The organism is Bradyrhizobium sp. BLXBL-01 (assembly GCF_051853025.1).
Taxonomy (GTDB): Bacteria; Pseudomonadota; Alphaproteobacteria; order Rhizobiales; family Xanthobacteraceae; genus Bradyrhizobium.
The window spans coordinates 337,199-565,583 of record NZ_CP182471.1 but is presented as its reverse complement, the minus strand read 5'-3'; the positions used below and the strand labels follow the sequence as shown (position 1 = coordinate 565,583).

The window sequence follows — 228,385 nt, the reverse complement described above, 5'->3', positions numbered from 1 at the left end:
CCGACTATTCATCGTGCTTCCTTCCACCTCGAAAAAGAGGTTGAAGGAGGCCGTCAACCGAATGATTCGCGCCCGCGGCCTACTTGCCGGTTTTTTGAGGAGGTAGGCCTTTTTGAGCGAGAGCTGGGACGAACTTCCCTTCGTGCAGCTCCATTTCCCTCTTTGCTTTCCTTTGGCGCCTTTCGAGATCGCCTCTGGTTGCGTCGTCCTGGTCGCCGGAGTTGAGCATCAGCTCAATGCTCCAATATTTAGCCTTTGCACGGCTATAACCGTGCAGCGCGCTTATCAGCTCTCGTAATTTATATCCAAGGGCTACCTTGTCTTCGTCATGCTCGCCAGTCGCAAACTCAAACACCTTGTGTACGAAGCAGAAGAACGGCGAGCCGTCTGACGAGCTGGCGCTTCCCGGGTGATATGCGTCGAAAACCTCAAATGCCTCCCGGATGAACCTATTCTTCACCGGGCCGAGAAATCGCTCTTCATAATTCTGAGCGCCACCTCGGTCAGCGATCTGACCGTCGCCAAACATCTTTTGTAACTTGCCGACAACCTCCTCCATCTGGTCGGCTATGCGGGAGGATAGTCCAACGAATTCACCGGCATTTCCGTCTTCGTAGGAAGGCAGCCAGCGAGGCTCGACACCATCGCCATAAAGTTCGGAAGGAATTCGAAGATGGAAACGGGACCATTCCCCGAGTGAGACAATCGCCGAATTGGCTTCGCGACAAAGGTCTCGGGCTCGGCCGAGTTCGGCCACCACATCCTTGACCCTTGGTGCCTGACGAGCCCGATACAGCGCACTATTGAGGCCCTCCGCCAAACTATGGACTTCCGCATAGGCTAAGAGGCGCGGATCCTGTGCCGCCATCGCCTCTCTTGCATCGGCTGGCGCATGCGCCTCAAGCCGGCGTTTGAAGGGCGCCAGTAGAGCTACCGCTCCTTCAAACGCATGTTGCGGACCTTTCGGCTCGATTTCTGCGTTTGGTCCTGGCGCAAAGTGATGGTTAGACATGTTCGTCCGCAGGCCGTGAATCGGTTTCTGTAAACCTAGCCCAGAACGGGGGAGGTTGACCGCCGGACTCCTCCCCGAATCATCTCCAAAAAGTGCGGATGATCACAAGATCTCCACACATACCTTCCGCCAACGACCGAATTGCCGAAATCGCCGAGCTTTTGGCGCTCGCCCTCAGCCGGATCCAGGCCCGAAAGGCAAGCGGATTTTCCGACCACACGGGAGATGTTTCACTCGACATCTCGCCCGACCAGAGCGGACATGCCGCGCCTTTGGACTGGAGAATGGCGGATGGCTAGCGGCGGCGTTTTGGCGCAGATTTCGGCTCTCAAGAGTGCCCCCGTGGGCGCTCTGAAGGCGCGCTGGCGCGAGCTGTTCGGCTCGGAGCCGCCTCCCTACAACCGCCGTTTCCTTGAAAGCCGGTTGGCGTACCGGATCCAGGAGCTGGCGTACGGCGGCCTGTCCGCTGACACAGTCCGCCGCCTGGAGGCCCTGGCGGCCGACCTCCCGTCCAAGGGCAGCAAGCGGGTCCGGCACAAAAATTCGGACCGCCCCGTCAGCGGCACGCGTCTTATTCGGGAGTGGAAGGGCGTCGAGCATCGGGTGACGGTCCGCGAGGCCGACTACGAGTACCAAGGGAGGCCTTACAAATCGCTTTCGGCGGTCGCCCGAGCGATCACGGGAACGCGGTGGAATGGCCTCGTTTTCTTCGGCTTGAAGAGCCAGCGGGCATCGGTATGAGCAAGCCGATCGTTCGCAAGCTGCGTTGTGCGGTCTATACCCGCAAGTCCAGCGAGGAAGGCCTGGACATGGAATTCAACTCCCTGGAGGCCCAGCGGGAAGCATGCGAGGCCTATGTCGCAAGCCACAAGCAGGAAGGTTGGCTTCTCGTTCCTGATCAATATGATGACGGCGGTTTCTCCGGCGGCACGCTGGAGCGCCCCGCGCTCAAGCGCCTCTTGGCTGACATCGAGGCCGGCAAGGTAGACGTCGTCGTGGTCTACAAGATCGACCGGCTGTCGCGGTCGTTAATGGACTTTTCCAAGCTGGTAGAAGCGTTCGACCGACGCACGGTCACCTTTGTCTCGGTCACGCAGGCCTTTAACACCACTACTTCCATGGGGCGGCTGACGCTCAACATCTTGCTCTCCTTTGCCCAATTCGAGCGCGAGGTAACCGGTGAGCGCATCCGCGACAAGTTCGCGGCTTCTCGCAAAAAGGGCATGTGGATGGGCGGCTGGGCGCCGTTCGGCTACGAAGTCAAAGATCGCAAGCTGGTGATCAATGACCAGGACGCGGAGACCATCCGGTGGATCTTCCGCAGGTTCGTGACTTTGGGCTCGGCCACTCTCCTCGCCCGAGAGCTTAAGCAGAAGGACCTCCGAAATCGTTACGGCCAGGCCATCGACAAGGGCGTGCTCTACAAGATGCTGAACAATCGGACCTACATCGGGGACGCGGTTCACAAGGGTACGGCCTATCCCGGCGAGCACAACGCCATCATCGAGCGCAAGCTTTGGGACCAGGTGCACTCCATCCTGCAGGAGAGCCCTCGCAAGCGAGCCGCAAAGCACCGGGCGCAGACCCCTGCCCTGCTCAAGGGGCTGATTTTGGACTCAGTTGGCGTTGCAATGTCTCCCACTCATACTCGCCGTCGGGGAAAGCTGTACCGCTATTACGTCAGCCAACAAACCATCAAAGGCGCGGCTGCATCCAGCGCGGCCTTCCGCGTCCCCGCAGGGGAGATTGAGGAGATCGTCGTGGACCAGATCCGCCGCGTGCTTGCCTCCCCTGAGCTGATCGTGGCGACCTGGAAGAAAATGCGAATCCACGCGCCCGGGACGACCGAGCGATGGGTCCGCGATACCCTCGTCCACTTTGATCAGCTGTGGAGCGAATTATTCCCCGCGGAGCAATCCCGCATCCTGCAGCTCGTTGTGGCTAAGGTCGTCGTCGCGGCTGCAAAGGTCGATTTGCATCTTCGGGTGGACGGCTTCGCGACGCTGGCCGCGGATCTCAAGGCCAGCGGGACGCTCGCGGAGGCCGCATGACAAACAAGCCGAAACAGAATGTGCGGCTCAGCCGCGACGGAAGCGAGCTCGTTGTTAGCATCCCAGTCGACTTCCGGCAGAGCGGCGGCCGGAAGCAAATCGTGGTTCCTGCGGGAGTAGAGGACTGGACTGCTCCTCGATCACGCCCAAGCAACAGTCTGATTGCTGCTCTCGCGAGAGCGCATCGATGGCGCCGGCTCATCGAGATTGGACATTATTCTTCGGCCGCAGAGCTTTCCAAACGTGAGGCAGTTAACGAGTCCTACGTCTGCAGGGTGCTCCGCCTTACCCTGCTCGCTCCGGATCTGGTCCAGTCCATCTTGGACGGTCGACAAAGCAAAACACTTGAGCTGAAATCGTTGCTGAAACCATTCCCCGCGGACTGGCCCGCACAACGAACTCACTTCCGTTTTTGAAGTGCGGAGAGCAAGATGGGCTCGCAGAGGTGTGTCACGGCCTCAGCTCACTGCGAAAAGCTTTTGACATAATGTGCTGGCTAGCACACGGAGTTCGAGCGCGCTAGTTAGGTACAGTTGGGTGGGAACCGCGAACCATCGACTTCAGCATTGAAAAAATCAGAGGAAATTCTGCGTTGCTTTTGTAGCAGGGTTTTGTATTCCGTAAAGAGCCTCACGAGAGGTCGTTGTTGGGACTGGCGTGCATGACGTGGCGTAAGGGGTTCTTTCGAGCTTGGGTTGTTCTCGCGGTCCTGTGGGTAGGCCTCGCTGTTCTAATCTCAAAGCCGCAAACGTACGCGGGCCTATGGCGCGCACCGAAATACGAAATTGAATTGGGCAGCGGTCAGCGGATCACCCTAGACACCTCGATGAGACGCCGTGACCTCGCTGATGTCCTGAATGTGGAGCTGAAGCAGCAAGCCACACGACCTGGCGGAAAGGTCGAGACGACCACGCGCGATGATATTCTCACAGCGATAGACGCCAGATACAGTACTGCAGGTGATCAGGCGCAAGAAGCTTGGCTAGTTACCCTTCTGCCGCCTTTCGGCCTACTGATCCTAGGTGGGGCCATCGGTTGGGTTCTGAGTGGCTTTCGCCGGGCCTAGCCCGCCTCAGAGCACCCGCAGCTCTCTGCACAATGGCACCCTCCATTCAACGGTATGTAGACAACGCCATCAAAGTCAGACGGCCTTTCATCCTCTTGGGGCTCACCAACGCCGCTACTACCTTTGCAGCAGAGCCTTCATGCTGAGAGCCAAGCCGATACATGGACGGCTGCGCCTTCAGCGCGTCAAACATCAGGCCTCGTCAATGTCATCTTCGTCGTCAGGCGAGAGGCCGAAGTTGGCCGGGTTTTCCAGCCTATAAGACTTTCCTTCACGCGCTAACGTTCCAACCACACGAACGTATAGATGCTGATGGTGGGCCATGACAGCAGTCTGGTAGTCGCGGTCCAGTAAAGCGAGAGTAATTTTGCGCGACTTTCCTTCTACCGGGGCCAACACAGTAACCATACCGAAGGAGGCCGTCTCCTCTCTTTGCAGCTTAATCACGGGCCCTTTGATCTCGTAGTTCTCAACTCGGTCAAATACTCGAAAGAGCCGTGCAGCTTCTTGAAGGGTTGGAACGATGTCACTGCTTATGAGGGTGCGGGAATGGACCTCATTCGGTGTGGGCCGATTTAGCGCCCACGAGACGGAAAGTTCAACGGAGGCTGGGTCGGCCGCAGCAAAGAGGCCAGCTATGCCCTCGCAAAGATTAGCGCTAACGCCGCTAGCAACGGCCTCTTGAAAGGGACTGAAATCAGCTCCCGTGACTGAGCTTTCCGCTGCGCGGACCGCGAGGTGCACGGACCGCGCCAACGTCTGGACCACTCGCCGCTCAAAGGGCTCCTCAGGAAAGAGGTCCGTGTCGCTGTGTGGTGTCAACTGCGGTGCAACCGGTGACAGAAGGGTGAGCACATAGCTCCCATGTTCCGTCTGACCTAGTTTTGCTTTCCTCATATAGTCACTAGCGGCTTGTGGGCGCCGAGAATGGAAGACGGCTTGGGGTTTCACCGTCGAACATGCTGCCGCATACAGCGTGTCTCTAGCCCGTTCGAACAGCAAGACCCCCTCCTCGATGTCGACAGTGCCATCCGCCGTGCGTGTGGATTGAGACGCCAGTCGGACAATATCAAAACCAGAGTTGTACAAGTCGCGGAGGATTTCGAGCTGTGAGCGATTTTCGACAGCCTCGAGCTCGCGGAGAGCTTCGCGAAATAACAATGTATAGTCGGCTGCACTTCGATCCGCCGGGATGATTATCTCCGCTTTGGGATGTGCGGCGTTGTGCCAGACAGTGAACGGCCGCCCTGATGCTTCTCCAAAGCGCTCCCAGCCGTGGGCTCGCAGATATCCAATGGCGTTGAGATGCCGGATCGCGCCAATGGCAAGCTGGTCCTTTATAGAAGCCCTCATAGCTCGATCCCATCAGCTATCTTGGCCATCATCGTTTGCAAGACTTGTGGGCCGAAAACGTTCATTCTGGATATATGAACTGTCTGAGTCGCGGTGTTAGTGCTCGACGGCATCGCCTTCAGGGAAACCCAATACGCGCAGTGCCTAAGCAGGAGAGCGTGCTCGGACTGCATGATCCACTCTTGAACATCGTCAGGGACAAGCACCAGAACCAAAATGCGAGGAATGCAGACCTTTACGTCTCTCAAGGCGTCATAGGTATCCAAGTCCAAAGAGTATGATATGGGATCGCTCGTGGCCATACCGCTCCTCTCGCACTTCGCTTGAATGTCGATTTGCGGTTTGTTCAAAATCTTTCCTTGCACGCGCGAGCGCACAAGGTAGTCAACCTTGTCGTTGTCTAGGGTGACGGCCTCAACTCCGCACCCTGCCGCAGCGCAAATCGCGCTTATGTACGATCCAGAAAATGCGTCCTGCCGATGAGAAATGGCTGCGTAATCTGAAACAGCTAACATGAGCCCCTGCCCGCTCGCCCCTCGGCAGTCTTGATTGAATGTTGGCGCCGTGCAATCCCAAAATGTCGTGTTGCCCCTCCTTGGCCCGAACTATCGCCGGCTACTGCGCTGTACGGCCTATTCGCGCCCGCCTCCATCGGCGCTAACCACGAAGCTCGTTCAAAACCCCATGCAAAACGGAATCCGAGGGATTCCAAAACGAGCGTTGTATAAAATCCAAATGGACGACTGGATTTTTTGGCGGTCTTGCCAGGCAAGTAAGAAACGAATTCTTCTGCTTTTCCGACAACTGAAATGCTTGATTTTCAAGGCATTTATCGTCCGTTAGCCGCTCGGAAAGTACAGAGGCTTGGAGAAAGCAGGGCGATGGAGCAGGCTTCAGCTACAGACCTGATTTGCTGAGTACGGTTCAGCGTCAAAAAGCTCGGGAAATCAGCGACAGTAGAAACTTAGACTGGCAGGGAGAGGGGGTTCGAAAAAGGGGACTGGCGGAGAGAGTGGGATTCGAACCCACGGTACGGTTTCCCGCACACACGCTTTCCAAGCGTGCGCCTTAAGCCACTCGGCCATCTCTCCGGAGCGCCCTCTCTTGAAGGGGCGCCGACGATTTTGCAAGGGATCGGGGGATAAATCAGGTGATTTTCCGCAACTTATTGTATTTACAGCACAATATGAGGCTCGATACGTGCCGGACGGGCCTGCCGGCTGAACCACGGGCGGCCCTGGCGCGACGATTCACGGCAAGCCGCCAAACACGACCGGGGAGGCCATGACCATCACCAAGACCATCGCCGCCTTGAGCCTGATTTCGGTCCTCGGCTCCGCTCTTGCCACGCCGGCCCTGGCTGAGGTCTGCACCCGGCAGGGCGTCGACGTCAGCTGCGACGACGGCCGGCGCGGGGTGCTTTCGGGCGATTCCATCCTCTGGCCGGACGGCACGCGCTCGAGCTCGACGCCGCATCAGAGCGTGATCATCGGCAACAAGAGCTCCGTGCATGTCGGGCCCGGCGTGTTCGTCGGCCAGGGCAAGGGCGTGGTGCCGCTGGACGATCCGAACGCGCCGAACAAGCGGCAATGCGCGATCCTGGATGGCGTGTCGTATTGCTATTGAGGTTGCCGTTTTCACCTCTCCCCGCTTGTGGGGAGAGGGAGACGAGCTAGTCTAGATCAACCGCACGCCTGAGATCGCCGACTTCAGCCAGCGCAGCGCCTGCGGCGGCTGGGCTGCGAGCGGGGCCACGGCCGCCTTCTCGGTGCGGCACTTCTCGAGCTCGGCGACGAAATCGGCGGACCATTGCTGGATGGTGTGGCCGCGCAGCTTCTTCATCATCGCGTCCCAGCGCATCTTGCGCTCGGTGAGCGGCATGGATGCGGCGATCGCGATCGCGCGGGCCATGCCGTCGATGTCGTGCGGATTGACCAGCAGCGCGGCGTCGAGCTCGTTGGCGGCGCCAGCGAACTTCGACAGCACCAGCACGCCGGGATCGGCGGGGTTTTGCGCGGCGACATATTCCTTGGCGACGAGGTTCATGCCGTCGTGCAGCGGCGTCACCACGCCGATCTGCGCGGTGCGGTAGAGACCCGCGAGCACGGCCTGGCTGAAGCCTTTGTTCAGATAGCGGATCGGCGTCCAATCGACCTCGCCGTGGCGGCCATTGACGTCGGAGACGAGACGCGCGACCTCGTTCTGAAGATTGCCATAGGCCTCGATGCCGCCGCGCGAGGGGTTGGCGATCTGGAGCAGCGAGATGCTGCGCGCAAACTGCGGCTGCTCGGTCCAGAGCCGGTCGAATGCGCTGATGCGGTTGACGAGACCCTTGGAATAATCGAGCCGGTCGACACCGATCGCGAGGCGCTCGCCGTTGAGGCTGCGGCGCAGCCGCGACACGTCCGGATGCGCGGCCGACTTCGTGGCATAGGCCGCGAACTTCTCCGCATCGATGCCGATCGGGAAGACTTCGCAGCGCGTGCGACCGTGCTGCGAGATCACGACACCGTCCTCGATGGTGAGGCCGAGCTCGCCGCCGACATAAGAGAGGAAGTTCTGCCGATCTTCCTCGGTCTGGAAACCGAGCAGATCGTACGCCAGCATCGCCGTGATCAGCTCGCGATGGTTGGGCACGCCCTGGATCACTGCGGCGACGGGCCATGGCGTATGCAGGAAGAAGCCGATGGGATCGTCGACGCGGAGCTCGCGCAGCTCGGCGCCGAGCGCGAGGAAATGATAGTCCTGCACCCAGAACGCAGTCCGGGCCTTGCGGAACCGCATCAAGGCGCGCGCCATGAAGGCGTTCACCTCGCGATAGCTGACATAATCCTCGCGCGAGACGCGAATGAGATCGCTGCGCGAATGCAACGCCGGCCACAGCGCTGAATTGGCGAAGCCTTCGTAATAACCGCCGTAATGCGCCGCCGGCAGATCCAGCGTTGCGATCGCGCCTGTCCCGAGCGCCTCGATCTCGGCGAACGGTTCCTTCTGATGGCCATCACGCACCCGGCCGGAGGAACCGACCCAGATCGCACCAGAATGTTCCACCACGGGAAGCAAAGCCGCCGCAAGGCCGCCCGTCATGGGCTCATTGGGTTTGCCGCGGGCGACGCGATTTGAAACGACGATCAAGTTCACAGGTCGTCCCCTCCTGTTCATTCCGCCCCATTTAACTGCCGTTCATCAATATGGTTCCTGATCATCGTTTCAACCAATTGAAACCAAAATCGGGCGTGCGCGTTGGAACTGGTTTTCCTCACGGAACCCGGGAATATCGCTGCAAAGACAGCGTTTCCGGCCCGATTGCGCAGCATGCATCGCGGCGCGCAATGGCGCTGCGATGAAAGCCTTTATGTCTGCGAGATGGCGCTGCCTTGGTTTCACCTGGGATCGAGCAGGTGCGCCAGGAACGCACGCACATCCGCCGGCGCATCGAAGTGGCCATTCACACCCATGGCGCGGCGGCCGACCGAGAACGCAAGCCCGTCCATGTCGGGCATGATCGCGAACACGGTCTCGTCCGTGACGTCATCACCGATGAATAGCGGACGACGTCCTTTGAACGGCGCGTGCTTCATCAATTCGCGCACGCCGCTCGCCTTGGTGAATCCGGAATGCTTGATCTCGCAGACGAACTTGCCGGGCAGCACCTCGATCGGTGCACTCGGCAGATCGGCCCGGATCAGCGAGACGGATTCGTAGATCGCCTTCTCCGCATGCGGCGCCAGGCGGTAATGCAGCGCGAGCGAATAGCCCTTGTCCTCGAGCAGGATTCCGGGGCTGAGCTTGGCAATGGCGGCCAGCCGGCGCTTCAGCTCCTTGTCGAGCGGCGGCGCGTGCAGGGCATCGGCTTCACTGTCCACCGCCAGCCGCATCTCCGCGCCGTGGCCAGCGACGGCGCGGAATACATCGGGCGCGAAGATCAGGTCGATGTCGTTGAGCGAGCGGCCGCTGACCAGCGCCAGCGCCCCGGAGGTGCGCTCGGTCAGATGCTTCAGTGTTTCCGACAGGCCCGGTGGCACCCACACCTCGCGCGGCGTCGGCATCAGCTCGAGCAGCGTACCGTCGATGTCGAGCAGAATGGCGATTTCATCGAGATGCGGCACCAACGCATGCGGCACTGGCACCGTTTCCGGCGTCTCGTCGTCATCAGGTGTGGTGAGCTTCTGGTCCAACGCCATTTCCGCAAGTTCCGATTTCATCAGTCTACTCCATAAAGGCGAGCGGCCGCGCGATATGTTCGAGCGATTTGCGCTCGGCGGCGACGGCATAGCGCCACGCCACGATCGCGGCCGCGATCATCAGGACGGCGCCCAGCAGATAGCCGGCGAACACGCTGGTGCGCGATCCCGTGTCGATCAGCGCGCCGAACAGCGCCGGCCCGATCACGCCACCGATGCCGGTGCCGACCGCATAGAACACTGCGATCGCCAGCGCGCGAACCTCCAGCGGAAACGTCTCGCTGACGGTGAGATAGGCCGCGCTCGCGGCGGGCGATGCGAAGAAGAAGATCACCATCCAGGCGATGGTCTGCCCCTGCGCGCTCAGCACGCCGATCGAGAACAGATAGCCCGACAGCGCCAGCAGCACGCCCGATGCGCCATAGGTGAACATGATCATGGTGCGGCGGCCGAGCGTATCGAACAGGCGGCCGAGCAGCAGCGGCCCGAGGAAATTGCCGGCCGCGAAGGGCAGCAAGTACCAGCCGACGTGATCGGCGCTGATGCCGTAGAAATCGGTCAGCACCAGCGCGAAGGTGAAGAAGATGGCGTTGTAGAAGAACGCCTGCGCGCTCATCAGCGCGAGGCCGACCAGGGCGCGCTGGCGGTAGACCGAGAACAAGGTGTGGACGACCTCGGCGATCGGCGTGTGATCGCGCATTCTCAGGCGGATCTTCGGGAAGCGACCCTCGCCCGTGTCCTGGCCATGCCCGGTCACCGAGCGTTCGATCTCGTCGACGATGGCGTGGGCCTCGTCGGGACGGCCGTGGATCATCAGCCAGCGCGGGCTCTCCGGAATCCACATCCGCATCAGGAGCACGACGAGGCCGAGGATTGCGCCGATCAGATAAGCGAGGCGCCAGCCGAGATCGGGGCCGATAACAGCGGGATCGAGCAGCACGATGGCGGCGACCGCGCCCATCGCAGCGCCGACCCAGAAGCTGCCGTTGATCACGAGATCGGTCCAGCCGCGATAGCGCGCGGGCACCAGCTCCTGGATCGTCGAGTTGATCGCGGTGTACTCGCCGCCGATGCCGGCACCGGTGAGGAAGCGGAACAGCGCGTAGCTCGCGACATCCCACGACAGCGCGGTTGCGGCCGTTGCCGAAAGATAGAGCGCGAGCGTGATGAAGAACAGCTTCTTGCGGCCGATGCGATCGGTCAGCCAGCCGAAGCCGAGCGCACCGAGCACGGCGCCGGCGAGATAGGCGGAGTTGGCGATGCCGAGATCGAGATTGGAGAAATGCAGCGACGGGCTCTGCTTCAGCGCGCCGGAGAGCGCGCCCGCCAGCGTCACCTCGAGACCGTCGAGAATCCAGGTGATGCCCAGCGCGAGCACGACGCGCGTGTGAAATCCGCTCCACGGCAGCGCATCGAGCCGCGCGGGAATGCTGGTCTCGACGATGCGGTCGGTCGCGGCCGCCGGGACGACGGGTGCATAGTTCAGCGCTGGGCTTTGCTGCAATTCCATCGGGTTGCTGCGTCTGATCAATGGAAGCGACCCCGTTTCACACGACGTGGACGGGGTCGATCCGATCATCGGGGTGCGGCAATCTGCCTGCCACCTGCGACAACGTTCGCGATGAGGCCGGGTTCCCGCGGAACGCCCGGGGGCACCGCTCGTTTCCGCTGGAGCCGCAAGGAGTTGGCGCATGGCTCAGGTCAGAAAGACGACACATTCTCGAAACAGCGGCCCGCGCAAGACGGCCCGCAAGGCAAGCACCCGGCGTAGCGCGGCCGCGCCCAAGAGCACGAAACGCGCCACAAGGCGCTGGTCGCAACGCGTGACAGAGATGAGCGATGCGCTCGACCTCAAGCAAGGGGTGTTCAAGCTCACGAGCGCGAAGAGGATCGCGGCTTCGTTGAAGCGCTCGGCCGAGCACAGCTCGCGACGCAAGACCGGCGCCTATCGCTCGGCGCTGTCGATGCTGACCTTCTACATCAACCGCGCCGGCAAGACGCTGCCGAAGACGCAGCGCACGCGGCTGGAGCGCGCCAAGGTCGAGCTGAAGCGGGCGTTCGGAAGGGAGTGAAATTTGTAGGGTGGGTTAGATTAGGCGAAGCCGTAACCCACCGTTCCATTCCTGGCCGTGACATCAAAGGGTGGATTACGCTTCGCCAATCCCCCCTACGCGTTCTTTCCGCGGTCTTTAGGCCGCCCGGATATTGCCCATGAAGCGGTCGAGCTCGGCGCGGAGACGGGTGCTTTCGCTCGACAGCGTCTTGGCCGAGTTCAGCACCTCTTCCGAGGCCGAGCCGGTTTCGGCGGCGCCGCGGTTGACCTGGCCGATGTCGGTGGCCGCGGTCTGGGTGCCCTGCGCGACGGTCTGGACGCTGCGGGCGATCTCCTGGGTGGCGGCGCCCTGCTGCTCCACCGCGCTCGCGATCGAGGTCGAGATCGACGAGATCTGGCCGATCGTCGCGCCGATCTCCTTGATCGCGGCGACCGATTCGGCGGTCGCGCCCTGCATCCCTGCAATGTGCGAGGAGATCTCGTCGGTCGCCTTCGCGGTCTGGCTCGCCAGCGACTTCACCTCGCTCGCCACGACCGCGAAGCCGCGGCCGGCTTCACCGGCGCGGGCGGCCTCGATGGTGGCGTTGAGCGCAAGCAAATTGGTCTGCTCGGCGATCGCGGTGATCAGCTTGACCACCTCGCCGATCTGCTGGGCGGCATGCGACAGCTTGCCGATACGGCCGTCGGTCTCCTTGGCCTGCATGACGGCTGCCTCCGCGATGCGGCGGGAATCGCGCACCTGGCGGCCGATCTCCTCGACCGAGGCCGAGAGCTCTTCTGTTGCGGTCGCCACCGACTGCATGTTGGAGGAGGCCTGCTCGGAGACGCCGGCGACCTGGCTCGACAGGCTCTGGGTGGTCTCGGCGGTGCGGGTCAGCGTGGAGGCCGCCGATTCCAGCTGCACGGCCGAGGCCGAGACGTTGGAGACGATGGCGCCGACCGCGCTCTCGAAATCGTCGGCAAAGCGGATCAGCTCGGCGCGGCGGCTGGCGGCCTGCTCGCGGTTCTGCACTTCGCTCGCGGCGGCGTCGCGCTCGGCCTTGGCAACAGCCTGGATCTTGAACTCCTCGACCGCGCCGGCCATCTCGCCGATCTCGTCCTTGCGGCCCAAGCCGGGCAGCACGACGTCGAAATTGCCCGAGGCAAGCTCGCGCATCGCCTTGCACATCGCGATCATCGGCCGCGAGATGCCGTTGCCGAGCCACAAGGCCAGCACGATGCCGACAGCCAGCCCGCCGAGCGCCATCATCAGCATCAGCTGCTCGGTCTCTCCGATCGTCGCATTGGCGCTCGCCTCGATGCGTTGCTGGTCGGCGGTGAGATCCGAACGCAGCTCGGCCGAGAGCTTGAGGATGGTTGCCGCAGTCTTGGTCATCTCGCCGTTCAGCTTGACGACGACCTTCACGTTCTCGGTCAGCTTTGCGAACGAGGCGCGGTATTGCTTCAGGAGATCGCCGATCTCCTTGACGCGATCCGTGATCTTCTGGTCGTTCGCGTAGACGGAGACCAGCAATGTCTCGAGGAACTTGATGCGGGCGATCACGCCGTCAGCGGTCTTCGGCTCCGGCTTGGCCACGAAGGCGCTGACCGAGGTGGAGACTGCCAGATATTGCGAGGTAATGTCCTTAGCCGTGGTCTGCACCGAGGCGAGGCCCGCCAGCGCCGCGGTGTCGGCGAGATCGTCGAATTTGAATCGGATCTTGTTGCCGACACTGTTGAGCTCGTCGGCCGCGATCTTGCCGTTCTCGCGCGTCAGCGCGATGATCTCGCTGAAGACTTTCGTAAAGCTCTGGAATTCGGCCTCGAGCTTGCCGACCTGCTCACGGCGGGCCGCGCCGGTCGTCGCAGCCATCGACTTTGCGATCGCGTTCTTCAGATTCCCCTCGGCAGCCTTGGCTGCAGTCTCGTCATCCACGGCGCCGGTCAGGGTATAAGCTCGGGTCAGCCCCTGATAGGCGATCAGCTCGCGATCGACCGTCCGCGCCTGGTCGGCTTCCGCTACGCTGGTGCGGTAGGAGGCCACGGCGCCTGCGATCCGCTCGAAGCCGAAATAGGCGAACGCCATGCTGCCGGCGAGGATGGCGAGCACCGCCACGAAGCCGAGGATGATTTTTGCGCGAAAACGCAGCGTTGGCAGCTTCGATTGGCTCGACTTCGATTGGCTCGACTTGGACTTCACCGACATTCCCCCACCCCATTCCATTCGCGGAAAACCAGGCGCAGCCGGGAAGCAGCCCGCTTCCTGACTCGTGTGCACGGTAACCGGCAAAGGATAAGCTGCGGTAAATTTGTGGCGCCGCAACTGGCAGTTAGGTGGCGTAGGGATTTGTTAAGGCGCGCCTTCCTACGCCGCCCGAATATTTGCCATGAAGCGGTCGAGCTCGGCGCGGAGACGGGTGCTTTCGCTCGACAGCGTCTTGGCCGAGTTCAGCACCTCTTCCGAGGCCGAGCCGGTCTCGGCGGCGCCGCGGTTGACCTGGCCGATGTCGGTGGCCGCGGTCTGGGTGCCCTGGGCGACGGTCTGAACGCTGCGGGCGATCTCCTGGGTGGCGGCGCCCTGCTGCTCCACCGCGCTCGCGATCGAGGTCGAGATCGACGAGATCTGGCCGATCGTCGCGCCGATCTCCTTGATCGCGGCGACCGATTCGGCGGTCGCGCCCTGCATCCCTGCAATGTGCGAGGAGATCTCGTCGGTCGCCTTCGCGGTCTGGCTCGCCAGCGACTTCACCTCGCTCGCCACGACCGCGAAGCCGCGGCCGGCTTCACCGGCGCGGGCGGCCTCGATGGTGGCGTTGAGCGCAAGCAAATTGGTCTGCTCGGCGATCGCGGTGATCAGCTTGACCACCTCGCCGATCTGCTGGGCGGCATGCGACAGCTTGCCGATACGGCCGTCGGTCTCCTTGGCCTGCATGACGGCTGCCTCCGCGATGCGGCGGGAATCGCGCACCTGGCGGCCGATCTCCTCGACCGAGGCCGAGAGCTCTTCGGTCGCGGTCGCGACCGACTGCATGTTGGAGGAGGCCTGCTCGGAGACGCCGGCGACCTGGCTCGACAGGCTCTGGGTGGTCTCGGCGGTGCGGGTCAGCGTGGAGGCCGCCGATTCCAGCTGCACGGCCGAGGCCGAGACGTTGGAGACGATGGCGCCGACCGCGCTCTCGAAATCGTCGGCAAAGCGGATCAGCTCGGCGCGGCGGCTGGCGGCCTGCTCGCGGTTCTGCACTTCGCTCGCGGCGGCGTCGCGTTCGGCCTTGGCAACGGCCTGGATCTTGAATTCCTCGACCGCGCCGGCCATCTCGCCGATCTCGTCCTTGCGGCCCAAGCCGGGCAGCACGACGTCGAAATTGCCGGAGGCGAGCTCGCGCATCGCCTTGCACATCGCGATCATCGGCCGCGAGATGCCGGTGGCGAGCAGCAGGGCGAGGACCGCGCCGAGCAGCGTGCCGCCGACGGCCAGCATCAGCACCAGCTGCTCGGTCTGCCCGATGGTCGCCTCCGACTCCGAATCGAGCCGCTGCTGCTCGGCGACGAGGTCCGCCTTCATGGCGGTGGCTCCTTGCTGGATCGCACCAGCCGAGCCGCTCATCTCGGTGACGAGGTCATCGACCAGCTTGGCGTTGGCGATGAGCTTCTCCAGCGCTTCGCGATAGGCTCCGAGAATGGTCTTGGCGTCCTTCAGGCCAGCGACGATCTTGTCGTCCATGGAATAGACGGCACCGAGCGAGTTCTCGACGAATTTGAGCCGTGCCAGCGCGCTGGTCGCGATCGCCTGGTCGGACGTCAGCACGAAATTGGTCGCCGCTGCGCTCGCAGTCTGGAACTGGGCGTTGACCTGCTTGGTGCCGAACTCGATCGCCTGCGCCTCGGAATCGGAGGCATTGTTGCCGATGTCGTCGAGCTTGTACTTCAGGAGATTGGCCTGGCGCTGCAGCTGGTTCTGCACCAGCAGCGCACTGTCGCGCTTGGCCTGCAGCACCTTGGCGAAGGTCGCGGAGAAATTGGAGAACTCCTTGGCGAGCTTGTTGAGGCTTTCCTGCCGCGCCGGCTTCTTGGCGCCCTTGACGGCCTGATCGACGGCGTTCTTCAGGCTGGCCTCGGCGTCGAGCGCCGCCTTGGCGTCGTCTTCCTTGCCGGTGACCACGAAATATTTGACGGCCGAACGATAGGCGAGCAGCTCGCGGTCGATGTTGCGGGCGAGATCGGCCTCCGACACGCTGCTGCGGTACGATCCGACCCCGGAGGCGACCCGCTCGAAGCCGAAATAGGAGAAGGCCATGCTGCCGGCGGAGATCACCAGCACGGCGGCGAAGCCGAGGATGATTTTTGCGCGGAACCTGAGGGTCGGAAAAAGTGCACGCTTCGACGGCGACGCGGTACGCCCGGACATTCCCAACCCCCAGCTCATGATCTTTCAGCATTCTGCGGTCCGGAAGCAGCCCGTTCCGAACCATGCGCAAAATTAGGGCAGAATCCTCAAGGGGTGGTAAATCCGTGCGGTCTGCGTCCTGAGTGGAGGCGTTCCTCCCGTGCTGATCCGGGCTGGCGCGCGACGGCTGCCGTGTTGCGGCGACCTGCAAAACGCCTTACTCTCGAATACTTATCAGGCACTTGTCAGGCACTTGGCGTTAGACCAAGCCTCGAGGGAGAAACGGAGTGGGGCAAACCGATTTCCGGTTTGGCGGTGCGTCGGGCGTTGCCGTGGCCAAGTCGAAGGCCGCGAGCGTCGATGGCGCCGTGGCCGAGCTCGCGGCCCAGCTCCCGTCCGACGGGCTGGCGCTGATCCTGGTGTTCCTCTCCCCCAGCTACGACCCCCATCGCTTCATCGCCGAGATCAGCCGGCAGTTCGACGACACACAGGTCTGCGGTTGCACCACCGCAGGCGAGCTTGCCCCCGATGGCTGGGACGAGAACAGCGTCGTGGCGCTGGCGTTCAGCCGTGCCGACTTCTCCGCGGTGGTTCGGCCCATCTTCAACCTCGACAGCTTCCGCGTCGAGGACGGCCGCAGGATCGGCGGCGAGCTCCGGCACGAGCTGTTGCGGGCCACGCCGCAGGTCGAGCGCGGCAGTCCCTTCGGCCTGGTCCTGATCGACGGCCTGTGCCGCCGCGAAGAAGCGGTGATGTCCGCGATCTATGCATCGCTGGACGATATTCCGGTCGTCGGCGGGTCCGCGGGCGACGGGCTGCGCTTCGAGAAGACGTTCGTGTTCTTCGACGGCAAGGCACACAGTAATGCCGCCCTGCTGATCCTGCTCAACACCTCGTTGCCGTTCCGCGTCTTCAAGTGCGACAATTTCGAGCCGCAGGCGCAGAAGATGGTGGTGACCGAGGCGGACATCGAAAACCGCACGGTCCGGGAGCTGAACGCCGAGCCTGCTGCGCAGGAATATTCGCGCGTGGTCGGCATCATGGACGCCAAGCTCGATCCGTTCTCCTTCGCCTCGCATCCGGTCCTGGTCCGCGTCGGCGGCGCCTATTACGCGCGCTCGATCCAGCGCGTCGAGCCGGACGGCTCGCTGCACTTCTTCTGCGCCATCGACGAGGGCATGGTGCTGACCGCGGCGACGTCGCGCAGCCTGGTCGGCGCGGCCCGCGAGACGTTCGCCGACATCCGCGACCAGATCGGAGACGTCTCGCTCTATATCGGCTTCGAGTGCCTGCTCCGCCGGCTCGATGCCGAGCAGCATCAGCTCGCCCGCGACATGTCCGAACTGTACCGGCAGAACCGCGTGGTCGGCTTTCACACCTACGGCGAGCAGTTCGGCTCCATGCATGTGAACCAGACCTTCACGGGGGTTGCGATCGGAAGGCGCCCGTCGTGACGGACATGTGGCAGGGGCCTGATGCGGTCGACCAGCTCAGGCGCGAGGCCGCCAAGCTGAGGAAGATCAATGCGGCGTTGATGTCGCGCGTCGAGCGCTCGATGGACCAGCAGCTCAACGCCTTTTCATTGTTCGAAACCGCCATCGCGCTCGACCACAAGGTTCGCGACCGGACGCACCAATTGCGCGAAGCGCTGCATTCGGTCGAGCGCGCCAATGAGGGGCTCTACCGCGCCAAGCAGCAGGCGGAAGCGGCAAGCTCGCTGAAATCCTCGGTGCTGATCTCGGTCACCCACGATCTGTTGCAACCACTCAACGCGGCGCGCCTGACCCTGTCCGCGCTGACGGAGATGATGGAGTCGCAGGAAGCGGGCGTGCTGATCGACCAGGCGAGCCGCTCGCTGGTGATGCTGGAGGACCTGCTGCGCTCACTGCTGGAGATCGCCAAGCTCGACGCCGGCGCGCTCAAGCCCGACGTGCGCGCGATCGCGCTGGCGCCCCTGTTCGAGCAGCTCCGCAACGAATTCGAGCCGGTCACCGCGCGGCAAGGCCTGTCCTTGCGCATCCGCAGCTCAAAGCTGGCGGTGATGTCGGATGCGATGATGCTGCGGCGGATCCTGCAGAACCTGCTCGCCAATGCCATTCGCTACACCCGCAGCGGCGGCGTCGTGATGGGATGCCGGCCGCGCGGCGGCCAGATCTGCGTCCAGGTCTCCGACACCGGACCCGGCATCGCGCAGGCGCAGCAGGAGGCGATCTTCCGCGAATTCCAGCGTGGCGATGCCACGGCGGCCGACCAGGCCGGCTTCGGGCTCGGCCTCTCCATCGTCCGCCGCTTCGCAAGCGAGCTCGGGCACGAGGTGCGGCTGTCGTCGCAGCTCGGCAGGGGATCGACCTTCACCCTGGAGCTGGAGCCGGCCGACCTCGCTGACGTCGCCGACGAGGTGCAGGAGGTCGCGCCCGCCGCGCGTCACTACGATTACAGCGGACTCGAAGGCGCCAAGATCCTGCTGATCGAGAACGATCCGAACGGCTCGGAGGCGATGGCCGCGCTGCTGGAGGGATGGGGCTGCGACGTCGCGACCACGCGATCGGGCGCGGACGCGCTCGTGCGCCTCAACGAGCTCGGCGGCGCGCCCGATGTCGTGATCGCCGACCTCCATCTCGATCACGGCGAGAGCGGCCTGTCGGCCATCACCGACGTGCGGGAGCATTTGAAGCTCGACACGCCCGCCATGATCATCACCGCCGACTATTCCGAACAGGCGGCGAAGCAGGCGAGCCTCCAGGGGCTCGAAGTGCTGAAGAAGCCGATCAGGCCCGCGGAGATGCGGGCGCTGCTGTCGTTCCTGCTGAGCTGAAGCCGCACTTGGCGCACATCAAAAGTTGAAAACAACCCCATGCACCGTACCGGTAGCATCTTACAGCGTGATATGGCTTTGACGTGTCAATGAATTAGCTGCCGCTGCGACAAGTCCCGCCTGGCAAAAAGCGGGATTCTAATCACTGCCGATCCGGCGGAGCATGCTCGCGCCGTGCCGGAGCCCCCTCGCTGGCCAGCGTCGCGAAATCGATCCGGGACATTTCGACGATGGCCTTGGTGCGGCTGAGCACGTTGAGCTTGCGCAGGATGTCGGAGACGTGGACCTTCACCGTGGTCTCGGAGATATTCAGCTCGAAGGCGATCTGCTTGTTCTGCAGGCCGCGCTTGAGCATTTCGAGCACGCGCAATTGCTGCGGCGTGAGCTCGTGCAGGCGTTTCAGGAGATCCTGCGCGGGGCCGGCGGCGCGTTGCGGGCGGACCAGCCCGCGATAGGCGGCAGGGACACAGACCGCGCCGCGCAGCACCTCGCCGATCGACTGCGCCAGATCCTGCTTGGAGGACGATTTGAGGATGTAGCCGGAGACGCCGAGCGACAAGGCGCCGGACATGATCTGCGGATCCTGATGCCCGGACACGATGACGACCGGAATCTTGGGAAAGGCCTTGCGGATGCGGATGATCCCCGAAAGGCCTGTGGTGCCCGGCATCGACAGATCGAGCAGGATGAGGTCGAGCTCGGCAGCCGCCGCGGCCTGCTCGAGCGCACCGTCGACCGACGTCGCCTGAAGGATCTCGGCGGCCGGCGCCACCAACTGGAGCGCGCCCTCGAGGGCCTCGCGAAACAACGGATGGTCTTCGACGATCAGAAATCGCATCACGTGTGAGCCATTCCTGGTTGATCGGCCAGAGGATCGACGGGGTCGGTGTCGAAACGAGAATGTCCCAGCCGGATCAGACCGGCTTGATCCACATCAAGCGGGACCTTCCGCGTCATTGCGGCCGCCCGCGGTCGGCCCGCGCATAAGGCCGGGCCTTGGGATCCGGCAGGTCCATCTTGCCGATCTCGATGATCGCCTTGTTGCGGCTAAACAGGCCGAGCTTGCGCAGAATTTCGGTGATATGCGCCTTCACCGTGGATTCGGCGAGCTGAAGCTCCTGGCCGATCTGCCGGTTCGGATAGCCGCGCCGCAGCAGCTCGAGCACGCGAAGCTGCTGCGGGGTAAGCTCGCGCAGCTTGACCTCGAGCGCCTTGCTGGCCTCGGCCCGGCGCCGCTGCGGCGTTGCCACGAAATCCTTCGGCACCGATACCGATCCATTCAGCACGCCCTCGATCGATTGCGCCAGCTCGCGCTTCGACAGCGACTTCGGCAGATAACCGGCGGCTCCCAGCTCCAGCGCCTCGCGGACGACGCGCTGGTCCTCCTCGCTCGACACGATGGCGACAGGCAGGCGCGGATGGGCCTCGCGCAAGCGCAGAAAGCCGGAGAAGCCGGTCGCATCCGGCAGCGAGAGATCGAGCAGCGCGAGGTCGATGCCCTCGCCCTGCTCGGCCGTCAGGATATGAAGGGCATCCTCGATCGACACCGCCTCGACAATCCGCGCCTCCGGCAAGGCCAGCCGCACCGCATTGCCGAGCGCCTCGCGAAACAGCGGATGATCGTCGACGATCAGGAAGCTGGTCATGGCGCCTTCACAGGACTGCACCGCCGAATGCTGCACCGTATGGGCATCCGCCGCCGCAGCGGAAGAGGCGGAACCATCCGAAATCCGTCCGGCACCGGGATGGTGCCGGATGGACGCTACCACATCCTCCTGATCGGGTTCGGTCAAGACCGTTCAGTCGTTCGATTCGGTCTGGACCGTCAGCAGGAAGGAATAGATGCTGTCGAACTGGTCATCGGTATAGACCTCCTTCCAGGCCGGCATGCCCTTGTTCGGCCGTCCCTCGTGCACGGTCGTCCAGTACTTCTCGCGCATCTCGTCGCCGTAGCGGTGACGCAGCAGCCGCAGATCGATCTTCCGCTCGCTCTGGATCGCGTCGGGACCGTGGCAATGCGCGCAGGTTCCGTTGAAGATCTCCTTGCCCGCGCCGACGGCCTCAGCGCCTGCCGCGGCCGCGTCGCCCTTGGTCTCGGTCGCCACCACATTGGCGACCTGCACCACACCGGCTCCGGTTCCCGTCCCCGTCGTGACCGCCGGCACCGCACCGAAGCGAACCGGCGCGCCGCTCGGCAAACCGTATTTCGCGGCGAGCTCGCCGATCGTGCCCTGAAGCTGCGGCAGCACGGCATTGACGCGGTCGCGCAGCTCGGTCGAGGTCTTGGCGAAGCCGATGGCGGCATCCCATGACAGGCCTTCGCCCTCGGTGAGCTCGATCTGGTAGCGGCCGTCGTAGCTGGTCTTGTTCAGCCAGCCGGCGACCGGTCCCCAGATGAAGGCGACGTCGGCCTTGCCCTGGTCGAGCGCCTGCATGCCCTCCTCGGGCGACAGCACCGTCACCTTCTGGATGTCGTCGCGGCTCGCGAGCAGGTTTTGCGGCGTGCTGGCGAACTGCACGGCGACACGCTTGCCCTTGAGGCCGTCGATGCCGCCGACCGCCGCGCCCTTGGCAGCCACGAGGGCATAGCCCTCCTTCGCAAAGGCCTCGGAGAAGATCACGGCAGGGCCCATGAAATCCTCGGACCGCGGCAGGCCGATCATGGCGTCGCACTGCTTGCCGAGCAGCGTGACGCGCACGGTGCGCTTGCCGAAATAGGATTTGTACCAGTCGTAGGCGATCGGCCGGCCGAGCGCCTGCGCCAGGGCCTGCCCGATCTCGACATAGAAACCCGGCTTCGACGAGCTGTCGCTGGAGAATGGCAGGTTGGTCGGATCGGCGCAGAGACGGAACGGCTGCGCTTCCTCAGCCTGCAGTGACGAGGCCGGACCGATCAGCGCGGCGGCAGCACATGCCAGCAGACCTGCGATGGCGCGATGTCGGCTCGCACCGGTGGCGGAATGATTCGGACGCATCCTCGTCTCCCTTGCGTTGGCTTTGTTGCGCCGGCGCTTGTTGAGCCAGGCACGGCGACACCAGGCACGCCCGATGCCGCGGCTAAAGTCTGGAGAAAGCGCGCGCGTATCCCGTCACCTCGAGGATACGCGCGCGAGTTGTCACTGGACGGAGAACACGAAGAGCGAACCGCCCTCGGGAGCTGCGGCCGTCATCTTCTTTCCTACCTCGCCCAGGAACGCAGGCAGCGCAGCGGTGCGGCCGACGACGATGGCGACATATTGCTTGCCGTCGACCTGATAGGTCACCGGGCCTGCGCCGATGCCGGAGCCGAGATTCTTGCTCCACAGCACCTTGCCGGACTTCGCATCGATGGCACGGAAGTCGCCATGGATGTTGCCGGCAAACACGAGCCCGCCACCGGTGGTCAGCGTGCCGCCGTTGAAGGGCAGGTCTTCCTTGATCGACCAGACCTTCTTCTGCGCGACCGGATCCCAGGCGACGAGCTCGCCGAGGAAGCCGCCGGGGCCTTCCTTGGTCGGGAATTCGGCGCCGAGATAGAACACGCCGCGCTTGTAGGCGACATCGCTGACCGACCAGTCCATGCAGACGTTGTTGGACGGGATGTAGACGAGGCCGGTCTGCGGGTTGTACGACATCGGTTGCCAGTTCTTGCCGCCGATCAGGTTCGGGCAGATGTCCTTGGCCGGATGGTTCGGCCCGGGACGCTTGTCGGGATCCTCGACCGCGCGCATCGTGGCGACGTCCCACTTCTGGGCCCAGTTGGAGAACACGTATTTCTCCGCCGACAGCACCTTGCCGGTCTCGCGATTGGCGACGAAGAAGAAGCCGTTGCGGTCCGCCTTCATGAGGGCCGGAACGGTGCTGCCGCCGATCTTGAGATCCGCGAGCACGGCTTCGTTGACGCCGTCATAGTCCCAGGCGTCGGCCGGCGTGGTCTGGATGTGCCACTTGATCTTGCCGGTGTTGGGATCGAGCGCGAGCGTCGAAGCCGTGTAGAGGTTGGTCAGCTTGCCGAAATTGCCGTCGCCGGTCGAACGCACCGCCGTGTTCCACGGACCGGGATTGCTGGTGCCCCAATAGACCGTGTCGCTCTTCGGATCGTAGGAGCCGACCAGCCAGGCCGCGCCGCCGCCATGCTGGGCGGAATCGCCCTTCCAGGAATCGCCACCGGGTTCCTCCGGCGAAGGAACGGTGTAGGTCTGCCACACCTGCTTGCCGGTGTTGATGTCGAAGGCCAGCAGCGCGCCGCGCACGCCGTATTCGCCGCCGCCGAAACCGGTGATGACCTTGTCGCGCACGACGAGCGGCGGCGAGGTGATGACCGAGCCCTGCTTGTAGTCGACCACCTTCGCCGTCCACAGCGACTTGCCGGTCGCGGCATCGAGCGCCGTCAGCTTGCCGTCGAGGCGGCCGACGAAGATCTTGCCGTCGGCATAGGATACGCCGCGGCTGTTCACGTCGCAGCAGGCGTATTGCAGCACGTCCTCGGGAATGTCGGGCTCCCAGGTCCATTTGCGCTGCCCCGTCGCCGCATCGAGCGCATAGACGTATTTCGGACCCCACGAGCTCGAAACGTACAGCGTGTTGCCGACGACGATCGGCGAGGATTCGTTCGAACGCAGCGACGCCAGCGAGAAGGAATAAGCGAGCGTCAGCTTGCCGGCGTTCTCGGTGTTGATCTGCTTGAGCGGGCTGAACCGCGTGTTGCCGTAATCGTGGCCGGCAACGGCCCATTGATTCGAATCGGATTGCGCCTTGAGCAGGGAGTCGTTGGCGCGAACGCCAGGTGTAACGGCGGCAAGCATCGCTATCATGGAGATGCCGGCCAAGAAGCCCTTCGTTCCAAAGGTCATGTATCCCTCCGCGGTGTTGTTGTGCACGCCTCGTTGGGCGCCTGAGCGCGTTGCGCTCGTGATGGGCAGTTCGCCTGCGAGCCATCGTTCGAAATTACAGCATCGCTTTTTCGCGCTTAGTATAGGCGGAAGGTAGTAGTGCAAATCATTGGCGGCTTTCGCCGCTCATCTCGTTGTCGCGCCTCACGTCCTGCCCTTGTTTTGCAGCTCGAAATGCGCCATCGGATGTGGGCAACATCGCGCCGCAATCCGATTCTCTCCGCGCATCGCGGTGTATCGCATATCCTTGTGGCGCTGGCCTGCGCGCACGCCTCGTCCTTCGAGACGGCGCTTACGCGCCTCCTCAGGATGAGGCTAATCAGCATCGGCGCTTGTTGAACCTGCTGCCGCGCACTCCGCCCTCATCCTGAGGAGCCCGCCCAAAGCGGGCGTCTCGAAGGATGGCTGCAGGAAAAAAACTCGGATCCGACAGCCCTGCCGCCCCTGGGTTACGATGATGGCGCTACCACGCCTGCAAAACTTTCGAAGAAGTTCGCGGCGAGTTTTCGCGACGTCGAGTCGATCAACCGCGAGCCGAGCTGTGCGAGCTTGCCGCCGATCTGCGCATCGGCCTCATAGTGCAGGATGGTGACGTCGGGCGCTTCTTCCTCCAGCCTGACCTTCGCGCCGCCCTTGGCAAAGCCGGCGACGCCGCCGGCGCCTTCGCCGACGATGCGATAGCCGTTCGGCGCATCGATATCGGTCAGCGTCACCTTGCCGCTGAATGTCGCCTTCACCGGGCCGACCTTCAGCACCACCGTCGCCGTCATCTCGGTCGGCGATGCCATCTCGAGCGATTGGCAACCGGGAATGCAGCGCCTGAGAATTTCGGGATCGTTGAGCGCAGCCCACACCGTGGCCTTCGACGCCGGGATCCGTTGACTGTCGTTCATCTGCATCGCTTCCACCCTTGTTGCCGTTGCTTGTACGGCTCCACTAGGAGGGCGCGCGGCCGCGTTCAATCGCCAGGAAGTACTAGTGCTGCTTTTTCGGACCATTCACTCGTTGTCATTCCGGGGCGCGCCTCTTGGCGCGAACCCGGAATCCATTTCCGCGCGGACTCTGCGGCCCGATGGATTCCGGGCTCCCTCGCTCCGCTCGGGCCCCGGAATGACGGAGTGGGCTGTACTGGCCGACGCGGCTTGACGGCGGCACTTCGCTGCACTGCCATAAGCAAAATCAAAGACTTAAGCCGTGACGTCCTACTACCAAGATCGCGATTACAAAGGCGGGGGCGCATGCTCCTATTCGCGCAACGAGCAAGGCACCCGAGGGAGGAAGGACGCACGACCGGACCGAAGTCCAGGGGCAAGGGGCTAGGATGACCACGGCACGCGCGACCAGGTCACGCGCCTATTATGGTGGCAGCCGAGCACGCCATCGCAGAGGCTAGTTGCGACTTTCCGCGTGTCTTTCGCAACGTCGCAGCACGTGACGGCGGCGGCACGAGACATCGTGGCCGAATCGCACATCGGCGACCGTCACCACGATGACCCTTCCATGACCGCGGTCAGCAAAAACCCAGTTGCAAAGTTTCGTTCGCGCTGTCTCTAATTAGAACCAATCAAAATCACTTTGGGAGGACTTCAAGTGTCTACAGTCAAACTGACGGTCAACGGCAAGGCCGTTGCTGTCGATGTCGAGGACCGCACGCTGCTGGTCCAGCTCCTGCGCGATCACCTCAACCTGACCGGCACCCATGTCGGGTGCGACACCAGCCAGTGCGGCGCTTGCGTCGTGCACATGGACGGCCGTGCGGTGAAATCCTGCACCATGCTGGCAGCGCAGGCCGACGGCGCCAACGTCACCACGATCGAGGGCATCGCCAAGGGCGACGAGCTGCACCCGATGCAAGCCGCCTTCCGCGACAATCACGGCCTGCAGTGCGGCTATTGCACGCCGGGCATGATCATGTCGGCGATCGACATCGTGCAGCGCCATGGTGGACAGCTCGACGAGGCGACCGTCCGCACCGAGCTCGAAGGCAATATCTGCCGCTGCACCGGCTATCACAACATCGTCAAGGCCGTGCTGGATGCGGCCGGCCGCATGAAGGTCTCGCAGGCGGCCGAGTAACCGGCGCGCCTCGAAACAAGTACCACCGTCGCAGCTGTCGATGGACAGCGCGGTCAAAGAAACTTCCGGTCGGGAGGACCAGACATGGGTGTTGAAGGCATCGGCGCACGCGTGGTGCGCAAGGAAGACAAGCGTTTCATTACCGGCAAGGGCCGTTACGTCGACGACATCAAGTTGACGGGCATGACCCATGCCTATTTCATCCGCAGCCCGCACGCGCACGCGAAGGTCAAGAAGATCGACTCGTCCGCGGCGCTGAAGATGCCGGGCGTGGTCGCAGTGCTCACCGGACAGCAGCTGGTCGACGACAAGGTCGGCAACCTGATCTGCGGCTGGGCCATCACCTCCAAGGACGGCAGCCCGATGAAAATGGGCGCATGGCCGGCGATGGCGCCGGAGACGGTGCGCTTCGTCGGACAGGCGGTTGCGGTCGTGATCGCCGACAGCAGGAATCTCGCGCGCGACGCGGCGGAAGCCGTCGTGGTCGATTACGAGGAGCTTCCCGCGGTCGCCGACATGCACGCCGCCATCAAGTCCGGCGCGCCGCAGCTTCATCCCGAGGCGCCCGGCAACCAGGTCTATGACTGGGTGATCGGCGACGAGGGCGCGGTGAATGCCGCCTTCTCGAAAGCCGCCAATGTGGTGAAGCTCGACGTGACCAACAACCGGCTCGCGCCGAATGCGATGGAGCCGCGCGCGGCGATCGCCGATTACGACACCGCCGAGGAGCACTTCACTCTCTATACGACGTCGCAGAACCCGCACGTCGCGCGTCTCGTGCTCTCGGCGTTCTACAACATCGCCCCCGAGCACAAGCTGCGCGTGATCGCGCCCGACGTCGGCGGCGGCTTCGGCTCCAAGATCTTCATCTATCCCGAGGAAATGGTGGCGCTATGGGCCTCGAAGAAGGTCGGCCGTCCCGTCAAGTGGACCGGCGACCGCACCGAAGCCTTCCTCACCGACGCGCATGGCCGCGATCACATCACCCATGCCGAGATGGCCTTCGACGCCAACAACAAGATCGTCGGCCTCAAGGTGAAGACCTACGCCAATTTCGGCGCCTACATGTCGCTGTTCTCGTCCTCGGTGCCGACCTATCTCTACGCGACGCTGCTGTCGGGCCAGTACAACATCCCGGCGATCCACGCCGAGGTGATCGGGGTCTACACCAACACGACGCCGGTCGACGCCTACCGCGGCGCGGGCCGGCCCGAGGCGAGCTATCTGATCGAACGACTGATGGAGACGGCGGCGCGGCAGCTGAACGTCGATCCGGCCCAGTTGAGGCGGACCAACTTCATCACCCAGTTCCCGCACCAGACGCCTGTCATCATGGCCTACGACACCGGCGACTTTAACGCTTCCCTCGATACGGCGATGAAGGCGATCGACTATGCCGGCTTCCCTGCGCGCAAGGCCAAGGCGAAGGCGGACGGCAAGCTGCGCGGCATCGGCGTATCCTGCTACATCGAGGCCTGCGGCATCGCGCCGTCGAAGGCGGTCGGCAGCCTGGGCGCCGGCGTGGGCCTATGGGAATCGGCCGAGGTGCGAGTCAACCCGGTCGGCACCATCGAGATCCTCACCGGCTCGCACAGCCACGGTCAGGGCCACGAGACCACCTTCTGCCAGCTCGTCGCGGAGCGCCTGGGGGTTCCGATCAGCCAGGTCTCGATCGTTCATGGCGACACCGACAAGGTGCAGTTCGGCATGGGCACCTATGGCTCGCGCTCGGCGGCCGTGGGCCTCACCGCGATCCTGAAGGCGATGGAGAAGATGGAATCCAAGGCCAAGAAAATCGCGGCGCACGCGCTGGAAGCGTCGGAAGCCGACATCGTCATCGAGAACGGCGAGTTCAAGGTAACAGGCACCGACAAGGCGATTGCCCTGCCGATGGTCGCGCTCGCGGCCTATACGGCGCACAATCTGCCTGACGGGATGGAGCCGGGCCTGAAGGAGAGCGCCTTCTACGATCCGACCAACTTCACCTTCCCGGCCGGCGCCTATATCTGCGAGCTCGAGGTCGATCCCGGCACCGGCAAGACCTCCTTCGTCAACTTCGTCGCGGCCGACGATTTCGGCCGGCTGATCAATCCAATGATCGTCGAAGGCCAGGTCCATGGCGGCCTCGTGCAGGGCATCGGGCAGGCGTTGCTCGAGCATGCTATCTATGATGCCAACGGCCAGCCGGTCACGGCCTCGTTCATGGATTATGCCATGCCGCGCGCCGACGACGTGCCGTCGTTCAACCTGTCCCACACCACGACGCTGTGCCCGGGCAATCCGCTCGGCATCAAGGGGTGCGGTGAGGCCGGCGCGATCGGCGCATCGGCAGCCGTGATCAACGCGATCACGGATGCGATCGGCAAGAACAATCTGGAAATGCCCGCAACCCCCGACCGGGTGTGGCGCACGATCCACGCGGCTTAAGGGAGGACCGAAGATGTACCAGACGACCTATCATCGCGCTTCCTCGGTCGACGAAGCCGCCAGCCTGTTCGCCAAGGGCAGCGAGTCGAAGTTCCTCGCCGGCGGCCAGACGCTGCTTCCGGTCATGAAGCAGCGCCTTGCTAGCCCCTCCGACGTCATCGATCTCGGCAAGATCAAGGAGCTGCAGGGCGTCGAGCTGTCGGGCGACACGCTGACCATCAAGGCCGCGACGACCTATTACGACATCATGACGAATGGCGATGTGAAGAAGGCGATCCCCGCGATTGCCTATCTCACCTCGGTGCTCGGCGATCCCGCCGTGCGGTATCGCGGCACGATCGGCGGCTCGATCGCCAACAATGATCCAGCCGCGGATTTCCCGGCGGCGCTGCTCGCACTCGGCGCCACCGTGAAGACCAACAAGCGGTCGATTGCGGCGGATGACTTCTTCCAGGGCCTGTTCACGACGGCGCTGGAAGATGGCGAGATCATCACCGCCGTGTCGTTCCCGGTGCCGGCGAAGTCAGGCTACGAGAAGATGCGGCATCCGGCGTCGCGCTTCGCGCTGACCGGCGTGTTCGTGGCACAGACCAAGTCGGGCGAGGTTCGGGTGGCCGCCACCGGCGCCTCGCAAACCGGTGTGATGCGGGTGCCGGCGATCGAAGCGGCGCTGAAGGCGAACTGGTCGCCGTCGGCGATCGACGGCGTCAGCATCTCGGCGAACGGATTGCTGGCCGACATCCACGGCACGGCAGAGTATCGCGCCAATCTGATCAAGGTGATGGCACAACGCGCGGTCGCCGCTGCGCGCTGACGGTCCGACTAAAGCGCGATGCGATTAGGATGAATCGTCATCGCGCTTTAGGTTATTGTTTGAGCATGATCTTTTCGGAAAACCGCTACGCACTTTTCCGGATCATGCTCTAGCGTCTCCACGCAAATTTTCCGCGGCGCGCACTTCGGTGCGCGCCGTTTTATTTTGGCCGTGCGGCATGAAAACCGCTTGCCTCGTCGGCGTGAAGGCGGGAAAAGTTAATCGGCCGATTAACTCGCTCAACAGAAGAAACGTCAGAGGCGATTGCCGCATCAGGCGCATGCGCCCGCGACCCGAGGAAACAACAACGTGCTCGACAAACCAGCCCCCACCTCCTCCGTCCGCACTTCCGGCCCGCTCTCGGGCTTCCGCATCGTCGAATTCGCCGGCATCGGGCCCGGCCCGTTCGCCTGCATGATGCTGGCCGACATGGGCGCCGACGTCGTCACGCTCGACCGCGTCGGCGCGAAGAAGAGCATGAAGTCGGTGGCGGGGCGCGGCCGCAAGGTGATCGAGCTCGACCTCAAGGACAAGGCGGCGATCGCGCAAGTGCTGGATCTGCTCGCGAGCGCAGACGCGCTGGTCGAAGGCTTTCGCCCCGGCGTGATGGAGCGGCTCGGCCTCGGGCCGGATGTCGTGCTCGCGCGCAACCCGAAGCTGGTCTATGGCCGCATGACCGGCTGGGGCCAGGAAGGCCCGCTCGCCAACGCCGCCGGCCACGACATCAACTACATCTCCATCACCGGCGCGCTTGCCGCGATCGGCACGAAGGAAGCGCCGGTGCCGCCGCTCAACCTGGTCGGCGATTTCGGCGGCGGCGCGCTCTATCTCGTCGTCGGCGTGCTGGCGGCACTGCTGGAAGCGCAGAGGTCGGGCAAGGGCCAGGTGGTGGACGCGGCGATGTGCGACGGCGCGGCCTCGCTGATGTCGTTCTTCTTCGACATGACCACGATGGGACGATGGACCGAGGCGCGCAACCAGAACTTCCTCGACGGCGGCGCGCATTTCTACGGCGTCTACGAATGCGCCTGCGGGCACTTCGTTTCGATCGGGTCGATCGAGCCGCAATTCTACGCGCTGCTGCGCGAGCACGCCGGCCTCACCGACGCCGATTTCGACGCGCAGATGGATCGCAAGGCCTGGCCGGCGCTGAAGGAGAAGCTGAAGGCCGTGTTCAAGAGCAAGACGCGCGAGGATTGGTGCAAGATCATGGAAGGCACCGACATCTGCTTCGCGCCGGTGCTGACCATGTCGGAGGCGACACAGCATCCGCACATGGTCGCCCGCAACGTCTTCATCGAGCGCCACGGCGTGAAGCAGCCGGCGCCCGCGCCGCGATTCTCACGCACGCCGTCGGCGGCGCGCGAGCCGGAGGCGGCGGAGATCGGCGCGGTGATGAAGGCGTGGACGCGATAGATCTAGCGCCGGCAAAGGTCGCGTAGGGTGGGCAAAGGCGCGAAGCGCCGTGCCCACGTCTTCGCATCAGTTCGGCAGGTAGGTGGGCACGCTTCGCTTTGCCCACCCTACGGCAGTGTGCGTGACGGCGGCGGCCTACGCCGCGTTCCCAACCTTCAACACGCCGCGCCGGATCTGGTCCTCCTCGATCGATTCGAACAGCGCCTTGAAATTGCCCTCGCCGAATCCGTCGTCGCCCTTGCGCTGGATGAACTCGAAGAAGATCGGCCCGATCGCGTTGGCCGAGAAGATCTGCAGCAGCACCTTGGTCTGGCCGCCATCGACCACGCCCTCGCCGTCGATCAGGATTCCGTTCTTCTTGAGCCGTGCAACATCCTCGCCATGCCCTGCCAGGCGCGCGTCGATCCGCTCGAAATAGGTGTCGGGCGGCGACGGCATGAACGGCAAGCCGGCCTCGCGCAGACCCTCGATGGTGCGGTGGATGTCGCGGCAGCCGCAGGCGATGTGCTGGATGCCTTCGCCGCGATAGATATTCAGATATTCCTCGATCTGGCCGGAATCGCCGGCGTCCTCGTTGATCGGAATGCGGATCTTGCCGTCGGGGCTGGTCAGCGCGCGCGAGAACAGGCCGGAGGCGCGGCCCTCGATGTCGAAGAAGCGGATCTGGCGGAAGTTGAACAGCTTTTCGTAGAAGCCGGCCCAGACATTCATGCGGCCGCGATGGACGTTGTGGGTGAGATGGTCGAGATAGAACAGGCCGGCGCCAACCGGCTTGGGATCGCGCGCGCCCAGCCATTCGAATTCGGCATCATAGGCCGAGCCCGTGGCACCGTAACGATCGACCAGATAGAGCAGGCTGCCGCCGATGCCCTTGATCGCGGGGACATCGAGCGTCTTCTGCGCAGACGACACATCGGCGGGCTCGGCGCCGAGCGCGATCGCGCGGTCATAGGCAGCCTTGGCATCGACGACGCGAAACGCCATCGACGGCGCGCAGGGGCCGTGCGCGGCGACGAAATCAGTGCCGTGGGTGCCGGGCTCCTCGTTGACGAGATAATTGATGTCGCCCTGGCGATAGACCGTGATCTTCTTGGTTCTGTGGCGCGCGACAGGCGCATAGCCCATCAGCTTGAACAAAGCGTGCAGCTCTTCCGGATGAGGGTGCGCGTATTCGACGAACTCGAAGCCGTCGGTGCCCATCGGATTGTCGGCACTAATAGTGGCCGGCGGTGCATCGTGCGGAAACGGACCCATGGTGTTCTCCCAAATGGCTGCTGGCACGAACTATCCTTCATGGGGCGCGCAAGGAGCGTGCAAACGGGGCACCAATCGGCTATAATATGCACGATCCGTGCATCAAATGGACAGAACGCGCATGATTTCCGTAGATGCCTTCGACCTCAAGATCCTGGGTGCGCTCCAGGACGACGGCCGCCTCACCAACCAGGAGCTGGCCGAGCTCGCCGGTCTCTCGGCCTCGCAATGCTCGCGGCGTCGGATGCGGTTGGAGGAGGAGAAGGTGATCGCGGGCTATCACGCCGACCTCTCCAGCGAGGCACTGGGCTTCGGCGTGATCGCCTTCATCCAGGTCGGGCTTGCGACACACTCGCCGGACAACTCAAAGCGCTTCCGCGCGCTGGTGAACCGGATCGACGAGATCCAGGAGGCGTATTCGCTGACGGGCGACGCCGACTACGTGCTCAAGGCTGTGCTGCGCGATCTCAAGGGTCTCTCCAACCTCGTCAACGACGTGCTGATGCCGCACCAGAGCGTGGCGCATGTGCGCTCCTCGATCGTGCTGGACCGGCTGAAGGAAAGCTCGAAGCTGCCGCTCAAGGAGATCAAGCCCGGCTGAAATCGAGGGAACTGCGGCATTCGCGCGCAGCGCACGATCTGCGATGATCGCAGCTCCATATGCGGAGATTCAACATGGCGCTCCAGCTGCGACCGAACTGCGAATATTGCGATTGCGATCTGCCGCCGAACGCGACCAATGCGCGGATCTGCTCCTATGAATGCACGTTTTGTGCGGACTGCGTCGAGACCAAGCTGTTCAATGTCTGCCCGAATTGCGGCGGCGGGTTTGCCCCGCGCCCGATCAGGCCGGCGCGGGAATGGCGGCCGGGCGTGTGCACGACCAGGCAGGTGCCGTCCGACAAGCGGGTGCATTTGAAGTACAGCGTGGAGGATGTCGCGGCGCATTGCGCGCGGGTGCGCGACGTGCCGCCGGAGAGGCGGTAGGTCTCTCCACGTCATTGCGAGGAGCCCTTGCGACGAAGCAATCCAGACTGCCCCTGCGGAAAGATTCTGGATTGCTTCGCGGAGCCTGTCATCGGGCCGCGCTTTGCGCGGACCCGGTGGCTCGCAATGACGGAAGTCGTGGCGGCGACCGAGGCTACTCCGCCGCCAAAATCGTCCCCTCGACCTCGCCGAACCCGACGCGATAGCCGTTGCCCTGGCACCAGCCGCGCATCACGAGGCTGTCGCCGTCCTCCAGGAACGAGCGCCTGGCGCCGCCGGGCAACTCGACCGGCTCGGTGCCGTTCCAGCTGATCTCGAGCAGGCTGCCGCGCTGGTTCTTCTCCGGCCCGGAGATGGTGCCGCTCCCGAGGAGATCGCCGACATTCATGGCGCAGCCTGAGGAGGCGTGGTGCATCAGCTGCTGCACCGAGGACCAGTACATGTATTTGAAATTGGTGCGGCTGATGCTGGCCGGCGCATTGATGCCGGCAGCGCGCAAGGACACGTCGAGCTCGACATCGTAGTTCTGGGGCTTGGTCTGCTTGAGATAATCGAGCGGCACCGGCTGCTGCTCCGGCCCGTTCAGGCGGAACGGCTCCAGCGCCTCGCGCGTCACCACCCAGGGACTGATCGAGGTCGCGAACGCCTTGGCCAGGAACGGCCCGAGCGGCACATATTCCCATTGCTGGATGTCGCGCGCGCTCCAGTCGTTGAGCAGCACGAAGCCGAAGATCATCTCCTCGGCCTGGGTCTCGGTGAGCATGCCGCCCATCGGCGACGGCTGGCCGATCACGACGCCCATCTCCAGCTCGAAATCGAGCCGCTTGCACGGTGCAAAGCTCGGCAACTCGACATTCGGCGGCTTCAGCTGCCCGCGCGGCCGCTTCACCCTGGTGCCGGAGACCACGACGGTCGAGGCGCGCCCGTTATAGGCGATCGGCATGTGCAGCCAGTTTGGCTGCAGCGCATTGTCCTTGCCGCGGAACATCACGCCGACATTGGTGGCGTGCTCCTTGGACGAATAGAAATCGGTGTAGCCGGCGACGGCGAACGGAAGGTGCAGTCGGGCCTCGCGCATCGGCACCAGGGCCTGCTTGCGCAGCTCCTCGTTGTCGCGCAGCTCCGGATGATCGGCGCGCAAGAGCTCGCTGATGCGTGCGCGGGTCTTGGTCCAGACCTTCGGCCCCAGCGCCATGAAGGGATTGAGCGAGGGGCCCGAGAACACGCCGAGCGCGCCGACGTCGAGCCGGGAATCCTGCTCGAGCTCCCAGAGATCGAGCACGTAATCGCCGATTGCGACGCCGACCCGCGGCGTCGGGTTTGCCGCAGTCGAGAACACGCCATAGGGCAGGTTCTGGATCGGGAAGTCCGAGGCGGGATCGACGGCGATGAAGGAGCGGAGGCTGGGGTCGTTGGGATGGGGCATGGGTTTCCCGTGGCACAGCGGTGACGGTGTCACCCTCCCCTGGAGGGGGAGGGTCGGTTCGCATGAAGCGAAGCGGAATGCGAAACGGGGTGGGGTGATCTCTCCACTCGGGCACCGCCTCAGTGGAGAGTCTGTCACCCCACCCCGCTCGCTGACGCGAGCGACCCTCCCCCTCCAGGGGAGGGTAAGAGACCTTACGGCTTGCTCGGATCGAACCGCTTTTCCAGGCCGTTCCAGCAATCGGCGTAATCGTCCTGCAGCGTCGAGGACTTCGCGGCGTGTGCGGTGACGCGCTGCGGGTAGCGGGTCTCGAACATGAAGGCCATGGTGCCGGTCAGCTTCACCGGCTTCAATTCGCCGTTGCTGGCGTGCTCGAAGGCGTCGCGGTCGGGGCCGTGCGGCAGCATGCAATTGTGCAAGGAGATGCCGCCGGGGACGAAGCCCTGCGGCTTGGCGTCGTAGACGCCGTAGATCAGGCCCATGAACTCGCTCATGATGTTCATGTGGTACCAGGGCGGCCGGAAGGTGTTTTCGGCGACCATCCAGCGCTCGGGGAAAATGACGAAGTCGATGTTCGCGGTGCCCGCCGTCTCCGACGGCGAGGTCAGCACCGTGAAGATCGAGGGATCGGGATGGTCGAAGCCGATCGCTCCGACGGGAGAGAAGGTGCGCAGATCGTATTTGTACGGCGCGTAATTGCCGTGCCAGGCGACGACGTCGATCGGCGAATGCGGCAATGTCGTCTTGAACAGCGAGCCGCCCCATTTCACGTAGAGCTCGGTCGGCGTGTCCTTGTCCTCGTAGTTTGCGACAGGCGTCAGGAAGTCGCGCGCATTGGCGAGGCAATTGGCGCCGATCGGACCGCGCTCGGGCAGCGTGAAGGCGCCGCCGTAATTTTCGCAGAGATAGCCGCGCGCCGGGCCGTTCGGTATCTCGACGCGGAATTTGACGCCGCGCGGGATCACCACGATCTCGCCGGGCTCGGCATCGATGCGCCCGAACTCGGTGACGAGGCGCAGATTGCCCTGCTGGAGCACGAACATCAGCTCGCCGTCGGCATCGTAGAAATGCTGGTCCACCATCGACTTGGTGATAAGGTAGACATGCGCGGCCATGCCGGCCTGGGTGTTGACGTCACCCGCCGTCGTCATGGTCTGCACGCCCTGGACGAAGGTGACATCCTCCTTCGGCAGCGGCGTCGGATCCCAGCGCAGCTGCGCGATCGGCAGGTCGTATTCATGGCACGGCGCCGAACGCCACAGGCCGGCATCGACCTTCTCGAAGCGGCCGGAATGTTTCACGGAAGGGCGGATGCGGTAGAGCCAGGAGCGCTCATTGCTGCCGCGCGGCGCGGTGAAGGGCGAGCCGGAGAGCTGCTCGGCATAGAGCCCGTAGGCGCAGCGCTGCGGCGAGTTGCGCCCGATCGGCAGCGCGCCCGGCAGCGCCTCGGTCTCGAAAGAGTTGCCGAAGCCGGACATGTAGCCCGGCGTGACCTGGGCCGAGCTGCGGATGATCTGGTCAGGCGAGGTATTGATGTTCATGACTATCCTCCTCCTTGCAAGGCGGCCCACATTTCCTGGTCGCGCTTGTCGGTCCAGATCACGGGGTCGTCGATTCCGGACGCTTCGTCGTAGGCGCGCGACACGTTGAACGGCAGGCAGTGCTCGTAGATGGCAAAGCTCGAGAATTTCGGATCCATCACCTCGCGCGTCGCCGCCATCGATTCCTTCAACGTGCGGCCCTTCGCGACCGAGATCTCGGCGGCGCCGTAGAGCGAGGTGACGAAGTCGCGTGTCATCGCGATGGCCTCGCGCACCGTGGCGGTGCCCTTCAGCGCATCGCCGCGGCCCGGCGCGATCGCCTTCGGATTGAAGTTGCGGATCTCGTTCAGAGTCATCGGCCATTCGCGCAAATGCGCATCGCCGCAATAGCAGGCCGAGTGATATTCGATGAGGTCGCCGGAGAACATCACCTCCGCATCGGGGACCCAAGCGACGATGTCGCCGGAGGTGTGGCCGGCGCCGAGCTGCATCAGGCGCACCTCGCGCTTGCCGAGATAGATCGACATCTCGCCTTCAAAGGTCAGCGTCGGCCAGGTCAGGCCGGGAATGCTCTGCGCATCCTGGAACAGGCGCGGAAAGCGGCCGTACTCGGAATCCCAATCCTGCTTGCCGCGCTCTTCGATGAGACGATAGGTCTCCTGCGAGGCGACGATGCCCTGCGCGTGATAGGCGGAGGCCCCTAACACGCGCACGGCGTGATAGTGCGACAGTACGACATATTTGATCGGCTTGTCGGTGACCGTGCGCACGCGCTCAATCACCTTGTTCGCCATCGCCGGCGTTGCCTGTGCGTCGAACACGAGGCAGCCATCGTCGCCGACGATCACGGCCGTGTTAGGATCGCCCTCGGCGGTGAAGGCATAGAGATCGGTGCCGATCTCGGAGAAGGTGATCTTTTTCTCGGAGAGATCGCCGGTGGATGCGAAGTTCTTCGCCATCAATTCGTCCTTACCCAGTTATTGTTGTTGCTGTTGTTGCTGCTGACCGTCGATCATGCGGCGCTTGGCCAGTCCGATCGACTCGCGCAGGACGTCGATGTCGCCGATATGGTTGGCGAGGATCAGCACCAGCGCCGCGTCGAAATCGGCGCTCTGCTCCTCGGTCAGACCGCGATGCGCCTCGACGATGGCGCGGAACGCATCGTCGGGGCGTGCGAAGTTCGAGCTGGTGGAGAGCGGCATGCGGAACCTCAATTCAGCCCTTCGGCCCGAGACAATGCCGCCGCGATTGCCTGGCGCGTCGGATGGCGGAAGCGCGCCGCCACGTAGCCATCGGGCCTGAGCAGATAGGCTGCGCCCGGCCCCGCGTCGTAGCGCCTGGCGACGAGGCCGGAGGGATCGCCTAGTCCTTCCTCGCCGCCGATGCGAATGTTCTTCACGCTATCGGGCGCATCAAACCCAACGCCATTGCTGAACGACAGCAAGGTGAAGTCTGTTCCGCCCTTGCGGAAGGCATCGGTCAGATAGCCTCGCTGGGCAACGGGCGCATCGAGCATGGAACAGCCGGGCCGAGGCCCACCGGCCCAGGCATCGGCGTCTGGCGACGACAACGGCGTGTCGTAGCTGCACGGCACCGAGAGCCGGCCGCCATTGACCATGCGCTTGCCGAACTCGGTCTCCTTGGCCAGCGACAGCACCGCCTTGCGCAGCCGCGCCTCCTGGTGCGAGTTCGGCGCCATGAAGTCGGTCGAGCGGGTGGATTCGCGGATGTTCTCGTCAGCCGCCATGCTGCGCTCGAGATGGTAGCTCTCCAGCAGGCTCGCGGGCGATTTGCCGCGCAGCACGCGGTCGAGCTTCCAGGACAGGTTCTCGGCGTCCTCCAGTCCGGAATTGGCGCCGCGCGCGCCGAAGGGCGAGACCTGGTGCGCCGAATCGCCGGCGAAGATCACGCGGCCATGGATGAAGCGGTCCATCCGACGGCATTGGAATTTGTAGAGCGAAATCCACTCGAACTCGAACTTGTCATGGCCGAGCATGCGGGCGATCCGCGGCCGCACGTTTTCCGGCTTCTTCTCGAGAACCGGATCTGCATAGCGGTTGAGCTGGAGGTCGATGCGCCAGACATCGTCGGGCTGCCGGTGCAGCAGCGCCGAACGCCCGGCATGGAACGGCGGATCGAACCAGAACCAGCGCTCGGTCGGGAATTCCGCCGTCATCTTGACGTCGGCGATCAGGAACTGGTCCTCGAACACCTGACCGGCGAATTCCGCACCGACCATCTGCCGCAGCGAGGAGCGCGCGCCGTCGCAGGCGATGACATATTGCGCATGCAGGCGATAGGCGCCCTCCGGCGTCTCGATCGTCAGCGCCACGGAATCGTTGCGCTGCTCGAGCGCCGTCACCTTGTTGCGCCAGCGCAGGTCGATATCAGGCAGATCGTTGATGCGATCGACCAGATAAGCCTCGGCGTAATATTGCTGGAGATTGATGAAGGCCGGCCGCTTGTGCCCGTCTTCCGGCAACAGGTTGAACTGATAGAGTTGCGACTCGCCGTGGAAGATCCGCCCCACACTCCACACCACGCCCTTCTCGACCATGCGGTCGCCGACGCCGAGCCGGTCCCAATATTCCAGCGAGCGTTTCGAGAAACAGATCGCGCGCGAGCCCTCGCCGATGCGGTCGGCATCATCCAACAGCACGACGCGCTGACCGCGCTGGGCGAGATCGATCGCCAGCGACAAGCCGACCGGGCCCGCGCCGACGATCACGACCGGATGCTCCGCGGGGCCCGACCCGGGGCGGTCCTGATCGGGGTGACGGCGGTAGCCGAACTGGGTTTTGGCCTGATGCGTATTGGCCGGCGCCATACACTAACCTCGGCTCTGGTCAGAAGAGGACTGATCTGCTAGATAGTCTCACGTGCAACTATTTTGGACCGGAGCCGGCCGGCCGTCAACTGGAATTCGGAGCGCTCTCCTTGGCGAGGACATCCAGCGACATCGCGCTCAAAGCGCGCGCGGCCGACGAGGCTTCAACGCGGCCCAAGCCGCGGCTCGATTTGTTCAAGTTCGTGCCGTTCCGCCTCAACCGGCTCGCGGCGGAGGTCAGTTCCGCGCTGTCGGTCGAATATCAGGAACGCCACGGCCTCGACATTCCGGCCTGGCGCGTGATCGCCACGCTCGGCTTCCGCGTTGATGCCTGCAGCGCGCAGTACATCGCGCAGTGCACCCGCACGCATAAGTCCACCATCAGCCGCGCGGTGACGACGCTGCTCAACGACGGCCTGATCGAGCGGGTCGAGAACGCAGCCGACCGCCGCGAATTCCGCCTGCAACTGACGAAAAAGGGCCGAGCGCTCTACGAGGAGCTGTTCCCGCAGTTGCTGCGGCGAGAGGACGAGATCCTCGCCTGCCTCTCGGCGCAGGAGCGCAAGCAGCTCTCGTCCCTGCTCGGCAAGATCGAGCAGAGCCTCGATCTGATCCAGACCAGCGAAGAGGCCGACGCCAAGCAGGCGTATTAGGGCGCCCACCATAAGGCGCAGACATCAGCTTTTGGGAGTCCGGTTGAGAAAGCTTGGTAGGACCGTGACGGCAGCGACGTATATAGCGATGCTACTTGTGGCGTTTGCCGCAACTCGCGCATACGCCGCTGACATAGGTTATCTGGCTCCCCCCGGAGTCGCGGCAAACGAGTTTCCCTCACCGCGGCGCCCTGTTGCACGGATCGTCAGCCCACGCCGCGCCGCCGAAGAGCGCCGCGACGCCCTCAATGAGGCCGGCCAAATCGCGCGTGTTCTTGAACTGAAACCAGGCATGACAGTCGGCGACATTGGAGCAGGCAGTGGCTACCACACGGTCCGGCTCTCGCACCTCGTCGGACCCGCTGGCTCTGTCGTTGCCCAGGACGTCACGCGGGATTACCTCATCGAACTCGCCAGGCGAACAGAACTTCTGAAGTTGACGAACGTGCAATTCGCGCTCGGCGAACCACACGACCCGCGTCTACCCGCTTCCTCGCTGGATGCCGCAATCCTCGTTCACATGTATCACGAGATAGCCCAACCCTATGCCTTCCTCTACAACCTCGCGCCCGCCTTGAAGCAGGGTGCGCGGGTCGGAATTGTCGATCTCGAGCTTCCGACGTCGAAGCATGGCACGCCAATTGAGCTCTTGCGCTGCGAAGTGACCGCCGTCGGCTATCGCGAGGTCGCCACATATAAGCTAGCAGGTGACGGAGGATATTTGGCGGTATTCTCTCCGCCGGAGGTAGCGGCTCGAAAATCTCCCCGCGATATTGTTGCTTGCAGGAATCCTGCCGACGCTCGTTGACACCACACCACCCCCCGGTCTCAGAGGCTGAACGTGTCCGAAGCAAGGGGCAGACCGGAAGTCGCCGGCTGAGACTCAAACCGGCGCTTTTGACCCAAAGCAGACTTCGAGTTCGCTAACGGATCATCCGCCGTCGGCGCTTTTCAAGATTCACCGGATAACTTGGCTCGCCTTCGCAAGCACTTCGGATGGAACGGTTACGCCAAGCTGCCCAGCGGTCTGGAGGTTGACCACAAGCTCGTGCGATAAGGCCGCCCTGATGGGCAACTCGCCTGGATTGCCGCCGCGCAAGATTGTATCGGCGTATTGCGCCATCTGCCGCGCAGCTTCGCGAAGACTGGTCCCATAAGCAATCAGCCCTCCGGCGTCGAGCATTGATACAGGAAAAACCGATGGCAACCGGTGGGCTATCGCTAGCTCGGCGATCTGCTTCCTGCAGGCTTGATTGATCGGCTCTTCCAGCACGACCAGCGCCTGCGCGCGCTCGCGCTCCATGACCTCAAAGGCTTTTTCATATTCGGGAGAAGGGGCTTCGACTCGGATGACTTGTGGCTGAACTCTCAGACCACGAGCCGCCCCGCTGTTCGAAGTCGACATGCAGTCTGAAACGCCGAGGTCACTCAATATAGCGACTCGCTCAAGGTTGGGATTGATCGCCTTTAGGAACTGCAATTGCGCCGTGGCCTGCTCCGGATCAAAGGTGGTCACTCCGGTAACGTTCCCGCCGGGGTGTCCCAAGTTGGAGGCTAATCCGTCGCCGAGCGGCTCGACAACGACCGCAAACACTATGGGAATCGTCGAGGTCGCTTGCCGAACCGCTCGCACCGTCACGGCCCCGATGACGGCGATAAGATCAACGCCGAGGCTGACCATTTCGAGGGCGAACTTGGGCAGCAGATGCAATTGTCCCTCGGCTGCTCGAAGTTCGAAGCGGATTCCTTCGTCCTCGATCCATCCGAGGTCCCGAAGCCCCAACTTGAAGCCATCCATTGGATAGGCTGAGCCTGCGACGATGATCCCGATGCGCTTCATGGTGTGGATTTCCTAAGGACGGCGGCGACCACAATAACACACGCCGCCGAGAGCAGCACTTTGCGTCGTCTGACGCAACCTGAAGCCACATGTCCGATTTTGGCCCGACTCGGACCTCCGGCGATGCTCGTTTGAGCGCTGCTTTCAGGAGCACAGCGGATATCAGGCCCGGCTGATCTGAGCCGCGCTTAGGACTTACAAGTACACGCCCCGGATTCCGTCACTTCGCAAACGACCGTGACGGCGGCAGGTGCAGTGCCCAGGCGTCGACCTTGTCGCTGGCGCGCGGATAGATCTCGGTGACGATCGGATCGTGGCCGGGGATGAATCGATCAGGGTGACCGGCGAGACGCTCGATCGTCTCCCAGCCTTGCGCCATGTCGCCGACATTGTAGACGATCGGGAATGGGCTGCGGCGCTGGAGATTGGCGTAGTAATGCGCGGCGTCGGAGGCCAGCACAACAGAGCCGCGCGCGGTCTCGACCTTCACCACCTGCAGGCCGTCGGAATGGCCGCCGACACGGTGCACGGTGACGCCGGGCGCGACCTCGCCGTCGCCCGAATAGAACGTGACACGCTCGCCATAGACATGGCGCACCATTTGCGTGACATGCTCGACCGAGAACGGGTGGCGCAGCAGGCCGTTGCACATGCAGCGCCCGGTCGCGTAGGCCATCTCGCGCTCCTGCAGATGGAAGCGCGCATTCGGGAAGCGGTCGAGATTACCGGCGTGGTCGTAATGCAGATGCGTCACGATGACGTCACGAATGGCTGACGCCGCGACGCCGAAACGCTCCAGCGCATCGACCGGATTGAGCGTGAGCTTGCGCGCCCGCGCGCTCGCCTCCTCGGCGTTGAAGCCGGTATCGACCAGAATGTCGCGGCCGTGGCCCCGAATCAGCCAGACGAAATAATCGAGGTCCTGCGCCGCGCTGTCATGCGGGTCGGGCGCGAGGAAGTTCATGTGGGGGGTGCGCGGCGACATCGTCGCGTAGCGCAGGGCGTAGATCTCGTAGACGTTTCCCATGGGTGTTGCTTTTTTCGCGTTGGATCTTCTGGAGCGATCGCGCCCACCAAGCCATCGCCGGCAGGAAAGGTCAAACGCGGCGGGTTGCGGCGGAGGCGGGCCTGCAATGTGAGATCGATCACGTCTTCATCGCCATGGTTGTCTTAACGTCCGCCGATCGCATCGAGATACCGAGGACTGTCATGACAACCCGTCTATTTTCGCTCGCGGCACGCCCGTCCGTTGCGGTCAATCATCAGATTAAGGTCGAATCTCCAAGTGGTTGACGCCCCCCGTCCCCGGTTTGATAATGGGGTAAGCGTAAGTTAAGGTCGCCGCGGCGCAAGCTGGAACGGCGCCTTTTTGGCTGGACCGCGCTGATTATGAAAATTCGCTTCTTTGTTCTCCTGTCCTTGCTCATCTCGCTCGTCCCGACTGCCCCCTCGCTTGCGGCCGGTGACCGTTTCGCGCTTGTCATTGGCAACGCCAAATATCCGGACGCGGATGCCCCGCTGAAGGAACCGATCAACGATGCGCGCGCCGTCGCCGACGAGCTCAAGCGCGACGGCTTTTCGGTCGAGCTCGGCGAGAACCTGACCGGCGACGCCATGCGCCGCGCCTTCGACAAGCTGTACGGCAAGATCAAGCCGGGCTCGGTCGCGCTGGTGTTCTTCTCGGGTTTCGGCATCCAGTCCGCGCGCCAGAGCTATCTGCTGCCGGTGGATGCGCAGATCTGGACCGAGTCCGACGTGCGCCGCGACGGCTTCAGCCTCGAGACCGTCCTCGGCGAGCTCAACACCCGCGGCGCCGGCGTCAAGATCGCGCTGATCGACGCGTCCAGGCGCAACCCGTTCGAGCGCCGGTTCCGCAGCTTCTCGGCCGGCCTGACCCCGGTGATCGCACCGAACGGCACGCTGGTGATGTACTCGGCGGCGCTGGCCTCGGTGGTCTCGGACGCCGGCGGCGACCGCAGCCTGTTCGTCCAGGAGCTGCTGAAGGAAATCCGCGTCCCCGACCTGATGGCCGAGGAGACGCTGAACCGCACCAAGATGGGCGTCACCCGGGCCTCGCGCGGCGAGCAGGTGCCGTGGATTTCCTCGTCATTGGCCGAAGATTTCTCGTTCATTCCCGGCGCCGGCGGATCGCGTCCGGCAACGCCGCCGCCGCCCGCGCCTCCCGCGCCGCCGCCGCCGCCGAAGCCGGCCGAGAGCGCTGCGGCCCCCGCTCCCGCGGCTCCGGCGCCTGCGGCTCCAGTCGCGGCGCCTGCACCGGCGCCCGCGCCTGCTCCCACGCCTGCTCCCACGCCGAGGCCGCAGATCGAGGCCGCCCTGCCCCCGCCGCCACCGCCGGTGAAGCCGGCTGATCCCGCTCCCGCGCCGAGCACGGACGGCGGGCCCAGTGCCGCCGCGCTGGCCGACGATCCCACGATCAAGAGCCTGACCGCCAAGATTGCCGCCAATCCTGACGACGTGAACGCGCTGTACCGGCGCGGCCAGGTCTATGCCAGCAAGGGCGCCTACTCGCTCGCCATCAAGGATTTCGACGACACCCTCCGGATCAATTCGAAGGACGTCGAGGCGCTGAACAACCGCTGCTGGACCCGCACCGTGGTCGGCGATCTCCAGGGCGCGCTGAAGGATTGCAACGAGGCGCTGCGGCTGCGGCCGAACTTCGTCGATGCACTGGACAGCCGCGGCCTCGTCAATCTCAAGTCGGGCGCGGTGAAGAATGCGATCGCCGATTTCGACGCGGCCCTGAAGATCAACCCGCGCCTGACCTCCTCGCTCTACGGACGGGGCCTTGCCAAGCAACGCAACGGCTCGGCCCAGGAAGGGGCGCTGGACATCGCCAATGCCAAGGCGATGGACCCGAACATCGTTCAGGAATTCGCAAGCTACGGAGTGCGTTAGTATTTTTTTGAGTTGGGCCCCGCCCAAGGCTCGAACCTTGAACAGCCCTGGGAAGACCAATGGGCGGATGCCGCAACAGGCCTTTTCGGGGGTGGGTTGCTTGAATTTGAGATCACGCGAGCTGGCTGCGCAGGAGGGACTGGCTATGAGATCGGCTGCAAAAGGGCTTACCGCGATTCTGTCCATCATCACCGTCGGCGTCGCGCTGTCGCTGCCGACCTCGGCCGCCTTTGCGGGCGATGACGGCAACAGCAAGAACGTCACCGAGGACGAGATCGTCCGCGCGCTGGCGCCGGCGCCGAAGAAGCCCCTGACCCGCGGCCTCTCTATCGGTCCGCAGACCGAATCCGCGCCGAACGCCGCGGAGACCAAGCTGCTGCAATCCGTGCGCGGCCGCTCGACGCGCTCGCTGTCGTCGACCGAGCGCGAGGAAATCGCCTCCGTCGCCAAGGACAAGCCGAACATCGATCTCGAGATCACGTTCGACTACAACTCCGCCAATATCAGCGCCAAGTCGATGCCCTCAGTGCAGGCGCTCGGCCGCGCGTTGACCAGCACCGACCTGAAGGGCTCGACCTTCGTGGTCGCGGGCCACACCGACGCCGCCGGCGGCGAAGCCTACAACCAGGATCTCTCGGAGCGTCGCGCGGACGCGATCAAGCGCTATCTGGTCGAGAAGTACAGCATCTCCGCCACCGACCTCGTCACCGTCGGCTACGGCAAGAGCAAGCTCAAGGACGCGAACCAGCCGCTGGCGGAGGTCAACCGCCGCGTGCAGGTCGTCAACATGGAAAACAAGACCACCGCATCGAAGTGAGCACGACGTATCCTTTGCAGTGACAAGTCGTGATGTGGTGTAAGGTCTCGCTTCCAAAGCGCGTCCCGCAGCCTTGCGGGACGCCGCTTCATTTCAGGGAAACGCTCCGTTTGGACCGCGCGCGGATGGCCGTGAGCCAGGTCAGGATGATCCGGCGATGAATTTGACTGAATATCTCAAGCCGGCCGGAACCGTGGCGTTCGTCGTCGTGCTCGGCATCGGCTATTATCTGTTCGAGCATCGCAAGCGTCCCGAGCCGAAGGAGACGCAAAGCGAGGCGCTCGTCATCGTGACGAAGTCGACCAATGCCTGCTTCTCCGATCTGGTGCGGGTGACCGGCTTCTTCGTGCCGCGCCGCGAGGCGGTGGTCGTGGCCGACCAGGAAGGCTCCAGGGTCACCGACCTCCTGGTCACCGAGGGCACGATCGTCGCCGACAACCAGGAGCTGGCGCGCCTGACTGCGCCGCCGCAGATTCCGGGCCAGCCGCAGCGGCCCGGCCCACAAGGCCCGATCTCGCTGAAGGCGCCCGCACCCGGCCTCGTCACCGAGGTCCGCACCATCGTCGGCGCGCCGGCCTCCCCGCAGGCCGGTCCGATGTTCCGCATCGCCGTCAACAACGAGATCGAGCTCGACGCCCAGGTCCCGGCGGTACACATGTCCAAGCTCACCTCCGGCGCCACCGTGCGCATCAGCCGCGACGACGCACCGGATCTGATCGGGCGGGTCCGGCTGGTTGCCCCCGAGATCGACCGCACCACGCAGCTCGGCCGGGTCCGCATCAGCGTCACCAACAATCCGTCGCTCAAGGTCGGCGTGTTCGCGCGCGCCTCGATCGACGCCAAGCGAAGCTGCGGCGTCTCGATCCCCAAGACCGCCATCGATCACCTCACGGTGCAGGTCGTCAAAGGCAACATCGTCGAGACACGCAAGGTGCGGGTCGGATTGTCGTCCGACAGCGCGACGGAAATCCTGGAAGGGCTCGAGGTCGGCGAAATCGTCGTGGCCGACGCCGGCTCTTCGCTCCATGACGGCGACCAGATCAAGACCATGTTCGCCGATGAACTCGATCGCACGCGGGTACGCTGATGGCTCTCAATATCTCGGCATGGTCGATCCGTCATCCGCTGCCGTCGGTCGTCTTCTCGATCATCCTGCTGGTGCTGGGCTGGGTGTCCTTCACCAAGCTCGCGATCACAAGGCTGCCCTCGGCCGACATTCCCGTGATCTCGGTCGCGGTGTCGCAGTTCGGCGCAGCGCCGGCCGAGCTCGAATCCCAGGTCACCAAGACGGTTGAAGACGCCGTCTCCGGCGTCGAGGGCGTCAGGCACATCACCTCCTCGATCACCGACGGCCTGTCGGTCACCACGATCCAATTCGCGCTCGAGACCAACACCGACCGCGCGCTCAACGACGTCAAGGACGCGGTGACGCGCGTGCGCTCCAACCTGCCGCAGAACGTCACCGAGCCGCTGATCCAGCGCGTCGACGTCATCGGCCTGCCGATCGTGACCTATGCCGCGATCTCGCCCGGCAAGACGCCGGAGCAGCTCTCCTATTTCGTCGACGACGTGGTCAAGCGCGCGCTGCAAGGCGTGCGCGGCGTCGCCCAGGTCGAGCGCATCGGCGGTGTCGAGCGCGAGATCCTGGTCTCGCTGGATCCCGATCGCCTGCAGGCGATGGGCCTGACCGCGGTCAATGTCAGCCAGAGCCTGCGCGGCACCAATGTCGACGTCGCCGGCGGCCGCGCCGAGATCGGCAAGAACGACCAGGCGATCCGCACGCTCGCCGGCGCCAAGACGCTGGGCGATCTCGCCGGCACCATGATCCCGCTGTTCGGCGGCGGCGAGGTCCGGCTCGACGATCTCGGCACCGTCACCGACACCATCGCCGACCGCCGCACCTTCGCCCGCTTCAACGGCGAGCCGGTGGTCGCGCTCGGCATCAAGCGCTCCAAGGGCGCCAGCGACGTCAAGGTCGCCGAGGCCGTGCAGAAGCGCATCGACGCGCTGAAAGCCGCCTATCCCGAGGTCGACCTGAAGCTGATCGACACCTCGGTGGAATACACCAAGGGCAATTACCACGCGGCGATCTCGACCTTGTTCGAAGGCGCGATCCTCGCCGTCATCATCGTGCTGCTGTTCCTGCGCGACCTGCGCGCCACCATCATCGCCGCGATCTCGCTGCCGCTGTCGATCTTCCCGGCGTTCTGGGCGATGGACCTGCTCGGCTTCTCGCTGAATCTCGTCAGCTTCCTCGCCATCACGCTCTCGACGGGCATTCTCGTCGACGACGCCATCGTCGAGATCGAGAACATCGTCCGGCACATGAACATGGGCAAGTCGCCCTACCGGGCCGCGCTCGAGGCCGCCGACGAGATCGGCCTCGCCGTCATCGCGATCTCCCTGACCATCATCGCCATCTTCGCACCGGCGAGCTTCATGTCGGGCATTGCCGGACAGTTCTTCAAGCAGTTCGGCATCACCGTCTCGGTGCAGGTGTTCTTCTCGCTGCTCGCCGCGCGCTTCGTCACGCCGGTGCTGGCCGCCTATTTCCTCAAGCACAGTACGCATGAGGAGCCACCGCCCGGCCGCATCCTGCGGTCCTATCATGGCATCGTCGCCTGGTCGGTGCGGCACTATTTCATCACGGTGCTGATCGGCCTCGGCATCTTCGCGGCCTCGATCTGGAGCATCACGCTGCTGCCGCAGGGCTTCCTGCCGGCCCAGGACAGCGCGCGATCCCTGCTTGCGCTCGAGCTGCCGCCGGGCACCCAGCTCGCCTACACCGAGAAGGTCACCGAGGACATCGTCGCGCGCCTGCGCAAGCGGCCCGAGGTCAAGAGCATCTTCGTCGATGGCGGGCGCGTTCCGCCGGGCACCCAGGAAGTCCGGCGCGCCGCCCTGATCATCAATTACACGCCCAAGGACAGCCGCGACATCACCCAGCGCGAGCTCGAATTCTCGATCAGCCAGGAGTTGGAGAACGTTCCCGATATCCGCTTCTGGTTCCTGGACGAGAACGGCCTGCGCGCGATCTCGCTGGTGGTGACCGGCGTCGATCCCAACATCGTCAACAACGTCGCGAGCGAGCTTGCGACGCAGATGAAGCGCATTCCCACCATCGCCAACGTCATCTCCGAGACCTCGCTGGAGCGCCCCGAGCTGCGCATCGAGCCGCGCGCCGATCTCGCCGCACGGCTCGGCGTCTCCACCGAAAGCCTGTCGCAGACCATCCGTGTCGCCACCATCGGCGACGTCGGACCGGCGCTCGCCAAGTTCGACGTCGGCGACCGCCTGGTGCCGATCCGCGTGCAGCTCGAGGATGCCGCCCGCGGCAATCTGAAGACGCTGGAGCAACTCCGCGTGCCGCTCGGCGAGCGCGGCGAGAAGGGCGGCGTGCCGCTCTCGGTCATCGCCGACGTCAAGCTCGACCAGGGTCCGACCAGCATCGGCCGCTACGATCGTGAACGGCAGGCGACCGTTGCCGCCGACCTCGTCGGCTCCGCCGCGCTCGGCGACGCCACCAAGAAGATCTACGAGCTGCCTGTCATGAAGACCCTGCCGAAGGGCGTGAAGGTCTCGCCCTCGGGCGATGCCGAAAGCCTGAACGAATTGTCGGAGGGTTTTGCGACCGCCATCACGGCGGGGCTGATGATGGTCTACGCGGTGCTGGTGCTGCTGTTCGGCACCTTCCTGCAGCCTATCACCATCCTGTTCTCGCTGCCGCTCTCGATCGGCGGCGCGATCGCGGCCCTGCTCGTCACCGGCAAGCAGCTCACCACGCCGGTTTGGATCGGCATCCTGATGCTGATGGGCATCGTCACCAAGAACGCGATCATGCTGGTGGAATTCGCGATCGAATCGATCCACGCCGGCAAGCCGCGCGAAGAGGCCATGATCGACGCCGGCATGAAGCGCGCCCGCCCGATCGTGATGACCACGATCGCGATGGCCGCGGGCATGATGCCGAGCGCGCTCGCCGTCGGCGCCGGCGGCGAGTTCCGCTCGCCGATGGCGCTTGCGGTGATCGGCGGCCTGATCTTCTCGACCATCCTGTCGCTGGTGTTCGTGCCCGCGATGTTCATGGTGATGGACGATTTCGGCGCCCTGATCTGGCGCTTCGCCAAGCGGCTGATCGTGCACAGCGAGGACGCGGAGGTTGCCTCTCATCAGGAGCCAACACCGGCCCACGCGGCATCGGCACCGAAGAGCGTCGCGCGTCCAGCGGCGGAGTAGGCTTACGAAGCGTGCTCGTAAGCCCTACTCGTTCCGCGCGATCGCGGTCAGCTTGGTCATGTTCCGAAGCAGGATCCGGCCGCGCTGGAGATCGAGGATCGCGTCCTTGCGCCAGGCCTGGAGCTGGCGGTTGACGCTTTCGCGGGCGGCGCCGACGAAGACGCCGAGCTGCTCCTGCGAGATGTGGACCTCGGAGCCGAAATCGGCCGCGAGCGCGCACAGCCGCCGCGCCAGCCGCACCGGCAGCGGCTGTAGCATGGATTCTTCCATGCGCTCGCTCTGCCATCGAATGCGCTGGCACAGCAGCGCGATGATCTTGATCGCGACCTTGGGCTCGCGCTCGAGGAAGCCGAGGAAGTCTTCGCGCCGCAGCACGAACAATTCGCTGGCTTCGCCCGCGGTCGCGTCCGCCGTGCGGTTCTGGCCGTCCAGCACCGCGACCTCGCCGAACAGGTCGCCCGGCCCCATGAAGTTCAGCGTCAGCCGGCTGCCGTCGGAGGCGCCGGTTTCGATGCGGACCTGGCCGCGGCGCACGCCGAACAGCGCGTTCCCGGGATCGCCCTTCTGGAACAGCACCTCGCCGCTGGCCAAATGCTGGGTGTGGCAGAGATTGGACAGCCGCTGGAGCTCGTCCGCGCCGAGATCGGCGAACATCGGGTTCATCTTCAGGATGACCGCAAATTCGGCCTGCTTGCTCATTTCAATGTCCTTGTGAACGTCCTGGTCATCGTTCTCGGCAAATCGCTTGAAACCATCGACTTCAGGATCGCGTAAAACCGCGCCGGAGAAGTGTGTCATAAGTCACATAACTTTGCAGCACCCCCCGACTATTTTTACGCGCTTGGAGCCGCTTCCCGTCCGGGGATAAACTCTGGGCGCAAAGGACGGGTGATCTGCCGGTTCGACGCGGATTGTCCGTCGCTTGGAAAGTCGACATGAGAGCATTGAAATTCGTCGGCGGGGCTTTGGCCGCCGTCATGGTCGTGATCGCACTTCTGCTCGTGGTCGGGATCCCCTCGGGCTTCCTGACCTCGACGATCGCCTCGCGCCTCGAGAGTGCGACCGGCTATCGCCTGTCGATCGACGGCACCACCAAGATCAGCCTGTGGCCGACGCTGAACGTCACGCTGAACGACCTCACGCTGGCCGACCCTAAGGACCGCAGCGGCATCACGCGCCTCACAATCGACCGCGTACAGGCCGACATGTCGCTCGCCAGCATATGGTCAGGCAAGCCTGAGATCAGCGAGTTCGTCGTCACCCATCCCGTGCTCTACCAGCCGCTGCTCCGCGAACGCCTGCCGAATGCAACCGCGCCTTCGAAGCCGCTCGCGCTCGACACCAGCGGCGCCACCATCGAGCGCATCAGGATCACCGACGGCGAAGTCGCATTCTCGCGCCTGCGCGACCGTGTCGAGAGCCGCATCAGCGCAATCAACGCCGACGCCGTCATGGACCGCGACCGCAAGGTCAATATCACCGGCACTGCGCGCGTCGGCGAGCATCCGACCAAGTTCGACATCAAGGCGGCCACACCGGCCTCCTCGGTGCCGGTGGATTTCGCCATCGACATGCCCAGCGTGCTGAAATCCCAGCTCACCGGTCACGCCGAGATGCGGCTCAACGGCAATGTCGTGATGATCAACGGCGTGAACGGCAGGCTCGGCGACGGCGCCTTCAACGGCTGGGCTTCGGTCGACATCGCAAGCAAGCCGCTGGTCAAGGTCGACCTCGACTTCCAGCGGCTGACCATGCCACTGGCGAAATCGCCGGAGGGCGCGTCCGGGCAGCCCTGGAGCAATGCGCCGATCGACGTGTCCGGGCTCAATTACGTCGATGCGCAGGTGCGGATCTCCGCGAGCGAGGCCGTGATCGGCGATGCGCGCATTGCGCCGCTGGCGCTCGATGCCAAGCTCGCGGGCGGCGTGCTGAAGGCCGGCACGGCCAATCTCGGCGCCTATGGCGGCCAGGTCTCGGGCGAGGTGATCCTGGACGCGACCACCGGCGCGCCGAGCTTTGCCATGCATTCCGACCTCGTCGGCGTGCGCGCGCTGCCGCTGCTCCAGAGCCTTGCCGAGTTCGACCGCATCGACGGCAAGCTGCAGGCCAAGCTCGCCTTGCGCAGCGCCGGCAACAGCCAGCGCGCGCTGATGGCAAACATGCAGGGAACGGCCTTCGTCAATTTCCAGGACGGCGCCATCCGCGGCATCAATGTCGCGCAGATGATCCGCTCGCTGACGACGGGCACGCTGTCCGGCTGGCAAGACAACCAGAACAGCAGCCAGAACAGCAACCAGGAGCAGAGCACGGATCTGTCGCAGCTCTCGGCCTCCTTCCGCATCGACAAGGGCCAGGCCGTGACGACCGACCTCAACCTGATCGGGCCGCTGGTGCGCGTCACCGGCGCCGGCACCATCGCCCTCGACACCGAGATGATGGGCTTTCGCGTCGAGCCGAAGCTCGTGATGACGACCGAAGGCCAGGGCCGCGCCAACGAGCCGGTCGGCTTCGGCATTCCCGTGATGATCCAGGGCTCCTGGTCGCAACCGCGGATCTACCCTGACATGGCCGGCATGCTGGACAATCCGGACGCCGCCTATGCCAAGCTGCGCGAGATGGGCAAGGGCCTGTTCGGCCCCGACGGCGCCGGGCTCGGCAACATCCTCGGCAGCCTCGGTCTTGGTGGCACCGCCGCGCCGGGCGGCGGCAATGCAACCGGCAATGCCAATCCGCAAGGTCAGCAACCGGGGCAGAACAATCTGCTCGGCGGCCCGCTCGGGGAGGCGATCGGCAATCTGATTCAGCAGGGACTCTCCAGCGGCGCGGGAAGCGGCACTGGCACCAGCCGCAGCCGCAGCCTGCCGGCAACGCCCTCCACGCCGGCGCCGCAGGCCTCCCCTACGGCTCCCGCCCTGGAGGACCCGCCGGTCGCGCAGCAGGACAGTCAGCCAATGAACGACGTGCTGCGGCAGCTCTTCAATCGATAAGCTCCCTCGTTCGAACGGATCGGGCTGCGACAATCGCCGCCGGTCCACCTGCCCAGGAGTCCAACTGGGGGTAACCACACCGGCCGGTCCGCCGGCTGCGTGACGGCCCTTCGGTCCAAATTGTGGTAGAACGGCTTGGAAGGGCCTGTACGGCCCGTAGCGCGCAGCGTCAGTGGCCGCGCGAGAGGATCGGGATGGCAGGAGCGAACGACAAGACACGATCTCTGCGCGAGGGCCTGTTCGCCAAATACGTCGTCTCCCTCGTCGGCCTCGTCGTGTTCGTCCTCGCAGTCAACGGCGCGATGGAGACCTGGATCTCCTATCGCGCCACACGGACCCAGCTGACCGACGGGCTGGAGGACAAGGCGCAAGGCGCCGCCCGGCGCATCGAGCAGGCGATTTCCGAGCTCGACCGCCAGATCAGCTGGGTGACGCGGGCGAGCCAGGACACGCTGGAGAAGCGCCGCGCCGACTACGCCTCGCTGCTGCACCAGGTCTCGGTCGTCAACCAGCTGTTCCAGCTCAACGGCGACGGCCGCGAGGTGCTGCGCGTCTCCCGGCAATCGACCACGACCGGCGGCAACGCCGACCTCTCCCGCGACATGCGCTTCACCGAGGCCGTCGCCCGCGGCGTCACCTACGCGCCGGCCTGGTTCGCCGACCGGACGCCGTTGATGTCGATCTCGGTGGCGCATTCCGGCTTCAATGCCGGCGTCACCGTGGCCGAGATCGACCTCAGCTTCCTCTCCGACTTCCTGTCCGACGCCCAGGTCGGCAAGGCCGCCTTCGCCTATGTCGTCGATCCGCGCGGCCGGGTGCTGGCGACGTCATCGAAGGGGCCCGAGATCGGCGCGGACCTCTCCAAGCTGCCGCAGGTGGCGGCCGCGATTGCGCCCGGTCACGAAGCCGACACGTCGGGCACCGACTTCAACGGCCATGCGGTGATGAGCGCCGCGAGCCTCGTGCCGAAGCTCGGCTGGAGCGTGCTGTTCGAGCAGCCGACCACGCAGGCCCTGATGCCGATCCGCGACCAGCTGGTGCGCATCGCGCTGCTGATCGGCATGGGCCTGATGGTCGCGATCCTCGCCGGCACGCTGCTCGCCCGCCGCATGATCATCCCGATCACGGCGTTGCGCGACGGCGCGCAACTGCTCGGCGCCGGCGATTTCAGCCACCGCATCGACGTGCACACCTCCGACGAGCTGGAAGACCTCGCCGGGCAGTTCAATCGCATGGCCGACCAGATCCAGGAGACCTATTCGAATCTGGAGACCAAGGTCGAGGAGCGCACCCGCGATCTCGCGCAATCGATCCACGAGCTGAAGGTGCTCGAGGAGGTCGGCCGCGCGGTGGCCTCCTCGCTCGATCTCAACGCGGTGCTCGCGACCATCGCCGCCCGCGCGATCGAGATCACCCATGCCGATGCGGTGCTGATCTACGGCTTCGACGCCGAGGCGCGCCGCTTCAACCTGGTCGAAGCCAACGGCATCGACACATCCGCCGACGGCGCGCATGTCACCATCGCGCAAGGCGGCAACATCCTGAGCGATGCCGCCGACAGCGGCGAGCCGATCGCGCTGGCCGAACTCGGCGATGCCGCCGAGCAGCCGCTGCGCGAGGTCGCGCTCGCGGCGGGCTTCAACTCGGTATTGGTGGTGCCGCTGATCGACCAGCAGGGCACGCTGGGCTCGCTCGTGGTGCTGCGCCGTGCCGCCGGCGCGTTCGCGCCCAGCATCATCGGCCTGATGCGCACCTTCGCCAACCAGGCCGTGCTGGCGATGCGCAATGCGCGCCTGTTCACCGAGGTCGACCACAAGAGCCACGCGCTGGAAGCGGCGAACACGACGGTGCGCGCCCAGGCCGACAAGCTCCGCGAGCAGACCGAGCAGCTCAAGGACTGGAACAAGTCGCTGGAGGAGCGCGTCAGGACCCAGCTCGGCGAGATCGAGCGCATCCGCAAGCTCGAGCGTTTCCTGGCGCCGCAGGTGGCGCAGCTGATCGCCTCCTCCGACAGCCCCGAGGGGCTGCTGACAAGCCAGCGCCGCGAGGTCACGGTCGTGTTCTGCGACCTGCGCGGCTTCACCGCGTTCACGGAAGCGACCGAGCCGGAAGAGGCGATGAACGTGCTGCGCGAATATCACGCCGCACTCGGCCAGCTGATCTTCAAGTACGAGGGCACGCTCGACAAATATGCCGGCGACGGCGTGATGATCCTGTTCAACGCGCCGATCCAGTTCGAGGACCACACCAAGCGCGCGGTGAAGATGGCGGTGGAGATGCGCGACACCATCGGCCCCTTGACCGAGCGCTGGCGCAACCGCGGTCACAGCCTCGGCTTCGGCATCGGCGTCGCGCTCGGCTATGCCACGCTGGGCCAGGTCGGCTTCGAGCAGCGGCTGGAATATGCCGCGATCGGCAGCGTCACCAACCTCGCCTCCCGCCTCTGCAGCGAGGCCAAGCCGAACCAGATCGTGGTCAGCCGCCGCGTCTACGGCATGGTCGAGCCCTGGGTCGAGGCCCGCGCCCTCGACGACCTCCAGCTCAAGGGCTTCAATCACCCCGTGCTGGCGATGGAGATCCTGAGCTGGCGCGAGGAGGTGGAGAATGTGGTGGATGCCGCGGCGGTGCGGCGGAGAGGGTAGCCGAACCAAAAAGTGCGAAAACAACCCCATGCACAGTAGGCAGGGGCTGCGAAATCAATGACTTACGGCAGGCCCTGCGCGAGCCCACGCGATTTGCCCCGTCAGTCGAAAACACCGGCAGATTGGCAGCATCCCCGGACGCCTCCCACGAACCACTTCCCTCCTCCCCGCGACCAACCATCGCCTCAACGGCGAGGTTGTTTCTGGGAGACGACCGGTGACGCTTACCCTGCCTTCGCGTGCCTATGACTTGCAGATGCTGGACCGGCCCGCGGATCGCGCGCGCGATCAGGGCTGGGTGTTTGGGCTGCCGCCGGGTATTGCATCCGAGCAATGGCCGCTCGATCCCGTCACCGGTTATCCCTTGATGCATGGCTTCACGCTGTTGCTGCCGGAGGATTATCGGGTGCATGGCGATGACATCGTCGCATTGTCGTTCTTCGCGACGGCGCCCGATCACAATGACGGCGGCGCGCCCGACGATCCCGAGATTCGCGAGGCGGTGCTGGCACGGCCATCGCATCCGCGCCTGTCGCGCATGACCGACATTCTCGACTATTCCTATGCCGCGCTGCTGCTGACGCGGGCCGAATATGACGGCGCATTCGCCGCGCCGCCGGCGCCGCTTGCGCTGGCAACGGTGGAGCGGCCGCGCTGGCTCGATGTCGGCGGCGCCAGCGCCTTCTTCGAGGCCGCGCCGGCCTACGCCAAGAAGATGTTTGCGGCCCCGCCGCGTGCCGATCTCGGCGAAACGCGCGCGATCGCGCTGTCGCCGCGCGCTGATGATCCCAACGCCGGCAAGGGCCCGCAGGACGAGTACGTGCGCGAAAATCCGCCGACCGGCTATCAGCCTTACTATTACTATGTCGGCGGCAAGCCGGGCCGCGACAATTTCCGCCTGCACGATTGGGCTAGGGATCACGCCCACAACCATCTCGGCGGCACCATGCGGCCCTGCCAGGCCGTGCCGGAGTTGAGCCCGTTCTACATCGAGTTCGAGGAGTATTTCGGCGGCTACAATTTCGGCGGCGGCAACGCGCAGCTGGACTTCAAGGACATGAAGTTCGACTGGGCGTGCGGATGAGAGCACACAGTCCACAAGAATCCAGACTTGGCGATGATACGAGTGTTCACGGCGTCACGCCGAGAAATGGATTGACGATCACGAGCCCGCCGATGCTGCGGCCGTGCTGAAGGTCTTCGCTATAAAGCGTATCGCAGCTGGCCTCGATCGCCGCAGCAACGATCAGCGCGTCATAGTAGGAGAAGCCGTGATCCCGTGCGAGCGCAAGCGCCGCGCGGGTGGTCGCGGCGGTCAGCGGCAGAGCGGGATCGAGCGCGGCATCGACGTCGTCGAGAACGAGCTCGATGTCGCGCCAGCTTCGATTGTCCTTCTTGCGCAGCACATTGATCAGCTCGTTCAGAACCTGCACGCTAATCGTACCGCCCCGGGCGATGAGATCGCGCGAGATGGTCGCCTTGGAGCCGGATTGCTGGGCGTAGACGAGGATGTTGGTATCGATGAAGGCAGTCACCGCTCGTTCGCCTCGTCGCGATCGAACTTCCAGCCGGCGGGCAAGGCCGGCCAGTTGCGCGCCTCCATGTTCTCGATCGCGCGCCGACGCCGCTCCTCCTTGGTCTCGATTTCGATCGTGCCTTTGCGGGCGGCCACGACATCGATTTCGTCGCCCTCCTTGAGGCCGAGTTCATCAACTAGCGCTTTGGGCAGGCGGATGGCGAGGCTGTTGCCCCATTTGGAGACCTGCACGGTATCCTCCAAGATATACATTTGATAATGTATATCTTAGCGTGGATATCATTCCGCTTCAAGCTCGCCCGGTGAGCCCCTCACGCCCCCCGCTTCGGCCCGATCGCCTCGAACCCGGCCTTCTGCTCGTCGCTCAAGTCCGCCTGGAAATCGTCGAACGCATCTGCGATGGCGCCGACGGCTTGCAGCATGGTCTGCAGCCGCGTCTTCACGGCGGCGAGGCGGGCCTGCGGGGTTGCGGCGGGCTCGGTCGGGCAGGCGCTGAGCGTCTGCATGGTGCGGAGCGTGGTGTCCTGCAGCACCTCGAAGCGGGCGCGGGCGACATCGTCGAGGTGGAGCGTGGCGGCGATCTCGGCGGGCCATTGCTGCTGGACGAGCTGCTCGTATTGGCGCTGCGCGTTCTCGTCAGAAAGAGGATCGTAGTCCGCCTGGCAGGCCTTGGCCGCCTGCGCGTCCTTGGGTGCGTCCTTGCTCGCGGTCCTGTCAGCGTTCTTGGACTGGTAGGACGCCAGCGCGGCGCGCCGTTCATGCGCGAGGGCGTTGAGCCGGGCTTTCTGGTCGTCATTGAGCAGGCCGACGAATTTCGACAGCGGCGCTTCCATGGCGTCGACGGCCTTGATCATGGCCTCGATGCGCTCGCGCATCAGGCCGAGGCGCTCCGCCGCACTCGCAGGGACCTGCGCCGGGCAGGCGGTGCGGATGGTGTCGCGCGCGGCATTCCAGGCGGATGAGAGCTCGTCGAGCGCGGTACGCTGCGCTTCGTTCGGTGCAACGGCGCTCGCGATGCGCTCGACCGGCAGGCCGCCGGTGTCGCTGGCCTCGCACATCGTTTCCGCGGCCGGAATTCGTCGCGCGCGACGGCCTTGCGGCACGGTGTAGACGGCCAGCTCGGTGGCGGCATAGGGCGTGAACAGCGCGGCATAGATGTCGCCGTAGCCGTAGAGCGAGAGGCTGGTGGTGTCGCCGAAGATGATCGCATTGGTGAGATCGTCATGCGCGAACGGCCAGAACACCGGGCCGACCCAGCCGTAGCTGCCGTCGGGATGACGCCACCAACCCTGCGGACGGCGGCCGCCTTGCCATCCCGCCAGCGCAGCCTGCGCCGTGAGGGCCGCACGCAGCACGTAAGGGTTCGATAGCTGGCCGCGCTCGGCCCCGCGCGGGTCTTGCGACCTCAGCGCAGCGGAGCGGTAGCGGCCACCGCGCACCGCCATGCGGGAATGGCGCAGGCGCGACAGGCCGATCACGTGGCCGACGGCGAAACGCGCAACTCCGAGCGGACCGCCGCGCAAGCCGAACTGCGCCTCAGCCCTACCAGGCAGCAGCACGGCCGCAATCAGCAGGGTCGCACCGGCGAGCGCCAATCCCATGCGTCCCGGCATGATCGCTGACCTAACCACGGGCTTGATCACGTCCCTCGCTCCCGCGTGCGCAATGCGTCGCATCTCAATGACGCGCGAGGGAACCGAATGTTCCAGACGGACACAGGACAATGCGTCGCAACGCTGGCCGGCCAATGCCGGTGCAGTGTCACTCCGCCTTTTGCGGCATCACGAAGGTCTGGCCGGGATAGATCAAGTTGGGGTTGTGAATCTTGTCGCGGTTGGCCTTGAAGATCACCCCGTAGCGGGCGCCGTCGCCGTAAGCGAGCCGGCTGAGCGCCCACAGGCTGTCGCCGCGGGCGATGATCCGGCTGCCGCCGGCGGCCTCGGCCGGTGCGGCGGTGAGCGCCTCCGCGGGCGAGGCCGATGCGACCGCAGTGCCCGCCGGCGCATGCGCGAAAGGCGCATGCGTGAAAGCTTTGGGCTTCGGCGCGCCGATCAGTTTCGGCCGGGCCGCTTGCTTGTCGGGCACCGAGGCCAGGCGCGGCGAGGCCGACGGCAGGGCGGCGACGACATCCGATTTGTCGTCGGGCTTCTCGGCCTGCTTGGTCTCCTGCTTCGCGACCGGTGGCGTGCGCGCGGGCGGCGGCGCCGCCGCGGCGATGGTCACCGGCATGGTCCGGCCGGATTCGGTGACCGTGCCGTCCGGTGCCTTGGCCCGGAGCGTCAGGTCATAAGAGCCGGCGGGCAGTTGCGGCGGGGTCATCACGAACTGGCCGGAGGCGTCCGCAACCACGCTATCGAGCGGCTTGCCGTCGCGCAGCAGCTCGACCCTGGCACCCGGCGTGGCGCGGCCGGCAATCACCGCCGCCTCGCCGTGCTCGTCGACGCGGGCGACGTCGAAACGGGGGGCGGCGTCCGCAGCCGGCGCCGGCGGCTTGACCGGGACGAGATCGCCGAGCGCGGCCACCTGCTTCTGGGTCTCGGCCAGCGGGCTCGCCTTCGGCTCGGGAGCAGGCGGCGCGCTGCCGGCGAGCTTCGGCTGTTCCGGCTCGAGCCCCGGCTTGGACTCGGGCTTGGATTCGGGCTTGGACGTGTCCGGCTTGGACTCCACCTTGGCTTCAAGCTTGGGCTCGACCTTGGCCTCGATCTTGGGCTCGGCCTTGGCCTCCGGCTTGGCGGCGACGGTGACCTTGGTCCCGCCCGGCAACAGGCGGCGCAGCTCGGTCGGGCCGATCACCAGCGCGGTGCCGACCAGCGCGAGCAGACAGAAGGCGATGAAGGCCTTGGATGCGGTGATCATTTGAAAAGGACCTTGGGTGGCAAATCAGCCGAGGCCGGCAAGGTGCGCCGATTTGGCTGCCGCAGCAAGACTGCCGATGGGATTATGCCTCCGCCGAGGGCGCGCGGGATGAACCGGCGCGACCATGCGGGTGTCCAAGTATCAAGGCCGCCTCGCGGCATTCTTCAAGGGAATTTTTGCCGTGACCGTATTTTCCCGTGCCGCGCGATCGCTGGCGCTGGTGCTGACGCTGGCCGCTTCACCCGCATTGGCCGCCTCCGGCCCGCCGCCCGGCTTCACGCTCTCCGACGATGCCGATCTCGCCTTCGCCTCGCCCGACGGCGCCACCAGGCTCGAGCAGTACATGAAGGAGGGCGAGGGTTTCGACATCACGTGGCAGGTCTGGGCGCGGCGCGGCGAGGAGATGCGCGAGCTGAAGCCCGAGCAGGGCTATCCGGCCGGCTTCCGTTTCACGGCCGACTCGCAATGGCTGGTGCGCATGCAGAAGACCGGCTCGGGTGAGCAGGATCTCTTTCTCTACCATGTCGAGAATGGCGCCTTCGTCAACGCGACGAAGACATCGCTCAGCGATCTCGCCTGGGCCTATTTCCACAGCCGGCCCGACACTCGCAAGATGAAGCTCGACTACCACATCTCGGCCAATCTGATGAAGGGCACCGAAGATGGGTATCGCTGGCTCGGCGTCGACTGGCCCAACAACCGCTATCTCCTGATCTCGCTGTCCGGCGAAATGGACAAGCATCCGAAGAACGTCGCGGTGAAGGGATTGGCGGATTGGAAATGCCGGTATGACCTCAAGACCGGCAAGTTCGACGTCCCGGCGATGTTCGCCAAAGGCAATGCGGAAGCCTTGAGGTGGGAAATCAAGCGCTGAGGGTCCCGCGGTCTCGCCGCAATCTCCCGCGCGATGGAACCAACCCTCTGATTTCGTTCCGATTCATGTTTTCCTAACCCTTTGTGGTAACGGGGTCTTGTCGGTTTTGCAGCATCTTGCATCCCACGGGAGGACTGGGATGGGCGCATCGATCCGATGGACCGCGCGAACGCGCGCGTTGCTCCGCCGTTGGCGCGGGGCGCCGCTGACGTGGCTGATCGCCGGCGGCTTCGTGCTGATGCTTGCGACCGCGATCGGCACCGCGCTCACCGTCGACCGCTTCCGGCAAAACGCCATCGAGAGCGGCCGCGACAGCCTCGAAAACGCCGTCCGCATGCTCGCCCGGCATTTCGACCGCCAGTTCGAGGACTTCGCGGTGCTGCAGAAGAGCATCATCGCCGAGCTCGAGAGCCACGGCATCGAGTCCGCCGAAATCTTCCGCAGCGAGATGGGCACGCTCGCCGTGCACGAGGTGCTGCGCGCGAAAGCCAGCGGCTGGTCCGACGTCGCCGGCGCCAATCTGTTCGATTCCAGGGGCGTGCTGATCAACTCGTCGCGGCAATGGCCGGTCGCCGACATCTCGGTCGCCGACCGTGGCTACTTCAACCGTCTCAAGGACGATCCGGCCGCGCAGGAGGACGTGGAGGTCGTGCCCGGCCGGTTCGGCAGCGGACCGGCGATCGTGTTCGCGCGGCGCGTCTCCGGACCGCACGGCGAGTTCCTCGGGCTGGTCACCCGCGCGATCGCGCCCGAGCAGCTCGAATCCTTCTTCGCCTCGACCGGGCTCGGCGAGGATTCCTCGATCGCGATGCACCACCAGAACGGACAGCTGCTCGCCCGCATTCCGCATGTCGAGGCGCTGATCGGTCAAAACTTCCGCAACGGCACGCCGGAGCAGATGGCGGTGTTCGCGCGCACCTTCGTCACCACCCAGCTCGCAAGCCCGATCGATGGCAAGGACCGCATCGTCGCCTCGCGCCTGCTCGCCGGCGAGCCGCTGGTCGTGGTCGCGACCAAATCGCTGGATGCGACGCTGGCGACCTGGCGCACGCAGACGAAATTCTTCGTCACCATTGCCGTGCTGTCGATCGGCCTCCTGGTGCTCACGCTGTTTCTGATCTTCCGCCAGGTGACGCACCGGCTCTCGCTCGAGAAGCAGCGGCTCGACACCGCGATGAATACGATGACGCAGGGCCTGTTGATGTTCGACCAGGACGAGCGGCTGATCGTCTGCAACCGCCGCTACATCGAGATGTACGGGCTCTCGGCCGCATTGGTGAAGCCCGGCGTCCACTTCCGCGACGTGATCCGGCACCGCCGGGACACCGGCTCGTTCGAGGGCGACGTCGAAGCCTATTGCGACGACATCCTGAGCAATATCGGCCGCACCCAGAGCGCCGTCGTCGAAACCGCCGATGGCCGGCTGATCGAGATCAAGAACCAGCCCGCCGCTGCCGGCGGCTGGCTCGCCACCCATGACGACGTCACCGAGCGCATCCGCGCCGACGAGCGCATCGCCCATCTGGCGCATTACGACGCGCTCACCGATCTGCCCAACCGCGTGCTGCTGCGCGGGCATCTGGAGCGCCGCGTCGCCGAGCTCGCGCAAGGCAAGCCGTTCGCGATCCTCTATATCGACGTCGACGAGTTCAAGGGCGTCAACGATTCGCACGGGCACGAGGTCGGCGACGAATTGCTGCGCCAGGTGGCGAGCCGCCTGCGCGCCTGCGTCAGCGGCAACGACATGGTCGCGCGGCTCGGCGGCGACGAATTCGCCATCGTCAAGGCCGCGACCTCCGATCCGGCCGAGCTGACGGCACTGGCGGAAACCATTCTCAAGGCGTTGCGCGCGCCGGTGGACTGCAAGGGGCAGGAGATTCCGACCGATGCCAGCATCGGCATCGCCATCGCGCCCGATCATGGCGACAATCTCGACGATCTGCTCAAGCGCGCCGATCTGGCGATGTATGCGGCGAAGTCGGAAGGCCGCCGCACCTTCCGCCTGTTCGCCCCCGAATACGACGCCAAGGCGCGGCAGCGCCGCCAGCTCGAGCTTGACCTGCGCCAGGCGCTCGCGCGCGGCGAGTTCGAGGTGCACTACCAGCCGCTGGTCGACCTCACCGCCAATGTCGTCACCGGCTGCGAGGCGTTGCTGCGCTGGCGCCATCCCGAGCGCGGCATGGTTTCGCCGGCGGAGTTCATCCCGGTCGCAGAAGACACCGGCCTGATCGGCGAGATCGGCGAATGGGTGCTGAAGCAGGCCTGCGTTGAGGCCGCCTCGTGGCCCGGCCCGATTCACATCGCGGTCAACGTGTCGCCGCTCCAGTTCCGCTCGCGCACGCTGGCGCTCAAGGTCGCCGCCGCGCTCGCGGAGTCCGGGCTCGCGCCGGGGCGGCTCGAGCTCGAGATCACCGAGACGGTGCTGATCCGCGACGACGCGGAGGCGCTGGCGATCCTGCAGCAATTGCGCGAGCTCGGCGTGCGCATCGCGCTCGACGATTTCGGCACCGGCTATTCGTCGCTGAGCTACCTGCATCGCTTCCCGTTCGACAAGATCAAGATCGACCGCAGCTTCATCAGCGACATCGGTCAGTCCGAAGATTCCTCGCCGATCGTGCAGGCCGTGGTGCACATGGCCGCCGCGCGCCACATGGCGACGACGGCCGAAGGCGTCGAGACCGAAGCGCAAGCCGAGGTGCTGCGCCAGCTCGGCTGCAGCCAGATGCAGGGCTGGCTGTTCAGCCCGGCGGTGCCGGCCGCGAAGCTGAAGCAGCTGCTCGCGGCGCAGGCGGTCGCGGCCTAGGGCGGCGGCTTCCTCATCGGAGACGTCCGCAGCCGCTCATCCCCTCACCGCCTGCCTTGAAAATTTAGGATCAAACCTTGCGCCTTGCGGTTATCGCCTCGCTGAGACGGTCGGGAACTCCGGCCGACGGGCCCTAGTCGACATTGCATCACGCGCACCACAGGCGGCTTTTCGCCCGCACTGTCGCGCGCGCGTGCGTGAAACGAGCGAGGTGACATGGCGATCTTGGCGTTCAGAATCTTGGCGTTCAGAATGATCCCTCTCGTCGCGGTTGGGGCCCTGATCGGGCTCGCCGCGGAGGCCCGCGACGACGGGCGCTACGCAAACTCTCCCCTCAAGGGCTGGTTCGAGAGCCTGAAGAGCAAGGGCGGCGGCCCCTGTTGTGCCGATGCCGACGGCACCGCGCTCGACGACGTCGACTGGGAGACGCGGGACGGACATTACCGGGTGCGGCTCCTCGGCAACTGGGTCGAGGTGCCTGACGACACGGTCATCACCGAGCCCAACCGCGCCGGGCGCACCATGGTCTGGCCTTATTACGTCAACGGCCGTCCGATGATCCGCTGCTTCATGCCCGGCAGCATGACGTGAACCGGGACGAGCGTCCGCAAGGGCGGGACGCTCACATCGATCGTCGGGCCGCCTGCACTTCGACGAATTCGGCGTCGGGGTGGCTGACGATGGTGGCGATCCAGATGCCGCTGATGATCAGCGACCAGGCGGTGTTCCAACAGATCCAAAACACGAGCCAGCCTCCCTCTTCCTTTTCTCACGCGGCAGAGCGATGCCGCCGTTCCCCACGCCAGGCCGCCGCGATGCCGGGCGGCGAGGCGCTATTTTGGTTTGGTCGGCGGCGGCGCCCGGTCGGTTTGGCCGGTGTGGCGCTTTGCCACGACGTCCTCGTCGCGCTCGCCCTCGTGCGGGCGCGGCGGAGGCCTGGGCTGGCCGGCCTGACCGCCATGCTTGCCGCCCATGTCTGGCTTGCCTTCGAGATCGTTTTCGCGGGGCATGCCGGTTCAATGCGTTCGCAGCGCATTGGTTCGCAACGGCATCGACTGTTTCGGCCCTGTGAACGGCCTCATAGAACCGCCGCTCTTTGCAGTGCAGGATGGCGGACGCGGCCCTCGGCCTCGCAGCTTGCACCGACGGATTGGCCTGATGCGAAAACGCCTCATCCTCTGGACGCTCATGACGTCCGCGCTGGTCGCGGTGACCGTGTGGACCATGCTCGGGCCGCCGGACCGCCCGCCGTGGCCGCATTTGCCGTCCCGCACTGCGGCGGTGCGCTGACCCGTCATCCCGCGACCGATGCGATTTCGGCATCGATCGATCCCATCTGGATTTTGGTGCGGCGGCGCGTCTCCCGCTATCCTCGCGGCAAAACGACAACGCCGCGAGCCGGCTTTCAGGAGGAGCCCATGTCGAGATCGATCCGACGCATCGTATCGCGCGTGCCAGGCGCTGCGATCGCCGCAACCCTGTTCGCTTCTCTCGCCCTCGTTTCTGGAGTCCGTGCCGGCATGGCCGAAACCTTCGCCTATGTCGGCAATGCCGACAGCAACGACATCAGCGTGTTCAAGATGAGCGAGAGCGGCGAGATGACGCTCGTGCAGACGGCCGCCTTCAAGGGCGTCGAAAGGCCGGGCTCATCGACACCGCTCGCGATCACGCCCGACCACCGCGTGCTGATCGCCGGAATCCGCTCGCAGCCCTATGTCGCAGTGAGCTTTGCGATCGATCCCAAGACGGGCGAGCTCAGCCATCTCGGCAACGGACCGCTCGCCGACAGCATGGCCTATATCGCCATCGACCGCAGCGGCAAGTTCCTGTTCAGCGCCTCCTATGGCGGCAACAAGGTCGCGCTGAATCCACTGCTTGGCAACGGCGTCGCCGGCGAGCCCAAGCAGGTGATCCCGACCGGGCTGAACGCCCACGCCTTCCTGCCCTCGCCCGACAACCGCTTCGCGTTCGCCACCAATCTCGGCTCCGATCAGGTGCTGGCCTTCGCGTTCGATGCCGCAGCGGGCACGCTGACGCCGAGCGATCCGCCGGCGCACAAGGTGCCGGAGAAATCGGGGCCGCGGCACTTCGTGTTTCACCCCGGCGGCAAGTTCGTCTATCTCCTCCACGAGCTGAACGGCGACGTCGCGGCATTCACCTATGAGGCCAGGAGCGGCGCCTGGGACGAGATCCAGCGCACCACCGCGCTGCCGGACGGGTTTTCCGGAAAACCTTGGGGCGCCGACATCCACATCACGCCGGACGGCCGCTTCCTCTACGCCTCCGAGCGCACCACCAGCACGCTCACCGCCTACAAGGTCGACGGCGCGAGCGGCAAGCTGACCACGATCGGCAGCGTGCCGACCGAGAAGCAGCCGCGCGGCTTCCAGGTCGATCCCGCCGGCCGCTACCTCGCCGCCGTCGGCGAGCTCTCGGGCAGCATGACGGTCTATGCCATCGACCAGGGCAGCGGCGCGCTGGCCAAGCTGAAATCCTACCCCACCGGCAAGAAGCCGAACTGGGTCGAGTTCCTGAACCTGCCGTGAGGCGCCGCCACGGACCTACGTAATCATCCGTAATTTCGCGAGGCCCGGCTTGGCGTCATATCTCGGTCATGGACCGGCAGATTGTCTTCAAATGCCCCCAGACGGGCCTGAACGTGCAGCATCGGCTCACCGACGAGCCGGCTGACCGCACGCACGTATCCGTGTCCTGTCCGGCCTGCACGCGTCTGCATCTGCTCGAGCGGGCCAGCGGCAAGCTGCTGGGTGATCGGCGTCGCTGACGGCCTGAGCCCTTCGGGCGAACCTGTTCTCCAATTCCGCGACTCATCAAAGACTTGCCGCGACTGCCGGCGGCCGCGCTGCGTCCTGTTTTGGGACGACGCGGCCGTAGTGCGGGCGGCAGCCATCTGCTATCGATTGGAGGCACAGCCCCCGTGGAATTTCCGATGCGTCATTTGCCCCGCGCCGTTGCTCGAAGCCTGTATCCCGCAGCCGTCGCCGGCCTGCTCGTCCTCAGCTCCCATCCGGCCGGTGCCGCCGATGACGACGCGCCCAAAGGGCCGGCGGTCACGGTGCTGAAGGTCGCGAAATCCTGCTTCTCCGACATCGTCGAGGCCACCGGCTCGATCATCGCGCGGGAGGAAACCTCGGTGCGGCCCGAGCGTCCCGGCCTGAAGGTCACGGACGTGCTGGCCGAAGCCGGCGATACCACCACCGCCGGCCAGGTGCTGGCACGGCTGGCGCTGCCCGAGGGCGGCACGCTTCAGGTCACCGCCCCCGTGGCGGGGGTGATCGCAACCTCGACCGCGCAGATCGGCAACTTCGCCTCCGCCAAGGGCGAGGCGCTATTCACGATCGTGGCGCGCAGCGAGTACGATCTCGTCGGTCTCGTCGCCACCACCGATGTGCGCAAGCTCGCGGTCAATCAGCAGGCCACCGTCCGGATCGCAGGCGCCGGCGACATCAACGGCAAGGTGCGCCGCATCGGCCCGACCGTCGAGCCGAACATCCAGCAGGGGATGGTCTATATCGGCATCTCCTCGCAGAAGCGGCTCTTGCTGAATGCCAGCGGGCGCGCGCTGATCAAGACCGGGCAAAGCTGCAACGTCGCGGTGCCGCTGACATCGGTGCAATATTCGTCCGCCGGCACCGTCGTGCAGGTGATCCGCCGCAACCGCGTCGAGACCAAGCGTGTCGAGGTCGGATTGATGTCGGGCGGCAATATCGAGGTCCGCGACGGCCTCAACGAAGGCGACGTCGTCGTCGCCCGCGCCGGTGCATTGCTGCGCGAAGGCGATCCCGTGCGTCCGGTGATGGCGAGCGCGGAAGCGGCGAAGTAGCGGCCACGATCGTCATTGCGAGGGGCTCTTGCGACGAAGCAATCCAGGGTCTCTCCGCGGAGGGATTCTGGATTGCTTCGCTGCGCTCGCAATGACGATGCAGGTACAGTGTGCCCAAAAAACTGGGCCCCGGCTCAGCGTCGCATCATTGCATGATGCGTCGCGTCCGGGGCACGAGACGTCGCAAGACCTAAGAAAAACTAACCGCCGGCTTCGCCGAAACGGACGTCTTCGAGCAACGACGACGACACGGTCGGGACCTGGTCGCCTTCGCTGGCGCGGGAGATGGCGAGGCGGGTCTTGTTGAAGACGCTCTCGGCGCTGCCGGGCTTGCTGAGATTGTTGAGGAATTCGCTGACCAGCACGCTGTGCTCGCCTTTGCCGTCGTCGACGACCTTGCCGGGCGAGGCGGAGGTGAGGATCAACGCATTGTCGGACGCGCTGATCGGCGCGAGACCGTGGCTGTAGGAGCGGAAGCGGCGCTCGTAAGGATTGCGGCGGGAGGCATCGACCACGACGAGCTTGGCCTTGGCACCCTGCTCCTTCATCATGTCGAGCACGCCGTCGATGGAGACCCCATGGCGGCGGACGTCGCCTTCCTTCCAGATCACGGCATCGACCGGCAGCATGTAGCTTTCGCGGCCGGCCTGCACGCCGTAGCCGCCGAAGAACAGCATGACGACGCTGTCGCGCGTGATCCGGGACTTCAGGCGGGTCACGGCACGGACCATGTCGTCCTTGGTCGCGTCTTCCACCATGTCGACGTCAAAGCCGTTCTTGCGCAGCGACGAGGACAGCGCGCGGGCGTCGTTGATCGACTGCGTCAGTGGCGCGCTGGCGTCGGGATAATGGCCATTGCCGATGACGAGCGCGAGGCGCGAGGTCTGGCCGATCGAGCCGGTGATCTGGTCGGTCGAGACGGCCTTGGCGGCATCGATCGCACGCATGTTGAGAGCAGCATGGGCGCCGATCACCAGCGACACCGTGCCGATGAGGGCTGCGGCGAGGGCGATCGTACGTCTGGAAAGGTCGAGCTGCTTTACATTCATCTCGCTTCGTTTCCTGTGCCAAAGACCGGCCAAGCGCGCGCACACTGTTTGAGTAGCGCGATAGCGTCTTTAGGTTTGAGGGATTGGCCGGGGAAGTGCCCCCGAATTGCGCGCAATTTGCGGCGCCGCACCAAACAAACCCTTAACCGGATATAGGCCGTGGGGCAATAGATTGCCAAAAATTTGAGCTAAGTGTCTGAATATGTTCGTTAATTCTCCTGGCTGGATTCCTGCATCATTGGCTTCCCCGTAGCCTTCCGGAGATCGACCATGCAGCCCTCGTGCCGGCTTTTCCGTGACGTTCATCACATTTGTATTTCCTGCGAATCCGGGTAGCCTTTTCAACGACTTGCAAGGGGGTGGCGCGCAGATGCCAGCGCGCCTGATATCCCCGACCAAGGCCCCCGCGACCAGGTATTTCATGAGCTTTCATTATTTTGCCGGCGCCGCCTGCCGGGCGCTGACGGCGCGGAAGGACGGCCCCTCGCTTTACGAGGTCTGCGATCCCGTATTGTCTGATACGGCCAGCGGCGATCCGCATCTGGCCAAATTCTACAAGACCGCGCTCGGCAATCCCGCGCTGCGGATCCTGCTCCGCCGCGCCGGCCTGCCCGAGCTGCGCGACGAGGGGATGCTGACGCGGCTGCGCGCGGCGCTCACCCGGGCCCGCGACGAGGCCGAGCCCGACTGGGCGGCGGTCGGGCAGCCGATCGCCGATCTCGTCGACGGCATCGCGCTCGACCATCCCAGGCCGCCGCCGGTGCCGTTCAACGCCGCCATGCCGCAGAGCGCGCAGATCGACGGCGTGATCCGCGATTGCGCGCAGCATCTGCTCGGCTCCTACCGCCGCAACGGCTTCCTGCCGACCTATGCCGCCTTCAACCTGATCGGCGATCCCGACGTCCGCGGCCGCGAGCTGATCATGGCGCTCACGGGCCTCAACGCGCGCGGCTACAAGAACTCCTCGCTGCTGTTCAACCTCGCCCGCGTCTTCATCGCGCGCTCGCCCGCGCGCGCCGTGGTCAATCCGCCCTGGAAGGGCATTGCCGAGCCGATGTGGGAGCCGGTGCAGATCCGCCATCGCTCGGCCTATTACGACGCGTTCTTCATCGAGGCCCTGCTCAGCTTCGTCGAGACCGGGCTCGCCTCGGTCGCCGACAAGATCGCGGCGGAGCGCGCGATCGCCGACATGGTCGATTTCTGCGTCAACATCAGCCGCGAGGAGGTCGAAGGCTTGGGCGGCGCCCGCTTCAACGTCATCACCGCCCTGGCGCCGGCACCGCATCCGCGCTTCTCGCGCTACTTCGCGCAGATCAAGCAGGACCTCGGCTTCGGCATCTACGTGCCGGATTGCGACACCACGGCCTGCTCGATCTCGGCGGCGACGCAGGCCGGCTGCCTTGATGCCATCATCGACCAGCCGCTCCTGGACTTCTATGCGGGCTATCAGGTGCGCGCCGGCGTCAACGCGCCGCGCGTGACCGTGCCGCTCAACGACAATATCGACTATGAGGGCGGGGTCGCGACCTGGATCGACAATCTCGCCGGCGAGCGCCCTTACGGCAACGATCTCGATCCGACGCTCAATCTCGACATTCTCGAGGTCAGCTTTCGCAATCTTGCGCGCTGGAAGGTCTTGGAGACGCCGGCGCGGCTCGCCACGGTCCATCGCATCATCGGATTCCAGAAGCGCCTCGCGGCCAGCGGCGCCTTCGCCAATCCGCGCTCGCACATCTATTATCTGCCGGAGCTCTACAGCGCCTATTTCGGCCGCTGTTATGCCGCCTTCCTGGCGCTGCCGCTGGCGGCGCAGGCCGCGATTGATCCCGCTGGCGATTTCGACTTCATCCGCCACCGCGTGCTGTCCTACGTCAAGGGCGAGCTGATGGCGGCCGAGATGAACGTGTTCGACGCCGCGCTGGCGCTGATCGCGCTCGGCCATCTCGGCGCCGACCCGCGCACCTTCGCACCGGCGCTGAACGTGATCGTCGCCGGGCTCGGTGAAGGCGGCCGCCGCGGCCCGTTCCGCGCCTATGAATGGAACAAGATGAAGACGCCGACGCGGATCCTGGTCGGCGGGCCGGAGGTGACGTCGGCGTTCGTGCTGATGGGGCTGGCGGTGGCGAAGCGGGCGATGGCGCGGGGGTGATGGTCCTTTTACCCTCCCCTGGAGGGGGAGGGTCGATCGCGCGCAGCGCGAGCGGGGTGGGGTGACGGTCCCTCCGCGACGAACAGTGCCCGAGTGGAGAGATCACCCCACCCCGTCATGCAATCTCGCTTCGCTCGATCGCATGCCGACCCTCCCCCTCCAGGGGAGGGTAAGCAACGCCGCCACAATGACAGGAAGTTGAAAGCCAATCTGTTCGGCCTGCGCTGGCCGGGCGGCCAAAAGCCGACCACAATTGCGCGGCTTATCGAGATTGTCATCACAACCGGACCGGCATGTTGCGAAAAGTCCTGATTGCGCTGTCCTTGTTCGCCATCCCGTCGCTGGCTGATGCCGCCGACATCACCGGCACGGCAAAGGTTCGCGCCGGCGATGCCGTGGTGATCGGCAACACGCGGATCCGGCTCGGCGGCATCGACGCGCCGGCGGTCGACCAGCTCTGCCTCAACACCAAGACCGAACGCTGGACCTGCGGCGTCGCGGCCCGCGACGAGCTCGCCAAATACAGCGAGGGCAAGAATTGGGTCTGCCACACCCGCGCGATCGACCGGCGCGGCCGCACCGTGGCGCGCTGCGAGGTCGGCGGCGAGGACATCCAGAAATGGCTGGTGCGCAACGGCTGGGCGCTGGCCTACACCCGCATCTCCAAGGACTACGAGCCCGACGAGGCTGCCGCGCGTGAGGCAAAAGCCGGCATGTGGCAGGGTGCCTTCATCGCGCCGTGGGACTGGCGGGAGCGCAACAAGAAGACCGCGATCCTCGGCGCGACCAAGCCGCCGGACGGCGCGCATGCGGTGCTGCTCGCTTCGGCCTCGGGGCCGGTCGCGCCGTCGCCGGATTGCACCATCAAGGGCAATGTGAACAGCGCCGGCGAGTGCATCTATCACCAGCCGACCAGCCGCTGGTACACCCAGATCAAGATGAAGATCAGCAAGGGCACCCGCTGGTTCTGCTCGGTCGAAGAGGCCGAAGCGGCCGGATGCCGGGAGACGAAGCGATAACCCAGCCCTGCGTTTTACGTGCTTTTCTCAAGGCCCTCCGCCGCGTAAAACCGTGAATCAGCAACCCACCATCCTGTTCTCTGGCAATAAGGACTGACAGCAATGACCGTTCGCGCGGGCCGGGAGTTTCTGGCCATCCCCGGGCCCACCACGATGCCCGACGAGGTGCTGCGGGCGATGCACCGTCCGGCGATCGACATCTACTCCAAGGAGATGCTGGATCTGACAGAGAGCCTGCTCAGCGACATCTCGAAGCTGTTCGCGACCAAGGGCAAGTCCTACATCTACATCGCCAACGGCCACGGCGCCTGGGAAGCGGCGCTGAGCAACGTGCTGTCGCGCGGCGACAAGGTGCTGGTGCTGGAGAGCGGACGCTTTGCGATCGGCTGGGGCAACGCGGCGGCGCTGATGGGCGCCGAGGTCGAGGTGCTCAAGGGCGACTGGCGCCGCGCGGTGCGGCCGCACGAGGTCGAGGAACGCCTGCGTCGCGACAAGGAGCACAGCATCAAGGCCGTCGTCGTGGTCCAGGTCGACACCGCCTCCGGCGTGCAGAACGACATCGAGGCGATCGGCAAGGCAATCAAGGCGAGCGGCCATCCCGCGCTGTACATGGTCGACACCGTCGCCTCGCTCGGCTGCATGCCGTTCGAGATGGACAAATGGGGCATCGACGTCGCGATGTCCGGCTCGCAGAAGGGCCTGATGACGCCGCCCGGTCTCGGCTTCGTCGCCGCCAATGCGCGCGCGCTCGAGGTGCACAAGAAGGCCGGCATGTCGACGCCCTATTGGAGCTGGAGCGAGCGCGAGGGCACCGAGAATTACCGCAAATATGCCGGCACCGCGCCGGTGCATCTGTTGTTCGCCTTGCGCAAGGCGATCGACATGCTGCACGAGGAAGGCCTCGAGAACGCCTTCCGCCGCCACAGCCTGCTCGGTGAGGCCGCGCGCCGCGCGGTTGCGATGTGGTCGGAAGGCCAGGTGCTCGGCTTCAACGTCGCCGAGGCCAGCGAGCGCTCCAACACCGTGACCACGGTGACCATGAGCAACGGCCATGACCCGGCCGTGCTGCAACGCTATTGCAAGGACAAGTGCGGCGTCGTGCTCGGCACCGGCATCGGTGATCTCTCCGGACAAGCCTTCCGCATCGCCCATATGGGCCATGTGAATGCGCCGATGCTGCTCGGCACGCTCGGGGTGATTGAGGTCGGGCTGAACGCGCTGAAGATCCCGCACGGCAAAGGCGGGCTGGAGGCGGCGGTCGCGTATCTCGGCGACGAGGTGGCGGTGTAGCAAAGCTGCTCGTGCCCCGGACGCAGCGCAGTATCGTAGGGTGGGCAAGCGAAGCGTGCCCACCACTTCTGTCGTACCGTTGAATCGATGGTGGGCACGGCGCTAAGCGCGCCTTTGCCCACCCTACGATTCCGAGCTAGCGGAAAGACCCACCCTCTCCCGTAAAAGGAGAGCGGAAGATCATCGCTCGACGCGATACGCCTCCACCTGCGCCTTCAGCTCCTCCAGCGGCGCAAGCGGTGCCTTCGGATCGACGCGGTGCTCCCCGCTCGCAAGCCATCTCAGCACCATCGCATCGATCACCGGCGAATGGTGGATGACGTCGCTGTAATTGTCGAGATCGTGCGTGACCGCCTCGAGCGCGCGGAAATCATGCAGGCGGACGTTGGGCAGTTGCGTCAGGCGCCGCGCAATGTGCGCCGTGAGATCGGTGACGATCTTCAGTGTCGCGGGCGAGGCATCGCGCATCGCGACGAATTGCAGGATCGAATAGGGCGGGAAGTAGATGTCGAAGGTCACGTCGGGGTGGCGCGCGATCAGGCCGGCGGCGTCCTGCTCGAAATGCCGGACCATGGCCTCATAGCCATAGCCCTCGCCGAGGAAGCGGCTGCGTACGGGGCTGGTGATATAGGCGAAGGCGGCGAGCGTCTTCTTCGCGTTGTAGTCTCGCGCAACGTCGAAATCCCGCGCCAGGGCGTAGATGTCGTCGATGTCTGCCAGCGCGAACTTGACCGGGAGATAGGGCGACGCAAGGGTCAGCGGCTCCCGCAGCAGCGGGACGGACCGCAGCAGCGCGAACAGGGATTCCTTCGCCATCGCCGCGCTGAACAGATAGGAGGCGACGCCTTTCGCCGTCCGGCGGTAGAGATCGACGGACAAATATGGATCGGCCTCGATATCGGCGGCATCGATGAAGATGAAGTCGTCCATCGCCCAGATCACGCGCCTTGCGCCGCGGTCGATCGCCTGCTCCAGCACGAAAGCCTGCTGGCGCGAATTGGAGCCGGTCATCGCGAGCTTGAGCGAGCGGACGCCGAGCGCGCGATCGATGTCGCTCTGGCGGAAATGGATCGCGAGCGAGGTGCCCATGAAGGCGGTGTCGAATGGCTGGCTGCGGATCAGCCCGGCATTCTGCACGCGCGTGTCCTCCGAGTAGAAGGCCGGGATCAGGCGCGAGGGGCGGAACAATTGCAGGGGATCGACGGCGAACGTAAGCGCTGCGGCGCCAAGCACGCAGGCCGCGCTTGCCAGCAGCAGACGTGTGAGATGGGTGAACGCGCCCTGCATCAGAACCGGAAATAGATGAATTCACTGTGGCTCTGGATGCCCAGGAAGCCGAAGGCGAGCACCAGCGAGGCCGCATAGAGCACCAGGGGCCGCATGCGGCCCGCCCGCAAGGCCTCGCCGACCTTGCGGTTGCCGTGGTCGTATCCCATCAGCGCTTGCGTGTTCGGCGCCAGCCACACCAGCGCCGCGTAGATCGCGACCTGCACCAGTGCTGCAATCTCCTCGCGGCCGAGCACGATGTTGGCGGGATCAGCCATCGCGTGGAGCACCCGCAGTGCCCAGGCGACGCTCTCGGCGCGGAAGAACACCCAGGCGATGACGACGGCGAGGAAGGTCAGCACGGCGCCAAGCACGCGGCCGGGGCGCGCCAGCAGCGGGGGAACGTTCGGCGCCAGCGCGCTGAAAGCGTGGTTGACGCAGAGATAAGCGCCATGCAGCGCGCCCCAAACCACGAACGTCCAGGCCGCACCGTGCCAGAGCCCGCCGAGCAGCATCGTGATCACCAGATTGACGTAGCGGAGCACGCGGCCGCGGCGGTTGCCGCCGAGCGGGATGTAGAGATAATCGCGCAGGAATTGCGACAGCGTCATGTGCCAGCGCCGCCAGAACTCGACGATGCTGGTCGCCTTGTAGGGCGAGTTGAAATTGACCGGCAGGAAGATGCCGAACATCAGCGAGATGCCGATCGCCATGTCGGAATAGCCGGAGAAGTCGAAATAGAGCTGGAACGTGTAGGCGAGCGCGCCAAGCCAGGCCTGATCGAAGCTCGGCGAGCGCGCCTCGAAAGCAAGCGCGACCAGCGGCTGGATGCCGTCGGCAAGACAGGTCTTCTTGAACAGGCCGATCGCGAAGATGATGACGCCGCAGAGAATGAGATGCGCATCCGGATGCTTGGTCTCCTCCTCCTCGAATTGCGGGATCATGTCCTTGTGATGGAGGATGGGCCCGGCGATCAGATGCGGGAAGTAGGTCACGAACAGCGCGTAATGCGGCAGCGCATAGGCCGCGACCTGGCCGCGATAAGCATCGACCAGGAACGCGATCTGGGTGAAGGTGTAGAAGGAGATGCCGACCGGCAGCAGGATGTGGATCGCGACATGCGTGCCGAGCAGCGCGTTGACGTTCTCGGCGACAAAGCCGGCATATTTGAAGATGCCGAGCATGAGGAGATCGCCGGCGACGCCGAGTGCGAGCGAAGCCTTTCGTTGCCGGTGCGTGAGCTCCGCCACGATGAGAAGATGGCCGACGCCGTAGTTGAAAGCGATCGAAAGCAGCAGAAGGGCGACGAACTGCCAGCTGCCGATGGCGTAGAAGGTGATGGAGGCCAGTGCCAGCCAGATCACCGGAGCCAGATTGCTGCGCCGGCCGAGCCGGAAATAGCCGGCGAGCACGACCGGCAGGAACAGCAGGATGAAGGGGTAGGAATTGAACAGCATCGGGCTGGACCGGCGGCGGGGATAGTTTCCCTAAAGCATACAAGGGACGGATCAACAACCCGGTGAGATGGCACGGCCTTTGGAACAGGCGAGCTGGCAATCCACGGAATCGGAACGATATAAGGGAACGCGCCTTCTCCCTCTCCCCGCCTGCGGGGAGAGGGTTGGGGTGAGGGGGAGTCTCCGCAAGGACGGTGAGAGTTGGACTCGCGGAGAGTCCCCCTCACCCGGATTGCATCTTCGATGCAATCCGACCTCTCCCCGCAGGCGGGGAGAGGTGAAGAGGAAGCACTGCGCGAACGAGAGATGATGAGGACCGAGTGACCCAAGCCAAGACGCCTTCGAAGTCCCCCGTCGCCCCGCGCCGGCCGCATGCCTTCACGCGGCACGGCATCACCGTGACCGACGATTATGCCTGGCTGAAGGATGCGAACTGGCAGGAGGTGCTGCGCGATCCCGCCGTGATCGACCCTGACATCCGCAAATATCTCGACGAGGAGAACGCCTATACCGAGAGCCTGCTCGGCCATACCGCGCCGCTGCAGAAGACGCTGGTGCGCGAGATGCGCGGGCGGATCAAGGAGGACGATTCCAGCGTGCCGTCACCCGACGGTCCCTTCGCCTATTTCCGCAGGTTTCGTGAAGGCGGGCAGCACGAGCTGTTCGGCCGCATGCCGCGCGGTGGCGGCGACGGCGAGATCGTGCTCGACGGCGACGCGCTCGCCAAGGACCACACATATTTCAAGTTCGGCGGCAGCCGGCACTCCTACGATCACAAGCTGCAGGCCTGGAGCGCCGACACCAAGGGCTCGGAATATTTTTCGATCCGCGTTCGCGACTGGGCGAGCGGTAAGGATCTCGACGATCTCGTCGAGGAGACCGATGGCGGCGTGGTCTGGGCCGCGGACTGCAAGAGCTTCTTCTATGTGAAGCTCGACGACAATCATCGGCCGATGCAGGTGTGGCGGCACAGGCTCGGCACCCAGCAGGCCGACGACACGCTGGTCTATGAGGAGCAGGATTCCGGCTGGTTCACCCACCTGCATGAGAGCACCAGCGGCCGCTTCTGCGTGATCGCGGGCGGCGATCACGAGACGAGCGAGCAACGGCTGATCGACCTCGCCAATCCCGACGTGCCGCCGCGCCTCGTCGCGGCGCGCGAGGAGGGCGTGCAATATTCGCTCGCAGACCGCGGCGACGACCTGTTCATCCTCACCAATGCCGATGACGCCATCGACTTCAAGATCGTCACCGCGCCGCTTCACGCGCCCGAGCGCAAGAACTGGCGCGATCTGATCCCGTATCGGCCCGGCATCTACATCATCGACCTCGATCTCTATGCCGGCCATCTGGTGCGGCTCGAGCGCGCCCATGCGCTGCCGTCGGTCGTGATCCGCGATCTCGCTGGCGGGGAGGAGCACGCCATCGCGTTCGACGAGGCCGCCTATTCGCTCGACACGATGGGCTCCTACGAGTTCGAGACGACTACACTGCGCTTTGCCTATTCGTCGATGACGACGCCGTCGGAAGTCTATGATTACGACATGACGAAACGGACGCGCGTGCTGCGCAAGCGGCAGGAGATTCCGTCGGGACATAACCCGGCCGACTACGTCACGACGCGCATCATGGCGAAATCGCATGACGGCGCCGAGGTGCCGGTCTCGATCCTCCATCGCCGCGGGCTGAAGCTCGACGGCACAGCGCCGCTCCTGCTCTACGGCTACGGCTCCTACGGCATGGCGATGCCGGCGTCGTTCAGCGCCAACCGCCTGTCGCTGGTCGATCGCGGCTTCGTTTACGCCATCGCGCATATCCGCGGCGGCGCCGACAAGGGCTGGGGCTGGTATCTCGACGGCAAGCGCGAGAAGAAGACGAACTCGTTCGACGATTTCGCCGCCGGCGCCCGCGCGCTGATCGATGCGAAATACACCAGCGCCAAGCGCATCATCGGCCATGGCGGCTCGGCCGGCGGCATGCTGATGGGCGCGGTCGCCAACCGTGCCGGCGAATTGTTCGCCGGCATCGTCGCCGAGGTGCCGTTCGTCGACGTGCTCAACACCATGCTCGACGACACACTGCCGTTGACGCCGCCGGAATGGCCGGAATGGGGCAACCCGATCGAGAGCGAGAAGGATTTCCGCACCATCCTCTCCTACTCGCCCTACGACAACGTCGCGGCGAAGGACTATCCGGCGATCCTGGCGATGGGCGGACTTACTGATCCCCGGGTCACTTACTGGGAGCCCGCCAAGTGGATCGCACGCCTGCGCGCCACCATGACCGGCGGCGGCCCGGTCCTGCTGCGCACCAACATGGGCGCCGGCCACGGCGGCGCGTCGGGCCGCTTCGACCGGCTGGACGAAGTCGCGATCGTCTACGCGTTCGCGCTGTGGGCGGCGGGGATGGCGGAGGCGTGACGTTTATCCCTCTCCCCGCAAGGGGCAGGGCGATTGCATGTGACTTGTGGCGCCGGCCGGCGCGCACGCCTCGTCCTTCGAGACGACCGCTGTGCGGTCTCCTCAGGATGAGGCTAAACAGCATCCGCGCTCGTTGAAGCGGTCGCCACGACCTCGGTCCTCATCCTGAGGGCCCGCCAACGGCGGGCGTCTCGAAGGATGGCCACAGGCAAGATCGAACTATATGCGATAGCCCTGACTGCAGCGGGGAAAGGCGAAGGAACTACCGCCCGTTCTTCTTGCGCCATTCCGCGAAATCGGTGAGCGTCTGGGGATCGGTGGCGGGATAGAGACCGAAAATGCCGCGGCCCTTGCCGACTTCCTCGGTGACGAAATCCTCGAATGCGGTCATCTCGAACGTTTCGTTGGCGATCTCGTCCGCAAGATGCGCGGGGATCACGATGACGCCGTCGGCATCGCCGAGAATGACGTCGCCGGGAAACACCGGCGCATCGCCGCAGCCGATCGGCACGTTGATCTCGATCGCCTGATGCAGCGTCAGATTGGTCGGCGCCGAGGGGCGATGGTGGAAGGCGGGAAAGCCGAGCCTTGAGATCTCGGCGGAGTCGCGAAAGCCGCCATCGGTGACGACGCCGGCGACGCCGCGCTTCATCAGGCGCGTCACCAGGATCGCGCCGGCCGAGGCCGCGCGCGCATCCTTGCGGCTGTCCATCACCAGCACGGCGCCCGGCGGGCACTCCTCGACCGCCTTGCGCTGCGGATGGGAGCGATCCCTGAACACGTCGATAGTGTTGAGGTCCTCTCGCGCCGGCATGTAGCGCAGCGTGAAGGCCTCGCCGACCATGGTCGGCTGGTCCGGGCTCAAGGGGCGGACATCCTGGATCATCTGGATGCGCAGGCCGCGCTTGAACAAGGCGGTGGCGACGGTTGCGGTGGAGACGGATTTGAGTTTTGTGCGGGTGGCTTCGGTGAGTTTGGTCATGATGTACTCGTCATTCCGGGGCGCGCGTAGCGCGAGCCCGGAATCGATCGGGCCGCATACGCTGGGGTGAAATGGGTTCCGGGTTCGATGCTTCGCATCGCCCCGGAACGACGGTCAGTAAATCGACGGCTCGCCGATCGGCGCGCCGAAATCGGTCTCCAGGAAGTCGAAATCGCAGCCGTCATTGGCCTGCTTGATGTGCCTGGTGAACATCCAGCCATAGCCGCGTTCGAAGCGGCGCGCGGGCTGCTTCCAGGCGGCGCGGCGTTTTGCGAGCTCGGCTTCGGAGACGTCGAGATTGATGGTGCGCGCGGCGACGTCGAGCGTGATGCGGTCGCCGTTCCGCACCAGCGCCAGCGGACCGCCGATATACGATTCCGGCGAAACGTGCAGGATGCAGGCGCCATAGCTGGTGCCGCTCATGCGCGCATCCGAGATGCGCACCATGTCGCGCACACCCTGCTTCACGAGCTTGGTCGGGATCGGCAGCATGCCCCATTCCGGCATGCCGGGGCCACCTTGCGGCCCGGCATTACGCAAGATGAGGATGTGATCCTCGGTGACGTCGAGGTTGGGATCGTCGACCGCCTTCTTCATCGAGGGATAGTCGTCGAACACCAGCGCCGGCCCGGTGTGCCTGAGGAAGCGCGGCGCGCAGGCGGAGGGTTTTATGACGCAGCCGTCGGGCGCAAGATTGCCCGTGAGCACGGCGAGCGCGCCTTCCTTGTAGATGGGATTGTCGATGCCGCGGATCACGTCGGCATTGTACACCTCGGCGCCCGCGATGTTCTCAGCCACCGTCTTTCCAGTGACGGTGACACACTCGAGATGCAGATGCGGCTTGATCTGGCTCATCAGCGCCGGCAGGCCACCGGCGTAGAAGAAGTCCTCCATCAGGTACGTCTCGCCGCTCGGCCGCACGTTGGCGATGACGGGCACCTTGCGGCTGGCCTTCTCGAAATCGTCGAGGCCGATGTCCTGGCCGGCGCGGCGGGCCTGCGCGATCAGATGGATGATGGCGTTGGTGGAGCAGCCCATCGCCATCGCGACCGCAATGGCATTCTCGAACGCCTTGCGGGTCTGAATCGTCTTCGGCGTCAGATCCTCCCACACCATGTCGACGATGCGGCGGCCGCATTCACTGGCCATGCGGATGTGGTTGGCATCCGCGGCGGGAATCGAGGAAGCGCCGGGCAGCGTCATGCCGATCGCTTCTGCAATCGCGGTCATGGTCGAGGCGGTGCCCATGGTCATGCAGGTGCCGTAGCTGCGGGCGATGCCGGCCTCGATATCGAGCCAGTCCTTGTCGGAGATCTTGCCGGCGCGGCGCTCGTCCCAATACTTCCAGCCGTCGGACCCGGAGCCGAGCGTCTTGCCCTTCCAATTGCCGCGCAGCATCGGGCCTGCCGGCAGATAGATCGCCGGGATGTTCATCGAGGTCGCACCCAGCAGCAGCGCCGGCGTGGTCTTGTCGCAGCCGCCCATCAGCACCACGCCGTCGACCGGATGGCTGCGCAGCAGCTCCTCCGCGTCCATTGCCAGCAGGTTGCGATAGAGCATGGTGGTGGGCTTGAGCAGTGATTCCGACAGCGACAGCGCCGGCAGCTCCAGCGGCAGGCCGCCCGCCATCAGGATGCCGCGCTTGACGTCCTCGACGCGAGACTTGAAGTGCATGTGGCAGGGCTGCGCGTCCGACCAGGTGTTGAGGATCGCGATGATCGGGCGGTCCTTCCACTCCTCCGGCGCGTAGCCCATCTGCATGGCGCGGGAGCGGTGGCCGAACGAGCGCAGATCATCGGGCGCGAACCAACGCGCGCTGCGGAGCTGGTCGGGCGTTTTCTTCTTGTTGGTCATCGCATTCCTTGTCCGTCCGGAGGATTGGCCCTGCTCTTCTCACAGGCGATCCACCCCCGGCAAGGCGCTGGGCTGGCGGATGGCGAACCTCTGCTATGCACTCAGGCGGGCATATTTGGCGGTGCAGCGCAATAAATCGGCAGCACCGGCCGAAGTGCTTGCCGGCAGACGAGAAACCGCGCAACAATTTCGAGTTGATTGGCTTGATTTGCGGTTGGTGGGACTAACTCCGCCGACTCCGGAGGATTTCAGACGTGGCCAACATCCTGATCGTGGATGACGATCCGGCCGTCCAGTTCACCATCCGGCTGCTGCTGGAACGGGCTGGTCATCACGTGACGGTCGCCGGGGATGGCCGCAAGGGGCTGGCGCTGTTCGAGGCGAGCCGGTTCGACCTGCTGTTTCTCGACATCTTCATGCCCGGCATGGACGGACTGGAGACGATGCGTCACATTCGGGTGCTGGCCCCGGCCGTTCCGATCGTCGTCATCTCCGGCCGTTCGAGCACGCCGGATGCCTATGCGGAGCCGGATTTCCTGAAGATGGCGACCAAGCTCGGCGCGGTCGCCAGCCTGCAAAAGCCGTTCCGGCCCGGTACACTGCTCGCCGTGGTCGCAGATTGCCTGAAGGCCCACGAGCCGGAGGGGTCCGATGTCCGCTCCGGCCGCCGATGACAAGGGCACCTCCTCTGCTGCAAGCCAGAAATGGCGCAGCGATACGGCGGGTCCGGCGAAATTCCCCATGAGAGCAGCAACGACGCTGGCCACGCGGCTGGCCATCGCGATGATCCTGCTGGTGGCGGTTACCGTGGCCGCGGTCGGATGGCTCGGCTATCGCAACACCACACAGGCCGTCATTCCGCGGGTGCTGGAGCGGGTCGAAGCCCAATCGCGCCTGCTCGCGACCAACCTTGAATCCTACGTTGCCGGCGTGCGCGGCGATCTGGTCGGCTATCGCGCCGCAGCGGCGATCAACGGCCTGATCCGCGCTCATGTCGGCGGAGGGGTCGATCCCGTGGATGGCGTCTCGGAGCAAACCTGGCGCGAGCGTATCGCGGCACGGCTCGCGGCCGAGATCGAGGCCAAGCCCATCTACGGGCAGTTCAGGATCATCGGCGTCGACAACGACCAGCGCGAACTGGTCCACGTCGATCGCTCCGGACCGAACGGAGCAGTCAGGATCGCCCCGGACGGTGAACTGGAGCGCAAGAGCGACCGAGCCTACTTCCAGGAAGCCATACGGCTCGCGCCCGGCGAAATCTATGTGTCTCCCATCGAGCTCGCCACGCGTCAGGGGGGAACGAGGGCGTCCCACGCGCCGACTTTGCGGGTCGCGATGCCGCTGTTCACAGCCGACGACAAGCCGTTCGGCATCATCGTGGCCAATGTCGACATGCGCCCGGCACTCGACCGGGTCCGTGCGACAACGACCTCCGGCGGAGAGATCCACGTTGTAAACGCGCGCGGCGACTATCTCGTCCATCCCGACCGTATGCGCGAATTCGGCGCAGCGCATGACCGCCCCAACGACTGGCGCAAGGACTTTCCATACTTCGGGGCTCTGACGGGCACGCTGGAAGGATCCACGCGGCTCATGACCGATTCATCGGGCCGGCCGAGCGGGGCAGCGCTGGCGCCGACCCTGCTCGCGGGCAAGGAATGGGTCGCCATCATCGAAACGATCCCTGCGCCCGTGTTCGGCCGCGTGCCGGCCGCCATTCAAAAAACGTCCCTGCTCGTCGGCGTGCTGGCCGTTCTCGCCGCAGCTGCCCTCGCGGTGCTGCTGGCGCGCTCGTTGACCCGCCCGATCGGGCGCCTGACGGAGGCGGTGCAGGCCATCGGCAGCGGACGTCCCGCAGACATCCCCGTCGATGCCAGCGGCGAAACCGGCGTGCTGGCGCGGGCCTTTGCCCGGATGGTGGAGGAGATGCGCGCGAAAACAGCCGCGCTCGAACGCGAGATCGAGGAGCATCGCCGCACCGAGGCGGCGCGAAGCCATCATGCGGCGCGCGAGAGCCTGTTCAGCGCCGCGGTGGAATCGTCCGACGATGCGATCGTGATGCAGACGCTCGATGCCGTCATCACCGGCTGGAATCCGGCCGCCGAACGCCTTTACGGCTATACGGCGGAGGAGGCGATCGGCAAGCCCACGTCGATCATTGTCCCACCCGACCGCCGCGAGCACGGCAAGGACTATCTGCGGCGGATCGCGCGGGGCGAGCCGATCGAACGCTTCGAGACGGTCCGCCTGCGCAAGGACGGCACGCCGGTCGAGATTTCGCTCGGCCTGTCGCCGATCAAGGGACCGGCGGGCGAGGTCATCGGCGCCTCGGGAAGCGCGCGCAGCCTGACCGAGGCGCGACGCGCCGAGCGGGCCCTCCAGAACCAGCTGGAGGAGCGGCGGCAGATCTTCGAGACGTCGCAGGACCTGATCATGGTCATGGACGCGCGAGCCCATGTCGCGCAGATCAGCCCGAGCAGCCAGACCATTCTCGGCTATCGACCGGACGAGATGATCGGCCGCAGCGGCGCCGACTTCATTCATCCCGCTCATCTGGAGCAGTCCCGTGCCGAAATGCGCGCGATGCGCCGCGGCGAGCGCGTCAAGCTCGCCGACACGCGCTGCCTCCACAAGAACGGGCACGAGGTCTGGCTGTCCTGGCTCGGCAGCTGGTCCGAGCCCGCCAAGCGCTTCTTCTTCGTCGGGCGCGACATGACCGAAGCGCGGCTCGCGCAGGAATCGCTGCGCGAGAGCGAGCGGCTCGCCCGCAACATCGTCGAGACCTCGCTCGACGCCTTCGTCCAGACCGACGAGACCGGAAGCATCCTGAACTGGAACTCGCAGGCCGAGCAGCTGTTCGGCTGGCGCCGCGACGAGGTGCTCGGCAAGAGCACGATCGACCTCATCGTCGCCGAGGGCGAACGCGAGAGGGTCAGGGCGGGGCTGAAGCAATTCCTGGCCGAAGAGGACGGCACGACGCTGAACCGCCGCCGCGAGCTGATGTGCCGCCGCCGCGACGGCAAGGAATTCAGGGCCGAGCTGAGCGTCACCGCGCTGAAGCGGCGCGAGGGCCTGCTGTTCAACGTCTTCTACCGCGACCTCACCGACAAGATCGCCGCCGAGGAGCGCATCCGCCACGCCGAGAAGATGGAGGCGGTCGGCCAGCTCACCGGCGGCGTGGCGCATGATTTCAACAACATTCTCACCGTCATCACCGGGACGATCGAGATTCTTGCGGAGGCGGTCGCCAAGGAGCCGCAGCTCGCGGCCATCACCAAGATGATCGACGAGGCCGCCGCGCGCGGCGCCGATCTGACCCAGCACCTCCTTGCCTTCGCCCGCAAGCAGCCGCTCCAGCCGCGCGAGATCGACATCAACTCGCTGATCGTCGACACCGCGAAATTGCTGCGTCCGACGCTGGGCGAGCAGATCCAGATCGAATCGGTGTTCGAGGACGAGAATTGCGTCGCCATCGTCGATCCCAACCAGCTCACCACCGCGATCCTCAACCTGGCGCTGAATGCGCGCGACGCCATGCCCGGCGGCGGCAAGCTGATCGTGGAGACCGGCGCCGCCTATCTCGACGAGGTCTATGCCGGCGCCAACGACGTGCCGCCGGGGCACTACGTGCTGATCGCGGTGAGCGACACCGGCACCGGGATTCCCGCGCACATGCTGCCCAGGGTGTTCGACCCCTTCTTCACCTCGAAAGGACCGGGCAAGGGCACCGGGCTCGGGCTTTCGATGGTCTACGGCTTCATCAAGCAGTCCGCAGGTCACATCAAGATCTACAGCGAGGAGGGCCACGGCACCACGATCAAGATGTATCTGCCGCCCGGCAAGACGCCGACGGCGAGCGGCGAGGGCGTGACGCCGGCGACGATCGAGGGCGGACACGAGACGATCCTGGTCGTCGAGGACGACCGGCTGGTGCGGGACTACGTGCTCGCGCAGCTGCATTCGCTGGGCTACGTCACCCTGCAGGCCGCGGACGCCGCGGAGGCGCTCGCGATCGTCGCCGCCGGCAAGCCGTTCGACCTTCTGTTCACCGACGTCATCATGCCCGGCAAGATGAACGGACGGCAGCTCGCGGACGAGCTGATGAAGACGCGCCCGGATCTCAAGGTGGTCTACACGTCAGGCTATACCGAGAACGCGATCATCCATCACGGCCGGCTGGATTCCGGCGTGATGTTGCTGGCCAAGCCCTATCGCAAATCGGATCTGGCACGGATCATCCGCAAGGCGCTGAGCGGGTGAGAGCCGTAGCCCGGATCGAGCGCAGCGCAATCCGGGAACAAGTGTTGAAGCCTGCACGAGCGCGAACTTAGCGGCGCAGCGAGCTCTCGTAGGGTGGGCAAAGGCGCACTTGCGCCGTGCCCACGATCTCTTCCACTGCGTCACGTGAAGTTCGTGGGCACGCTTCGCTTTGCCTACCCTACGGCATCTCACGTATCACGCTACGACGCGCGCTGGGCCGCGGTCATCACGATGCGGATCAGGTCGGCGGCATTGCGTGCGCCGAGCTTCTTCATGATGTTGGCGCGGTGGTCCTCGATGGTGCGCGGGCTGATGCCGAGCGTGCGGCCGGCCTCCTTGTTGGAGGCACCGGCGGCGAACTGCTCGAGCACCTCGCGCTCCCTGCGCGTCAGCGGCTCGCGGCCGGGGAAATGCAGCGAGCCGAATTTCGGCGACGCGTTCTCCGCCTGCCGGCGTGCATAGGCACCGATCGCCTCGTCGAGGCGGCCGACGATCTCGCTGCCGCGGAACGGCTTCTCGATGAAGTCGAGTGCGCCGCTCTTGATCGCGCCCACCGCCATCGCGATGTCGCCCTGCCCGGAGATCATGAAGATCGGTGCCGGGTAGTCCTCGCCGTGCAGCTCCTTCAGGATGTCGAGACCCGACTTTCCGGGAATATTCACGTCGAGCAGGATTGCAGCCGGTGTGCGGTTTCGCGCGACCGAGAGCAGCGCTGCACCGTCGGCGAAACAGATCACCTCATAGCCCGCCGCCTTCAACACCATCGACAAGGTGTCGCGAACGGCAGGGTCGTCGTCGACCACGAAGATTTCACCGCGAGAGCTTTGTTCGGCCATGTGCCACATCCGGTTGGCATGAAGGACTCGCGTTCCGCGCCATTCGTTATGGCGCTCGGCGCGGATTCGGCCCACCCGTATTTGTACGGGACATGGACTTAACGCACAAGTAGCGGCATGGCGCCTAATTGCGGTGGACGGAGAATATCCATGCTAAATTTGGCCGACACGCCGCCTCCCGTCGCAACGCCCGAAATCGCGAGCCGTGAGCTGATTGCGGCGGACCTTCGTTTGCTGATCGCACAGATCGAGACCAGCATGCGCCGGATCGCCGCAGCCATGGACCAAGAACACGGCAGCGATCCGGAAGGTTCCGCGGATATCGTCGTGCTCGACGACGTCACGCCCCGCTACGCCAGCGCGAGCGCGGCCCTCAATGCCTGCCGGGCGGGCCTCGGCCACGCCCTGCAATGCCTATCGGAATCCGGCAACGCGGCGGGCGGCAGCATCTGACCGCATGGCAGCTCCGCGAGCTAGGCGCGGTGCCGCTCCACGATAGCGTCGGTGGCGACACCACCCCAGGTGTGAATCGCCGGCAGGCCCATCGCGGTCTTGCCGAGATTGGCGAGGCTGATGCGCAGCGCCGCGAGATCCAGCGGCTTCGGCAGGCTCTGGAGCTCGATCCCGACGGAACGGGCGAAGCTGCGGGCGGCACTGCGGCGCTTGCCGTCCATGCCGCTGATGACGATCACGGAGCCGGCGAACTTGGCGCTCGCCATCTCGCGCAGCACGTCGACGCCGTCGCCATCCTCCAGCACGAGGTCGAGCGTCACGCAATCGAAGCGCGCAGCGCGCAGCTTCTCGATCGCGTCCGCAACGGATGGCGCCACGGTGACCTCGTGGCCGGCCTGCTTGGCCGCGACCGTGATCAGGCTGCGCTGCGTGGCGTCGTCGTCGACCACCAGGAGCTGAAGCGCACGCCGTTCAGTGCCGTCGGGCAGGTTTGACGAGATCGGGGAAAGAGAACTTCTGGGCATTGCCGTATCCTGAGATTGAGAGCGTCAATGGATACACGGCTCGCGCTTAGGCCGCGTAAAGCTGCTGCGAGCAATTGACTCCGAAGTCTTCAGCAAATGTGAAGCAAAGTGTCGGAAAGCGTGGCGACAGTGGCGGCGGGATCAGGCCGCGGCGTCGTGACCGCCGGCCGCACCGCGCTTCTTCCGATTCTTGCCGCGCAAGAACTGGATATCCATTTCGGCACCGTTGACACGGACCAACTCGCAGCGACGATAGGCGAGACCCGTGGACGACAGCAGCAGGAAGAACTCTTTCAGGTTCAAGCCCTGGATCGAGCCCTCCACCGTGAGAACGGCGTCGGTGTCGGAGATCGCGTTGAGCTTGCAGTCGCGCCGCCAGGTGCCGTCGATGGCCATGATGCAGACATCATAACCGCGGCTGAAAGTCACGCGCTCGACGCCCTTGCCCTCCTCGGCCATGATTATCGTCCCGCCACCGCCGCCATGCGCGGCGCCGCACCGGCGAGAACCGGCTTGGCCGCTGCCGCGCGCGGATCGTTCGGCTTGTAGAGGCCGCGCCGCTCCGGAATCGGCCGGAACGTGTCGGTCAGCCCGACCACGGTTTCGGCAGCGCCGAGCACCAGGAAGCCGTCGGGCTCGATCTGGCGCGCCAGGCGGTTGAAGATGTTGATCTTGGTGTCCTGATCGAAATAGATCAGCACGTTGCGGCAGAAGATGACGTCGAAGGTGCCGAGCTGGGCGAAATCGTGCAGCAGGTTGAGCTGCCGGTGCTGGATCATCGCCCGCAATTCGGGATTGATCTGCCAGGTCTCGCCGATCTGCTTGAAATATTTCACCAGCATCTGGATCGGCAGGCCGCGCTGCACCTCGAACTGGCTGTAGACGCCGGCCTTGGCCTTCTCCAGCACCTCTTGCGACAGGTCGGTGGCGATGATCTCGACGCGCCAGCCGGTGAGGGCCGCGCCCATCTCCTTCAGACACATCGCCAGCGAATAGGGCTCCTGCCCGGTCGAGCCGGCGGCACACCAGATGCGCACGCTGCGCTTGGCCGCACGCGCCCTGATGATCTCCGGCATGATGTGGTCGCGGAAATGATCGAACGGGACCTTGTCGCGGAAGAAGAAGGTCTCGTTGGTGGTCATGGCTTCGACCACGTCGGTGATCAGCTGGCGCGAGCCGCCTTGCAGCTTCTGCACGAGCTCGGCGATGCCAGAGATCCCGGCCTTGCGGGCCAGCGGCATCAAGCGGCTTTCGATCAGATATTGCTTGTCTGCGGACAGGTCGAGACCGGAATTGTCCTTCAGGAACTTGCGCAGATACTCATACTCGGTCGGGGTCACGGATGGCCTCTTCGAACTGTACTGGAACACTCTGGCCCAAGCACTTTGGGCCAGACACACTCAGACCATGGCTTGTCCGACCGGGATCAAACCAACTTCAGCGAACTTGTCGGCGATGATATCTTTGTCGAAGGGCTTCATGATGTACTCATTGGCGCCGCCGCTGAGCGCCTGAGCGATATGAGCCACGTTGTTCTCGGTGGTGCAGAACACCACCTTCGGCTGATCGCCGCCGGGCAGGCGGCGCATGTGGCCCATGAACTCGAAGCCGTCCATGACCGGCATGTTCCAGTCGAGCAGCACCGCATCGGGCAGCTGCCGCTGACAGATCTCGAGCGCCTTCGAGCCGTCCTCGGCCTCGGTGACCTCGAACTCGAGGCCTTCCAGGATCCGGCGTGCGATCTTGCGCACGACGCTGGAATCATCGACCACCAAACAGGTTTTCATTTTGGTTCTCCGGCTTCGATGCTTTTCGTTGGCTCACGCGGCCATTTGCACTTTGGTTTCGAGCTCGAGGACGCGATCGACGTCGAGCACGACCATGAGCTGGCCGTCGAGGCGGTGGACGCCGCCGGCGAGCTTGGCCATGCGGGGGTCGAGGTTGACGGGGTTCTCCTCCATGCCGGCCTCGGGCAGGCGCAGCACCTCGCCGATCTGGTCGATCAGCAGGCCGTAGGATTCGCCGCGCAGGTCGACGCCGACCGCCATCGGCACCTTGCCGTCTTCGGCCTTGGGCAGGCCGAGGCGGGCACGCATGTCGACCACGGTGACGATGCGGCCGCGCAGATTGAGGACGCCCGCGATCTCGTGCGAGGACAGGGGCACGCGGGTGACGCGCTCGGGCATGAACACGTCCTGGACGCGCGAGATCGGCAGGCCGAACAGCTGGCCGCCGATCATCGCGGTGACGTACTCGACCATGGCGCCTTCAGCGGACTGGGTCTTCTTGCTCATCTCGGTGTCTCCTGATCCCCGTCCGGCTTACGCCGCGGCCCGGCTCAGCTCGGAGGCGCCGGCGGCGCCCGCGGTCTGCTCCTTCAGCGCCGCGATCAGACCGGGCCGGTCGAACTTGGCGACGTAATCGTGGAAGCCGGCCTGCCGGCCGCGCTCGATCGCCGCCGGCGACACCAGCGCCGAGAGGCCGATGATCGGCGTCGCGGCGAGGTTGTTGTCGGAGCGGACGACTTCGGCGAACTCGAACCCGTTCATGTCGGGCATCTCGATGTCGGTCAGGATCACGTCGAAACTCTGGGCGCGCAGGGCGGCGAGGCCTTCCTGCGCGGTCGGCGCGGTGCGGACGCGGTAGCCGGCGGCCTTCAGCACCGGCGCCAGCATGTTGCGGAAGAACGCCGAGTCGTCGACCAGCAGCACCGACTGCGAGTGCAGCGACGGCTTCATCTCCTTGCGGGTGAACCAGTCGGCGAACGCCATCGGCAGGAAGTGGCCGACGTCGATCACCTCGGTGGCCTGGCCCTTGATCACGGCCGAGCCGAGAATGCCGGAGGAGGAGCCGCCGACCTCGATGTTGAGGCGTTCCTCGACGATGTCGATGATCTCGTCGACGACGAGGCCCATGGAGCGGCCGTCGTCGGCGAACACCAGGATCGGCTGGGCGCCCTGGCTGGCAATGGTGACGCCGTCCATGGCGACCAGCGGCATCAGCTGCTCGCGGTACTGCACCATGTAGCGGCCGTTACTGAACTCGATCTTGTCGGCGGGCAGCTCTTCCAGGCGCGTGACGAGGCCAAGCGGGACCGCCTTGGGCTGCGACGAGCCGGCGCGGAACACCAAGAGCGAGGTGGTCTGCTCGCCGGAGCCGATGTGATGGGCGCCGTTCTCGTCGCCCATGTCATGGGCCGAGGAGCCGGCGGCGCCGAGCGCTTTCGCAATGCCGTTGGGATCGATGATCATGATCACCGCGCCATCGCCCAGAATGGTGTTGCCGGAGAACATGTCGATGTGACGCAGCTTGGTCGACATCGGCTTGACCACGATCTCTTCGGTGTGGAACACGCCGTCGACGACGATGCCAAAGGTCTGGCTGCCGACCTGGGTGACCACGATGAAGCCGTTCTCGGGATCGCTGGCGGCGCCGTCGTCGATCTTCAGGAGCTTCTTGAGGTGGATCAGCGGCAAGAGCTTGTTGCGCAACCTGAGGACCGCGGTGTCCTTGATGCGCTCGATGCGGTGCTCGGAGTTGGCGCGGGCCCGCACCAGCTCGACCACCGAGAGCTGCGGAATCGCAAAGCGGTCGCCGGCGGCTTCGACGATCAGCGCCGAGACGATGGCGAGCGTCAGCGGGATCTTGATGGTGACGGAGGAGCCTTCACCCGCGACCGACTTGATGTCGATGGTGCCGCCGATCTGGTCGATATTGGTGCGGACCACGTCCATGCCGACGCCGCGGCCCGAGACCGAGGTGATGGCGGCCGCGGTGGAGAAGCCCGGCGCGAAGATGAACTTGTGGATCTGGGCTTCGCTCATCTTCTCCAGCTCGGCCTCGGTGACGAGACCTGAGGAAAGCGCCTTGGCCTTGATCTTCTCGGTGTTGAGGCCGCGGCCGTTGTCGGCGATGCAGATGATGATGTGGCCGCCCTCGTGATAGGCGGAGAGGCGGATGGTGCCCTGCTCGCCCTTGCCGCTGGCGAGGCGTTCGGCGGGGGTCTCGAGGCCATGATCGGCGGAGTTGCGCACCATGTGGGTGAGCGGGTCCTTGATCAAATCGAGCACCTGGCGGTCGAGCTCGGTGTCGGCGCCGTGCATCTCGAGCTCGATCTGCTTGCCGAGTTCGGATGAGAGGTCGCGGACGATGCGGGGCAGCTTCTGCCAGGCATTGCCGATCGGCTGCATGCGCGTCTTCATGACGCCCTCCTGCAGCTCGGCGGTGACGTTGGAGAGGCGCTGCAAGGGCACCTTGAACTCGGTGTCCTCGTTGCGGCGGGAGATCTCCAGGAGCTGGTTGCGGGTCAGGACCAGCTCGGAGACCATGGTCATCAGGTGCTCCAGCGTATCCACGTTGACACGGATCGACTGGTTGGCGATGCGGTCGCCCTCGACCGCGGTCTCGTCGGCCATCGACTTCTTCGGCGCGGCCTTCTCCTTGGGCGCCTTTGCGGCTTCCTTGGCAACGGCGGCTTCGGCAGCCGGCGCAGGTGCAGCCTTGACCTCAGTCTTGGCCACGGGCGCGGCGACCGGCGCTTCGATCGCGGTCTCGCGGAAGGCGCGCTCGAGCTCGTCGAGCGAGACCTCGCCCGGACGCAGCGGGCGCTCCAGGGTCTGCTCGACCAGCGAGCCCGTGGTCATCTCCTTGGCAGGCGCCGCGGCCGGGGCGTCGGGCGCCAGCGGCGGCGCATCGGCAACGGGGGTGCCGGCCGGCATCGGCTGCGCCGAGCCTGACATGGCGGCCATGCCCTGCTCGACCATGGCCTCCAGCTTGTCGATGAGATCGCGGTCGTTCCCTTCAGGCTCGGCCTCGGTTGCCTCCAGGCCGGCCAAAATCTCCTTGATGCGGTCGATCGAGGACAGGATCACCGTCACCGCCTCGGCGGTGACAGGCATGCCGTCACGGAATTTGCCCATCAGGGTCTCGCCGGCATGCGCCAGCGCTTCCAGCCGCGGCAGGCCGAGAAAGCCGCAGGTGCCCTTGATGGTGTGGACCAGGCGGAAGATGTTATCCAGGATCTTGGCGTTGTTCGGCTCCTGCTCGAACTTCACCAGCTGATTGTCCACGGTGTCCAGGCTCTCGCTGGTCTCCGTCAGAAACTCCCGCAACAGATCATCCATGAGCTACGCCTTACTGACCTGGGCCGCAAACGCGACGTCCGAGCCACCCTCGGCACGGACGGAAGCCCCTATCCTGGATCGTTAGACATCCCCTTTCACAGTCCCGTTAATTTCATCCTCCGTGCTACTACGGATATTGAAGAGAAGTTTGCGGTTCTGCTGCATGCTGCAGCGCTTTTCGGCAAAACCGCCTCCGCGTCGCAACGGCGGGAGCCGCGCGGTCAACGAGCCGATAATTGCGCGACGAGGCGCGTGGGAAAGTCCTGCTCGCAAAGAACGATAGGGCCGGCCCGCAGGCGGTTGGCGCGGGCCGCCCGCAATCGGCGGGGCTCTCGCCGCGCGCGCTCTTGAACGTTTCTTGGGCGTTGCCGCGATTTGCGCGATCCGCGCTCGAGGTAAACGAAGGGTTACCCTGCGGCCGAGCGGCTCGTGCGGCGCTAACCGAGCTGCACCGCCGTGGCAACGTCGGAGCGGGGGCGATGCTCTGCCAGGCAATCGTTGATGGCGGCGAGCAGCGCGTCCGGCGTGAACGGCTTACGCAGACAACGCGCGGCGCCGAGCTCCAGCGCCATCCGCAGGAAGTCGGGCGCGGGCGAGTTCAGATTTGCGAAAGCGTAGCCGGACATCGCAATCAGCGGAATCACCGGCGCCTGCTCGTGGAAAATCCGGATCGATTCGAACCCGCGCATGTGCGGCATGAAGATGTCGATGATCATCAGATCGAATTGCTTGTCCTCGAGGGCACGCAGTCCGGCTTCACCGCCCTCGGCGATCGTCACCCGAAAATTGTTGCGCTGGAGGTAGACCTCGATGGCCATGCACACCATCGGGTCATCGTCGACGACGAGAATATGGCGCAGATCGTCTCGCCCCAATTGAGCTTCCCGTTTCGGCGATTCAACGATTGAACCGTGGGGCACGCCTTTCTCCTTTGGTTTCGATGAGGGATGGAACGAACGTCGTTTGCGGAAGCGGACGAGGCGACGCGAACCGGCGCGATGGCCAGCGCGGATGCAATGCCTTCCAGCTCCTGAGGCCCCCTTGCCGCTAATTCCCGCGTACGCGTTGCAGGACGGCCGCCTCGCCAGCGAATCAGTGTGCGCTTCTTAACTCCGCCGCAAATGAAACAGCCTGTCTGCCCTCTAAGGGGTATATGGACGTCACCACAACCTTCAGGTTAGTATTTGCGCGCTGTGCACCTGAGTGACGAAGCCGCCCCGCCCGCCGACCATCGAACCCGCCGGATTGACCTGCATGACCGTGAGCGGGCCCCCGCCCAACCAGCTGCTGCAACTGCTCGACGCGGCAGATTTCGATTTGCTGCGTCCGTATCTCGCGGCGGTCGAAATGGTCAGTAAATCTGTCGTGGGTGATCGGCATTGCGCCGGGACACGTCTACTTCCCGCATGGTGGATCCGTTTCGATCAGGGTGAGCCTGTCCGAAGGACAGACGATCGAAATTGCGATGCTGGGCCGCGACCGCGTCGTGGGGACCAGTGCGGCACTTGCCGACGGCATCTCGCCGATGGACGCGGTTATGCTGTTCCCAGGCCTTGGTGGCGTGACGGGAGCACGATGCGAGCCCTGTATGCCGACGTGCACGCAGCGTCGACGCATCGCCAGGGCCGGACAACTTGTCTCAATTGCCAATATATCCCGACGCGAAGATGATGGAACTTACCCGCACACGACGTCATCCGCGCGCTGCGAATTCGAAGGCGCATGGGAACGGGGAGGCAGCCTTGGAAACGATGATGCGTCCATCCAACGGTTTCCTGTCCGCATTGTCGGCGGACGATTATGAATTGATCCGCCCGCACCTGCGAACGGCGGATCTGCCCCACGAGGCGGTGCTGGTCGAGACCGGCGAGACGCTCAGGCGCGCCTATTTTCCTCACCGCGGCGTCATCTCGCTGGTCGTGGAACTGGCCAAGGGCGAGCATGTGCAAGTCGCCATGATCGGCCGCGACAGCCTGCTCGGGACGCTCGCAATCGTGGGCGATGCGTGTGCGTTGAACACGGCCATCGTGCTGGTGCCCGGCGTCGCCTCGGTGGTGGATCTGGACCGCCTGCGCATGGCCGCCGACCAGAGCAGCACCCTGCGCGCACAGCTCTCGCGCCACGGGCTGGCGGTCTACGCCCAGGTGCAGCAGACCGCGGGCTGCAACGCCGCCCATCCGGTGGAGTCGCGGCTGTCGCGCTGCCTGCTGCACACTCATGATCTGTCGGGCGAGTCGCGTCTGCTGCTGACCCAGGAGACCATGGCCCAGATGATCGGAGCCCGGCGCAACAGCGTGTCGCTGGTCGCCAACTCGCTGCAGCAGGCCAATTTCATCCACTACAGCCGCGGGCACATCCAGATCACCAACCTCGACGGGCTGCGCCAGACGGCATGCGAATGCTACGCCGCCGTGAAGGGCCAGTACGACCGGCTGCTCGGCCCGCACTGAGCGCCGCCCGCTTGGTAAACCGGGCGCTAATGCCGGCCTGCAAACACCGGCCATCCCGCTACCGGAACTGAAATTCGAATGCCGTAGATACGCGACATGCCTCGCGCGGCGACGTGCCGCGCGACAACGAACCGTGATCAAGGCAGGCAAGGCCATGTTTGACGTCACCGTCGCGCCTGCGATGGCGCTCGATGCCGAACCCGCGCGCGAGCCGCGGGCGTACGAAGCGCTGGTGCGCGAGATCGGCGAGGACGGTGCCACTGAAGTGCGCGACGTGTTCTGGAGCGAGACCTGCGCACGCCTGCAATTGTTCCGCACGCTCTCGCCTGCGCAGCACCACGCCAAGATCGCGCGCGAAGCGCATTCGTTGAAGAGCGCGGCCGGAACGTTCGGCTATCTCAGGCTCGCAGCGCTGGCACTGCGGCTGGAGAAAACCGCGGAAAGCCTCGGCGAGGCCGAATTCCACGCGATGCTGGACCTGATGGATGCGGCCTACGCCGCCGCGCATGCGCAGGAGCCGCAAGGCTAGTTCGCTTTTTGGCGCGCCCTCGTCGCGCTACTTCGCGTAAAAGCGCTCCCGAACTACCGGCGCGTGTATTCCCGCCGTACTTCTACGGTTTGCGATTTTCACAGATGGCTAATCATAGCTGGCGATAGTCCCGGAAAACCAGGAGGGTTTTCCATGTTCACCTACGAGACCGCCGACCAGAAGGAGGTTCGTCGCTTCCGCATCGCACAGTTCAACGGCCGGATGGCGACGGTCAGGGCCGGCGAGTCGACCGTGACCGGTTTCGTGCGCTCGGTGCTGGAGCAGGAATCGAGCATGCCTCCCCGCTGGACCATCACGATCATTCCGAGCGCGCCGAAGGAAGAGATCAAACCGCTGCGTCCCGCCCCGCGCGCACGTCCGTTCGCCGAAGACTATTTCTGAGCGCGGATTTCCAAACTATCGAGATGGATCTTCGGCATCTCGTCCGCGCCGCCCGAGGGCGGCGCAACCAGCCCGGATCAGTCGATCGCATGCAAGAGCGCCGCACGGACGAGGTCCGCGGTGTTGCGCGCACCGAGCTTGCGCATCGCCTCGGCGCGATGACTCTCGAAGGTGCGCGGACTGATCTGCATGCGCAGCGCGCCCTGCTTGTTCGAGTAGCCTTCGCTGATCAGCCTCAGCACCTCGCGCTCGCGCTTGGTCAGCCGCTTCTGGCCGGACTGGCCGAGCAGATCGGCGCTCGGTGCGCGCGGCGGCTGCAGCACGCGGGCGGCCCTCGATTCTGCCTCCTCGGTGCTGGACGGGGCTGACAAGCCGCCCTTGTGAGCGCCGGCGAGCTGCTTGACCAGGCCGCAAACGCGCTCGGTCTGTGCCAGCGCGTTCTCCACCACCCGCTGCAGATAGGCACGATCGCCCATGGCGGGGACGAGCTGATCGCTGTGATGCTTGATCTCGCCCATGTAGAGCAGCAGCGCGGTCAGGGGGCCGTTGAGCTCGCGAGCGATCGCAGCCGCCATTTCGTCGGCCGCCTGCGCACGAACGGCGCTCAGACGGACGAAATCGGGCTCTTCAGCTGAAGCAGCGCTTTCGTGCCATTCCGACGGCCGCGAATCGGTGGCCGTATCATTCTGTGACCCCATGTCACTCGTTTACCGGAACCGGGGCGGGTCTGTGGTTAACTTTCTGCTCCGTAAGACTACGGTGATTTGGGCCCTTTTACGCTAAAATGACGGCTTCGGCACAATTTGTGCTTGCGCGACGTCGCACGCGACCATGTAGCGGTTGAGTTTTCTGCCCAGATCCTGGTCTCGGACGAGGAAAAGCTCCTCGTGCGGCCGCCTTGCTCCGACATGCGCCCCCCGGATTTTACGGATTAATTAACGGCGACTTGCTTCTCTAGGGAGGTTGAGAGCGCGCAAATGCCTCCACGCATTGGGCCCGCAAGCCCGCGGGCCACGCTGCGAAAGATTGCGTGCCATGGACGAGATCGATCGGCTGTCGGAATTTCTGCAGAGGCTGACGCCGCTGTCGCGCAGCTGTCTGCTCAGCGAGCTCGAGCGGCTCGAGCTGTGCGGCATCGACATGCCCGGTTCGGCCGACATCCAGGCGCGCTTGCGCGCCGAATTCCGCAAGGACGGATCGACCCAGGCGCGCGCCACCAGCCCGTCGCGCTATTTCTTCGCACCGCTGGAGCTGCTGCTGATCGACGGCGCGCCCGAGCATGCCAACATGGGGCGGATCTCGCGCAACACCCTCACCCCGATCTGGGAGTGGATCTGCCGCGACCTGCTGCCGACCATGGCGCGCGACTACATCAAGGCGATCGGCGACCAGGTCGCCGCCAACAACCCGAAGGAAGTGCAGAAGATCGCCTCGATCTTCCAGACCAAGGTCGTCAAGGTCCTCGAGAGCACGCTCAATTCGCCCGAGAGCGCCGAATCTGCGCGCGCCAAGCTCGGGCAATATACGGCCTCGCCCACCGCTTTCGACGACGTCGTGAAGATGCTGCATGTGTTGCGCGCCGGCGATGCGCTACCGAAGTTCAACGCGAAGCTGCCCGAGAAGATCGCGAAGTTCGACGATGGCCAGGTCGCCCAGATCACCGCGCAGCTCGACGCCTTCAAGAAGGCCCATCCCCAGGCGCTGCCCTTCGCGCTGGCGCTGGCGGCGCGACGACTGAAGACCTCATGGCAATTGGTGCGGCTTGCCACCAGGGCGGCTGCGAGCAAGGCCGCCGCAGACGTCGCCGCCACACCCTATGCCTGCGTCGTGCCGATGGTCCTCGACCGGCTCGACGACAAGCGCCTCGCACTTCGCGTCGCACTCCGGCACAACCGGGTGCTGATCGCCCGCGACCTGCTCGCCGAAATCTATGACACCGAATATGCGCTCAAGGTTCGCATCGACGGCATCGAGCATTGCGAATGGGGCGTCCGCCTCCAGCAATTGATGGACGCGATCGCGGCGCTGGTCTCCGCCGAGGTGAGCCGCTTCCCCTCCAATGTCGGCCACATTCTCGGCTCGCGGCGGCTGCGCAGCCACGACACGATCGGCGGCAAGCTGAGCTATCTGGCCTGGAAGGGACGCGACGCGATGCAGGACGGCGCGGCGGCGTTCCGCAAATTGATCGGGCAGACCTAGATCGGGTCCGGCCGCGAAGGCCACGGTGCACAGCGCGGCTAACGCGGCAGGCACAGGAAGCGATCCATGAATCGCCCTGACAGCACGAACCTGAACCACCAATACATCATTCGCCGCATCGACATAGCTGTAGTCCTCGACAGCCCTCCACCAGCTCGGGGAACCTTTAGCGCGAGTGCAGCAATGCGCGTGTGATGTACTTCACATTCTTGGCCGCTAGCCCGGACCCGTTGTCGCAGAATCGTCACGCGCGGAAGGCCGCGACGCGCGCATCGCGGGAAGGCGCGAGTTGAAAGTCGCCGTCGATTAACGCTGCGCCGGCTTGATCGCCGCCTCGGAGCAACCGCGCGCGTGCATCCCTCGACGCCGTCGAGCGGCAAGTCGCGCGCCGATCGCGCGCGCAGGCATTTCACCTGCAACAACCGGCGCTGCGCGTGTGGTGCTCGGGTATGCGAATTCATTTCGAAGAATCTGTCGACAAATTAGCTCGAATTGCAGGGCTTAACGTTACTCAGATAATTCAAGAACGATGTGAAGCTCTCCTTATTTGAACCCACGCTCCGCGGTTATGAAACCGTCACGGAACGGGAGTGGTGTTGCAATGAACGATGGGATGATTGAGCTCGTCGGACGAAGGCCTGTGACCTTCGGACGACGAAAGGTGACGCCGCGCGCCTGCGTGGCCGACAGCAAGCGTCACTTGCGCGCCTTTCTCAGCGAGATCCTCGAAGATCTCGGCTTCGTCACCTGCGAATGCGCCAGCGCCGACGAGCTGCAGACCGTGCTTGCCAGCGAACTGCCCGACCTGATCCTGCTCGGCGTCGCCGCCGACGGCATCGAGCCGGGACGATTCCTCGAAATCCTGGTGCGCGAGGCATTTGCCGGCAAGGTTCTCGCCGTCGGCGCCCGCGATTCGATCATCGTCAAAGCGGTGCGGCAGGTCGGTGAGGAATACGGCCTTGCGATGCTGCCGCCGCTGACGACGCCCTTTGCCGCGGAGACGCTGCGCGAGCGCGTTGCCATGCTGCTGCCGGAGGAGCCGGCGCCGAGCCCGGCCGTGCATGTCGGCGAGGCCTTGCATGCCGGCTGGCTCGAGCTCTGGTACCAGCCCAAGATCGACGCGCGCACGCTGGTCCGCAACGGCGCCGAGGCCTTGGTGCGGATGCGGCATCCGACCTGGGGCGTGGTGCCGCCAGCCTATTTCATCCCGGAGCCGCACGATCCGCATTTTCGCGCGCTGTCGGAGTTCGTGATCGATCGCGCCATGCAGGACTGGCACTATCTTCTCGAGCAACAAAGTCCGGTCGACCTGTCGATCAATCTTCCCGCCTCCTATCTCAGGGAGCCGCAGGCGGTGCGCGATCTCTGCCGCCGCGTGCCGACACACCCGGCCTTCGGCGGACTGACGGTCGAGATCGACAGCGAGGAGGCGATCCGCGAGCTCGATCTCCTGGGCGAGGTCGCGCGCGAGGTCGGCCTGCATAATATCGGCCTGTCGATCGACAATCTCGGCGCTAACTGGCCCTCGCTGATGGACCTGGACAAGATTCCCTTCGTCAAGCTGAAGGCCGATCGGCAATTCGTCACCGGCAGCGGCGGCGACCGGCTGAAGCGCACGGTGTGCCGTCACATCGTCGAGCTGGCGCAGGGCTTTGGCGCGCGCGCGGTGGCGCAAGGGGTCGAAAGCCGCGCCGATCTCGTCGCCGCGAACGAGCTCGGCTTCGACCTCGTGCAGGGCTTTCTGTTCGGCAAGCCGATGCCGCTGAAGAAGTTTGCACGGAGCGCGCTGACGCGAACCGTGATGGGATGAGCGCGTCGCGCTCCCAGCCCTGGAAGCGCGACGCGAGCTGTCTCGCAACTACGCGGTTACGGCGCGGAGATTTGTCGTCGATCGAATCACGCCAGGCTTGTCCGCCGCGCCGCATTCATCAGGCCGATCGAGGTGGAGCGCGAAACCGCGCGCCTCGGGCGACTCGAGCCCGGCGCGGAGCTGCATGCTCGGAATGACGTAGTCGCCGCCATTCTGACGCCGATAGGGAATCGGTGACGTTGTCGCAAGCGTTCTCATCCGCATCCGCAGGCGTTCGGCCGCCGCGGCGAAAGCGGCGTCGTCGAACCTGTCGGCCTGATAGACCACGAACGGCGGCAGGACGTCATAGCCGGGATAATAGAGAATGCCGTGATTGATCGGAAACAGCAGGTCGTCGATCGGCCCGTTGATGCCGCGGGCGGAATAATGGTCCTGCCAGCCGCCGGCGGTCACGATCAGCATCGCGCGTTTGCCGGCCAAGGTGCCCTCGCCGTAACGGTCACCCCAGCGCTTGTCGCTGTGCTCGCCGACGCCATAGGCGAAGCCGTAGGCGAACACGCGGTCGACCCAGCCCTTGAGGATCGCAGGCATGCTGAACCACCACAGCGGAAATTGCAGGATCAGAACATCCGCCCACAGCAGCTTCTCGATCTCGCCCTTGACGTCGGCGGTCAGCGTGCCCGCTTCGAACGCCTGCTTGGATGCCGCGGCGACCCCGAGACGCGCATCGATCGGCAGCGACGGGAAGTCGCCGCGATCGACCTCGGACCTCCAGCCCTCGGCATAGAGGTCGGAGACCCGCACGTCGTGGCCCTGGGCCTCGAGCTCTCTGATGGCGACATCCCTGAGCGAACCATTCAGCGAGCGCGCTTCGGGATGAGCAAAGACGATCAACACTTTCATGTCAGCACCATTGGATTGATGATTTGCGATCGGCAGATAGCGCCCTGGACCGCGATCCGGTAGAAGCGGCCAATGGATAAGATTGTGCCGGAAAATGGATAGGTCGGAGGTTACGCTCGAGCGCATGCGCAGCTTCGTGCGCGTCGCCGAGCGCGGAAGCCTGTCCGCGGTCGCGCGCGAGCTCGGGATCGGCCAATCCACGGTGACGCGGCACATTCGAGAGCTGGAACAGGCGGTCGGCGTGCCGCTGCTCACCAGGACCACGCGCAGGGTCACCGTGACGGCGGAGGGCCGCAATTACTACGCCGACTGCGTGCATATCCTGCGTCTCGTCGAGCACGCCGGCGACGAGGCGCGCTCGACGCGCGGCGCGCCGGCCGGAACTGTCCGGGTCTCCTGCACCGCGGCGTTCGGCGTGCTCCACGTCAGCCGCTTCATCTTCGCCTTTCAGGACATCTATCCGGACGTGTCGGTCGACCTCAGCCTGACGGACGAGCGGATCGACCTCGTCCGGGAGGGCGTCGATGTCGCACTGCGCTTGGGACCGCTCGCCGAAAGCTCGATGAAGCTGAAGCCGCTTGGCCAGTCGCGGCGGCTGCTCGTGGCCTCACCCGATTATCTCGCCGCGCGGGGCCGGCCCGCGCGCCCGCAGGACCTCGCCCATCACGAGGGCGTGCGGATGTCCAACATCGCAGGCAGTGATGTGCTCGTGCTGCAAGGGCGCCGCGGTGGCCGCCATGCGATCCCCTTCTCGGGGCGGCTGCGCCTGGATCACGGGCTGGCCGCGCGCGAGGCGCTCGCGGCGGGCCGCGGCATTGCGCCGGCGCATCTTTGGCTGGTCAGCGACCTGCTCGCGGACGGCCGCCTCGAACGCGTGCTGCCGGACTATTCGCCGCCGCCCGTTCCGCTGAACATGCTGATCGTGCCGGAGCGGTCCGGCGTTGCGCGCGTGCGCCTCCTGGTCGATTTCCTCGCCGAGCAGATCGCGCGATTGCCCGGGATCGAAAGGCCTCAATCCGGCAGGAGATAGAACAGGCGGTTTGATCTCACGCAAACCGCCGCGCGGCGCTCTGATCTGGTGCCGTGACGGCTGAACGCTTCGCGGTCAGCCATGGAACAACAAAAGTGCGAAAACAACCCCATGCACAGTAGACGGGGGTTGCAAGATCAATGGGTTAGGTGGGGGGCTGGATCAGGTGCGGGTCGGGCAGGATTTCGGGAGCCAAAAAGCCGAGGAATCTCCCGTCATTTGCTTCGTCGGGCAAAACAGGAGCATAGTGCCAAGATCGCACGAGGTCGCACAGGCAGGGTTCTGGCCGGGTCTCTTGAAGGCGTTTGCCGCCGGACGGTGCGCGTTTTTGTGCACTGTCACCGCAACATCCCAGCATCCGCTCAGGCGAATTGAGAATAGCGGGACAGCTGAAAGAAGGGCTCTGCCTGGTAGGACGGATCGGTGGCAAGGCGAGCAAGCCTTTGCCCGATGGCGGGCGCGAACTTCGCACCATGGCCTGAACACGCGGAGCAAACGATCAGGCGGGACTCCGGCCAGCGATCGATGATGAATTCCTCGCCCGCGTCTAGCAAGCGGTCGGCGGGCGCGGTGTTGGTGTAGAGGCAGACGTCTCGATCGATGATGGGCCCGGCCGCGCCCGGGACAAGGGCGGCCAACGCTTCGCCGATCGGGCGGAGTTCGGCATCGGTGGCGTGCGGACCCCAGTCGTCGGGGCCGACCACGGGCCCGTGGTTGTGAGGCGCAGCTTTGACGCCGCGCTGTTCGAAGTCCGGAAAGCCGTAGACCATGTCATCAGGACCTCGGTCCAGAATGAAGATCGGGAAACGACCGAGCGCCACAGTGTCGGGGCTAGCAGGCGCGAACCAGCCGACCGCCTGTCGGGTCACGTTGAGCAGCGCGCCCAGTCGCGGGAGTGCGCGACCGAGCCATGGGCCAAGCGCCAGAATCGCGCGCTCGGCGAAGAACTCTTCGGTCGCCGTGCGGATCGACACGCCGTCGCGGTGCGGCGTGAAGCTCGCGCGTTCCGGAATCACACGGTCGCGAGCGCGTGCGCGCATCAGTGTCATGACGACCTCAGTGTGCAGGATCGCGCCGCCGTCCTGCACGACGACGTCCCAGTCGCCGGGCAGGTTGAAAGCCGGAAATTCCTTGTTCGCTTGAGCCGCGGTCAACATCGGATCCGGGCGCCCTTTCGCGATCGCGGCCGCGCGCGAGGACGCCACCATGGCGGAGCCGGGGCAGCCGGCCTCCAGAATGGGGGTTTCCGTCAGAATTGTTTGACCGCTTTCGGTCTGCAGCCGGATCCAGCCGGCATGAGCCTCGTCGCTCAGGCCGGTGTAGTTGGGGTTTTCGAAATTGAAGCGACGGAAAATGCGACAAGAACCATGTGACGAGCCTCGATCCGAACCTGCTGCGATCGGGTCGAAGCCAAGCGCATCGACGCCGGCATCCAGCAATGCGCCCAGCGCTGCTCCGCCCATGAGCCCCAGACCCAGCACGGCGACTTCGCATTTTCGCATGAACGCCTCACAAGCGATGCTACGACGCGGCGATCATCCGGAGGATTTCGCGGGTTGGCAAGGGCTGCGGGGAGGGCGATTGCGGCCGGCATCGACAACGCCGTATCAGATCGTCTGCAGGCTTGCTCCGCCTCTCCCGCTTGCGGGAGAGCATAGGCCGCCTTCGGCGGCCGTCCTTCAAAAGGACGCCGAGGCGTAGCCTCGGCTATCGCGCTCGCAGAGCGCGGCGGGTGAGCGCTCTCGCCGCGCAGGGACGTCCTCAGTTAATCTCGATAATCCCAGCGCGGAGACACCCTCTCCCCACCCCTCCCCCGCAAGCGTGGGAGGGAGCGCACCTTCCCTTGTCGCGATCAAGCCTACTCGCACCCCGCCTATTGCGCTGGCAAAGGAATACGCCGCAGGACGTCGTCATAGGGTGCGAGGTCGAGATAGGCCGTGACCTCGGCCGCCTTGCCATCCTGCATGAGCATGATCCACGCATAACTGTTCGCGTAAGGCCTGCCGTCACGGGCCACACCGCTGCCTTCCCAATGCGCGATGACGTGATCACCATCAGCGAAGATCCTCACGGCAGTAGGACGCACCGGTGTCGACAATCGGCTGGCGAACGGGCGGACCGCTCGATCGAGGAACACCTCGCGCCCTCTGAACTCGCCGGCGCTTGGACCGGATCCCTTGATGCGCCACACCACGTTTTCGTGCAGCAGGTCATTGAAGAATCTGGTTCCTCCCGCCGCCCATCGATCGAATGCATCGGCGACGACCCGCTTGTTGTCGCCCTGCACCGAACTGGCCTGTCCGCAAGGCGCGGCCGTTGTCAGGCTGGATGCCGTGAAGATGACCGCATAGAAGCACCACGCAAGTACGCGATTGACCATGACTGCCATTGTGTCTCCCTTTCTGGTGCAAGATGTCGTTCTGCCCCGAAGTGATGCACGCGCGGTCGGTCGAGATCGGCGACCTGTTGTTGCTGATCTAGCCGCGCCGCGCGACGCGGGCGCCGCCAAAGATGAGTTGCTCCACCATGGGGCGGCGCAAGAAGCGGCCTGGAAAAATGGGATCTGGCGCAGTCGCCTGGTCGAGGCGCGCCATCTGTTCGGCAGACAACGTTATCCCGACCGCGCCGAAATTGTCTTCCGCCTGCTCCAGCGTGCGGGCCCCGATCACCGGCGCGGTGACCGCCGGATTGGCCAGCGTCCATGCGATGGCCACCTGCGAGGACGTTGCGCCGAGCTCCGTGGCGATGGTTCGCACCGTTTCGGCCGCGGCGAGCGATCGCTCGTTGAGAAGGCCGGACGACGCGATGATCGAGGCGCGTGTCGCTCCGACCGCCCGTTCCTGAGAATCCCTGAGATCGGCGCGGGTGTACTTGCCGGTGAGCACGCCGCCGCCGAGGGGCGACCAGGGCAGCACGCCCAAGCCGAGGGTGGCTGCCAACGGAATGAGTTCATGTTCGACGGTGCGCTCGACCAGATTGTATTCGATCTGGAGGGCAACGAAGGGCGACCAACCGCGCAGATCTGCCATCGTCTGCAGCTGTGAAATGCGCCAAGCCGGCGAGTTGCAGATGCCGACGTACAAAATCTTTCCGGTGCGCACGAGATCGTCCAGGCCGCGCATCACCTCATCCGGCTGCGTCGTCGCATCCCAAGCGTGGAGGTAAAGCAGGTCGATGCGGTCCGTATCGAGTTGCCGCAGGCTCTGCTCCACGGAACGAACCATGTTGAGCCGGTGGTTGCCGCCGGAATTGGGGTTGCCGGGATCGCGGGCCATGGTGAACTTGGTCGCGAGCACGAGGCGATCGCGCTTGTCCCGTGCGAACTGGCCGACCAAACGCTCGGAAGCGCCATTGGTGTAGTTCACCGCGGTGTCGATGAAATTGCCGCCGCGGTCGACGTACAGATCGAAGATCCGCCGTGCCTCATCGGCATCGGATCCCCATCCCCATTCGGTCCCGAAGGTCATCGCGCCCAGGGCAAGGGGAGATATGCGCAGGCCGGAGCGGCCAAGCAGGCGGTATTGATCGAGCGACGTCATCAGAGCCTCCTTCGTGTGGTTCGGAGGTAGTCCCCGGTGAGAGGTGGGAGAAGTTGGCCAATGATGACTGGGGTGGTAAGCCTAGCTAACCAATGACCACCGACCTGAACCTCGTCGCCGTTTTCATCGCGGTCGCGGAAGCCAAGAGCTTCCGTGGCGCCGCCGAGCGGCTCGGCGTGACACGATCCGCCGTGAGCCAAGCTGTCCGACGCATGGAAGACCAGTTGGGCGTGGCTCTCGTCCAGCGCACGACGCGCAGCGTCAGTCTCACCGAAGCCGGCGTGCGCTTGCATCAGCGCGTGGCGCCGGCGCTCGCCGAAGTCGAACAGGCGATCAATGGCGCCCGCGACCGTGACGCGCAGCCGACGGGGCAGCTGCGTCTCGCCGTCTCATCGATCGCCGAGCGTTTCATTCGCGGTCCATTGCTGGCCGAATTCACGCACGCCAATCCCGGCGTGCGGGTTGACGTGACCGTGACCGATGACGAATTCGACATCGTGGCCGAGGGCTTTGATGCAGGCGTCCGGCTCGGCGAAGTGATCGAGCAGGACATGATCGCCGTACCGGTCTCGGGCGATCAGCGCCAGCTGGTCGTGGCCGCTCCGGCCTATCTGGAACGGTTCGGCGCCCCCTCTCATCCGCGCGAGCTTGCGCAGCATTGCTGCATCGGGTGGCGGCCGGCGCCGCACGTCGCTCCCTACCGCTGGGAATTTGCGGAAGGAGGGCGCGAGTTCGACGTCGCGGTGGAGCCGAGGATCACGACCAACGACATGTGGGTCATGGTGCGGACCGCCTGCGCGGGAGGCGGCCTGACATTCGGCATGGAGGAAACGTTTCGATCCTATATCGAACGAGGAGAATTGGTGCCCGTGCTGGAGGAATATTGCCCGTTCTTCCCCGGCTTCTTCCTCTACTTTCCGGATCGGCGGAATCTTCCGCCGAAGCTGCGCGCGCTGATCGATCACGTGCGTTATCGGCCGAGCGGAAAGCGCTAGCGCGCAGTGAAATGAGGCTCGATCGCCGCAAAGACGAAGGTGCGCTCCCTCTCCCGCTTGCGGGAGAGGGTTGGGGAGAGGGTGTTTCCGCAATGGGACAATCCCCAAGAGGAGAAAGCCCTCACCCGGCGCTTCGCGCCGACCTCTCCCGCAAGCGGGAGAGGTGAACGAGCCGCGGCAATCCCTCAAGCCCGCTCTAGTTTGCCTTGATGCCGGCCTCGCTGATCAGCTTGCCCCATTTCGTGCTCTCGCTCTCAATGAAGCGGCCGAACTGCTCCGGCGAGGTCGGCGCAGGCTCCGCGCCGAGGGTCCGGATCTTCTCCGCCACGGCAGGATCCTTCAGCGCCTTGGTGAAGGCGTCGTTCAGCCGTCCCATGACATCCGCAGGCGTGCCGGCGGGCGCAACGAGCCCGAACCAGCCGACGGACTCGAAACCCGCAATGCCGCTCTCGGCCAGCGTCGGCACAGCGGGCAAGGATGAAAGGCGGCGGGCGGAGGAAACGCCGATCGCGTTGAGCTTGCCATCGAGGATCAACTGCCGCGATGCCGGAATATCCAGCACCGCGAAGGGGACATGCCCTGCGAGAACATCGACCGCCGCCGGCGCCGTCCCGCGATACGGGACCAGCTCCATCGCGATTCCGGTCTTGTGCGTGAACAGCGCGGCGGTCAAATGCATCGCCGTCGAGTTGCCGCCATGACCGATCGACAGCGCACCTGGCCTCGCCTTGGCAAGCGCGATCGTCTCCGCGGTGTTACGCGCCGGGATATTCGCGGATGCGACCAGCACAAAGGGAATTTCCGCGAGCAGGGTGATGGGCGCGAGATCCTTCAGCGCGAACGGCATCGCGGCGTTGAGGTGTGGATTCACCGTCAGCGCGCCTGCCGGCGCCACGCCGAGCGTGTAGCCGTCCGGCCTCGCCTGCGCGACCGCGGCCATGCCGATGTTGCCGCCGGCGCCGGCGCGGTTCTCGATCACCAGGCTCTGCTTGAGCTCGGCTGTGACCAGCGGCTCGAGCGCGCGGATGACGGTGTCAGCGCTGCCGCCGGGCGGGAAGGTCACGATGATCTTGATCAATTGCTCGGGATAGGCGGCGTGGCTTGCCTTCAGCGGCAACACCGCGAAAGTCGCGGCCGTCAACACGGCCAGGATGCGGCGCCTTGCGACGTGAAACACGTTCTCCTCCTCCATGCGTTCCTGTTTTTGAACTCGGCTTCTCGAAGTTGACCTGGCGAGCTGCGCCGCCAGCCGTCCGCTCGGTGTCGTCTTACGCCGCAGCGCCAGTGATACGTGCCAGCAGGCCCAGCGGGTTCTCCGGCGCGGACTGCCCGCGCCAGGCGATGTGCTGGTCGGGCCGCGCCAGCACGAGCTTCTCGGCATAGGCGCCGTTCGCCTCCTCCGGCGCAACGTCGACCAGCGCGAGCGGCACGCCCCGCTGCTTTGCAGCGTCTTGCAGCGGCGTCACATCGATCGCCGGGTCGAACCGCAGCAATGTGTAGCCGGGGCCGAAGGCGTCGTAGAGCGAGCGTCCGTCACGCAGGCACAAATGCGGCGCGCGAGCGCCCGGCACGGTGGAGGGCGTGAAGCTGCCCATCGCATAGGGCGGCGGCGTCTCGCCGTCATAGGCGATGATCGGCGAGGCATCGTAATAATAGCCAAAGTTGAGGCCGGCGCAGCAATATTGCTGCACGTTGAGATCGTAGGCCGCCTTCGCCAGCGCCGCGCGCGCCGCGTGGCCGCGCGGCGTGTCGTCCTCGATCTCGGCGGACACGCCGCCGCGCTGCGCCATCATCTTCATCGCATGGTCCATCGCAAAGCGCGACACCTGCTCGGTGATGGGCTGGCGCTCCGCCTCATAGGCATCGAGAATCGCAGCCGGCGCCCAGCCGTTCAGATGCGCCGCCAATTGCCAGCAGAGATCGACGGCATCCGCAATGCCCGCATTCATGCCGTAGCCGGCATAGGGCATCCACAGATGCGCGGCGTCGCCGCAGATGAAGACCCTGCGGTCGCGGAAACGATCGGCCACGAGGCGGCGTCCGACCCAATCCTCCTTGCTGAGCACGCGGTATTCGAAGCGCTCGTCGACGCCGAGGATGGCGCGGATGGCCCAGTCGCGATCGACCGAATCGAACTCAGGCTCGTCGGGCTTCAGGTGGTTGTGGATCAGCCAGCGGTCGTGACCGTCGATCGCAACAACGGTGCCGGAGCGGCGCGGGTTGAGCGCGAGCACCATCCAGGCCGGCTTGTGTGCGCCCATCAACTCCTTCAGTTGCGGGGCCTCGATGAAGGTCGACTGCACGCGCTGGATCACCGGCGTGCCGGACAGGCTGGCACCGATCGCTTTCCGAACGAGGGATCGGCTGCCGTCGCAGCCGATCACGAAGCTGGCTTCGATGCGGAGCGCATGTCCGCTGTCGAGATCGCGCGCCAGCGCGACGACGTGGTCATCGTGCTGCTCGATGTCGGTGATTTCGGTGCGCGGCAGGATCTTGATGCGCGGCTGCGCGGCGGCATGGCTGAACAGGATCGGCTCGAGATAGACCTGGTTGATCCGGTGCGGCGGCTCGGGCGTCGGCCACCAGGTGTCGGGGCCGCCCGTCGCGCTATAGCGGCGCGCGCGGGAGGGAATGTCGATGCGGCAAAGCTCGATCCCGGTCGCCGTGGTCCGATAGGAGCAATCGTTGGGAAAGTCCGCAGGAAGTCCCGCATCGCGCAGCTTGGCGGCAATTCCGAGCCGTCGAAAAATCTCCATCGAGCGCGCCGACACATGATTGCACTTGACGCTGGGCGGATCGCCGGCGTGGCGGATCTCCGCGACGACGACGTCGATCCCGCGCGAGGCGAGATCCATCGCCGCAGTCAATCCGACGGGCCCGGCGCCCACCACCAGCACTTGCGCTCTCATGCTCGCTCCAATCCTTGCCGCGGATTCTGTCCGCCCGCACATCATGCATTTTATTGCAGGCCCGCTTATGAGATAAGCCGGAAAGTACTCATCAATTCATGAGCTTTTCCGATGAATGTCACCTTGCGCCAATTGGAGGCCTTCACCGGCGTGTACCGGACGCGCAGCATCACGCGGGCCGCCCGCGAGCTCGGCATTACGCAATCGGCGGCGAGCCTGTTGATCCAGCAGCTCGAGACCCAGCTCGGCGTCAAGCTGTTCGACCGCTCCACGCGTTTGGTGCAGCCGACGCTGGCTGCCGACGAGGCGTTCCACGCCGCCGAACGTATGCTGAGCGATGCGCAAGGCCTGTCGCGCCGCATGCGCGACCTCGCGCAGGCCCGCGCCGGCCGCGTCGCGTTTCTCGCCTCGGCCGGCACCGCATCGGCGCTGCTGCCCATGGTGCTGGCGAAATTCCGCGCCAGCCATCCCGGCATCGAGATCGACATGCGGGATGTTGCCGCCGACGATCTCGTGCCACGGCTGGCCACGACCGATGCCGAGTTCGCGATCGGCAGCGTGGAAGGCGAATTCGCGGACATGACGATCGAGACGCTGACAAGCGGCCGCCTGAGCGCGATCGGCCGCCGCACCGCGGACTTCGCCGCACGTCGCTCCCTCACCTGGGACGAGCTGGCGCAACTGCCGACCATCGCGATGCGCCGGGAGACGCGGATCCGCATGCAGATCGATCAGGCCCTGAGCGCGCAGGGCAAGCGCCTCGATCCGACCTATGAAGTGACCTTGATCAACACCGCCCTCGCCATGACGGCGCAGGGTCTTGGTCTCGCCATCCTTCCCGCGACGATGCTGCCGGCCGACCAGTTCCCGACACTGATCGCAAGACCGCTCGTGCGCCCCGCCCTCACGCGACCCGTGTCGCTGCTGCAGCGCCAGGGCCGAACACTGTCGCCGGCGGCGCAGGCCTTCGTGGCGACGGCGCGGGCGGTGCTGGCCGGGCGAACGACACCGGCATCAGGTTGATTTTGCGGAGCTATTTGGAAGGATCGTCGTTGAGCTGGCGGAGAGGGAGGGATTCGAACCCCCGATAGGCTTGCACCTATGCCGCATTTCGAGTGCGGTGCATTCAACCACTCTGCCACCTCTCCTGAAGGCGCCATATAGGAGCTGGGCCCCTGTGGTTGGGGGCGTTAATAGGCGAGGATGGCGGGCCAGACAAGGCGCGAAAGGGGAAAATCCGCTGCCTCTTTCAGCCCTTGTCGTCCGGCTTGTCGACCCCTTGGCCTCTCGGCTCGAAAAGGAACCGCCATGGAGCACCTGACCGTCACGGCCAATGGCGCCGATTTCCACCTGGTCCGCGCCGGAAAAGGCAAACCGCTGCTTTTGCTGCATGGCTGGCCGGAATTCTGGCTGACCTGGGAGCCGGTGATATCGAGGCTTTCGGACCGGTTCACGCTTGTCGCGCCCGATCTGCGCGGCTTCGGCGACAGCGACAAGCCCGATGGCCCTTACGGGCCGGACGGGCACGCGGCCGACATGCTGGCGCTGATGGACAGGCTCGGCATCGACCGATTCGGCGTGGTCGGCCACGATGTTGGCGGCGCGGTCATGCAGCCCCTGGCCCGGCTGGCGCAGAAGCGATTCGCTGGGCTGTTCTTCTTCGATTTCGTCTATCCCGGGATCGGGCCGCGGATGGCGGCGCCCGATCGGCTCAACCACATCTGGTACCAGTCCTTTCACCAGATGCAGATGGCGCCACAGCTCGTTGGTGCGAGCCGGGAGAGCTGCCGGCTCTATATCGGCCATTTCCTCAAAGGCTGGGCGCACCGGAGCGACGCCTTCGACGAGGTGCTGGAGGTCTTCATCGACAATTTCCTGAAAGACGGCAACCTCGCCGGCGGCTTTGCGCATTACCGCGCCTCGCATGAAGGGCGGGTTGCGATGATGAAGGGCGAAGCGCCCAAGCTGCCGCCGATCGCGGTGCCGACCTGCGTGCGCTGGGCCGAGCACGATCCGCTGTTTCCTTATTCGTGGACCGATCGGCTGTCCGAGACCTTCAGCGATCTCGATCTGAAGATGTTTCCCGATGTCGGCCACTTCCCGCATCGGGAAGATCCGGATCGCGCGGCGAGCGAGATCGCGGCGTTCTTTGCGCGTGTGGGGTGGAGTTGAGGCGCAAGAAGGCCGAACTCGGGCAGCGATGGACCTGGTGCGGCGGCCTGCGCGCACGCCTCGTCCTTCGAGACGGCGCTTACGCGCCTCCTCAGGATGAGGCTCATCAGCGTCAGTGCCCGTTGAAGCTGCAGCCACGCACTCCGCCCTCATCCTGAGGAGCCCGCCCAAGGCGGGCGTCTCGAAGGATGGCAGCAGCGAAAACTCTCAAATGCCAATGTTCGGAAAACAAGGTGGGACCGCCAGACGCGGTAAACACTGGCGGTCCCGTGCCGCTCATTGAAATACTGGCCGTGAAGGGCGGCTTCGCCGGCCGAGTGGAAGCGACGGCTAGACCCTAGCGGGCGGCGGGTTTCCCGCAACGCAATCCGTCCCTTAACCTAACCGGTCAAGGTTACCCGGGCGCGGTAAGGCCGGGGGCGGACATGCGGTCAGCATGATCGAGACCGAAACCCCTCACCCGAACGGCATCTCTCGATGCCATTCGACCTCTCCCTTCGGGAGAGGTGGGCAGCGCCGCGTGGCCGATCGACCCTGGCCGCTCAGTCGCCCTTCTTGCTGTCCTTATCCTTTTTCTTCCCGCTCTCCGTGGAATCCCGGTCCTTGCCGTTGCCGTTCTCCTTGCGGCGATTGGTGAAGCGCGCGTTGCCGAGGCCGGTGCCGATGGTGAGCACGCCCCAACGCTGGACATGCTGCATGAACGGCACTTCCGACAGGCCCTGAACGACGCCGTCATTGTGCATCAGGATCGCGGTGTCGTGCCCGCCGATGCCGGGAATCGCCTCGACCAGGCTCGCCGGCAGGTTGAACTTGCTGCTTTCCCAATTGCCGGGCAGGTTCTGCGCGCCCTTCTCGATCGAGCCGTCCGCGTTGATCACGCCGGGACAAGCGATGCCGATGAAGGGTGCGAGCTTGAAGCCTTCGGCCGCGGCATCCTCGACCAGGCCTTGCAGCATCTTGACCAGCCGCTTCACGGCGGCTTCGCGGCTCGGCTCGTCGTCGGCATGGCGCCACAGCTCGGACTTGAAGACGATCGCCTTGGACAGGTCGGGCGCCTTCTTCCAGCGGGTTTCGACGATGCCGCAGCGGATGTTGGTGCCGCCGATATCGACGGCGAGGATGCTGTCATAGGCCTCGAAGATCCAGGACGGCGCGAGGTGCAAGGCTCCGATCAGGCCGGCATCGTCAGGGTCGAAGCGGATCGGCACCAGGTCGACCTTGAAGCCCTCCGATTTCAGGATGATCTCGGCGCGTGCAATGGCGATCTCGCCGAGCCTAGAGGCGCGAAAGCCGCCCCCGACCACGATGCATTCGGTCTTGGCCCAGGCCTTGGTCTTGAGGAATCGCCGCGTGACGTAGGCGAGCTCCTGCGCGAAGTCCTCGATCGCGCTGTGCACGACGGCGGTGGCCTCGGTGTCGTCGCCGACCAGAACGGCATCCAGGAGCTTCTTGCTGATCTTGTCCGACGGCTCGTCGCCGAACGGATCCTCGCCGCTCTTGCGTAAGGGCTTGCGCCATTGTTCGAGGATCTCGCGAAAGGCGCCCTTAGAGGCGCGGTCGCCGAGAAACCCGTCCTCGTCCTTGATCTCGATGTTGAAGCTGTCGACATCGACCGACGGCAGGCGGCTCGCCCCGTGCTGGGCGATGCCCGTCGTCTTGACCAGTTCGTCCGTCGCCATGATAAGCCCTTGCCCGCGTGTCCAATTTGCGAGGACACAACGGGGTGGGAACCCGTTGGTTGCAAGCCGGCGGCAGATTCAGCCCACGCGCTGCAACTCTCGCCAAATCCTTCAAATCCGGGCGGTTTTCGCCCAGTTTTCCTTGACTCTGGGCGGATCGCGGCTATAAGTCCCACAGCCGGCGCGGGGCGTTTCTCGCGCCGCTTGTTTTTGCGTGGGTTTTCAAAGGGATAAAACCCACCCGCGCAAAACGCAGATAAACCCATAGCGACTGACAAAAAGCCGACCCGGACGAAGACGTCCCGAGGCCGGGATTGAACACGGAGAAAGAACGATGTTCGCAGTCATCAAAACCGGCGGCAAGCAATACCGCGTCGTGCCGGATGATGTTCTCGAAGTTGGCAAGATCGAAGGCGAAGTCGGCTCGATCGTGCAGTTGAATGAAGTTCTGGTGGTCGGCGGCGACACGCCGGTGCTGGGCGTTCCGACGGTGGCAGGCGCGTCCGTTGCGGTCGAGGTGCTCGACCACAAGCGCGGCCCCAAGGTCATCGCCTTCAAGAAGCGCCGCCGCAAGAATTCGCGCCGCAAGCGCGGCTATCGCGACGAGATCACCGTGCTGCGCATCAGCGAGATCCTGACCGACGGCGCCAAGCCCACCAAGGGCCCGCGTCCGAAGAAGGAGAAGGTGGCGCCGGCAGCGGAAGCCGCCGAGTAACGGAAATCGATCACGCCAATTCACGAATTGAAGCGTGAGAAATTTTGAAATGATTCCGTCAAGGAATTGACCTAGAACTACGCAGGATTTCGGAGACGAGCCATGGCTCACAAAAAAGCAGGCGGTTCATCGCGCAACGGTCGCGATTCCAAGGGCAAGCGCCTCGGTATCAAGGCGTTCGGCGGCGAGATCGTCACGCCCGGCAACATCATTGCGCGTCAGCGCGGCACCACCTGGCATCCCGGCCTCAATGTCGGCATGGGCACGGATCATACTCTGTTCGCCAAGATCGAGGGCCGCGTTGCGTTCCAGGCCAAAGCCAACGGCCGCACCTTCGTATCGGTGCTTCCGATTGCCGAGGCTGCTGAATAGACGGTGGATCAAATTGGAATCCGCCGGTCCCGACTGAACCGGCGGAGTCCTGAAGATCCCAACAGATCGAAGGCTCCAAGGGGAGGCGGGAAACCGGCCTCCCCTTTTCGTTGCTCACTTTGCATTAGTGACTTTCACGGAGCCGGACATGTTGCAGGATTTTTCGAGCGTGACCTTGGCCGAGGCGAGACCCAGCGTCGTCGCCACCGAGCGGCTGACCTTGCGGCGGCCGACGCTGGCCGACGTCAGGACCATCGCCCGGCTCGCCAACGACCGCCGTGTCGCCGAGAACACCCGCCGCCTGCCGCATCCCTATTCGCAGGACGACGCCGCCGACTTCATCCGCGCCACCGCCGAGCTCGGAGCTGAGACCGTGTTCCTGATCGAGCACGACAGCGGGCCGGTTGGCATGGTCGGCATCGATTGCTCCAGGCCCGGCAATGCCGAGCTCGGCTATTGGCTCGGCGTCGAGCATTGGGGCCAGGGCTTTGCCACCGAGGCCGCGCGCGGCGCGATCGACTTCTTCTTCGAGGAGTTCGAGGACGAGCATCTCTACGCCGGCGCGCGCGTCACCAATCCGGCCTCGCGCAAGGTGCTGGAGAAGTGCGGCTTCCAATGGAGCGGCGTGCAGCTGCATCGCTTCCTGGCGCTGGGCTCCTCGACGCCCGTCGACTGCTTCCGCCTCTCGCGCGGGGTGTGGGCCTCCCTGAAGAGCTGGAGCAGTGCAAGACGGGTGCGGTAGCTTACCCTCCCCTGGAGGGGGAGGGCAAGAGTTACGCCGGCGGATTCACTTCGTCGCCGGGACGTCCCAAATCTCGTTCGCGCAAGTAGATATAGAACCCGGCGCCGATGATGATGGCGGCGCCGACGAGTGTTGCGATGGACGGGACGTCGCCGAACACGACGAAGCCGAAGATCACGGCCCAGACGATCATCGAATATTGATAGGGCACCACGACGCTGGCCGGCGCGAGCTTGAGCGAGCGGTTGACGCAGAACAGCGCGGTCACCGAGACGCATCCGGCGAGCGCGAAGATCACGAGGCTGCCAGGGGTCGGCGGCACCCAGTGGAACGCCGACAGCACCGCCCCCAGCGAAAACGTGCCGATGAATTGCGAGGACGCCATCACGATGTCGGGCGTCTTGCGCAGGCTGCGCGTGATCAGCATCAGGGTTGCGAAGGAGAGGCTGCCGCCGAGCGCGATCAGCGCCGGCAGGCTGACCGTCTGCGCAGACGGGCGCAGCGCGATCAAGACGCCGCAAAAGCCGATCAGGATCGCGGTCCAGCGCCGCCAGCCGACCTTCTCGCCGAGAAAGATCGCCGACATCGCGGTGACGAAGATCGGACCTGCGAGATAATAGGTGATGACGTCGGCGAGCGGCAGATAGACGGTTGCGAGAAAGAAGGCCGCGACTTCCAGCGTCGACAGCACGACGCGAACCAGCTGCAGGCCCGGCCGCTCCAGATGCAGGAACAGGTCGCGCTGCTTCCAGATCAGGGGCGACAGCAGCAGCAGCGCCGCGCAGGCACGCAGGAACAGGAGCTGCCCCACCGAATAGGTCCCGACCAGGAACTTGCCCATGGCATCGCCGAACGAGAACATGAAGATCGACAGCACCATGAGCCCGATGCCGGCCAGGCGCGCGGAGCGATCGTCATAGGCGGAGAGATTCTTGAACAGGGGCATTGCGGTCGTTCGTGGGAAGCGTCATTGCGAGCGAAGCGAAGCAATCCAGACTGTCTCCGCAGCGGCAGTCTGGATTGCTTCGTCGCTTCGCTCCTCGCAATGACAAGGAGAGAGCGCGGAATCATGGCGACCGGAGTCGCTTGCGGTCGTTTTAATGACGTGAGCCGCCGGGACAAGCCCGCTACCGCCGAATTGAACGGATTGTCGCACTCTTCGCATCGCGGTAGCGATACGAGCCACATCGACCAGAGAGCCTGACATGACCGATTTCGATCCGGCCCGGCATCGCATGATCCCGACGCAACGCTGGTTTGAGGATTTCGTCGTGGGCGAACGCTTCGTGCTGCCGAGCCGCACCCAGACCTCGGCTGTGTTCGCCGCATTCCAGACCGCGAGCGGCGACACCCATCCCGTGCACTATGACGTCGAATATTGCCGCGCCCGCGGCATGCCGCATCTGCTCGCCCACGGCTTCCAGACCCTGATCCACACCGCGCCGGGCGCCGGCCTGTTTCCGTTCCTGGTCGAGGAATCGCTGGTCGGCTTCCTCGAGCAATCGAGCCGCTTTCTGAAACCCGTGTTCGCCGACGACACCCTTTATCCGGCGCTCCAGGTCACCGAGCTTGTGCCGGGGCGCTCGACCGGCACGGTGGCGCTGCGCAGCACCGTGTTCAACCAGCGCAAGGAGCTGGTGCTGGAGGGACTGCAGAAATTCCTGATCCGGCGGCGGCCGGCCGGTTAAGCAAGGGGCAGAATCGCCAGAAATTCGGGCGATTCGCAGGGTGTTCGGGTTGCCGGAGGGGGCCGGCTGGCCTACCTATGGCCCATGAAATTCCTCGACGAAGCAAAGGTCTATATCCGCTCCGGTGACGGCGGGAACGGCTGCGTGGCGTTCCGCCGCGAGAAGTTCATCGAATTCGGCGGTCCCTCCGGCGGCAATGGCGGCCGCGGCGGCAATGTCATCCTCGAGGTCGCCGACGGCCTCAACACGCTGATCGACTACCGCTACCAGCAGCATTTCAAGGCCCAGAAGGGCGAGAACGGCATGGGCTCGGACCGCCACGGCGCCAACGGCAAAAACATCGTGCTGAAGGTTCCCGTGGGCACGCAGATCTTCGACGAGGACCGCGAGACGCTGATCCACGATTTCACCAAGGTCGGCGAGAAATTCGTGCTGGCCGAGGGCGGCAATGGCGGCTTCGGCAATGCGCATTTCAAATCGTCGACCAACCGCGCGCCGCGCAACGCCAATCCCGGCCAGCCCGGCGAGGAGCGCTGGATCTGGCTGCGGCTGAAACTGATCGCCGATGCCGGCCTGGTCGGCATGCCCAATGCCGGCAAATCGACCTTCCTGTCGAAGGTCAGCGCGGCGCGGCCGAAGATCGCCGACTACCCCTTCACCACGCTGCATCCGCAGCTGGGCGTCGTGAATGCCGACGGACGCGAGTTCGTGCTCGCCGACATTCCCGGGCTGATCGAAGGCGCGCATGAGGGCACCGGCCTCGGCGACCGCTTCCTCGGCCATGTCGAGCGCTGCCGCGTGCTCTTGCATCTGATCGACGCAACAAGCGAGCATGCCGGCAAGGCCTACAAGACGGTACGCAAGGAGCTCGATGCCTATGGCGGCCAGCTCACCGACAAGATCGAGATCGTTGCGCTGAACAAGATCGACGCGGTCGAGCCGGACGAGCTCAAGAAGCAGAAGGACCGGCTGAAGCGCGCCGCCAAGAAGACGCCGCTGCTGATTTCCGGTGCGACCGGCCAGGGCGTCAAGGAAGCGTTGCGCGCGCTGGCCGATGTGATCGGCGAGAGCCCGGTGTCTGCGAAGGCGAAGAGCGCGGCCGAAGCGGAGCCGTGGTCGGCCTAAACTCTCTCCCCACCGTCGTCCCCGCGAAGGCGGGGACCCATACCGCGTGATCTATCTTTTGCGAATGGTCGTAGTACCGACCGACGAATCTTCGCCAAACAACTCCCTGTGGTTATGGGTCCCCGCCTTCGCGGGGACGACAGCGGAGTGCATCGCTGCGAGCGCGCGCATCACCGGCTTGTCTTGGCGCGCGCAATATCGCAGCATCAAACGATCAAGAAACGGCAGGGATAATTCATGGCGCGCGCGAAGAACGTTCTCTGGATCATGTGCGACCAGCTTCGCTACGATTATCTCGGCTGCACCGGCCATCCCACGCTGAAGACGCCCAACATCGACGCCATGGCGAAGCGCGGCGTGCTGTTCACGAAGGCCTATGTGCAATCTCCGATCTGCGGCCCGTCGCGGATGTCGTTCTACACCGGCCGCTACATGCGCTCGCACGGCTCGCACTGGAACGGCTGGCCGCTGCGGGTCGGCGAGCCCACGCTCGGTGATCACCTCAAGACAATCGGCGTGCGCAACGTGCTGGTCGGCAAGACCCACATGGCCCCTGATATCGAAGGCATGAAGGCGCTCGGCATCCCGCCGGAATCCATGATCGGCGTGCACGTCGCCGAATGCGGCTTCGAACCTTACGAGCGCGACGACGGCTTGCATCCGACGGGGCGGCCGCGCCCGAAATACGACGAGTATCTCCGCCAGCAGGGTTTTGAAGCCACCAATCCCTGGGAGCATTGGGCCAATTCCGGCGCTGCCGAGGATGGCAGCTTGCAGAACGGCTGGCTGCTGGTGCACGCCGACAAGGCCGCGCGCGTGCCGGACGAGCATTCCGAGACGCCCTACATGACGCGGCGCGCGATGGACTTCATCGGCGAGGCCGAGACCGACGGCCGTCCCTGGTGCCTGCATCTGTCCTACATCAAGCCGCACTGGCCCTATATCGCGCCCGAGCCCTATGCCAGCATGTATTCGACCGATGACATGATCCCGGTGATCCGCTCGATGCGCGAGCGGCAGAATCCGCATCCGGTGTTCGGCGCCTACATGGACATGCGCTACTCCCGCAACATGGCGCGCGACGAGGCCCGCGAAAAGGTGATCCCGACCTATATGGGCCTGATCACCCAGATCGACGACCAGATGGGCGTGCTGATGAAATTATTGGGTGAGCGCGGCCTGCTCGACACGACGATGATCGTGTTCACCAGCGATCACGGCGATTATCTCGGTGATCACTGGATGGGCGAGAAGGACCTGTTCCACGAACAGTCGGCGAAGATTCCGCTGATCATCATCGATCCCTCCCGGGAAGCCGACGCCACCCGCGGCACGCGCAGCGATGCGCTGGTCGAGGCGATCGATCTTGCGCCGACCTTCGTCGATTATTTCGGCGGCAAGGTGCCGGGCCACATCCTCGAAGGACGTTCGCTGCTGCCGCTGCTGCGCGGGCCAACGCCGCCGGATTGGCGCAAGGTGGCGTTCTCCGAATACGACTACGCGATGCAGGACGTGCGGCTGAAGCTGGACCAGCCGATCGAGCGCTGCCGCCTGTTCATGGTGTTCGACGGCCGTTGGAAATACATCCACGCCTCCGACTTCCGTCCGATGCTGTACGATCTCGAAACCGATCCGGACGAATACGTCGATCGCGGCGACGATCCTGGTGCGCCGGCATCATCGCGCGGCTGCAGGCCGAGCTGTTCGACTGGGCGCTGCATCCGAACGACCACATCACCACGCCGCGCGAGAAGATCGCCGCCTATGCGGATAATCAGCTGCAGGTGAAGAACGGCGTTTTGATCGGCATTTGGGATGAAGCCGAACTCACGGCGATCAAGGACGGGATAGCGCAGCGCACGAAGATGTAATTGTCGATCCTCATGGTGAGGAGGCGCGAAGCGCCGTCTCGAACCATGAAGGCCCCGCTGCTACAGCCGGGCCTGTCATCCTTCGAGACGCGCGCAAGAGCGCGCTCCTCAGGATGAGGGGATAGAGTACGCGGCTAGCTAGCGATCGACCAGGCGTCCTTCAAATTCAGGCTTACCTGGCACCAGAAAGAGCCGATACCACTCAATATCCCTTCGCTCGGCAATTTCGGTATCCGAGAGTTTCGCGGTTTCGCCAAGGCTCGATTGATCGATGCCGAGATTTTGCGCCGCGGCGTAGACGGCATAATCGCCGCACTCGACTTCTGCGGAGAGTGCCGGATGATGATCGATCACCGACATGACGTGGATCCGCCCGCTCCCGGAATGGAAATGCACGCACGTGATTCGCTGCCATTCTTCCGATGAAGGTGGCAGATCGCTCGACACGAGCTCAACCCAATGGTCATTGAGATCAGCTTCGGTGTTAATCATCCGAAACGCAGGCACGCCGGCAAAACCTTGCTTTGTTTTCTCCGCGTCCCAGTTCTCTTCGCTTCCAAGGGGCCTGAACGGATCGTCACACACGACGATCTGATAGTGGCTTGCAAATACGCGCGCTGCACCGAGTAACCGCTGTGTCATGGCCCCGCAAACCAGATTCAATTCTCGATCTTGTATCCCGTCGCCTTGACGATCGGCTGCCACAGCGCGGTGTTCGCGGCGAGCTCCTTGGATAGCCCGTCCGCATCGCTGCCGACCGGTATCAAGCCAATCGCCGTCAGTTTCTCCTTCACCTCGGGCTTGGCAAGCGCCGCGCTCGCGGCCGCGCCGAGCTTGCTCGCAAACTCCGGCGGGCTGCCGGCGGGAAGCCACATGCCGTACCAAGCATCCGCAACGAGATCGATGCCACTTTCCTTCAGCGTCGGCACGTCAGGCGCGAACGGTGAACGCTCCGCGCTCGCGACCGCGATGATCTTCACGCCCTTGGCGCGATGCTGCGGCAGCGCGTCCGCGAGCGTCGTGATGCCGAACGAGACGTGGCCGCCGACGAGATCGTTGAGGATCGGCGCGCTGCCGCGATAGGGCACGCGGGTCAGGGGAATGCCGAGGTCCCTCTCGAGCTTGGAGCCCATGAAATGCGGGATCGTGCCGTTGCTCGGCACGCCGAACGAGGTCTTGTCGGGATGCGCCTTGAGCCACGTCACGAAGCTCTTGAAATCGACGGCTTCGACCGCCGGGTTGATCACCAGCGCAAATTCGAAGCGCGCCAGCAGCGAGACCGGCACGAAATCATTCGCGGTGTCGAAGCTCGGTGTCTTCTCCACCATCGGCAGCAGGTACATGGTCGGCCCGGTCGTCACCAGCACCATGCTGCCGTCGGGGCTCGCACCCTTCACCGCCTTGATGCCGATCAGGCCGTCGCCACCGGTGCGATTCTCGACCACGACGGTCCGTTGCAGCGCCGGCGCCATTTCCTGCGCGATCAGCCGGCACAGCGTGTCGCCGCCGGCTCCCGCCGCGAACGGGAAGATGATTTTCGTGAGCCCGGCCTGCGCTCGAGACCCGCCCGCCTGCGCCAACAGCGGCAGCCCAAGATATCCTCCAAGACATCCGGCCATGAATTTGCGGCGATCCATGCGTTTCCTCTCTCGGCCCCATTATCGTTGAGCGCAGTTAGAGCCAGGCGGAGGCCTGGCACAAGGCCGACATGCGCCGTTTACCATGCCGGCTGCCTTGCGCCGGTCACCATCCTGCTGCAAAAGCAGGGCTCATCGGCGCCGCCTGTCGCTCCGCCGTTTCCAATGCAGAGCAGATCGCCCAAGCGCGCCAACATACATACACATGGCCAGCCCCGAACTCAGTCAATTCCGCCGCATCGTCGTCAAGGTCGGCTCCGCGCTGCTGGTCGATTCCGACAAGGGCGAGGTGCGGGCGTCCTGGCTCGCCGCGCTCGCCGACGACATGGCCAAGCTGCACAAGGAAGGACGCGACGTCCTCGTCGTATCCTCGGGCTCGATCGCGCTGGGCCGCAGCCGGCTGAAATTGCCGCGCGGACCGCTGAAGCTGGAAGAGAGCCAGGCCGCCGCTGCCGTCGGCCAGATCGCGCTGGCGCGGATCTGGTCGGAAGTGCTCGGGGCGCACGGTATCGGTGCCGGCCAGATCCTGGTGACGCTGCAGGACACCGAGGAGCGCCGCCGCTATCTCAATGCGCGCTCCACCATCGGCAAGCTGCTGGAATGGCGCGCCATCCCCGTGATCAACGAGAACGACACGGTGGCGACCACCGAGATCCGCTACGGCGACAATGATCGCCTCGCCGCGCGCGTCGCCACCATGGCGAGCGCCGACCTGCTCGTGCTGCTGTCCGACATCGACGGGCTCTACGACGCCCCGCCGAAGAACAACCCGAACGCAAAGCTCATTCCGGTCGTCGACAGCATCTCCTCGGAGATCGAGGCGGTGGCGGGCGATGCCGAGTCCGAGCTGTCGCGCGGCGGCATGCGCACCAAGGTCGAGGCGGCCAAGATCGCCACGACCGGTGGCACGCATATGCTGATCGCCTCCGGCAAGATCGAGCATCCCTTGCAGGCGATCGCCGATGGCGGCCGCTGCACCTGGTTCCTGACGCCCGCCAACCCCATCACCTCGCGCAAACGCTGGATCGCGGGCACGCTGGAGCCAAAGGGCACGCTGACCATCGATGCCGGCGCCGTGACGGCGCTACGTGCCGGCGCCAGCCTGCTGCCGGCCGGCGTGATCAAGGTCGAGGGCCAGTTCGCTCGCGGCGATGCCGTGATCGTGCGCGGCCCCGACGGCAGCGAGGTCGGCCGCGGCCTGATCGCCTATGACGCCGAGGTCGCGGAGAGGATCAAGGGCCGCTCCTCCCCGGACGTGATGGCCATCCTCGGCATCAGCGGCCGCGCCGAGATGATCCACCGCGACGATCTGGTGGTGGGCGGGTAAGGGCCGCCTCCGTCATTCCGGGGCGGTGCGCTAGCACCGAACCCGGAATCTCGAGATTCCGGGTCTGGTCCTTCGGACCATCCCGGAATGACGGCGCAGCTCGTGCGTGGATGGCCGTGTCAAGCCCGGCCTGACGTCGGGGCTGGGCCAGTGACCTAGCTGGCCCGCCGTCGGGAGACCTGCCATACCCTCCCTGCCCTTCGCAAAAGCGGGATTTCCGTGCTAGGACACCGCCTTAGCAGAAGGTTGAACTCCCATGGCCGCCCCCCTCAAAGCCGTCGACGGCAATGCCGATCGCACTAGCGATCTCTTGGCGCTGATGTCCGATCTCGGAACCCATGCCCGCGCTGCCGCGCGCGTGCTGGCGCTGGCGCCGCCGGAGCAGAAGAACCGGGCGCTGGAGGCCATGGAGCGGTCGATCCGCGCCAACGCTGCCGCGATCCTCGCTGCCAATGCCGAGGACGTCGCGGAGGCCCGCGCCTCCGGCAATGCCACCTCCTCCTTCATCGACCGCCTGACGCTGACGCCGGCGCGCATCGAGGGAATGGCCGAGGGCATCGGCATCGTGCGCGGCATCGCCGATCCGATCGGGGTCGTCATCGAGAGCTGGCAGCGGCCGAACGGCATGACCATCGAGCGCGTGCGCGTGCCGCTCGGCGTCGTCGGCGTGATCTTCGAGAGCCGGCCGAACGTTGCGGCCGACGCCGGCGTGCTGTGCCTGAAGTCAGGCAATGCCGTAATCCTGCGCGGCGGCTCGGACAGTTTCCGATCGTGCCGCGCGATCCATGACTGCCTGGTGCAGGGCCTGCGCGAAGCTGGCCTGCCGGAAGCTGCGATCACGCTGGTGCCGACGCGCGACCGCGCGGCGGTCGGCATGATGCTGTCGGGCCTGAGCGGCGCCATCGATGTCATCGTGCCGCGCGGGGGGAAAAGCCTCGTCGCGCGCGTCGAGCAGGAAGCGCGCGTGCCTGTGTTCGCGCATCTCGAGGGCGTCAACCACGTCTATGTCGATGCCAGCGCCGACCTCGCCATGGCGAAGTCGATCGTGCTCAATGCCAAGATGCGGCGCACCGGCGTCTGCGGCGCTGCCGAGACGCTGCTGGTCGACCGCGCTGCCGCTGGCAAGAACCTTAAGCCGCTGGTCGAGATGCTGCTCGATGCCGGCTGCGAGGTGCGCGGCGACGAGGCCGTGCAGAAGGCCGATGCGCGCGTCAAGCCGGCGAGCGACGAGGATTGGGACACCGAATATCTCGACGCGATCATCGCGGCGAAGGTGGTGGACGGCGTCGACGGCGCGATCGCGCATATTCAGGACCACGGCTCGCATCACACCGATGCCATCGTGAGCGCGGATGAGGCTGCGGCGCAGAAATTCCTCAGCGAGGTCGATTCCGCGATCGTGCTGCACAACGCCTCGACGCAGTTTGCCGATGGCGGCGAGTTCGGTTTCGGCGCCGAGATCGGGATTGCCACCGGCCGCTTCCACGCGCGCGGCCCGGTCGGCGCCGAGCAATTGACGAGCTTCAAATATCGCGTCCACGGCACCGGGCAGACCCGGCCGTAGACGTCGCGGGGCGCGGGCATTGAGCAATAATCTCGTCGTGCCGCGCTTCGTGGCGCAAGCGGTCCCGGCCTCGACGCCGGGCATGCGCATCGGCCTGCTCGGCGGCTCGTTCAACCCGCCGCATCAGGCTCATCGCGCCATCAGCCAGTTCGCACTGAAGCGATTGCAGCTCGATCGCGTCTGGTGGCTGGTCACGCCAGGCAATCCGCTCAAGGAGAACGGCACGCTGCACGAGCTCGGCGAGCGCATGCAGGCCGCGCGCGACGTCGCCGACGATCCGCGCATCGAGGTGAGCTGTCTCGAATCCGTCATTCGCACTCGCTATACTATCGACACGATCAACACCTTGCGCCGCCGCTTTCCTGGCTTGCGCTTTGTCTGGATCATGGGCGCCGACAATCTCGCTCAATTCCATCGTTGGCAGGACTGGCGGCGCATCGCCGCCCAGGTGCCGATGGCGGTGATCGATCGCCCGCCGCAGAGTTTTCGCGCGCTCGGCTCGCCCGCAGCCCAGGCGTTATCGCGCTACCGCCTGCCCGAAAAAAAGGCGCCCCTGCTTGCAGATCGGCCGGCACCGGCCTGGGTGTTCCTGACCGGATTGAAGCTGAACCTGTCCTCGACCGGCCTACGGAACCCGGATGGGAGCTGGAAAGGTACGAAGTGAGACGAAGTGTACGGACATGGTGTGGACTACGGGCTCTCTGGCATATTGAAACCCTTAACCCCACATGATGTAGTGTAACCGGTGGGCGCCGGATTCGGCGTTCGCGATACAGTGAAAGGAATGGTCCCTGACCGCATCTGTATTGTCCAAGCCTGTTTTACCCAAGGTTGCCAAGCCTACGCGTAAAACATCGACCAAAGCTGCGGCCTTGAAGGCGCAACCCGACGCCGACAAGACGCTGAGCCTGATCCTCTCCCGCCTCGAGGACATGAAGGCGGAAGAGACGGTCACAATCGACCTTCGCGGCAAATCGGCGTACTCCGACTACATGATCGTCACCACCGGCCGGGTGAACCGGCACGTCGGCGCGATCGCGGAAAACGTCACCAAGAGCCTCAAGGAAAACGGCATCAAGAACATCCATGTCGAGGGCTTGCCCAATTGCGACTGGGTGCTGATCGATTCCGGCGACGTGATCGTGCACGTGTTCAGACCCGAGGTCCGCGAGTTCTACAACCTCGAGCGGTTGTACACGCAGGGCCCAGGGGCGGCGAAGGCGATCTAGGCTCACTGCCGATTTCGAATCGGCTGACGCGCATGCTAGCGTCGTGCGCGCGCCTGTTGCGCGCGGTCTTGTCAACGCGGCACTGAAATCATGCGTGTTGCTGTCATTGCGGTGGGCCGGCTGAAGCAGGGCCCCGAACGGGAGCTTGCCGACCGCTATTTCGAACGGTTCTGCGACGCCGGCGGCAAGCTCGGATTCCGCGGGCTCAGTGTCTATGAAGTTGCCGAAAGCCGCGCGCGCGATGCCGCGACGCGGATGGCCGAAGAGGCCGCGGCGATCTCGGCGCATATTCCTGACAAGGCGATCCTGGTGGCGCTGGACGAGCGCGGCCAAAATCTCGACTCCACCGTATTCGCACGGCATCTCGGACGCTGGCGCGACGAGGGGGCCGGACATACTTTCTTCGTGATCGGAGGGGCGGACGGACTTTCGCCCGAATTGCGCCGTAAGGCCAAGCTCGCGATCGCGTTCGGCTCTGCGACCTGGCCGCACCAAATGGTCCGCGTCATGCTTCTGGAACAGCTGTATCGGGCCGCCACCATCCTGGCCGGCCACCCCTATCACCGCGCGTGATGCGCGCCACAACGAGCACCTTTGCCGACACGATGCGAGCGCCGCTCCTCAACCTGCTGCTGATCACGGGCATTGCCGGCGCAAGCCTCGCGCAAGCGAACACAAGCCTCGCGCAAGCTCCGACGCAAGGCCAGACAGTTGCGCCGCCGCCGCAGACCGCGGCGGTCTCGCCCGATGCGATCAAGCAGCGCGAGCAGGAGCTGGAGGCCGCGCGCGCGAGGCAACGAAGCGCGGAAGAAGCGCAGGCCAAGCTCAAGGCCGAGATCACCGCGCTCGGCCAGGACCGCACCCAGCTCAATCAGCAGCTGATCGAAACCGCCGCCAATGTGCGCGCCGTGGAGACCAAGATCGACGAGGCCGAGGCGCGGCTGCGCGCGCTGAACGGCCGCGAGCAACAGATGCGCGCTTCGCTGGATTCGCGCCGCGCCGACATCGTCGAGGTGCTGGCGGCCTTGCAGCGCGCCGGCCGGCGCACGCCGCCGGCGCTGCTGGTGCGGCCCGAAGATGCGCTGCAATCACTGCGCACCGCGATGCTGCTCGGTGCCGTCGTGCCGGAATTGCGCGGCCGCGCCGAAAGAATCGCGGGCGAGCTCGGCGAGCTCGTGGCCTTGCGCAGGACCATCGCCACCGAGCGCGATCAGCTCGCCTCCGACCGTGACAAGGTCAGGAGCGACCAGACCCGGCTCACCGCCCTGATCGAGGAACGGCAGCGCCAGCAGTCCGCACGCGAAAAAGACCTCGACGCCGAAGGCGCGCGCGCGATCGCGCTGTCAAAGCAGGTCGGCGATCTCCAGGGGTTGATCGCCAAGATGGAGCAGGACCTGCAAAGCGCCGCCAAGGCGGCCGAGAAAGCCGCCGAGGCCGCAAGGCAGGCCGAGGCCAAGGCGGCTGCCAGCGCCAAACAGGGCCCGGGCGCGTTCAAGGACAAGTCCCGCACCACCCCGGCGATCGCCTTCGCCTCGGCCAGGGGTCTCCTGCCGTTTCCGGTTAACGGTAACAAGATCAGGGATTTTGGCGGTTCCGACGGGGTCGGCGGCGTCCAGAAGGGCATTTCGCTGGCGACCAAGCCCGGCGCCCAGGTCACGACGCCGTGTGATGGCTGGGTTGTGTATGCCGGCCCATTCCGCAGCTATGGACAACTCTTGATCCTCAATGCCGGGGGCGGGTATCATGTCCTGATCGCCGGGATGGAGCGCATTTCGGTCAACATCGGGCAGTTTGTGCTCACGGGGGAGCCGGTCGCGACGATGGGGTCGACCTCTCAGGTCGCCTCCATTCTCGCCACGAACGCGAGTCAACCTGTGCTGTATGTCGAGTTCCGTAAAGACGGCACTCCAATCGATCCAGGCCCATGGTGGGCCGCAAATGAAGGCGAGAAGGTTCGCGGATGATGCGCAAGACTTCAGTAATCCTCCTCAGCGCCGCCACCGGTGCGGCGCTGACGCTGTTCGTGACCCAGCCGCGCGCGGTGTTCATGGGCTCCAGCGCGCGAGCCGCCACCGCGGACACCTATCGCCAGCTCAACCTCTTCGGCGACGTCTTCGAGCGCGTGCGCTCCGATTACGTCGAGAAGCCCGATGACACCAAGCTGATCGAATCCGCCATCAGCGGCATGCTCACCGGCCTCGATCCGCATTCGAGCTACATGGACGCCAAGAGCTTCCGCGACATGCAGGTGCAGACCCGCGGCGAGTTCGGCGGCCTCGGCATCGAGGTCACGATGGAAGACGGCCTGATCAAGGTGGTCTCGCCGATCGACGACACGCCCGCTTCGCGCGCCGGCATCATGGCCAACGACATCATCACCAATCTCGACGACGAGGCGGTGCAGGGCCTGACCCTGAATCAGGCGGTCGAGAAGATGCGCGGCCCCGTCAACACCAAGATCAAGCTCAAGATCATCCGCAAGGGCCAGGACAATCCGCTCGACGTGACGCTGGTGCGCGACAACATCCGCGTCCGCTCGGTGCGCGCGCGCGTCGAGCAGGATGACATCGGCTATATCCGCATCACCACCTTCAACGAGCAGACCACCGAAGGCCTGAAGCGCGAGGTCGGTAACCTCACGAACCAGATCGGCGGCGACAAGCTCAAGGGCTTCATCATCGACCTCCGCAACAATCCGGGCGGCCTGCTCGAGGAAGCGGTCACCGTCTCGGACTCCTTCCTCGAGAAGGGCGAGATCGTCTCGACCCGCGGCCGCAATGCCGAGGAGACCCAGCGCCGCACCGCGCATGCGGGCGACCTGACCAAGGGCAAGCCTGTCATCGTGCTGGTCAATGGCGGCTCGGCTTCGGCGTCGGAAATCGTCGCCGGCGCGCTCCAGGACCACAAGCGCGCGACGATCGTCGGCACGCGCTCGTTCGGCAAGGGCTCGGTGCAGACCATCATTCCGCTCGGCTCGGGCAACGGCGCGCTGCGGCTGACCACGGCGCGCTATTACACGCCGTCGGGCAAGTCGATCCAGGCCAAGGGCATCGTGCCCGACATCGAAGTGCTGCAGGACGTGCCTGACGAGCTGAAGTCGCGCACCGACACCAAGGGCGAGGCTTCGCTGCGCGGCCATCTGAAGAACGACGGCGACGAGAAGACCGGCTCGCAGTCCTATGTCCCGCCGGACGCCAAGGACGACAAGGCGCTCAAGCTCGCCGGCGACCTGCTCCACGGCATCAAGAACAGCGCCTCCGCCGCGCCGACCCCGGGCAACGACAACAAGGCCACGACCGACAAGCCCAAAGCGGCGAATTAAGTCGGCGTCACGCGCGATCCCACGAAAGGGCGGCTTCCTGAAGCCGCCCTTTTTGCTTGGAACTCCCGTCGTCCCCGGCCTCTCCCGGCCTGCCGCCGCTTGACCGCGGCGTGGTATCGTCGGCACGAGTGATTCGGGATCGCGCATGACTGAGACGGCCGACGATCTGAGCGCCCCGCTCGGACAGGACAAGCCGCGCCGGAAACGCCGGCTGCGGCTGCCGTTCACCGCCCTGCAGCTGGTGGCCGTCCTGCTCGGCCTGTTCCTGATTAGCTTTGCCGGCTTCGCCATCTTCAACAAGGATCCGTTCGGCGGCGAGCCGATGGCCAGGCTCGCGATCCGCGCTCCCACTGCCACGGACGAGAAGCCGGCCGCGTCCGGCCACGGCGCGGAGAGCAAGCCGGACGCCAAGCACGAGACCAAGGAAGCGCCGAAGCAGGCCGCGCCCGGCGAGCAGAAGACCATCACCATGATCGACGGCTCCACCGGCGCCCGCCACGACGTGGTGATCGGCGCAGGCGATGCTGCCGACAAGGGCGAGGCGGCATCCGGCCCGCCGCCCGTCATGGCCGGGATCAATCCGAAGCTGCTGGAGAAATCACGCTACGGCATGATCCCGGTGGTGGCCGACGGGCTGAGGCCGTTCACCGTCTATGCGGCCGATGCCGACCGTGCCAAGGCTGCCAAGATGCCTGTGGTCGCGATCGTGATCGGCGGCCTCGGCGTCGGCGCCGCAAAAACCACCGATGCCATCATGAAGCTGCCGCCGGCGGTGACGCTGGCCTTCACGCCCTACGGATCCGATCCCGGCAAGCTCGCCGAGCGGGCGCGGACGCAGCGCCACGAGATCTTCCTCCAGATCCCGATGGAGCCCTACGACTTCCCGGACAACGATCCGGGGCCGCAGACGCTGCTGACCTCGCTCAGCCCCGACCAGAACATGGACCGCCTGTACTGGCACCTCAGCCGGATGCAGGGCTATGCCGGCCTCACCAATTTCATGGGCGCCCGCTTCATCGCGACCGAGCCGGCGATGCAGCCGATCATCCGCGAGGCGGCCAAGCGCGGCCTCGGCTTCTTCGACGACGGCTCCTCGCCCCGCAGCATCGCGCCCCAGGCGGCGGCCAACCAGGCCGTGCCGTTCGGCAAGGGCGATATCGCCATCGATGCGGTGCCGACGGCGACCGAGATCGACCGCGCCCTCAACAAGCTGGAATCGACGGCGCGCGAGCGCGGCATCGCCGTCGGCACGGCCTCCGCCCTGCCCGTCTCGATCGAGCGCATCAGCGCCTGGACCAAGACCTTGGGCGACCGAGGTATCCTTTTGGTGCCATTGACAACCGCGATGCTGAAATCAAAATCCAGCTAAATCAACGAATTGGTTCGGCACGGGTCTCGCGGGGCCGGCATGCCTTCCAAAAATGCAGGCAAGAGGTCTGGCGGAATGGCGCGTTACGAGGATCTGCCCTACCGGACCTGTGTCGGTGTGATGCTGATCAATCCAAAGGGACTGGTGTTCATCGGCCGCCGCGCCGGCGGCATCGAGCATGTCGACGACACCCATGTCTGGCAGATGCCGCAAGGCGGGGTCGATCCCGGCGAGGACACCTGGGAGGCGGCCAAGCGCGAGCTCTACGAGGAGACCAGCGTGCGCTCGGTCGAGCGGCTCGGCGAGGTCCCGGACTGGCTCACTTACGACATCCCGCGCACGGTCGCCGGGCGCGCCTGGAAAGGCCGCTACCGCGGCCAGCGCCAGAAATGGTACGCGGTGCGCTTCACCGGCAAGGACAGCGAGATCAATGTCGCGAATCCCGGCGGCGGCGGCCACAAGGCGGAATTCGTGAGCTGGCGCTGGGAGTCGATGAAGAATCTCCCTGAGCTGATCATCCCGTTCAAGCGCCCGGTCTATGAGCGCGTGGTGCAGGAATTTTCTGCGCTGGCGGAGGGGTAGCGAGCTTCATCCCAGCACTCCGCTCGTCACCCCCGCCTAGTGCGCAATTGCGCACGGGGGCGGGGGTCCATAACCCCGGACGGGAGTGGTGGGCCGGATATCACCACGAGCTTCCAACCGTCCACCGCCTGTGGTTATGGATTCTCAGGTGCGCAATTGCGCACCAGAGCTCGCGCTCCGCGCGCCCCGGAATGACAAGATGACCAATGAAAAACCCTACCGCCCGAACGTCGGCATCGCCCTGTTCAACGCTGACGGCCATGTGCTGATCGGCCATCGCTTCAAGGGCGACGGGCCCGAGATCATCCTGCCGGGGCTCGACTGGCAGATGCCGCAGGGCGGTGTCGACGAGGGCGAGAACCTGCGCGATGCGGCGCTGCGCGAGCTCTGGGAGGAGACCAACGTCGTCAGCGCCGACTATCTCGGCGAGACCGACTGGTTCACCTATGAATTCCCGCCTTACGATGGACCGCAGACGCATCGCCTCGCAAAGTTTCGCGGCCAGCGCCAGAAATGGTTCGCGCTGCGCTTCACCGGCCGCGACGACGAGATCGATCCGCTGACGCCGCGCAACGGCCAGCCTGCCGAGTTCGATGCCTGGCGCTGGGAGCGCCTCGACCGTGTCGCCGAGCTCGTGGTGCCGTTCCGCCGCGAGGTTTACCGCGCCGTGGCGCGAGAGTTTGCCCACCTCGCGAGCTGAACTTTCGAAAACAACCCCATGCACAGTAGAGATGGGGTTGAAATCGTTAGGTTATTTTGCCGGGATGGACGCATAAAGGGGCGCCTCTGCCAGCGCACCAGTCGGGGCCTCATCTCTAATTGATCGGGCCGACCGTGAATGGGCCGATGGCGATGACGTGGCAGTCGCTGTCGCGCTTGGCGCAGTCGGCGAGCGCGGAATTGACGGCGGTCTGCTCGTCGGCGGCTTTGAGGCCGAGGCCGGCGCGGCCGGACGTGCCGACGGCGACGGCGTTCCAGCCCGTGGCGTCACCGAGCTTGCGGACGACCTCGCCGCGCGCTTCGGCCACGATCGAGGAATTGGAGGCGGCGTTGAAGAAGCCGGTGATCCTGAACAGCGTCGGGATCGGCACGACGAAACTGTCGTCGATCGCAACGACCATGCAGGCAACGCCGGCGATTGCGCCGCACGATTCCAGCGAGCGCTTCGCCGCGTCGTCGGCTGATGATGCGCCCAGCACCATGAAATATTGCCCGCCCGGACTGAGTGCCACCGAGCGCGATTTCGCCGCGGGGGCGAAGATGTTCTCGATCCGGACTTTTTGCGGCTCGCGTACGATCGGAAAATCCTTCGAGGCGAACGGCCGCTCGATCATCGCATCATGCCTGACATAGGGCGGCGGCGGCATCGGCGGCTTGCCGTGCGTGTAAACGATCGTGTTGCCGACGGCGTAGAGCTCGCAGCGCCGCGGCGATTGCGCGGCATCGGCGCGCTTCTGGCACTGTTCGAGTGCCATGTTGCGCGCGGCTTCCTCGCTTGCCTGGTTCAGCGCTGAGCCGGTGAAGCCGCCGACATTGAGCGCGAAGGCCTTGTAGTCGCCGGCCGCAGAATAATCGCCGGCGAGGAAATTGCGGACGCGCTCGTTGATGAAGGGCACGCTGTCGGCAGCAAGCTTGCCGGTCATCGGCGATGCCGATGGTGACGGCGCAGGCATCGGCGCCATCGCGGCGCCGGCGTTAGACGGAGCCATCGGAGCCATCGGCGCCTTTGCCATTTGGGTCGGCATCGGGCTCGGCGTTGCCGCCACCGCAGCCGGCGTTGGGCTCGGCGCCGCATTGGGCGTCACGGCCGGCGCCGCGGCACTCGCGGTCTGCTTGAGCTTGGTGTTGTAGAGAAAGCCGGTGACGACGATGGCGACGATCGAGACGACGGCGACCACCAGCGGCCACATCCACACCGGTGCCGCGGCCACCTTGGAAGCCGCCGTCTTCAGCTGCGGCTTGGCATAGCTGCCGTCCTCGCGCCGCATCGCCACCAGATAGGCGTGCACCGGCGTCGGGATGTTCTTGACCTCCTGCGCGCCGATATCGGCGAACTGCACCGACAGCTTGTTGGCGACCTGCTCATGCACCGCGCGGGAGACGCAGATGCCGCCGACCTCGGCGAGGCCCTCCAGGCGCGCGGCGATGTTGACGCCGTCGCCCAACAGATCGCCGTCGCGTTCGACGACGTCGCCGATGGTGATGCCGATGCGGAACGACATCTGCCGGCTCGGCGGATAGGCCATGTTGCGGGTTCGCAAGCTTTCCTGGATGTCGATCGCGCAGCGCACCGCATCCACCGCGCTCGGAAACTCCGCGAGCACGGCATCGCCCGCCGTGTTGAAGATGCGTCCGCCGGCCTTGGCGATGAAATCGTCGACGACCTCGCGATAGGAGGCGAGACGCCGCAGCGTCTCCTCTTCGTCTTCCGCGACCAGCCTCGAATACCCGGCAATATCGGCTGCGAAAATCGCTGCGATCTTGCGTTTCATCTGCCACCGGCCCCCGGAACAAATCCGCGGGGCGCAGAATGCCGCCATCTCCGGCGCGGTGCAACAAAGTTTCAGCGCCCGCCACGTGGGTGACGAGCGCTGAACTTGTTCAGGAATTCCTTTGCAGGAATGTCTTACCCGAGCCCCGGAGCGGTGCCCCGGGGCTTAGTGCATAGCCGTGGAGTTGAGCTGGTGCTGGATGCTCTTGAAGTGATCCAGTCGCTCGATGGCCTGATCGAGCTCGCCGCCTTCATGCTCCTTCAGATTCTCTTCCATCTCCGCGATCGTCTCGGCGAACTGGGCACGATCGAGCTCATCCAGCGAGGTCGCGACGTCGGCGAGCACGGTCAGGCCCCTCTCGGACACCTCGGCGAGGCCGCCGAGCACGATGACCTTCTCGTGCCTGCCACCGCTGGTGATGGTGAGGATGCCGGGCCGGATCGCAGCCACGACCGGCGCATGCCCTGCCAGCACGCCGAAGTCACCCTCGACGCCGGGAATGTCGACCTGATCGACCTCGCCCGAGAAGGCGAGCTTTTCCGGAGAGACGAGATCGAAATGGAAGGTGGCCATGAGAAACCTGCGAGTAGCGAGTGGCGAATAGCGAGTGGCGGTCGGGAGCAGCTTGTATTCGCTACTCCCTTCGCCGTTCGCCTCTTAGGCAGCTTCCGCCGCCAGCTTCTTGCCCTTCTCGACGGCTTCTTCGATGGTGCCGACCATGTAGAAGGCCGCTTCCGGCAGGTGGTCGTACTTGCCGTCCACCAGGCCCTTGAAGCCCTTGATGGTGTCGGCGAGGTCGACGAACTTGCCGGGCGAACCCGTGAAGATTTCGGCGACGTGGAACGGCTGCGACAGGAAGCGCTCGATCTTGCGGGCGCGGGCCACCGTCAGCTTGTCCTCTTCCGAAAGCTCGTCCATGCCGAGAATGGCGATGATGTCCTGGAGCGACTTGTAGCGCTGCAGCACCTGCTGGACCTGACGGGCGACGGCGTAGTGCTCCTCGCCGACGACGAGCGGGGAGAGCATGCGCGAGGTCGAGTCGAGCGGGTCCACCGCCGGATAGATGCCCTTTTCCGAGATCGCGCGCGACAGCACCGTGGTGGCGTCCAAGTGCGCGAACGAGGTCGCGGGCGCCGGGTCGGTCAAGTCGTCGGCCGGCACGTAGATCGCCTGCACCGAGGTGATCGAACCCTTCTGCGTCGTGGTGATGCGCTCCTGCAGCGCGCCCATGTCGGTGGCGAGCGTCGGCTGATAACCCACCGCCGAGGGAATGCGGCCGAGCAGCGCCGACACTTCCGAACCCGCTTGCGTGAAGCGGAAGATGTTGTCGACGAAGAACAGCACGTCCTGGCCCTGGTCGCGGAAGTGCTCGGCGACAGTCAGGCCGGTCAGGCCGACGCGGGCGCGGGCGCCCGGCGGCTCGTTCATCTGACCGAACACGAGAGCGCACTTCGACTTCACGCTCGGATCCGGATTGTGCGGATCGGCGTTGACCTTGGACTCGATGAACTCGTGATAGAGGTCGTTGCCCTCGCGGGTACGCTCGCCGACGCCGGCGAACACGGAGTAACCACCGTGCGCCTTGGCGACGTTGTTGATCAGCTCCTGAATCAGCACGGTCTTGCCGACGCCGGCGCCGCCGAACAGGCCGATCTTGCCGCCCTTCGCATACGGAGCGAGCAGATCGACGACCTTGATGCCGGTGACGAGAATTTCGGCTTCGGTCGACTGGTCGGTATAGGTCGGCGCTTCCTGGTGGATGGCGCGGATGCCTTCCGACTTGATCGGGCCGGCCTCGTCGATTGGCTCGCCGATGACGTTCATGATGCGGCCGAGCGTACCGTCACCCACGGGAACCGAGATCGGCTGACCGGTGTCGGTCACTTCCTGGCCGCGCACCAGACCTTCGGTGGCGTCCATCGCGATCGTGCGGACGGTCGACTCGCCGAGATGCTGCGCGACTTCCAGCACCAGGCGGTTGTTGCCGTTCTTGGTCTCCAGCGAGTTGAGAATGGCCGGCAGGTGGCCTTCGAACTGCACGTCGACGACGGCGCCCATGACCTGGGTAACGCGACCGATCTGTGTGGCTGCTGTAGCCATTTACTGTCTCCTTCGATCCGAATTTCGTGTCCGGTCAGACTGCTTCTGCGCCGGAGATGATTTCGATGAGTTCCTTGGTGATCTGAGCCTGACGCGTGCGGTTGTAGACCAGCGTCTGCTTGCGGATCATTTCGCCGGCGTTGCGGGTGGCGTTGTCCATCGCCGACATCTGCGCGCCGTAGAACGAAGCGTTGTTCTCGAGCAGGGCGCGGAAGATCTGCACCGCGAGATTGCGCGGCAACAGGCGCGTGAGGATCTCGTCCTCCTCCGGCTCATATTCGTAGGAGGTCGCGCTGGCGTTCGCACCGCCTTCCTCGACGACCAGCGGGATGATCTGCTGGGCGGTCGGGACCTGTGCGATCACCGACTTGAACTGCGAGTAGAACAGCGTGCAGACGTCGAACTCGCCGTTGTCGAACCGCGCCAGCACCTTCTTGGCGATGTCCTCGGCGTTGACGAAGCCGAGCTGACGCACGCTGCGCAGGTCGAGATGCTCGACGATCTGCTTGTCGAACAGGCGGCGGAGCTGCTCGTAGCCCTTACGGCCGACGCAGAAGAATTTCACTTCCTTGCCCTGCGCAGCCAGCGCCAGAGCGCGTTCGCGGGCGAGACGCACGATAGAGGAGTTGAAAGCGCCGGACAGGCCGCGCTCGCCGGTGCAGACCAACAGCAGGTGAACCTGATCGCGGCCGGTGCCGGCCAGCAGCGCCGGCGCGCCGGGCGAGCCCGCCGCGGCGCTGGCGATGTTGGAGATCACCGCGCTCATCTTTTCGGCATAGGGACGCGCGGCTTCCGCCGCGGTCTGCGCGCGGCGCAGCTTGGAGGCCGCGACCATCTGCATCGCCTTGGTGATCTTTTGCGTCGCCTTGGTGGAGGCGATGCGGACGCGCATGTCTTTAAGTGACGCCATTCTTCGTTCACCCCGGCGGTTCGACTGAAGCGTCGGACCGCTAGCCTGTCCCTACCGCAATGCCCGGCCGGGCGCCGGGCATGCTTCTTATTGATTTGCCTCTCGCGAAGCGGTCATGGCCGGACCATCCGGCCATACTTGCTGTTAAGCGAAGCTCTTCGCAAAGCCTTCGACCACCGACTTCAGCTTGCCGGCGGTGTCGTCGGAGAGGTCGCGGCTGTCGCGGATCGAGTTGAGGATGTCGGCGTGCTTGCCGCGCAGCAGCGAGAGCAGGCCGTCCTCGAACGCGCGCACCTTGTTGAGCGGGAGCGGATCGAGATAGCCGTTGGTGCCGGCCCAGATCACGCAGACCTGCTCTTCCATCTTCAGCGGCGAGAACTGCGGCTGCTTCAGGAGCTCGGTGAGGCGCGAACCGCGGTTGAGCAGGCGCTGGGTCGAGGCGTCGAGGTCGGAGCCGAACTGCGCGAACGCCGCCATTTCGCGGTACTGCGCGAGCTCACCCTTGATCTTGCCGGCGACCTTCTTGGTGGCCTTGGTCTGCGCGGACGAACCCACGCGCGACACCGACAGACCGACGTTCACGGCAGGACGGATGCCCTGGAAGAACAGGTCGGTTTCCAGGAAGATCTGGCCGTCGGTGATCGAGATGACATTGGTCGGGATGTAGGCCGACACGTCGTTGGCCTGGGTTTCGATGACCGGCAGCGCCGTCAGCGAGCCCGAGCCCTGGTCCTTGTTCAGCTTCGCCGCGCGCTCGAGCAGGCGGGAGTGCAGATAGAACACGTCGCCCGGATAGGCTTCGCGGCCCGGCGGGCGGCGCAGCAGCAGCGACATCTGGCGGTAGGCGACGGCCTGCTTGGACAGGTCGTCATAGATGATGACCGCGTGCATGCCGTTGTCGCGGAAGTACTCGCCCATGGTGCAGCCGGTGAAGGGCGCGATGTACTGCATCGGCGCCGGATCCGAGGCGGTGGCGGCGACGACGATCGAATATTCGAGCGCGCCCTGCTCTTCCAGCACCTTCACGAACTGCGCGACGGTCGAACGCTTCTGACCGACCGCGACGTAGACGCAGTACAGCTTGATGTTCTCGTCCGGCTGCGCGTTGAGCGGCTTCTGGTTCAGGATGGTGTCGAGCGCGATCGCCGTCTTGCCGGTCTGGCGGTCGCCGATGATCAGCTCGCGCTGGCCGCGGCCGATCGGGATCAGGGCGTCGATCGCCTTGAGGCCGGTCGCCATCGGCTCGTTCACCGACTTGCGCGGAATGATGCCGGGCGCCTTGACGTCGACGCGCATGCGCTTGTCGGCCTGGATCGGGCCCTTGCCGTCGATCGGATTGCCGAGCGCGTCGACGACGCGGCCGAGCAGACCCTTGCCGACCGGCGCGTCCACGATGGCGCGGGTGCGCTTGACGGTCTGGCCTTCCTTGATTTCGCGGTCGGCACCGAAAATAACGACACCGACGTTGTCGGTCTCGAGGTTCAGCGCCATGCCGCGGGTGCCGTTCTCGAACTCGACCATTTCGCCGGCCTGGACGTTGTCCAGACCGTAGACGCGGGCGATACCGTCGCCGACGGACAGCACCTGTCCGACTTCGGAGACTTCAGCTTCCTGGCCGAAATTCTTGATCTGGTCCTTGAGGATCGCGGAAATTTCCGCGGCGCGGATGTCCATCAGCCTGCCTCTTTCATCGCGTGCTTGATCGAATTGAGTTTGGTGCGAAGCGAACCATCCACCATGCGGCTGCCCAGCTTGACGACGAGGCCACCGATGATCGAGGGATCAATCTTCACGTTCAGCGCGACATCCTTGCCGGTCACCGATTTCAGGGCGACCTTGAGGGCATCGAGATTCTTGTCCGAGAGCGCTTCCGCCACGGTGACGTCGGCCGTCGTCTCGCCCTTGAACTTGGCGACGAGCGCGCGGTAGGCGCGAATGACGTCGGCCACCGCGAACAGGCGGCGGTTGGCCGTCAGCACTTTCAGGAAGTTGGCGGCGATGCCGGCGATGCCCGCCTTGTCCAGCACGGCCGAGAGGGCCTTGGACTGGGCGTCGGCCGCGAACACCGGGCTGCGGACGAGGCGCTTCAGATCGGCGCTCTCGTTCAGCAGGGCCTCGAATTTGTCGAGATCGGCTTTGACCGCGTCGACCAAATTCTGGTCGCGGGCCAGTTCAAACAAGGCCGTTGCATAACGGCCGGACACACCGGAAACGGACGTATCTTCTGCAGCCACAGACGCGCTCTTTTTGCTGTCAAACTCGCAAGGGAAAAACCGTCGCCACGAAGCGGCGCCTAGCGATCCAAGCCCTTGGAATTCAAGCGGGACTTCGATTTTCGACCAGCACGGGAGGTGCCGGGCTCGTTAAAATCGCGGCTTTGCTAACATAGCAGGCGCGCAGGTGCAACATGACGCCAAATTAAAGGCATGAGGTTCTGTCGCCAGTTCGTCGCAGCCGCGCGACACATCGCGCGCCGAGGGGCCAGCCGAGGCGGCGGCCTCCCAGCTCACGGAAATTGGCGCCGGCCCTGCCGCCGCGCCCTCCATTGGTTCCTGCCCCTAGCGCATAGCCGCCATGAACACGGATCGCTGAGGCGTGAATCCGCCCCAGCGAGTTCCACAGGCCGAATACTTATCGAATTCTAAACGCTGGCGGCGATGACTTCGCTTTACAGTATTTGTAAGTAATCGGTAGGTTAATAAATCGTTAAAGCCGAAGATTTCGGAACATCGGCCGAATATCGCGCGGCGGTAACAAGATATTTCATGACGACACATACCGGATTTACTGCCCAATTCACGCCTCATTAGGAATCGAAACGCCAACCCGCTCACAAACTGATGGGGGCTCCACTTGCCACAAATGTGGCAATACTAGCTTAGGGACCATTAAATGCTGTCTTTGAAGACGCTGGGCTTTGTGACCCGGCCGCGCACGGCGATTGCTTTCGTCGCCGCAACTCTGATCGTCGGTGGAACTGCCACCGAAGCTTCCGCCAAATCCCGGCATCACCGGCATCACCACCGCCACCACGCCCAGACCGAGGCCAACGCGACCTCCGATTGGCGCAATGCCAATGCGTCGATGACGCCGACCTCCGGCACCGGCCACAGCTTCTCCGGCGTGGCCTCCTATTACGGCAACGAGTCCGGCAGCCGGACCGCCTCGGGCCAGCGCTTCAACCAGAACGCCATGACCGCGGCGCACCGTTCGCTGCCGTTCGGCACCAAGCTGCGCGTCACCCACCGCGGCCAGAGCGTGATCGTCACCATCAACGACCGCGGCCCGTTCATTCGCGGCCGTGTCCTCGACCTCTCCACGGGTGCAGCCCGCGCCATCGGCCTCACCGGTGCCGGCGTCGGCCGCGTCACCGCGGAAGTCGTCTCCTAAGGCGCGACGAGCCGCCTACCCGCGCACTTTTCATCAGTTTGATGCGCGCATGAAAACAAGCCCGCGGTCTTGGGGGACCGCGGGCTTTTTTACGTCCCGTCATTGCGAGCGCAGCGAAGCAATCCAGAATCTTTCCGCGGAAAGACTCTGGATTGCTTCGTCGCAAGGGCTCCTCGCAATGACGTGGAGAGAGTGGGGAATAGCCACTACAAAAAGCTCTGCGGATCGACGTCCACTTCGAGCTTCAGATTGCCTGTCGGCTTCGGGCAGACCGCGAGCCAGCTGCGCAAATAGTCCGACAGGTCGAAACCGCGCGCCGATTTCACCAGGATGCGGAAGCGGTAGCGGCCCTTGATGACGGCGAGCGGCGCTTCGGCGGGGCCGAGCACGACGACGCGCTCGTCGCGCGGCGCGAGCGCGACGAGCTTGCGGCCGAAGCCTTCGGCGGCCGGGCGGTCGCCGGCGGAGATGATCAGGCTGGCGAGCCGGCCGAACGGCGGATAGAGCGTCTTCTCGCGCAGCTCGATCTCGCTGTCGTAGAAGGCCTCGCGGTCGCAGGCGATCAAGGCCCGCATCACGGGATGATCGGGCTGGTGGGTCTGCAGATAGCCGACGCCGCGGCCCTGCTCGCGGCCGGCGCGGCCGATCACCTGGTTGAGCAATTGCCAGGTCCGCTCCGCCGCGCGCGGATCGCCGTTGGAGAGGCCAAGATCGGCATCGACCACGCCGACCAGATTGAGCCGCGGGAAGTTGTGCCCCTTGGCGACGAGCTGCGTGCCGATGATGATGTCGACGCGGCCCTCTGCGATCTCGGCAAGCTCGCTTCGCATCGTCTCGATCGAGGTGATGAGATCGCTCGACAGCACCATGGTGCGCGCGTCCGGGAACAGCGCGGCCGCCTCCTCCTGCAGGCGCTCGACGCCGGGGCCGACCGCAACCAGCGATTCCTCGGCCGAGCAGTTCGGGCAGATATGCGGGCGCGGCATCGAGAAGCCGCAATGGTGGCAGACCAGGCGCTGGCGAAAGCGGTGATCGACCAGCCAGGCGTCGCAGATGGTGCAGGCGAAGCGATGGCCGCAGGCGCGGCACAAGGTCAGCGGCGCATAACCGCGGCGATTGAGGAAGAGCAGCGCCTGCTCGCGCCGTTCGATCGCGGTTCGGATCTCGCCGGCAAGTCGCGGCGAGATGAAGCGACCACGCGCGGGCGGCTCGCGGCGCAGGTCGATGGCCTCGATATGCGGCATGTGCTGGCCGCCGAAGCGCGAGGGCAGCGCGATGCGCTGATAGCGGTTCTTGCGCGCATTGACCTCGGATTCCACCGACGGCGTGGCGGAGGCCAGCACGACCGGAATTTTCGCGATATGCCCGCGCACCACCGCCATGTCGCGGGCATGGTAATGCACGCCGTCGTCCTGCTTGTAGGCCTGGTCGTGCTCCTCATCGACGACGATGAGGCCGAGATTGGCGTAAGGGAGAAACAGCGCCGAGCGCGCCCCGACCACGACCGGCGCCGAGCCTTCGGAGATCGCGGCCCAATTGCGCGCGCGGGTGCGCGGCGTCAGCTCCGAATGCCATTCGATCGGCCGCACGCCAAAGCGCTGCGCGAAACGGTCGAGGAACTGGCCGGTGAGCGCGATCTCCGGCATCAGGATCAGCGCCTGCTTGCCGCGGCGGACCACCTCGGCGACGGCTTCGAAATAGACCTCGGTCTTGCCTGAGCCGGTGACGCCGTCGAGCAGCGCGACATGGAAGGTGCCGTTGGCCGCAAGCGCGCGCATCGCATCCACACCGGCACGCTGGAGCGGCGAGAAGTCCGGCCGGCCGAATTCCGGATCGGGCGCCGGCGGCGGAGGCGGCGGCGGCATCGGCTCCACCGTGAGCGTACCTTCATCGACGAGGCCGTCGATCACGCCCGAGGAGACACCGGCCTCCCTGGCCGCCTCGGACTTGCCGTGCAGCAGCCGGTCCGACAGCACCGCGATGACGCGCGCCCGCGCCGGCGTCAGACGCTTCGGCGGATCGCCGGTCAGGCGCACGCCGGCGCGCACCCGCTCCGGGCCGAGATTTTCGCCCATGCGCAGGCACATGCGCAGCACCATGCCGCGCGGGCTCAGCGTGTAATTGGCGACCCAGTCCACCACCGAGCGCAGCTCCGGCTTGAGCGGCGGGACGTCGAGTTTCTCGCTGACCTCCTTGAGGCGGTTGTGCAGGCGCGGATCGGGATTGGCATTCTCGCCCCAGACCACGGCCAGCACCTCGCGCGGACCGAGCGGCACACCGACGAGATCGCCCGCCTTCAGCTCCATGCCGCGCGGCACCTTGTAGGAATAGGTCTGGTCGAGCGCGACCGGCACCAGCACGTCGACCATGCGGGTGGCGGGGGCGGTGTTGCTGCGCGACGATTGGTCCATGAGCTGAGAATCGGAACCTTGAGGCCTTGAGGCTAGCGCCGCGCGGCGGCCTTAGCGAACAGTAAACTGGTGTGATGCGATATACTGTGCGGAATCACCACGTCCAGAGCGCATGAGCAAAGCGGCCGCCCCACACATCGAGCTCGCCAGCGCCGATCCCTCGATCGCGCAGGAGATGGCGCGCTGGCTTTCGCATCTCGGCGCCGAGCGGCGGCTGTCGCCGAAGACGCTGGAGGCCTATGGCCGCGATCTGCGGCAGTGCCTGGATTTCCTCAGCAATCATTGGGGCGAGCGCGTCACGCTCAAGCGCTTCGCCGCGCTGGAGGCGACCGACCTGCGCGCCTTCATGGCGATGCGCCGGGCCGACGACATTGCCGGCCGCAGCCTGATGCGTGCGCTGGCGGGCCTGCGCTCGTTCGGACGTTTCCTGGAGCGCGAGGGCAAGGGCAAGGTCGGCGCATTGTCGGCGATCCGCGCGCCGAAGGTGGCGAAGAGCTTGCCAAAACCCCTGCCGATGGCATCCGCCAAGCGTCTTGCCGATGCCGACGAGCGTGCCGGCGAGGAACGGGAGACCTGGATCCTGGCGCGCGATGCCGCGGTGATGGCGCTCTTGTACGGATCGGGGCTGCGCATCTCCGAAGCGCTCTCCCTGAAGCGCCGCGAGGTGCCGCGTCCCGGCGAGGGCGACGTGCTGGTCGTGACCGGCAAGGGCAACAAGACCCGCATGGTGCCGGTGCTGCAGAACGTGCTGGAGCTGGTGCAGGAATACGTTTCGATGTGCCCCTATCCGCTGCCGGCGGAAGGGCCGATCTTCGTCGGCGCACGCGGCGGTCCCTTGAGCCCGCGCATCATCCAGCTCGCGATGGAGCGGCTGCGCGGTGCGCTCGGGCTGCCGGACAGCGCCACGCCGCACGCGCTGCGCCATTCCTTCGCCACGCATCTGCTCTCGCGCGGCGGGGACTTGCGCGCCATCCAGGAATTGCTCGGCCATTCCTCGCTGTCGACGACGCAGGTCTATACCGGGATCGATTCCGAGCGGCTGCTGGAGGTCTATGCCAGCGCGCATCCGCGGCGCTGAGGCACGGCCGTGCGCACCGCACCGCAACGGCAGACAGGCCGTCGACGACCGGTGGAATAGAGCGGATTTCCGTTTACGCGCGTAGGTGGATGGTGCAAAAGACCAATAGGCGGCATGTGCGACCCGCGACTATCGTCTACGGCGTGTGGAAAATGAACAAGACCTCTCCGGGAATGACTGTGGCGGTGCTGGCCGGAATCGCCGTGCTGATGCCGACCAGCGCCTATGCCTATCTGGATCCGGGGAGCGGCGCCTTCGCCGTACAGGCGCTGCTTGCCGGCATTGCCGGCGGCCTGATCGCCATTCGAGCGTACGGAAAGCGGGTGATGGATTTCTTCCGGCGCTCGAAATCGTCGCCGGACGTCGCCACCAGCAGATCCATACTGGACCGCGATGCGTGATCCCGGATCGTTCCGCGATCCCTCAGGCTACGTCTTCACCCATGCTGGCCGAGTTTTTCGCGCGGTCGACGACGAAGCATATCGCAACTTCCTGCTGCTGAAATCGTCGGGCGCCTACGACGCGCTGATGGAAAGAGGATGGATCGTCGCCGCGGAGGAGGCAAGCTCCGACGAGGCGACGCAGACTCTGATCCATGCCGAATCGGATCGACTGAAAGTTCTGGAGCATCCGCGCGTCCCGTTCATCTCCTATCCATATGAATGGCCGTTCGAGTTGCTCAAGCGCGCCGCCCTGCTCCACCTCGATGTCCATCTGCTCGCGCTCGATTTCGGACTGACGCTGTCGGATGCGACCGCGTACAATATTCAGTTCATCGGAATCCGGCCGGTCTTCATCGACATTTCCTCTTTCGTGCCGTACCGAGACGGCGACTATTGGGACGGCCACCGGCAATTCGTCGAGCAGTTCGCGAACCCCTTGCTGATGCGCGCGCTGCTCGGCGTCGCCCACAACGCCTGGTACCGGGGCGCGCTGGAAGGCATTCCGACCGCCGACATGGCCGCGCTGATCGGATGGCCCAAACGGTGGCTCTCCCCGGACGTCCTGACCAACATCACGCTTCCGGACCGTTTTCAGCGACGGGCACGCCGCGAGCCGGATCAGCCCTCACGTCAGCCAAAGCCGCTGCCCAAAGCCGCGCTTCAGATGATGTTGCGCCGGTTGCGGCGCTGGATCTCCAATCTCGCGCCGAAAGACGTCGGACCGACCGAATGGCAGCAATATGAGCGCGGCAATCTTTCGTATTCCGACACCGAGGAAAGCAGGAAGGAGAAATTCGTCAGTTGCTTCGCGCAGAACAATACGCTGGCCTGCGCGTGGGACATCGGTTGCAACACCGGTCGGTATTCGCAAGCGCTTTTGCAAAACCGGGTCCGGTCCGTGATCGGGTTCGACGCCGATCTCAATGCGCTCGACGTTGCGGTGGCGCGTGCAACCGCGGACAATCTGGACTTTCTCCCGCTGTTCAGCGATGCCGCAAATCCAAGCCCCGGTCAGGGCTGGGCGGAGACCGAGCGTTCGGGGCTGCATTCGCGCAGCCGCGCGGACGCCGTCATCGCGCTCGCGATCGTGCACCATCTCGCGATCGGCCGGAACATTCCGCTGCCGTCGGTGCTGGATTGGCTCGTCGGACTGGCACCCCGCGGCGTGATCGAGTTCGTTCCGAAGTCCGACCCGATGATCCAGCGCATGCTGCGATTGAGGCGCGACATCTTCGATGGCTATGACGGCGAGCAATTCGAGCGCGCCTTGACCCGCCATGCAGCGATCGTGCGGCGGCTCGAGCTCACCCCGGGCGGCCGCACGCTGTATGAATTCGCAAGACAGGCCGGTGGAGACTGAAATGCCGCTACGATCCGATGACAGATTCGTCCTGCTCCGCGCGGTCGCGGCGGCTGTGCTTCTGTCCACGATGGCCCTCCTCAATTTTTACGCAGCGAACATGAGCGCGCTGGCTGGTCCGTCGCGCGTGTTGCAATACGCGGCCGGCATCATGGCGATCGCGGCGGTTCTCTCGGTGTGTCTCGCCTTGCTGCTGCGCAAGGTCCCGCCATGGCGCATCGTTCTGGCGGTCGGGCTGACGGTCTTCGTCTTCTTCGCTTATCGCGTCGAGCTGGTCGAGTACGAGATGAAGGGCCGCTTCGGCGACTGGGCCGCGATCGCCTGGACCGTGATGGCCATCGCCACCGGCATCGGTGCCCTGATTGTCATCCGCCGACCTGCGCTCGTGACAATCGCACTGGTGGCGTCGTTGGCGTTTGCCGCCCTGCCCGTCACCCGCATCGCGACCGCGCTTGTGAAGGAGCAGCGCGCGCCGCGCCCGGTCCCGGGCGCCGGTGAGCCGGCGATGAAGCTCACGATGTCTCCCAACATCTATTGGATCGTGCTCGATGCCTATCCGAGGCAGGACGTCCTCAAGGAAGATTTTTCATTCGACAACAGCGGCTTCCTCGCCTCGCTCGGCGCGAAGGACTTTACGGTATTTCGCAATGCCCGCTCGAATTTTCCGGCGACGGCCAATTCGATATCGAGCACGGCCAACGCCGACTACACCGTCGAAGGCGAAGGCAAGGACCTCAAGGCTTTCCCGCTGGAGCGGCTATATCTGCTCGTTCGAGGCAAGAACCGGACGGTGGCCCGGCTCACCTCGGCCGGATACAGCTATGTCCATTTTGAAAACGGCTATGACAACCTGACCAAGTGCGCGTTCGACGGGCCGCGTTGCCTGCGCGGGAATGTCGGGCTGGACGAGATGGACGTCGCCATTCTCTCCAACACACCGATCATCGACTTGATCATCGGTCGGCGGCAGTCGCCGTTTGCGTGGGGCGGCGTCGATGACCTGACCCGTCTGTTGAATGAGGTCCAGGCGACTCCATCGCCGTTCTTCCTGTACGCACACATCCTGGTCCCGCATATCCCGTTCCGCTTCACGGCGGACTGCGGTTTCCGCTCGGCCGCCCCGGACCTGCAGCGCTGGGACCCGGCGAGCCGCCCGGCCTTCCTCGACCAGCTCCGCTGCACCAACTCTCAGACGCTGACGCTCGTCGACAAGATTGTCACGTCAGATCCCAAGGCGCTGATCATCCTGCAGTCGGATCATGGCACGGACTTCCGCGGCCAGACCAAGCGCTCGCCATCTACCTGGTCGGACGCCGATCTCCACGAGCGCTTCGGCGTTCTGAACGCAATTCGGCTGCCGAAGCAATGCCGCGCGGCCGCTCCAGACGACATCACCTTGATCGACACCTTTCCGCTGGTCTTTGCCTGCCTGACCGGCGGCGCGTTTGAACCGCGTCAACCGCGCTTCTTTGTCACCCCGTATGACGACATGCCCGACTTCGGGGATGCGGTCGAGTTTCCGGCTGAGCGGGTACGGTGAACGACCGATGTGTCGCGGCGCGGCCTGCCCCACGGGCGCAGCCGGCAGACTGACACACTCTCGTCATAGCGCGCGTGCCTCTTGCGCAGGCCGCGCGGTTCGGTCAATCGTTGCGGAACCGACCAAGAGGGGAATCATGAGCGCACATGAAAGCATGGAGCATGCCGAGCACGCCGAACACGCGTCCGGCTCGAACAAGAAGATCGCCCTTCTGATCGCCGTGCTGGCGCTTTTCCTTGCGATCTCGGAGACGCTCGGCAAGGGGGCCCAGACCGAATCGATCAGCAAGAACGTCGAGGCGGCCAATCTCTGGGCGTTCTTCCAGGCCAAGAGCATCCGCCGCACCGTGGTGGTGACCGCGGCCGAGCAGGGCAAGCTGACGCTGGCCGCCGCGGACGAGGCGCAGAAGCCCGCCGTGCAGAAGCAGATCGAGGATTGGACCAAGACCGCGCAGCGCTACCGCTCCGAGCCCGAGACCGGCGAAGGCACCGAGCAGCTTGCGGAGAAGGCCAAGCACGCCGAGCACGACCGCGACGAGGCGACCGCGAAATACCACCATTTCGAGCTGGCCTCGGCCGCCTTCCAGATCGGCATCGTGCTGGCCTCGGCCACCATCATCACCGGCATGTTCGCGCTCGCCTATGTCGGCGGCGTGCTGACGATCGCCGGCCTGATCATGACCGCACTCGGCCTGTGGTGGCCGCATCTGCTGCATTTGCATTGAGGGGAGCGTGTGGCGCGCGCCCGAAACCACACAGACAGTGTCATGCCCCGGCTTGACCGGGGCATCCAGTACGCCGCGGCTTCTCGGTTCAATCACTGACGTCTCTGGAATACTGGATCGCCCGGTCAAGCCGGGCGATGACAGCGAGCGTGTGGTGAACAGCTAGCGCGCCTGGTGCACGCTCTTCCTGAAACGCTGGATCATACGCAACGTGCGGGACGACCAGCCCTCGCCGTCGCCGGCGATCAATTCGCGGATGCGGCGCTTGATCGGGTCGACCAGCGCGGCGGCCTTGGCGCGGATCTTCAGCACCAGCCCGTAGATCCGCTCGAACCAGCGCATCTCCAGAAGCTTGGCGCGCGTGACGTCGAACACGAAGGCGGTGACGCCGACGCCGATGAGCTTCGCGAACACGATCGTGAAGACGGCGCTGGTCCAGTATTCGTGCGCGAGCAGCCACAGGCCGACCAGCTTGAGCGGAAACAGCGGGACGATTGGCACCGCGAACACGATCAGCGTCATGGCCGGCGACAGCGCATCGACGCGATCGGTCAGCCATTGCTTGAAGCGCGCAAGCGGGATGGCTGCGACGACCTTGGCAACGATCGGCTCGAGATGGTCCCACAGCCAGGCTTCGATCAGGAAGACGATCGCAAGCAGGACCCAGACCGGTTGAAGAAGGCGGCGCAGCATGTGTTTCCCGCCCGATTTGGCGCTGGGCGCTTCGCTACATATGGATGGCGCGCTTGCCGACCGCAAGCGCGGCTTCCTTGACGGCCTCCGAGCGGGTCGGATGGGCATGGCAGGTGCGCGCGAGATCTTCCGCACTGCCGCCAAATTCCATGAGAACACACGCTTCATGGATCATTTCGCCGGCTTCGCGGCCGATAATGTGCACGCCGAGCACGCGATCGGTCTTCGCATCTGCGAGAATCTTCACAAAGCCGTCGGTGGTCTGGTTGACCTTGGAGCGGCCGTTGGCGGTAAACGGAAACTTCCCGACCGTATAAGCCGTGCCCGCCTGCTTCAGTTCCTCCTCGGTCTTGCCGACGGAGGACACTTCCGGCGTGGTATACACGACGCCCGGGATCACGTCGTAATTCACGTGGCCGGCCTGGCCGGCGATGATCTCGGCGACCGCGACGCCCTCGTCCTCGGCCTTGTGCGCGAGCATGGGGCCTGCGACGACGTCGCCGATGGCATAGACGCCCTTCAGGCTGGTGGCGAAATGCGGATCGATCTGCACTCGGCCGCGCGCGTCCAGCGCGACGCCGGCTTCCTTGAGGCCGAGACCGTCGGTGTAGGGCACGCGGCCGATGCAGACCAGCACGACGTCGGCTTCGATGGTCTCGGCGGCACCGCCGGAAGCCGGTTCGATTTTCGCGAGCAATGCCTTGCTGTTCACCTCGACGCCGGTCACCTTCGAGCCCAGCTTGAATGCAAATCCCTGCTTTTCAAGGATGCGCTGGAATTGCTTGGCGATCTCACCGTCCATGCCGGGCAGGATGCGGTCGAGAAATTCGACCACCATGACTTCGGATCCGAGCCGGCGCCACACGGAGCCGAGTTCGAGCCCGATCACGCCGGCGCCAATGACCAGCAATCGGCCTGGCACCTTCTCCAGCGACAGCGCGCCGGTCGAGGACACGATGCGCTTCTCGTCGATCTCGATGCCCTTCAGGCGCGCGATGTCGGAGCCGGTGGCGATCACGATGTTCTTGGTCTCGACCACCTGCGACTTGCCGTCGGCGGAGACCTCGACCTTGCCGGTGCCCAGGATCTTGCCGGTGCCCTTGAGCACGTCGATCTTGTTCTTCTTCATCAGGAACTCGACGCCCTTGACGTTGCCGTCGATGCCCTGCTGCTTGAAGTTCATCATCGACGGCAGATCGAGCTTCGGCGCGGAAACGCTCACGCCCATCTTGGCGAAGGAATGCCCGGCTTCCTCGAACATCTCGGAGGCGTGCAGCAGCGCCTTCGACGGCATGCAGCCGACGTTGAGGCAGGTGCCGCCGAGGGTTGCGTTCTTTTCGACCACGGCGACTTTCATGCCGAGCTGGGCCGCGCGCACCGCGCAGACATAACCGCCCGGTCCGGTGCCGATGACGACGAGATCGTAGGTAGCCATGAGAGAAAGTCCCGTAAGGTTAGGCGTGATGAGGATGAGTCCGCGCGGCGCCTCAGCGTCCGCCGGACACATCGAGAATGGCTGAGGTGACGTAGGAGGCCTCGTCCGAGATCAGCCAGACGATGGCATTGGCGATTTCGTCGGCGGTGCCGACGCGCTTCATCGGCACCAGATGGGCCAGACGATGGGCGCGGTCGGGCTCGCCACCGGCGGCGTGGATTTCGGTGTCGATCAGGCCGGGACGGATCGCAGCGACGCGAATGCCCTCGCCCGCGACCTCATAACCGAGGCCGACGGTGAAGGAATCGACCGCGCCCTTGGACGCGGCGTAGTCGACATAGGTGTTGGGTGCGCCGAGACGGGCCGCGACCGAGGACAGGTTGACGATGACGCCGCCCTTGCCGCCGTGCTTGGTCGACATCCGCTTCACCGCCTCGCGCGCGCAGAGGATGGAGCCGGTGACGTTGACGGCCATCACGCGCTGGATGCGCTCGGCCGACATCTCGTCGACGCGCACGCCGCTCTTGCCGACAATGCCGCCATTGTTGACGAGCGCGCCGAGCGTACCGAACTTGTCGGCCTCCTTGAACAAATTGAGGATGTCGCTTTCCTCGGCGACGTCGCATTTCACCGCGATGGCCTTGCCATTGCTGGCCGCGATCTGCGCGACCACCTCGTCGGCCGCATTCTTGTTGCTGGCATAGCCGACCATGACGCGGAAGCCGCGCACGGCCGCCGCAAGCGCGGTCGCACGACCGATGCCGCGGCTGCCGCCGGTGATGACAACGACTTTATCCGTCACGCGCGCCTCCATGGTTCGACACGCGCCGTCGCATCAGTCGCGACGGCGCTCGCAACGCATCAGCGATCAGAGATCGAGCACCAGGCGCGCCGGATCTTCCAGGCTCTCCTTGACGCGAACCAGGAAGGTGACGGCTTCCTTGCCGTCGATCACGCGGTGATCGTAGGACAGCGCCAGATACATCATCGGGCGCACCTCGATCTTGCCGCCGACGACCATCGGCCGCTCCTGGATCTTGTGCATGCCCAAAATGCCCGACTGCGGCGCGTTCAGGATCGGGGTCGACATCAGCGAGCCGTAGATGCCGCCGTTGGTGATGGTGAAGGTGCCGCCCTGCATTTCGTCGATCTTGAGCTGGCCGTCACGGGCGCGGCGGCCGAAATCGGCGATGCTCTTCTCGATGTCGGAGATCGACTTGTGGTCGCAGTCGCGCACCACGGGCACGACCAGGCCCTTGTCGGTGCCGACGGCGACGCCGATGTGATAGTAGTTCTTGTAGATCAGGTCGCTGCCGTCGATCTCGGCGTTGACCGCCGGGATGTCCTTCAGCGCCTGCACGACGGCCTTGGTGAAGAAGCCCATGAAGCCGAGCTTGGCGCCGTGCTTCTTCTCGAACGCGTCCTTGTAGTGCGCGCGCAGCGCCATGACGTTGGTCATGTCGACCTCGTTGAAGGTCGTGAGCATGGCCGCAGTGTTCTGCACGTCCTTGAGGCGGCGCGCGATGGTCTGGCGCAGCCGGGTCATCTTGACGCGCTCTTCGCGGGCGGCGTCATCGGCCGGCGAGGGGCTGCGGACCTGAACGGCGGCGGCGGGCTGGTTGACCGGGGTCGGCGCCGAGGCGGCACGCTCGATCGCGGCCAGCATGTCGCCCTTGGTGACGCGGCCGTCCTTGCCGGAGCCGGGAACGGTCGAGGCGTCGATGCCGGTCTCGGCGGAGAGCTTACGCACGGAAGGCGCGAGCGGCGCGTCGGCCGGCGGTGCCTTCGCGGCAGCGGGCGCCGGCGCTGGAGCAGCGGCGGCAGCCGCCGGCGCAGCAGCCTTGGCCGGCGCTGCGGCGGGCTTGGCTGCGCCGGCACCGTCGGTGATCTGACCGAGCAGCGCGCCCACGGCAACGGTTGCACCATCGGCCGCGATGATCTCGCTCAGCGTGCCGGCGGAGGGCGCGGGGACTTCGATGGTGACCTTGTCGGTCTCGAGCTCCACCAAGGGCTCGTCGACGGCGACGGGGTCGCCGGCCTTCTTGAACCAGCGGCCGATGGTGGCCTCGGTGACGGATTCGCCGAGCGTCGGCACACGAATTTCAGTCATGGTCTCTTCCTTAAGGGATCGCCGGTAGCGGTCATGAATTTCATACGTCATTGCCCGCGAAGGCGGGCAATCCAGTACGCCGTGACCTTCGTGATCAAAACGAAAGCCGCGGAATACTGGATGCCCCGCCCCCGTGCGCGATTGCGCACTAGGCGGGGCATGACCTAGTCCTAAAAACCTTCTCAGCTCAGTGCTTCGTCCAGGAACGCCTTCAGCTGAGCCTGATGCTTGGACATCAGTCCCGTGGCGGTCGCGGCGGAAGCGGCGCGGCCGACATAGCGCGGACGCCGGCTCACGCCGTTCACCTGGTTCAGCACCCATTCCAGATAGGGCTCGATGAAGTGCCAGGCACCCATGTTGCGGGGCTCTTCCTGGCACCACACCATCTCGGCCTTCTTGAAGCGCGACAGCTCGGCCACCAGCGCCTTCAGCGGCACCGGATAGAGCTGCTCGACGCGCATCAGATAGATGTCGTCGATGCCGCGCTTCTCGCGCTCCTCGTAGAGGTCGTAATAGACCTTGCCGGAGCACAGCACGATGCGGCGGATCTTCTCGTCGGGGACGAGCTTGATCGCCTCGTTCGGCAGCATCTGGGCGTCATCATAGAGGATGCGGTGGAAGGTGGTGCCCTTCGCCAGCTCTTCCAGACGCGACACCGCCCGCTTGTGACGCAGCAGCGACTTCGGCGTCATCATGATCAGCGGCTTGCGGATCTCGCGATGCAGCTGCCGGCGCAGCACGTGGAAGTAGTTCGCCGGCGTGGTCGGGTAGACCACCTGCATGTTGTCTTCCGCGCACATCTGCAAGTAGCGCTCGAGGCGCGCCGAGGAGTGCTCCGGACCCTGGCCCTCATAGCCGTGCGGCAAGAGGCAGACGAGGCCGGACATGCGCAGCCATTTGCGCTCGCCCGAGGAGATGAACTGGTCGAACACGACCTGCGCGCCGTTGGCGAAGTCGCCGAACTGGGCTTCCCACAGCGTCAGCGTGTTCGGCTCGGCGAGCGAATAGCCGTATTCGAAGCCGAGCACGGCTTCTTCCGACAGCAGCGAGTTAATGACCTCGTAGTGGCCCTGCTCGTGACCGAGATGGTTGAACGGCGTGTAACGGCTTTCGTCTTCCTGGTCGATCAGGACCGAATGGCGCTGCGAGAAGGTGCCGCGCTCCGAATCCTGTCCGGACAGACGGACGTGATGGTTTTCGTTGAGCAGCGAGCAGAACGCCAGCGCCTCGCCGGTCGCCCAGTCGATGCCGGCGCCGGTGTCGATGGCCTTCGAGCGGTTGTCGAGGAAACGCTGGATGGTGCGGTGAACGCGGAAGCCGTCCGGGACCTTGGTGATCTTGCGGCCGATATCCTTCAGCGTGGCGATGTCGACGCCGGTGACGCCGCGCCGCGCATCCTCTTCCTGGTCGGCGATCTTGAAGCCGGACCACTTGCCGTCGAGCCAGTCGGCCTTGTTCGGCTTGTAGGAGGTGCCGGCCTCGAACTCGGCGTCGAGCCGGGCGCGCCAGTCCGCCTTCAGCTTGTCGACCTCACCCTCGGTGACGACGCCTTCTGCGATCAGGCGCTTGGAGTAGAGCGTGAGCGTCGAGGGATGGGCCGCGATCCGCTTGTACATCACCGGCTGGGTGAAGGCCGGCTCATCGCCCTCATTGTGGCCGTAGCGGCGGTAGCACCACATGTCGATGACGACGGGCTTGTGGAACTTCTGCCGGAATTCGGTCGCGACCTTGGCTGCGAACACGACGGCTTCCGGATCGTCGCCGTTCACGTGGAAGATCGGCGCGTCGATCATCTTCGCCACATCAGACGGATAGGGCGAGGAGCGCGAGTAGCGCGGATAGGTGGTGAAGCCGATCTGGTTGTTGACGATGAAGTGCACGGAGCCGCCGGTGCGGTAGCCCTTCAGATCGGACAGGCCGAAGCACTCCGCGACCACGCCTTGACCGGCGAACGCGGCGTCGCCGTGCATCAGAAGCGGCATCACGGAGATCCGCATGTCCGGGGGATCACCGTGCTGGTCCTGCTTGGCGCGGACCTTGCCGAGCACCACGGGATCGACGATCTCGAGATGCGAGGGGTTGGCGGTCAGCGACAGATGGATGCGGTTGCCGTCGAACTCGCGGTCCGAGGAGGCGCCGAGGTGGTACTTGACGTCGCCCGAGCCTTCGACCGCGTCGGGATTGGCCGAGCCGCCCTTGAACTCGTGGAACAGTGCGCGATGGGCCTTGCCCAACACCTGCGTCAGCACGTTGAGGCGGCCGCGATGCGGCATGCCGAGCACGATTTCCTTCACGCCGAGATTGCCGCCGCGCTTGATGATCTGCTCGAGCGCGGGGATCAGGGCTTCGCCGCCGTCGAGGCCGAAGCGCTTGGTGCCGGTGAACTTGGTGTCGCAGAACTTTTCGAAGCCTTCGGCTTCGATCAGCTTCTGCAGGATGGCCCTGCGGCCTTCACGCGTGAACGAGATCTCCTTGTCGGGTCCCTCGATGCGCTCCTGAATCCAAGCCTTCTGCGCGGCGTTGCTGATATGCATGAACTCGACGCCGAGCGTCTGGCAGTAGGTGCGCTCGCAGATCGCGGTGATCTCGCGCAACGTGCCGTATTCGAGACCGAGCACGTGATCGAGGAAGATCTTGCGGTCGAAATCGGCCTCGGTGAAGCCGTAGGTGCGCGGATCGAGCTCTTCGCGGTTGCGCTGGGCTTCGATCCCGAGCGGATCGAGCTTGGCGTGGAAGTGGCCGCGCATGCGGTAGGAGCGGATCAGCATCAGGGCGCGGACGGAGTCGCGCGTGGCCTGAAGCACGTCAGCGGAGGAGATGTCGGCGCCCTTGGTCTGCGCCTTGGCGGCGATCTTGGCACCGACCGCCTTCTCGACTTCGGCCCAGTTGCCGTCGAGGGCGGAGGTCAGGTCATCCTTCGGGGTCAGCGGCCAGTTGTCGCGCTCCCAGGACGGGCCTTCCGCGTTCTTGCTGATGTCAGCAGGCGCGTCGTTCAGGCTCTTGAAGAACTCCTGCCACTCGGCGTCGACCGAGGACGGGTCATTCTGGTAGCGGGCGTAGATTTCGTCGATGTAGGTGGCGTTGGTGCCCTGCAAAAAGGATGACAGGGCAAAGGCTGCGTTCGCGTCCTGGCGAGACATACTTGAGTTCCTGGCGATTTCGGTTCGCGCATAACAAACGGCGCTGGCGCCGAGCTCCCCGACAGGGCTCGACGCGACAGGCACCCTTTACCCTATTTGCTGCGAAACTTCGCCCGGAAAAGCACGAAGAAGTGAATTAGCCTTTCAACTTTTCGGCAAGCGTGTGGCCGAGGCGGGCGGGCGACGGAGACACTGTAATCCCTGCGGATTTCATCGCCTCGGTCTTGGAACCGGCATCGCCCTTGCCGCCCGAGATGATCGCGCCGGCATGACCCATGCGGCGGCCGGGAGGGGCGGTGACGCCGGCGATGAAGCCGACCATCGGCTTCTTGCGGCCGCGCTTGGCCTCGTCCTTGAGGAACTGGGCGGCGTCCTCCTCGGCGGAACCGCCGATCTCGCCGATCATGATGATCGATTCCGTCTTGGGATCGGCCAGCAGCATCTCCAGCACGTCGATGAACTCGGTGCCCTTGACCGGGTCGCCGCCGATGCCGACCGCGGTGGTCTGGCCGAGGCCTTCCTGGGAGGTCTGGAACACGGCTTCATAGGTCAGCGTGCCCGAGCGGGAGACGATGCCGACCGAGCCGGTCTTGAAGATGTTGGCGGGCATGATGCCGATCTTGCACTCGCCGGCGGTCATGACCCCCGGGCAGTTCGGCCCGATCAGGCGCGACTTGGAGCCGAGCAGCGAGCGCTTGACGCGCACCATGTCCACGACCGGAATGCCCTCGGTGATGCAGACGATCAGCGGGACCTCGGCGTCGATCGCTTCGCAGATCGCATCCGCCGCGCCCGGCGGCGGCACGTAGATCACCGACGCGTCGGCGCCGGTCTTCTCACGCGCCTCGCGCACGGTGTCGAACACCGGCAGGCCCAGATGCGTCGAGCCGCCTTTGCCCGGCGAGGTGCCGCCGACCATCTTGGTGCCATAGGCGATCGCGGCCTCGGAATGGAAGGTGCCGTTCTTGCCGGTGAAGCCCTGGCAGATGACCTTGGTGTTCTTGTCGATCAGGATGGACATGAGGTCTGCTTTCGCGAAACTAACAGAGTGAGAGGGTCAGTGGATGCGGCGGTAGACGCCGGTGAGGACGTCGGACCAGCCTTCCGCGTCCGGCGAGAACTGAATCTTCAACGAGTAGGAATCCTCATTGATGATCTCGTAGACGTGGCGCGCATTGCCGCGGAGCGAGCCGCGCACCAGCGTCAGGGTCTTGCCGACCCACCCGCCTGAGGCGGGCGAAGGCGGCGTGTAGCCGAGCGAGTCGTACCAGAACAATTTGTAGGTCCGGTCGTCGCGGTCGAAGGTGAAGATGCCGTGGGTGGCGAAGATCTGCTTGCCGTCGCGCATCTGGACCGAGTCCTGGATCAGATAAAATCCGTTGAGGTCCATGCGCGCGACGACGTGAGAGGTGGCCGGCCCGCCCGCGTTCCAGCGCGACGGGAAGACCATCTCCTCACCATCCCATTCGCCGGCGAACGCGGCGAGACGCGCGTGCTCGGGGAGCGGAGATGATGCGGCGAGATGGTCCTGGGTCATGGCGTTAGCCTCCCTTGACGGCCTTCACGATCTTCTGCGCGGCGTCGTCGAGATTGTCGGCGGGCACCACGTTCAGTCCGGATTCACGGATGATCTTCTTGCCAAGCTCGACGTTGGTGCCTTCGAGGCGGACCACGAGCGGCACGCTGAGGCCGACCTCACGAACCGCAGCGGTGACGCCCTCAGCGATCACGTCGCACTTCATGATGCCGCCGAAGATGTTGACCAGAATGCCCTTCACGTTGGGATCGGCAGTGATGATCTTGAAGGCGGCCGCGACCTTCTCCTTGCTGGCGCTGCCGCCGACGTCGAGGAAGTTCGCCGGCGCCATGCCGTAGAGCTTGATGATGTCCATCGTCGCCATGGCGAGGCCGGCGCCGTTGACCATGCAGCCGATGTTGCCGTCGAGCGTGACGTAGTTGAGATCGTACTTCGACGCTTCGATTTCCTTGGCGTCTTCCTCGGTCTCGTCGCGCAGCGCGAGCACCTCGGGATGACGGAACAGCGCGTTGTCGTCGAACGACACCTTGGCGTCGAGCACGCGGAGCTGGCCCTGCTTGGTCACGACCAGCGGGTTGATCTCCAGCATCGACATGTCCTTGGCGACGAAGGCGGCGTAGAGCTGCGCGGTGAGCTTCTCGGCCTGCTTGGCGAGATCGCCGGAGAGGTTCAGCGCCTTGGCAACCGTGCGGCCGTGGTGGCCCATGATGCCGGTGGCGGGATCGACCGAGAAGGTGACGATCTTCTCAGGCGTGTTGTGCGCGACGTCCTCGATGTTGACGCCGCCCTCGGTCGAGACGACGAAGGAGACGCGCGAGGTCTCGCGGTCGACCAGGATCGAGAGGTAGAATTCCTTGTCGATGTCCGAGCCGTCCTCGATGTAGAGGCGGTTGACCTGCTTGCCGGCAGGGCCGGTCTGCACGGTCACCAGGGTTGCGCCCAGCATCTGCTTGGCGAACTCGGAGACTTCAGCGGCCGACTTGGCGATGCGGACGCCGCCCTTGTCGCCGGCGCTAGCTTCCTTGAACTTGCCCTTGCCGCGGCCGCCGGCATGGATCTGGCTCTTCACCACCCAGACCGGGCCGGGCAGCGCCTTGGCCGCAGCTTCGGCGTCGCTCGCTTTAAGGACCGGGACGCCCTTGGAGATCGGCACGCCGAACTCGTTCAGCAGCGCTTTGGCCTGATATTCATGGATATTCATATGGTCGCTCCCTGAACCCGCGGGCGGTGACCTCATGGGCCCACCTCAGTCTTGTGGCTGGCATACCATATACCACAGGAACTGCAACCCGGATTCTTTGACTTCGAGATCTCTGGACTAGGGAACCCGCCCCGGCAGTGGGTCCCGGAAGTGAAACCGCCGAAGACCGGGTTTCGATCTTCGGCGGGATGTCGTTTGCGCCTTAGCGGCCGAGAAGATCGGGTGCGATCTTCTTGCAGGCATCCACCAAGCCCTGCACGGCGCCGACCGACTTGTCGAAGGCTTCGCGGTCCTTGCCGGCGAGCTCGATCTCCACCACGCGTTCGACGCCCTTGGAGCCGATCACGACGGGCACGCCGACATACATGTCCTTCACGCTGTACTCGCCGTTGAGATAGGCGGCGCAGGGCAGCACGCGCTTCTTGTCCTTCAGATAGCTCTCGGCCATCGCGATCGCGGAGGCCGCCGGCGCGTAGAAGGCCGAGCCGGTCTTCAGCAAATTGACGATCTCGGCGCCGCCGTTGCGGGTGCGGTCGACGATCTCGTCGAGGCGCGCCTGCGAGGTCCAGCCCATCTTGACGAGGTCGGGCAGCGGGATGCCGGCGACGGTGGAGTACTTCACCAGCGGCACCATGGTGTCGCCGTGGCCGCCGAGCACGAAGGCGGTGACGTCCTCGACCGAGACGTTGAACTCGTCGGCAAGGAAGTAGCGGAAGCGCGCCGAATCCAGCACGCCGGCCATGCCGACGACCTTCTTGTGGGGCAGGCCGGAAGCCTTCTGCAGCGCCCAGACCATGGCGTCGAGCGGGTTGGTGATGCAGATGACGAAGGCATCGGGGGCGTACTTCTTGATGCCGGCACCGACCTGCTCCATGACCTTGAGGTTGATGGAGAGGAGGTCGTCGCGGCTCATGCCGGGCTTGCGCGGCACGCCGGCGGTGACGATGCAGACCTTGGCGTTGTCGAGCGCCTCATAGGAGTTCGCGCCGGTGTAGTGGGCGTCGAAGCCGTCGACCGGCGAGGACTGCGCGATGTCGAGCGCCTTGCCTTGCGGCACGCCTTCGGCGATGTCGAACATCACGACGTCGCCCAGTTCTTTCAGGCCGATGAGGTGAGCCAGCGTTCCGCCGATCTGACCGGAGCCAATCAAAGCAATCTTGTCGCGCGCCATGTGAACCTGTCCTTTAGACACGTAAGGAGGGGAAAACTGAGACGGGTGGTTATCCCTTTCGCCTCCCCCGTTCAAGTCGCCCAATGCCCAATTGTCGGGCTTGCCGCGATTCCGGCCAACACACCGAAGCCGTCATTCCGGGGCGCGACGAAGTCGCGAGCCCGGAATCCATCGGTGGGGCGGAGCGCGCTGAGAAATGGATTCCGGGCTCGCGCTCCGCGCGCCCCGGAATGACGGCGGGAATAGGACTTAAGTCTCCACCAGGCCCTTGGTCGAGCCGCTGGCGGTGGAATCCTTGCGGCCGTGAGGCAGCGCCAGATAGGATTCCGAGCTCATTTCGATCAGGCGCGAGGCGGTCCGCTTGAACTCCATGGCCTCAACGCCGTCGGTCGCGAGGTAAAGCGAGATCGGGTTGGCGTCGGCCGAGGCCATCAGCTTCACGGCGTTGTCATAGAGCGTGTCGATCAGGGTGATGAAGCGCTTGGCCGCGTTGCGCTGGGAGAAGTCCATCACTGGAATATGGTCGACCAGGATGGTGTGATAGTCGTGCGCCAGCCTGAGGTAGTCGGATGCACCTAACGGCTGCTCGCAGAGGTCGGCGAACGAGAACCGCGCCACGCCATGGGCCGAGCACGGCACGTGCAGGATGCGCCCCTTGATCGAAATGTCGCGCGGCTTGCATTTGGCATTGCCGGTCATCTTCACCCAGGCGCGGTTGAGCGCGGCGTCGGCATCGCCATCGGCGGGCGTCAGCCACATCCGCACGCCCTGAAGTTTTTCGAGCCGGAAGTCGGTGCGCGCATCGAGCCGCGCGACGTCCATGTGGTCGGTGATCTGCTTGATGAAGGGCAGGAACAGCGAGCGGTTGAGGCCGCCCTTGTAGAGATCGTCGGGCGCGACGTTGGAGGTCGCGACCACGACGGTGCCGAGTTCGAACAGTTTCGCGAACAGGCGGCCCAGGATCATCGCGTCCGCGATGTCGGTAACGTGGAATTCGTCGAAGCAGAGCAGCCAGCTCTCCTCGAAAATCGCGTTGGCGGTCAGCGCGATGACGTCGCCATCGGCGATCTCGCCGCGCGCGATGCTCTGGCGGTAGTCGTAGATGCGCTCGTGCACGTCCGCCATGAATTCGTGGAAATGCGCGCGGCGCTTGTGCTCGACCGATGAGTGCTGGAAGAACAGGTCCATCAGCATGGTCTTGCCGCGGCCGACCTCGCCATGGATGTAGAGCCCGCGCGGCGCCTCGTCCTTGTCACCAGAGCTGAACAGGCGGCTGAGCAGGCCTTGCTTGCGAGCGGGCTTGTAGGTCGAAAGCCGCAGGTCCAGCGCCGCATAGGCCTCGGCGACCTCGGCCTGCGCGGCATCGGGCTCGATCGCGCCGGACGCGATCTCGGCCTGGTAGGCCTCGCGGAATGAGGAATTTTGGGTGGAGAGCATGGCCCTTTACGGCCAGAGACCGGCGGAAATTGCAAGCCGTGAATTGGTGGACGGGCTATGCGGTTTTCTCTTTCCTGCCCGCTGGGACGCGACATCCACCGCTTGGTCTACTCCTACGCAGTATCGTGAACGCGGTCAGCCTCAACGATGAAGCGCGCTCGCTCATACAACTCATCAAAGGTGATGACCTCGGGCCGGATCAAGTTGCGTCTATAGAGCTCGAATGAGCGGAACTTGCGCTCATTGATGCCACGCTCCGCTTGAAACTCGCTGAGGCTGCCGCAGACCACAAATGATCGTGGTTCGGTCGTGAATAGGGTCTCGCCAGTCGGGTTACCCTCCCCATCCACAATCGTCTCGCGCGGCTGCCATTGCTCAAGCGCCGCCGAAACTGTGCCCTGTATTTGAGCGACTGCTCCCGATAGCTCTTTCGACGGCTGCTAGACGCCTGCGCGGTAATTGCTCGCAGCGACCAGGTCTGTATCGTGGCGCTTGATCTCCACGAAGCAAGTGGTGCTAAGCACCGCATTTGATCTCAGCAACGCATCTACGCGCTTGCCCGGACCAGCGAGATCGAACCCCCGCACAGTTTGCTCGAGCTTGCGCTCGTCCAGCGGGCCGAAATAGATCAACGAAAGGCCACAACCGAAATCCATGGATTGGTCTCAAAGAACTTCTGCCAGACATCTTCGGGTCCTTTGGGATACTCGCGCAAAACGGCTTCGAAGTAAGCGGCGTCGGTCAACAGCCGTTTGAATTCAGCAACTGCTTCCGTCGATAGCCAAGTGCAACGATATCTTCGCTTGTGATCTCGGTGCGCGCGAAAGCCGCGAGCAATTCCTGATTGTTCGTGGCCAGCCGCTTGATCTGGATGGGGTCGAGGAGGAGCTTCTCCAGATCGGCGTCCGTGACGTTAATCTTGCCCTCTTTTGGGAAATGGATGCGCTTGATGTTGGAAAGGAATTTCAGAAGCGTTGCAACTTCCGCGGGACGAAGCGCGAAGTATTCCCGTCCGCGACCATTGCCTGTGAATTTTTGAATCGTGACACCTTGAAACGAGCGATCATCCTCAACAAAGGTCGCCTTTATCTGGAAGCGCCCGCCTTGCGTGGTGCGGAGGACGATCTCGTCCTTCACAGTCGCGAATTCATACCCGCCCGCCCCGTCGATGTACTTGTTGGCGATTCGAAACCGCCGACCGCTAAGCGTCGGAAACGAAGGGCCGACATAAGTCTTGTCGGTCCTGCTTCGCAAATGGACCGTATACTCGTCGGCATCCACAGGCAGGCCAATCTAGCCAGATCGGCTGGGATTCAAGGCAGCATAACCTACAGGGCGGCGTGTTCTGGTTTTGTTTTTGTTGTCGCACAAATATTGTAATATGCTCGGGATTTCCGATGGTAGAATATACCTGGTAGGGTACCAAGGAACCTCGACATGGCGCTTAGCATCAAGGACCCCGAAACGGAGCAATTGGCGCGAAGCCTGGCCCAATTGACCGGCGAGAACATCACGACTGCAACAAAGCGCGCCATCGAGGAGCGACTGCGCAGGCTCGGCAGTCAAACTCGCAAGGACGCATTGCTGGAGGACATGGCCGAGATCAGGCGACGTTGGAGCGAAATGCGAGTTCTGGACGATCGCACGCCGGAGGACATTCTCGGATATGACGAGCACGGATTGCCACGCTGATGGTAATCGATACGTCGGCGATCGTGGCAATCGCGCTCAATGAAGCCGACGCAGCGGATATCGAGCGACTGATCGTGGACGATCCGATCCGCCTGATCTCAGCGGCAACGGTGCTTGAAGCAACGATGGTGATCGAGACACGGTTAGGTGACGCGGGCGGGCGCGAGCTCGATCTCTGGCTCGTCAAGATCGGCGCCGAGATCGTGGCAGTCGATGCCGGACAAGCCGATGCAGCACGGCGCGCCTGGCGGCGTTACGGGAAGGGACGTCATGCCGCGTCGCTCAACTACGGGGATTGCTTTTCCTACGCGCTGGCCATGACCCGCAGCGAACCACTGCTGTTCAAAGGTGCGGACTTTGCGAAGACCGACGTTAGCCGGCCAGGCGTGGCGCCGCCGCTATAACGCGCCGAAGCAAGAACCTACTCACACAGCTCATAGGCGTCCTCGACGACATACGGGCCACCGCCGGTGGAGGCGCGCGAGGAGAACAGCACGAAGCGTTCCGCCATGAACGCCTTGCTCGGGAAGTAGCCGCGGATCGAGAGATAGTCGGCGACGTCGCGGTCGGAAGCGTCGTGTAGCCGCGCGAGCGTGACGTGGGGGATGAACTTGCGTCCCTCGGGGTCGAGGCCGATCCGCTGCATCATGCGCTCGAGCTCGGCCTGCAATTCCATCAGCGGCTTGCTCGGCGCGATGGTGGCGACCACTGCGCGCGGCTTGCGGCCGCCGAAGCTGGTGAGGCCCTGCACCTTCACCTCGAACGGCTTGCGGTCGACGCGAAACAGCATCGAGGCGATCTCGTTGGCGGAAGCGCCGTCGATGTCGCCGATGAAGCGCAGGGTGACGTGATAATTTTCGGGATCGATCCAGCGGGCGCCGGGGAGGCCGCCCCTCAAGTTGGAAAGCGACTGGCCGATCTCGGCCGGAATTTCCAGACCCGTGAACAAACGCGGCATCGTTTCGCACTCCCGATGCTTGGGTACAGTCCTCGAAGTGCGAGAACCATATCCAAATTAGAGCCGGCGACGAATCACCGGTACCCTGATTCCTATCGCAGTTGTGTGACTCTGCGAAGCATGCCGCGCCTCACCCCGGTAAAACCCTGGGAATTAGGGTTAGCGTTGCCTGGTTTTCAACGCCGTTGCTCAGCGATCGTGCCAATGAATGCCTCCACCGTGGGCATGATCCTGCCGACGATGATGTCGACGCCCTCAGCGGTCGGATGAATGCCGTCGGCCTGGTTGAGCTTGGCGTCGGCCGCGACGCCCTCGAGGAAGAACGGATAGAGCGGCACGTCGAATGTCTTGGCCAGATCCGGATAAATCGAATTGAAGCGCGCGGCGTATTCGGCGCCGTAATTCGGCGGCGCCAGCATGCCGCAGAGCATGACTGAAATCTTTCGCGCCTTGAGCCGCTGGACGATGTCGGTCAGCGCCGCGCGCGCCACGTCGGGATCGATGCCGCGCAGCGCGTCATTGGCGCCGAGCTCGACGATGACGCCGTCAGTTCCATCGGGCACCGACCAGTCGAGCCGGTCGCGGCCGCCCGAGGTGGTGTCGCCGGACACCCCGGCATTGGACATGTCGACCTTTATGCCTTTGGCCTGTAAGGCTTTTTGAAGCTTTTGGGGGAACGCCTCCTGGGCCGGAAGGCCGAAGCCGGCGCTCAGGGAATCGCCGAGAACGACAAGCTTGACTGGTTTTGTCGCGCCTGCCCAAGCCGGGTTCGCCATCGTCATGAAGGCGAGCATCAACACGGCTATGTGCATGAACAATCCGTAACGCCTCTCGACCCCGCGTGCGGAGTTGCCATATGACCGGACCATGGACACTCGCATCGACCTCTCTTCGCTCGCCGCTACTGCCGCGGACACCATCGCCATCTCCAACGTCAATCTGTCATTGGGCACGGGCGCGGCACGCGTTCACATCCTCAAGGATATCAGCCTGCGCGTCGCCTCGGGCGAGACGATCGGCCTGATCGGCCCGTCAGGCTCGGGCAAATCCACGCTGCTGATGGTGATGGCGGGGCTGGAGCGTCCTGACAGCGGAGAGGTGGTGGTGAATGGCACGCCTTTCAATGCCCTCGACGAGGACGCGCTGGCGCGCTTCCGCGGCCGCCAGGTCGGCATCGTCTTCCAGTCCTTCCACCTGATCCCGACCATGACGGCACTGGAGAACGTCGCGGTGCCGCTCGAGCTCGCCGGCAATCCCGACGCCGCCAAGCGCGCGGCAGAGGAGCTGCAATCGGTCGGGCTCGGCGACCGCCTGCATCATTATCCGACGCAGCTCTCCGGCGGCGAGCAGCAGCGCGTCGCGCTCGCCCGCGCGCTGGCACCCGATCCCGCGATCCTCGTCGCGGACGAGCCGACCGGCAATCTCGACGAAGCGACCGGAAAGCAGATCGTCGACCTGCTGTTCACCAAGCATGCCGAGCGCGGCATGACCTTGGTGCTGGTGACGCACGATTCCTCGCTCGCACGCCGCTGCGACCGCGTCATCCGCCTGCGCTCCGGGCGCATCGACACGCAGTCTGCGCCGGCATGAGCGCCGTGGCCGAACCGTTCGCGAAGCCGAACGCCGTCGCGCTGTCGCTGCGCTACGCCTTGCGCGAATTGCGCGGTGGCCTGCGCGGCTTCTATGTCTTCATCGCCTGCATCGCGCTCGGCGTGATGGCGATTGCCGGCGTCGGCTCGGTGTCCGCCAGCCTGAGCGATGGTCTCGCACGCGAGGGCCGCACACTGCTCGGCGGCGACGTCTCGTTCGTGCTGTTCCAGCGCGAGGCCAAGCCGGAAGAGGTCGCGTTCCTGCGCTCGCACGGCACGCTGTCGACCGCCGCGACCTTGCGCGGCATGGCGCGTTCGGCTGACGGCAAGCTGGCGCTGGTGGAGATGAAGGCGGTCGACAGCGCCTATCCGATGCTGGGGCAGCTGACGCTGGCGCCGCCCCTGCCGATGGCCGATCTGCTCGCCGAGCGTGACGGTGCGTTCGGCGCCGCCGCCGATCCGACCCTGCTGGCGCGGCTTTCGCTCAAGACCGGCGACCGCGTCACCATCGGCGCGGCGACCTTCCAGATCCGCTCGAGGGTCGAGGCCGAGCCCGACAAGCTCGCGGGCGGCATCGGCTTCGGGCCGCGCTTTTTGATCAGCGAGGCGGCCTTGCGCGCCACCGGCCTGATCCAGCCCGGCAGCCTGGTGCGCTGGGTCTACCGGGTCAAGCTGCCAGAGGCTGCGAACAACGAGCGCGCCACCGAAGCCTTCATCGCGGATGCGCGCAGCGCCGCGCCGCAAGCCGGCTGGGAGATCCGCAGCCGGTCCAATGCCTCGCCGCAGCTCGAACGCAATATCAGCCGCTTCACGCAGTTCCTGACCCTGGTCGGCCTCGCCGCGCTGCTGGTCGGCGGCGTCGGGGTCGCCAATGCCGTCAAGAGCCACATCGACCGCAAGCTCGAGGTGATCGCCGCCTTCAAGGCCGTCGGCGCCACCGGCCGGGACGTGTTCGGCATCTATTTGGCGCAAGTGGTCCTGCTGGCGGCGATCGGATCCGTGATCGGCCTTACGCTCGGCGCCGCGATGCCCTTTGCCATCGTCGGCCTGTTCGGCAAGCTGCTGCCGCTGCCGGTGGTGCCGGCCGTGCATGCCGACGAGCTCGCGCTGTCCTTCGTCTACGGCCTCCTCACTGCGCTTGCCTTCGGCCTGTGGCCGCTCGGGCGCGTGCACGACGTGCCGGTGGCCGCGCTGTTCCGCGACACCATCAGCTCCGAATGGCACCGGCCGCGTGCGGGCTATCTCGTGTTCATGGGGGTCGTGATCGCACTGCTCGTCGCGGTCGTGATCGGCCTGTCGTTCGACAAGCGCATCGCCGCGGTGTTCGTGGCCTCCTCCGTCGTCGTGTTCGCCTTGCTGCGCGGCATCGCCGCCCTGCTGATGACGATCGCACGCCGGCTGCCGCGGACGCGGCTGCCGATGCTGCGGCTGGCGATCGCCAACATCCACCGGCCGGGCGCGCTGACGCCCTCGGTCGTGCTGTCGCTGGGACTCGGGCTCGCCGTGCTCGTCACCATCACCCAGATCGACGGCAATCTGCGCCGGCAGTTCCTGGCCGCGCTCCCCGACCAGGCACCGTCGTTCTTCTTCATCGACATTCCGAGCGCGCAGGCCGAGCAGTTCGACGCCTATCTGCACCGGATCGCCCCCGGCGCCCGAATCGAGGACGTGCCGATGCTGCGCGGGCGCATCGTCGCCGCGCGCGGGGTGCGCGCCGAGGAGCTCAAGCCCACAACCGATTCCGAATGGGTGCTGCAGAGCGACCGCGGGCTGACCTACACCGCCGAGCTGCCCAAGGGCTCCAAGGTGGTCGAGGGCGAGTGGTGGCGCGCCGATTATTCCGGCCCGCCGCTGGTCTCGATGGAGAAGAAGATCGCCGACGGGCTCGGCCTCAAGCTCGGCGACGAGGTGGTGGTCAACGTGCTCGGCCGCGACATCCCGGCGAAGATCAGCAATTTGCGCACGATCGACTGGCAGGGGCTCGGCATCAATTTCGTCCTGGTGTTCTCGCCCAACGCCTTCAAGGGCGCGCCGCACACCCACATCGCGACGCTGACGGAAGCGGGCGGAAATGCGGCGGGCGACGGCAAGATCATCAAGGAGATCGCCGACGCCTATCCGATGGTGACGAGCGTGCGCGTGCGCGAGGTGATGGAGACGGTCGGCTCGGTCGTGACCAATCTGGCACTGGCGATCCGCGGCGCCAGCGCCGTGACCCTGATCTCGGCGATCCTGGTGCTGGGCGGGGCGCTCGCCGCCGGCCACCGCCACCGGGTCTATGATGCGGTGATCCTGAAGACCCTGGGCGCGACGCGGCTGCGGCTGCTCGGCGCCTATGCTCTCGAATACCTCCTGATCGGCCTTGCCACCGCGGTGTTCGGGGTGATCGCCGGCAGCATCGCGGCGTGGATGATCGTCACGCGGCTGATGACGCTGAGCTTCGTCTGGCAGGCCGGCAGCGCCGCCGGCGTGGTCGCGGCCGCGCTGGTCGTCACCGTCGGGCTCGGGCTTGCCGGCACGCTGCTGGCATTGAACAAAAAGCCCGCGACGGTGTTGCGAAATTTGTGACAAATTGAAGCGGCGGATCGACCCGGAATCGCCCCGGTTTCCGCGATTAACCACGCTGCTCGTCAGCTCCGCGTCAGGATTGCCGCCAAGGGCGACATTCGGCCGCGCGTGGAAGGTTGCAGCGAATGTGTTAGTTTCCCACATATCGAATGGGTTCGGGGCCCCGATTGTGAGCCAAAATTTAGTCGGCTGGCAGCGGTCTCCGAGATAGAATTTGACGAACCGGCGGCATGGCGACCCTCATGCCGGACCGGACCAACCAACGGGAATTCGACCATGTCGGACCTAGACCGTAACTACGCTTCTCCTTTCGGCAGGGCCGCCGGGCGTGTCGACGCCGCGACGGTCGATGCCGGCCTGCGCGCCTATATGCTGCGCATCTACAACTACATGAGCATTGGCCTGGCTATCACCGGCCTTGCCGCGCTCGGCGTCTACATGGCCGCCGTGACCGACGTCCCGACGGCGGACGCCGTCCGCGTCGGCAAGCTGTTCCTGACGCCGTTCGGCTACGCCATGTTCGTCAGCCCCCTGAAGTGGCTGTTCATGCTCGCGCCGCTCGCGATGGTGTTCGTGATCTCGGCGGGCATCAACCGTCTGGCCCCCTCGACCGCCCAGATCCTGTTCTGGGTGTTCTCGGCGCTGATGGGCATCTCGCTGTCGTCGATCTTCCTGGTGTTCACCCACACCTCGATCGTGCGGGTGTTCTTCATCACCGCGGCCACCTTCGGTGCGTTGAGCCTCTACGGCTACACCACCAAGCGTGACCTGACCGGGATGGGCTCGTTCCTGTTCATGGGCCTGATCGGCATCATCATCGCCAGCCTGGTGAACCTGTTCCTGGCCAGCTCGATGCTGCAGTTCATCGTCTCGGTGGTCGGCGTGCTGGTGTTCTCGGGCCTCACCGCGTGGGACACCCAGCGGCTGAAGAACGACTACATCTACGGCTATGCCTCGGCCGGCGGTGACATCGCAGAGCGTGCGGCCATCACCGGCGCACTGTCGCTGTACCTGAACTTCATCAACCTGTTCACGCTGCTGCTGCAGCTCCTCGGCCAGCGCGAGTAGGCGACAGGACCGAGCGAACGACACGAACCCCCGGCCGAGAGGCCGGGGTTTTTGTTTGGGGCGGGAGCGCGCCACACGCTCAATGTCATCGCCCGCGAAAGCGGGCGATCCAGTATTCCAGACGCAGTCGTGATTGACCGAGAGGCCGCAGCGTACTGGATTCCCCGCCTTCGCGGGGAATGACGGCGGAGAAAGTGGAGGGTCCGCTCGCAATGCCGGGGGTGGAGGCGGCGGAACCCCTTCCGGCCGCCGCGGGAAGACTCTAATCTTCCCGCCATGTCCGCACCCGATATCAGGCCCACCACCGAGGCCGACCTTCCCGCCATCACCGCCATCTACCAGCAGGCCGTCCGCGAGGGCACGGCGACGTTCGAGCTGGAGCCGCCTGACCTTACGGAGATGACGCGCCGCTATCGCGCGCTGATCGACGGCGGCTATCCCTACTTCGTCGCCATGCTGGACGGACGCGTGGCCGGCTATGCCTATGCCGGCGCTTACCGGCCGCGGCCGGCCTACCGCTTCACGGTGGAGAACTCGATCTATCTGGATCCGTCCTTCCACCGCCGCGGCGTCGGCTCAATGCTGCTGGAACGGCTGATCGCCGAATGCGAGACGCGCGGCTTCCGCCAGATGATCGCGGTGATCGGCGATTCCGCCAATGCCGGATCGATCGGCGTGCACACAAGGTGCGGCTTCAAGATGATCGGCACGCATCCCAGCGTCGGGCTGAAATTCGGGCGCTGGCTGGACACGGTGATGATGCAGCGCGACCTCGGCGAGGGCGCGCGCACGGTGCCGGGGAAGTAAGCTCGGTTTCGTAGGGCGGGCAAAGCGCAAGCGTGCCCACCGTTCGCGGCGATTGAGATAGGACGTGGGCACGGCGCGGTGCGCCTTTGCCCACCCTACGGCAGCGTTCGTGCCGCTACACTACCGCCAGCTTGCGATCGATCACCAGCAGCACGCGCTCGAGCTCGTGGCCGCGGCGCAGGATCAGGCCGGTCGCCGAGATCACGCTGTACATGCCTTGCTTGCGCGCGAGGCGCGGGTCCTTCTCGATGCGGTAGATCGGCACTTCCGAGGCACGGCGATAGACCGAGAACACGGCGCGGTCTTTCAGGAAGTCGATGGCATAGTCGCGCCACTCGCCGTCGGCGACCATGCGACCGTAGAGATTGAGAATCCGGTGCAGCTCGAGCCGGTTGAAGGTCACCCGGTTCGGCGGCGCATGCGCCGCGGCGGGACGCGCCGCCGCGCGCTGCTCGCTCGGCTCGGCATCCTCCGACGTCAGACTCATGGGAAGCGCCTCCTCATCGCACGGCTATGACCCGGGTCCGCGAAGACCGTCCCGGGAACCGCGTTCATGACACTTGCATGATTGCGCCAACCGTTCCGCGCCGCAAGGGGCTCAACCGGTCGAATCGACAGTGCGTCCGGGCACACGCAAGGGTGGAACTCCGTCGCGGCAAACCGTCACGGGATCGTTAGCAGGAATCATAGTATCGCCGCTTTTCCGCCAACCGCCCGCCGCCCTGCATTGCGAAAAGACTGGTGTGCGTTGACCCGGTCCTTTCGGTTCCGGATTCCTCAGCCCCCAGCCCCCCGGGGTCGAACAGGATCGGGTCTGTACGCACGACAAGGAGGGCCAACGCAAGTTGGTCCTTTTTTGTTTGTGTCGCGATGTTTCCGGCCACTGTCATTCCGGGGCGCGCCTCTTGGCGCGAACCCGGAATCCATTGCTCAGCTTGCACAATGGATCGATGGATTCTCAGGTGCGCAATTGCGCAGCATAGCTCGCGCTTCGCGCGCCCCGGAATGGCGAAGCATCAATTGCTGAGACGTTCTGCTTGCTTCAATGCAGCGACGTGTACGCCGCACCCAACATCGGGCCCGGTCGCTCGCGGCTGCCGTCCTGGACGTAGACCACTGCGCCGTCGACGCCGTCGCGCGTGAGATTTTCGATCGGCACCGTCCAGCTCTCCGGACGGCCGGTCCAGTCGCCGACCTTGAGCAGGTTGCGCACCACGTTGTGATAGGTGACCTGCTGTCCGCGATTCTCGCCGCGGGTGATCGCGATCGGCACCGACTTGGCGATCGAGCAGATCCAGACCTCGCCATGCGAGACCGTGGGCTCCTTGCTCGCGGCCACCGACACGTTGATCTGCTTGCCCGAGAGCGACATCGTCACCGGCACGCTCATCACGCCGTTGCCCTTGTCGGTCTTGCCGATCGCGTTCTCGATGCCGGCGCGATCGCTGCCGATGACATGCGTGGAGCCGTTGACCACGACCTGTGGCGTGTAGACCTCGCGGTCGCCGCGCATGCGCGAATAGGCGCGCTGCCGTGCAGAGAAACGCGAATCCGCCAGCGTGTCCTTCCAGCCGAGATAGTCCCAATAATCGATCGGCATGCTCAGCGCGATGACCGAGGGATCCTTGGAGAGATCGCCGATGATCTGGTCGGCGGGCGGGCAGGAGGAGCAGCCCTGCGAGGTGAACAATTCGACGACGGCGCGGGGATCAGCCTCGGCAGGACGAATGACGGCGATGATCGCACATATGCCGAGAGCTCCCGACCAGAGGGCACCGGACCAACGTGGAATCAGATGGGAAGCCGTCATTGTCGTCATGTCGAACGCCGCACACCGTTGCTCTCAGAGGGAAATCTTATCGCCGGATGGTCACCGTAGTCTTACGGGGCGCGGTACATTCATCCGTCCGGGCCACCGTCCAAGGGGAGGTTTTCCGCCGGGCGGGCCCATCTGAAGCGTACCGCAAACGCGCGAAGGCGGCCTTTGATAGGCCGCCTTCGTTAAGGCTTCTACTCACTTCGCAGTGAGCCATCGTTCACAAATCCGCGCTTACGCCGCGAGCTTGCGCAGCACGTAGTGCAGGATGCCGCCGTTGCGGTAGTAGTCGAGCTCGTCCAGCGTATCGATGCGGCAGAGCAGCGAAACGCGCTGCAGCGAACCGTCGCCGGAGACGATCTCCGCGGTCAGCTTCTGGCGCGGCTTGAGGTCGCCGACGAGGCCGCGCAGCGTGACCTTCTCGTCGCCCTTGAGGCCCAGCGACGACCAGGAGGTGCCTTCCTCGAAGGTCAGCGGCAGCACGCCCATGCCGACCAGGTTGGAGCGGTGGATGCGCTCGAAGCTCTGGCAGATCACGGCGCGCACGCCGAGCAGGCGCGTGCCCTTGGCGGCCCAGTCGCGCGAGGAGCCGTTGCCGTATTCGGCGCCGGCGAACACCACCAGCGGCACCTTCTCTTCCTGGTACTTCATCGCGGCGTCGTAGATCGACATCTGCTCGCCGTCGGGCCAGTGCTTGGTCAGGCCGCCCTCGGGGATGTTGCCATCGGCGCCCTTCAGCATGAAGTTCTTGATGCGGATGTTGGCGAAGGTGCCGCGCATCATCACTTCATGGTTGCCGCGGCGCGTGCCGTACTGGTTGAAGTCGGCCGGACGCACCTGGTGCTCGCTGAGATATTTCCCGGCGGGCGAGGTGAGCTTGATCGAGCCGGCCGGCGAGATGTGGTCGGTCGTGATCTTGTCGCCGAACATGGCGAGGATGCGCGCCTCGACGATGTCGGTGACCGGCTCCGGCTCCTTCTTCATGCCATCGAAGTAAGGCGGGTTCTGCACATAGGTCGAGGACATGTTCCAGCGATAGGTCTCGCTCTCGACCGTCTTGATCTTGCGCCAGTTGGTGTCGCCCTTGAACACGTCGGCGTACTTCTTCTTGAAGATCGACGCGGTCACGAACTTCTTCATGAAGGCGTTGATCTCCTTGGTCGTCGGCCAGATGTCCTTCAGGTACACCGGCTTGCCGTCCTTGCCCTCGCCGAGCGGCTCGGTGGCGAGATTCTTGGTGACGCTGCCGGCAAGCGCATAGGCGACCACCAGCGGCGGCGAGGCCAGGTAGTTCGCCTGCACGTCCGGCGAGACGCGGCCTTCGAAGTTGCGATTGCCGGAGAGCACGGCGGCCGCGACGACGCCGTTGTCGTTGATCGACTTCGAGATCTCCTCGGGCAGCGGACCGGAATTGCCGATGCAGGTGGTGCAGCCGAAGCCGACCAGATTGAAGCCGACCTTGTCGAGATCGGGCTGCAGACCGGAATTGGCGAGATATTCCGCGACGACCTGGCTGCCGGGGGCGAGCGAGGTCTTCACCCACGGCTTGGCCTTGAGGCCCTTGGCGGCCGCGTTGCGCGCGAGCAGGCCTGCGCCGATCAGAACGCTCGGGTTCGACGTGTTGGTGCAGGAGGTGATCGCGGCGATCACGACGTCGCCATGGCCGATATCGAAGTTCTTGCCTTCGACCGGGAAGCGCTTGGCCGGCTCCTCGGCCTTCTTGTACTCGCTGGCGAGCGCGAGCGAGAAGCCGTCCGCGACGGTGGGCAGCGCGATGCGGCCTTCGGGACGCTTCGGACCGGCCATCGACGGCACGACGTCGCCGAGATCCAGGGTCAGCGTCTCCGTGAACACGGGGTCGGGCGACTTGGCGGTGCGGAACAGGCCCTGCGCCTTGGCATAGGCCTGCACCAGCGCAACGCGGGCCGAGGCACGGCCGGAGGTCTTGAGATAATCGAGCGCGGCGGCATCTACCGGGAAGAAGCCGCAGGTCGCGCCGTATTCGGGCGCCATGTTGGCGATCGTCGCCTTGTCGGCGACCGAGAGGTGGTCGAGACCGGGACCGAAGAACTCGACGAACTTGCCGACCACGCCGAGCTTGCGCAGCATCTGCGTCACCGTGAGCACGAGGTCGGTCGCGGTGACGCCTTCCTTCAGCGCGCCCTTCAGCTTGAAGCCGACGACATTGGGCAGCAGCATCGACAGCGGCTGGCCGAGCATGCAGGCTTCCGCCTCGATGCCGCCGACGCCCCAGCCGAGCACGGCAAGACCGTTGACCATGGTGGTGTGCGAATCCGTGCCGACCAGCGAATCGGGATAGGCGACCTCGAAGGTGCCGCTCTTCTTGCCGACCGTCATCTTCTCCTTCTTGGTCCAGACCGTCTGGGCCAGATATTCGAGGTTGACCTGGTGGCAGATGCCGGTGCCGGGCGGCACGACGGAGAAGTTCGAGAACGCCTTCTGGCCCCACTTCAGGAACTCGTAGCGCTCCTGGTTCTGCTTGTATTCCTCGGTGACGTTCTTGCCGAAGGCCTTGTTGTCGCCGAAGAAGTTCACGATCACGGAGTGGTCGATGACGAGATCGACCGGCACCAGCGGATTGATCTTCTCGGCATCGCCGCCGAGCTTCTGCATCGCGTTGCGCATCGCGGCGAGGTCGACCACCGCGGGCACGCCGGTGAAGTCCTGCATCAAGACGCGCGCCGGGCGGAAGGCGATCTCATGCTCCAGCGACTTCTTGCGCAGCCATTTCGACACCGCGACGATGTCTTCCTTCTTGACCGAGCGGCCGTCCTCGTTGCGCAGCAAATTCTCGAGCAGGACCTTCATCGAATAGGGAAGTTTGGAAATTCCCTTCAGACCATTCTTCTCGGCGGTAGGCAGGCTGTAATAGACATAGGTCTTGGCGCCGACCTTGAGGGTCTTTTTGCATTTGAAGCTGTCGAGCGAGGTCATGTAGGAGATCCCAATTGTTAGTTATACCCGGCAGGGTATTTTAACACCGTCAGCGTATCAGGCTGGGCCGCTTGCAGGGGCAGGTTGAGTTGCTGCATCAAGTAGTTCCGGGCTTATAGAAGCTTTCTAACCGCGCCGCCACAGCCACTATCGTGCTGCAGCAATCCGCGAGCCAAAAATTCCCATGCGCTACCCCAAGATTTCCTGAGGCCCGGCTGTGAGCGGATTGAACCAGGGCGACATGCAGCTGTCCGGTCACGGACTGAGATGCGTGCGCGGCGGACGCGAGGTGTTCGCCGGGCTCGATTTCGCGGCCGTCTCGGGCGAGGCCGTCGCGGTCGTCGGCCGCAATGGATCGGGCAAGACCTCGCTGCTGCGGCTGATCGCGGGCCTGCTGGTTCCCGCCGGCGGGACGATCGCGCTGGACGGGGGCGACGGCGAGCTGACCCTGGCGGAGCAGTGCCACTATCTCGGCCATCGCGATGCCCTGAAGCCGGCGCTGAGCGTTGCCGAAAACCTGACGTTTTGGGCTGATTTTCTTGGAGGCGAGCGTTTCGATGCGGCTGACAGCCTCGCCAAGGTCGGCCTCGACCACGCCACCCATTTGCCCGCCGGATTCCTGTCCGCCGGACAGCGCCGCCGGCTCTCGCTGGCCCGGCTGCTGACCGTCCGCCGCCCGGTCTGGCTCTTGGACGAGCCGACCAACGCGCTGGACGTCGCCGGTCAGGACATGTTTTCCGGATTGATGCGCGAGCACCTGGCTGGCGGCGGCATGATCGTCGCGGCGACGCATGCCCCGCTCGGCGTCGATTCGCGAGAGCTGCGGATCGGGGGGACGGCGTGATGCCGATGCACCCTCAGCTTTCCGAGCGGCTGGGCGCCGTGCTCTCAGCGTGGACGCAGCCGTTGCCGCGGGCTCCCTCGCCTCTCCCGCTTGCGGGAGAGGCCGGCATAGGCGGCCCTTGGCCGCCGTCCCTTGAAAACGCCGATGCTTTGCATCGGCTATGGCGCCGGGTGAGGGTTCTCTCCTCCGGGGGAATCTTCGTTGTCGAGACACCCTCTCCCCAACCCTCGCCCGCAGGCGGGGGAGGGAGCGCACCGCGCTTTGGGCGCGATGGGAGGATCCCATGACCGCCCTCTCCGCCCTGATCCGCCGGGACATCCGCATCGCGCTCCGCGTCGGCGGCGGAGCCTTGATTGGCGTCTTGTTCTTCCTGACCGTGGTGGTGCTGATGCCGTTCGCGGTCGGGCCGGATCTGGCGCTGCTGTCGCGGCTGGGCCCGGCCATTCTCTGGCTCGGCGCGCTGCTGGCGAGCCTGCTGACCCTGGACCGGCTGTTCATGGCCGACCATGAGGACGGCTCGCTCGACCTGATCACGATGAGCCGGACGCCGTTGGAACTCGCCTGCGCCGCCAAGGCGCTGGCGCATTGGCTCGCCGCCGGCCTGCCGCTGATTGTCGCAACCCCCGTGCTCGGCCTGTTGCTCAACCTCGACATGGTCGCCACGGCGGCGGTGGCGCTGACGCTGCTGGCGGGCACCCCGGCGCTGACCTTCACCGGCATGATCGGCGCAGCGCTCGCGGTGACGCTGCATCGCGGCGGGCTGTTGATGGCCGTCCTGGTGCTGCCGCTGTCGATTCCCGTGCTGATTTTCGGCGTTGCGGCCTCTCAGGCGGTGATCGTCGGTCCCATGACCTTCGGCGCGCCGTTCTCGATCTTGTGCGCGCTGTCGCTGGTCAGCCTCGTGATCGGCCCGTTCGCGGCGGCGGCGAGCCTGCGCCATGGTCTCGATTGAGATGGGTCGGACCAACCTTGACCCCGATCAACTTTCGCCACGGACTTTCGTGCTGATTGCCTGAGCGGCCCCCGGTGATTATCAGGATACCATGACGCTGATCGACCTCGCCAACCCCACGCGGTTCCTCGCGCTGACAGCGCGGGTGTTGCCGTGGCTGGCGGCCGCGACAATCATCCTGCTCACGATCGGTCTTTATCAGGCCGCCTACGCGCCGGACGACTATCAGCAGGGCGCGACCGTGAAGATCATGTTCATCCACGTGCCCAATGCCTGGCTGTCGATGTTCGTGTGGGGCGTGATGAGCATCGCATCATTGGGCACGCTGGTGTGGCGGCATCCGCTCGCCGACGTCGCCGCCAAGGCCGCAGCGCCCATCGGCGCCGCCTTCACCTTCCTCGCGCTGCTCACGGGCTCGCTGTGGGGCCGGCCGATGTGGGGCACCTATTGGGAATGGGACGCGCGGCTGACCTCGGTGCTGATCCTGTTCCTGATGTATCTCGGCCTGATGGCGCTGTGGCGCGCGGTCGACGATCCCTCGCGCGCGGCGCGCGCCGCTGCGGTGCTGACGCTGGTCGGCGCGATCAACCTGCCGATCATCAAGTTCTCGGTCGATTGGTGGAACACGCTGCACCAGCCCGCCTCGGTGATGCGCATGGGCGGCTCGGCGCTGGACAAATCGTTCCTGATTCCGCTGCTGGTGATGGCGATCGCCTTCACGCTGCTGTTCGTCACGCTGCACCTGGCCGCGATGCGCAACGAGATTTTGCGCCGCCGTGTCCGCTCGCTGCAGATGATGCAGGCGAGTCGCATCGCGTTTTCGAGCGAGGTGGCCGCCGGCTCGCGTGAAGACAATGCGTCGAAAGAAGCTGGGGCTGCATGACGATGTCGCTCGGTCCCTACGCCTCCTTCATCGTGACCTCTTATGCCGCTGCCGCCCTCGTGATCGTGATCCTGATCGGCTGGGTCATGCTCGATTATCGCAGCCAGACGCAGCGCCTGCGCGAGCTGGAGCAGCGCGGCATCACCCGTCGGTCGGGCCGCAGCGCGACGGAGCCGCGATGAGCGATCAACCTGCCTCCGCTCCGCCGCAGCGGCGCACCTTCCTGGTGGTGCTGCCGCTGATCGCCTTCATCGGCCTTGCGCTTCTGTTCTGGTTCCGGCTCGGCAGCGGCGATCCCTCGCGGATTCCCTCCGCGCTGATCGGCCGCCCCGCGCCGCAGACCGTGCTGCCGCCGATCGAGGGGTTGCAGGACAACGGCACGCAGGTGCCGGGGCTCGATCCCGCCGCCTTCAAGGGCAAGGTCAGCCTCGTCAATGTCTGGGCGTCCTGGTGCGTGCCGTGCCATGACGAAGCGCCGCTCCTGACCGAGCTCGCCAAGGACAAGCGCTTCCAGCTCGTCGGCATCAACTACAAGGACGCCGCCGACAATGCGCGGCGCTTCCTCGGCCGCTACGGCAACCCGTTCGGCCATGTCGGCGTGGACGCCAACGGCCGCGCCTCGATCGAATGGGGCGTCTACGGCGTGCCGGAGACTTTCGTCGTCGGGCGCGAGGGCACCATCGTCTACAAGCTGGTCGGTCCGATCACGCCGGACAATCTGCGGACGGTGTTGATGCCGCAGATGGAGAAGGCGCTGAAGGGGTCTTAGCCAAGACCGTCATTGCGAGGAGCTCGCGACAAAATTGCGAAGCAATTTTGCGCTGGTGCGACGAAGCAATCCAGAGTCCCTCCGCAGAGGCATTCTGGATTGCTTCGCTTCGCTCGCAATGACGAGCGGAGAGACCGTCACCCCTTGCTCACATCCCCCGCCTCGGCCTCGCTTCTTTCCAGCGAGACCGGCGCGAGGTGATAGCGCTTGGTCAGCGGCATCTGGGCGATGGCGAAGATCATCGTGATCGGGGTGACGCCGAACACCTTGAAGTTCACCCAGAAATCCGTGCTCTGGGTACGCCAGACGATCTCGTTCAGCACCGCCATGCCGGCGAAGAACAGCGCCCAGCGCAAGGTGAGGATGCGCCAGCCCTGCGGTGTCAGGTTGAACACCTGATCGAACATCACGGCGATGAAGGAGCGGCCGAACAACAGGCCGCCGCCGAGGATCGCGGCGAACAGGCCGTAGATGATGGTCGGCTTGACCTTGATGAAGGTCTCATCATGCAGCACCAGCGTCAGGGTGCCGAACACCAGCACGATCACGCCCGTGACGATCGCCATGATCGGGATGTGGCGCGTCACCATGTAGGAGGCGGCCATCGCCGCCACGATCGCGACCATGAAGGCGCCGGTCGCGGCGAACAGATTGAATTTCGCGTTGACGAAAAAGAATACGAGCAGCGGACCGAGCTCGGTCGCGAGCTTGAACAGCGGATGCGGCTGGGTCTTGTCCATTCTCTCTTCCGTCTCTCCCATCCTTCGAGACGACCGCTTCGCGGTCTCCTCAGGATGAGGACCTATTATGTGGCACGACCTCATCCTGAGGAGCCGCGCAAGCGGCGTCTCGAAGGATGAAGCTATTCAATTCCGGCGATGGCGCGGGCGAAGTCGCGCGCGGTGAAGGGCGCGAGATCGTCGACGCCTTCGCCGACGCCGATGAAGTGCACCGGCAGCTTGAATTTCTCGGCGAGCGCCACCAGGATGCCGCCGCGCGCGGTGCCGTCGAGCTTGGTCATCACGAGGCCGGTGACCCCGGCGGTGCGATGGAAGGCCTCGACCTGCGACAGCGCATTCTGGCCGACGGTCGCATCCAGCACCAGCAGCACGGCATGCGGCGCAGTGTCATCCACCTTGCGGATCACGCGCACGACTTTCTCGAGCTCGTTCATCAGCTCGGCCTTGTTCTGTAAGCGGCCGGCAGTGTCAATCAGCAGCACGTCGATGCCCTGCTCCTTCGCCGCGGTGAGCGCGTTGAAGGCAAGGCTCGCCGAATCCGAGCCCTGCGCGCCCGCGATGACCGGCGTCTTGGTCCGCTCGCCCCAGACCTTGAGCTGCTCGATGGCCGCGGCGCGAAACGTATCGCCGGCGGCCAGCATCACCTTGCGGCCTTCGGAGGCGAATTTCTGCGAGAGCTTTCCGATGGTGGTGGTCTTGCCGGAGCCGTTGACGCCGACGACGAGAATGACGAACGGTTTTTTGGCCGCATCGATCACGAGCGGCTTTGCCACCGGCGACAGCACCTTCTCGACCTCGGCCGCGACGACGTCCTTGACCTCGTCCGCCGAGATCGCCTTGTCGTAGCGCCCCGTGCCGACCGCGTCCGCGATCCGCACCGCGACTGACGTGCCGAGGTCGGCGCGCAGCAGCACGTCCTCGATGTCGTCGAGCATGGCGCGGTCGAGCTTGCGCTTGGTGACGAGGTCGGCGACCGCGGTCCCGAGCGAGGACGAGGTGCGCTTCAGCCCGTTGGACAGGCGGCGCCACCAGCTCAGCTTGGGGGGATCTGACGTGGTATCGTTCATGATGGCGTGTTAGCCGTTCCGGCCCGTAAACGAAAGCCTTGACCGAAAGTCCTGCAATTGCTCGATGTTCCCCAATTGACCGCCGATGAGATCCTGGCCCGCGTGCTCCATCGCGACGGGCTGATGCTGGTCATCGACAAGCCGGCCGGCCTGCCGGTGCATCGCGGCCCCAAGGGTGGCCCCAATCTGGAGGATTCCTTCGACGCGCTGCGTTTCGGCCTGCCGCGGCCGCCGGTGCTGGCCCACCGGCTGGACAAGGACACCTCGGGTTGCCTCGTGCTCGGCCGCCACCGCAAGGCGACGGCATCGCTGGGCCTTTTGTTCAAGCACGGCAAGATCGGCAAGACCTACTGGACCGTGGTCGAAGGCGGCCCTGCCGAAGACGAGGGCATCATCGACATGCCGCTCGGCCGGCTCAATGCCGAACGCGGCTGGTGGCAGAAGCCGGATCCCGACGGCCAGAAGGCCATCACCAACTGGAAGGTGTTGGGTCGGGGCGACGGTTTCGCCTGGCTTGCCATGGAACCCGTGACCGGCCGCACCCATCAATTGCGCGTGCATTCGTCGGCGACCGGATGGCCGATCTTCGGCGACAACATTTACGGCAACGGCCCGCGCTTCGGCGAGCCGCGCCTGCACCTGCATTCGCGCGAGATCGTGGTGCCGATCTCCCGGAACAAGGAGCCGATCCGCGTGGTGGCGCCGGCCCCGCTCCACATGCATGAGAAGCTCCGGGCCTGCGGGTGGAATGGGGAATAGGTGTCGACCCTCATGGTGAGGAGGCGCGCTAGCGCCGCCTCGAACCATGAAAGGCCCGCATCTCGCCCGCGGCCATCCTTCGAGACGCCCGCTTTGCGGGCTCCTCAGGATGAGGAGCGGAGCCGTGCCCGGCTACCGCGCCATGGTTTACGAAACGTTCAGGGCTCACCTCTAATGATAACGGTTGCTTAGAAAAAGCTTCCGTAACCGCTCAGGACGAGCCGCGCGTGATGACCAAGGCCGGGCTATCGATCATCGACGAGGTCGAATCCGCACTTCGGATCGGCTCGCCGGAAAAGGGCCTGGCGACGGCCCGCCGCGTCACCGAGCTGTTCCTCTCCTCCGCCGGCAATTTCGACGACGAGCAGATCGCGCTGTTCGACGACGTGCTCGAGCGCCTGATCGGCACGATCGAGCTGCGCGCCATCGCCGATGTGGCAGCACGCGTCGCCCTGGCCGAGATCAGCGCGCAGCTGGCGCCGATCGCGCAGGCGCCGCCGTCGGTGATCCGCCGCCTCGCCAACAATGACGAGATCCGCATCGCCGGCCCCGTGCTGCAGGAATCCGCGCGGCTCGACGACGGCGAGCTGGTGAAGATCGCATCGAGCAAGGGCGAGCCGCATCTGCTCGCGGTCGCCGGCCGCTGGTGGCTGAAGGAGATCGTCACCGACGCGCTGCTGGCGCGCCGCTATCCCAGCGTCAGCCGGCGGCTCGCCGCCAATCCCGGCGCGCGCGTCTCCGGAAAAGGGTTTGCCATCATCGTCGGCCAGGCCGAAAGCGATCCGGAGCTCGCGGTCGGCGTCGGGGTCCGCGTCGATTTGCCGTCGGAGCTGCGCCGCCAATTGCTGCGCTCGGCGACCGATGCCGTGCGCACCCGCCTGTTGTCGCGCGCTCCGCCGCATCTGTTCGAGGAGATCCAGAGCGCCATCGCCGCCGTCACCGTCGGCGTCGAGCGCGAGATGTCGGGTGTCCGCGATTTCGAGGGTGCCAAGCGCGCGATCGGGTATCTCAAGGCCACCGGCCAGCTCGACGAGGCGACATTGTTCGGATTCGCCAGACAGCGGCGCTATGAGGAGACGGTGGCGGCCCTGGCGGCATTGTCCGGATCGACCGTCGAGGTGATTCGTCCGCTGATGCAGAGTCTCCGCGAGGACGGCCTGCTGGTGCCGTGCAAGGCCGCGCAGCTCAGCTGGGAGACGACCATGGCCGTGCTCGAATGCCGTTTCGCGACAGGCGCAATGAAGCCGGCGGACATCGCCAGGGCGCAGGGACACTACGCGAGAATGACGGCGGAGAATGCCAAGCGGACGCTGCGGTTCTGGCAGGTAAGGGCGTCGTAGGTTTTCCCTCTCCCCTTGCGGGAGAGGGTGGCTCGCCGCGATAGCGGCGAGACGGGTGAGGGGTCTCTCTCCGCGCATGACCTCTCAATGTGAGTGCGCGGATACAACCCCTCATCCGGCGCTTCGCGCCACCTTCTCCCGCAAGGGGAGAAGGGAAGAGACAACGGCTTATGTGGTGAGCCGCTCGCCGTCAACGCCGGCAATCAATCGTGGCACGATGCTTCCGACCTGCTCGCCCGCAATCGCCACCGGCAGATAATGCTCCGTGCGGCCCTGCTCCGCGCTCTCGATCAGCACCTCGCGCGTTGCGCCGATCTCGGCTTGCAGCCGTTGTCGCAGCGCCGCCTCCCCCGCCGCACGCAACCGCTTCGCGCGTGCCTTGATCTCAGGCCCCGCCACCTGTGGCATCCGTGCGGCCGGCGTGCCGGGCCGCGGCGAATAGGGGAAGACGTGCAGGAAGGTCAGGCCGCATTCTTCGACGAGGTCGAGCGAGCGCGAGAACATCTCCTCGGTCTCGGTCGGGAAGCCTGCGATGATGTCGGCGCCGAAGACGACATCGGGGCGCAGACGGCGCACCTGCGCGCAGAATGCAATCGCATCCTGCCGCGAATGCCGCCGCTTCATGCGCTTCAGGATCATGTCGTCGCCTGACTGCAGCGACAGATGCAGATGCGGCATCAGCCGCGCATCCTCGGCGATGGCATCGAGCAGGTCGTCATCCGCCTCGATCGAATCGATCGAGGAGACGCGCAGGCGCTTCAGCTCGGGCACATGGCGCAGGATCTGCTTGGTCAGCATGCCGAGCTTCGGCGCACCGGGCAGGTCGGTGCCGTAGCTGGTGAGATCGACGCCGGTCAGCACGATCTCGGCATGGCCGCGCTCGACCAGCGTGCGCACCTGATCGACCACCGGCCCATCGGCACCGAGCGCGAATTGCCGCGCCCGAACGGGATGACGCAGAAGGTGCAGCGATGGTCGCAGCCGTTCTGCACCTGCACGAACACGCGCGGCAGGCCGCTCGCAAAACCATCGACGAGATGCGGCGCCATTTCCTTGACGGCCATGATGTCGCTGACGGCGATCTTCTCGCCGGCGCCGAGATCGAACGCATCGCGTGTCTTCCGCCACGCTTCGCCACGCATCTTGTCGTCATTGCCGACGACACGATCGACCTCGGCCATGTCGGCAAACATCGCAGCCTGGATCTGCGCCGCGCAGCCGGTGACCACGATGCGCGCCTCGGGGCGCTCGCGCTTCAGCTTGCGGATCGATTGGCGCGCCTGCGCCACCGCCTCGTTGGTGACGGCGCAGCTGTTGATGACAATTGTGTCGGAAAGCCCCGCGGCTTCCGCTTTGCCGCGAATCACCTCGGCCTCGAAGGCGTTGAGGCGGCAGCCGAAGGTGACGATGTCGACGGCCATCAGGCGACCGGCGCGAACAGCGCCGGATCGAAGGTGCCCTCATATTCGAAGGTCGCCGTGCCAGTCATCAGCACGTGATCGTCGCGCTCGCGCCATTCGATGCCGAGCTTGCCGCCGGGCAATGTGATCTCGACCTTGCGCTCGGCGCGCTTCAGCCGCGCCGCGGCGACGGCCGTGGCACAGGCCGCCGACCCGCAGGCCTTGGTCAGGCCGGCACCGCGCTCCCAGGTGCGGATCGTGATGTGCTCGCGATCGACGATATGAGCGAGCGTGATGTTGGCGCGCTCGGGGAAGATCGGATGGTTTTCCAAGAGCGGACCGAAGCGGCCGAGATCGTAGGCGTTGACGTCGTCGACCCAGAACACGGCGTGCGGATTTCCCATGCTCACCACTGAAGGCGAATGCAGGATCGGATGGTCGATCGGCCCGATCTGCAATTCGATGTAGCGGGTGTCGCGAAACTCTTCCGCCAGCGGAATGTCCTGCCAGCCGAATTTCGGCGCGCCCATGTCAACAGTGTAGAGATCGGGCGCCGGGCCCTGCCAGGCATTGAGCAGGCCAGCAGCCGTCTCGAACGTTGCCGTGGTCTGGCCGGTCTTCTCGAAGACGCGGCGCACGACGCAGCGCATGCCGTTGCCGCAGGCGCCGGCCTCCGAGCCGTCATTGTTGTAGATGCTGATGAAGGCCTCGGTGCCGTCGAGCCGCGGCCTCGAGAGCACCATGAGCTGGTCGTAAGCCACGCCGCCCTGCGCGGACGCCACGGCGCGGGCGTCGTCGGGGGTGACCTTGGCCGTCGAATCGCGCAAGTCGACAACGACGATCTCGTTGCCGATGCCGTTCATCTTGGCAAATGCGTGGTTGGCCAGGCCGCTCATGAAAATTCCCGAATTTCGCCTGCCTTATATGGCGATCCTTGCCGGCTTGGCCAGTAATTTGCCACCCGGGTCGGGACATGAGCCATGACGCATCTGTCATGGGACGAATTCGGCGCTCGCGTGTTAGAACGGCGCGGTTCGCGCGAACCGGGACGCGCGGCCGGGTTAAGGCCTTGGTGGGTAAGGCCTTGATGAATTCAGGCCCCGACGAAGCGGGGCCTTGGGGAGAACAGAATGACTAGTTTCCGTCGCCTCGCTTTGGCTGCGCTGATCCCGGCTGCGGCCTTGTCGCTTGGGCTGTCAGGGGCTCTGGCGCAGACGCCGAGCCCCGCACCGGCGGCATCGGCAAGTCCCTCGCCGGCCCCGTCGGCTTCGCCCGCTCCGGCTGCAAGTGCCTCGCCCGCCCCAGCGGCAACACCCTCGCCTGCGGCGAGCGCCTCACCCGCTCCTGCAGCATCGCCAGCACCCGCCGCCAGCGCCTCGCCCAGCCCGCCCCCGGCCGCCGCCGCGACGCCTGCCCCGGTTCAGACCGCCGATCCCTTCGGCCTCGAGACCACGCTCGAATCCAAGAAGGTCGTCATGGTCAAGGGCACCGCCAATTGGGACTCGGCCTTCGACACGCTGATCGATGCCTTCAAGGCGCTGAACGCGCTGCTCGACAAGCAAGGCATCAAGCCGTCAGGCAATTCGATGATCGTCTACACCTCGACCGACGACACCGGCTTCACCTTCCTCGCCGAGATCCCGGTCGAGCAGGACCCGAAGAACCTGCCCAAGGACATGAGCGTGGGCAGATCGCCTGAAGGCAAGGCGCTGAAATTCGTCCATCGCGGCTCCTACGACAACATGGACAACACCTATGAGGCGATCACCAACCACCTCGACGACAAGAGGCTGGAAGCCAAGGACACCTTCATCGAGGAGTACCTCACCGATCCGCTCAAGACCGCTGAGGACAAGCTCGTGATCAACGTTTTCGTACCGCTGAAGTGAGACTGATGAAAAAGCCTGCCCTACTCGCCGCCGTTCTTGCCACCACGCTGCTGGCCATGCCGGCGCGCGCCGACGATTTTCCCTCCGCGATCTCGGTGAGCGGCGAAGCCTCGGTGTCCGCGGCGCCCGATCTCGCGCAAATCGATGCCGGCGTCGCCAGCGACGCCAAGACCGCGAAGGAAGCCTCCGATGCCAACAACGCGGCGATGGGCAAGGTGCTGCTGGCGCTGAAGAGCGCAGGCATCGCCGAGAAGGATTACCAGACCTCGCGGCTGTCGCTGCAGCCGCAATACGGCCAGAATAAATCCACCGGGGCATCGCCCGTGGTCGGCTTCCGCGCGAGCAACCGTGTCACCGTGAAGATCCGCGACGTGACCAAGGTGGCCGGCATCATCGACACGCTGGTCAGCGCCGGCGCCAACGACATCGGCAACATCTCCTTCGAGGTGACGCAGGCATCGAAGCTGCTCGACGATGCGCGCGAGCAGGCGGTGACCGACGCGCGCCGCAAGGCCGAGATCTACGCCAAGGCCACCGGCGTTACGTTGGGCGCGCCGCTCAGCGTCACCGAGGGCGGCGGCCCGGTGCCGCTGTTCAAGGGCCGCATGGCGACAGCTCCGATGGCGGCGCCTGCGGCCGTTGCACCGGGCGAGGAAACGCTGACGGTGACGGTGAATGTGAGCTGGGCGATCAAGGCGGGGCAGTAGCCTCTTTCGTAAGAGGCACGGCGCAAAACCTGATCAATCATTCACGCTGATATCAGTAAAAAGGAACCCCGCCGGCGTCTTGGTAAAGACGAAGATGAGTTCGCCGCAGAAGACGAAGTAACTGTCGTTCTTATAGTCATCGCGATCGTAGACGGCCTTGCCGCGCTGGATACACGCGCGATTTTTCGCGGTGAACGAGGTCCGATAGGTCTTGGCGGCAAATTGCGCGGCGTCGCGAATTGCGTTGTCGTTCATGAACGGTAATCGTGTCATAGCGGCGACGGCGGCGGGATCGTTTGCCTTCAGCGCCGCGCGAAACTTCTCGATGAAGCCATCGAATTCCTTCTGCAAGGCAGGAGAAGCAACGGCATTCTTCGCCTGGGCGACGGCTGGAGCAAGGCTCACGAGAGCGGTTGCAAGCGCAATTCTCAGCAAAAATCCCACAGGCCGGCTCCATCCATTGATCGATCAAGGTCTTCCGACCGAAAGAAATCCATGGTGTTTTGTTGCGTCATGGGCCTTCTGGTTCAACGGCGCAGCGCCGCACGAACTTGTCGCCATGGGAGCAAAGCGGAGATTGCTTTCGTCGCATCACGCCGCCGGGGTTATGGATACACGACCTAAATCTCCACCACCTGCCCCGGCATCATCGCCACGAACCGCTCCTGCGGGATCTTCGCCGCATCCAGCGCGTCCACCAGCGCTTTCGCCGGCGCGTCGATCGCTTCGTCCGTCAGCTGGAACGTGCCGTGATGATGCCCGAGCGCTTGCTCGGCGCCGCAATCGGCCAGCGCCTTCACGGCATCTTCCGGGTTCATGTGCTGGTCGCGCATGAACCAGCGCGGCTCGTAGGCGCCGATCGGGAGGATCGCCAGGCGCAGCTTGCCGTGCTTCTCGGCGACGCGGCGGAAATGCCGGCCGTCGCCGTAACCGGAATCGCAAACCACGTAGATCTTCCCGGCCGGCGTCTCCAGGACAAAGCTCGCCCAAAGCGCCTTGTTGCGGTCGAACAGGCCGCGCGCGGTCCAGTGCCGGGTCGGCACCAGATGCACCGCGACGCCTTCGCCGAGCTCGACCCGGTCGTGCCAGTCGAACGCTTCCGCCTTGATGGTGGGATCGGTGCTGCGCATCGTGACGTCGTTGCCGAGCGGGGTGACCACGCGCGGCGCGAAATTCTTGGTGAGCCGCGACAGCGTCGCGATGTCGAGATGGTCGTAGTGGCCGTGCGAAACCAGCACGACGTCGATCTTCGGCAGCTTCTCGAAGGCGATGCCTGGGTCGTTGTGCCGCTTCGGCCCGGCCCAGGCGACCGGCGAGACTCGCTCCGACCAGACCGGATCGACTAGGATGTTGAGGCCGCCGACCTGGATCAGCCAGCTGGCGTGGCCGACGAAGGAGAGCCGCACCTTATCGCCATCGACACGCGCCGGCGGGGTGTCGGCATGGGGGCTGGGCACCCAATCCGGCCAGGTCGCCCGCCGCCGCTTGCCGCTGAACTGCCAGCGCAGCACCTCGCGCAGCGATTTCGGCGGCGATCCGTCCGGATCGAAGAAGGTCAGGCCGTCGAAATGGTCGGAGGCGGGACCGTCATAGGTTTTCATGCGGGACATCCAGAGCGAGGGGACGCCGACCAGCGCGCCGGCTCCGGCAAGCAATCCGAAAAGGCGGCGGCGGGTGATCGGCACGGCGGGCTTCTAGGAATGGTCGGAAGGGTAAGACATCACCGCCTATATGGGCGGGGCTGGCGGAAAAGGAACCCGCGACAAAAGGATCACGTTTTCAAAACCTTGCCTTACCAAGGGCGAGCCGGCACCCTAACTTTCCTTGACTTTTGAGCGGGAGCGGCGTTTAACCCCGCCACTTTCTCGGAAAGGCTTTCTTTTCGACCCGCCGACCGGCCTTAGGACCGGAGGTCAACGCCCGACAGCGCTGTGCGCCCTCGGGCGCAAAGGTGTTTGGACTTACTTCTCCCTCGCCCCGCTCTTGCGGGGAGAGGGTCGGGGTGAGGGGCTCTCTCCGCGCATGGTGCGCGTCGATGGTCCCGTACCCCCTCACCCGCCGCGAAGAGCGCGGCGACCTCTCCCCGCAGGCGGGGAGAGGTAAAAGAGGACAACGGCATTGTTCGACAATCTGTCGGAACGGCTTGGTGGCATTCTCGATCGTCTGACGGGGCGCGGTGCGCTGACCGAAAAGGACGTCGACGCCGCGATGCGCGAGGTGCGCCGCGCACTGCTGGAGGCCGACGTCGCGCTCGAAGTGGTGCGCAGCTTCACCGAGCGCGTGCGCGAGCAGGCGATCGGCGCCACCGTCGTCAAGTCGGTCACCCCCGGCCAGATGGTGGTCAAGATCGTCCATGACGAGCTGATCAACACGCTCGGTAGCGAAGGTCAGACCATCGACGTCAATTCCGTGCCGCCGGTGCCGATCATGATGGTCGGCCTGCAAGGCTCCGGTAAGACCACCACCACCGCAAAGCTCGCCCGCCGCCTGGTCCAGCGCGACAAGCGCAAGGTGCTGATGGCCTCGCTCGACGTCTACCGTCCGGCGGCGATGGAGCAGCTGGCCGTGCTCGGCCGCGACCTCGACATTCCGACGCTGCCGATCGTGGCCGGCCAGCAGCCGCCGCAAATTGCAAAACGCGCGCTGGAAGCCGGCAAGCTCGGCGGCTACGACATCGTGCTGCTCGACACCGCCGGCCGCACCACGCTCGACGAAGAGATGATGGCGGAAGCGGCTGCGATCAAAGCGGCGGCCAACCCGCACGAAGTGCTGCTGGTCGCCGACAGCCTCACCGGCCAGGACGCAGTGAATCTGGCGCGCTCGTTCGATCAGCGCGTCGGTCTCACCGGCATCGTGCTCACACGCGTTGACGGCGACGGCCGCGGCGGCGCCGCGCTGTCGATGCGCGCGGTCACCGGCAAGCCGATCAAGCTGATCGGCACCGGTGAGAAGACCGACGCGCTGGAAGATTTCCACCCCGACCGTATCGCCGGCCGCATCCTCGGCATGGGCGACGTGGTCTCGTTGGTCGAGCGCGCCGCCGCCAACATCGACGCTGAGAAGGCCGCGCGCACTGCCGAGCGCATGCGCAAGGGCCAGTTCGACCTCAACGACATGCGCGAGCAGCTGCTGCAGATGGCCAATATGGGCGGCATCAGCGGACTGATGGGCATGATGCCCGGCATCTCCAAGATGAAGAACCAGATCGCGGCGGCCGGCATCGACGACAAGATTCTGAAGCGCCAGGTCGCGATCATCGATTCCATGACGCGCGATGAACGCCGTCATCCGGACCTTCTGAAAGCCAGCCGCAAGAAGCGCATCGCGGCCGGCAGCGGCCAGAGCGTCGAACACGTCAACAAGCTTTTGAAGATGCACCGGAACATGGCCGATATGATGAAGGCCATGGGTTCGGGCAAGCGCGGCCCGCTCGCCGGCATCGCGCAGGCGATGGGCTTCGGCGGCGGCATGAAGATGCCCTCGCCCGAAGAGATGAAGGCGCTGCAGGAGAAGATGCAAGGCGCGGGCGGCGGACAAGGCCTGACCAATCTGCCGAAGGATCTGCCGCCTGGTCTTCGCCAGGGCCTGCCGAATGTGCCGGGGCTCACGGGCCTCAGCAACAAGCCGACCCTGCCCGGGCTCGGCGGCTTCCCCGGACTGGGGAAGAAGAAGTGACTTCGCCCGTCATTGCGAGCGCAGCGAAGCAATCCAGACTTTCTCCGCGGATGCTTCCTGGATTGCTTCGCTGCGCTCGCAATGACGAACCAAACCGACCTTTGAATTAACAACTACTCAGGAGACCAACATGTCCGTCGTTATCCGCCTCGCCCGTGCAGGCACCAAGAAGCGTCCCGTCTATCACGTCGTCGTCGCCGATTCGCGTTTTCCCCGCGATGGCCGCTTCATCGAGCGTCTCGGCTATTTCAATCCGCTGCTGCCGAAGGACAACGAGACCCGCCTCAAGCTCGACATGGACAAGGTGAAGGCCTGGCTCGCCAAGGGCGCGCAGCCGTCCGATCGCGTCGCGCGTTTCCTCGACGCCGCCGGCGTCGCGAAGCGCGAAGCGCGCAACAACCCGCAGAAGGCCGTGCCGCGCAAGGAGCGCAAGGCGCAGGCCGAAGCCGCCGCCAAGGCGTAAGGCTGGATCATGTCGGCGCTGGTCTGCGTCGCGCGGATCGGCGCCGCGCATGGTGTGCGCGGTGCGGTCAAGCTGTGGGCCTTCACCGAGGATCCATTCGCCGTTCGCCGCTACGGTCCGCTGTCGACCAAGGACGGCAGGCGCCAGTTCGAGATCGCGCAGGTGCGCGAGGCCCGGGATCATCTGGTCGCGACATTCAAGGGTGTCGCGACCCGCGATGAGGCCGAGCGCCTCAACGGCATCGAGCTCTATGTCGCGCGCGACAAACTGCCCGCGACGGACGAGGACGAATATTACCACACCGATCTGATCGGGCTCGCCGCCGTCACCATTGATGGCGACGCGCTCGGCCGCGTGCTCGCGATCCACAATTTCGGCGCCGGCGACATCATCGAGATCGCGCCGCTCAAGGGCCCGACCATGCTGCTGCCGTTCTCCAACGCGGTGGTGCCGGAGGTCGACCTCAAGGGCGGCCGCGTCGTGATCGCGCTGCCGCAGGAGATCGAGGGCGAGGAGCCTGGCAATACTCCCTCCGCGAGTCGTCCCCGCGAAGGCGGGGACCCATAACCACGACGCGTAGTTTTTGGCTAAGCTGGCAGTTCCAGCCATCGCAACACGGGTTGCGGTGGTTATGGGACCCGGGCTCGCGCTTCGCGCGCCCCGGGACGACGAGATCGGGATGCAATGACCAACCCCTCACCCTGGCGCGCGACGGTGCTGACGCTGTTTCCGGAGATGTTCCCGGGGCCGCTCGGCGTGAGCCTCGCCGGCCGGGCGCTCGCGTCCGGGCTCTGGCAGATCGAGGCGCGCGACATCCGGGCCTCCGCGACCGACCGCCACCGCAGCGTCGACGACACGCCGGCCGGCGGCGGGCCGGGCATGGTGCTGCGGGCGGACGTTTTGGCGGCGGCGATCGATGCCGCCGAGATCGGGCAGGACCCCTCAAAAGCGCGGCCACGCCTCCTCATGAGCCCCCGGGGTCGGCCATTGACCCAGGCCCGCGTCACCGAGCTCGTCCGGAGCCCCGGCCCCCTGATCGTCTGCGGGCGGTTCGAGGGGGTGGACCAGCGGGTGATCGACGCCCGGGGCCTGGAGGAGGTCTCGATCGGCGATTACGTGCTGTCCGGGGGCGAAATCGCAGCCATGGCCCTGATCGACGCCTGCGTCCGGCTGCTGCCGGGGGTGATGGGCAAGGAAGCCTCGGGAACCGAGGAAAGCTTTTCGGACGGCCTGCTGGAGTACCCCCAATACACCCGCCCGCAGCTGTTCGAGGGGGTTCCGATCCCTGCCATCCTCACCTCCGGCGACCACGCCAAGGTGGCGGCGTGGCGGCGGACCGAGTCCGAGGCCCTGACGGCCGCCCGGCGTCCGGATTTGTGGGAAAAGGCCACGAATCGGGGGAGCGGCCAAAAAACGCCAAAAAACAAGACAGACGGGTGACAAACGCTCCGGCTTGCCTTATAGGAGCGGCCAAATCCGCAATGGCTGGATAGACGAATTTCACGCAGCCCCCGTTTCTTAAAGGCTGGGCGCGCCGATGGAGATTTACCCATGAACCTGATCAAGCAGCTCGAGCAGGAGCAATTCGACAAGCTGTCCGCCGGCAAGGACATCCCGGAATTCGCCCCCGGCGACACCGTGATCGTCAACGTGAAGGTCGTCGAAGGCGACCGCACCCGCGTGCAGGCCTATGAGGGCGTCTGCATCGGCCGTTCCGGCGGTGGCCTCAACGAGAGCTTCACCGTGCGCAAGATCTCCTATGGCGAGGGCGTCGAGCGCGTGTTCCCGCTGCTCTCCCCCATGATCGACTCGATCAAGGTGGTGCGCCGCGGCAAGGTGCGTCGCGCCAAGCTCTATTATCTCCGCAACCTTCGCGGCAAGTCGGCCCGCATCGTCGAGAAGCAGGATCGCGCTGCTGCTGTCGGCGAGTAAGTTTCGCCACCAGGCAAGTCTTTCGAAAGCGCGGAGCTCGGCTCCGCGCTTTTTGTTTTGGGCTCCGGGCGCCCTTCCCGACCTCGTCATTGCGAGCGCAGCGAAGCAATCCAGAATCTTTCCGCGGAGACAGTCTGGATTGCTTCGTCGCAAGGGCTCCTCGCAATGACGATGCAGCTAACTCTCGCGCTTTAACTTCCGCGTGCTATATAGCTTCTAGAATGTTTCCAGATCCGACCAGCTTCGCCCGCATCCAGCGCATCGTCATCGACGATCGCTCGCGGCTGCCTGGCCGGTTCTTCGGACGCTTCGCGACCTCGGCAACGTCAGAGCTTAGCCGCGCAGCCTAAAAAGCTGCGCTGACGATTTTGTTGCCCGCGCGCTCTGCCGCGCTCATCGCTGACACACATTCTTCGGAGCTCGAGCTCATGTCCAAGCCGACCACCCTGTACGACAAGATCTGGAACGACCATCTGGTGCACGAAGCCGAAGACGGCACCTGCCTGCTCTACATCGACCGCCATCTGGTGCACGAGGTGACCTCGCCGCAGGCATTCGAAGGCCTGCGCGCCACGGGGCGCAAGGTTCATGCGCCCGAGAAGACGCTCGCCGTCGTCGATCACAACGTGCCGACCACCGACCGCACCAAGCCGAATCCCGATCCCGAAAGCATCGAGCAGATCAAGGCGCTGGCCGAGAACGCCAAGGAATTCGGCATCGAATATTACAACGAGTTCGACAAGCGCCAGGGCATCGTCCACGTCATCGGCCCCGAGCAGGGCTTTACGCTGCCCGGCACCACCATCGTCTGCGGTGACAGCCACACCTCGACGCATGGCGCGTTCGGCGCGCTCGCGCACGGCATCGGCACCAGCGAGGTCGAGCACGTGCTCGCGACGCAGACGCTGATCCAGAAGAAGGCGAAGAACATGCGCGTCACCGTCGACGGCAAACTGCCGGAGGGCGTGACGGGCAAGGACATCATTCTGGCCATCATCGGCGAGATCGGCACCGCCGGCGGCACCGGCTACGTGCTGGAATACGCCGGCGAAGCGATTCGCGCGCTCTCGATGGAAGGCCGCATGACGGTCTGCAACATGTCGATCGAAGGCGGCGCCCGCGCCGGCCTGGTTGCGCCCGACCAGAAGGCATTCGACTTCCTGCGCGGCCGCGCCAAGGCGCCGAAGGGCGCGGACTGGGACGCGGCGATGCGCTATTGGGAGAAGCTGCGCTCCGACGACGGCGCGCATTTCGACCACGAGCTGCGCCTCGATGCGGCAAAGCTGCCGCCGATCGTGACCTGGGGCACCAGCCCTGAGGACGTCATCTCGGTCACCGGCATCGTGCCCGATCCCGACAAGATCGCGGACGAGGCCAAGCGCATCTCCAAGCATCGCGCGCTGAAGTACATGGGCCTGACCGCAGGCACGAAGATCACCGACATCAAGCTCGACCGCGTCTTCATCGGCTCCTGCACCAACGGCCGCATCGAGGATTTGCGTGCGGCAGCGAAGATCGCGGAAGGCAAGACCGTGTCGGCGAACGTCAACGCCATGGTCGTGCCGGGCTCCGGCATCGTGAAGGAGCAGGCCGAGGCCGAGGGTCTCGACAAGATCTTCATCAAGGCCGGCTTCGAATGGCGCGAGCCGGGCTGCTCGATGTGCCTTGCCATGAACCCGGACAAGCTGAAGCCGGAAGAGCGCTGCGCCTCGACCTCGAATCGCAACTTCGAGGGCCGCCAGGGTTTCAAGGGCCGCACCCATCTGGTGTCGCCGGCGATGGCGGCGGCGGCAGCGATCGCAGGTCACTTCGTCGACGTCAGGGACTGGCGCTAAGCTACTTCCTGCAATTGTAGCGATCGCGGCAAAGCGTCGTTAATCGGCGGCGCCGACAGTGTCCTCGCGACGGTTTCGCGAGGACACTTCATGGCCAACAAGCCGGAATATGTCGATCTCATCAGCGAAGCGACGCGCCAGCACCGCCGGCGCGCGGCGCCATTGCGCATCGTCGCCAAGCCGGAGGTCGAGGAGACCTCCAAGCTCAGCCGCTGGCCACCGGCGATGTTCAAGCAATGGAAGCTCGAGAACCTGATGCGGTGGAAGGCTTCGTCGTGGAAGCTGAAGGATTGGCTCTAACAAGTCTCTCCGTCATGGCCGGGCGTGTCCCGGCCATGACGCTGCTCGAATAGCTCACATCACCAGTAATACCGATACGGATAGTGCCAGCGGGGCCAGCGACAGACGCGGCGCGGGCCGTAATAGGTCCAGATGATCCGGCAGCGGCGCGGATAGTGGTAGTAGGGATAATAGCCGCCGTAATAGTAGCGCCGGTGGAAGTGGCGATAGCCGTAATGGGGGCGATAGCCCCAGTGCCGGTGATGGCCGCCGTAGTGACGGAATCCGCCGTAACGAATGCCGCCGCCGTGAAAGGCCGGCGCGGCGCGGAAGCCGCCGCCATGAAAGCCACCGCCGCGGAAGCCGCCGACATGTCCGCCGCCACCGCGAAAGCCTCCGCCGTGAAAATGCCCGCCGCCACCATGTCCGCCGTGCCCGCCATGGCGAACCTGCGTGACGAGATCGTCGGTTGCGGCCTTCGTTACCGGCGACGTCGCCGGATTGATCAAGGTGAGCGCTTCAGCGCGACGCGCGCTGCCGGCCGACAGCATCAGCGTCGCGGCGGCCGCAAGCCCAAGCAGGCGCATCGGGCTGGCCCGACGACCCAATATCATCAGCATGAAATCCTCCCTGAACCCGGACGGCAGAGCTGCGACGTCTCGGCCGCGCCATTGCTGTTCAATTGCAGTCGCTCCAGGGATTAAGTTGCGGACAGCGATGTGAATGCGCCATGAATGAACGACACGCGGCGCCGCGATGCGACGCCGTGCCTCGCACGATCACAAAGCCGGCGGTCCAAGGCGGCGCCTTACCAGAAGGGCCCGTAGCTGAAGACGAACGGCGCCGGCACGCCGTAGGGATAGGGACGATAGTAGACAGGGCGCGCGTAGTAGCGCGGATCGCGGCGTACGGCAGGCCGCGCCATGTCATATGTCCGCGCGTGTCGTCGCACATCGAAAACCGCGATCCCCGCCGACGCCTCCGGGATCGTCGCCCTTGGCGCGGCGGACGCGCGAGGCAGTCCGGCGGCAAGCGCGGCGGCAATTGCCAATGCGATCCATCTCGCCATCATGGCCCTCACGAGGCCACCGCGAAGCTCGCTGGCGCGGGCATCGACGGTCAGCCCCGGCGCCAGTAGCAGCTCACGCGCGGCACGATCACCGTACCGCTCGGCCGGTACTCCTGCACATAGGTGGCGTTGCAGACCCGGACCGCGTCGGGGCCGGGATTGTAGCGGGGATAGACGCCATCCGGGCTGTAATAGGGCGTGACGCGCAGACGCGCCGGAGGCCGCTTGCGCGGCGGGGGGACATCGTCCGGCGAGACCAATTGGGCCATCCGGAGTCCGGAACTGGCTGTCTGCGCCTCGGCACCGACGCAAAACTGCGAAAACAACCCCATGCACAGTAGAGTCAGCGCTGTTTTCGCTCGCATTTTTCCGCCCACCTGAAACGTCCCATTGACCGCCCCACGCTCCCCGTTTTGGCGGCGCCCGTCAACCTCGCCGCTTATAAAGCCAGATGCATCGCCACGGAACCCGCGGTATGAGGGGCACATGTGGACGGAATTGAAAGCGCCTTCGCTCGCCGAGATGGAAGCGATGACTCACGACGTGTTCGAGCGTCTGCCGGCGGACTTTCGCAAGCTCTGCGAGGGCGTGATCGTCCGCGTCGACGACTTCCCGACCGAGGAGGTTCTGGACGAGATGGAATGCGAGAGCGAGTTCGACCTGCTCGGCCTGTTCCAGGGCGTCGGCCTGCCCCAGCAGAGTTTTGGCGACGTGGCGCGGCTGCCCAACATGGTCTGGCTCTACCGCCGCCCGATCCTGGACTATTGGGCCGAGCACGACGAAAGCCTCGGCCACATCGTCCGCCACGTCCTGATCCACGAGATCGGCCACCATTTTGGTCTGTCGGACGACGATATGGCGGCCATTGAGGCCAAGGCGGGGTAATACCGTTGCCACGCGCGAAGTGCGCTCCCTCTCCCGCTTGCGGGAGAGGGCCGGGGAGAGGGTGTCTCCACAATGGGACAGTCTCCTAGAGGAGAAACCCTCTCCCCAACCCTCCCCCGCTCGCGGGGGAGGGAGCTCACCTTTCTCTTGGCTCATGGCCAAGCAGACGAGATCTGCCGATTTCGGCCTAGGATTCCCGGTCCGATCGCGATAAATAGCCGGTTCCCTGAACCACGTGCGGGAAAGCGCAACCATGGACAAGTTCACCACGCTGGAAGGCGTCGCGGCGCCGCTGAAGATCATCAATGTCGACACCGACATGATCATTCCGAAGCAGTACCTCAAGACCATCAAGCGCACCGGCCTTGGCAAGGGGCTCTTCTCCGAGCAGCGCTACAAGGATGACGGCAGCGAGAACCCGGACTTCGTGCTCAACCAGCCGGCCTATCGCAATGCGAAGGTGCTGGTCGCCGGCGACAATTTCGGCTGCGGCTCGAGCCGCGAGCATGCGCCCTGGGCGCTGCTCGACTTCGGCATCCGCTGCGTGATCTCGACCTCGTTCGGCGACATCTTCTACAACAATTGCTTCAAGAACGGCATTCTGCCGATCCGCGTCTCGCAGGAAGACCTCGACAAGCTGTTCGACGACGCCGAGCGCGGCGCCAATGCGACGCTGACGATCGACCTGCCGAACCAGGAGATCCGCGGCCCCGACGGCGGCAAGGTCAAGTTCGAGATCGATCCGTTCCGCAAGCACTGCCTGATCAACGGCCTCGACGACATCGGCCTCACCATGGAGAAGAAGGCCTCGATCGACACCTATGAGGACAAGCTCAAGCGCGAACGCGCCTGGGCCTGATATCAGATATCCGTTCGAGCCCCGGCGTCGAAGGCGCCGGGGCTTTTTCTTTGTTCTGATTAGCCCGTATAGCTGCACACATGCTGCCCGAGATCGTCACCTTCTGGCACGGCCCGATGGATGCGTTGCGCCAGACCTGTCTGCGCTCGCAGCTGGCTGCCGGGCACAAGGTCACGGTCTACAGCTTCGATCCCATTCCCGGCCTCCCCGCCGGCGTTGCGAATGCCGAGGCCGAGGCGATCCTGCCGCACGCGTTCTCCGAACGCTTGCGGCCGCCGCAGCCGGATGGCAGCTGGCGCGACTGGACCATTTTGCAGTTCAGCGACTTCTTCCGCATGAAGCTGATGGCGAAGGGCCTCGGCCTCTGGCTCGACGCCGACGTGCTGCTCCTGAAGCCGGTCGAGATCGATCCGGCAAAGCCCTACTTCGCCTGGGAGCGGCCGCGCCAGCTCGGCAATTCCGTGCTCTACCTGCCGCCCGCGCACGGCATCGTCGCCGCCTTCGAGGAGCTGATGGAGCAGGAGGAGCTGACGCCGAACTGGCTGTCGCTGCGCCATCGCATCACCTTCATGATGCGTCGCCTGCGCGGCGGCTCGAACCGCCTCTCGGATATTCGCGTCGCGATCTACGGGCCCGCGGCACTCACAGCGCTGGCGCGGCGTACCGGTGAATTGCAGAACACATTGCCGAAGCAGTCGTTCTACGCCGTGCATGCCGAGCCAAGACTGTTCTTCGATCCCTCGAGCTATCTCGGTCTCGTCACCGACCCCAGCATCATCGGCCTGCACATCTCGCCGAAGGGCCGCGGCGGCGAGAAGCCGATTCCCGGTAGCCTGTATGCGTGGGCGGCGGAGCGGTTTAGGTAGTTGCTGCGCAGGAAGTGCGCTCCCTCTCCCGCAAGCGGGAGAGGTTGGCAATCCCGCTCTTCCCTGTTTGATCCAGCGCAACGCGCTTCTGCATCATTGTGCTTATCTCGCTTCAATTCCGCTCGTCCGAATGGAGCTTGCCATGAGCACCGCAACCAGGCCCTATCCCATCGTCCAGGATCTCATCGAGTCCTTCGCGAACTGGCTGAAGCACCGCCGCGAGATCAACGAGATGCGGCAGCTCGACCGCGCCGATTTCGACCGGATCGCCAATGATCTCAGGATCGCGCCCGACGATCTGGAGGAGTTGGTCCGTCACGGCCGCCACGCCGCCGACGAATTGCCGAAGATGCTCGAGCAGCTCGGCATCAGCACTGAGGCGCTCGGCCGCGCGCAGCCGCTGCTGCTCCGCGACCTCGAACGGGTCTGCTCGCTCTGCAATCAAAAGGGACAGTGCGACCGCGATCTCGCCGACGGCACCGCCGCGGAGAATTACCACGGCTATTGCGCCAACGCCTCGACGCTGGAGACGCTCGAGCGCGCCGAACACGCGCCGCGGTGAGGCGTTGCGTTACTCGATCCACTTCGGCGCGTAAGCCATCCCTTCGCTTTGCGCCGTATCGTGATTGATCCAGATTTCGGCGTTCTCGAGGCGTAGCAGCTCGACCACCTTGGCCATCGACGCAACCGTCGCCTGCGGGTCGGCATTGAACGACGGTACACGCATGCGCCGGAGGTTCTCTCGGTTATGCGCGACGTCGCCGCTCAGCAGCACGGCGCCGCGCCGCGGCAGCTTCACCATCAGCGAGCAATGCCCAAGCGTATGGCCGGGCGTGAAGATCATGCGCACCGCGCCGTCGCCGAAGATGTCGTGATCACCATCGACGATCTCGTAAGGCCGCTCCTTCAACATCCTGTAGTGCTGAAGCGAGTAGCCGAATTCGTCAGGCTCAGGCCCGAACATGGCCTCGAATTCGGCCCGCTGAGCGATCCATCTTGCATTTTCGAACAGATCGACATTCCCGATATGATCGAAATGCGCGTGGGAAAGGAGGATCGTGCGGATATCGCGGGGCCGCACCCCGATTTCATCCAATTGGTCCGCGATGGGACGACGCACGATGCCCCGTATGCCATGCGCGATGATGCGCCCTTCCGGATGCTTCGCCAGCTCATCCTCAATGCCCGTATCCCAGATCAGCCACTCACCACGGTGACCGATGAGATAGGCATTGCAGCTCAACGTCATGGGAACGCCTACGTTGATGCCGGGAGAATAGATCGAACCGTCTTCGACCTCCGCAATGCCTCCGTCGAGGATGTAGATCCTGTCGATTGTCGCCATTTGAGAACTCTTCAAGCCGCCGATTCGATACGCCGCTTCGCCTCGCGCATGTCACGCCCGGGCGGCATGCCGAACAATCGGCAATATTCCCGCGTGAACTGCGTGACGCTTTCGTAGCCGACCCGATGCGAGGCGGTCGCGATGCTTGCGCCATCGGCCAGCATGGTGCGGCGCGCCTCGATCAGACGAAGCTGCTTCTGAAACTGAAGCGGGGTCAGCGACGTGATGCTGCGAAAGTGCAGGTGAAATGCCGACTGGCTCATCCCCGCAGCCTTGGCGAGCCGGTCGACACGCAAAGGCTTGGCATAGTCGGCGCGGATGATCGCAACCGCACGGCCGATCCGCTGCGCATGGCTGTCGGCAATACCAAGCGCCCTGATGGCGCCACCGTGCCGACCGGCCAACAGCCAATAATGCAGCTCCCGCAGCACTTGGCTCTGGAGGATTGAGGCGGACGCGGGCCGATCGATCAGGCGCAACAGCCGCAGCGCCGCGTCGCTCACATCCCGCTCCGTCGGCTCGACCCGCAGCGGCTGCGACGGGACATAAGGCGCCGCCCCGATCTCAACGACCAGCCCCTCAATGACAATGGGATCGAGCTCGACGACGAGCGACAAATAGGGCACCGCGACTGTGGCGTGCGTAATCTGGCTGACCGTCGGCACGTCGCTCGCGATCACCAGCGAATCGCCTGCACCCAGGTCGAAGGACGTGGCGCCGACCGCAACACGCTTGGCGCCTTGCAGCACCAAGGCGACCAGAGGCTTGGAGATCGCAAATTGGAGCGCGCTCGGCGCGGTCTCACGAATGATCGAGATGCCGGCGAAAGGCGTGGACGCAACGCCTTTGTCGTCGGCGTGAGCTGTGGAGTAATTGCTGGCGATCTGGAGCAGCGTTTCGGTCACGGGCCCAATCTAGGCTGAGCCGGCCACGCGGGCAATTGCCGACGGCCGATCAGGCAAGAGGACGGGAGTTTTAGGCAAGTCTGTCGCCGGCCAGATTCCGGAGGGTTGGGCAAGACGATTGGAGCATCCGGCAACATCCGACGCTCGATCACAGGCAGAAGGGGCCCGCCGAAACTCCACGAGGAACCTCCAAATGCCTACCATTTCTCTCGTCACCGGCGCCAGCCGGGGCCTTGGCCGCAACACCGCAATCGCCATCGCGCGTCACGGCGGCGACGTCATCGTGACCTATCGCAGCGGTGCCGCCGCCGCCCGCGAGGTCGTCACCGAGATCGAGGCGCTCGGCCGAAAAGCGGTCGCGCTCCAGCTCGACGTCACCTCGGTATCGACCTTTCCGGCGTTCGTCGCAAAAGTCGGGTCGGCGCTGGCGGAGCATTGGCACACCGAGAGGTTCGATCATCTCGTCAACAATGCCGGCCAGGGCGAAATGGCCGCCATGGCCGAGACGACGGAGCAGCAGTTCGACGCGCTCTTCGCCACGCATGTCAAAGGGCCGTTCTTTCTGACGCAGGCCTTGCTGCCGCTGCTTGGCGACAATGGCCGGATCATCAACTTCTCGAGCGGGCTGACGCGCGTGTCTTTCCCCGGCTTCTCGGCCTATGCCGCCGCCAAGGGCGCCATCGAGGTTCTGACCGTCTACATGGCAAAAGAATTCGGCGAACGCGGCATCACCGCCAACGTCGTTGCGCCGGGCGCGATCGAGACCGACTTCCTCGGCGGCGCCGTTCGGGACATGCCGGATTTGAACAAGCAGTTCGCGCAAATGACCGCGCTTGGGCGCGTCGGGCTGCCCGACGACATCGGGCCGATGGTCGCGAGCCTGCTCGGTCCCGACAACCGCTGGGTCACAGCACAGCGGATCGAGGTGTCCGGCGGACAGACGATCTGAGCGAGGCGGCACTTGCGCACTTCGTCGCGAGGCGATGGAGTGCGCGAGCCCTCAGCCCTTCCGCATCACCGCGATCGCATCCGCGATCTTGCCACCGCTATCGTCACCGAGAAAGACCCGACCATCTGCCGGACCGGCTGATGCCAGCGTACGGCAGAGCTTTCAACTCGTGCGCATCGCCGGGTGGCAACGGGCGTAAATAGTATGACTGTTCGCGCGGCGAGGATGCGGGAAAGCTCACCGCAATTATCCGTGCTTGATCTCGACTATTAGCTCTGTTTGGATCGTTACCGTTCCGCAATTCGCATTTCGGATAATCATGGCGAATGAAACAAATGATTCCCGTCGTTCATTGGGTGCTCGTTCAACAGAGGACACCGTGACTGCCCACCGCAAGGGCATCGGGAATCGGCTATTGGCGGCGCTGCCGCCGGCGGATCTCGCTTTGCTGACGCCCCACTTCCAGAAGGTCTCGTTCGAACCCGATGCCGTCCTGGTGCGATCGGGCGACGAGCTCGACCCGGTCTATTTTCCCCATAGCGGCGCGATCGCCTTCATGCTCGACATGCCGGACGGGCAAACGGTCGCGACCACCTTGATGGGACGGGAAGGCGCTTTGGCCTCGTTCTCCGTGCTCGGCCCGTCGCCTTCATCCGTCACCGCGATCGCCCGCATAGCCGGCACTGCATCGGTGATCTCCGCCGCTAAATTTCGCGCGGCCCATGCGCAAAGCGCAGCCATCAGGCATGTCGTGCAGGTCCACGCCCGCGCCGTGTTATTGCAGCTCCAGCACGTCGCCGCTTGCAACGCGCTGCATCGGGTGGATGGCCGCATGGCGCGGTGGCTCCTGCAGCTTCACGACCGCGTTCCCGAGGACCTGCTTCCGGTGACGCAGGAGGCGCTGGCGCAATTGGTTGGGGTACGGCGGACGACGGTGACTTTGACGATGAGCAAGCTACGCGAGGCCGGCGCCATCCCGTCCGACCGGCGCGGGTTTGTCGAAATCCATCGGGCGCGGCTCGAGAGGGTCGCATGCGATTGCTATGCGCTCATGCAGCGCACCATCGATCGGATGTATTGCCAGGAATTGGCGGCGCCGCAGCCTGCCGATACGCCTTTCCGGCAAAGCGCCATCGCCGCCTCCCCCGGAGCAGGCGGTGAATTCAAAGCCGTTTCGCGGGCGGGACGATAGAAAGCAAAACCTGCTTTGGCGCGCGGCCACTGAGCTCGCTGCGCGGCGATACCTTGTTCGTGCCGTCTGCGCGCAAGAGATGCCGGCGCTCAAAGGTTTTCTGCTGGGGATTCGTTTGATCCCGCCCTTGCCGGCCTCGCCGGCGTCAACCCTTGCCGCCGACACCGGCATCTGTCATCAGAATACTGAGCGATCTTGCCCATGCCGCCGTCGAACGGCGCAAGAGACTGTTGGCGTCATGAAAGTCACTGCTGTTGCGCTCGCTCTTCTCCTGCTTATACCGTTTGGGGTTGGTCAAGCCGCAGAAATGCGCCCTCAGGGCAAGAACTGCGAACTTGTTGAGCCACCCGCGGACGCGGGGGAAGACACGAATCACGGCATGGTGCTGCGCATCTATCCTCGCGCCAAAGACATCGGGCCAAACTACTCCGGCTGCCAACTCTTGATGGTGCAGAGCAAGGAAAAATGGCTCGTTGTCTTGTACACTGAGGTGACAGCCGGCGACCCCGTTCGTGTTTGGTCTGAGTTTGAACCCGACCCAGCCAAGCTTGCTTGTCGGTTCAAGGCGGGAAAGTTGGTCTCGGGCAACGAAGAAATTTGCCCCGCGCCACAGGACCTATTGACGCGATCGCTCGCGCCTGGCTGCGTGTCCGCAATTGGCGAGGAGATCAACAAGCGCACGCCGAGGCCGGTGGGTTGTGACTACGACTAGTCGCGATAACACCCGACCTTTCGCTCCAGCGGAGAGCAAAAAGATCACGACCGATTGTCAGCCCTTCCCCATCGCCGCGATCGCGTCCGCAATCGCAATCGTGCGCCGGGCCATGTCGGCGTGCAGGCGCTCCACCATCGCGCCGTCGAGACGGATCGCGCCGCGCGAGGCGTTCTCAGGCAGTTCGAACGCCGCGATGATTTTCCGCGCGCGGGCGACTTCCTCCTCCGGCGGAGTGAAGATCGCGTTGCAGGCGTCGATCTGGGAGGGATGGATCAGGGTCTTGCCGTCGAAGCCGAGGTCGCGGCCTTGCGCGCATTCGGTGGCGAAACCGTCGGAATTGGCGATGTCGCTGTAGGGGCCGTCGAGGATCTCGAGGCCGTGGGCGCGCGTCGCCAGGATGCAATGGGTGATCATCGGGATCATCGCGGCGCGGCCCGGCAGCATCCTGATCCGCGTCTCGCGCGAGATGTCGTTCGGGCCGAACACGAAGCCCGAGAGGCGGCTCGATGGATCGCGTCCGGCGGCGGCCAGTTCCTCGGCATGCAGCACGGCGCGCGCGGTCTCGATCATGGCCCAGACCTTGACGGTCGGCGCGGCGCCGAGCTCGGCCAGCTTGCGGCCGATCACCTCGAGATCTTCGACGCTCGAGACTTTTGGAACCAGGATGCCGTCCGGCGAAGCCTTGGCGGCCATGGCGACGTCATCTGCCCACCAGGGCGAGTCGAGGCCGTTGGTCCGGATCAGGATCTCGCGCCTGGCGAAGCCCTTGGCGGCGATCGCCGCCGCAATGCCGTCGCGCGCCGCCGCCTTGGCCTCAGGGGCGACGGAATCCTCGAGGTCGAGGATCAGGCCGTCGGCGGGGAGATTGCGCGCCTTTTCCAGCGCACGCGGGTTGGAGCCGGGCATGAACAGATGGCTGCGGCGCGGGCGGGTCATGCTGGCGTTCCTTCCTGGTCTGTCGTCCGACCCCCAGGCGATAGCACTTGGCCTGCCCATTCGAAAGGCTTGTCGGCTCTGGCGGTATGTGATTAGGCATGGGCCATGACGACATTCCCGAAGCAATTGCTGGAAGGCTACAAGGCCTTCGCCACCCAGCGGCTGCCGACCGAGCAGAACCGCTACCGCGAACTCTCGGTCAAAGGGCAGTCGCCTGAGACCATGGTGATCGGCTGCTGCGACTCCCGGGTCTCCCCCGAGGTGATCTTCGACGCGGGGCCGGGCGAGCTCTTCGTCGTCCGCAACATCGCCAATCTGGTGCCGACTTATCAGCCCGACGAAAGCGCGCACGGCGTCTCGGCAGCGCTGGAGTTTGCGGTGACGGTGCTGAAGGTGAAGCACATCGTGGTGCTCGGCCACGCGCAATGCGGCGGCATCCGCGCCTTCGTCGACAAGATCGAGCCGCTGACGCCCGGCGACTTCATCGGCAAATGGATGCAGATGTTCATCAAGCCGGGCGAGGTGGTCGAGCAGCGCGAGCACGAGACCATGGCGCAATTCGTCGAGCGCATCGAGAAGGCCGCCGTGTTCCGCAGCCTGGAAAACCTGATGACCTTCCCGTTCGTGCGCAAGGCCGTGGAGAGCGGCCAGATGCAGACCCACGGCGCCTATTTCGGCGTGGCGGAGGGATCGCTGTTCGTGCTGGACAAGGCGGCCAAGGAATTCAGGAACGCGCGCGCGGCATAGCCCGCTCGCCGGTGGGCAGAGCGGCTTGGCCGCAAGGCGCGCGCTTGCCCTCCTTGCGAAATGGCGCATATCGGGGGCCTGCAAATCGTGCGTGATGAATGGCGGACAGGCGCCTGGTTCGCTAGAGTGCTCTCCATTCGCCACTCGCCGTTTGCTGTTTCATGCTGATCCTTGCCATCGATACTGCGCTCGAAGCCTGCGCGGCCGCCGTTCTCGATACCGACGCCGGCGAGCTCCTCGCCCGGGAATCGCAGCTCATGAAGCGTGGCCATGCCGAGGCGCTGATGCCGATGATCGCGCGCGTGATGCAGAGGGCCAGCCTCGCCTTCACCTCGCTCGACCGCATCGCCGTCACCGTCGGGCCCGGCAGCTTCACCGGCCTGCGCGTCGGCATCTCGGCGGCGCGGGGCCTTGCGCTGGCGGCGAAACGGCCGGCGGTCGGGCTGACGACGCTGTCGGCCTATGCCGCCGGTGTCGTCGGCCAGAGCGGAACGGCGCCGGTGATCTCCGCGATCGATGCGCGGCACGATCACGTCTATTTCCAGATCGTCGCCGGCGACGGCAGCCAGCTGGTGCGCCCCTGTGTCGCCGCGATCGACGCGGCGATCGCGGCCTCGCAATTCGGCGCGCCGCATCTGGTCGGCAATGCCGCCAATATTCTCGCCGATCGCTGGCCGAAGGACGGACCGCAGCCCGTTGCGGTCGACGCGCAGCCCGCGCCCGACATCAGCTGGATCGCCTGGCTCGGCGCGGCGGCCAATCCCGACACCAATCCGGCGCGGCCGTTCTATCTGAAAGCGCCCGACGCCAAGCCGGCGGCACAGACGCCGCGCGCAGCACAAGCCGCGACCTCATGATGGGATGGCTGTCGGAGTGGTGGCGCGGCGGCACGGCCGCCGTCGAGCCCGCGACCATGCGCGATGCCGCGCGGCTCGCGCAGCTGCACGGCGCCGCCTTCGCGCATGGCTGGGGCGAAGGCGAGTTCGAGAGCATGATGAGCGAGCGCAACACGCTGGTGCATCGCTTGCGTCTCGGCCGCAAGACGGTCGGCTTTGCGGTGTCGCGGATCGGGGCGGACGAAGCGGAAATTCTCTCGGTTGCAGTGGACGGGGCTTATCGCGGCCGCGGCCTCTCCCGTACGCTGCTGATGACCCATCTCGGCCACCTCGCCGGGCGCGGCGTGCGCACGATATTTCTGGAAGTGGAGGAAAATAACCAGCCGGCGCGGCGGCTTTACGATCGAGCTGGATTCGTGGTGGTCGGGCGCCGCGATCGCTACTATAAGCAGCCCAACGGGGAACAATTGAACGCCCTTCTGATGCGACGCGACTTGGCGTAACATCGGTGGCAGAAAGCGCCCGCCAGGCAGACAACGCTATGACCACACTGAAACATTCTCCTGCATCCAAGGCGTCCGATATCGAGGCGCGCTGCGCCGCCACGGGCATGCGCATGACCGAGCAGCGCCGCGTCATCGCCCGCGTGCTGGCCGAAGCGATCGATCATCCCGACGTCGAGGAACTGTACCGGCGCTGCGTTGCGGTCGACGACAAGATCTCGATCTCGACGGTCTACCGCACCGTGAAACTGTTCGAGGACGCCGGCATCATCGAGCGCCACGATTTCCGCGAAGGCCGCGCGCGCTACGAGCAGATGCGCGACAGCCATCACGACCACCTCATCAATCTGCGCGACGGCAAGGTGATCGAGTTCACCTCCGAAGAGATCGAGAAGCTCCAGGCCGAGATCGCCCGCAAGCTCGGCTATCGTCTGGTCGATCACCGGCTCGAGCTCTATTGCGTCCCGCTCGACGACGACAAGCCGACGTCTTGATTGGCATGACCTTGTCGGAAAACCGCTTCACACTATTCCGGGTCATGCCTTAGTGCCCATCGATCTCATTATCTTCGATTGCGACGGCGTGCTCGTGGACAGCGAGGTGATCTCCTGTCGCGCGCACGCTGACGTGCTGACCCGGCACGGCTATCCGATCACATCGGAGCAGGTGTTCGCGCGCTTCCTTGGCCGCTCGACAAAACAGGCCAATCTCGAGATCGAAACCGAGCTCGGCCGCAAGCTGCCCGAGGCCTATCACGGTGATCTCCAGGACGAGCTTTTTCGTTCGTTCGAAGCCGACCTGGAAGCGATCCGCGGCATCCATGATGTGCTGGATGTCGTCAGCCAGCGCGTCTGCGTCGCCTCCAGCGGCTCGCATCCGCGCATGCAGGTGAGTCTCGGAAGCACGGGGCTTTATGAGCGTCTCGCGCCAAATATCTTCTCGGCCTCGCAGGTCAAGAACGGCAAGCCGGCGCCTGACCTGTTCCTGTTCGCGGCCAAGGAAATGGGCGTCCCGCCCGAGCGCTGCGTCGTGATCGAGGACAGCCTGGCCGGCATCGCCGGCGCGCGGGCGGCCGGTATGAAAGTGTTCGGCTTTTACGGGGGCAGCCATTGCGGGAGCGGCCATGCCGAGACCCTGCGCCAAGCCGGCGCCGACTTAACTTTTGCCGACATGCATCAGTTGCCGGACCTGGTTCGGCGGGTCGAGGCGGACGCTCTGGCGGGTTGATTGTTGCCCCGGATCGTCATTCCGGGACACGCGCGCCGCGCGTGAACCCAGAATCGCGCCAAAACCTCTGGATTCCGGGTTCGCGCCGGCGCGCGCCCCGGAATGACGGGCCGAAAGAGGCCGCATTCGCTGGATTTTCGGCCCTCCAGCCTATATCTGAGGGCCGTCCTCCACCTCCATTTCGGGTTCCATGACGCCGCCGCGCAAGCTGCACATCAAATCATATGGCTGCCAGATGAACGTCTACGATGCCCAGCGCATGGTGGACACGCTGGCCCCGGAAGGATTCGTGGAGACGGCGAGCGCGGAGGATGCCGACCTCGTCATCCTCAACACCTGCCATATCCGCGAGAAGGCCTCGGAGAAGGTCTATTCCGAGCTCGGCCGCCTGCGCGTCGCCAAGGACGAGGCCGCGCGTGCGGGCCGCGCGATGAAAATCGCGGTTGCCGGCTGTGTGGCGCAGGCCGAGGGCGAGGAGATCGTGCGCCGCGCGCCTGTCGTCGACGTCGTGGTGGGTCCGCAGAGCTATCATCATCTGCCGGAGCTGTTGAAGCGCGCCGAGGGCGAAGGCCGCGCGATCGAGACCGAGTTTCCCGCCGCCGACAAGTTCGGCTTCCTGGCCCGGCCGAAGCCCGACGCGATCCGCGCGCGCGGCATTTCCGCCTTCGTCACGGTGCAGGAAGGTTGCGACAAGTTCTGCACCTTCTGCGTGGTGCCCTATACGCGCGGCGCCGAAGTCTCCCGGCCCGTGGCGAAGATCGTCGACGACGTGAAGCGCCTTGCCGACAACGGCGTGCGCGAGCTCACGCTGATCGGGCAGAACGTCAACGCCTATCACGGCGAGGGGCCGGACGGAAAAACCTGGCCGCTCGGCCGGCTGCTCGCACATCTGGCGGCGATTCCCGGCATCGCGCGGCTGCGTTACTCGACCAGCCATCCCCGCGACGTCGACGACAGCCTGATTGCAGCCCACCGCGACCTCGGCGCCTTGATGCCGTTCGTGCACCTGCCGGTGCAGTCGGGCTCGGACCGCATTTTGGCGGCCATGAACCGCAAACATACCGCCGATGATTACCGGCGGGTCATCGACCGTTTCCGGTCTGCACGCCAAGACATTGCTTTTTCATCCGATTTCATCGTCGGCTTCCCCGGGGAGAGCGAGCAAGATTTTCTCGCCACCCTCGCGCTTGTCACGCAAATCGGTTACGCTGCGGCCTATTCGTTCAAATACTCCGCCCGGCCGGGAACGCCGGCCGCGGACATGCAGGAGACGGTGTCCCCCGCCGAGATGGACCAGCGATTGGAGCGGCTCCAGGAACTGATCGACAGCCAGCAATCGGCCTTCAACAAGGCCGCGATTGGCTCAACGGTCGACGTGCTGTTCGAGCGTCCGGCGCGCAAGCAGGGCCAGATCGTCGGCCGCACCGCCTACCTCCAGCCCGCCCATGTGATGGCACCAATCGACATCATCGGACAGATCCTGCCCGTCAGGATCGACAGCCTCGAGCGCTACAGTTTTCTCGGCGAGCTCGTGACGCCGCGCAAGGTGCGCGAGCCCGCTTTATCGCAAGCCAGTGGAGCCTGAACCCTTGCCCAAAAGCGCATCGGATTCGTCTTCGTTCGCTCCCAGCCGCAAATTTGACCGCGACATGCAAGTTCCGCCCGAGACCCAGGTCGTCATCGACTTCGACGACAACCGCGCCGCTTCCGCGCTGGTCGGCCCCTACGGCCAGCACCTCGCGCAAATCGAGCGGCGGCTTGGCGTGGTGGTCGATTCCAAGGGCAACCACATCACCATCGGCGGCACCCGCGACGGCTGCGACGCCGCGCGCCGGGTGCTGGAGATGCTCTACGCGCAGGCAGTGAAGGGACAGGACCTCGACCAGGGCGAGGTCGAAGGCGCGATCCGCGCCGTGATCGCGCAGGGCTCGCTGTTCGAGTTCGACGCCAAATCGGCCAAGTCCACCTTCGACAGCATCAACTTACGCAAGCGCCCGGTGCGGGCGCGTACCGCTGCGCAAGACTCCTACATCCGCGCGCTGAAGCGCCACGAGCTGGTGTTCGGCATCGGCCCCGCCGGCACCGGCAAGACCTGGCTCGCCGTCGCGCACGCCGCGCAGCTGTTCGAGCGCAAGGAGGTCGACAAGATCATCCTGTCGCGTCCGGCGGTGGAAGCCGGCGAGCGGCTCGGCTTTTTGCCTGGCGATCTCCGCGAGAAGGTCGATCCGTATCTGCGACCGATCTACGATGCGCTCTACGACCTCATGGATGCGCGGATCGTCGAGCGCGCGCTGCAGACCGGCGAGATCGAGATCGCGCCGCTCGCCTTCATGCGCGGCCGCACGCTGACCAACGCCGCCATCATCCTGGACGAGGCCCAGAACACCACGTCGATGCAGATGAAGATGTTCCTGACCCGTCTCGGCGAGAACAGCCGCATGATCGTGACGGGCGATCCCTCGCAGATCGACCTGCCGAACGGCCAGACCTCGGGCCTGGCCGAGGCGACCCGCCTCTTGAGCGGCGTCGAGGGCATCGCCCAGGTTCATTTCAAGGCCGAGGACGTGATCCGCCACGAGCTGGTGGCGCGGATCGTCGCCGCCTACGAAGGGCCGCCGCAGCGGCCGGCCACCGGTCAGTCCTGACGAGGCAACACCGGACCCAAGAGGGCGCGAGCTCGGCGCCTTTCGTCCGAGACAACACAATGTCCCATTCCAACCTTCCCATGACCGAGGTCCTCGTCGTCGCCGATTGCTGGCAGCGCGAGCCCGATTCCGAAGCCGTGATCCAGCGCGCGGTGGCGGCTGCCGCCGAGAGCGTCGACGAGGACGTTGCCGACGCGGAAGTGGCCGTGATGCTGACCGATGATGCCGGCATCCGCACGCTCAACAGCAACTGGCGCGGCATCGACAAGCCGACCAACGTGCTATCGTTTCCCGCGCTGCAGCCGGAGGGCGCCTGGAAGCCGGGCGATGCGCCGCGCATGCTCGGCGACATCGCGATCGCCTACGAGACCATGCGGCGCGAGGCCGACGCGGAACACAAGCCGTTCGACCATCATTTGAGCCACCTCGCCGTGCACGGCTTCCTGCACCTAATCGGCTACGACCACGAGAACGAGAGCGACGCCGAGGAGATGGAAGCGCTCGAAACGGAGATCCTCGCTCATCTCGGCATCCCCGATCCCTATGCCGACCGCCCGGGGACGCACTGAGATGCCGGATTCCGAGCCTACCCACGACAATCCGCGCACCATGGCCAATCTGCCGGCCGTGGTGACGCCGGGCGAGGTACTGCGCCCGACCGCCGATAGCTGGCTGCTGCGCGCCATCCGCACGCTGTTCGGCTGGAAGGCGGGGTCGGTGCGCGATGACCTCCAGGTCGTGCTCGACGCCTCGACGCCCGACGACACCGGCTTCTCCGCGGTCGAGCGCACCATGCTGCGCAACATCCTCGGCCTGCACGAGCGCCGCATCGCCGACGTCATGGTGCATCGCGCCGACATCATCGCGGTGAAGCGCGACATCCCGCTCGGCGAATTGATGGACCGCTTCGAAAGCGCCGGCCATTCCCGCCTCGTCGTCTTCGACGAGACGCTCGACGATCCCGTCGGCATCGTCCACATCCGCGACCTGCTCGCTTTCATGACCGCGCGTGCCCGCGTGTCGGAAGCCACCAAGACCAAGCGCAAGAAGCCGCTGCCGGCCGGGCTCGACTTGCGCGCGGTGGATCTCGCGCTGCCGCTTCACGAGGCGCACATCATTCGCAAGCTGCTCTACGTGCCGCCGTCGATGCGGGCGATCGACCTGCTCGCGCAGATGCAGGCCTCGCGCATCCATCTGGCGCTGGTGGTCGACGAATATGGCGGCAGCGACGGGCTGGTCTCGATCGAGGACATCGTCGAGCAGATCGTCGGCGAGATCGACGACGAGCACGACAGCGACGAGCCGCCCTCGATCGTGCGCCTGCCCGACAACGCCTTCATCGCCGACGCCCGCGCCAGCCTCGACGACGTCCGCTCGGTGATCGGCGAAGACTTCGTCACCGGCGAGGCCGGCGAGGAGGTGGAGACGCTGGGCGGCTATCTCGTCAGCTTCGTGGGGCGCCTGCCGGTGCGCGGCGAGGTGATCTCGGGCCCCGGCAATTACGAGGTCGAGGTGCTCGATGCCGATCCGCGCCGCGTCAAGCGGCTGCGCATCGGGACGCGGAAGGAGCGCCCGGCGCCCCGCACCCAGCGCGAAAGCCGGCGCCGTGAAGCCGCGCCGGAGAGCGGACAAGCGCCGGCCAGCGACACGCCCACGCCGCCGCCGAGCGACGGGACCGGCCCGCAGTGAGCCCATCGCAGCGCCTTCGGCAAATTGCGCTGGCCATCATCCTCACCTGGGGATGGCAGCGCGCCATCGTCGCCATGGCGGCCGGCGCGCTGTCGGTGCTGGCGCTGGCGCCGTTCAACCTCTTTCCGGTGCTGTTCGTCACCTTCCCGGTGCTGGTCTGGCTGATCGACGGCGCCGGGGCCGGCCGCTATGGCGGCGTGCCCGCGGCGGCCTTGACCGGCTACTGGTTCGGGCTCGGCTATTTCGTGCCCGGCCTCTACTGGATCGGCTATGCCTTCTTCGTCGAAGCCGACATATTCGCCTGGCTGACGCCGTTCGCGGTGCTGGGCCTGCCGGCCTATCTTGCGATCTTCACGGCGATCGGCTTTGCGCTGGCGCGGCTGCTCTGGAGCAAGAACGCCACGCGCGTGCTGGCGCTCGCGGCGAGCCTCACCATCAGCGAATGGCTGCGCGGTCATGCGCTGACCGGCTTTCCCTGGAACGCGTTCGGCTATGCCCTCTCCGAGCCATTGCCGCTGGCGCAGACGGCCTCGCTGATCGGCCTGTGGGGCATGACGTTCCTGACGGTCGCGATCTTCGCGAGCCCGGCGACGCTGATCGACCGCACGCCCGATCGGCGCCTGCAATGGCGGGTGCCGGCCGCGGCGCTCGCGCTCCTGGTTGTCATGAGCATCTTCGGCGCGATCCGCCTGGCGCTGCATCCGACCACGATGGTGGCGGGCGCCATGCTGCGGCTGATGCAGCCCAACCTGCAGCAGGACGCGAAATTCAACTACGCCGCCAAGCCGGAGGTAATGAAGAAGTACCTCGCGCTGTCGGACCGCGCCTCCGGCCCGCAATCGACCGGCGTGCGCGATGCCACCATCCTGATCTGGCCGGAATCCGCCTTTCCGTTCTTCCTGACGCGCGAAGCCGACGTGATGGCGCAAATCGCCGATCTCTTGCCGAAGGGCACGGTGCTGATCACGGGATCGGTCCGTGCGCCTGACCTGCCGCGGGGCACGCCGATCACGCGCGCCTACAACTCGATCTACGTGATCGATCACGACGGCAGCGTGCTCGCCGTGTACGACAAGCTGCACCTGGTCCCGTTCGGAGAATTTCTTCCCTACCAGTCGTTGATGGAGAAGCTCGGTTTCGAGCAACTGACGCGTGTGCGCGGCGGCTTCATTCCAGGGACCGTGCGGCATGCGCTCCCCGTTGCCGGCGCGCCGCCGGCGCTGCCGCTGATCTGTTACGAGGCGATCTTTCCCGACGAAGTGGCCGCACGCAACGAACGTCCGGGCTGGATCGTGAACCTCACCAATGACGGCTGGTTCGGCATCTCGACCGGTCCCTACCAGCACCTGGAGCAGTCGCGGATGCGCGCGATCGAGCTCGGATTGCCGCTGGTCCGCTCGGCCAATACCGGCATCTCCGCAGTGATCGATCCGGTCGGCCGCACGGTGGCGAGCCTCGGTCTCGGCATCGAGGGCATTCTGGATGCAAATCTGCCGACGGCGATCCCACCGACCGTTTATGCACGGGTGGGTGATGTGCCCGCAGCGATGCTCGTCGCGGTGGCCGTGCTGTTGGCGGTCCGCCGACGAATCGGCAAACGCCAGCCCTGATCGCGCCGCCGCCGCAGCGGCCGGAATCCTTTGACAACCGTAGTCCCACGGTTGACAGACTGCACGCGGGCTCCCCATTCTGCACCGGCTGCAAAAGACAGTGGTGCGTTGCTAAATTTCTCCGCAATGTTTCCCAATAACAGGGTTTGATTTTGCGATGTTGCACCCGAGGCATGCTTGATCATTGCGCCGAAGGTGGTGTTTGGAGGGCTGAGGAAATGTCGAAAGCGCCCAACCCTGTTGACAAATATGTCGGCAGTCGCGTGCGCATGCGCCGCATCATGTTGGGCATGAGCCAGGAAAAGCTCGGTGAAGCTTTGGGCCTGACTTTCCAGCAGATTCAGAAATACGAGAAGGGCACCAACCGGGTCGGCGCGAGCCGCATCCAGCAGATCGCCGAGATTCTGCAGGTGCCGGTGTCCTTCCTGTTCGAGGGCGGCCCGAGCGGCGTGCCGGGTCCGGATGGCTTCAGCGAGGGCGCCTCGCCCTCTTACGTCTCGGACTTTCTCGCGACCTCCGAAGGGCTCGCCTTGACCAAGGCGTTCACGCGAATCACGGATTCGAAGATGCGCCGCTCGATCGTCGATCTGGTCGAGCAGATCGCGGCCCGCGAAGGCCCCGACAAGCGCTGAATCGCCATCTCCACGGCGATTTGAGACTGCATCAAATCTGGCCTATGTCGTCATTTACGACCGCGCTTTGATGCGCGTCCGCTGCGATGATGCGATTCAAAGGCACAGATGCGCCCATGACCGACTCCAATTGGTTCGATTCACAAACTATTCTCGATGGCATCCGCCGCTGGGTGGAGATCGAGACGCCGACGGAAGCACCTGAACAGGTCAACAAGCTGGTCTCCGTGGTCGCGGAGCAGTACCGCGACCTGCCCGTCACGCTCGAGCGCATCGCCGGCACGGACGGCTGCGGCGATCATCTCGTGGCGCGCACGAATTGGGGGCAGGAGCAGCCGGGCATCCTGGTGCTGAGCCACCTCGATACCGTCCATCCCATGGGCTTCATCGAGCGCCTGCCGTTCAAGGTCGAAGGCGACGTCGCGTTCGGCCCGGGCATCTACGACATGAAGGGCGGCGCCTACATCGCCCATCACGCCTTCCGCGCGCTTTGCGCGACGGGCGATCGCTCGCCGCTCGGCATCACGCATCTGTTCACCTCCGACGAGGAGATCGGCAGCCCGACGTCGCGCGCGCTGATCGAAAAGGAAGGGCGCAAGGCCAAATATGTGCTGGTGACCGAGCCGGCGCGCGACGGCGGCAAGATCGTCACCGGACGCAAGGGCGTCGGTCGCTTCCGGGTTTTCATCAAGGGCGTGCCCGCGCATGCCGGCTCGCGACCCGAAGACGGCCGCAGCGCCGTCCGCGAGCTCGGCAACGTCATCCTGGCGCTGGAAGGGATGAACGATCTGGCGCGCGGCGTCACCGTCAATGTCGGCGTGGTGCGCGGCGGCACGCGTCCCAACGTCACGCCCGAGGATGCCTATGCGGAAGTCGATCTGCGCGTGGTGAGCCTCAAGGACGCGGACGAGTTCGTCGGCAAGATCCTCGGGCTGCGATCGAAGACCGACGGCGTCACCGTCATGGTCACCGGCGAGCTCAACCGGCCGCCTTACGAGAAGAGCAATGCAGGCGCCTCGCTGTACGAGCATGCCAAGACGCTCGCCGGCGAAATCGGCTTCGAGCTGATCGACACCCATACCGGCGGCGGCTCGGACGGCAACTTCACCGCGCCGCACACCGCGACTCTCGACGGGCTCGGCGTCGACGGCAAGGGCGCGCACACCCATTACGAGCAGCTCTATGTCTCCTCACTGGCACCACGCGCGCGGCTGCTCCATCGCCTTTATCAGACGCTGCGATGAGCGAACGCAAGTCAACCCCCGATCGCGACGACAGCGAGCGCGCCTTCTTCGGGCGCCGCAAGGGCCACAAGCTCAGGCAACACCAGGCCGGGTTGATCGAGCAGCTGCTGCCGCATCTTGCGCTCGATATCGAGGGTGAGGCGCCGGCGGACGCCCGCGACATCTTCGATCCCGCAGCCGACGAGATCAGGCTCGAGATCGGCTTCGGCGGCGGCGAGCATCTCGCGGCCGAGGCGCAAAACTTTCCCGCCACCGGCTTCATCGGCTGCGAGCCCTATGTCAACGGCACGGCCAAGATCCTCGCGCAGATCGAGGCGGCCAACATCGGCAATATCCGCCTGTTCGCGGGCGATGCCGCCGAGCTGCTCGCCTGGCTGCCCCGGGAGTCGCTGTCGCGGATCGATTTGATCCATCCCGATCCCTGGCCGAAGCGGCGACACTGGAAGCGGCGCTTCGTCCAGGACCGCACCATCGCGGCAATGGCGCGCGTGCTCAGGCCGAATGGTGAATTCCGTTTCGTCTGCGACATCGACGATTACTGCGCCTGGACGCTGTCGCATCTTGCGCGCTCGCCTGATTTCGTCTGGCTCGCCGAACGCGCCGACGATTTCCGGCAGCCATGGCCGGGCTACACCATGACGCGCTACGGCCGAAAGGCCGCGCGCGAAGGGCGCAAGGCGGCGTATTTGCGGTTCAGGCGGGTCGATTAGCCGTCATTGCGAGGAGCCCGCGATAAATTGCAAAGCAATTTGCGCTGGCGAACGAAGCAATCCAGAGTGCCTGCTCGGAGAGATTTCTGGATTGCTTCGCTGCGCTCGCAATGACGACGCGCGGAACTAAATCGTCTGCCGGTTGCGCCAGAAATTCACGACGCGCTCGGCGGTCGTCGGCATCAGGCGCGTGAAGTTCACGCGCGCGGTCTCGATGTCGGCATCGGCCGGCGTGCGGTTCGAGCCGTACCAGAGCAGGATGAGCGCGCGCACCGTGGGCCAGCCGAGGTTCAGCACGCGGCCCAGGATCAGCAGCGGATCGTAGCGGTCGCCCGAGATCAGGCGGTCGAGGACCTGGAGGCGAACGCCCGACATCGCCGACAGCGCGGCGACCGATTCCTCGTATTTGTGCGCCTTGGCGAAACCGAGCAGCGCGCTCTCGCCGAGATGGCCCTCGCGATTCAAGGTCAGCACCGTGCGTTGTGCCGCGGAGAAATCGCGGCGCGGGCCCGGCGGCAGCGCGGCCTCCTCGATCGCGGCCATCGCGCGCTTGATCTCGACCTGGCGCGCGGGATTGACCACGGTGGAGAGACGACGGCGGATGACGTCGAGCGTCCCGTCCAGCAGCTGCTTCAATTGCTCGCCGGAAAGGTCGTTGCGCTGACCGATCTTGAGCGTCAGCACGCCGTCCTGCGCCGCGCGCTTGATCATCTCGGAATAGCTGCCTGGCGAGAACACCGCACCGGCATTGGCGGCGGCACGCCGCACCACGTCGCGATCGCCGCGCTCGACCAGCACGTCGGTGACGGCGGGTGACAAAGCGGGACGCTCCGTCATCGCCAGCAGATGGCCCTGGCCCTTCAAGCGCGCGATCTCGACCAGAGCCGCATCGTCGAGCACGGGCGAGCGGCGCAGCACGGGGCCGGCCACCATGATCTCGTTCTCGCGCGCGAGCTGATTGACGAGGTGCACCGGCGCGTTGTTCAGGCGCGAGAAGCGCTCGGCCAGATCAGCGCGGGAGGCGAGCTCGGCATGGGGGACGAGATCGATCAGGAGATTGTCGAAGAGATCGATCAGCTCGGGGCGGAGCTTGTCCGCGTCCCGGAAGAACAATTGAGAGATGGCACGCGCGATCTCGCCGCGGCGGCGCGGATCGCCGCGCTTGACGATATCGTCCAGTCCAGGAATGAGCGACGTGGCAACGGTCATGAAAACGCAACTCGAACGGGGCACGCCGCGGGTGCGCCCTTGGTTCAAGCCGCCCCACAATCGGAAAATCTAGGCCTGCTTGATGAAGGAAGCGTTGCGCAGGGCCTGCAGACGGGCGCAAAAAGGCCCCGTTCCCGCTGCAATGGGCCTTGTCCGTGGGTTAAGAAAGCGCTATATCAGCGCCAATTCATCTTCTCATACGATCCGCGTAGTGAGAGTGGGCCCGAAAGGACCCGCTCTTTTTTATTACCTGAACGCGGCTCGGCGGGAGATGCGCCCGACGCGTTGTCGGGAAAGTTCCGAAGCGGGCTTTGAAATCGTAACCAAGCCTTAACCATCGAGCGCCCTGACCCTGGACATGACCGAACCGAACCCTGGTTCCACGGATGCCGAATTGCTGGCCGAGCCGCGGCTCGTGGTCGAGCCCGGCGTCGCGGCACGGGTGTCCGCGGTGGCAGGTCCCGTGCTCCAGGGCATGGGCTACCGCCTGGTCCGGATCCGCATTTCCGGGGAAGCTGGCTGCACCGTGCAGATCATGGCCGAGCGGCCCGACGGCTCGATGCAGATTGAGGATTGCGAGGCGATCTCGCGGGCCCTGTCGCCCGTGCTCGACGTCGCCGATCCCATCGACCGCGCCTATCGGCTGGAGATCTCCTCGCCGGGGATCGACCGTCCGCTGGTGCGCCGCTCCGATTTCGAGCGCTATTCCGGGCATCTGGTGAAGATCGAGATGGCGGTCGCCCATGACGGGCGGAAGCGCTTCCGCGGCACGCTCGGCGCGGTCGAGGGCGACCGCGTGCATCTGCATCGCGACGATGCCAAGGCTGGCGACGATGCCGACGTTCTCCTGACCATGGAGGATATCGGCGATGCGCGGCTGGTGCTGACTGACGAGCTGATCGCCGAATCCATGCGCCGCGGCAAGGCCGAGGCGCGCGAGATGCGGCGCAATCTCGGTCTCGAGCCGCCGCAGGCACCGCACGCCAAGATCAGCGAGAAGACCACCAAGAACACCAAGCCGAAGAAGAAGCCGGCCCCGACCAACACGAAGAAACATCGCCTTGCCGCCGAACGCGCGCGGCGCGGCGAGATCGAGCCTGACCAAGGAGACTAGCCATGGCAGTCAGCGCCAACCGACTTGAATTGCTTCAGATCGCGGACGCCGTCGCGCGCGAAAAGTCGATCGACCGCGGCATCGTCATCGCGGCGATGGAGGACGCCATCGCCAAGGCGGCGCGCGCCCGTTACGGCAGCGAGACTGACGTTCACGCCGAGATCGACCCGAAGAAGGGCGAGCTGCGGCTGTCGCGCCACATGCTGGTGGTCGACAAGGTCGAAAATCACTCCAACCAGATCTCGCTGGTGGACGCGCAGCGCGCCAATCCGGGCGCGCAAGTAGGCGACACCATCGCCGACACCCTGCCGCCGCTGGAATATGGCCGCATCGCCGCGCAATCGGCCAAGCAGGTGATCGTGCAGAAGGTGCGCGAGGCCGAGCGCGACCGGCAGTATCAGGAATTCAAGGACCGCATCGGCGACATCGTCAACGGCGTCGTCAAGCGCGTCGAATATGGCAGCGTGATCGTCGATCTCGGCCGCGGCGAAGCCATCATCCGCCGTGACGAGATGCTGCCGCGCGAAGTCTTCCGCAACGGCGACCGCGTCCGCGCCTATATCTTCGACGTCCGCCGCGAAACGAGAGGCCCGCAGATCTTCCTCTCCCGCACCCATCCGCAGTTCATGGCAAAGCTGTTCGCGCAGGAAGTGCCGGAGATCTATGACGGCATCGTCGAGATCAAGGCGGTGGCCCGCGATCCGGGCTCGCGCGCGAAAATCGGCGTGATTTCCCGCGATTCCTCGGTCGATCCGGTCGGCGCCTGCGTCGGCATGCGCGGCTCGCGCGTGCAGGCCGTGGTGAACGAATTGCAGGGCGAGAAGATCGACATCATTCCCTGGTCGCCCGACATCGCGACCTTCGTGGTCAACGCGCTGGCGCCGGCGGAAGTCTCCAAGGTCGTCATCGACGAGGACCGCGAGCGTATCGAGGTCGTGGTGCCCGACACCAACAACCAGCTCTCGCTGGCGATCGGCCGCCGCGGCCAGAACGTGCGCCTGGCCTCGCAGCTCACCGGCTGGGACATCGACATCCTGACCGAGCAGGAGGAATCGGAGCGCCGCCAGGCCGACTTCGAGAACTCCACCCGCGTCTTCATGGAATCGCTCAACGTCGACGAGGTGGTCGGCCAGCTGCTGGCGTCCGAAGGCTTCACCTCGGTCGAGGAGCTCGCGATGGTAGACGTCAAGGAGCTCGCCGGCATCGAGGGCTTCGACGAGGAGACCGCGCAGGAGCTGCAGAACCGCGCCCGCGAATATCTGGAGCAGCAGGAGGCCGAGCTCGAGGCGAGGCGCAAGGAGCTCGGCGTCGAGGACGCGCTCAAGGACGTGCCCGGCGTCACCTCGAAGATGCTGGTGAAGTTCGGCGAGAACGACATCAAGAGCGTCGAGGACCTCGCCGGCTGCGCCACCGACGATCTGGTCGGATGGACCGAGCGCAAGGAAGGCAGCGAGCCGACCAAGCACGCCGGTGCGCTCGACGGCATCGACATCTCCCGTGACGACGCCGAAGCGATGATCATGCAGGCCCGCGTCAAGGCCGGCTGGATCACCGAGGCCGATCTCGCCAAGCCTGCCGAGGAGGCCGAGGTGACCGAAGATCAGCCGGCTTAAGGGCAAAGGAGAATGTCGCCCGGATGCTTGCAGATTCCGACCTCGAACTTGACCATGGCCCGCGGACCGAAAGGTCCGCGACCATGCGCATGTGCGCGGTCAGCCGCGAGGTCCGGCCGATCGACGAGCTGATCCGCTTCGTCGCATCGCCTGACGGACAAATAGTTCCCGATCTCAAGCGCAAGCTGCCCGGACGCGGGATGTGGCTCACCGCCTCACGCAAGACGGTTGCGGAAGCGGTGCGGCGTCACCAATTCAGCAAAGCCTTCAAGCGCGAGCTGCGCATCCCTCAGACGCTTCCCGCCGACATCGAGGCGCTCCTGGTCCGGAGCATGACCGAAGCCCTTGGGATCGCCGCCAAGGCGGGCCAGGTCGTGGCCGGCTTCGGCAAGGTCGAGAGCGCCCTTCGGGAAGGGACGGTCGAGGTCCTGATCCATGCCAGCGACGGGGCCGCGGACGGAATCCGCAAATTGGACATGCTGGCGCGCCAGAATGCCGGGAATCGCGGTGCTAAGGCGCAGATTCCCGTCGTTACCGCTCTGAAATCGTTAGAATTGGATTTGGCACTGACCCGGTCAAATGTGATACATGCTGCCCTGCTCGCGGGCCCGGCGAGCAAGTCATTCCTGTCACGTAGCCAGATCCTGGTCCGATACCGGATGGCGGACGACGACAAGACTGCCGAAAAACCCGGCCAGGATTTCTGAGAGACAACGACGACCCAATTGGATGGTGCGGCAACGCACAACACTGATAAATCAGGATTAGGACTGCTGAATGGTTGATACCAAGACCCCTGGCGACAAGAAGCTGAGCGTTCCGAGCAAGACGCTATCGCTCAAGCCGCGCGTCGAAACGGGCACCGTGCGCCAGAGCTTCAGCCATGGCCGCAGCAAGCAGGTCGTGGTCGAGAAGCGCGGCAAGCGCCGCATTGGCGACGGACCCGAGCCGCACGCGCCTGAGGTGACGGCAAAGCCCGCGCCGGCCGCCCCCGCCGCGCCGTCCCGTCCCGCTCCGCCCCCGCCCCGCAACGCCGGTTCCGGCGTGGTGCTGCGCACCCTTACCGAGGACGAGCGTTCGGCCCGTGCCAGCGCGCTGGCGGACGCCAAGCTGCGCGAAGTCGAGGAACGCCGCCAGGCCGAGGAAGAGGCCCAGCGCCGCTCCGCCCGTGAGGCCGCCGAGCGCGCCGAGCGCGAAGCCGCCGAATCCCGCCGCAAGGCCGAGGAAGAGCGCCACCGTCACGAGGACGAAGCCAAGCGCAAGGCTGAGACCGAGGCCAAGAAGCGTTTCGGCGAGGGTGAGCAGCCATCCGCCGCGCGCCCCGCGACCGCAACACCGGCCGCCGGCGCTCCGCGCCCCGGTGCGCCTGCGTCCCGGCCTGGAACCACCACCACGGCGCGTCCGGGAACCACGACGGCGCGTCCCGCAACGACGACCGCGCAGCGTCCGGGTGGACCGGCTGGCCGCGGCCCCGCCGTTGCGGCCGAGGCTGACGATGACGAGGCACCGCGCCAGATCCGCCGCGGCCCCGGCGGCGCCGCGCGTCCCGTGGTAGCCCCCAAGCCCACCCACAAGCCCGGCCCGCAGAAGGAGCGCGGGCGCCTGACCGTCGTCACCGCGCTCAATGCCGACGAAGTGCGCGAGCGCTCGATCGCCTCGTTCCGCCGCCGCACCCAGCGCCTGAAGGGCCACGCCTCGAATGAGCCCAAGGAAAAGCTCATCCGCGAGGTGGTCATTCCGGAAGCGATCACCATCCAGGAGCTCGCCAACCGCATGGCCGAGCGCGCGGTCGATGTCATCCGCATGCTGATGAAGCAGGGCGCGATGCACAAGATCACCGACGTGATCGATGCCGACACCGCGCAGCTGATCGCCGAAGAGCTCGGCCACACCGTCAAGCGCGTTGCCGCGTCCGACGTCGAGGAAGGTCTGTTCGACGCTACCGACGATTCGACCGACGCCGAGACCCGTTCGCCCGTGGTGACCGTCATGGGTCACGTCGATCACGGCAAGACCTCGCTGCTCGATGCGCTACGCCACGCCAACGTGGTCTCCGGCGAAGCCGGCGGCATCACCCAGCACATCGGCGCCTATCAGGTGACATCGCCTGAAACCGGCAAGAAGATCACCTTTATCGACACGCCCGGCCACGCCGCGTTCACCGCGATGCGCGCCCGCGGCGCCAAGGTCACCGACATCGTCGTGCTGGTGGTCGCGGCCGATGATGGCGTGATGCCGCAGACGGTCGAAGCCATCAATCACGCCAAGGCGGCAGGCGTGCCGATCATCGTTGCCATCAACAAGATCGACAAGCCCGATGCCAAGCCCGAGCGCGTGCGCACCGAGCTGCTCCAGCACGAGGTGCAGGTGGAATCCTTCGGCGGCGAAGTCGTCGACGTCGAGGTGTCCGCCAAGAACAAGACCAATCTCGACAAGCTGCTCGAGATGATCGCGCTGCAGGCCGAAATCCTCGACCTGAAGACCAATTCGGAGCGTCCCGCCGAAGGCACCGTGATCGAGGCCAAGCTCGATCGCGGCCGTGGTCCGGTCGCCACCGTGCTGGTCCAGCGCGGCACGCTCCGCGTCGGTGACATCATCGTCGCCGGTGCCGAAATGGGCCGCGTCCGCGCGCTGATCTCCGATCAGGGCGAGACCGTGCAGGAGGCCGGCCCCTCGGTGCCGGTCGAAGTGCTCGGCTTCAACGGCCCGCCCGAGGCCGGCGATCGTCTCGCGGTGGTCGAGAACGAAGCCCGCGCCCGCCAGGTCACCAGCTACCGCGCGCACCAGAAGCGCGAGAACGCGGCAGCCTCGATCTCCGGCATGCGCGGCTCGCTCGAGCAGATGATGTCGCAATTGAAGACGGCGGGCCGCAAGGAATTCCCGCTGATCGTCAAGGCCGACGTGCAGGGTTCGCTGGAAGCCATCCTCGGCTCGCTGGAGAAGCTCGGCACCGACGAAGTCGCCGCCCGCATCCTGCATGCCGGCGTCGGCGGCATCTCGGAATCCGACGTGACGCTGGCCGAAGGCTTCAACGCCGCGATCATCGGCTTCTCGGTTCGTGCCAACAAGGAGGCCGCTGCGGCCGCCAAGCGCAACGGCATCGAGATCCGCTACTACAACATCATCTACGACCTCGTGGACGACGTGAAGAAGGCGATGAGCGGCCTGCTCGCGCCGACCTTGCGCGAAACCATGCTGGGCAATGCCGAGATCCTGGAGATCTTCAACATCTCCAAGGTCGGCAAGGTCGCCGGCTGCCGCGTCACCGACGGTACCGTGGAACGCGGCGCCAATGTGCGCCTGATCCGCGACAACGTCGTCGTGCACGAAGGCAAGCTGTCGACGCTGAAGCGCTTCAAGGACGAAGTGAAGGAAGTCCAGTCCGGCCAGGAATGCGGCATGGCCTTCGAGAACTATCACGACATGCGTGCCGGTGACGTGATCGAGTGTTATCGCGTGGAGACGATCCAGCGCTCCCTGTAAGTCCAAATCTTACCGAAGCGTTCGGATCTTTTTGAACTGAGATTGCGGGAGTGCGATGGCCGGATTTTTCCGGCCATCCACCCCTCTTCGTTTCAACAGGACAAATGGCAATGCCCGTGTCGCGGATGCGGGCATGACGAGGTGATTTTCGAAAAAATGCCACGGCATCATCAGAAGAAGAGTTCCGCGCCCGGCGGCTCGCAGCGACAGTTGCGCGTCGGCGAGCAGGTTCGCCACGCGATGGCCGAGATTCTGGCGCAAGGCAATGTGCATGATGCCGACCTCGAAGGTCACATCATCACCGTGCCGGAGGTACGGATGTCGCCCGACCTGAAGCTCGCGACAGTCTATGTGATGCCGCTCGGTGGCCGCGACACCGAGATCGTGATCGCTGCGCTCGAACGCAACAAGAAGTTCCTGCGCGGCGAGGTCGCGCGGCGCGTTAACCTGAAATTTGCACCTGACATTCGCTTCCGCGTCGACGAACGATTCGACGAAGCGGAACGGATCGAGAAGCTTTTGCGAACGCCTGCGGTGCAGAAGGATTTGGAACAGGATCCGGATTCGGATCGGGAAGAAGAGCAATGACCATGGACCCCGCTCACGGCACGATCGGCGGCAACGACACCGACCAGCGCGACGTGCAGAACAACAATTTCGCGGAGAATTCTCAGCCGCATCAGGAGCCGCGCCGCGTCAACAACGATCCGCGCGCCAGGCAGCAGAAGGGCAACCAGGTCCGCCGCGACCGCCGCGACGTCCATGGCTGGGTCGTGCTCGACAAGCCGATCGGCATGACCTCGACCCAGGCGGTCGCCGTGCTCAAGCGGCTGTTCAACGCCAAGCGCGCCGGACACGCCGGCACGCTCGATCCGCTCGCCTCGGGGGGCTTGCCGATCGCGCTCGGTGAGGCCACCAAGACCGTCCCCTTCGTGATGGACGGCCGCAAGCGCTACCGCTTCACGGTCTGCTGGGGCGAGGAGCGCGACACCGACGACATCGAGGGCCGGGTGACCGCGACCTCGGACCAGCGCCCGAGCCGGGAGGCCATCCTCGCTCTGCTGCCCCGCTTCACCGGGGTGATCGAGCAGGTCCCGCCGCGCTATTCGGCGATCAAGGTCCAGGGCGAGCGCGCCTATGACCTCGCCCGCGACGGCGAGGTCGTGGAGCTGGCCCCCCGCCCGGTCGAGATTCACCATTTAACCCTTGTAGATCAACCGGATAACGACCGGGCCGTGTTCGAGGCCGAATGCGGCAAGGGCACCTATGTGCGGGCGCTGGCTCGCGATATGGGCCGGATTCTCGGCACTTACGGCCATATCTGCGCGCTCCGGCGGACCCTGGTCGGCCCATTTGGCGAAAACGACATGATTCCGCTGGATCAGTTGGAGGCTTTGTGCGATAGAGCCGCGTCCGGCGAGGGCAGCCTCGCCGACGCGCTTTTGCCCGTTGAGACCGCGCTGGACGACATCCCGGCACTGGCCGTCACTCGGGCTGATGCGGCAAGGCTCCATCGGGGCCAGGCCGTTTTGTTGCGCGGACGGGATGCGCCCACTTGTAGCGGCACAGTCTATGTCACGGTGGCAGGCCGTCTTTTGGCGCTTGCCGAAGTTGGCAATGGCGAAATCATCCCCAAGCGTGTGTTCAACCTGACCGGCCTGACTGCCAGCCCCGGTCGCAACGAGAGAAATTGACGATGTCGATTGCCGCAGAACGCAAAGCGGAAGTCATCAAGACGAATGCCACCAAGGCCGGCGACACCGGCTCGCCCGAGGTTCAGGTCGCGATCCTGTCGGAACGCATCAACAACCTCACCAACCATTTCAAGACCCACGTGAAGGACAACCATTCGCGTCGCGGCCTCTTGAAGCTGGTCTCGACCCGCCGCTCGCTCCTCGACTATCTCAAGAAGAAGGACGAGGCACGCTACAAGGCGCTGCTCGAGAAGCACAATATTCGTCGTTAAGAGTTCCTGCGCGCGCCACCGGCGCGCGTTTTCGCACGTGGTTTCGAACGAAAGCGCTTATTTCAAGCTTTTTGATCGAGGTTGCGCGCACATCGGACGCAAGCCGTTGAGGGCGAGCATCCGGGCATGAAGGGCGAGGACCGCGGTTCGGTGTTCGCATTCGTGCCGACTGACAGTCCAGCAGCAATCCGGCGGCTGGGCACAACGGGCAAGGCGCCCGTATGACCCGAAAGGATGGACGCCATCCGACATCCAAAAACCATGGCAGGATCGCAGGACGCTGATCATCCGCGCCGATCAGCGTCCCGCAATCTTGCGCATGGTTTTTGTTTTTCGAGAGCCGTCCCTTCTTTCGAGAACCCATGAAAGAAGACCTCTATGTTCAATAAGCATTCAGTCGAGATCGACTGGGGCGGACGCCCACTCAAGCTCGAAACCGGCAAGATCGCCCGCCAGGCCGACGGTGCCGTCGTCGCCACCTATGGCGAGACCGTGGTGCTCGCCACCGTCGTCGCGGCGAAGGCGCCGCGCGAAGGCGTCGACTTCCTGCCGCTGACCGTCGACTACCAGGAAAAGGCCTACGCCGCGGGCCGCATTCCCGGCGGCTATTTCAAGCGCGAAGGCCGTCCGACCGAGAAGGAGACGCTGGTCTCCCGCCTGATCGACCGTCCGATCCGCCCGCTGTTCGTCGATGGCTGGCGCAACGAGACCCAGGTGATCGTCACCGTGCTGTCGCACGACATGGAGAACGATCCCGACATCGTGGCGATGGTCGCGGCCTCCGCCGCGCTGACGCTGTCCGGCGCCCCCTTCAAGGGCCCGATCGGCGCGGCCCGCGTCGGCTTCGCCAATGACGAATTCATTCTCAACCCGACGCTCGACGAGATGGTCGACACCCAGCTCGACCTCGTCGTCGCCGGCACCGCCGACGCCGTGCTGATGGTGGAATCGGAAGCCAAGGAACTGAACGAAGACATCATGCTCGGCGCCGTGATGTTCGGTCACCGCCACTTCCAGCCGGTGATCAACGCCATCATCGATCTCGCCGAGAAGGCTGCCAAGGAGCCGCGCGAAGTCACCGTCATCGACAATGCCGCGCTCGAGAAGGAAATGCTCGGCCTGGTCGAGCAGGAGCTGCGCGCCGCCTACGCCATTCCGGTCAAGCAGGATCGCTACGCCGCGGTCGGCAAGGTCAAGGAAAAGGTGATGGCCCATTACTTCCCCGAAGGGCAGGAGCCGCAATACGACAAGCTGCGCATCGCCGGCGTGTTCAAGGAGCTGGAAGCCAAGATCGTTCGCTGGAACATCCTCGACACCGGCAAGCGCATCGACGGCCGCGATAGCAAGACGGTGCGCAACATCGTCGCCGAGGTCGGCGTGCTGCCGCGCGCCCACGGCTCGGCGCTGTTCACCCGCGGCGAGACCCAGGCGATGGTCGTGACCACGCTCGGCACCGGCGAGGACGAGCAGTACATCGACGCGCTGTCCGGGACGTACAAGGAAACGTTCCTGCTGCATTACAACTTCCCGCCCTACTCGGTCGGCGAGACCGGCCGCCTCGGTGGCACCAAGCGCCGCGAGATCGGCCACGGCAAGCTGGCCTGGCGCGCGATTCGTCCGGTGCTGCCGCCGCACCATGAATTCCCCTACACCACGCGCGTGGTGTCGGAGATCACCGAGTCGAACGGCTCGTCCTCGATGGCTTCGGTCTGCGGCGCCTCGCTGGCGCTGATGGATGCGGGCGTGCCGCTGAAGCGGCCCACCGCGGGCATCGCGATGGGCCTGATCCTCGAGGACAAGCGCTTTGCGGTTCTCTCGGACATCCTCGGCGACGAGGACCATCTCGGCGACATGGACTTCAAGGTCGCCGGCACGGAACAGGGCATCACCTCGCTCCAGATGGACATCAAGATCGAGGGCATCACCGAAGAGATCATGAAGGTGGCGCTGGCCCAGGCCAAGGACGGCCGCATCCATATCCTCGGCGAGATGGCCAAGGCCCTCACCGCGGCCCGCGCCGAGCTCGGCGAATACGCGCCGCGCATCGAGACCTTCAAGATCGCCACCGACAAGATCCGCGAAGTGATCGGCACCGGCGGCAAGGTGATCCGCGAGATCGTCGAGAAGACCGGCGCCAAGGTCAACATCGAGGACGACGGCACCGTGAAGGTCGCCTCCTCTGACGGCGAGGCGATGAAGGCCGCGATCAAGTGGATCAAGTCGATCGCGTCCGATCCGGAAGTCGGCCAGATCTACGACGGCACCGTCGTCAAGGTGATGGAGTTCGGCGCCTTCGTGAACTTCTTCGGCTCCAAGGACGGCCTCGTCCACATCAGCCAGCTCGCGGCCAGCCGCGTGCAGAAGACCTCCGACGTCGTCAAGGAAGGCGACAAGGTCAAGGTCAAGCTGCTCGGCTTCGACGATCGCGGCAAGACCCGCCTGTCGATGAAAGTGGTCGACCAGACCACCGGCGAGGACCTCGAGGGCAAGGACAAGGCCGAAGGCGAGAAGGCCCCGCGCGAAGCAGCCGGCGAGTAAGGCCTCTCGCGACAAAGCAAAAAACGAAGGGCGGCCGAAAGGCCGCCCTTTTTGTTGGTGGTCTCGATCCGTCAGCGCGCTGCTCTTCACCTCTCCCCAGCGGGGAGAGGTCGATTTGCGAAGCAATCGGGTGAGGGGGTTTGGTCCCACGAGAGAGTAGAACCCCTCACCCGGCGCTGCGCGCCAACCTCTCCCTATGGGAGAGGTGTCACACTCACGCCGCAATATCGAACCGGTCGAGGTTCATCACCTTGGTCCAGGCCTTGGCGAAGTCCTTGGCGAACTTCTCCTTGGCGTCCGAGGTCGCATAGACCTCGGCGAAGGCACGGAGCTGCGAGTGCGCGCCGAAGATGAGATCGGCGCGGGTGCCGGTCCACTTCACCGCATTGGTCTTGCGGTCGCGTGCCTCGTAGGTGCCGTCGGCAGCGGGCGTCCACTGCGCGCTCATGTCGAGCAGGTTGACGAAGAAGTCGTTGCTCAGCGTTCCCACCTTGGTGGTGAACACGCCGTGCTTCGAGCCATTCGCGTTGGCGCCGAGCACACGCAGGCCGCCGACCAGCACCGTCATCTCGGGGCCGGTGAGCCTCAAGAGCTGCGCGCGATCGATGAGAGCTTCCTCCTGCTGCATGAACTGATGCCGCTTGCCGATGTAGTTGCGGAAACCATCGGCGCGCGGCTCCAGCGGCGCGAACGAGGCCGCGTCCGTCTGCTCCTGGGAGGCATCCATGCGGCCCGGCGTGAAGCCGACCTTGACGTCGACGCCGGCATCCTTGGCGGCCTTTTCGACCGCGGCGGTGCCGCCGAGCACGATGAGATCCGCGAGCGAGACCTTCTTCGCGCCTGACGAAGCGTTGAAGTCCTTCTGGATCGCTTCGAGCTTGCCGAGCACCTTGGCGAGCTGGGCCGGGTCGTTCACCTCCCACTCCTTCTGCGGAGCAAGGCGGATGCGTGCGCCGTTGGCGCCACCGCGCTTGTCCGAGCCGCGGAACGTCGAGGCCGACGCCCAGGCGGTCGAGACCAGCTCGGAGACCGACAGACCCGAAGCCAGGATCTTGCTCTTCAGCGAAGCGATGTCCTGCTCACCGACCACCTCGTGGTTCAAGGCCGGAATCGGATCCTGCCAGATCAGCGTCTCCTTCGGCACAAGCGGGCCGAGATAGCGCTGGATCGGACCCATGTCGCGGTGGGTGAGCTTGAACCAGGCGCGGGCGAAGGCGTCCGCGAACTGATCCGGGTGCTCCAGGAAGCGCCGCGAGATCTTCTCGTAGGCGGGATCGAAGCGTAGCGAGAGGTCGGTCGTCAGCATCGTCGGGCGATGCTTCTTCGACTTGTCGAAGGCGTCAGGAATGATCGCGTCGGCACCCTTGGCCGTCCACTGGTTCGCACCGCCCGGGCTCTTCGTCAGCTCCCATTCGTACTTGAACAGGTTCTCGAAGAAGTTGTTGCTCCACTTCGTCGGCGTCTGCGTCCAGGTCACTTCGAGGCCGCTGGTGATGGAATCGCCAGCCAGGCCCGATGCGTGCTTGCTCTTCCAGCCGAGGCCCTGATCTTCCAGCGCGCCGGCTTCCGGCTCCGGGCCGACCAGCGACGGATCGCCCGCGCCATGGGTCTTGCCGAAGGTGTGGCCGCCGGCGATCAGCGCGACGGTCTCCTCGTCGTTCATCGCCATGCGGAAGAAGGTCTCGCGGATGTCCTTGGCCGCGGCGACCGGATCCGGCTTGCCGTTCGGGCCTTCCGGATTGACGTAGATGAGGCCCATCTGCACGGCGCCGAGCGGCTCGGCGAGCTGGCGTTCGCCGCTGTAGCGCTCATCGCCGAGCCAGGTGCCTTCCGGACCCCAATAGAGCTCTTCCGGCTCCCAGACGTCGGCGCGGCCGCCGGCGAAACCGAAGGTCTTGAAGCCCATCGATTCCAGCGCGACGTTGCCGGCGAGCACCATCAGATCGGCCCAGGAAATCTTGCGGCCGTATTTCTGCTTGATCGGCCACAGCAGACGGCGGGCCTTGTCGAGGTTGGCGTTGTCGGGCCAGCTGTTGAGCGGAGCGAAACGCTGCTGACCGGCCCCGGCGCCACCGCGGCCGTCGGTGATGCGGTAGGTGCCCGCGCTGTGCCAGGCCATGCGGATCATCAGGCCGCCGTAATGACCGAAGTCGGCGGGCCACCATTCCTGCGAATCCGTCATCAGGGCCGTGAGGTCCTTGATGACCGCGTTCAAGTCGAGTGACTTGAACTCCTTGGCGTAGTCGAATTCCTTGCCCATCGGGTCGGACAGATCGGAATTCTTGTGCAGCACCTCGATGTTGAGCTGCGTCGGCCACCAGTCGCGGTTCACGCGCGTGGGTTTTCCGCCCGAAAACGGGCACTTCGAAGTGTCGTCCATGAATACCTCCTCTGGCGGCGTCGAACTCGCGCCCTTGAACCAGGTAGAACCACTCTAAGCGCCGCGTCCTATCAGGGGAAGTTGACTTTAGTGATCGCTGCGATAGGATTTTCTGATGATCAATCTGACGCTGCGCCAGCTCCGCTATTTCGATGCGCTGGCCCGTCACGGCCATTTCGGCCGCGCGGCCGAGTCCTGCTCGATCTCGCAGCCGGCCCTGTCGATGCAGATCAAGGAACTCGAGGAGGCGCTGGGCGGCCTGCTGCTGGAGCGCAGCGCGCGACAGGTCGCGCTGACCCGGTTCGGCGAGGAGCTGGCGCAACGGGTCCGCGACATCCTGCGCTCGGTCGACGAGCTCGGCGATTTTGCGCGCGCATCGCAAGACCGCTTCGCCGGCCGCCTGCGCATCGGCATGATCCCGACCATCGCGCCTTACCTACTTCCCAAGATCACCAAGAATCTCACGCGCATGCATCCGGAACTCGACATCCGCGTGCGCGAGACCATGACGCCGCGGCTGATCCAGGAACTGGTGGAGGGCCGGCTCGACACCGCCATCGTGGCGCTGCCGGTGTCGGAGCCCTCGCTCACCGAGGTCGCGCTGTTCGAGGAGAAGTTTCTGCTGGTGCGGCCGGGCGCCGATGAAGGCACACCGGTGCCGTCGCGCGAGATGATGCGCGAGATGCGGCTTCTGCTGCTCGAGGAGGGGCACTGCTTCCGCGACCAGGCACTCTCCTTCTGCAACATGCAGTCCGCACCGCCGCGCGAGATGCTGGATGCGAACTCGCTGTCGACGCTGGTGCAGATGGTCAGCGCCGGCATCGGCGTCACCCTGATCCCGGAGATGGCGGTGCCGGTGGAGACGCGCTCCGCCTCGGTCTCGCTGGCGCGCTTCCGCGACCCCGAGCCGTCGCGCACCATCGGCATGGTCTGGCGCAAGACCAGCCCGCTGGCGCGGCAGCTGCTGCAGATTTCC

207 protein-coding genes, 2 tRNA genes and 2 pseudogenes (2 of these 211 cut by a window edge) are annotated in these 228,385 nt (G+C 65.0%); 117 read left to right on the top strand and 94 right to left on the bottom strand.

Annotation, left to right across the window (positions count from 1 at the left end; translation table 11 throughout):
- Positions 1-57 carry the start of a phage/plasmid primase, P4 family gene (locus ACNJYA_RS02665; protein ID WP_439401980.1) on the bottom strand. It extends 2,532 nt beyond the left edge of the window, so only the first 57 of its 2,589 coding nucleotides appear in the window; it begins with the start codon at positions 55-57; its stop codon lies off the left edge, out of view.
- A 22-nt stretch (positions 58-79) separates the two neighbouring features.
- Positions 80-868 (bottom strand): hypothetical protein, encoded by a 789-nt coding sequence (locus tag ACNJYA_RS02660; RefSeq protein ID WP_439401979.1) that lies wholly within the window; start codon positions 866-868, stop codon positions 80-82.
- A gap of 435 nt (positions 869-1,303) precedes the next feature.
- Here ACNJYA_RS02660 and ACNJYA_RS02655 point away from each other — a divergent pair, with 435 nt between their 5' ends.
- Both ACNJYA_RS02655 and ACNJYA_RS02650 read left to right on the top strand, forming a co-directional pair.
- The gene (locus tag ACNJYA_RS02655; RefSeq protein ID WP_439401978.1) at positions 1,304-1,753 is read left to right on the top strand and encodes a DUF2924 domain-containing protein; all 450 of its coding nucleotides are present in this window, start codon (positions 1,304-1,306) and stop codon (positions 1,751-1,753) included.
- A complete protein-coding gene (locus ACNJYA_RS02650; protein WP_439401977.1) occupies positions 1,750-3,063 on the top strand; it encodes a recombinase family protein in 1,314 nt (437 codons plus the stop codon). The genes ACNJYA_RS02655 and ACNJYA_RS02650 overlap by 4 nt, the downstream gene beginning before the upstream one ends.
- A gap of 1,258 nt (positions 3,064-4,321) precedes the next feature.
- Here the strand turns inward: ACNJYA_RS02650 and ACNJYA_RS02645 are convergent.
- The 3 genes from ACNJYA_RS02645 to ACNJYA_RS02635 all read right to left on the bottom strand — a co-directional run bounded on the left by ACNJYA_RS02645 (position 4,322) and on the right by ACNJYA_RS02635 (position 6,573).
- Complete coding sequence (locus ACNJYA_RS02645; RefSeq protein WP_439365281.1) at positions 4,322-5,482, bottom strand: hypothetical protein; 1,161 nt, start codon at positions 5,480-5,482, stop codon at positions 4,322-4,324.
- Positions 5,479-5,997 (bottom strand): DUF4365 domain-containing protein, encoded by a 519-nt coding sequence (locus ACNJYA_RS02640; protein ID WP_439401976.1) that lies wholly within the window; start codon positions 5,995-5,997, stop codon positions 5,479-5,481. The genes ACNJYA_RS02645 and ACNJYA_RS02640 overlap by 4 nt, the downstream gene beginning before the upstream one ends.
- Positions 5,998-6,483: 486 nt before the next feature.
- Positions 6,484-6,573 (bottom strand) — tRNA-Ser (locus ACNJYA_RS02635).
- Positions 6,574-6,766: 193 nt separating this feature from the next.
- Here ACNJYA_RS02635 and ACNJYA_RS02630 point away from each other — a divergent pair.
- Entirely contained in the window at positions 6,767-7,108 is a 342-nt protein-coding gene (locus ACNJYA_RS02630) for a hypothetical protein (protein WP_172788248.1), read from the top strand.
- A 51-nt stretch (positions 7,109-7,159) separates the two neighbouring features.
- Here the strand turns inward: ACNJYA_RS02630 and ACNJYA_RS02625 are convergent, their stop codons facing one another.
- From ACNJYA_RS02625 to ACNJYA_RS02615, 3 genes are all read right to left on the bottom strand, one after another.
- A complete protein-coding gene (locus tag ACNJYA_RS02625) occupies positions 7,160-8,623 on the bottom strand; it encodes a trehalose-6-phosphate synthase (RefSeq protein ID WP_439365247.1) in 1,464 nt (487 codons plus the stop codon).
- 242 nt (positions 8,624-8,865) lie between these two features.
- Positions 8,866-9,687, bottom strand: a complete 822-nt coding sequence (gene otsB / locus ACNJYA_RS02620; RefSeq protein WP_172788246.1) for a trehalose-phosphatase — start codon at positions 9,685-9,687, stop codon at positions 8,866-8,868.
- A gap of 4 nt (positions 9,688-9,691) precedes the next feature.
- Positions 9,692-11,176 (bottom strand): MFS transporter, encoded by a 1,485-nt coding sequence (locus ACNJYA_RS02615; RefSeq protein ID WP_439365246.1) that lies wholly within the window; start codon positions 11,174-11,176, stop codon positions 9,692-9,694.
- 181 nt (positions 11,177-11,357) lie between these two features.
- Between ACNJYA_RS02615 and ACNJYA_RS02610 the strand changes: the two genes are divergently transcribed.
- Entirely contained in the window at positions 11,358-11,738 is a 381-nt protein-coding gene (locus ACNJYA_RS02610) for a DUF3175 domain-containing protein (RefSeq protein ID WP_439365245.1), read from the top strand.
- 117 nt (positions 11,739-11,855) lie between these two features.
- Here the strand turns inward: ACNJYA_RS02610 and ACNJYA_RS02605 are convergent, their stop codons facing one another.
- Together ACNJYA_RS02605 and ACNJYA_RS02600 are read right to left on the bottom strand one after the other, a co-directional pair.
- On the bottom strand, positions 11,856-13,904 hold the full coding sequence (locus ACNJYA_RS02605) for a methyl-accepting chemotaxis protein (protein ID WP_439365244.1): 2,049 nt from the start codon (positions 13,902-13,904) through the stop codon (positions 11,856-11,858).
- 159 nt (positions 13,905-14,063) lie between these two features.
- A complete protein-coding gene (locus ACNJYA_RS02600; RefSeq protein WP_439401975.1) occupies positions 14,064-16,103 on the bottom strand; it encodes a methyl-accepting chemotaxis protein in 2,040 nt (679 codons plus the stop codon).
- Positions 16,104-16,369: 266 nt separating this feature from the next.
- On the opposite strand from ACNJYA_RS02600, the gene ACNJYA_RS02595 reads away from it, so the two are divergent.
- The gene (locus tag ACNJYA_RS02595) at positions 16,370-17,536 is read left to right on the top strand and encodes an FIST N-terminal domain-containing protein (RefSeq protein ID WP_439365242.1); all 1,167 of its coding nucleotides are present in this window, start codon (positions 16,370-16,372) and stop codon (positions 17,534-17,536) included.
- A 5-nt stretch (positions 17,537-17,541) separates the two neighbouring features.
- Complete coding sequence (locus tag ACNJYA_RS02590) at positions 17,542-18,897, top strand: hybrid sensor histidine kinase/response regulator (protein ID WP_439367572.1); 1,356 nt, start codon at positions 17,542-17,544, stop codon at positions 18,895-18,897.
- A 142-nt stretch (positions 18,898-19,039) separates the two neighbouring features.
- On the opposite strand, the gene ACNJYA_RS02585 is transcribed toward ACNJYA_RS02590, so the two are convergent.
- The 5 genes from ACNJYA_RS02585 to ACNJYA_RS02565 all read right to left on the bottom strand — a co-directional run bounded on the left by ACNJYA_RS02585 (position 19,040) and on the right by ACNJYA_RS02565 (position 24,661).
- A complete protein-coding gene (locus tag ACNJYA_RS02585; RefSeq protein ID WP_439367571.1) occupies positions 19,040-19,735 on the bottom strand; it encodes a response regulator in 696 nt (231 codons plus the stop codon).
- A 115-nt stretch (positions 19,736-19,850) separates the two neighbouring features.
- Positions 19,851-20,543, bottom strand: a complete 693-nt coding sequence (locus ACNJYA_RS02580) for a response regulator (RefSeq protein WP_439367570.1) — start codon at positions 20,541-20,543, stop codon at positions 19,851-19,853.
- 153 nt (positions 20,544-20,696) lie between these two features.
- Positions 20,697-21,872 (bottom strand): c-type cytochrome, encoded by a 1,176-nt coding sequence (locus ACNJYA_RS02575; RefSeq protein WP_439365241.1) that lies wholly within the window; start codon positions 21,870-21,872, stop codon positions 20,697-20,699.
- Between the two features lie 141 nt (positions 21,873-22,013).
- A complete protein-coding gene (locus ACNJYA_RS02570) occupies positions 22,014-23,729 on the bottom strand; it encodes a PQQ-dependent methanol/ethanol family dehydrogenase (protein ID WP_439401974.1) in 1,716 nt (571 codons plus the stop codon).
- 488 nt (positions 23,730-24,217) lie between these two features.
- The gene (locus ACNJYA_RS02565; protein WP_260381661.1) at positions 24,218-24,661 is read right to left on the bottom strand and encodes an SRPBCC family protein; all 444 of its coding nucleotides are present in this window, start codon (positions 24,659-24,661) and stop codon (positions 24,218-24,220) included.
- 697 nt (positions 24,662-25,358) lie between these two features.
- Between ACNJYA_RS02565 and ACNJYA_RS02560 the strand changes: the two genes are divergently transcribed.
- The 4 genes from ACNJYA_RS02560 (at position 25,359) to ACNJYA_RS02545 (ending at position 30,501) form a co-directional block, all read left to right on the top strand.
- Positions 25,359-25,844: a (2Fe-2S)-binding protein gene (locus ACNJYA_RS02560; protein WP_439365238.1), complete on the top strand. Its 486-nt coding sequence runs from the start codon at positions 25,359-25,361 to the stop codon at positions 25,842-25,844.
- A gap of 84 nt (positions 25,845-25,928) precedes the next feature.
- Entirely contained in the window at positions 25,929-28,271 is a 2,343-nt protein-coding gene (locus tag ACNJYA_RS02555; protein ID WP_439365237.1) for a xanthine dehydrogenase family protein molybdopterin-binding subunit, read from the top strand.
- Between the two features lie 13 nt (positions 28,272-28,284).
- Positions 28,285-29,085: an FAD binding domain-containing protein gene (locus ACNJYA_RS02550; protein ID WP_439365236.1), complete on the top strand. Its 801-nt coding sequence runs from the start codon at positions 28,285-28,287 to the stop codon at positions 29,083-29,085.
- Positions 29,086-29,394: 309 nt separating this feature from the next.
- Entirely contained in the window at positions 29,395-30,501 is a 1,107-nt protein-coding gene (locus ACNJYA_RS02545) for a CaiB/BaiF CoA transferase family protein (protein ID WP_439365235.1), read from the top strand.
- Positions 30,502-30,636: 135 nt separating this feature from the next.
- Here ACNJYA_RS02545 and hppD read toward each other — a convergent pair whose 3' ends face one another.
- The gene (hppD, locus tag ACNJYA_RS02540; RefSeq protein WP_439367569.1) at positions 30,637-31,755 is read right to left on the bottom strand and encodes a 4-hydroxyphenylpyruvate dioxygenase; all 1,119 of its coding nucleotides are present in this window, start codon (positions 31,753-31,755) and stop codon (positions 30,637-30,639) included.
- Positions 31,756-31,876: 121 nt separating this feature from the next.
- Here hppD and ACNJYA_RS02535 point away from each other — a divergent pair, with 121 nt between their 5' ends.
- Positions 31,877-32,356, top strand: a complete 480-nt coding sequence (locus ACNJYA_RS02535; protein ID WP_036045971.1) for an Lrp/AsnC family transcriptional regulator — start codon at positions 31,877-31,879, stop codon at positions 32,354-32,356.
- 74 nt (positions 32,357-32,430) lie between these two features.
- Positions 32,431-32,742, top strand: coding sequence for a DUF1272 domain-containing protein (locus tag ACNJYA_RS02530; protein WP_439365234.1), 312 nt, complete (start codon positions 32,431-32,433; stop codon positions 32,740-32,742).
- A 154-nt stretch (positions 32,743-32,896) separates the two neighbouring features.
- On the opposite strand, the gene fahA is transcribed toward ACNJYA_RS02530, so the two are convergent.
- From fahA to ACNJYA_RS02505, 5 genes are all read right to left on the bottom strand, one after another.
- On the bottom strand, positions 32,897-34,168 hold the full coding sequence (fahA, locus tag ACNJYA_RS02525) for a fumarylacetoacetase (protein WP_439365233.1): 1,272 nt from the start codon (positions 34,166-34,168) through the stop codon (positions 32,897-32,899).
- A 194-nt stretch (positions 34,169-34,362) separates the two neighbouring features.
- Positions 34,363-35,709, bottom strand: a complete 1,347-nt coding sequence (gene hmgA, locus ACNJYA_RS02520; protein WP_439365232.1) for a homogentisate 1,2-dioxygenase — start codon at positions 35,707-35,709, stop codon at positions 34,363-34,365.
- Between the two features lie 2 nt (positions 35,710-35,711).
- Positions 35,712-36,668 (bottom strand): MBL fold metallo-hydrolase, encoded by a 957-nt coding sequence (locus tag ACNJYA_RS02515; RefSeq protein ID WP_439401973.1) that lies wholly within the window; start codon positions 36,666-36,668, stop codon positions 35,712-35,714.
- Positions 36,669-36,686: 18 nt separating this feature from the next.
- Positions 36,687-36,911, bottom strand: coding sequence for a DUF2783 domain-containing protein (locus ACNJYA_RS02510; RefSeq protein ID WP_439401972.1), 225 nt, complete (start codon positions 36,909-36,911; stop codon positions 36,687-36,689).
- A gap of 8 nt (positions 36,912-36,919) precedes the next feature.
- A complete protein-coding gene (locus ACNJYA_RS02505) occupies positions 36,920-38,536 on the bottom strand; it encodes an FAD-dependent oxidoreductase (RefSeq protein ID WP_439401971.1) in 1,617 nt (538 codons plus the stop codon).
- 110 nt (positions 38,537-38,646) lie between these two features.
- Here ACNJYA_RS02505 and ACNJYA_RS02500 point away from each other — a divergent pair, with 110 nt between their 5' ends.
- Together ACNJYA_RS02500 and ACNJYA_RS02495 are read left to right on the top strand one after the other, a co-directional pair.
- Entirely contained in the window at positions 38,647-39,189 is a 543-nt protein-coding gene (locus ACNJYA_RS02500; RefSeq protein WP_439401970.1) for a MarR family winged helix-turn-helix transcriptional regulator, read from the top strand.
- Positions 39,190-39,277: 88 nt separating this feature from the next.
- A complete protein-coding gene (locus ACNJYA_RS02495; protein ID WP_439403527.1) occupies positions 39,278-39,997 on the top strand; it encodes a class I SAM-dependent methyltransferase in 720 nt (239 codons plus the stop codon).
- Positions 39,998-40,147: 150 nt separating this feature from the next.
- On the opposite strand, the gene ACNJYA_RS02490 is transcribed toward ACNJYA_RS02495, so the two are convergent.
- Together ACNJYA_RS02490 and ACNJYA_RS02485 are read right to left on the bottom strand one after the other, a co-directional pair.
- Positions 40,148-41,029 (bottom strand): ABC transporter substrate-binding protein, encoded by an 882-nt coding sequence (locus ACNJYA_RS02490; RefSeq protein ID WP_439401969.1) that lies wholly within the window; start codon positions 41,027-41,029, stop codon positions 40,148-40,150.
- Between the two features lie 220 nt (positions 41,030-41,249).
- On the bottom strand, positions 41,250-42,056 hold the full coding sequence (locus ACNJYA_RS02485) for an N-acyl homoserine lactonase family protein (RefSeq protein ID WP_439401968.1): 807 nt from the start codon (positions 42,054-42,056) through the stop codon (positions 41,250-41,252).
- A 362-nt stretch (positions 42,057-42,418) separates the two neighbouring features.
- Here ACNJYA_RS02485 and ACNJYA_RS02480 point away from each other — a divergent pair, with 362 nt between their 5' ends.
- From ACNJYA_RS02480 to ACNJYA_RS02465, 4 genes are all read left to right on the top strand, one after another.
- Positions 42,419-43,945, top strand: coding sequence for a caspase family protein (locus tag ACNJYA_RS02480; protein WP_439401967.1), 1,527 nt, complete (start codon positions 42,419-42,421; stop codon positions 43,943-43,945).
- A gap of 145 nt (positions 43,946-44,090) precedes the next feature.
- Complete coding sequence (locus ACNJYA_RS02475; protein ID WP_439365225.1) at positions 44,091-44,762, top strand: OmpA family protein; 672 nt, start codon at positions 44,091-44,093, stop codon at positions 44,760-44,762.
- A gap of 157 nt (positions 44,763-44,919) precedes the next feature.
- Positions 44,920-45,849, top strand: coding sequence for an efflux RND transporter periplasmic adaptor subunit (locus tag ACNJYA_RS02470; RefSeq protein ID WP_172789298.1), 930 nt, complete (start codon positions 44,920-44,922; stop codon positions 45,847-45,849).
- Positions 45,849-48,998, top strand: coding sequence for an efflux RND transporter permease subunit (locus ACNJYA_RS02465; protein WP_439365224.1), 3,150 nt, complete (start codon positions 45,849-45,851; stop codon positions 48,996-48,998). Before ACNJYA_RS02470 ends, ACNJYA_RS02465 begins: the two co-directional genes overlap by 1 nt.
- Positions 48,999-49,022: 24 nt before the next feature.
- Here the strand turns inward: ACNJYA_RS02465 and ACNJYA_RS02460 are convergent, their stop codons facing one another.
- A complete protein-coding gene (locus ACNJYA_RS02460) occupies positions 49,023-49,697 on the bottom strand; it encodes a Crp/Fnr family transcriptional regulator (protein WP_172789300.1) in 675 nt (224 codons plus the stop codon).
- 236 nt (positions 49,698-49,933) lie between these two features.
- Between ACNJYA_RS02460 and ACNJYA_RS02455 the strand changes: the two genes are divergently transcribed.
- From ACNJYA_RS02455 to ACNJYA_RS02445, 3 genes are all read left to right on the top strand, one after another.
- Positions 49,934-51,985, top strand: a complete 2,052-nt coding sequence (locus tag ACNJYA_RS02455) for an AsmA family protein (protein ID WP_439365223.1) — start codon at positions 49,934-49,936, stop codon at positions 51,983-51,985.
- Positions 51,986-52,179: 194 nt separating this feature from the next.
- Positions 52,180-54,627 (top strand): adenylate/guanylate cyclase domain-containing protein, encoded by a 2,448-nt coding sequence (locus tag ACNJYA_RS02450; protein ID WP_439365222.1) that lies wholly within the window; start codon positions 52,180-52,182, stop codon positions 54,625-54,627.
- A gap of 217 nt (positions 54,628-54,844) precedes the next feature.
- Positions 54,845-55,711, top strand: a complete 867-nt coding sequence (locus ACNJYA_RS02445; RefSeq protein WP_439401966.1) for a hypothetical protein — start codon at positions 54,845-54,847, stop codon at positions 55,709-55,711.
- Positions 55,712-55,757: 46 nt separating this feature from the next.
- Here ACNJYA_RS02445 and ACNJYA_RS02440 read toward each other — a convergent pair whose 3' ends face one another.
- The 4 genes from ACNJYA_RS02440 to ACNJYA_RS02425 form a co-directional block, all read right to left on the bottom strand.
- Entirely contained in the window at positions 55,758-56,162 is a 405-nt protein-coding gene (locus ACNJYA_RS02440) for a PIN domain-containing protein (RefSeq protein ID WP_439401965.1), read from the bottom strand.
- Positions 56,159-56,395, bottom strand: a complete 237-nt coding sequence (locus ACNJYA_RS02435; RefSeq protein WP_197964044.1) for an AbrB/MazE/SpoVT family DNA-binding domain-containing protein — start codon at positions 56,393-56,395, stop codon at positions 56,159-56,161. Before ACNJYA_RS02435 ends, ACNJYA_RS02440 begins: the two co-directional genes overlap by 4 nt.
- 80 nt (positions 56,396-56,475) lie before the next feature.
- Complete coding sequence (locus tag ACNJYA_RS02430; protein ID WP_439401964.1) at positions 56,476-57,777, bottom strand: Spy/CpxP family protein refolding chaperone; 1,302 nt, start codon at positions 57,775-57,777, stop codon at positions 56,476-56,478.
- 148 nt (positions 57,778-57,925) lie between these two features.
- Positions 57,926-59,020, bottom strand: coding sequence for a LysM peptidoglycan-binding domain-containing protein (locus tag ACNJYA_RS02425; RefSeq protein ID WP_439401963.1), 1,095 nt, complete (start codon positions 59,018-59,020; stop codon positions 57,926-57,928).
- A gap of 181 nt (positions 59,021-59,201) precedes the next feature.
- Here ACNJYA_RS02425 and ACNJYA_RS02420 point away from each other — a divergent pair, with 181 nt between their 5' ends.
- From ACNJYA_RS02420 to ACNJYA_RS02410, 3 genes are all read left to right on the top strand, one after another.
- Entirely contained in the window at positions 59,202-59,894 is a 693-nt protein-coding gene (locus ACNJYA_RS02420) for a hypothetical protein (RefSeq protein WP_439403526.1), read from the top strand.
- Between the two features lie 139 nt (positions 59,895-60,033).
- The gene (locus ACNJYA_RS02415; RefSeq protein WP_439365217.1) at positions 60,034-62,697 is read left to right on the top strand and encodes a bifunctional diguanylate cyclase/phosphodiesterase; all 2,664 of its coding nucleotides are present in this window, start codon (positions 60,034-60,036) and stop codon (positions 62,695-62,697) included.
- A 252-nt stretch (positions 62,698-62,949) separates the two neighbouring features.
- A complete protein-coding gene (locus ACNJYA_RS02410; RefSeq protein ID WP_172789308.1) occupies positions 62,950-63,288 on the top strand; it encodes a hypothetical protein in 339 nt (112 codons plus the stop codon).
- Positions 63,289-63,319: 31 nt separating this feature from the next.
- Here ACNJYA_RS02410 and ACNJYA_RS02405 read toward each other — a convergent pair whose 3' ends face one another.
- Positions 63,320-63,442 (bottom strand): hypothetical protein, encoded by a 123-nt coding sequence (locus ACNJYA_RS02405; protein WP_439401962.1) that lies wholly within the window; start codon positions 63,440-63,442, stop codon positions 63,320-63,322.
- A gap of 88 nt (positions 63,443-63,530) precedes the next feature.
- The gene (locus ACNJYA_RS02400) at positions 63,531-63,707 is read right to left on the bottom strand and encodes a hypothetical protein (protein WP_439365215.1); all 177 of its coding nucleotides are present in this window, start codon (positions 63,705-63,707) and stop codon (positions 63,531-63,533) included.
- Positions 63,708-63,855: 148 nt separating this feature from the next.
- Here ACNJYA_RS02400 and ACNJYA_RS02395 point away from each other — a divergent pair, with 148 nt between their 5' ends.
- The 4 genes from ACNJYA_RS02395 (at position 63,856) to ACNJYA_RS02380 (ending at position 66,541) form a co-directional block, all read left to right on the top strand.
- Positions 63,856-63,987 carry a hypothetical protein gene (locus tag ACNJYA_RS02395; protein ID WP_257187544.1) on the top strand — a complete coding sequence of 44 codons (132 nt, stop codon included), beginning with the start codon at positions 63,856-63,858 and terminating at the stop codon, positions 63,985-63,987.
- 128 nt (positions 63,988-64,115) lie between these two features.
- The gene (locus tag ACNJYA_RS02390; RefSeq protein WP_439365214.1) at positions 64,116-65,243 is read left to right on the top strand and encodes a lactonase family protein; all 1,128 of its coding nucleotides are present in this window, start codon (positions 64,116-64,118) and stop codon (positions 65,241-65,243) included.
- Positions 65,244-65,311: 68 nt separating this feature from the next.
- On the top strand, positions 65,312-65,482 hold the full coding sequence (locus ACNJYA_RS02385) for a hypothetical protein (RefSeq protein WP_172789311.1): 171 nt from the start codon (positions 65,312-65,314) through the stop codon (positions 65,480-65,482).
- 165 nt (positions 65,483-65,647) lie between these two features.
- A complete protein-coding gene (locus tag ACNJYA_RS02380) occupies positions 65,648-66,541 on the top strand; it encodes an efflux RND transporter periplasmic adaptor subunit (RefSeq protein ID WP_439365213.1) in 894 nt (297 codons plus the stop codon).
- 200 nt (positions 66,542-66,741) lie between these two features.
- Here ACNJYA_RS02380 and ACNJYA_RS02375 read toward each other — a convergent pair whose 3' ends face one another.
- Positions 66,742-67,590 carry a caspase family protein gene (locus ACNJYA_RS02375; RefSeq protein ID WP_172789313.1) on the bottom strand — a complete coding sequence of 283 codons (849 nt, stop codon included), beginning with the start codon at positions 67,588-67,590 and terminating at the stop codon, positions 66,742-66,744.
- Between the two features lie 421 nt (positions 67,591-68,011).
- Between ACNJYA_RS02375 and ACNJYA_RS02370 the strand changes: the two genes are divergently transcribed.
- From ACNJYA_RS02370 to ACNJYA_RS02360, 3 genes are all read left to right on the top strand, one after another.
- Entirely contained in the window at positions 68,012-69,739 is a 1,728-nt protein-coding gene (locus ACNJYA_RS02370) for a hypothetical protein (protein WP_439401961.1), read from the top strand.
- A 293-nt stretch (positions 69,740-70,032) separates the two neighbouring features.
- A complete protein-coding gene (locus tag ACNJYA_RS02365) occupies positions 70,033-70,758 on the top strand; it encodes a thermonuclease family protein (RefSeq protein WP_260381636.1) in 726 nt (241 codons plus the stop codon).
- A gap of 102 nt (positions 70,759-70,860) precedes the next feature.
- Positions 70,861-72,048: a pyridoxal-phosphate-dependent aminotransferase family protein gene (locus ACNJYA_RS02360; RefSeq protein WP_172789316.1), complete on the top strand. Its 1,188-nt coding sequence runs from the start codon at positions 70,861-70,863 to the stop codon at positions 72,046-72,048.
- Positions 72,049-72,228: 180 nt separating this feature from the next.
- On the opposite strand, the gene ACNJYA_RS02355 is transcribed toward ACNJYA_RS02360, so the two are convergent.
- Together ACNJYA_RS02355 and ACNJYA_RS02350 are read right to left on the bottom strand one after the other, a co-directional pair.
- Positions 72,229-73,335: a hypothetical protein gene (locus ACNJYA_RS02355; RefSeq protein WP_439401960.1), complete on the bottom strand. Its 1,107-nt coding sequence runs from the start codon at positions 73,333-73,335 to the stop codon at positions 72,229-72,231.
- Positions 73,335-74,771, bottom strand: coding sequence for an MBOAT family O-acyltransferase (locus ACNJYA_RS02350; RefSeq protein ID WP_439401959.1), 1,437 nt, complete (start codon positions 74,769-74,771; stop codon positions 73,335-73,337). The genes ACNJYA_RS02355 and ACNJYA_RS02350 overlap by 1 nt, the downstream gene beginning before the upstream one ends.
- A 320-nt stretch (positions 74,772-75,091) precedes the next feature.
- Here ACNJYA_RS02350 and ACNJYA_RS02345 point away from each other — a divergent pair, with 320 nt between their 5' ends.
- Positions 75,092-77,191 carry a S9 family peptidase gene (locus ACNJYA_RS02345; RefSeq protein ID WP_439365208.1) on the top strand — a complete coding sequence of 700 codons (2,100 nt, stop codon included), beginning with the start codon at positions 75,092-75,094 and terminating at the stop codon, positions 77,189-77,191.
- A gap of 262 nt (positions 77,192-77,453) precedes the next feature.
- Here the strand turns inward: ACNJYA_RS02345 and ACNJYA_RS02340 are convergent, their stop codons facing one another.
- Both ACNJYA_RS02340 and araD read right to left on the bottom strand, forming a co-directional pair.
- Positions 77,454-78,173, bottom strand: a complete 720-nt coding sequence (locus tag ACNJYA_RS02340; RefSeq protein WP_439365207.1) for a ribonuclease activity regulator RraA — start codon at positions 78,171-78,173, stop codon at positions 77,454-77,456.
- A gap of 114 nt (positions 78,174-78,287) precedes the next feature.
- Positions 78,288-80,027: an L-arabinonate dehydratase gene (gene araD, locus ACNJYA_RS02335; protein WP_439365206.1), complete on the bottom strand. Its 1,740-nt coding sequence runs from the start codon at positions 80,025-80,027 to the stop codon at positions 78,288-78,290.
- A gap of 254 nt (positions 80,028-80,281) precedes the next feature.
- Between araD and ACNJYA_RS02330 the strand changes: the two genes are divergently transcribed.
- Both ACNJYA_RS02330 and ACNJYA_RS02325 read left to right on the top strand, forming a co-directional pair.
- A complete protein-coding gene (locus tag ACNJYA_RS02330) occupies positions 80,282-80,701 on the top strand; it encodes a response regulator (protein WP_172789322.1) in 420 nt (139 codons plus the stop codon).
- Entirely contained in the window at positions 80,679-84,287 is a 3,609-nt protein-coding gene (locus tag ACNJYA_RS02325; RefSeq protein ID WP_439401958.1) for a PAS domain S-box protein, read from the top strand. The genes ACNJYA_RS02330 and ACNJYA_RS02325 overlap by 23 nt, the downstream gene beginning before the upstream one ends.
- 200 nt (positions 84,288-84,487) lie before the next feature.
- Here the strand turns inward: ACNJYA_RS02325 and ACNJYA_RS02320 are convergent, their stop codons facing one another.
- Complete coding sequence (locus ACNJYA_RS02320) at positions 84,488-85,123, bottom strand: response regulator transcription factor (RefSeq protein WP_172789324.1); 636 nt, start codon at positions 85,121-85,123, stop codon at positions 84,488-84,490.
- A 150-nt stretch (positions 85,124-85,273) separates the two neighbouring features.
- On the opposite strand from ACNJYA_RS02320, the gene ACNJYA_RS02315 reads away from it, so the two are divergent.
- Entirely contained in the window at positions 85,274-85,576 is a 303-nt protein-coding gene (locus ACNJYA_RS02315) for a hypothetical protein (protein WP_172789325.1), read from the top strand.
- Between the two features lie 20 nt (positions 85,577-85,596).
- Here ACNJYA_RS02315 and ACNJYA_RS02310 read toward each other — a convergent pair whose 3' ends face one another.
- From ACNJYA_RS02310 to ACNJYA_RS02280, 7 genes are all read right to left on the bottom strand, one after another.
- Positions 85,597-86,100: a response regulator gene (locus ACNJYA_RS02310; protein WP_172789326.1), complete on the bottom strand. Its 504-nt coding sequence runs from the start codon at positions 86,098-86,100 to the stop codon at positions 85,597-85,599.
- 141 nt (positions 86,101-86,241) lie between these two features.
- A complete protein-coding gene (locus ACNJYA_RS02305; protein ID WP_172789327.1) occupies positions 86,242-86,559 on the bottom strand; it encodes a PilZ domain-containing protein in 318 nt (105 codons plus the stop codon).
- 2 nt (positions 86,560-86,561) lie between these two features.
- The gene (locus tag ACNJYA_RS02300; RefSeq protein ID WP_172789328.1) at positions 86,562-87,440 is read right to left on the bottom strand and encodes a CheR family methyltransferase; all 879 of its coding nucleotides are present in this window, start codon (positions 87,438-87,440) and stop codon (positions 86,562-86,564) included.
- A gap of 60 nt (positions 87,441-87,500) precedes the next feature.
- Positions 87,501-87,887: a response regulator gene (locus tag ACNJYA_RS02295; RefSeq protein ID WP_018321619.1), complete on the bottom strand. Its 387-nt coding sequence runs from the start codon at positions 87,885-87,887 to the stop codon at positions 87,501-87,503.
- Positions 87,888-87,920: 33 nt separating this feature from the next.
- Positions 87,921-88,394 carry a chemotaxis protein CheW gene (locus ACNJYA_RS02290; protein WP_439365204.1) on the bottom strand — a complete coding sequence of 158 codons (474 nt, stop codon included), beginning with the start codon at positions 88,392-88,394 and terminating at the stop codon, positions 87,921-87,923.
- A gap of 27 nt (positions 88,395-88,421) precedes the next feature.
- Positions 88,422-91,223, bottom strand: coding sequence for a hybrid sensor histidine kinase/response regulator (locus ACNJYA_RS02285; RefSeq protein WP_439365203.1), 2,802 nt, complete (start codon positions 91,221-91,223; stop codon positions 88,422-88,424).
- A gap of 437 nt (positions 91,224-91,660) precedes the next feature.
- Positions 91,661-92,083 (bottom strand): response regulator, encoded by a 423-nt coding sequence (locus ACNJYA_RS02280; RefSeq protein ID WP_439367567.1) that lies wholly within the window; start codon positions 92,081-92,083, stop codon positions 91,661-91,663.
- 891 nt (positions 92,084-92,974) lie between these two features.
- Here ACNJYA_RS02280 and ACNJYA_RS02275 point away from each other — a divergent pair.
- The 3 genes from ACNJYA_RS02275 (at position 92,975) to ACNJYA_RS02265 (ending at position 94,604) form a co-directional block, all read left to right on the top strand.
- Complete coding sequence (locus ACNJYA_RS02275) at positions 92,975-93,673, top strand: Crp/Fnr family transcriptional regulator (protein WP_172788851.1); 699 nt, start codon at positions 92,975-92,977, stop codon at positions 93,671-93,673.
- Between the two features lie 154 nt (positions 93,674-93,827).
- Positions 93,828-94,202 (top strand): Hpt domain-containing protein, encoded by a 375-nt coding sequence (locus tag ACNJYA_RS02270; protein WP_172788789.1) that lies wholly within the window; start codon positions 93,828-93,830, stop codon positions 94,200-94,202.
- A 153-nt stretch (positions 94,203-94,355) separates the two neighbouring features.
- Complete coding sequence (locus ACNJYA_RS02265) at positions 94,356-94,604, top strand: hypothetical protein (protein WP_172788790.1); 249 nt, start codon at positions 94,356-94,358, stop codon at positions 94,602-94,604.
- 77 nt (positions 94,605-94,681) lie between these two features.
- On the opposite strand, the gene ACNJYA_RS02260 is transcribed toward ACNJYA_RS02265, so the two are convergent.
- A complete protein-coding gene (locus ACNJYA_RS02260; protein WP_439365202.1) occupies positions 94,682-95,302 on the bottom strand; it encodes a LuxR C-terminal-related transcriptional regulator in 621 nt (206 codons plus the stop codon).
- Between the two features lie 337 nt (positions 95,303-95,639).
- Here ACNJYA_RS02260 and ACNJYA_RS02255 point away from each other — a divergent pair, with 337 nt between their 5' ends.
- Together ACNJYA_RS02255 and ACNJYA_RS02250 are read left to right on the top strand one after the other, a co-directional pair.
- Positions 95,640-96,803 (top strand): hypothetical protein, encoded by a 1,164-nt coding sequence (locus ACNJYA_RS02255; RefSeq protein ID WP_212257629.1) that lies wholly within the window; start codon positions 95,640-95,642, stop codon positions 96,801-96,803.
- A gap of 601 nt (positions 96,804-97,404) precedes the next feature.
- Positions 97,405-98,613 (top strand): EAL domain-containing response regulator, encoded by a 1,209-nt coding sequence (locus ACNJYA_RS02250; RefSeq protein WP_212257630.1) that lies wholly within the window; start codon positions 97,405-97,407, stop codon positions 98,611-98,613.
- A 48-nt stretch (positions 98,614-98,661) separates the two neighbouring features.
- Here ACNJYA_RS02250 and ACNJYA_RS02245 read toward each other — a convergent pair whose 3' ends face one another.
- A complete protein-coding gene (locus ACNJYA_RS02245) occupies positions 98,662-99,516 on the bottom strand; it encodes an NAD(P)H-dependent oxidoreductase (RefSeq protein WP_212257631.1) in 855 nt (284 codons plus the stop codon).
- A 94-nt stretch (positions 99,517-99,610) separates the two neighbouring features.
- Between ACNJYA_RS02245 and ACNJYA_RS02240 the strand changes: the two genes are divergently transcribed.
- The gene (locus tag ACNJYA_RS02240; RefSeq protein ID WP_439365201.1) at positions 99,611-100,546 is read left to right on the top strand and encodes a LysR family transcriptional regulator; all 936 of its coding nucleotides are present in this window, start codon (positions 99,611-99,613) and stop codon (positions 100,544-100,546) included.
- Between the two features lie 362 nt (positions 100,547-100,908).
- On the opposite strand, the gene ACNJYA_RS02235 is transcribed toward ACNJYA_RS02240, so the two are convergent.
- The 3 genes from ACNJYA_RS02235 to ACNJYA_RS02225 all read right to left on the bottom strand — a co-directional run bounded on the left by ACNJYA_RS02235 (position 100,909) and on the right by ACNJYA_RS02225 (position 104,085).
- On the bottom strand, positions 100,909-102,048 hold the full coding sequence (locus ACNJYA_RS02235) for an FAD-dependent oxidoreductase (RefSeq protein WP_439401957.1): 1,140 nt from the start codon (positions 102,046-102,048) through the stop codon (positions 100,909-100,911).
- A gap of 371 nt (positions 102,049-102,419) precedes the next feature.
- A complete protein-coding gene (locus ACNJYA_RS02230; RefSeq protein ID WP_260381618.1) occupies positions 102,420-102,935 on the bottom strand; it encodes a nuclear transport factor 2 family protein in 516 nt (171 codons plus the stop codon).
- A gap of 88 nt (positions 102,936-103,023) precedes the next feature.
- Complete coding sequence (locus ACNJYA_RS02225; protein WP_439401956.1) at positions 103,024-104,085, bottom strand: aldo/keto reductase; 1,062 nt, start codon at positions 104,083-104,085, stop codon at positions 103,024-103,026.
- 92 nt (positions 104,086-104,177) lie between these two features.
- Between ACNJYA_RS02225 and ACNJYA_RS02220 the strand changes: the two genes are divergently transcribed.
- The gene (locus ACNJYA_RS02220; protein ID WP_172788800.1) at positions 104,178-105,080 is read left to right on the top strand and encodes a LysR family transcriptional regulator; all 903 of its coding nucleotides are present in this window, start codon (positions 104,178-104,180) and stop codon (positions 105,078-105,080) included.
- Positions 105,081-105,276: 196 nt separating this feature from the next.
- Here ACNJYA_RS02220 and ACNJYA_RS02215 read toward each other — a convergent pair whose 3' ends face one another.
- Entirely contained in the window at positions 105,277-106,257 is a 981-nt protein-coding gene (locus ACNJYA_RS02215) for a Bug family tripartite tricarboxylate transporter substrate binding protein (protein WP_439401955.1), read from the bottom strand.
- A 91-nt stretch (positions 106,258-106,348) separates the two neighbouring features.
- Entirely contained in the window at positions 106,349-107,989 is a 1,641-nt protein-coding gene (locus ACNJYA_RS02210; RefSeq protein ID WP_439401954.1) for an FAD-dependent oxidoreductase, read from the bottom strand.
- A gap of 111 nt (positions 107,990-108,100) precedes the next feature.
- On the opposite strand from ACNJYA_RS02210, the gene ACNJYA_RS02205 reads away from it, so the two are divergent.
- The gene (locus ACNJYA_RS02205) at positions 108,101-109,012 is read left to right on the top strand and encodes a LysR family transcriptional regulator (RefSeq protein WP_439401953.1); all 912 of its coding nucleotides are present in this window, start codon (positions 108,101-108,103) and stop codon (positions 109,010-109,012) included.
- Between the two features lie 35 nt (positions 109,013-109,047).
- Here the strand turns inward: ACNJYA_RS02205 and ACNJYA_RS02200 are convergent.
- Positions 109,048-109,137: transfer RNA gene (locus ACNJYA_RS02200), tRNA-Ser, on the bottom strand.
- 160 nt (positions 109,138-109,297) lie between these two features.
- On the opposite strand from ACNJYA_RS02200, the gene ACNJYA_RS02195 reads away from it, so the two are divergent.
- The gene (locus ACNJYA_RS02195; protein WP_212257640.1) at positions 109,298-110,161 is read left to right on the top strand and encodes an alpha/beta fold hydrolase; all 864 of its coding nucleotides are present in this window, start codon (positions 109,298-109,300) and stop codon (positions 110,159-110,161) included.
- 542 nt (positions 110,162-110,703) lie between these two features.
- Here the strand turns inward: ACNJYA_RS02195 and ACNJYA_RS02190 are convergent.
- A complete protein-coding gene (locus ACNJYA_RS02190; RefSeq protein WP_212257641.1) occupies positions 110,704-111,840 on the bottom strand; it encodes an ROK family protein in 1,137 nt (378 codons plus the stop codon).
- Between the two features lie 334 nt (positions 111,841-112,174).
- Between ACNJYA_RS02190 and rplU the strand changes: the two genes are divergently transcribed.
- The 3 genes from rplU (at position 112,175) to ACNJYA_RS02175 (ending at position 113,669) form a co-directional block, all read left to right on the top strand.
- Positions 112,175-112,555 carry a 50S ribosomal protein L21 gene (gene rplU, locus ACNJYA_RS02185; RefSeq protein ID WP_172788806.1) on the top strand — a complete coding sequence of 127 codons (381 nt, stop codon included), beginning with the start codon at positions 112,175-112,177 and terminating at the stop codon, positions 112,553-112,555.
- 102 nt (positions 112,556-112,657) lie between these two features.
- Positions 112,658-112,927, top strand: a complete 270-nt coding sequence (rpmA, locus tag ACNJYA_RS02180; protein ID WP_008538809.1) for a 50S ribosomal protein L27 — start codon at positions 112,658-112,660, stop codon at positions 112,925-112,927.
- 148 nt (positions 112,928-113,075) lie between these two features.
- The gene (locus ACNJYA_RS02175) at positions 113,076-113,669 is read left to right on the top strand and encodes a GNAT family N-acetyltransferase (RefSeq protein WP_439365192.1); all 594 of its coding nucleotides are present in this window, start codon (positions 113,076-113,078) and stop codon (positions 113,667-113,669) included.
- Positions 113,670-113,700: 31 nt separating this feature from the next.
- Here the strand turns inward: ACNJYA_RS02175 and ACNJYA_RS02170 are convergent, their stop codons facing one another.
- Positions 113,701-114,615 (bottom strand): DMT family transporter, encoded by a 915-nt coding sequence (locus ACNJYA_RS02170; RefSeq protein ID WP_212257643.1) that lies wholly within the window; start codon positions 114,613-114,615, stop codon positions 113,701-113,703.
- Positions 114,616-114,874: 259 nt separating this feature from the next.
- Between ACNJYA_RS02170 and ACNJYA_RS02165 the strand changes: the two genes are divergently transcribed.
- The 3 genes and pseudogenes from ACNJYA_RS02165 (at position 114,875) to ACNJYA_RS02155 (ending at position 118,353) form a co-directional block, all read left to right on the top strand.
- Entirely contained in the window at positions 114,875-115,357 is a 483-nt protein-coding gene (locus ACNJYA_RS02165) for a MaoC family dehydratase (protein ID WP_172788809.1), read from the top strand.
- 84 nt (positions 115,358-115,441) lie between these two features.
- On the top strand, positions 115,442-116,482 hold the full coding sequence (gene obgE / locus ACNJYA_RS02160; protein WP_439401952.1) for a GTPase ObgE: 1,041 nt from the start codon (positions 115,442-115,444) through the stop codon (positions 116,480-116,482).
- Between the two features lie 237 nt (positions 116,483-116,719).
- A pseudogene (locus ACNJYA_RS02155) lies at positions 116,720-118,353 on the top strand (alkaline phosphatase family protein).
- Between the two features lie 138 nt (positions 118,354-118,491).
- On the opposite strand, the gene ACNJYA_RS02150 reads toward ACNJYA_RS02155, so the two are convergent.
- Complete coding sequence (locus ACNJYA_RS02150) at positions 118,492-118,995, bottom strand: hypothetical protein (RefSeq protein ID WP_439401951.1); 504 nt, start codon at positions 118,993-118,995, stop codon at positions 118,492-118,494.
- A 17-nt stretch (positions 118,996-119,012) separates the two neighbouring features.
- Positions 119,013-119,990 (bottom strand): Bug family tripartite tricarboxylate transporter substrate binding protein, encoded by a 978-nt coding sequence (locus tag ACNJYA_RS02145; RefSeq protein WP_439401950.1) that lies wholly within the window; start codon positions 119,988-119,990, stop codon positions 119,013-119,015.
- 205 nt (positions 119,991-120,195) lie between these two features.
- Between ACNJYA_RS02145 and proB the strand changes: the two genes are divergently transcribed.
- From proB to ACNJYA_RS02095, 10 genes are all read left to right on the top strand, one after another.
- The gene (gene proB / locus ACNJYA_RS02140; protein WP_439401949.1) at positions 120,196-121,317 is read left to right on the top strand and encodes a glutamate 5-kinase; all 1,122 of its coding nucleotides are present in this window, start codon (positions 120,196-120,198) and stop codon (positions 121,315-121,317) included.
- A 256-nt stretch (positions 121,318-121,573) separates the two neighbouring features.
- A complete protein-coding gene (locus ACNJYA_RS02135) occupies positions 121,574-122,881 on the top strand; it encodes a glutamate-5-semialdehyde dehydrogenase (protein WP_439401948.1) in 1,308 nt (435 codons plus the stop codon).
- Between the two features lie 19 nt (positions 122,882-122,900).
- Positions 122,901-123,545, top strand: coding sequence for a nicotinate-nucleotide adenylyltransferase (locus ACNJYA_RS02130; RefSeq protein WP_439401947.1), 645 nt, complete (start codon positions 122,901-122,903; stop codon positions 123,543-123,545).
- Positions 123,546-123,753: 208 nt separating this feature from the next.
- Positions 123,754-124,110: a ribosome silencing factor gene (gene rsfS, locus ACNJYA_RS02125; protein WP_024338888.1), complete on the top strand. Its 357-nt coding sequence runs from the start codon at positions 123,754-123,756 to the stop codon at positions 124,108-124,110.
- 90 nt (positions 124,111-124,200) lie between these two features.
- On the top strand, positions 124,201-124,683 hold the full coding sequence (gene rlmH, locus ACNJYA_RS02120) for a 23S rRNA (pseudouridine(1915)-N(3))-methyltransferase RlmH (protein WP_172788816.1): 483 nt from the start codon (positions 124,201-124,203) through the stop codon (positions 124,681-124,683).
- Positions 124,684-124,715: 32 nt separating this feature from the next.
- Positions 124,716-126,074, top strand: coding sequence for a murein hydrolase activator EnvC family protein (locus ACNJYA_RS02115; protein WP_439365184.1), 1,359 nt, complete (start codon positions 124,716-124,718; stop codon positions 126,072-126,074).
- On the top strand, positions 126,071-127,432 hold the full coding sequence (locus ACNJYA_RS02110) for a S41 family peptidase (protein WP_172788818.1): 1,362 nt from the start codon (positions 126,071-126,073) through the stop codon (positions 127,430-127,432). Before ACNJYA_RS02115 ends, ACNJYA_RS02110 begins: the two co-directional genes overlap by 4 nt.
- Before the next feature lie 145 nt (positions 127,433-127,577).
- Positions 127,578-128,801 carry a divergent polysaccharide deacetylase family protein gene (locus ACNJYA_RS02105; protein ID WP_439365183.1) on the top strand — a complete coding sequence of 408 codons (1,224 nt, stop codon included), beginning with the start codon at positions 127,578-127,580 and terminating at the stop codon, positions 128,799-128,801.
- A 75-nt stretch (positions 128,802-128,876) separates the two neighbouring features.
- A complete protein-coding gene (locus ACNJYA_RS02100) occupies positions 128,877-129,383 on the top strand; it encodes an RNA pyrophosphohydrolase (protein ID WP_172788820.1) in 507 nt (168 codons plus the stop codon).
- Positions 129,384-129,582: 199 nt separating this feature from the next.
- Positions 129,583-130,083 (top strand): RNA pyrophosphohydrolase, encoded by a 501-nt coding sequence (locus ACNJYA_RS02095; protein ID WP_439401946.1) that lies wholly within the window; start codon positions 129,583-129,585, stop codon positions 130,081-130,083.
- A gap of 115 nt (positions 130,084-130,198) precedes the next feature.
- On the opposite strand, the gene ACNJYA_RS02090 is transcribed toward ACNJYA_RS02095, so the two are convergent.
- The 6 genes from ACNJYA_RS02090 to ACNJYA_RS02065 form a co-directional block, all read right to left on the bottom strand.
- Entirely contained in the window at positions 130,199-131,875 is a 1,677-nt protein-coding gene (locus ACNJYA_RS02090) for an adenylate/guanylate cyclase domain-containing protein (protein WP_439401945.1), read from the bottom strand.
- Between the two features lie 165 nt (positions 131,876-132,040).
- Positions 132,041-132,448 carry a F0F1 ATP synthase subunit epsilon gene (locus ACNJYA_RS02085; RefSeq protein ID WP_172788823.1) on the bottom strand — a complete coding sequence of 136 codons (408 nt, stop codon included), beginning with the start codon at positions 132,446-132,448 and terminating at the stop codon, positions 132,041-132,043.
- 84 nt (positions 132,449-132,532) lie between these two features.
- Positions 132,533-133,975 carry a F0F1 ATP synthase subunit beta gene (atpD, locus tag ACNJYA_RS02080; RefSeq protein WP_172788824.1) on the bottom strand — a complete coding sequence of 481 codons (1,443 nt, stop codon included), beginning with the start codon at positions 133,973-133,975 and terminating at the stop codon, positions 132,533-132,535.
- 34 nt (positions 133,976-134,009) lie between these two features.
- Positions 134,010-134,885 (bottom strand): F0F1 ATP synthase subunit gamma, encoded by an 876-nt coding sequence (locus tag ACNJYA_RS02075; RefSeq protein WP_172788825.1) that lies wholly within the window; start codon positions 134,883-134,885, stop codon positions 134,010-134,012.
- A 144-nt stretch (positions 134,886-135,029) separates the two neighbouring features.
- Positions 135,030-136,559, bottom strand: coding sequence for a F0F1 ATP synthase subunit alpha (gene atpA / locus ACNJYA_RS02070; protein ID WP_172788826.1), 1,530 nt, complete (start codon positions 136,557-136,559; stop codon positions 135,030-135,032).
- Positions 136,559-137,119 (bottom strand): F0F1 ATP synthase subunit delta, encoded by a 561-nt coding sequence (locus tag ACNJYA_RS02065; protein ID WP_439401944.1) that lies wholly within the window; start codon positions 137,117-137,119, stop codon positions 136,559-136,561. Before ACNJYA_RS02065 ends, atpA begins: the two co-directional genes overlap by 1 nt.
- Before the next feature lie 658 nt (positions 137,120-137,777).
- On the opposite strand from ACNJYA_RS02065, the gene ACNJYA_RS02060 reads away from it, so the two are divergent.
- On the top strand, positions 137,778-138,275 hold the full coding sequence (locus ACNJYA_RS02060) for a septal ring lytic transglycosylase RlpA family protein (RefSeq protein ID WP_172788828.1): 498 nt from the start codon (positions 137,778-137,780) through the stop codon (positions 138,273-138,275).
- A 206-nt stretch (positions 138,276-138,481) separates the two neighbouring features.
- On the opposite strand, the gene ACNJYA_RS02055 is transcribed toward ACNJYA_RS02060, so the two are convergent.
- On the bottom strand, positions 138,482-140,686 hold the full coding sequence (locus tag ACNJYA_RS02055; protein ID WP_439401943.1) for a primosomal protein N': 2,205 nt from the start codon (positions 140,684-140,686) through the stop codon (positions 138,482-138,484).
- A 112-nt stretch (positions 140,687-140,798) separates the two neighbouring features.
- On the opposite strand from ACNJYA_RS02055, the gene ACNJYA_RS02050 reads away from it, so the two are divergent.
- The 5 genes from ACNJYA_RS02050 (at position 140,799) to ACNJYA_RS02030 (ending at position 145,831) form a co-directional block, all read left to right on the top strand.
- Positions 140,799-141,764 carry a tyrosine recombinase XerC gene (locus ACNJYA_RS02050; RefSeq protein WP_212257652.1) on the top strand — a complete coding sequence of 322 codons (966 nt, stop codon included), beginning with the start codon at positions 140,799-140,801 and terminating at the stop codon, positions 141,762-141,764.
- Between the two features lie 152 nt (positions 141,765-141,916).
- On the top strand, positions 141,917-142,165 hold the full coding sequence (locus ACNJYA_RS02045) for a hypothetical protein (protein WP_246571395.1): 249 nt from the start codon (positions 141,917-141,919) through the stop codon (positions 142,163-142,165).
- Positions 142,158-143,567 carry a class I SAM-dependent methyltransferase gene (locus ACNJYA_RS02040; RefSeq protein WP_212257653.1) on the top strand — a complete coding sequence of 470 codons (1,410 nt, stop codon included), beginning with the start codon at positions 142,158-142,160 and terminating at the stop codon, positions 143,565-143,567. Before ACNJYA_RS02045 ends, ACNJYA_RS02040 begins: the two co-directional genes overlap by 8 nt.
- Before the next feature lies 1 nt (position 143,568).
- Positions 143,569-145,107, top strand: a complete 1,539-nt coding sequence (locus ACNJYA_RS02035; RefSeq protein WP_439401942.1) for a sulfatase-like hydrolase/transferase — start codon at positions 143,569-143,571, stop codon at positions 145,105-145,107.
- A 136-nt stretch (positions 145,108-145,243) separates the two neighbouring features.
- Positions 145,244-145,831, top strand: coding sequence for a DUF4337 domain-containing protein (locus ACNJYA_RS02030; protein ID WP_172788832.1), 588 nt, complete (start codon positions 145,244-145,246; stop codon positions 145,829-145,831).
- A 162-nt stretch (positions 145,832-145,993) separates the two neighbouring features.
- Here the strand turns inward: ACNJYA_RS02030 and ACNJYA_RS02025 are convergent, their stop codons facing one another.
- The 13 genes from ACNJYA_RS02025 to ACNJYA_RS01965 all read right to left on the bottom strand — a co-directional run bounded on the left by ACNJYA_RS02025 (position 145,994) and on the right by ACNJYA_RS01965 (position 159,836).
- The gene (locus ACNJYA_RS02025; protein ID WP_439365179.1) at positions 145,994-146,524 is read right to left on the bottom strand and encodes a hypothetical protein; all 531 of its coding nucleotides are present in this window, start codon (positions 146,522-146,524) and stop codon (positions 145,994-145,996) included.
- Positions 146,525-146,558: 34 nt separating this feature from the next.
- Positions 146,559-147,959: a dihydrolipoyl dehydrogenase gene (gene lpdA, locus ACNJYA_RS02020; protein WP_172788834.1), complete on the bottom strand. Its 1,401-nt coding sequence runs from the start codon at positions 147,957-147,959 to the stop codon at positions 146,559-146,561.
- A gap of 52 nt (positions 147,960-148,011) precedes the next feature.
- Positions 148,012-148,773, bottom strand: coding sequence for an SDR family oxidoreductase (locus ACNJYA_RS02015; RefSeq protein WP_439401941.1), 762 nt, complete (start codon positions 148,771-148,773; stop codon positions 148,012-148,014).
- 54 nt (positions 148,774-148,827) lie between these two features.
- Positions 148,828-150,069, bottom strand: a complete 1,242-nt coding sequence (gene odhB, locus ACNJYA_RS02010; RefSeq protein WP_439401940.1) for a 2-oxoglutarate dehydrogenase complex dihydrolipoyllysine-residue succinyltransferase — start codon at positions 150,067-150,069, stop codon at positions 148,828-148,830.
- A gap of 182 nt (positions 150,070-150,251) precedes the next feature.
- The gene (locus ACNJYA_RS02005) at positions 150,252-153,209 is read right to left on the bottom strand and encodes a 2-oxoglutarate dehydrogenase E1 component (RefSeq protein ID WP_260381591.1); all 2,958 of its coding nucleotides are present in this window, start codon (positions 153,207-153,209) and stop codon (positions 150,252-150,254) included.
- A 136-nt stretch (positions 153,210-153,345) separates the two neighbouring features.
- A complete protein-coding gene (gene sucD, locus ACNJYA_RS02000) occupies positions 153,346-154,230 on the bottom strand; it encodes a succinate--CoA ligase subunit alpha (RefSeq protein WP_172788838.1) in 885 nt (294 codons plus the stop codon).
- 36 nt (positions 154,231-154,266) lie between these two features.
- Entirely contained in the window at positions 154,267-154,746 is a 480-nt protein-coding gene (locus tag ACNJYA_RS01995) for a DUF1579 family protein (protein ID WP_439401939.1), read from the bottom strand.
- A 4-nt stretch (positions 154,747-154,750) separates the two neighbouring features.
- Positions 154,751-155,947, bottom strand: coding sequence for an ADP-forming succinate--CoA ligase subunit beta (gene sucC / locus ACNJYA_RS01990; protein WP_172788840.1), 1,197 nt, complete (start codon positions 155,945-155,947; stop codon positions 154,751-154,753).
- Positions 155,948-156,149: 202 nt separating this feature from the next.
- Positions 156,150-157,118 carry a malate dehydrogenase gene (gene mdh / locus ACNJYA_RS01985; protein WP_027572983.1) on the bottom strand — a complete coding sequence of 323 codons (969 nt, stop codon included), beginning with the start codon at positions 157,116-157,118 and terminating at the stop codon, positions 156,150-156,152.
- Between the two features lie 249 nt (positions 157,119-157,367).
- Positions 157,368-158,555, bottom strand: a complete 1,188-nt coding sequence (gene zapE / locus ACNJYA_RS01980; protein WP_439401938.1) for a cell division protein ZapE — start codon at positions 158,553-158,555, stop codon at positions 157,368-157,370.
- 113 nt (positions 158,556-158,668) lie between these two features.
- The gene (locus tag ACNJYA_RS01975; RefSeq protein ID WP_439403525.1) at positions 158,669-158,959 is read right to left on the bottom strand and encodes a Shedu anti-phage system protein SduA domain-containing protein; all 291 of its coding nucleotides are present in this window, start codon (positions 158,957-158,959) and stop codon (positions 158,669-158,671) included.
- Positions 158,960-158,995: 36 nt separating this feature from the next.
- Positions 158,996-159,211 carry a hypothetical protein gene (locus ACNJYA_RS01970; RefSeq protein ID WP_439401937.1) on the bottom strand — a complete coding sequence of 72 codons (216 nt, stop codon included), beginning with the start codon at positions 159,209-159,211 and terminating at the stop codon, positions 158,996-158,998.
- An 85-nt stretch (positions 159,212-159,296) separates the two neighbouring features.
- Complete coding sequence (locus tag ACNJYA_RS01965; protein WP_439401936.1) at positions 159,297-159,836, bottom strand: hypothetical protein; 540 nt, start codon at positions 159,834-159,836, stop codon at positions 159,297-159,299.
- Between the two features lie 156 nt (positions 159,837-159,992).
- Here ACNJYA_RS01965 and ACNJYA_RS01960 point away from each other — a divergent pair, with 156 nt between their 5' ends.
- Positions 159,993-160,247 (top strand): type II toxin-antitoxin system VapB family antitoxin, encoded by a 255-nt coding sequence (locus ACNJYA_RS01960; protein WP_212257661.1) that lies wholly within the window; start codon positions 159,993-159,995, stop codon positions 160,245-160,247.
- The gene (locus ACNJYA_RS01955) at positions 160,247-160,651 is read left to right on the top strand and encodes a type II toxin-antitoxin system VapC family toxin (protein WP_212257662.1); all 405 of its coding nucleotides are present in this window, start codon (positions 160,247-160,249) and stop codon (positions 160,649-160,651) included. The genes ACNJYA_RS01960 and ACNJYA_RS01955 overlap by 1 nt, the downstream gene beginning before the upstream one ends.
- 17 nt (positions 160,652-160,668) lie before the next feature.
- Here the strand turns inward: ACNJYA_RS01955 and thpR are convergent, their stop codons facing one another.
- Both thpR and ACNJYA_RS01945 read right to left on the bottom strand, forming a co-directional pair.
- On the bottom strand, positions 160,669-161,205 hold the full coding sequence (gene thpR, locus ACNJYA_RS01950; RefSeq protein WP_172788842.1) for an RNA 2',3'-cyclic phosphodiesterase: 537 nt from the start codon (positions 161,203-161,205) through the stop codon (positions 160,669-160,671).
- 176 nt (positions 161,206-161,381) lie between these two features.
- Entirely contained in the window at positions 161,382-162,017 is a 636-nt protein-coding gene (locus ACNJYA_RS01945; protein WP_439403524.1) for an arylesterase, read from the bottom strand.
- Between the two features lie 55 nt (positions 162,018-162,072).
- Here ACNJYA_RS01945 and ACNJYA_RS01940 point away from each other — a divergent pair, with 55 nt between their 5' ends.
- From ACNJYA_RS01940 to ACNJYA_RS01925, 4 genes are all read left to right on the top strand, one after another.
- Positions 162,073-162,795 (top strand): ABC transporter ATP-binding protein, encoded by a 723-nt coding sequence (locus ACNJYA_RS01940; RefSeq protein WP_439401935.1) that lies wholly within the window; start codon positions 162,073-162,075, stop codon positions 162,793-162,795.
- A complete protein-coding gene (locus ACNJYA_RS01935) occupies positions 162,792-165,362 on the top strand; it encodes an ABC transporter permease (RefSeq protein ID WP_439401934.1) in 2,571 nt (856 codons plus the stop codon). Before ACNJYA_RS01940 ends, ACNJYA_RS01935 begins: the two co-directional genes overlap by 4 nt.
- Before the next feature lie 276 nt (positions 165,363-165,638).
- On the top strand, positions 165,639-166,430 hold the full coding sequence (locus tag ACNJYA_RS01930; RefSeq protein ID WP_172788845.1) for a Bax inhibitor-1/YccA family protein: 792 nt from the start codon (positions 165,639-165,641) through the stop codon (positions 166,428-166,430).
- A 276-nt stretch (positions 166,431-166,706) separates the two neighbouring features.
- Positions 166,707-167,237 (top strand): GNAT family N-acetyltransferase, encoded by a 531-nt coding sequence (locus ACNJYA_RS01925; protein WP_212257666.1) that lies wholly within the window; start codon positions 166,707-166,709, stop codon positions 167,235-167,237.
- 115 nt (positions 167,238-167,352) lie between these two features.
- On the opposite strand, the gene ACNJYA_RS01920 is transcribed toward ACNJYA_RS01925, so the two are convergent.
- From ACNJYA_RS01920 to acnA, 3 genes are all read right to left on the bottom strand, one after another.
- Complete coding sequence (locus ACNJYA_RS01920) at positions 167,353-167,724, bottom strand: DUF2794 domain-containing protein (protein ID WP_172788847.1); 372 nt, start codon at positions 167,722-167,724, stop codon at positions 167,353-167,355.
- A gap of 555 nt (positions 167,725-168,279) precedes the next feature.
- Entirely contained in the window at positions 168,280-169,056 is a 777-nt protein-coding gene (locus ACNJYA_RS01915; protein ID WP_172788848.1) for a DUF1223 domain-containing protein, read from the bottom strand.
- 231 nt (positions 169,057-169,287) lie between these two features.
- Positions 169,288-172,008, bottom strand: coding sequence for an aconitate hydratase AcnA (gene acnA, locus ACNJYA_RS01910; protein WP_439401933.1), 2,721 nt, complete (start codon positions 172,006-172,008; stop codon positions 169,288-169,290).
- Positions 172,009-172,249: 241 nt separating this feature from the next.
- Between acnA and ccmA the strand changes: the two genes are divergently transcribed.
- From ccmA to ACNJYA_RS01885, 5 genes are all read left to right on the top strand, one after another.
- A complete protein-coding gene (gene ccmA / locus ACNJYA_RS01905; RefSeq protein WP_439367566.1) occupies positions 172,250-172,852 on the top strand; it encodes a heme ABC exporter ATP-binding protein CcmA in 603 nt (200 codons plus the stop codon).
- Positions 172,853-173,135: 283 nt separating this feature from the next.
- Positions 173,136-173,804, top strand: a complete 669-nt coding sequence (ccmB, locus tag ACNJYA_RS01900) for a heme exporter protein CcmB (protein WP_063198473.1) — start codon at positions 173,136-173,138, stop codon at positions 173,802-173,804.
- 91 nt (positions 173,805-173,895) lie between these two features.
- The gene (locus ACNJYA_RS01895; RefSeq protein ID WP_439401932.1) at positions 173,896-174,687 is read left to right on the top strand and encodes a heme ABC transporter permease; all 792 of its coding nucleotides are present in this window, start codon (positions 173,896-173,898) and stop codon (positions 174,685-174,687) included.
- Positions 174,684-174,869, top strand: coding sequence for a heme exporter protein CcmD (ccmD, locus tag ACNJYA_RS01890; RefSeq protein WP_212257668.1), 186 nt, complete (start codon positions 174,684-174,686; stop codon positions 174,867-174,869). The genes ACNJYA_RS01895 and ccmD overlap by 4 nt, the downstream gene beginning before the upstream one ends.
- On the top strand, positions 174,866-175,456 hold the full coding sequence (locus tag ACNJYA_RS01885; protein WP_212257669.1) for a DsbE family thiol:disulfide interchange protein: 591 nt from the start codon (positions 174,866-174,868) through the stop codon (positions 175,454-175,456). The genes ccmD and ACNJYA_RS01885 overlap by 4 nt, the downstream gene beginning before the upstream one ends.
- A gap of 137 nt (positions 175,457-175,593) precedes the next feature.
- Here ACNJYA_RS01885 and ACNJYA_RS01880 read toward each other — a convergent pair whose 3' ends face one another.
- Together ACNJYA_RS01880 and ftsY are read right to left on the bottom strand one after the other, a co-directional pair.
- Positions 175,594-176,196 carry a septation protein A gene (locus ACNJYA_RS01880; protein ID WP_172789710.1) on the bottom strand — a complete coding sequence of 201 codons (603 nt, stop codon included), beginning with the start codon at positions 176,194-176,196 and terminating at the stop codon, positions 175,594-175,596.
- Between the two features lie 122 nt (positions 176,197-176,318).
- The gene (gene ftsY, locus ACNJYA_RS01875) at positions 176,319-177,263 is read right to left on the bottom strand and encodes a signal recognition particle-docking protein FtsY (protein ID WP_439365172.1); all 945 of its coding nucleotides are present in this window, start codon (positions 177,261-177,263) and stop codon (positions 176,319-176,321) included.
- Between the two features lie 57 nt (positions 177,264-177,320).
- On the opposite strand from ftsY, the gene ACNJYA_RS01870 reads away from it, so the two are divergent.
- Together ACNJYA_RS01870 and ACNJYA_RS01865 are read left to right on the top strand one after the other, a co-directional pair.
- Positions 177,321-178,022 (top strand): RluA family pseudouridine synthase, encoded by a 702-nt coding sequence (locus tag ACNJYA_RS01870; RefSeq protein ID WP_439365171.1) that lies wholly within the window; start codon positions 177,321-177,323, stop codon positions 178,020-178,022.
- Positions 178,023-178,252: 230 nt separating this feature from the next.
- Entirely contained in the window at positions 178,253-179,362 is a 1,110-nt protein-coding gene (locus ACNJYA_RS01865; RefSeq protein ID WP_439367565.1) for a DUF2336 domain-containing protein, read from the top strand.
- Positions 179,363-179,530: 168 nt separating this feature from the next.
- Here ACNJYA_RS01865 and mtaB read toward each other — a convergent pair.
- Both mtaB and dapF read right to left on the bottom strand, forming a co-directional pair.
- Positions 179,531-180,783: pseudogene (gene mtaB, locus ACNJYA_RS01860) on the bottom strand (tRNA (N(6)-L-threonylcarbamoyladenosine(37)-C(2))-methylthiotransferase MtaB).
- Positions 180,783-181,658 carry a diaminopimelate epimerase gene (dapF, locus tag ACNJYA_RS01855; RefSeq protein WP_439401931.1) on the bottom strand — a complete coding sequence of 292 codons (876 nt, stop codon included), beginning with the start codon at positions 181,656-181,658 and terminating at the stop codon, positions 180,783-180,785. The pseudogene mtaB and the gene dapF overlap by 1 nt, the downstream one beginning before the upstream one ends.
- Before the next feature lie 234 nt (positions 181,659-181,892).
- Between dapF and ACNJYA_RS01850 the strand changes: the two genes are divergently transcribed.
- The gene (locus tag ACNJYA_RS01850; RefSeq protein WP_439365168.1) at positions 181,893-182,651 is read left to right on the top strand and encodes a GyrI-like domain-containing protein; all 759 of its coding nucleotides are present in this window, start codon (positions 181,893-181,895) and stop codon (positions 182,649-182,651) included.
- Positions 182,652-182,656: 5 nt separating this feature from the next.
- Positions 182,657-183,358, top strand: a complete 702-nt coding sequence (locus ACNJYA_RS01845) for an SIMPL domain-containing protein (RefSeq protein WP_260381579.1) — start codon at positions 182,657-182,659, stop codon at positions 183,356-183,358.
- A 33-nt stretch (positions 183,359-183,391) separates the two neighbouring features.
- Here the strand turns inward: ACNJYA_RS01845 and ACNJYA_RS01840 are convergent, their stop codons facing one another.
- Both ACNJYA_RS01840 and ACNJYA_RS01835 read right to left on the bottom strand, forming a co-directional pair.
- A complete protein-coding gene (locus tag ACNJYA_RS01840) occupies positions 183,392-183,802 on the bottom strand; it encodes a hypothetical protein (RefSeq protein ID WP_260381578.1) in 411 nt (136 codons plus the stop codon).
- Between the two features lie 176 nt (positions 183,803-183,978).
- Positions 183,979-185,043 carry an MBL fold metallo-hydrolase gene (locus tag ACNJYA_RS01835; RefSeq protein WP_439365167.1) on the bottom strand — a complete coding sequence of 355 codons (1,065 nt, stop codon included), beginning with the start codon at positions 185,041-185,043 and terminating at the stop codon, positions 183,979-183,981.
- Between the two features lie 433 nt (positions 185,044-185,476).
- On the opposite strand from ACNJYA_RS01835, the gene ffh reads away from it, so the two are divergent.
- The 7 genes from ffh to ACNJYA_RS01800 all read left to right on the top strand — a co-directional run bounded on the left by ffh (position 185,477) and on the right by ACNJYA_RS01800 (position 191,563).
- Positions 185,477-187,033, top strand: coding sequence for a signal recognition particle protein (ffh, locus tag ACNJYA_RS01830; RefSeq protein ID WP_439365166.1), 1,557 nt, complete (start codon positions 185,477-185,479; stop codon positions 187,031-187,033).
- 130 nt (positions 187,034-187,163) lie between these two features.
- A complete protein-coding gene (gene rpsP, locus ACNJYA_RS01825; protein WP_172789386.1) occupies positions 187,164-187,496 on the top strand; it encodes a 30S ribosomal protein S16 in 333 nt (110 codons plus the stop codon).
- A gap of 9 nt (positions 187,497-187,505) precedes the next feature.
- The gene (rimM, locus tag ACNJYA_RS01820; protein WP_439401930.1) at positions 187,506-188,063 is read left to right on the top strand and encodes a ribosome maturation factor RimM; all 558 of its coding nucleotides are present in this window, start codon (positions 187,506-187,508) and stop codon (positions 188,061-188,063) included.
- Between the two features lie 117 nt (positions 188,064-188,180).
- Entirely contained in the window at positions 188,181-188,936 is a 756-nt protein-coding gene (trmD, locus tag ACNJYA_RS01815; RefSeq protein WP_439365164.1) for a tRNA (guanosine(37)-N1)-methyltransferase TrmD, read from the top strand.
- A gap of 111 nt (positions 188,937-189,047) precedes the next feature.
- On the top strand, positions 189,048-189,428 hold the full coding sequence (gene rplS, locus ACNJYA_RS01810) for a 50S ribosomal protein L19 (RefSeq protein ID WP_036008895.1): 381 nt from the start codon (positions 189,048-189,050) through the stop codon (positions 189,426-189,428).
- 428 nt (positions 189,429-189,856) lie between these two features.
- Positions 189,857-191,263, top strand: coding sequence for a 3-isopropylmalate dehydratase large subunit (leuC, locus tag ACNJYA_RS01805; protein WP_439365163.1), 1,407 nt, complete (start codon positions 189,857-189,859; stop codon positions 191,261-191,263).
- A 90-nt stretch (positions 191,264-191,353) separates the two neighbouring features.
- A complete protein-coding gene (locus ACNJYA_RS01800) occupies positions 191,354-191,563 on the top strand; it encodes a hypothetical protein (protein ID WP_027573016.1) in 210 nt (69 codons plus the stop codon).
- Between the two features lie 59 nt (positions 191,564-191,622).
- Here the strand turns inward: ACNJYA_RS01800 and ACNJYA_RS01795 are convergent, their stop codons facing one another.
- The 3 genes from ACNJYA_RS01795 to ACNJYA_RS01785 form a co-directional block, all read right to left on the bottom strand.
- On the bottom strand, positions 191,623-192,162 hold the full coding sequence (locus ACNJYA_RS01795) for a hypothetical protein (RefSeq protein ID WP_439365162.1): 540 nt from the start codon (positions 192,160-192,162) through the stop codon (positions 191,623-191,625).
- Positions 192,163-192,350: 188 nt separating this feature from the next.
- Positions 192,351-192,611, bottom strand: a complete 261-nt coding sequence (locus ACNJYA_RS01790; protein ID WP_212257921.1) for a hypothetical protein — start codon at positions 192,609-192,611, stop codon at positions 192,351-192,353.
- A 50-nt stretch (positions 192,612-192,661) separates the two neighbouring features.
- A complete protein-coding gene (locus ACNJYA_RS01785) occupies positions 192,662-192,943 on the bottom strand; it encodes a hypothetical protein (protein WP_172789380.1) in 282 nt (93 codons plus the stop codon).
- 154 nt (positions 192,944-193,097) lie between these two features.
- Here ACNJYA_RS01785 and ACNJYA_RS01780 point away from each other — a divergent pair, with 154 nt between their 5' ends.
- The 4 genes from ACNJYA_RS01780 to ACNJYA_RS01765 all read left to right on the top strand — a co-directional run bounded on the left by ACNJYA_RS01780 (position 193,098) and on the right by ACNJYA_RS01765 (position 195,783).
- A complete protein-coding gene (locus ACNJYA_RS01780; protein ID WP_439401929.1) occupies positions 193,098-193,496 on the top strand; it encodes a metallopeptidase family protein in 399 nt (132 codons plus the stop codon).
- A 253-nt stretch (positions 193,497-193,749) separates the two neighbouring features.
- Entirely contained in the window at positions 193,750-194,355 is a 606-nt protein-coding gene (gene leuD, locus ACNJYA_RS01775; protein ID WP_008539074.1) for a 3-isopropylmalate dehydratase small subunit, read from the top strand.
- Positions 194,356-194,435: 80 nt separating this feature from the next.
- On the top strand, positions 194,436-195,221 hold the full coding sequence (locus tag ACNJYA_RS01770; RefSeq protein WP_439401928.1) for a hypothetical protein: 786 nt from the start codon (positions 194,436-194,438) through the stop codon (positions 195,219-195,221).
- Between the two features lie 142 nt (positions 195,222-195,363).
- On the top strand, positions 195,364-195,783 hold the full coding sequence (locus ACNJYA_RS01765; protein ID WP_271510426.1) for a DUF6455 family protein: 420 nt from the start codon (positions 195,364-195,366) through the stop codon (positions 195,781-195,783).
- Positions 195,784-195,792: 9 nt separating this feature from the next.
- Here ACNJYA_RS01765 and ACNJYA_RS01760 read toward each other — a convergent pair whose 3' ends face one another.
- Positions 195,793-196,566 (bottom strand): N-acyl homoserine lactonase family protein, encoded by a 774-nt coding sequence (locus ACNJYA_RS01760; RefSeq protein WP_439401927.1) that lies wholly within the window; start codon positions 196,564-196,566, stop codon positions 195,793-195,795.
- A gap of 11 nt (positions 196,567-196,577) precedes the next feature.
- Positions 196,578-197,471 carry an AraC family transcriptional regulator gene (locus ACNJYA_RS01755; protein WP_439401926.1) on the bottom strand — a complete coding sequence of 298 codons (894 nt, stop codon included), beginning with the start codon at positions 197,469-197,471 and terminating at the stop codon, positions 196,578-196,580.
- A gap of 193 nt (positions 197,472-197,664) precedes the next feature.
- Here ACNJYA_RS01755 and ACNJYA_RS01750 point away from each other — a divergent pair, with 193 nt between their 5' ends.
- The 3 genes from ACNJYA_RS01750 to ACNJYA_RS01740 all read left to right on the top strand — a co-directional run bounded on the left by ACNJYA_RS01750 (position 197,665) and on the right by ACNJYA_RS01740 (position 200,324).
- Entirely contained in the window at positions 197,665-198,420 is a 756-nt protein-coding gene (locus tag ACNJYA_RS01750) for an SDR family oxidoreductase (RefSeq protein ID WP_439401925.1), read from the top strand.
- 379 nt (positions 198,421-198,799) lie between these two features.
- The gene (locus tag ACNJYA_RS01745) at positions 198,800-199,612 is read left to right on the top strand and encodes a Crp/Fnr family transcriptional regulator (RefSeq protein ID WP_439401924.1); all 813 of its coding nucleotides are present in this window, start codon (positions 198,800-198,802) and stop codon (positions 199,610-199,612) included.
- A gap of 79 nt (positions 199,613-199,691) precedes the next feature.
- Positions 199,692-200,324 carry a hypothetical protein gene (locus tag ACNJYA_RS01740; protein ID WP_439401923.1) on the top strand — a complete coding sequence of 211 codons (633 nt, stop codon included), beginning with the start codon at positions 199,692-199,694 and terminating at the stop codon, positions 200,322-200,324.
- A gap of 57 nt (positions 200,325-200,381) precedes the next feature.
- On the opposite strand, the gene ACNJYA_RS01735 is transcribed toward ACNJYA_RS01740, so the two are convergent.
- Positions 200,382-201,263, bottom strand: coding sequence for an HpcH/HpaI aldolase/citrate lyase family protein (locus tag ACNJYA_RS01735; protein ID WP_260381562.1), 882 nt, complete (start codon positions 201,261-201,263; stop codon positions 200,382-200,384).
- A 105-nt stretch (positions 201,264-201,368) separates the two neighbouring features.
- Here ACNJYA_RS01735 and ACNJYA_RS01730 point away from each other — a divergent pair, with 105 nt between their 5' ends.
- The 13 genes from ACNJYA_RS01730 to trmB all read left to right on the top strand — a co-directional run bounded on the left by ACNJYA_RS01730 (position 201,369) and on the right by trmB (position 213,106).
- Positions 201,369-202,010 carry a carbonic anhydrase gene (locus tag ACNJYA_RS01730; protein WP_172789371.1) on the top strand — a complete coding sequence of 214 codons (642 nt, stop codon included), beginning with the start codon at positions 201,369-201,371 and terminating at the stop codon, positions 202,008-202,010.
- Positions 202,011-202,171: 161 nt separating this feature from the next.
- A complete protein-coding gene (gene tsaB / locus ACNJYA_RS01725) occupies positions 202,172-202,867 on the top strand; it encodes a tRNA (adenosine(37)-N6)-threonylcarbamoyltransferase complex dimerization subunit type 1 TsaB (protein WP_271510418.1) in 696 nt (231 codons plus the stop codon).
- Entirely contained in the window at positions 202,864-203,349 is a 486-nt protein-coding gene (gene rimI, locus ACNJYA_RS01720) for a ribosomal protein S18-alanine N-acetyltransferase (protein WP_172789369.1), read from the top strand. The genes tsaB and rimI overlap by 4 nt, the downstream gene beginning before the upstream one ends.
- A gap of 38 nt (positions 203,350-203,387) precedes the next feature.
- Positions 203,388-203,843 (top strand): Fur family transcriptional regulator, encoded by a 456-nt coding sequence (locus ACNJYA_RS01715; protein WP_172789368.1) that lies wholly within the window; start codon positions 203,388-203,390, stop codon positions 203,841-203,843.
- A 52-nt stretch (positions 203,844-203,895) separates the two neighbouring features.
- Entirely contained in the window at positions 203,896-204,576 is a 681-nt protein-coding gene (locus tag ACNJYA_RS01710; RefSeq protein WP_439401922.1) for an HAD family hydrolase, read from the top strand.
- Positions 204,577-204,766: 190 nt separating this feature from the next.
- Positions 204,767-206,161, top strand: coding sequence for a tRNA (N6-isopentenyl adenosine(37)-C2)-methylthiotransferase MiaB (miaB, locus tag ACNJYA_RS01705; protein ID WP_439401921.1), 1,395 nt, complete (start codon positions 204,767-204,769; stop codon positions 206,159-206,161).
- Between the two features lie 64 nt (positions 206,162-206,225).
- Positions 206,226-207,221: a PhoH family protein gene (locus ACNJYA_RS01700; protein WP_025032898.1), complete on the top strand. Its 996-nt coding sequence runs from the start codon at positions 206,226-206,228 to the stop codon at positions 207,219-207,221.
- Between the two features lie 59 nt (positions 207,222-207,280).
- Positions 207,281-207,790 (top strand): rRNA maturation RNase YbeY, encoded by a 510-nt coding sequence (gene ybeY / locus ACNJYA_RS01695; protein ID WP_439401920.1) that lies wholly within the window; start codon positions 207,281-207,283, stop codon positions 207,788-207,790.
- A gap of 1 nt (position 207,791) precedes the next feature.
- Entirely contained in the window at positions 207,792-208,910 is a 1,119-nt protein-coding gene (locus ACNJYA_RS01690; RefSeq protein ID WP_439401919.1) for a hemolysin family protein, read from the top strand.
- Positions 208,907-210,520, top strand: a complete 1,614-nt coding sequence (gene lnt / locus ACNJYA_RS01685; protein WP_439401918.1) for an apolipoprotein N-acyltransferase — start codon at positions 208,907-208,909, stop codon at positions 210,518-210,520. The genes ACNJYA_RS01690 and lnt overlap by 4 nt, the downstream gene beginning before the upstream one ends.
- A gap of 218 nt (positions 210,521-210,738) precedes the next feature.
- Entirely contained in the window at positions 210,739-211,152 is a 414-nt protein-coding gene (locus tag ACNJYA_RS01680) for a helix-turn-helix domain-containing protein (protein ID WP_018319423.1), read from the top strand.
- An 86-nt stretch (positions 211,153-211,238) separates the two neighbouring features.
- The gene (locus tag ACNJYA_RS01675) at positions 211,239-212,396 is read left to right on the top strand and encodes a M20 family metallopeptidase (RefSeq protein WP_439401917.1); all 1,158 of its coding nucleotides are present in this window, start codon (positions 211,239-211,241) and stop codon (positions 212,394-212,396) included.
- On the top strand, positions 212,393-213,106 hold the full coding sequence (gene trmB / locus ACNJYA_RS01670) for a tRNA (guanosine(46)-N7)-methyltransferase TrmB (RefSeq protein WP_439401916.1): 714 nt from the start codon (positions 212,393-212,395) through the stop codon (positions 213,104-213,106). Before ACNJYA_RS01675 ends, trmB begins: the two co-directional genes overlap by 4 nt.
- A 126-nt stretch (positions 213,107-213,232) precedes the next feature.
- On the opposite strand, the gene ACNJYA_RS01665 is transcribed toward trmB, so the two are convergent.
- A complete protein-coding gene (locus ACNJYA_RS01665) occupies positions 213,233-214,315 on the bottom strand; it encodes a DUF2336 domain-containing protein (RefSeq protein WP_439401915.1) in 1,083 nt (360 codons plus the stop codon).
- Between the two features lie 358 nt (positions 214,316-214,673).
- On the opposite strand from ACNJYA_RS01665, the gene rimP reads away from it, so the two are divergent.
- The 8 genes from rimP to pnp all read left to right on the top strand — a co-directional run bounded on the left by rimP (position 214,674) and on the right by pnp (position 225,029).
- The gene (gene rimP / locus ACNJYA_RS01660; RefSeq protein ID WP_172789359.1) at positions 214,674-215,429 is read left to right on the top strand and encodes a ribosome maturation factor RimP; all 756 of its coding nucleotides are present in this window, start codon (positions 214,674-214,676) and stop codon (positions 215,427-215,429) included.
- Between the two features lie 2 nt (positions 215,430-215,431).
- The gene (gene nusA / locus ACNJYA_RS01655; protein ID WP_439401914.1) at positions 215,432-217,042 is read left to right on the top strand and encodes a transcription termination factor NusA; all 1,611 of its coding nucleotides are present in this window, start codon (positions 215,432-215,434) and stop codon (positions 217,040-217,042) included.
- 23 nt (positions 217,043-217,065) lie between these two features.
- Positions 217,066-217,749, top strand: coding sequence for an RNA-binding protein (locus ACNJYA_RS01650; protein WP_439401913.1), 684 nt, complete (start codon positions 217,066-217,068; stop codon positions 217,747-217,749).
- A gap of 70 nt (positions 217,750-217,819) precedes the next feature.
- Positions 217,820-220,525: a translation initiation factor IF-2 gene (gene infB, locus ACNJYA_RS01645; RefSeq protein WP_439401912.1), complete on the top strand. Its 2,706-nt coding sequence runs from the start codon at positions 217,820-217,822 to the stop codon at positions 220,523-220,525.
- Positions 220,526-220,681: 156 nt separating this feature from the next.
- Entirely contained in the window at positions 220,682-221,113 is a 432-nt protein-coding gene (rbfA, locus tag ACNJYA_RS01640; RefSeq protein ID WP_025032909.1) for a 30S ribosome-binding factor RbfA, read from the top strand.
- Positions 221,110-222,219 carry a tRNA pseudouridine(55) synthase TruB gene (truB, locus tag ACNJYA_RS01635; protein ID WP_212257699.1) on the top strand — a complete coding sequence of 370 codons (1,110 nt, stop codon included), beginning with the start codon at positions 221,110-221,112 and terminating at the stop codon, positions 222,217-222,219. The genes rbfA and truB overlap by 4 nt, the downstream gene beginning before the upstream one ends.
- A gap of 2 nt (positions 222,220-222,221) precedes the next feature.
- Positions 222,222-222,491, top strand: coding sequence for a 30S ribosomal protein S15 (rpsO, locus tag ACNJYA_RS01630; RefSeq protein WP_008540131.1), 270 nt, complete (start codon positions 222,222-222,224; stop codon positions 222,489-222,491).
- A 378-nt stretch (positions 222,492-222,869) separates the two neighbouring features.
- Positions 222,870-225,029 (top strand): polyribonucleotide nucleotidyltransferase, encoded by a 2,160-nt coding sequence (gene pnp / locus ACNJYA_RS01625; RefSeq protein WP_172788572.1) that lies wholly within the window; start codon positions 222,870-222,872, stop codon positions 225,027-225,029.
- A 214-nt stretch (positions 225,030-225,243) separates the two neighbouring features.
- On the opposite strand, the gene katG is transcribed toward pnp, so the two are convergent.
- Positions 225,244-227,409: a catalase/peroxidase HPI gene (gene katG, locus ACNJYA_RS01620; RefSeq protein WP_439401911.1), complete on the bottom strand. Its 2,166-nt coding sequence runs from the start codon at positions 227,407-227,409 to the stop codon at positions 225,244-225,246.
- A 115-nt stretch (positions 227,410-227,524) separates the two neighbouring features.
- Between katG and ACNJYA_RS01615 the strand changes: the two genes are divergently transcribed.
- Positions 227,525-228,385, top strand: the 5' portion of a protein-coding gene (locus ACNJYA_RS01615; protein WP_172788574.1) for a hydrogen peroxide-inducible genes activator. It continues 66 nt past the right edge of the window; 861 of the gene's 927 nt are visible here — the first part of the coding sequence; it begins with the start codon at positions 227,525-227,527; its stop codon lies beyond the right edge, outside the window.

Bases quoted from the DNA above. Each gene is read 5' to 3' on its own strand.
- ACNJYA_RS01865 (WP_439367565.1), top strand. From the start codon at position 178,253: ATGACCAAGGCCGGGCTATCGATCATCGACGAGGTCGAATCCGCACTT.
- ACNJYA_RS02115 (WP_439365184.1), top strand. From the start codon at position 124,716: ATGCGAGCGCCGCTCCTCAACCTGCTGCTGATCACGGGCATTGCCGGC.
- ccmD (WP_212257668.1), top strand. From the start codon at position 174,684: ATGACGATGTCGCTCGGTCCCTACGCCTCCTTCATCGTGACCTCTTAT.
- mdh (WP_027572983.1), bottom strand. From the start codon at position 157,118: ATGGCGCGCGACAAGATTGCTTTGATTGGCTCCGGTCAGATCGGCGGA.
- ACNJYA_RS02410 (WP_172789308.1), top strand. From the start codon at position 62,950: ATGATCCCTCTCGTCGCGGTTGGGGCCCTGATCGGGCTCGCCGCGGAG.
- ACNJYA_RS02395 (WP_257187544.1), top strand. From the start codon at position 63,856: ATGCGAAAACGCCTCATCCTCTGGACGCTCATGACGTCCGCGCTGGTC.
- ACNJYA_RS02285 (WP_439365203.1), bottom strand. From the start codon at position 91,223: ATGGATGATCTGTTGCGGGAGTTTCTGACGGAGACCAGCGAGAGCCTG.
- rpsO (WP_008540131.1), top strand. From the start codon at position 222,222: ATGTCGATTGCCGCAGAACGCAAAGCGGAAGTCATCAAGACGAATGCC.
- ACNJYA_RS01850 (WP_439365168.1), top strand. From the start codon at position 181,893: ATGACTAGTTTCCGTCGCCTCGCTTTGGCTGCGCTGATCCCGGCTGCG.
- ACNJYA_RS02230 (WP_260381618.1), bottom strand. From the start codon at position 102,935: ATGGCAGTCATGGTCAATCGCGTACTTGCGTGGTGCTTCTATGCGGTC.
- ACNJYA_RS02030 (WP_172788832.1), top strand. From the start codon at position 145,244: ATGAGCGCACATGAAAGCATGGAGCATGCCGAGCACGCCGAACACGCG.
- ACNJYA_RS02505 (WP_439401971.1), bottom strand. From the start codon at position 38,536: ATGGCGCCGGCCAATACGCATCAGGCCAAAACCCAGTTCGGCTACCGC.
- ACNJYA_RS02490 (WP_439401969.1), bottom strand. From the start codon at position 41,029: ATGAAGCGCATCGGGATCATCGTCGCAGGCTCAGCCTATCCAATGGAT.
- ACNJYA_RS02040 (WP_212257653.1), top strand. From the start codon at position 142,158: ATGCGTGATCCCGGATCGTTCCGCGATCCCTCAGGCTACGTCTTCACC.
- ACNJYA_RS02565 (WP_260381661.1), bottom strand. From the start codon at position 24,661: ATGAACGACAGTCAACGGATCCCGGCGTCGAAGGCCACGGTGTGGGCT.
- ACNJYA_RS02355 (WP_439401960.1), bottom strand. From the start codon at position 73,335: ATGCAGGGCGCGTTCACCCATCTCACACGTCTGCTGCTGGCAAGCGCG.
- ACNJYA_RS01700 (WP_025032898.1), top strand. From the start codon at position 206,226: ATGCAAGTTCCGCCCGAGACCCAGGTCGTCATCGACTTCGACGACAAC.
- zapE (WP_439401938.1), bottom strand. From the start codon at position 158,555: ATGCTCTCCACCCAAAATTCCTCATTCCGCGAGGCCTACCAGGCCGAG.
- ACNJYA_RS02060 (WP_172788828.1), top strand. From the start codon at position 137,778: ATGCTGTCTTTGAAGACGCTGGGCTTTGTGACCCGGCCGCGCACGGCG.
- odhB (WP_439401940.1), bottom strand. From the start codon at position 150,069: ATGACTGAAATTCGTGTGCCGACGCTCGGCGAATCCGTCACCGAGGCC.
- ACNJYA_RS02095 (WP_439401946.1), top strand. From the start codon at position 129,583: ATGACCAATGAAAAACCCTACCGCCCGAACGTCGGCATCGCCCTGTTC.
- ACNJYA_RS02605 (WP_439365244.1), bottom strand. From the start codon at position 13,904: ATGTCGGTGAAGTCCAAGTCGAGCCAATCGAAGTCGAGCCAATCGAAG.
- ACNJYA_RS02385 (WP_172789311.1), top strand. From the start codon at position 65,312: ATGGACCGGCAGATTGTCTTCAAATGCCCCCAGACGGGCCTGAACGTG.
- ACNJYA_RS01970 (WP_439401937.1), bottom strand. From the start codon at position 159,211: ATGGATTTCGGTTGTGGCCTTTCGTTGATCTATTTCGGCCCGCTGGAC.
- ACNJYA_RS02270 (WP_172788789.1), top strand. From the start codon at position 93,828: ATGTTTGACGTCACCGTCGCGCCTGCGATGGCGCTCGATGCCGAACCC.
- ACNJYA_RS02555 (WP_439365237.1), top strand. From the start codon at position 25,929: ATGGGTGTTGAAGGCATCGGCGCACGCGTGGTGCGCAAGGAAGACAAG.
- ACNJYA_RS02265 (WP_172788790.1), top strand. From the start codon at position 94,356: ATGTTCACCTACGAGACCGCCGACCAGAAGGAGGTTCGTCGCTTCCGC.
- leuC (WP_439365163.1), top strand. From the start codon at position 189,857: ATGTCCAAGCCGACCACCCTGTACGACAAGATCTGGAACGACCATCTG.
- ACNJYA_RS01740 (WP_439401923.1), top strand. From the start codon at position 199,692: ATGCCGGCGCTCAAAGGTTTTCTGCTGGGGATTCGTTTGATCCCGCCC.
- ACNJYA_RS02585 (WP_439367571.1), bottom strand. From the start codon at position 19,735: ATGCGATTTCTGATCGTCGAAGACCATCCGTTGTTTCGCGAGGCCCTC.
- ACNJYA_RS02325 (WP_439401958.1), top strand. From the start codon at position 80,679: ATGTCCGCTCCGGCCGCCGATGACAAGGGCACCTCCTCTGCTGCAAGC.
- tsaB (WP_271510418.1), top strand. From the start codon at position 202,172: ATGCTGATCCTTGCCATCGATACTGCGCTCGAAGCCTGCGCGGCCGCC.
- ACNJYA_RS02190 (WP_212257641.1), bottom strand. From the start codon at position 111,840: ATGGCGACGGACGAACTGGTCAAGACGACGGGCATCGCCCAGCACGGG.
- ACNJYA_RS02035 (WP_439401942.1), top strand. From the start codon at position 143,569: ATGCCGCTACGATCCGATGACAGATTCGTCCTGCTCCGCGCGGTCGCG.
- ACNJYA_RS01885 (WP_212257669.1), top strand. From the start codon at position 174,866: ATGAGCGATCAACCTGCCTCCGCTCCGCCGCAGCGGCGCACCTTCCTG.
- ACNJYA_RS01945 (WP_439403524.1), bottom strand. From the start codon at position 162,017: ATGCACATAGCCGTGTTGATGCTCGCCTTCATGACGATGGCGAACCCG.
- miaB (WP_439401921.1), top strand. From the start codon at position 204,767: ATGACGCCGCCGCGCAAGCTGCACATCAAATCATATGGCTGCCAGATG.
- ACNJYA_RS02425 (WP_439401963.1), bottom strand. From the start codon at position 59,020: ATGATCACCGCATCCAAGGCCTTCATCGCCTTCTGTCTGCTCGCGCTG.
- hmgA (WP_439365232.1), bottom strand. From the start codon at position 35,709: ATGAACATCAATACCTCGCCTGACCAGATCATCCGCAGCTCGGCCCAG.
- ACNJYA_RS02100 (WP_172788820.1), top strand. From the start codon at position 128,877: ATGGCGCGTTACGAGGATCTGCCCTACCGGACCTGTGTCGGTGTGATG.
- ACNJYA_RS01915 (WP_172788848.1), bottom strand. From the start codon at position 169,056: ATGACGACAATGACGGCTTCCCATCTGATTCCACGTTGGTCCGGTGCC.
- ACNJYA_RS02510 (WP_439401972.1), bottom strand. From the start codon at position 36,911: ATGCCGCTCTCCACCAGCTCGAACTTCGCACGCCCCGACGATGCGTTC.
- otsB (WP_172788246.1), bottom strand. From the start codon at position 9,687: ATGAAATCGGAACTTGCGGAAATGGCGTTGGACCAGAAGCTCACCACA.
- ACNJYA_RS02295 (WP_018321619.1), bottom strand. From the start codon at position 87,887: ATGAAAACCTGTTTGGTGGTCGATGATTCCAGCGTCGTGCGCAAGATC.
- trmD (WP_439365164.1), top strand. From the start codon at position 188,181: ATGACCAACCCCTCACCCTGGCGCGCGACGGTGCTGACGCTGTTTCCG.
- ACNJYA_RS02090 (WP_439401945.1), bottom strand. From the start codon at position 131,875: ATGAAACGCAAGATCGCAGCGATTTTCGCAGCCGATATTGCCGGGTAT.
- ACNJYA_RS02250 (WP_212257630.1), top strand. From the start codon at position 97,405: ATGAACGATGGGATGATTGAGCTCGTCGGACGAAGGCCTGTGACCTTC.
- acnA (WP_439401933.1), bottom strand. From the start codon at position 172,008: ATGACCTCGCTCGACAGCTTCAAATGCAAAAAGACCCTCAAGGTCGGC.
- araD (WP_439365206.1), bottom strand. From the start codon at position 80,027: ATGACCAACAAGAAGAAAACGCCCGACCAGCTCCGCAGCGCGCGTTGG.
- ACNJYA_RS02205 (WP_439401953.1), top strand. From the start codon at position 108,101: ATGAATGTCACCTTGCGCCAATTGGAGGCCTTCACCGGCGTGTACCGG.
- ACNJYA_RS01790 (WP_212257921.1), bottom strand. From the start codon at position 192,611: ATGGCGAGATGGATCGCATTGGCAATTGCCGCCGCGCTTGCCGCCGGA.
- ACNJYA_RS02050 (WP_212257652.1), top strand. From the start codon at position 140,799: ATGAGCAAAGCGGCCGCCCCACACATCGAGCTCGCCAGCGCCGATCCC.
- ACNJYA_RS02375 (WP_172789313.1), bottom strand. From the start codon at position 67,590: ATGAATGTAAAGCAGCTCGACCTTTCCAGACGTACGATCGCCCTCGCC.
- ACNJYA_RS02640 (WP_439401976.1), bottom strand. From the start codon at position 5,997: ATGTTAGCTGTTTCAGATTACGCAGCCATTTCTCATCGGCAGGACGCA.
- ACNJYA_RS02495 (WP_439403527.1), top strand. From the start codon at position 39,278: ATGCTACTTGTGGCGTTTGCCGCAACTCGCGCATACGCCGCTGACATA.
- atpD (WP_172788824.1), bottom strand. From the start codon at position 133,975: ATGGCTACAGCAGCCACACAGATCGGTCGCGTTACCCAGGTCATGGGC.
- trmB (WP_439401916.1), top strand. From the start codon at position 212,393: ATGAGCGAACGCAAGTCAACCCCCGATCGCGACGACAGCGAGCGCGCC.
- ACNJYA_RS02245 (WP_212257631.1), bottom strand. From the start codon at position 99,516: ATGAAAGTGTTGATCGTCTTTGCTCATCCCGAAGCGCGCTCGCTGAAT.
- ACNJYA_RS02480 (WP_439401967.1), top strand. From the start codon at position 42,419: ATGAAAATTCGCTTCTTTGTTCTCCTGTCCTTGCTCATCTCGCTCGTC.
- fahA (WP_439365233.1), bottom strand. From the start codon at position 34,168: ATGCCCCATCCCAACGACCCCAGCCTCCGCTCCTTCATCGCCGTCGAT.
- ACNJYA_RS02535 (WP_036045971.1), top strand. From the start codon at position 31,877: ATGATTTCCGTAGATGCCTTCGACCTCAAGATCCTGGGTGCGCTCCAG.
- ACNJYA_RS01880 (WP_172789710.1), bottom strand. From the start codon at position 176,196: ATGGACAAGACCCAGCCGCATCCGCTGTTCAAGCTCGCGACCGAGCTC.
- rimP (WP_172789359.1), top strand. From the start codon at position 214,674: ATGACCGAACCGAACCCTGGTTCCACGGATGCCGAATTGCTGGCCGAG.
- ACNJYA_RS02015 (WP_439401941.1), bottom strand. From the start codon at position 148,773: ATGGAGGCGCGCGTGACGGATAAAGTCGTTGTCATCACCGGCGGCAGC.
- ACNJYA_RS02235 (WP_439401957.1), bottom strand. From the start codon at position 102,048: ATGCGAAAATGCGAAGTCGCCGTGCTGGGTCTGGGGCTCATGGGCGGA.
- ACNJYA_RS02460 (WP_172789300.1), bottom strand. From the start codon at position 49,697: ATGAGCAAGCAGGCCGAATTTGCGGTCATCCTGAAGATGAACCCGATG.
- ACNJYA_RS02310 (WP_172789326.1), bottom strand. From the start codon at position 86,100: ATGCCCAGAAGTTCTCTTTCCCCGATCTCGTCAAACCTGCCCGACGGC.
- ACNJYA_RS01930 (WP_172788845.1), top strand. From the start codon at position 165,639: ATGTCGGACCTAGACCGTAACTACGCTTCTCCTTTCGGCAGGGCCGCC.
- ACNJYA_RS01770 (WP_439401928.1), top strand. From the start codon at position 194,436: ATGCTGCCCGAGATCGTCACCTTCTGGCACGGCCCGATGGATGCGTTG.
- ACNJYA_RS02255 (WP_212257629.1), top strand. From the start codon at position 95,640: ATGGACGAGATCGATCGGCTGTCGGAATTTCTGCAGAGGCTGACGCCG.
- ACNJYA_RS02600 (WP_439401975.1), bottom strand. From the start codon at position 16,103: ATGTCCGGGCGTACCGCGTCGCCGTCGAAGCGTGCACTTTTTCCGACC.
- ACNJYA_RS02615 (WP_439365246.1), bottom strand. From the start codon at position 11,176: ATGGAATTGCAGCAAAGCCCAGCGCTGAACTATGCACCCGTCGTCCCG.
- ACNJYA_RS01765 (WP_271510426.1), top strand. From the start codon at position 195,364: ATGAGCACCGCAACCAGGCCCTATCCCATCGTCCAGGATCTCATCGAG.
- rimI (WP_172789369.1), top strand. From the start codon at position 202,864: ATGATGGGATGGCTGTCGGAGTGGTGGCGCGGCGGCACGGCCGCCGTC.
- ACNJYA_RS02610 (WP_439365245.1), top strand. From the start codon at position 11,358: ATGGCTCAGGTCAGAAAGACGACACATTCTCGAAACAGCGGCCCGCGC.
- ACNJYA_RS02475 (WP_439365225.1), top strand. From the start codon at position 44,091: ATGAGATCGGCTGCAAAAGGGCTTACCGCGATTCTGTCCATCATCACC.
- ACNJYA_RS02005 (WP_260381591.1), bottom strand. From the start codon at position 153,209: ATGTCTCGCCAGGACGCGAACGCAGCCTTTGCCCTGTCATCCTTTTTG.
- ACNJYA_RS01780 (WP_439401929.1), top strand. From the start codon at position 193,098: ATGTGGACGGAATTGAAAGCGCCTTCGCTCGCCGAGATGGAAGCGATG.
- ACNJYA_RS01800 (WP_027573016.1), top strand. From the start codon at position 191,354: ATGGCCAACAAGCCGGAATATGTCGATCTCATCAGCGAAGCGACGCGC.
- ACNJYA_RS01895 (WP_439401932.1), top strand. From the start codon at position 173,896: ATGACGCTGATCGACCTCGCCAACCCCACGCGGTTCCTCGCGCTGACA.
- ACNJYA_RS01955 (WP_212257662.1), top strand. From the start codon at position 160,247: ATGGTAATCGATACGTCGGCGATCGTGGCAATCGCGCTCAATGAAGCC.
- ACNJYA_RS01940 (WP_439401935.1), top strand. From the start codon at position 162,073: ATGGACACTCGCATCGACCTCTCTTCGCTCGCCGCTACTGCCGCGGAC.
- rpmA (WP_008538809.1), top strand. From the start codon at position 112,658: ATGGCTCACAAAAAAGCAGGCGGTTCATCGCGCAACGGTCGCGATTCC.
- ACNJYA_RS02570 (WP_439401974.1), bottom strand. From the start codon at position 23,729: ATGACCTTTGGAACGAAGGGCTTCTTGGCCGGCATCTCCATGATAGCG.
- ybeY (WP_439401920.1), top strand. From the start codon at position 207,281: ATGTCCCATTCCAACCTTCCCATGACCGAGGTCCTCGTCGTCGCCGAT.
- ACNJYA_RS02645 (WP_439365281.1), bottom strand. From the start codon at position 5,482: ATGAGGGCTTCTATAAAGGACCAGCTTGCCATTGGCGCGATCCGGCAT.
- ACNJYA_RS01925 (WP_212257666.1), top strand. From the start codon at position 166,707: ATGTCCGCACCCGATATCAGGCCCACCACCGAGGCCGACCTTCCCGCC.
- leuD (WP_008539074.1), top strand. From the start codon at position 193,750: ATGGACAAGTTCACCACGCTGGAAGGCGTCGCGGCGCCGCTGAAGATC.
- ACNJYA_RS02430 (WP_439401964.1), bottom strand. From the start codon at position 57,777: ATGCCGGGACGCATGGGATTGGCGCTCGCCGGTGCGACCCTGCTGATT.
- ACNJYA_RS01920 (WP_172788847.1), bottom strand. From the start codon at position 167,724: ATGAGTCTGACGTCGGAGGATGCCGAGCCGAGCGAGCAGCGCGCGGCG.
- ccmB (WP_063198473.1), top strand. From the start codon at position 173,136: ATGACCGCCCTCTCCGCCCTGATCCGCCGGGACATCCGCATCGCGCTC.
- truB (WP_212257699.1), top strand. From the start codon at position 221,110: ATGACCATGGACCCCGCTCACGGCACGATCGGCGGCAACGACACCGAC.
- hppD (WP_439367569.1), bottom strand. From the start codon at position 31,755: ATGGGTCCGTTTCCGCACGATGCACCGCCGGCCACTATTAGTGCCGAC.
- ACNJYA_RS02455 (WP_439365223.1), top strand. From the start codon at position 49,934: ATGAGAGCATTGAAATTCGTCGGCGGGGCTTTGGCCGCCGTCATGGTC.
- ACNJYA_RS02195 (WP_212257640.1), top strand. From the start codon at position 109,298: ATGGAGCACCTGACCGTCACGGCCAATGGCGCCGATTTCCACCTGGTC.
- thpR (WP_172788842.1), bottom strand. From the start codon at position 161,205: ATGCCGCGTTTGTTCACGGGTCTGGAAATTCCGGCCGAGATCGGCCAG.
- ACNJYA_RS01760 (WP_439401927.1), bottom strand. From the start codon at position 196,566: ATGGCGACAATCGACAGGATCTACATCCTCGACGGAGGCATTGCGGAG.
- ACNJYA_RS02660 (WP_439401979.1), bottom strand. From the start codon at position 868: ATGGCGGCACAGGATCCGCGCCTCTTAGCCTATGCGGAAGTCCATAGT.
- ACNJYA_RS01935 (WP_439401934.1), top strand. From the start codon at position 162,792: ATGAGCGCCGTGGCCGAACCGTTCGCGAAGCCGAACGCCGTCGCGCTG.
- ACNJYA_RS02365 (WP_260381636.1), top strand. From the start codon at position 70,033: ATGTTGCGAAAAGTCCTGATTGCGCTGTCCTTGTTCGCCATCCCGTCG.
- rlmH (WP_172788816.1), top strand. From the start codon at position 124,201: ATGCGTGTTGCTGTCATTGCGGTGGGCCGGCTGAAGCAGGGCCCCGAA.
- ACNJYA_RS01960 (WP_212257661.1), top strand. From the start codon at position 159,993: ATGGCGCTTAGCATCAAGGACCCCGAAACGGAGCAATTGGCGCGAAGC.
- dapF (WP_439401931.1), bottom strand. From the start codon at position 181,658: ATGAGCGGCCTGGCCAACCACGCATTTGCCAAGATGAACGGCATCGGC.
- ACNJYA_RS02400 (WP_439365215.1), bottom strand. From the start codon at position 63,707: ATGCCCCGCGAAAACGATCTCGAAGGCAAGCCAGACATGGGCGGCAAG.
- ACNJYA_RS02110 (WP_172788818.1), top strand. From the start codon at position 126,071: ATGATGCGCAAGACTTCAGTAATCCTCCTCAGCGCCGCCACCGGTGCG.
- ACNJYA_RS02415 (WP_439365217.1), top strand. From the start codon at position 60,034: ATGGGCGCATCGATCCGATGGACCGCGCGAACGCGCGCGTTGCTCCGC.
- ACNJYA_RS01995 (WP_439401939.1), bottom strand. From the start codon at position 154,746: ATGACCCAGGACCATCTCGCCGCATCATCTCCGCTCCCCGAGCACGCG.
- ACNJYA_RS02025 (WP_439365179.1), bottom strand. From the start codon at position 146,524: ATGCTGCGCCGCCTTCTTCAACCGGTCTGGGTCCTGCTTGCGATCGTC.
- ACNJYA_RS01845 (WP_260381579.1), top strand. From the start codon at position 182,657: ATGAAAAAGCCTGCCCTACTCGCCGCCGTTCTTGCCACCACGCTGCTG.
- ACNJYA_RS02055 (WP_439401943.1), bottom strand. From the start codon at position 140,686: ATGGACCAATCGTCGCGCAGCAACACCGCCCCCGCCACCCGCATGGTC.
- lpdA (WP_172788834.1), bottom strand. From the start codon at position 147,959: ATGGCTACCTACGATCTCGTCGTCATCGGCACCGGACCGGGCGGTTAT.
- ACNJYA_RS02470 (WP_172789298.1), top strand. From the start codon at position 44,920: ATGAATTTGACTGAATATCTCAAGCCGGCCGGAACCGTGGCGTTCGTC.
- ACNJYA_RS02135 (WP_439401948.1), top strand. From the start codon at position 121,574: ATGGCCGCCCCCCTCAAAGCCGTCGACGGCAATGCCGATCGCACTAGC.
- ACNJYA_RS02275 (WP_172788851.1), top strand. From the start codon at position 92,975: ATGATGCGTCCATCCAACGGTTTCCTGTCCGCATTGTCGGCGGACGAT.
- rplS (WP_036008895.1), top strand. From the start codon at position 189,048: ATGAACCTGATCAAGCAGCTCGAGCAGGAGCAATTCGACAAGCTGTCC.
- ACNJYA_RS02075 (WP_172788825.1), bottom strand. From the start codon at position 134,885: ATGGCGTCACTTAAAGACATGCGCGTCCGCATCGCCTCCACCAAGGCG.
- ACNJYA_RS02390 (WP_439365214.1), top strand. From the start codon at position 64,116: ATGTCGAGATCGATCCGACGCATCGTATCGCGCGTGCCAGGCGCTGCG.
- ACNJYA_RS02290 (WP_439365204.1), bottom strand. From the start codon at position 88,394: ATGAGCAAGAAGACCCAGTCCGCTGAAGGCGCCATGGTCGAGTACGTC.
- ACNJYA_RS01690 (WP_439401919.1), top strand. From the start codon at position 207,792: ATGCCGGATTCCGAGCCTACCCACGACAATCCGCGCACCATGGCCAAT.
- ACNJYA_RS02045 (WP_246571395.1), top strand. From the start codon at position 141,917: ATGAACAAGACCTCTCCGGGAATGACTGTGGCGGTGCTGGCCGGAATC.
- rimM (WP_439401930.1), top strand. From the start codon at position 187,506: ATGTCGGCGCTGGTCTGCGTCGCGCGGATCGGCGCCGCGCATGGTGTG.
- ACNJYA_RS01665 (WP_439401915.1), bottom strand. From the start codon at position 214,315: ATGACCGTTGCCACGTCGCTCATTCCTGGACTGGACGATATCGTCAAG.
- infB (WP_439401912.1), top strand. From the start codon at position 217,820: ATGGTTGATACCAAGACCCCTGGCGACAAGAAGCTGAGCGTTCCGAGC.
- ACNJYA_RS01795 (WP_439365162.1), bottom strand. From the start codon at position 192,162: ATGCTGATGATATTGGGTCGTCGGGCCAGCCCGATGCGCCTGCTTGGG.
- sucC (WP_172788840.1), bottom strand. From the start codon at position 155,947: ATGAATATCCATGAATATCAGGCCAAAGCGCTGCTGAACGAGTTCGGC.
- ACNJYA_RS02150 (WP_439401951.1), bottom strand. From the start codon at position 118,995: ATGACACAGCGGTTACTCGGTGCAGCGCGCGTATTTGCAAGCCACTAT.
- ACNJYA_RS02370 (WP_439401961.1), top strand. From the start codon at position 68,012: ATGAGCTTTCATTATTTTGCCGGCGCCGCCTGCCGGGCGCTGACGGCG.
- ACNJYA_RS02380 (WP_439365213.1), top strand. From the start codon at position 65,648: ATGCGTCATTTGCCCCGCGCCGTTGCTCGAAGCCTGTATCCCGCAGCC.
- ACNJYA_RS02580 (WP_439367570.1), bottom strand. From the start codon at position 20,543: ATGACCAGCTTCCTGATCGTCGACGATCATCCGCTGTTTCGCGAGGCG.
- ACNJYA_RS02655 (WP_439401978.1), top strand. From the start codon at position 1,304: ATGGCTAGCGGCGGCGTTTTGGCGCAGATTTCGGCTCTCAAGAGTGCC.
- ACNJYA_RS01680 (WP_018319423.1), top strand. From the start codon at position 210,739: ATGTCGAAAGCGCCCAACCCTGTTGACAAATATGTCGGCAGTCGCGTG.
- ACNJYA_RS01785 (WP_172789380.1), bottom strand. From the start codon at position 192,943: ATGGGGTTGTTTTCGCAGTTTTGCGTCGGTGCCGAGGCGCAGACAGCC.
- ACNJYA_RS02315 (WP_172789325.1), top strand. From the start codon at position 85,274: ATGCTAAATTTGGCCGACACGCCGCCTCCCGTCGCAACGCCCGAAATC.
- ACNJYA_RS02650 (WP_439401977.1), top strand. From the start codon at position 1,750: ATGAGCAAGCCGATCGTTCGCAAGCTGCGTTGTGCGGTCTATACCCGC.
- ACNJYA_RS02220 (WP_172788800.1), top strand. From the start codon at position 104,178: ATGACCACCGACCTGAACCTCGTCGCCGTTTTCATCGCGGTCGCGGAA.
- ACNJYA_RS02085 (WP_172788823.1), bottom strand. From the start codon at position 132,448: ATGGCCACCTTCCATTTCGATCTCGTCTCTCCGGAAAAGCTCGCCTTC.
- rpsP (WP_172789386.1), top strand. From the start codon at position 187,164: ATGTCCGTCGTTATCCGCCTCGCCCGTGCAGGCACCAAGAAGCGTCCC.
- pnp (WP_172788572.1), top strand. From the start codon at position 222,870: ATGTTCAATAAGCATTCAGTCGAGATCGACTGGGGCGGACGCCCACTC.
- ACNJYA_RS01715 (WP_172789368.1), top strand. From the start codon at position 203,388: ATGACCACACTGAAACATTCTCCTGCATCCAAGGCGTCCGATATCGAG.
- ACNJYA_RS02550 (WP_439365236.1), top strand. From the start codon at position 28,285: ATGTACCAGACGACCTATCATCGCGCTTCCTCGGTCGACGAAGCCGCC.
- ACNJYA_RS02350 (WP_439401959.1), bottom strand. From the start codon at position 74,771: ATGCTGTTCAATTCCTACCCCTTCATCCTGCTGTTCCTGCCGGTCGTG.
- atpA (WP_172788826.1), bottom strand. From the start codon at position 136,559: ATGGACATCCGCGCCGCGGAAATTTCCGCGATCCTCAAGGACCAGATC.
- ACNJYA_RS01735 (WP_260381562.1), bottom strand. From the start codon at position 201,263: ATGACCCGCCCGCGCCGCAGCCATCTGTTCATGCCCGGCTCCAACCCG.
- ACNJYA_RS02530 (WP_439365234.1), top strand. From the start codon at position 32,431: ATGGCGCTCCAGCTGCGACCGAACTGCGAATATTGCGATTGCGATCTG.
- ACNJYA_RS02340 (WP_439365207.1), bottom strand. From the start codon at position 78,173: ATGACCAAACTCACCGAAGCCACCCGCACAAAACTCAAATCCGTCTCC.
- ACNJYA_RS02305 (WP_172789327.1), bottom strand. From the start codon at position 86,559: ATGGCCGAGGAGGGCAAGGGCGTCGAGCGCGTGACTTTCAGCCGCGGT.
- ACNJYA_RS02260 (WP_439365202.1), bottom strand. From the start codon at position 95,302: ATGGGGTCACAGAATGATACGGCCACCGATTCGCGGCCGTCGGAATGG.
- ACNJYA_RS01650 (WP_439401913.1), top strand. From the start codon at position 217,066: ATGCTTGCAGATTCCGACCTCGAACTTGACCATGGCCCGCGGACCGAA.
- ccmA (WP_439367566.1), top strand. From the start codon at position 172,250: ATGCAGCTGTCCGGTCACGGACTGAGATGCGTGCGCGGCGGACGCGAG.
- ACNJYA_RS02170 (WP_212257643.1), bottom strand. From the start codon at position 114,615: ATGCCCCTGTTCAAGAATCTCTCCGCCTATGACGATCGCTCCGCGCGC.
- ACNJYA_RS02450 (WP_439365222.1), top strand. From the start codon at position 52,180: ATGGCAGGAGCGAACGACAAGACACGATCTCTGCGCGAGGGCCTGTTC.
- ACNJYA_RS02465 (WP_439365224.1), top strand. From the start codon at position 45,849: ATGGCTCTCAATATCTCGGCATGGTCGATCCGTCATCCGCTGCCGTCG.
- nusA (WP_439401914.1), top strand. From the start codon at position 215,432: ATGGCAGTCAGCGCCAACCGACTTGAATTGCTTCAGATCGCGGACGCC.
- ACNJYA_RS01750 (WP_439401925.1), top strand. From the start codon at position 197,665: ATGCCTACCATTTCTCTCGTCACCGGCGCCAGCCGGGGCCTTGGCCGC.
- ACNJYA_RS02240 (WP_439365201.1), top strand. From the start codon at position 99,611: ATGGATAGGTCGGAGGTTACGCTCGAGCGCATGCGCAGCTTCGTGCGC.
- rbfA (WP_025032909.1), top strand. From the start codon at position 220,682: ATGCCACGGCATCATCAGAAGAAGAGTTCCGCGCCCGGCGGCTCGCAG.
- ACNJYA_RS02105 (WP_439365183.1), top strand. From the start codon at position 127,578: ATGACTGAGACGGCCGACGATCTGAGCGCCCCGCTCGGACAGGACAAG.
- ACNJYA_RS02225 (WP_439401956.1), bottom strand. From the start codon at position 104,085: ATGACGTCGCTCGATCAATACCGCCTGCTTGGCCGCTCCGGCCTGCGC.
- ACNJYA_RS02175 (WP_439365192.1), top strand. From the start codon at position 113,076: ATGTTGCAGGATTTTTCGAGCGTGACCTTGGCCGAGGCGAGACCCAGC.
- katG (WP_439401911.1), bottom strand. From the start codon at position 227,409: ATGGACGACACTTCGAAGTGCCCGTTTTCGGGCGGAAAACCCACGCGC.
- obgE (WP_439401952.1), top strand. From the start codon at position 115,442: ATGAAATTCCTCGACGAAGCAAAGGTCTATATCCGCTCCGGTGACGGC.
- rplU (WP_172788806.1), top strand. From the start codon at position 112,175: ATGTTCGCAGTCATCAAAACCGGCGGCAAGCAATACCGCGTCGTGCCG.
- ftsY (WP_439365172.1), bottom strand. From the start codon at position 177,263: ATGAACGATACCACGTCAGATCCCCCCAAGCTGAGCTGGTGGCGCCGC.
- ACNJYA_RS02515 (WP_439401973.1), bottom strand. From the start codon at position 36,668: ATGGCGAAGAACTTCGCATCCACCGGCGATCTCTCCGAGAAAAAGATC.
- sucD (WP_172788838.1), bottom strand. From the start codon at position 154,230: ATGTCCATCCTGATCGACAAGAACACCAAGGTCATCTGCCAGGGCTTC.
- ACNJYA_RS01675 (WP_439401917.1), top strand. From the start codon at position 211,239: ATGATGCGATTCAAAGGCACAGATGCGCCCATGACCGACTCCAATTGG.
- ACNJYA_RS02210 (WP_439401954.1), bottom strand. From the start codon at position 107,989: ATGAGAGCGCAAGTGCTGGTGGTGGGCGCCGGGCCCGTCGGATTGACT.
- ACNJYA_RS02145 (WP_439401950.1), bottom strand. From the start codon at position 119,990: ATGGATCGCCGCAAATTCATGGCCGGATGTCTTGGAGGATATCTTGGG.
- ACNJYA_RS02320 (WP_172789324.1), bottom strand. From the start codon at position 85,123: ATGGCCGAACAAAGCTCTCGCGGTGAAATCTTCGTGGTCGACGACGAC.
- ACNJYA_RS02575 (WP_439365241.1), bottom strand. From the start codon at position 21,872: ATGCGTCCGAATCATTCCGCCACCGGTGCGAGCCGACATCGCGCCATC.
- ACNJYA_RS02485 (WP_439401968.1), bottom strand. From the start codon at position 42,056: ATGGGAAACGTCTACGAGATCTACGCCCTGCGCTACGCGACGATGTCG.
- proB (WP_439401949.1), top strand. From the start codon at position 120,196: ATGGCCAGCCCCGAACTCAGTCAATTCCGCCGCATCGTCGTCAAGGTC.
- ACNJYA_RS02630 (WP_172788248.1), top strand. From the start codon at position 6,767: ATGACCATCACCAAGACCATCGCCGCCTTGAGCCTGATTTCGGTCCTC.
- ACNJYA_RS01730 (WP_172789371.1), top strand. From the start codon at position 201,369: ATGACGACATTCCCGAAGCAATTGCTGGAAGGCTACAAGGCCTTCGCC.
- ACNJYA_RS02360 (WP_172789316.1), top strand. From the start codon at position 70,861: ATGACCGTTCGCGCGGGCCGGGAGTTTCTGGCCATCCCCGGGCCCACC.
- ACNJYA_RS02165 (WP_172788809.1), top strand. From the start codon at position 114,875: ATGACCGATTTCGATCCGGCCCGGCATCGCATGATCCCGACGCAACGC.
- ACNJYA_RS02590 (WP_439367572.1), top strand. From the start codon at position 17,542: ATGTGGCAGGGGCCTGATGCGGTCGACCAGCTCAGGCGCGAGGCCGCC.